This window comes from Microbacterium sp. NPDC006705 (assembly GCF_044903545.1).
Taxonomy (GTDB): Bacteria; Actinomycetota; Actinomycetes; order Actinomycetales; family Microbacteriaceae; genus Microbacterium; species Microbacterium plantarum.
Genome location: NZ_JBJDQQ010000003.1, coordinates 115,344 through 305,259 on the forward strand (window position 1 = coordinate 115,344; position 189,916 = coordinate 305,259).

Genomic DNA, 189,916 nt, shown 5'->3' on the forward strand with positions numbered 1-189,916 from the left:
GCTCATGTCGTAGTTGTTCATCAGCAGAACGGTCTTCATGATTTCTCGCTTCGAACGGTCGACAGGTGCCTTACGACTGTCAAGTACTCCTGAGCTACTCTCGTGGGCGCGTGAGTCTCGACGATGCGCTCGAGGGCGGGGATGTCGACCGATTCGTTGCGGATACGCCTCATGAGAGCTGGCAGTTCCGCGTGGGCGGCTATTACGTAGCCGCCGCGCGTTTTCGCGACGGTTTCGGCTGCCCCCGATCCTGCAAAGACTATTGATGGCACGCCTTGGGCCGCCGCTTCCACTACGGTCCGGCCGAAAGGCTCCGCCGGCGACGTAAGAAAGTGAACGTCGGCCCGCGACATGAGCTGGGTCAACGCGTCGCGCTCCAGGCGGCCAACGGCTTCGACCCTCACACCTTGATACGTAGATGCCACCTTATAGTCATCTAGTCGACCGCCGACCAGTGTTATTCGGTCACCAGGCGCTAGCGCCTCGGCCATAGCACTAACACCCTCGCCGACGCGCTTCCATGGGTCCGGTCGGGCGACGATTATCACCTCGACAGTGCCGACACGCTGCTTTCCCGGCACTCTCCCGCGGCGCCACGAATCGCGGTTTTGCGCGGCTACCGGGCGCGGCAAGATCGTCACGCGCTTGCCGTGCGGTTCGAGATGCGTGGCGCACGACGATGATGCCGCGAAGGTGTGGCCCGCCACAGCTGCGGCTCGGCGCTGCATCGACCGGCCTAACCTCGTACCTGGGATATCGTGCACGTCTAGAACGCTCCGGTTACGAAAGGTATAAGCAACCGCGGCATGTGACCACTGGTGATGACTGTGTACTAGGTCGTGCCCGGCGAAAAGCGAGGCGGAGGCGCGGGCCAGTCTCGGCATCGTCCTGACGAAGCGCGTCACGGTGTCCGGGGCCCGAGCAAGCGACAGCTCACGCGCGTAACCCAGTCCGCTCGCACTCCACCATTCGAGCAACTCGCCGCGCGGCGCGAGGAGGTCGATTTGACCACCTTGGACTCGGGCGACCTCGCCGAACAGCGCCTGCAACGTCTGTTCGGCTCCCCAGCAGTTTGTCGAGAGCGACACCACCCCGATCTTCATTCTTACCCGGCCCGCTCGACGGCAAGAGATCGCAGGCCAGCGATGTAGTCTCGGGTAGCTGCTTCCCACCTGTACTTCGCAACAGCTCCCCGGAGCAACGCTCGGTCGGCGTCGGCGTCCAGACCATTGACGAGCTCTCTAGCGAAGCTCTCAGCATGCTCCTGGATTGACAGTCCGTTCGATATCGATTCGAGCCCTAATGCTCCGAGCGGGGTTGCCACCACAGGAGTTCCCACCGCTAGCGCTTCGAGAATCTTCAGTCGCGTCCCGCCTGCCGCGAGTAACGGCGCAGTTGCGACACGCGCCGATCCGATGATCGGCGTCATATCGTCGACGTCAGGCCGGATCTCAATCGAGTCGCTAACCAGCGCGAGTACTTCTCGCGATGGTGAACGACCCGCAAGAGTCAGCCGAGCGTCTGGGCGTGCGGCAAGCACTCGTGGCCACACCTCGCGGGCCAACCAGATGGCAGCATCGACGTTTGGCCGCCAACCGAGGTGCGCAGTGAAGACGACACGAGCATGATCTCTGGGCCCCTCGAAGTTGAACAGACTCGAGTCGACGCCATTCGTGGCGATAACCACGCGACCACCCCGGGTTTCTGATAGCCGGTCGAGGACGTCTCGGTCATGCTGACTGACCACCGCGACCAAGTCAAAGTCTTGGGTGAACCGGGCTTCCATCGCAGCAACGCGGCGCGCCTCCACGGAGGCGATCAGTCGCCGCCATCCTCGAGTCCGCGAAGACGCAAAATTGCGGAGTAGTTCGCTCTCGATGTTGTGCAAGTCGATCGATGAGGGACCTTTCGCCAGCACCGCGTACGGAGCCAGTTGCGAGTGAGAAATCACAAGGGTGATCGATTGATCCGTCCGGTGAATCTCATCGTAGAGAACGCTTGCGATCGAGGGACTGTACCACTTCGCGGTCGATAGACTCAGATTTCGCAGAACTGCCCCCGCGACCTGGAGTGCTGCGCCCGTCCGCAACTTACGCGTAGCGCTAGTCGTTTCCTCTTTCACAGCGAATGCGGCGACTTCGAAACCGTCCTCTTCGAGCGCTCTTAAGAGTGCGGCTACGCGCTTGGAACCCCCGTCTCGTTCACCCCTCCAGTCCGTCTTTGTCAGGAGGATCACGCGAGGGCTCACCGGATCAGTCATCTCGCCACCTTTTTCCAACCAGGTTCTTTCGCTCTATTACGGCTCCGAAACAGGCGGGATAGGGAGACGATTGGCACCACCTGTAGGCTCACTGCGGTTGACAAAGTCGTCAGCAATTGTCCACCGCGACCGGGAGCTCGTGTGTAATGGGCGACGCTGCCGCCGACTAAAAGCGGCACCACGACCATCGACCAAGGTGATCGCGCTACTAGGAGAGACAGTATCGCCAGCCAAAAGCCAAATACTCCTACCGTGAGGCGATACATCTTGTGCACGAGGTAGGTGCGCCCGGCTGGCGTCGCGACATAGTCCCTCAGTCGCGGCAACACCTCGCGATACTGCCCCTCAGCGATGCGAATACGCCGTTCCCATTGAGCCACCCCGGTCGTGGCGGGTTCGAGTGCGACGAGTGCTCGGTCAATCAGCACCCGTTTGCCTCGACGATCAAACGATGCTGCGAGAGCCAGGTCATCGGATAGATGATCCCTCTCAAACGGCGCAAAATCCTCGGAACGAAACGCAAGAAGCTCGCCGACTACAGACAGGCTCTCAACTCGAGATGCACTGCTGACTTTCGAACTCTTGATGAGCCTTTCGAGCTGCCAGAACGCCTGCTCGGCACCCCCAGTCTCATGCTTAACCCCCGAGATCAGGTGCGCGTGCTTAAGACCCTCCCGGACTCGGGCCGGCCAGCCGTCCCCCAGGGAAGCATTCGCATCCGTGAGTACCACGAGTTTTCCCGTGGCAGCTTCGACGCCTCGGTTCAGCGCGCGCGCCTTCCCCTCTCTCGGCACGCGCAGGGTCGTGGCTCCCGCAGCCTCCGCCGCGTCTGCTGTCTCATGGTCTGAAGCCACAACAATGATTCGGGCATCGACCTCGGCTGCATTCTTCAACTGTTCGCACAATCTTGCCACTGTGTCGCCAATTATGCCGGCTTCACGGTACGCCGTTATGACGACAGAGATCGGTCGATCCAACTGAGCCGCCTCCTCCACCGTGCGATGAGTAGTGCGCATCAGAATAGGTGCGACCACCCCAACGCCGAACAACGAGACCCCCGTGAAGAAAGTGAGCCTGCGCGCGCTGAACGGTCTTAGCTGTCGCTCCAGCGCCAGCCCTTTATGCGATGATCTCATTTCCCATTCCTAGGTTGTTACGAGTTGACGCAAACGACGATTCGCGCGACGTCGTCGTAGATGCGCTCCAGCTCTCGCGTCTGGTTTCGGACATCGAACTGTTGCCGCGCTCGGGTTGCCGCGGCCAGGGACATACGTCGGCGCTCCTCGGGCGAGCTGACGAGGCGGTGCAAGTTCCGGCTCAGCTCTCGCTCGTCCCCCTCCGCGGACAGCAGTCCCGTCTCGCCATGTACCACCGCCTCCGGAATGCCGCTGTGGTAAGTCGCGACCACCGGTAGGCCGGCGGCTGCCGCCTCGACCACCGTGGTGGGCAAACCTTCCGCGTCTCCGTCTTCAGCAGTCCGCGACGGAGCAGCAAGAACCGCTGACTCGCGCAGGAGCCGCCTCACCACGTTGGCAGGTTGCGCCCCAAGGAAATCGAGCTCAAGCCCGTACAGGTCCGCGCGGTTCTTCATCGTCTCGAGTAGGGGGCCATCGCCGACCAGGACGGCGCGAACTCGCGAGTGCGCATTGAGCAGATGGAGGGCCTCAATAAGGGTGTCTATCCCCTTCTTTTCGACGAACCGGCCTACAAAGATGACGTCCCAACGCGGGTTCTCGACGAAACTCTGATCGAGCGGGATTTCCACTCCAATGTGGTGAACAACTATCTTAGACGGGTCCGCTCCCCACCGAACGGCGGCATCCGCTATCGCGGATGACACGGCTATTAGCCTGTCTGCATCTCTCAGCACGCACTTCAATCGCCACCTCGCTAGCATTCGTTTTAGGGGCAACCTGACTGCAGGCCATGCCGTTACGTCCCACCCGTGGAGGGTCACGAGGACCGGAATACCAGCAGCTTTCGCGGAAGCCATAAGTGTGCGAGCCGAGGTAGCAAAGTGTGCGTGAACGAGATCAGGTTGAGTCTGCTTCAGGTATTTCCGAAGTCGCGCGGATCTCCCCGTGCGATCGAACATCCGCAGCCGGAGCCGCTCCCTCTGCTCGTATAGGGCGACATCGGTATCGTCCGTCAACCAGCTTCGCTGGCGAAGGGCCGCGACGAGATGGCCGTCCCAAGTGCGGAGGTATCGCAGCTGGTTGCGCACAAACGTCTCGGACGGCGCTATGGCACGCCAGTTCCATACCACTACCTTCGGCGAGCGCTGCGGGGGCGTCACGACTTCAGAGCTAACGGGCTGGCGTCTGGGGTCAGCATGGTCCGAGCATAACGGGCTCTTCGCGACTGAGGGTGTGCCACGACCAGTTCGAGTCCGGGGGTAGGGGTCGATGTCTCGAAGATGATGGAAGTTCTTCACGCTTCCCCTTCCGGGGGCCTCGACGCCCACCGGCACCGCCGAGGTTTTCGGTGACACTCTTGGTTGAGCCGCGGACGTGGCCGATGTGTTGACGATGGCTTCGACCGCAATGAGCATCGACTCACTCGGCGTGCGTTACCTCCGGCGCAACCGGGTCATCGCGTTTGAGGGGTGTAGTCGCGGGCGTCCGGCTGGTTCGCGGATAGGGGGCGAGGTCTTTCAGGATGGATTCTACGCTGCCCATCCGCCGGAAGACCTCAACTTGCGCCACCCCACGTTGCGACCCTGAGCTGACCGCGTCCTCTCGACTCGGCCAGTTCGGTCTCGGGCGGTCAGTCAACTGCTTGAGCCCGACTCCGCAGTGCTGGAGCGCGGGGTCGTTGATGATGACCGATAGTGGCGAGAGTGTGGCGCCGAGCGGTCCTGCGGACACGGTGACCCGGCCTCTGGCACACAATCCGCGCAGACACCGGCGCACGACGCTGCTGGTGCGAGAAGTCCGATACCAACGCGGATACTGGCGGCGAGACTCGACCCAGGCGGCGAGAGCGAAGATCTCCCGCACCGGGATCGGATGAGCCCGTACGGCGGTCGTGGTCAACCACCTCACCGTCTCCCGCGCCGTGCAGGCCTCAGGGTTTCGTGGCATACCGCGAACATCGGGATCGTCGCGGAGAGCGAGAAGCGACTCATTGACGGTCCGTGCCGGTTCGACAAAGTCATCACGGGCGGTGTCGACGAGCACGTCTGGCGTCTCACGCACGTTCGGTGACAACTACGTGACCGTGATCATCGACCTACGAGGGATCGGAGTGCATCTTTCGCGGACCGCGCAGAGCGCACTTCCGGCGGAGGTCCGCAGCGTCACGCTCCAGCTCCTCACGGTGCGCCGTTCCACGTTCCGGCCGTTTGCTCGAGTGCGAGCAGCTCCTCGTAGATGACGGCAAGGCGTTGCTCCGCGCCCTCCCGCGCCGGTCTCGCTTGAGGCACCCGAGCCTAGCTCGCACCGATTTCGGCGTGCGAACCTCAGTGCAGGTCGCGTACCCGGAGGAGCGAGAGTTTGCGATGCGTGAGCCCTGAGCGGACTCGCACCATGCTGCATCCGCCCCGCACGAGTTCATCGCGGATATCAGCGGTCAGGATGAAGGGCTGCACCTGGCGCCAGCCATCGGCTGCGTCGTAGATGTGAGTCACTCGATACTTGCGCATGGTTCCTCCCCTTCCGCGGACCGCCCCTGATCGATGCACGTCGGCACCCCGCTCCCGACACGACGCGACGATACGCCGCTTACGCCGCGGGCACAGGAGGCCTGAGCAAACCCAGGGCTACCACCCGTATCGACTACCGGTCGGGTTGCGCCGGCGCTGAGGTTCCGCCACAAACGAGCCGCCCGCGGCATCGGTCGTCCGCGTAGCGTGGCACGGACCCGACGACCGTGAGGAGCCACCGTGGACACCACCGTCTTCTCCATCGCCGCATTGCTCGCCGTCGCCGCGATCGCGACGGCCGCCGCGTACGGCCGACGCCGCAGCCGCCGCAAGCGCTGACCGAAGGCGCACGTGGCTTTCACCCGGTGACGGCTCTATCCGCCCGGGCAGTCGCAGTCGCTTCCGCTGTAACAGGCGCACCAGCCGGGCGGGAAGTCCGACTCCGCGTCATCCTCTTCCTTCCCGCTGATCTCGCCCGTCCAGTCGACGGAGTGGTAGCCCCGGCTCGTGCGGAGCACGACGACGAAGGGTGTTCCCGCGCCGGTCACCGCTTCGAGCTCGAACGCGTCGTATTCGATCACGAGCGTGGATGAGAGCGCGGGGGCAGGGGCCCGCACCGCAGCGGGCGTCCGAAAGGCGATGCCCACCGACTGGTTGTCGCACATCGCAGACGCCGAGGGAAGGTCGTCGACGGTGTAGGGCTCACCGTTCTCATACATCCCCGCGACTCCCCAGTCAGCCCAGTAGCGTTCGACCATCCCGTATGACGATTCGTCGACCGTGCATCCGGCGTCGGTCAGATGAGCCCGATATCCGGCGATCACCTCCCCCGGGTCGCCGCTCGCAGCCGCAACGAGCCATCGAGAGGAACGCGAGCAGGTCCACGCGCTGAGATCCTGGACCCACCAGTTCCTCTGCCCCGCCGAGCAGACATCCGTGGTCTCCGTGGTCAGCACGACCCCGCCCGCCGCGCGCGAAAGCGCTGCTTCGGCCGCCGCCGCGGCATCCGCACGCTGCGCCACCGTGTACGGGTCGTACTCCTGCGGGTCGACGCGTCCCTGCGAACATGCACTCACCGCGAGCACGAGGGCGACGCACCCGACGGTCGCGACGAACACGCGGCGCGGCCTTCGCGCCACGCTCCGTCGCATCACGTTCAATCGGTCACCGCCCGGCTCGAGCGGGCAGTGCCGCGTCTGCCGAAGCGACCGGATATCCCCGCGGCGCCACTCTAGCGATCACGGTCACCTGCGTGCCTTTCGCGCGTCCACACGAGTGACATCGGCGCGACCTGACGGGCGAAGTCACATGCCCGGCGCCGTCACGACGGCGAGGCGCCCACCGGCAGAATCGCCTTATGAGAGTCCTCGCGACAATGCTCTTGCGTAGCCGACGGCCGCCTCGTAATGCCTCGCTGAGCGCACCCACCGACACCGATCCGGTTGCCGAAGAGGAATCGGTCGCGGACGATCTCGCCGCCTTGCTGCGAGCCCATGACGAGGACTTCTCGCAGTACGCGCGGACTCTGGGCGCAACGCTGGGGCGCGGAGTCGCCGCCCTCGCGCTCGTCTCACTCTTCGCCCTCACCCAGCTCAACCCAGACGCGCCGCGGCTCGTCCTGCCACGGTTCGACGGCGGCGACGCACTCGCCGCGTTCGGTGTCGTCGGCCTGTTCGTCACCACTCTGCAACTCGCCGTACGAGACCCCGGGGCGCTTCAACAGCCCACAGCATCGGCAGGACGGCAGCAACTACTCACACTGATCGCCGCGCTGCTCGTGCCCACCTCGCTCGGCTTGGGCATCTACATCGCCACCCCCTACATGATCGAATCCGCGCCGACCGGCATCGACCTGGTGCGCGGCTTCGGCCCGATAGCGATCGGAATCCTCCTAGCGCTATTCGCGGCAGACGCCGCTGCGGCAGTCCCCCTCCCACCGACCGACCCAGCTGTGCGTCGCACGCGCCGGAAGATCGCCGCGGAAGAACAACGCGCAGCCCTTTCCGCGCTCAAGCTCCGCGCGGGGCCGTCATCCGTGCGTGGGGTGATCGGCGACATTGCGCGCATCGTCGGTCTTGTGGTTGCTCAACTCCTCGTGCTCAACGCGGTCACACCTGCCGACATTGAGGTGGTCGTGGCGCGCGCCGCCGCATTGACGGCTTTCGCCGTCTTCGTCACGGCTGCCGTGTACGACACGTTCGTCGCGGCCGCTCGCCGCCGGTGGTCACCGCTCACACCCGCGTTCTTGCCGTTCATCCTCGCCATGGTGGGCGTCTCGGGGACGATCGTCATCGCGAGTATCGAATCGGCCGACGGGACGAACCCGGTCCGCGCTGCGGCCGACGCTCTTCTTCGATTCGCCGTCGTCACCTGCAGCAACGCCGGCATGGCGTTCTATCTCACCGGCCGGCGACGACGGCCGCGCTCCGACGATGGTCCCGCCGAGAGCCGGCTTCTTCGCGCGATCGCAATCAAGCTCGCAGAAAGCAAGGCGAACCGGCTCGACGACGGTGTCCTGCGGGACGAGAGCAGGCGCCCTGCGACGCTGCCGTTGAACCGGCTCGCTGTCATCAGTCCGTTCGTCAGCGTCATGTTCCCCCTCGGGCTGATACTCGCCGCCGCAGCGCGCGAACAGATCGCCACGGTCTCACCGCCGGAAGAGCGCGGCGAAGGGTGGGCGCGAGCCGCGGAGGTGATCTCGTGGACCGTTGCAAGCCTCGTGCCGATCGTCCCCGCCGTGGCACTCGCGATTTCCACCGCAACTACCACGTGAGTCGGCACTGCCAACCGGCCCGTCTGCCGGTTTATCCCTCGATTCGTCATGGAGAAACGACAAATCCAGGAGCTCGCTGTAGAGAAACGGGCTCCTCCGGGGCCGCCCATTCCTCCCCAACCGAGCCGCAAAATTGTTCTCCACAAATGTACGGATATTCGAGACGAATGTCCGACCCCCTGGCAATAATGGGAACATGACAACGAACGGCGAAAGCGCGCACGAACCGGATTCCGGCTCGTCGAGCTCGCCGTACGCGGGCATCGTCGACCGGGTCTCTCACGCAGACGATCTGCTCCACGCGGCGACCATCGCCATGACCCGTGCGCTCGCTGAGGCGGGGCGCAGCGCTCTGAGCGTCGCGGCGCGCTCCGGCGAGCGGCCGCGCGGCATGGGATCAGACATGGAGATGCGCTCGATCGCCGCCGAGATCGCCGGGGTGCGACGGTCGCACGACCGCCGCGCGCAGAGCGAGATCGACCACGCGCTGACCATCGTCGACGACTACCCCGCTGTGTTCGAGGCGTGGGAGCAGCAGCGCATCACGCGCGACCACGTCGACGTCGTCGTCCGAATGGGATGCGGCCTCGCCGACGACATCCGCGACGACTACGCGCGGCAGGCGATCTCGATCTGCGAGCGCGATATCGCCTCGCGCGTGCGAGAGCCGCTCCGCAACCTCGCCGCCCGCATGGGGTCCGAGTCCTTCGCCGAGCGACACCGCACCGCCGCGGCAAAGCGAGGCGTTTGGGTAACCCACGGCACCGACGGCATGTCCGAACTCGGCGCCACTCTCCCGACGGTCATCGCCGCGGGCATCCACGACCGCCTCACCGCCATGGCGCAGTCCGTCAAAGACGCTCGTGCCGCCGCCGGGGAGGCGCCTGCGGATGCTGCGGCTGGGGATGCTGCCGCGGGTGAGGGCTCCGCGGCGGGTGAGGATTCTGCGGCGGCGGATGCTGCGGCGCCGGCCGATGGTGGCGCGTCTGATGTCCGCACGATGGATCAGCTGCGCGCCGACATCCTCGGCGACCTGCTGCTGGGCGGCGCCCCGGTCGTCGACCCGACGTACGGCAGCGACGCCGCCGGGCCGCTGGGTGCGATCCGGGCGCAGGTCCAGGTGACGCTGACATCCGAGACGGTGACCGGCGTCGACGACGCCCCCGCCGAGCTCGTGGGCGCCGCGCTCATCGACGCCGACACCGCCCGCAAGCTCGCCGGCCGCGCCAAAATCTGGAACCGGCTCTTCATCGACCCGATCACCCGCACCCCGGTCGAAGTCGACACCTACCGGCCCACCGCGGCGATGAGCCGCCTACTCAAAGCGCGCGATCAGCACTGCCGATTCCCCGGATGCCGCAGAGCCGCGATCCGATGCGAACTCGACCACACCATCGATTACGCCCTCGGCGGGCACACCCACATCTTCAACCTCGCCCACCTGTGCCAACGACACCATTCGATGAAGCAATTCACGAAATGGGAGGTCAGGCAGGTCGGCGGCGGGGTTTTGGAGTGGACCTCACCGCTGGGCCGGGTGTACCGCGAAGACGTTCCGATCCCGTCGGTGTGTTTCGTTCCCGACGCCGGCGGGGCGCCACCACCCGTGGTGGGCAACGACGAGCCACCGCCCTTCTGAGCTGGCCGGCGCTGGCCGACGCTGCCCGGCGCCGTCACACGCCCCGGATGCGCTCCGCTTCGGCGAGCACGACCGGATCCTCGCATCCACGTGCGAACCCCGCGATCCGCCGGTCGATGTCGCGCTGCAGGATGATCGCGCCGATGCGCTCCGCCAGCGGCGCGAGCCACGCCGGACGGCAGGCGAAGTTGTAGCGCCACACCGCGAGCGAGCGCGAGGGGTCACCCTCGACCGGACTGAACCGCCATCCGCCGCCCATCCGAGCGAAGAACCACGAGCCTTTCGTCATCTTCATCCCGACGTTCGACGGCGGGTTGTACGAGACGTACTCGCTCTCCATCGCCAGCCCGAATCGCTGCACCGTGTACGTGCGGACGCCCTTCGCGGGCCGATCCGCGCTGATCAGGTGCTGTCGCCGGATGAAGGGATCCCACCGCTTCCGCACCTCGCCCTGCGTCTGCGACACCGCGAACGCGACCTCGACGGGCACGGGAACGACGCAACGCGACTCGACGACCGGCATCCGCCCATCGTGGCATGCCCCCGCCGCGCGTCCTGCTCCCGCGGCGCATACTAAGAATCATGCGCAGCGTCCCCCTCGGTCAGAGCAACATCCAGGTCCCCAACGTCGTCGCGGGCATGATGCGGATCGAGGAGCTCTCCGACGACGACATCCGCGCCCTCTACGACCGCTGCCGCGAGGTCGGCGTCGACTTCTTCGACCACGCCGACCTCTACGGCTCGTCGCGCCACGCGTGCGAGCGACGCTTCACCGCAGCGCTCAAGCTCACGGCATCCGAGCGCGACGAGATCACGCTGCAGACCAAGACCGGCATCGTCGCCGACGACTGGCACTTCGACCACTCGTACGAGCACATCGTGACCTCGGCCGAGGAGTCGCTCGAAGCGCTCGGCACCGACCGCATCGACGTGCTACTGCTCCACCGTCCCGATGCTCTCGTCGAGCCCGACGAGGTCGCCCGCGCGTTCGACCACCTCGAGTCCTCGGGCAAGGTCCGCGCCTTCGGCGTCTCGAACCACACGCCCCGCCAGATCGACCTGCTGAAGACGGCGGTGACCCAGCCGCTCGTGGCCAACCAGGTGCAGCTGTCGATCACGCACTCGACGATCATCGCCCAGGGGCTCGCGTCGAACATGGCCGGCGAAGACGACTCGATCACCCGTGACGGCGGCGGACTCGTCGACTACTCGCGCATCAACGGCATCACGCTCCAGGCCTGGTCGCCGTTCCAGAAGGGCTTCTTCGACGGCGTCATCTTCGGTGCCGAGGAGTACCCGGAGCTCAACGCCAAGCTCGACGAGCTGGCCGCGAAGTACGGCGTCACCCCGACCGCCATCGCGACGGCGTGGATCACCCGCCACCCCGCCGGAATGCAGGTCGTGCTCGGCACCACGAACCCCCAGCGCGTCGCGGATGCCGCCGAAGGCAGCGACATCCCCCTGACGCGAGGCGAGTGGTACGGGCTGATTCAGGCCGCCGGGCACAAGGTGCCCTGAGCCCGGGAGACCTACTCGCAGCCGATGCCGTCGCCGTCCCGGTCGAGGTGACGCCCGTAACCGGGATCCCCCGTCCGGACGGGGGCGGCGCCGGCGTTCCGGGCCGCCGTGCAGTTGTCGTAGTACGTGGATGCCGGTGCCGCGGGTGCCTGCGCAGCCGGTGCCTGAGCAGCGGGGGCTTGCACCGTCCGGGCGGACAGCTGGCCCTCGAGGTCCGAGATCCGGGCCGCGCGAGCATCGAGCTCGGTCTGCGACGCCGTCGCCGCGGTCTGCATCTCGGTCACCTGAGCGGTGGCGGTCTCGAGCGCCGCAGTCGCCGTTGCGAGGTCATCGAGCGCCTCGTCCAGATCCGCTCGGGCGTCGGTCAGCGCCGTGTCGTTCTCGACAGCCACCGTCTCGGCGTCGGCGACATCCGTCTCGAGCGAGGCCACCTGGTCCTTCAGCGACGTCACCTCGGACTGCGCACCCGCGCCTCCGGCGCCACCGCCGAGCAGCAACCCGGCCACGAGCGCCGACCCGGACGTGATCAGCGCCGCCTTGCGCGACATCGGACGCGCCAGGAACGACGGCTTGCCATCGGCGCGCAGGCTCGATCCGGCCATGTTCTCTTCTCCCCCATCGCCGCGCCCCCGCGCGGCCCCGCCGTCATCATCGCGGGACGCGCGTCGCCGCGCCACGCACGCGCGTACGAGCGTCGCAATACGGACCGCCCGCGCGCGTTCCGATCCGGTCAGGTGCCGCAGAACGTCTGGTAGCCGGCCGCGAAGTCCGGACCAGCCGGCTCGGCATACCGCTCCGCGCCCGAGCGCGCCGTGAACGGCGTCGACAGGACGGTGGTGAGCCAGCCGAGCGGCTCGAGGTTTCCGGCGGTCGCCGCGGCGAGCGCTTCCTCGACGAGGTGGTTGCGCGGCACGTAGATCGGGTTCGCGGCATCCATCACCTCGGCGTCGGGCGCGTGCGCACGCCACCGATCCAGCCAGCCGGTCAGCGCCGGATCCCCGCCGAGCGCCGCCTCGAGACCGGCCGCATCGCCCCGCGCGGCAGCAGACAGCGATCGGAACGTCGAGGTGTAGTCCGCGCGCTTGCGCTCGAGCATCTCGTGGAATTCGCCCGCGAGCGCCTCGACCTGCTCATCGGAGACTCGCGCATCGACGAGCCCGAGCTTGCGCCGCATGCCCGCCGCCCGGGCCTCGGCGAACCGGGGCCGGAACTCCGCCAGCACGCCCTGCGCCAGCTCGACCGCGCGTTCGAGCTCGTCGTCGAACAGCGGCAGCATCGCCTCGGCGAGCCGCGCGAGGTTCCACTCGGCGATGTACGGCTGATTGCCGTAGGCGTAACGCCCGCCGGTGTCGATCGAGCTGTACACGGTCGCCGGGTCGTACGCGTCCAGGAAGGCGCACGGACCGTAGTCGATCGTCTCGCCCGACAGCGTCATGTTGTCGGTGTTCATCACGCCGTGGATGAAGCCGACCAGCATCCAGCGGGCGACGAGGTCGGCCTGCGCCGCCACGACCGCGCGGAACAGTCCGAGCGCGGGCACATCCTCGTCCGCCGCCTCGGGGTGGTGCCGCGCGATGGCGTAGTCGACGACCGCGCGCAGCACGGCGATGTCGGCCGTCCCCCGCGCGAACTCGACGCTGCCCACCCGCAGATGGCTCGACGCCGTCCGCACGAGCAGCGCTCCCGGCAGTGCCGCCTCACGCAGCACCTCGCGCCCCGTCGCGACGACGGCGAGCGACCGGGTCGTCGGGATGCCGAGCGCGTGCATCGCCTCGCTCATCACGTACTCGCGCAGCATCGGCCCGACGGCCGCGAGCCCGTCGCCGGCCCGCGCGAAGGGCGTCGGTCCGGAGCCTTTCAGGTGGATGTCGCGCAGCGATCCGTCGGGCGCGGTCAGCTCGCCCAGCAGCAGCGCCCGCCCATCGCCGAGCCGCGGCGAGAAACCGCCGAACTGGTGACCGGCGTAACCCTGGGCGACCGGCTGCGCGCCCTCCGGCAGCGCGGCACCCACGAGAAGGTCGACCCCCGCGGGGCTGCGCAGGAACCCGGCATCCAGCCCCAGCTCGTCGGCGAGCGCCTCGTTGAGCACGAGCAGCCGCGGCGCCGGCGCCGGATCCGCCGACCACGGCCGCGCGAGCGCGGGCAACGCGTCGGCGAAGTCGTGCGACAGCGAGAGCGCGGCGGGAGTCATGAACCGAGGCTACGCGCGCTGCGTCGCACCGGGGCCGCAGGTTTGACAGAGTGGAGTGATGGCGATCGAAACGACCGACCACTCCGCCCCGATCCACGACCTGTTCCGCACGGTGGCCGAAGACCGCCGCCGCCTGGCCCAACGTTTCCGCAGAGCTTCGCCGGCCGCCTCGCTCGCGCAATCGGTCTGCTTCGCCCTGATCATCGCCGTACCCGCCCTCGGCGTCGGCATCCCGACGATCGTCGCCTTCGTCGTGGTCGTCGGCGCGCTCGTCGGTGTCGAGATGTTCTTCCGCCGCCGCCTCGGCATGGCGATCGACCTGCCGGCGGGATGGCGCAGCTGGGCCGTGGGCTTCGCTCTCGCGGTCGTCGTCCTCGGGCTCGCCGTCACCTCGATGGCCCTCGCGGTGATCGGGCAGGGCGGCTGGATCGCGCTGACGGCCGGTGCCGGTCTCGTCGTCTCGTTCCTGGGTGTGACCGCCTACGACCGCACCTTCGCCGCCGACGTCGTCCGCCCGTTCGCCCGCGCTCCGCGCTCTGCGGCCCCATTCGCCGACGCCCAGCGCTTCCGGCTGAGCGCCGCCCTCCGCCCGGTCACGTCGGCGCGCGTCGACGTCCTGGCAGAGAGCCTCGGGCACGGGAACGGCGAGCAGCCGAGCGTGCAGGGGCACCTGAGCGCGCTGGAACGCGAGGGACTCGTCAGCATCACGCATGCGGATGCCGCACCCTCCGCCTCGCTGACGAAGGCGGGCCGACGCGAGTTCGACGGCCGGCTCGCGGCCGGCTTCCGCGGCGAGGCTGGCGAAACCGGCGCGTAACGCACCGACACCGGCAGGAAACGCTGTCCTGCCAAGCTCGGCACATCCCCCGAGGACCGTGGGCTCGGAGCCCCACGAGAGCCTGTCGTCCTGAGTGCACCCGACCCAGGAAAGGGGCTGCTTCCGCATGCCTGCTCGCCCATCGATCACCCTCGCGCCCGCCCTCGCCGGCGTCGTCGCGCTGACCGCGGCACTCGCCGCGGCGCCGGCCGCGGTGGCCGCACCACCCACCGCGACCTTCGCGATCGGCGTCGCCGCCACCGCCACCGCCACGGAAGGCGACCGCATCGACGTCGTCCTCACGGCGACCGACGTCGTCGACCTCTACGCCTACGACCTCGACGTCTCCGTGCCGGGCGCTCTGCTCGATTACGTCGACGACTCGGCCACCGGTCCCGACGGCGGCTTCACCGCCGCGCGCGAGACCGCGAGCGGCACGATCACCGTCACCCACTCCCGCCTCGGCACCTCGCCCGGCCTCGCGTCCGACCCCGCCGCTCCCCTCACGCTCGCAACGCTCTCGTTCACCGCCGAGGGCGCCGGGACGGCCGAGATCACGCTCCCGAGCGTCCGCCTCGTCGGCGGCACCGGCGAGACGGCGACGGCGACGGATGCCGCGACCACCGACATCACGATCGCCGCCCTTCCCGTCGCCGAGCCCGAACCCGAACCCGAACCCGAACCCGAACCGTCGGCGAGCGCACCCGTCGTGGGCACCCCGGCTGCCGGATCCGGAAGTTCCGCCTCCGGCGGCGGAGCCGCGAGCGGATCGCTCTCGACCACCGGCGGCGACGCGACGCCGATCGTGCTGAGCGCGGCGCTCGGTGCCGCCCTCCTCGCCGCGGGCACCGCGATCGTCCTGCGCCGTCGGGCGGTGAACGCATGAACCGCCGGCTGATCGTCCCCGCCGCCGCCGTCGGCGCGCTGCTGACCTGCGGTGTCGCCGCCCCCGCTGCTGCGGTGCCCGCCGTGGCCGCAGCGGCCGCGCCCACCGTCGGGGCCGCGTTCCTCGCGCCCTACTACACCGAGCTCGACCTCACCGGCGATGACAGGGTCACCACGGATGACCTCGCCGTCGTCGCGGCGTTCATCGGGAGCACCGACACCGACGCCGATTGGGCGGAGGCAGGCGCGTACGACCTCGACGGGGACGGCGCGATCACGGCATCCGACATCGCCCTCGTCTCCGAGCGGGCCATCTACGACGACGGTCCCTTCGAGATCGTCGAGGCCGACGTCGTGTCGATGCAGGCGGCGATGAACGCCGGGGTCGTCACCTCGGTCGAGCTCACCCAGCAGTATCTCGACCGCATCGCCGCCTACGATCGCGCGGTGATCGAGCCCGGCGGACGGCCGCTCAACTCGATCATCACGACCGGCGACGCCGCTGCCCTCGCCGCCGCAGCATCAGCCGACGCCGTTCGCGCCGAGAAGGGCATGACGAGCATGCTGCTCGGTGTGCCGATCGCGGTGAAGGACAACTACAACACCGTCGACATGCCCACCACGGCCGGCTGCGGCTGCTGGAACGACAACCGCACCGCCACGGACGCGCACATGGTCGAGGGCCTGCGCGCCGACGGCGCGGTCATCCTCGCCAAAGCGAGCATGGACGAGTTCGCGATCAACCTGTCGTCGCAGTGGTCGGCCTACCAGCCGGCCGGCACCGCCCTCACCGTCTCGAGCCCGTACGCGACGAACCGCAGCTCCGGCGGATCGTCAGGAGGGACGGGCGCCGCCATTGCGAGCAACCTCGCCGCGATCGGTTTCGGCACCGACACGGGCGGCTCGATCCGCATCCCGTCGACCTACAACCAGCTCGTGGGCGTGCGTCCGACGGTCGGACTCGCGAGCCGCGACGGCATCGTGCCGCTCGCGCTCTCGCAGGACACCGGCGGCCCGATGGCGCGCTCGGTCACCGACGCGGCGGTCGCTCTCGACGCCGTCGTGGGCGCCGATTCGGCGGATCCGGTGACAGCTCGCCAGGAGGGGCTCGTCCCCGCCAGCTACACCGCTTCACTCGACGCCGACGCCCTCCGCGGCGCGCGCATCGCCGTGATCACGGGTCTGCCGACCTCGCAGAACATGGTCGGCAGCAACGCCACGACGCAGCGCCTGTTCAGCGCTGCGCGTGAGACGCTCGAAGCGCAGGGCGCGGAGGTCGTCGAGCTCGCGGCGCCCGAGGGATTCAGCGGCATCCTGAGCGAGGGAAGCGGCAGCGCCGTCGAGTTCGGGTACGACCTGCAGGCCTACATCGACGACTACCTGAACCCGGCGGTCGGCGCCCGGAGCCTCGCGGCCATCGCGCAGTCGCCGAACATCGCGCCGAACCGCGGCGCATCGACGTACGGGCCGCGCTCGACCGTCACCCCGCAGCAGTACGAGGACTGGGCGGGACCGGCAGGATCGCACACGCTGCAACTCGCCCGCGGAAAGCAGATCGTCACGGAGTTCCTCGACGCGAACGGCATCGACGCCATCATCTATCCCAGCGGCACCCCCTACGGCACGGTCGGCAGCAACATGCGGTTGAGCCCGAACACGGGCCTTCCGGCCGTGACGGTGCCGATGGGCCAGGCGAGCGCGACCGAGCAGATCCCCGGCGCCGGCGTGAACCTCGAGTTCCTGGGACGCGATTTCGCCGAGGGCACCCTGCTGGGCCTGGCGTTCTCGTTCGAGCAGGCGACCGGCGCACGGACGACGCCGGCGCTGTACGGCCCGCTTCCGGCAGGCTGATCGTTCCCGTGACGCGGGTGGGTCGTTTACACCCGCGTCACGGGAAGTTGGTATGAAAGAGTGTCGGTGCCGTCGGGGCCGCGGAGAGAGAGCATGATGCGTCTGTCGGTCATCGGTTGCGGTTACCTCGGGGCGGTCCACGCGGCCGCCATGGCATCCATCGGGCACGAGGTCGTCGGAATCGACGTCGACGAGCGCAAGATCGCCTCGCTCTCGAACGGCGAAGCCCCCTTCTTCGAGCCGGGGCTGCAGGAGATCCTGAGCGACGGCCTCGCGTCGGGCCGACTCCGCTTCTCGACCGACATGGCGGATGCCGCGGGCGCCGCCGTCCACTTCATCGGCGTCGGCACCCCGCAGCAGAAGGACGGCTACGCCGCCGACCTGACCTACGTCAACGCCGCCGTCGACGCGCTCATCCCGCACCTGGCCGAGGGCGACATCGTCGCGGGCAAGTCGACGGTCCCCGTCGGCACCGCGGCCACGCTCGCCGAGCGCGTGACCCCCACCGGCGCCACGCTCGTCTGGAACCCCGAGTTCCTGCGCGAGGGCTGGGCGGTGCAAGACACCGTCGACCCCGACCGCCTCGTCGCGGGCGTCCCCGCCGGTGCCGAAGGCGAGCGCGCCGCCGACATCCTGCGGGAGGTCTACCACCCCTCGGTCGCCAAGAACACGCCGTTCATCATCACCGACCTCGCCACAGCCGAGCTCGTCAAGGTCGCCGCGAACGCCTTCCTCGCGACCAAGATCAGCTTCATCAACGCGATGGCCGAGATCGCCGAGGTCACCGGCGCCGACGTCACGACCCTGGCCGACGCGATCGGCCACGACGCCCGCATCGGCCGCCGCTTCCTCGGGGCCGGCATCGGCTTCGGCGGCGGCTGCCTGCCGAAGGACATCCGCGCGTTCTCGGCTCGCGCCGAAGAGCTCGGCCGCGGCGAGTCGGTCGCGTTCCTGCGCGAGGTCGACGCCATCAACATGCGCCGCCGCGACCGCGCCGTCGACCTCGTCGTCAGCGCCTTCGGCGGATCGGTGTTCAAGAAGAACATCACGGTGCTCGGCGCCGCGTTCAAGCCGCACAGCGACGACACCCGCGATTCCCCCGCACTCGACGTCGCCGTACGCCTGCACGGTCTCGGTGCCTGGGTCACCGTGACCGACCCCGAGGCGATCGAGAACGCCCGCCGCATCCACCCTCAGCTGAACTACGTCCAGGACCGCGACGAGGCCCTCCGCGCCGCCGACGCCGTCATCGTCGTCACCGAGTGGGACGAGTACCGCCGCGAGCTCGACCCCGCGCACGCCGCGACGCTCACCGCCGGCCGGCTCATCGTCGACGGCCGCAACTGCCTCGACGCCGACGCCTGGCGCGCAGCCGGCTGGGACTACCGCGGCATGGGCCGCCCCTGACCCACCCACCGCCGACATACACCACCGCGCCGGATCGAGCATCTGCAACCTGCACGCTCGTCCCGCAGGCGATGATGAAGCGATGCCCGCACACCGCGACCCGAGAACCAGTCCCCTCCTGGCGGAGCGGCCTCTGACCCACGGCATCACCCGCGCACTCGACGCCGCTGAGACCATAGACGGCTTCGGCACGGATGTCGCCGCCACCCTCGACTGGGCGGTCGCGGTCGGCGCCGCACGGCCCGCCGAGCGCCCGGTGGTCGACGACTGGTCACTGCTGGCCTCGGTGGCGAGTCTCGATGTCGCCGCTGCCCGCATCCTCGAACCCCACCTCGACGCGCTCGACATCCTCGACCAGGCCCGGCGCCTCGACGTCGACGTCGACCTTGAGTCCATCGGGGTGCATCCGGGCTCGTCGTGGGGCGTGTTCGCCGCCGAGGGGCCGGGCACACGCCTCGAAGCCCACCGCGCCGCCACCGGGTGGCGACTCTCGGGAACCAAGCCGTGGTGCTCGCTCGCGCACGAGCTCACCCACGCGCTCGTCACCGCGTGGGTCGGCGATGAGCGCCGACTGTTCGCCGTGGCGCTGCGCACTCCCCAGATCGACCCGCACGCGGGGCCCTGGCACGCTCGCGGGCTCACTCAGGTGATGAGCGCTCCGGTCGACTTCGCCGACGCGCCCGCGGTGCCCATCGGAGAAGCCGGCTGGTATCTGCGCCGTCCCGGCTTCGCGCACGGCGGGATCGGCGTGGCCGCCTGCTGGTGGGGTGGAGCCCTCCCCCTCCGAGACGCTCTGCTCGAGGCGGCTCGGCGTACCGGCGCCGACCAGCTGTCACGAGTCCACCTCGCCCGCGTCGACACCGCTCTGTGGAACGCGCGGCTGACGCTGAAGGCCGCAGCGGCGACGATCGACGCCGACCCGGACCCGGCACTGCTCGCCGGCCGGGTGCGCGCGATCGTGTCGGATGCCGTCGAGACGGCGCTGACTGAGGCGGCGCACGCGCTCGGCCCCCTGCCTCTCGTCGCCGATGAGAGGCACGCCCGGCGCGTCGCCGACCTGCAGATCTACATCCGTCAGCACCACGGCGAGCGCGATCTCGCTCGCCTCGGCGGCAGCGTGAGCGAAGGGCGCGGCGAGTGGTGAGCTTCAGCCACCGAGATCCCGGCACCCCTGAAGCGACGTGGGCCGCGGCCTTCGCCGAACGGTCGCTGCCGGTGCTGCCCGAGGATTTCGACCACCTCCTCGTCGTCGCCGCCCATCCCGACGACGAGACTCTCGGCGCCGCCGGCCTGATGACGCGCACCGCCCGGCGCGGAGCAACGGTCTCCGTCATCATCGCGACCGGCGGTGAAGGATCGCATCCCGATTCACCGACGCACTCGCCCATCCAGCTGGCTGCGCTCCGACGGGACGAGGCAGAGCGGGCGCTCACGCGTCTCTCGCCGACCATCCGGCGGCGTTTTCTCGGTCTTCCCGACGGCCGGACCGACGACCACCGCGACGAGATCGCCGGCGCGATCGCAGACGCGCTCGGCGACGAACCGGTCCCCGAACGCACGCTCGTGGTCTCGACATGGACAGGTGACGGCCATCGCGATCACCGCGTCGTCGGCGAGGTCGCCGCGGCGGTGTGCGGCGAGCGCGACGTCCCGTGGCGGTCCTACCCGATCTGGCTCTGGCACTGGGGTTCCCCCGACGACGCGCCCTGGGACGACGTCGACCTCGTCGACCTCGACGGGGATGCGCTCGAGCGCAAGCGGGCGGCCATGCGCCTCCACCGCACACAGGTCGAGCCGCTCTCGGCGGCCGCGGGGGACGAGGAGATGCTCCACGGGGGAATGCAGCAGCACTTCGAGCGCGGGTTCGAGGTGTTCGTGCGTCCCCCGCGCCGCACCGGCAGCCTCCCCCGCGACTTCTTCGATGCGTTCTACCACCGGAACGGCGACGACCCTTGGGGCTTCGACTCGCGCTGGTACGAGCAGCGCAAGCGTGCGATCACGATGGCGAGCATGCCCCGCGCGCGCTACCGCTCCGCTCTCGAGCTCGGCTGCTCGACGGGTGCACTCACCGCCGTCCTCGCCGATCGCTGCGACGCCGTGCTCGCCCTCGACATCGCCGACGCTCCGCTCGCCGTCGCCGCGCGTCGTCTCGGCGAGCGCGCAGGGGTTCGTCTCGCTCGCGCCGAGCTGCCCGCCGAGTGGCCCGCCGGTGAATTCGATCTCATCGTCGCGTCCGAGGTGGGCTACTACTGGGACCCCGATGACCTCGCCCGGGCGATCACGCGGATTGCCGCATCCCTCACCGCCGACGGCCACCTCGTCGCCTGCCATTGGCGGCACCCGGTGACGGAGTACCCGCTCTCGGGAGATGAGGTCCACGCGGCTCTCGAGCGCGAGAACGCGCTGACCCGGCTCGTTCGGCACGAAGAGGAGGACTTCATCCTCGAGGTGTTCGGACGACCGCATGCACGATCGGTCGCGGTCGAGACGGGCCTCATTCCGTGAGCCCGATCGCCGTGGCCGTCGTCGTCCCCGTGCACGACGAAGCGGCGCTGCTCGATGCCTGCCTCGCTGCGCTGACCGCCGCGGTCGCTCACGCGCGTCGAACCCATCCCGGCATCCGGGTCGCACCCGTCGTCGTCCTCGACGCTTGCACCGACGCCTCCGAACGCATCGCGAGGTCATGGCCCGTCAGCATCCGGCGCATCGACGCACGCCGCGTCGGGACCGCTCGCCGGAAAGGGGTCGAGGCGGCCCTCGCCGAACTCGGCAGCCCCGCGCCGGACGACACCTGGATCGCGACGACCGACGGCGATTCCACCGTCCCGGTCACGTGGCTGACCCACCAGCTCGATCTCCGCGCCGCGGGCGCCGATGTCGTCCTCGGCACCGTGCGTCCGGATTTCGCCGACCTCACGCCCGCCCACACCGCGCACTGGATCGCGACGCACCCTCGCGGAGCGCCCGCCGGTAACGTGCACGGCGCGAATCTGGGGATGAGTGCCGCCGTGCACCTCGCCGCGGGCGGATTTCCCGATCTCGACGAGCATGAGGATGTCGAAGTCGTGCGGGCCGCGCGCGCGTCCGGCGCGCGGGTCGTGGCCACAGACGACAATGAGGTCACGACCTCGGGCAGGTTCGAAGGCCGGACTCCCGGGGGATACGCGGCCTTCGTCCACGCCACGCATCAGCGCATCGCGGGCGGAGCGGGCCGAGCGGGCCGAGCGGGCCGCTGACCCGACCGCCTCAGACCGCGACGATGTCGGAGGCGGCCGGGTCGACGGGCCGTCGCCGGACGAACGACAGAGCGACGAGCGCGACGGCGGCAGCGATGAACGCCATCGCCGTGAGCGCGGTGACATTGCCGTTGACGGTCGCGTCCGACCACGTCGCGAGGTCGACCGGTGCGAGCACGACCGGCCCGCCCTCCAGCACCACATCGACGAGCGGGGAGGCGAAGACGGCGACCCCGGCCCCGACGAGGCACGCGATCGCGGCGCGGTGCAGCCCGCGAAGCGGAAGGTAGCGGACCACGAGGACGATCACCATCGCGAGACCGAAGCCCCCGGCGACGAGGGGCAGCGCGATCTCGACGAAGGCCCGCCCCTGCCCCACCGCGCCGAGGATCACGGCCAGCATGAGCGTCAGCGCCACCGCATCCACGACCACCGAGATCATCGCGCTGTGTGTACGCAGCCAGCCCGATCCGAACGACCGCAGCGCGAGCGGACCCCAGATCACGACCACCGCGAACAGGATCGCGGCGCCGGCGATACCGAGGAACCCCGCCGAGGTCAGCGCCTCGATGGACGCGAGCAGCAGCCCGAGCGAGGCGAGCGCCGCGGCGAACGTCGTCCAGCCGCGCCGGCCCATCACGAGCAGCGGGAGCGTCGTGAGCGAGAAGGCCAGAGCGACGGCCGCGGCGACGATCCAGAACCACGAGAGCGTGTGCTCGACCGCCAGGTTAGTCACGAACGTGGCGACCAGAGCGACCGCGTACGCACCGACCGTCGTCCACAGCAGCGCGCCGCGCCATCGCCGATGCACGCGGGCCTGCTGCGCGTCGAGCCGACCCCGGTCGTCGGCGCTGGCGCTGACGAGCTCGCCCTCGGTGACACCGAGCGCTCGTGCGAGCGGGCCGAGCGTCGCGAGGTCGGGGTACGAGAGCCCGCGCTCCCACTTCGACACCGCCGACTCGGTCACGAAGACACTCGAGGCGAGCTCCTTCTGCGTGAGTCCGGCTTCCCGCCGTGCGGTGGCGAGGAAGCGACCGACGTCACCCTTATGGGACGCGGTGCTGGTGGGCTCGGTGCTGTGCGTTTCATTCACGTCGCTCAGTGCACCACCCGGGACGCCGGCGCACCAAGCCGACACGGCTCCGGCGCGGCTCGACCATCTGGCCAGCCCGGAATCACGCGGATGTGCGGCGTCAGGGCAGGCGCACCGAGTCGGTCTTGGGGTGCTCGCGCGGCATCCGATCACGGTCGTACGTGATGGCGGAGTAGCCGTGCGGGATCGGCTGCCCGTCCTCGTCGACGCTCACGAACACGAGACGCTCGATCGAGAGGATGCGCTTGCGCGTGATCATGTTGCGCACGACGGCCCGCATCGTCAGCGAGGTGCGACCGAAGTGCGTCGCGGTCAGGCCCATCTCGATGAGGTCGCCCTGCAGCGCCGACGACTCGAAGTTGATCTCCGAGATGAGCTTGGTCACCACGCGGTAGTTGCCGAGCTGGATGATCGCGTAGATCGCGGCTTCCTCGTCGATCCAGCGGAGCAGACTGCCGCCGAAGAGCGTGCCGTTGGCGTTCAGGTCTTCCGGCCGCACCCACTTGCGGGTGTGGAAGTTGATGCCGCCCTCCGACCAGGGCCATTCGGAACTCGTCTGATCGCTCACGTTGATCCAGCCTAATCCCGCACATGATCGCACGCGCGGGGCGTCGCGTCGACGGGTTTCGCCGGCAGCACGGACGTCGGATGATGTGGTCATGGACAAGCCTGCGAAAGAGTTCGACGCCCACGAGGTGACGGAGGAGGTCGCCGACCGGGTGAAGAAGCGGATGCCGGACCTCGACGACGAGCTCATCCACCGCGAGGCGGCGGCCTCGGTTGAGAGCCACGCCGACGCCCGCGTCACGGACTTCATCGGCATCATCGCCGAACGCGAGACCCGCGAGCGCCTCGCCGGTATCGCCGACGAGGCGCCGACCGAGTCCGACTGACCGGTGCGGGGCTACCGGCGGTCGTCGGTGGTCTGTCCGTAAACGTTCTGATACCGGTCGTACAGCGCATCGATCGCGTCCTGCGGAATCGGGAGCAACTCCCCCGCCTGCCGGGCGATGTGGACCGTGCGAGCCACGTCCTCCACCATCACCGCAGCCTTGACCGCATCCTTCGCACTCGACCCGATCGTGAACGGCCCATGGTTCTGCATCAACACCGCCCGGGAACGATGCCCCCGAAGCGTGTCCACGATCCCCCGGCCGATCGAGTCATCACCGATGATCGCGAACGGCCCCACCGGGATCGGCCCCCCGAACTCATCGGCCATCGCCGTGATCACACACGGGATCTCCTCACCCCGCGCCGCCCACGCCACCGCATACGTCGAATGCGTGTGCACCACACCACCCACCTCGGGCATGTTCCGATACACATACGCATGCGCCGCCGTATCACTGGACGGCGACCGGTCACTGCCCGGCGTCCCCGGCACCACATTGCCCTCCAGATCGCACACGATCATGTTCTCCGGAGCCAACTCGTCATACGACACCCCCGACGGCTTGATCACCATGAGGTCGTCAGCGGGAGCCCCGCCCAGGCGCACCCGCCCCGACACGTTGCCACCGGTCCACACGACCAGCCCGTAACGCACCAGCTCCGCGTGCAACGACGCCACCTCGGCCCGAACCCGCGCCACCGCTTCGTGTTCCATCGGACTCCTCCGCCTCTCGGAATCAGCCGGCTCCGCCTCCGGGACCGGCGGTCGTCATGTTACCGGTAACACTCACAGTGTCCAGAAGAACCCGCCTGGTCTGGAAAAGTTGTCGGAATGGGTGACAACGTCTTCCTCGGCGCCGTCGCGGTCGGCATCGGCGCGCTCGTCGGCCTCGTGCTGTTCGTGCCCTTCGTCGCGGCCCAGTATCGGCGCGCCGGGCGCCTCACCGCGGGCCAGTTGGTGCTGTGGGGCGCGGCCCTCGTCTACTTCTTCGCGATCTGGACCTACACGCTCCTGCCGCTCCCCGACCCGTCGAGCATGCGGTGCGCCGGGTCCAACCTGAACCTCTTCGAGCTCGTCGACGACATCCGCGGCGCCGCGCAGCGTGCGGGAGGCAGCCCGCGGGCGTTCCTCTCCGACTCGGCCTTCCTGCAGCTCGCCCTCAACGTCCTGCTCTTCCTCCCGCTCGGCTTCTTCGTACGGGTTCTCGCCCGCCGCGGCATCCTCGTCGCGTTCGCGGCCGGCCTCGGCATCTCGCTCATCGTCGAGTTCACACAGCTGACCGGAGTCTGGGGCGTCTACCCGTGCGCCTACCGCGTCTTCGACGTCGACGACCTGCTCACCAACACCGTCGGAGCGGTCATCGGCTCGATCCTCGCGCTCCTCGTGCCGCGCCGCCCGGTCTCCGAGGAGCCGGACGCACCGCGACCGGTGACGCGCGGCCGCCGCATCCTCGCGATGGTGTGCGACCTGCTCGCCTATTCGCTCGTCGGCATCTTCGTGAGCGTCGGCATCCAGGCGGCCCTCGTCTTCACGGGCAACCGCGACGTCGCCGTCGAGACCGACCTCGCGGGTCAGGCCGGCTCGATCGCCGCGCTCGCGGTCGTCGGCGGATGCGTCCTGGTGTCGGGCCGGACGATCGGCGACCTGACCGTGCGCCTCCGCTACGCCGGTGGCCCGGCCCCCGCCGTGGTGACCCGGCTCACGCGGTTCCTCGGCGGCATCGGCGGCTACGCGCTGCTGGATCAGCTCCCCGGCCCCTGGGGCTTCTTCGCCTTCGTCTTCCTCGTGGCCTGCGCGATCCTCACGTTCACGACGCAGGGCGGCCGCGGCCTGCCCGGTCTGCTCGGTGCCCAGGTACTGCGCGACAGCCGGGAGCATGGTCCCGCAGGACGAGTCGAAATCACCCGTATGGGGGACGCGCCCCGGCGCTGAGATCCGTAGCGTCGAGAGCATGGACGTCGAAGCACTCGCCCACACCGCCACCGGCGCTCTTGTCGGCATCGCCCTCGGATTCCTGGTGGGACTCCTCACCCTCAACCCGATGCTCGGCGTCATCGTCGGCGGCGTCGCGATGGTCGTGCTCGCCATCGCTGCGGCCATGCTGCTCCCGCGCGGCGTCTACCGCTGACCGGCACCCCCGCTTGACCCTCACGCGACGTGAGGGCCGAGAGTGGTCGCATGACCGACCCCGAGACCCCCTATTACGACGCTTTCGAGATCAGCCCCGTTCCCCCGCCCGGACCGGATGCCGTGGCCCCCGAGCCCTATCGCGGCATCTACGGGATGCCGGCGTTCGTCACGATCCCCACGCACGATCTGACGAGCTCGTCGCGGTTCTGGACCGCGGGCCTGGGGTTCTTCGAGCTCTTCTCGATTCCCGGCACGCTCATCCACCTGCGCCGCTGGGCGTTCCAGGATGTCCTGCTCGTCGCCGGCGACCCGGGATCGGCGCCCGCATCCGAACCGCCCGCACTGACCTACAGCTACGCCTGCGTCCTCGCCGAGCTCGACGGCATCGTCGAGGCCTGCCGCGCGCTGGACCCGGGGGCGGCCGGCGAGCCCCGCGACACCCCGTGGAACAGTCGCGAGGTCGAGATCCTCACCCCGGAGAACGCGCGTATCGTCGTCACGGCGGCGAAGCCCTACGAGCCCGACAGCGCCGCAGCACGCTCCCTCGCCGCCATCGGCATCACACCCTCGCAGGAGCACCCATGAGCGACATCAGCACGGACGGGGTGACGGTCGGGCGCGCGGCATCCGATCTCGGGGTCACGGTGCGCACCCTGCACCACTGGGACGAGATCGGCCTCGCCTCGCCGTCGCTGCGCACCGACGCCGGGTACAGGCTGTACACCGCCGCCGACATCGCTCGCCTGCAGCGCATCGTCGTGTACCGCGAGGTCGGGCTGGGGCTCGACCAGATCCGCACCATCCTCGACGAGCCGGGTCGCGACACCTCCGCGGCTCTCCGGGAGCAACGCGACGAGGTGTCGCGATCGCTCGCCCGGCTCGAGGGCCTCCGCGCCGGTCTCGACCGCATGATCGAGGCGCACGAGCGCGGCGTGCTGCTCACCGCCGAGGAGCAGCTGTCGATCTTCGGCCCCGACTGGAACCCCGACTGGCCCGCCCTCGCCCGGCGCCGCTACGGCGACTCCCCGCAGTGGCAGCAGTACGCCGAACGCGCCGCCACCCGTACCCCCGACCAGTGGCGGGAGATCACCGCGACGATGACCGCGCTCGAGGCCGACCTCGCCGCGGCCGCCGACGCGGGCATCGAGCCCGGCGCGCCGGAGGCCGAGGCGCTCGTCGAGCGCCATCGTGCCGCGATCAGCGAGTACTTCCCGGTGAGCCGGTCGATGCAGGTCTGCCTCGGTCGGATGTACGAAGCGGATGCCGCGTTCACCGCGCACTACGATCGTCTCCGTCCCGGCCTCACCTCGTGGCTGCGCCGCAGCATCGACGCGAGCGCCCGCGCGCACGGCATCGACCCCGACACCGCGGTGTGGGAGTGACGACGAGGAAGTGACGTCGCGAGCCCGCCGGCTCAGCGGCGTCCGCCGGTGAACGCGCGCCACATGACGGCGGCGTGCGACTCCTTCGCATGCTCGACGCCGACCTCGTCGCCCTCCCGCGCGCTGAACCACTCCTGCACGCGGTAGCGCGCCGCGCGCCACATGAGGGCGATCCCGCCGTACGCAGGCCGGGGCACGCGCGCCTCCTCCTGCGACATCTGACCGCGGCGCGGCAGGTCGCCCGCGACGAAGGCGTCCATGAGCTTGGCTACGCCGATCGCGTTGCCGTTGATGACCGAGTGCGCGGCGCCATGGATCTCCCACCGCCACGCGTCGCGCGCGACGGCCAGGAGCTCCGAGTGGAAGTACCGCGGCGACGAGAAGTCGCGCGCGCCGCGGATCAGCAGCACCTGCGCAGAGACGTCCGCCAGGCGCTCGCGCAGCGGATACCGCATCATGTGAGGCAGCACCCGCATGAAGTAGGCGAAGCCGCAGAGCAGGTAGGCGCTGACCGCCAGCATCACGAGGCGGAACGGCTCGAACAGCGATGACTGCCCGAACCGGATCGCCTGCAGCACCACCGAGCGCTCGCGGTCGTTCACGACCGGACCGATGAGGACGGCCTGGCGGATGCCGGGGCGCCGCGTGAGCACCTCCGTGACGATCTGCGTGCCGAAGGAGTGCCCGAGCAGCACGGGATCATCGAGCTCGAACCGATCGAGCACCGCCTCCACCTGGTCGGCGAAGAACGCCACCGACGGCTCGTCGCGCGGCGCACGCTGACCGGCGAAGCCCGGAAGGTCGAGAGCGTAGACCCGCGCGTTCTGCGCGAGCGTCGGGGCGAGCAGGTCGAAGTACGTCGCGGCCACCCCGATGCCCGCGATCAGCACGAAGGCCCGCCCCGCATCCGCCGACGACGCGGTCTGCACCCGCGTGACCCGAGTGCGCACCCCGTCGAACGCGACCGTCTCGACGTCGATGTCGGCCGGCTCCATATCATCTTCACCGCCGCGAGCGCGCCCCTCCACCATGCCCCTACCGTCTCACACGCCGCCCCGTGCAGACTGTGCCGATGACCCTCACCTTCGCCATCGTCGGCAGCGGCTGGCGCAGTGACTTCTTCCTGCGCATCGCCGCCGCCCTTCCCGAGCGGTTCCGCATCTCCGGCCTCGTCACCCGCAGCGCGGCGACCGCGGCCGAGATCGAGAACCGGTGGGGTGTCCGCGGCTACAGCGACCTCGACGCTCTGCTCGCGGACGGCACCCCCGACTTCGTGGTCGTCTCGGTGCCGCGCGACGTGGCTCCCGGGATCATCGTCGACCTCGCCGACCGCGGCATCCCGGTCCTGACCGAGACACCGCCCGCCGCCGGGATCGACGACCTCGTCGACCTGTGGGAGCACCTCGCCCGCCCGGGGATGCCGACGGTGCAGGTCGCCGAGCAGTACCACCTGTCGCCGCTGCTGTCGGCACAGCTCGCGGTGGCCCGTTCCGGACGGCTGGGCACCCCGTCACAGGCGCTCGTCGCGCAGTGCCACGACTATCACGGCGTCAGCGTCATGCGGCGAGCGCTCGGCATCGGGGCCGACGAGACCGAGATCACGGCATCCGTCTTCCGGTCTCCGCTCGTGGCGGGACCGGGCCGCGACGGCGACCCCACCGAGGAGCGGATCGTCACCGCGACGCAGACCACGGCACGGTTCGCGTTCGGCGATCGCCTGGGCGTGTACGACTTCGCCGGCGAGCAGTACTTCTCGTGGATCCGCGGCAACCGCCTGCTGATCCGCGGCGAGCGCGGCGAGATCGAGAATGGCGAGGTGCGCCACCTCCGCCGGTTCGACGAGCCCGTCTTCGACTCGCTGCGACGGGTCATGACGGGCGAGGGCGGCAACCTGGAGGGGATGTTCCTGCGCGGCATCCTCCTCGGCGACGAGTGGGTCTTCCGCAACCCCTTCCTCCCGGCCCGCCTCAACGACGACGAGATCGCGATCGCGCGGATGCTCGACGGCATGCCGGGCGCCATCGACGGGCACGCGCCGGTCTATTCGCTGGCCGAGGCCAGCCAGGACCACTACCTCGCGCTGCTGATGCAGCAGGCGGCCGAGTCCGGTAACACCGTGCGTTCGACGCGTCAACCCTGGGCCGATGTCGTCGACGAGGAATTGCACGCCCGGGAGGCCAGCGGGTAATTTTTCGGTATGCCGAAAAATCGACCTCGCCGCCTTTCCGCGCTGGTCGCCCTGGGGGCGACGGCTGCGCTCCTCGCGGGCTGCGCGACGGGCTCGAACGCCGACGTCGCCGGCGAGCCGTCGGGCGACCGGCCCGTCGTGCTGACGACGTTCACGGTGCTCGCCGACATCGCCCGCAACGTCGCGGGAGACCGACTCGATGTGCGATCGATCACGAAGGCCGGGGCCGAGATCCACGGCTACGAGCCCACCCCGCGCGATATCGCGGCGGCGTCCGACGCCGACCTGATCCTCGACAACGGGCTGGGCCTCGAGTCATGGTTCGCGCGGTTCGTCGAGACCGCCGACGCACCGCACGCCGTCGTGTCCGAGGGCGTCGAGACGATCGACATCACCGGAGACGCCTACGCCGGCAAGCCCAACCCCCACGCCTGGATGAGCCCCCTGAACGTGCAGCTGTACGTCGAGAACATCGTCGCGGCGTTCAGCGAGCTCGATCCCGCGGGAGCCGACGCCTACGCCGCGAACGGTGCCGCCTACAACGACGAGCTGCAGCGCATCCACGACGATCTCGTCGCCGACCTCGAGACGGTGCCCGTCGAGCAGCGCGCGCTCGTGACGTGCGAAGGGGCCTTCTCGTACCTCGCTCGAGATGCCGGGCTCACCGAGGCCTACATCTGGCCCGTCAACGCCGAGCAGCAGGCGACACCCCAGCAGATCCGGCAGACGATCGAGTTCGTCGACGACAATGACGTGCCCGCCGTGTTCTGCGAGTCGACGGTCTCGGACCGCCCGATGCAGCAGGTCGTCGAGGCGACGGATGCCGTCTTCGGCGGCACCCTCTACGTCGACTCGCTCTCCGAGCAGGACGGCCCCGTGCCGACCTACCTCGACCTCCTCCGCCACGACGCCGAGACGATCACGGCGGCGCTGACCGGGAGCGCCTCGTGAGCGGCGTGGCCGGCGCGTCCCCGGGAATCGAGGTCACCGGAGTCTCGGTGCGCTACCGCGACATCGTGGCGCTCGACGACGTCGACCTCACCGTCACGCCCGGCCGCGTGACCGCGCTTATCGGCATGAACGGATCGGGCAAGTCGACGCTGTTCAAGTCGATCACGGGTCTCGTCCGTCCCGCGAGCGGCCGGGTGAGCATCGCCGGTCAGACCCCCGCGGTCGCCCGCCGCCGCGGCGTCATCGGCTACGTGCCCCAGAGCGAGGACGTCGACTGGACCTTCCCGGTCTCGGTGCGAGACGTCGTCATGATGGGCCGGTACGGTCGCCTCGGCCTCACCCGCCGCCCGCGCCCCGAGGACCATCGCGCCGTCGACGCTGCCCTCGAGCGGGTCGAACTGGGCGACCTCGCCGACCGCCAGATCGGCCGGCTGTCGGGCGGGCAGCGCAAACGCGCGTTCGTCGCACGCGGCATCGCCCAGGATGCCGGCGTCCTGCTCCTCGACGAGCCCTTCGCAGGAGTCGACAAGAAGTCCGAGGCGACGATCGTGCGCCTGCTCCGCGAGATCGCGGCCGACGGCCGCACCGTGCTGGTCTCCACCCATGACCTGCACGCCCTCCCCTCGCTCGCCGACGAAGCCGTGCTGCTGCTGCGCCGCGTCGTCTTCCAGGGAGCCGTCGACGAGGCGCTCCGCCCCGAGCTGCTCGCGCGCGCCTTCGGCCTGACCATCGAGGAGCGTCCGTGAACCTCATCGACATCCTGCTCGAACCTCTCCGGTACGAGTTCATGCTGCGCGCCCTGTCGGCCACGGCGATCGCCGCGATCGTCTGTGCCGTCCTGTCGTGCTGGCTCGTCCTCATCGGCTGGTCGCTCATGGGCGACGCCGTCAGTCACGCGGTGCTGCCCGGCGTCGTGCTCGCGTACGTCCTCGGTGCCCCCTTCGCGATCGGTGCCCTCGTGTTCGGGTTCCTCGCGGTGGCCCTCATCGGCATCATCCGGGGCACGAGCCGCGTCAAGGAGGATGCCGCCATCGGCATCGTGTTCACGACGCTGTTCGCGCTCGGTCTCGTGCTCATCTCGGTCACGCCGAGCCAGACCGACCTCAACCACATCCTGTTCGGCAACGTCCTCGGGGTCTCCACCGGCGACCTCGTGCAGATCGCGGTCCTGGCCGCAGTGGCCTTCGCGGTGCTGTTCGTCAAGCGCCGCGACCTCACACTGTTCGCCTTCGATCCGATCCACACCTTCGCGATCGGGCTCTCGCCCCGGCTCCTCTCGGGGCTGCTCCTGGGCGTGCTCGCGCTGACCGCGGTCGTCGCGCTCCAGGTCGTGGGCGTCGTGCTCGTCGTCGCGATGCTCATCATCCCGGGAGCCACGGCGCACCTGCTCACCGACCGCTTCGGCCGCATGCTCGTCATCGCGCCGGTGCTCTCGGCGGCATCCTCGATCGTCGGCATCTACCTGAGCTACTGGGTGGACGCCTCGTCGGGCGGACTCGTCGTGCTCGTGCAGGGCGTCGTGTTCGCCGCGGTCTACCTCTTCAGCCCGAGACACGGGATCATCGGGCGTCGGATGGCCTCGCGCAAGTCCGTCGCCGAATCCGTTCCCGCTGGCTAGCGTGCCGCTATGAAGATCAGCGAGATCCACTGGAACGACGAAGCCCGCCAGAAGGTGCTCGACGACGCCGACCGTGTCCTGCAGGATGCCGTCGCCGCCGTCGCCGCGACCGATGACGCGAACGACGCCGACAAGGCCTACGCCGCGCTCGTCAGCCACATGAAGGACAAGTTCATCGACTGGGAGCCCGGCCCCGACGTCCGCACGTACGCCGACGCCCTCGCCGCCGGCGAGATCGAGCTCGAGCAGGCCGGCTGACCGGCCGGATGTCCCGGGATCGGGCCCCGCTGCTGCAGATCAGCCGCATCTACGCCGAGGAGGCCGCGCTCGCGCTGCCCCGCGGGCAGGAGATCGTGGCGCGGTGGCCCGATGCCGAGATCGTGCCGATCGACTCGCACTGGCTCGTTCCCGAGATCCACGGCGACGAGACGAACGTGCGCCGCTGGGTGCGGATCAAGACCGAGGCGCTCGTGCTCGGTGTGAAGAAGTCGGTCGCGACCCGCCTCAACGGCCGCTCGGCCGACTTCATCGCGCCGTCGACGGCGAACGGCTGCGCCATGGCCTGCTCCTACTGCTACGTGCCGCGACGCAAGGGCTACAGCAACCCCGTGACCGTGTTCGCGAACATCGACGAGATCTCGCGCCATCTCGCACGGCACATCTCCCGGCAGGGCCCCAAGACCGAGCCGAACCAGTGCGACCCCGAGGCGTGGGTCTACGACATCGGCGAGAACAGCGACTGCTCGGTCGACGCGATGATCAGCGAGAACGTCCGCGATCTGTGCGAGCTGTTCCGGATGTCGCCGACGGCCAAGGCCTCGTTCGCGACGAAGTACGTCAATCGCGACCTGCTCGACTGGGACCCGCTCGGGCGAACCCGCATCCGCTTCTCGCTCATGCCGCACGACACGGCGAAAGTGACCGACATCCGGACGTCGCCGGTCGCCGAGCGGATCGCCGCGATCAACGACTTCGTCGAGGCCGGCTACGAAGTGCACCTGAACTTCTCGCCCGTCATCCTCACCCCGACCTGGGTGGCCGACTGGACCGCGCTGCTGCGCGAGCTGAACGACGTGCTCTCCGACCGCGCCAAGGCGCAGCTGGCGTGCGAGATCATCATGCTCACCCACAACGAGGGGCTGCACGAGGTCAACCTCGGGTGGCATCCGCGCGGCGAAGACCTGCTGTGGACCCCGCGGATGCAGGAGACCAAACGCTCGCAGAACGGCGCCATCAACGTCCGGTACCGCTCACCGCTCAAGGGCGAGGCCGTCGCGACACTCTGCGCTCTCATCGAGCGCGAGCTGCCGTCGTGCCGCATCCGCTACGCGTTCTGATCCCCCCTCCCTTGCGCGACCGCGCGGATCTGCGCCACCCTGGCGGGGTGTATCTGCTGCTTCCCCTGCTCGTCTTCGTCCTGATGGTCGCCGCCCTCGTCGACGCGATCACCCGCCGCGAAGACCAGGTCAAGCACCTGCCCAAGTTCGCCTGGGTGCTGTTCATCATCTTCTTGCCGTTCGTGGGCTCCGTGCTCTGGTTCACCCTCGGGCGCGAGTGGGACACGGCCCCGCGGGAGTCGATGAGCTTCGGCGACCCGCGCCGGTGGTCGCGGGACGAGCCGGCACCGCCCGCGCCCGCGAGCCGTCCGCAGCCCCGCGACTACCGCACGACCGCGCAGCAGCTCGCCGACCTCGAACGCGAGATCGAGATCGCCGAGCTCGAGGCCGAGGTCCGGCGGCGCCGTGCGCGCGGCGGCTCCTCGTCGTCGGAGGGGTCTCAGTCGCCCGAGGCCGGCTGACGCCGCCCGACGACCCGCCCGCGGGCGATCAGCCAGCCGGCGGTCGCGCCGAGGGTGTTGGCCACGACGTCCCACACGCTCGCGGTCCGCTGTGCGAGCAGAATGCCCTGCGCCGTCTCGATCACGGCGGAGATGATGAGCCCGGCGGGAATGACGTACGCCTGCCAGCGGGGCCAGCCCCGGGCCGCGCACCACCCGAACGGGACGAACAGGGCGATGTTGGCGGCGAACTCGATGCGGGCATAGGTCAGCCACGGCACGGCCGAGGTGATCGCCCGGAGGATCGGGCCGGCGTCGCGGTCGACGGGCGTCGGCCAGAACGCGATGAGCGCGAGGACGACGACGTAGCCGGCGAGCAGGACTCGCGCGGCGCGCGTCACCGCACGATGACGGTCGGAGAGCCGACGTGCGAGGCCACGCGCTCGCTGACTGACCCGAGCAGCAGACGTGACAGCCCGGTACGACCGTGCGAGCCGACGACCGTCAGCGTGGCGCCGCGGGAGGCGTCCTCGATGAGCGTCGAGGCGTCGCCGACGTCGATGCGCGTGCGCACCTCGAGCTGCGGGTGTTCCGCGCGCACCGGCTCGAGCATGCGGTCGAGCATCCCGGCGGTCGCTTCCGTCAGGTCGACCGGCATCGGCCCCGTCCAGAGGTCGAGGCCCGGCTCCGTGCCGACCGAGACCGGCTCCCATGCCGCGAGCGCCACGAGCGGCTGCCCCGTTCGCTGAGCCTCGCGAGCGGCGAAGTCGAGAGCGCGGGCCGAGACGTCCGACGCGTCGACGCCGACGAGCACGCCCTCCCTCGCCACGGCGGGAGCCCCGTCGTCGCTGCTGCGCTGGTCGGGCACGATCGCGATCGGGCAGTGCGCGTGCGCGATGAGCGTGCGATACGGATGACGGTGCTCTTCGGGGAGCACGAGGATCTCGGCATCCGCCGTGGCCGCGGCGACCCGATCGACATCGTCGCGCGTCGGGGCGATCAGCAGCTCACGCAGCGCGAGGCCGAGCGCCTCGGCCCGGCGCACCGCCCATTCGCGCGCCCCCGCGCCGGTCGCGTCGGTCACTCCCAGGATCACGTCGCCCATGGCCCCAGGGTACCGGCCACGGCGGACCGGCACGATGGGCCTCGCGGTCGCCAGCGGTTAGAGTCAGTCCGTGGCACAGCGACCCGGCTCCGATGCATCGCATCCCGATGCCGGTCGCGATGCCGGCCCCTATGTCGTGAGCGGCCACTACGAAGCGCCGCCGCGTCCCGAACGGCCCGCACCGCCTCGGCCCCCTCGCCGGCGACGTCGGCTGCCTCGCTGGGCATGGATCGCGATCATCGTCGCCGCCGTCGCCCTCATCGTCGCCGGGATCGCCCTGGCGGTCTCCCTCGTGATGGGCGGGGTGCAGGCGCTCACGGCGAGACCCCCGGGCGTGGGCACCGCTTTCGTCGCGCCCGCGGAGTCGAAGGCCGCGCGCGCCGTCGCCGAGGGCGGCTCGGCCGACGAGGTCGCCGCCGCCGAGTACCTCGCCGCCCAGCCGACGGCGTACTGGCTCACCCCCGAACAGGACCCCATCGGCGAGGTCGGCGAGCGCGTGCTCAACATCGCACAGGAGGCCCGCGAGACGGATACGGCGATGGCCGTCGTCGTCTACGGCCTCCCCGGACGCGACTGCGGCAATCACTCCGCGGGCGGCCTCGACGAGGCGGACTACGAGACGTGGACGACGCAGATCGGCACGGCCCTGCGGTCGGTTCCGGACGTGAAGAAGGTCGTCATCGTCGAGCCCGACAGCCTCGCGCTCGCGCCCCAGTGCGGCAACGTCGACGAACGCGTCGACCAGCTGCGCGGCGCCCTCGGCCGCCTCACGGGCACGGACACCTGGGTGTACGTCGACGGCGGGCACTCGAACTGGCTCGGGGCCGACGCGATGGCCGAGCTCGTCGAGCGGGTCGCGGTCTCGGGCGTCCGCGGCTTCGTGACGAACGTGTCGAACTTCAACGACACCTACGACGAGTTCGCCTACGCCCACGCCCTGTCCGATCGGCTCGGCGGCATGCACGCCCTCGTCGACACCTCGCGCAACGGCGCAGGCGCTCCCGGTGACGACGAGTGGTGCAATCCGCCGGGACGCGCCGTGGGCGACCCGAGCGGCACCTACGGCGACGACGTCGTCGACACGAACCTGTGGATCAAGCCGCCGGGAGAGAGCGACGGGCCGTGCAACGGCGGCCCGGACGCCGGCGTGTGGTGGCCCGCCGGGGCCGTCGAGCTCACCCGCGGCGTCGCGCCCTGACCCGCCGACCGCGCCCGGGAACTACCTCGTCCTTTGCGTGTGGCAAAATAACCCGAACCTGAGGGAGACGAGTGTCGAGCATGATGTCCGAGCAGCTGAAGACGGCGGTCATCGTCGAGGACGATCCCGACATCCGCCATCTCCTCGTCGAGGTGCTCGAGGCGGCCGGCTTCTCCACCGTCTCGGTGGGCAACGGCATCGACGGCATCCAGGCCGTGCTGTCGTACCGCCCGCTGCTGACGACCCTCGACGTCAACATGCCCGGCATCGACGGCTTCGAGGCCGCCCGACGCATCCGCGCCCAGAGCGACACGTACATCATCATGCTCACCGGCCTGTCCGAAGAGGCGGATGTCGTCCTCGGTCTGGGCTCCGGCGCCGACGAGTACATCGTCAAGCCGTTCCGCCCGCGCGAGTTCCGTGCGCGCGTGGACGCGCTGCTGCGACGCCCGCGCGCCGCCGCGCCCCAGCAGACTCCGCAGCAGGATTCGGTCGGACCCTCCTTCCCGGGCGCCCGCCCCGCGGCCTTCACCCCGGCGCCACCAGCGGCACCGGCACCGGCACCGGCACCCGCCGAGGCTGCGCCGATGTCGTACGAGGAGTACCTCGCCCGTTTCCCCGGCGCGGCCCCGCAACAGCCGATGCCGCAGCAGCCCGCGCCGCCCCAGCAGGTGCCGCCCCAGCAGGTGCCACCGCAGCAGGTCATCGTCCACCACCCGAGCGACGCCCCGATGCCCGCCCCGGTCCCGACGGCCGGCGCCGACCTCGTCGTCCACCAGCCCGCCGGCGACCTCGTGCCGGCCGCGGGAGAGCACTGGCTCGCGCACCGCGACCTGCAGGTCGACACCGACACGCGGCTGGCCTACGTGTCCGGACGCGAGCTGGACCTCACGCGCACCGAGTTCGATCTGCTCTCGACCCTGATGGCCTCGAAGCGCCGCGTGCGGTCGAAGGCCGACCTGACGCTCGTCCTGCGCGGTGAGTCCTACGTCACGAGCTACTTCGTCGGCGAGGCGGACAAGCGGGCGATCGAGGCGCACATGACGAACCTGCGCCGGAAGCTCGGCGACAACCCGACGACCCCGCGCTACATCGAGACGGTTCGGGGCGTCGGGTACCGCATGACGTCGGAGAACGCAGCGGTCTGATCGCTCAGACCGGCATCCGGTTCAGACCTTGTAGCCGTTCTGACGACGGACGAGCTTCGAGAACATCAGCAGCGTCTGCAGCACGGTCACGACGCCGACGATCGGCCATCCGATCCACAGGATCGACGACTGCGCGACGGGTCCGATGAGGTTCCAGACCACGGCCATCGCCAGCAGCACGGCGGCGAGGATGACCATCGGCATCCAGTGACCGATGCTGCCGCCACCGCTCTCGGCCTTGGCCTGCATCGCCCAGTTGTCGACCTTCTTCTTCGACAGGAACCGCGACCACGAGCGCATGAAGTGACCGAGCCTGATCCACATGAACGCCTCCGCGGGGAAGACGAGGATCGCGAAGAGGATGTCGCGCTGGTTGTGGTCCTTGATGCTGCGGGCCATGCGGAGGTTCAGCAGCACGGCGACGAGCGGCGGGATCAGCCACAGCGGCGAGAAGACGAACGCGCTGATCGACAGCGAGCCGGCGAGCAGGATGAGGAACGCGACGCGCACGAACAGGTTCGTCAGCATCCCGAAGTTCTCGAACCAGCGCAGTCGCAGGTTCGGGTGGAAGGGCTGTCCCTTCGTGTCGCCGCGCTGGCCCGGCCACATCAGCTCGATGGCGCCGTAGGTCCACTTCACCTGCTGCGCGTCGTACCCCTTGAGGGTCGTCATGCCGCCGACGTTGGCGCGGGCATACGGGCTGATCTTCGTCAGGTAGCCCGCGCTCTTGATCTGCAGCGACAGCAGCGAGTCCTCGACCTCGGAGTCCTTCACCCAGGGCGTCGACTGGTGGTTCTGCTTCATCGCGTCGCGCAGCGCGTTCGTCGAGAAGATCGAGAACTGCCCGCCGAGGACGGCCATGTTGCGTCCGCGCAGCAGGTTCTGCATGTTGAAGGCCGCGAACTGCGTGCGCTGACCGGCGATGAGGAACTTGGCGATCGTTCCCTTGATGGGCTTGTCGTCGATCGAGTAGATGGCCGAGATGCCGCCGATGCGCGAATCGCCGACCGCCTCCGACTCCAGGTACTCGACCGCGCGCCGGTCGGCGATCGTGTCGCCGTCCACGCCGAGCAGGTAGTCGTACCCCTCCACGAGCGAGTAGCCGTAGTTGAGCGCCCCGACCTTCTTGTCGGGGTTCTTGCCGATGTCGTGGACGAAGACCTCGGTGAACTGCGTGCCGAGCTCGGTCGTGACCTCGTGCGGCCCGGCGTACCCGGCCGCGATCTTCACCGTGTTGTCGGAGGTGTTGTTCGCGATGACGTGGATGACGTCCGGCACGCGCGTCTGGGCGAGCAGGCCCTCGATCACGTCGGCGATCGACTCCTCCTCGTTGTACGCCGGGATGACGCAGCCGATGGTGGAACGGTGGACCGTCGTGTTCTCGAGGACCGACTCGAAGTCGTCGGGGAACGCCGTCTCGAAGTGGTCGGCCAGCTGCACCGGCGCCTGCGGGGCGGGGTGCTGCTGCTGGCCGAACGCCGGGCTGGGCGTGTACGGCGTGTACGGCGTCTGAGTCATGCGGTCACATCCTGTGCGAGGTGATGGGCGGCTGTTGCCCGCCGGGATCCATTCTGGAACGCGCCGTGTTCAGAGAGGACGAAGTCAACCGCAATTTCTGCGCAAGGAATTCGGGGCGTCTGACGGTCAGGGAGTCGCGGTGGGAGCCGGCGCGGGAGCGGCATCCGCCGCCTGCTCCTCGCTGGAGATCGCGACCGGCAGGTACTGGTACACCGTCTGCTGGGTGAAGCTGGCGTCGTCGTTGGCGTTGCCCTCGACCCAGACGGTCATCGCGAACTCGAGCGTCATGCCGTAGGTGTCGGCCGGCAGCCCGTGGATGACCGTCTCGGGCACGTAGAGCCCGCCCTGGAAGCTGTTGAGCAGCAGCCCGCGGTCGGAACGGATCGTGTCACTGGGAACGAGCGTGCGCGGGTCGGCGCTGAACTGGAACGGGCTCTGCACCTGGCCCGAGGTCTGCGCGGTCTGCGAGGTGATCGAGATCGACGAGATGAACACGCGTCGCTTCTGCGAGAGGACCGACTTCTCGTCGACGCGGTTGTCGTGGACGTTGACGGCGAAGCCGAACGTCTTCTCGGCGCCGGGAGTCCACTCCTGCGTCCGCTTGGGGTCCTGAGCCCACACGTCGAGTCGAAGCTCGAGGTCCTGCGCCACGTCGGAGGAGAGCGAGACCGAACCGTCGTAGGTGAACTGCGAGTTGAAGGCCATGGCGGGCGACTGCGACGGCGCGGGGGCCGGAACCGCCGACACCGGCTCGCCCTGGACCGAGTTGATCATCCCGGTCAGCTGCGAGCAGCCCGACAGGGCGACGAGCGAGAGAGCGATGGCGCCCGCCGACACGGCGGTGCGGAGGGCACGAGTGCGGGATGCGGGTGTGCGGCGCGGAGACATGGCAGACCGGGTTTCTCAAGGCGGGACCAGCGTCGGATGCCGCGGGCCTCGCCATACAAGCACCCCGGCCGACGCGATCCCGGCCGCTTTCCGATCTCTTCAGGTTGCCTTGCGGCGACCTTGAGGTTTCACCCGCCGTCGGCCTCGGATGCCGCCGCGATCGCGACGGTGATGCTGTCGGTCGCGGTCTGCTTCGCGAACTCGTCGGAGGTCGGCGTCGTCTGCACGAGGAAGTCGTAGGTGAACCGGATGGTCACGAACGTCGCCTCGGGCGGCACCTCTCCGACGTAGAAGGTCTGCGAGTAGCTGTAGGGCGAGAGCACGAGGTAGCCCGGGTTCGTGGCCGACTGGTCCGACGTCGGCGCGAGCGGGCTGAGGTCGCCCTGGGCGTTGCCGGGGACGGCGATCATCGTCGCCTTCTGCAGGTAGACCTTCTGTCCGTCGTCGGGACTGACGGTGGTCACGAGCGACAGGCTGACCGGTTTGAGGGCCGTCGCCGACCACCGATCCATCGACAGGTCCGACCAGTAGTTGAGCGACCCGGTCACGGCGCCGGCAGTCACCTGGCGCTCGGTCGACCCGCTCGAGAGGTCGTTCGGCACCGGTGGCGGTACGGCGGTGCGCGAGACGCTCGGAGAGGGCGCGGGACTGCTCGCGTCGCCGCCGTCACCGGACGGGAGGTTCCACGGCGCGGGCCCGCATCCCACGAGAGCCACAGCCATCACCGCTGTCGCGGCGGCCGTCCCCCAGCGTCGCTTCATCGAGTCCTCCGCTTCCTCTCGCAAAGTGTACGCACGCCCCCGCCCCTTAGAGTGATCGGGTGCGCACCGCTGACCAGCCCCGCCCTCTGCGCCGGACGCAGCTCGTCTTGGCAGCCTTCGCCGGGGCGCTCCTGATCGCCCTCGTCGCGATCGCCGCGTGGGTCGGGGTGCGCGGCGCCCTCGCCTACGGCGAGCTCCGCGAGGTCGAGGCATCCGCCCGCACCGCCGTGGATCTGATCGCCGACCCCGCGGCGGCCGCACCGCACATCAACGACGTCGCCGACCACGCCGAGCGGGCGCGCGAGCTCACGTCCGACCCGGTCTGGTCGCTCGTCGAGGGCACCCCCTGGGTCGGGCCTCAGCTCCACGCCGTCGGCACGATCGCCGCGGCGGCCGATGACATCGCGCGTGATGGCCTCCTCCCGCTCGCCGATGTCGCGTCGGCCTTCTCGCCCGATTCCTTCCGACCGGTCGACGGCCGCATCGACACCGCCGTGTTCCGCGAGATCGCCGAGCCCGCCCGCGCCGGCGCCGACACCGTGGCCGCCGCCGCGGCATCCGTGCGGGCTCTCGACGACACCCCCCTCATCGGCCCGGTGCGCGCCGCCGTCGCCGACGTCACCGACCTCCTCGACACGGGCGCCACGGCAACGGACGCTCTCGCCCGCGCCGCCACGCTCCTGCCCGCGATGCTCGGCGCCTCCGGCGAACGCAACTACCTCTTGGCGTTCCAGAACAACGCCGAGTGGCGCTCGACGGGCGGCATCGTCGGCGCGATGGCGATCGTCCGCACCGTCGACGGCCGGATCGAGCTGGCCGGCCAGGCCTCGTCCTCGGATTTCTCGAACTTCGGCGAGCCGGTGCTCCCCCTCGACGCCGAGGTCGAGCGCATCTACGAGACGCGTCCGGGCCGCTACATCCAGAACGTCACGCAGATCCCCGACTTCTCCGTCGGCGGGCCGCTCGCGCGAGAGATGCTGCTGCGCCAGACCGGGCAGAGCGTCGACGGCGTGATCGCGACCGACCCCGTCGCCCTGTCGTACATCCTCGACGCCACGGGCCCCATCGAGCTTCCGACGGGCGATGTGATCTCCGCCGACAACGCCGTCTCACTGCTCCTGAACGACGTGTACGCGCGCTACGAGAGCCCGCGCGAGCAGGACGCGTTCTTCGCCTCGGCGTCGGCAGCCGTCTTCGAGCGGCTCGCGGCCGGCGGCGCCGACCCGGCCAAGCTGATCGCCGCGCTCGGTCGTGCCGGCGACGAGCGACGGCTGCTGCTGTGGAGCGCGATCCCGGAGGACCAGGCGGTCCTGGCCGACACGACGCTGGCGGGTCCGCTGCCGACCACCGATGCCGACACCGCCGGGTTCGGAGTGTTCCTCAACGACGGCACCGGCTCGAAGATGGACTACTACGTCACCGCCGACACCCGTCTCGCCTGGGACACGTGCGCGGTGGGTGGCGACGGGCGCACCTCGTCGCCCGTGACGCTCGAGGTCACGATCGCGAACAACGCCCCGGCGGATGCCGCGACCTCGCTCCCGTCGTACGTCACCGGCGGCGGCAGCTTCGGCGTTCCCGCCGGCGTCGCCCGCACCGTCGCCTACCTGTACCTGCCCGAGGGCTACGCCCTGTCGTCTGCGGCCCGATCCGACGGCGCGGGCTTCGGCGGCGGCTCGCACGCCGGGCGCCAGGTGATGGTGTTCTCCTCCGATCTCGCGCCCGGCGAGTCGGTCACGGCCACCGTGAGCGTGGTCGCGCAGGGCGGTCCGACGACGGCGACAGCCGCCGTCACCCCGACGGTCGACGCGGACCGGCCTACCGTTGTTGTCGCTCGTTGCGGCGACGCATAGACTCACCGATCATGCGCCGCACCGTCTCCCTCGTCGCCGTCGCGACCCTCGCCGCCGCGATCATCGCGCTGCCGGCCGCGGCGTCCGCCGCCACCGGCGCGACCATCTACCCGCCGACGAACTCCTGCACGACCACGCCGAGCGCGTTCGTCGCCGGCGGCACGGTCGAGTTCGCCTGCGCCGAGGGCACGTTCGGTCCGGAAGAGGCCGTGACCATCACGGTCCGCGGCGAGAACGGCGCCGGCGTCACGTTCGCACGCGTCGCCTTCGCCGTTTCCACCGGCAGCACGGTGCGCGAATCGTCCGCGGAGGGCGCGCTGGCCCCCGTGGCCCTGACCTTCCCCTCCGACGCGGTCGGCGTCTACAACATCGAGGCGATCTCGGCATCGTCGGCCGGCGGCACCGCGAGCGCCTCGGTCGTCGACGCGGCCGGTCTTCCCGCCACCGGCGGCGACGCTCGCACGTCGCTCGGACTGTGGGTCGGCGGCGGCGCGCTCGTGGCCGCGGGCGCGACGATCGCGCTCGCCTCCGCTGTGCGCCGCGCACGCGACGCGCGCATCTGATCGCACCCGACGTGCCGTCCGCACCCCGAATCCGCGTCTTTCCGCATGCACGGCGCGCCGCCGGGCATCCGGATCGCGAAATGTTAACGCGATCGCAATGTTCCAGCTTGCATCAGAGGCCCCAGACCCTGAATACTTGCTATGACCACTCCTGACGTAATCCTTAGTATTACTTCTCCGTTGGGTGTGAGCCTCCGGATGACCCCAAGGAAAGCAGGACTCATGAAGAACCGTCTCATCAAGGCGGCGGCGGCCTCGGCCATCGCAGCAGCGGCTGTCTTTGCAGCCCCCGCGATCGCCAACGCTTACACCCCGGCACCCGTGGGCGGCTCGTCCGTCACCGTCACCGCCGGCGGCACCGCGACGATCGCCTTCAACAACTTCGACCCGAACGAGACCGTCACCGGCACCCTGACGGGCGAGAACGCTGCTGCGGGCAGCGTCGCGTTCGTCAAGTTCGCGGTCACCTCGACCAGCACCACCAAGGCTGCCAACGCGGCCGGTGAGGTCGCCTTCCAGGTGACGCTCCCCGCGAACGCGAGCGGCGAGTACACGCTCACCGCCGACGGCGCCGTCTCCGGCGCGAGCAGCGTCACCATCGCCGTTCCGGCCGCCGCCGGCGGCACCGGTGGATCGGGCACGCTGCCCGCCACCGGTGGCGACAACGCCGCTCTCCTCGGCCTGTGGATCGGCGGTGGCGCTCTCGCCCTCGCCGGCGGCAGCATCGCCGTGGCCAGCACGGTCCGCCGTCACCGCAACGGCGAGGCCGCTGCCTGATCAGGCGCAACGCATGATCGGATGCCCCGGAGCTTCGGCTCCGGGGCATCCGTCGTTCTCGGCGCGCTTCGGGCGTCTCAGACCGGTTCAGCTCAGACCGGTTCAGCGCTGACCAGGATCGGCAGGTGGTCGCTTGCCCCCTGTGGCAGCGTCTGCACCCGTGAGATGTCGAACCCGACGCTCGTGGCGAAGTCGTAGTGGCCGCGGAAGAACTTGTACCGCGTGTAGGTGCGGGCATCGCTGAGCGTCAGCTCGTACCCCTGCTTGCGCACCACCTGTCCGAGGTTCTCCTTGAAGACGGGGTAGTTGTAGTCGCCGACCATGAGGATCGGCAGGCCCGCGCCGAGTTCGGACAGCGCACCGAGCGCCGCCTGGATCTGGTTGCGTCGCAGCGAGTTGAGCGCCGTCAGCGGCGCCGCGTGGAAGCTCGCGACGATCAGGTCGCGCCCGTCGTCGATATCGCGGAGCCGAACACCGAGCATGCGCTCCTCCGCGGGCTTCAACACGCGGTCGTGCAGCGACTTCTTCAGCGCGAGCGAACGCACCTCGACTGCCCGGTAGGTGTTCTCGCGGTAGTAGACGGCGAGCCCGAGACGGTTGCGGGCCGTCGCATCGGCCAGCCGCAGGCCGCCGATCCGATCCGGGATGCCGCTGGTGTCGGCCTCCTGCAGGCACAGGACGTCGGCACCGTGCTGCTCGACGAGCTCCGAGAGCTCGGATGCGGCGCGGTGCTTGCGCAGGTTGTACGAGATGACCTTCATGGTGCCGCCAGGCTACGCCCGCTTCCTTTCGGTCAGGTGTCTGTTGCGCGGCGGGCGCGGGTCTGCTCCGCCCGCGCCGCGAGGAGGTCGTCGGCGGGGTACCCGACCTCGGTGAGGGTGAGCCCGCGAGCGGCGAGCACCGCGAAGGCGCTGGTGCGGTGACGCTCGTCGCGCAGCGCCGCCACATCCTCGATGTCCAGCCGCCCCTCGCCGACCGCGACGCAGGCTCCGACGAGCGCGCGGACCATGCTGTGGCAGAACGCGTCGGCCTTGACGTTCGCGACCAGCACGCCGCTCTCGTCGCGCCGCCAGTCGAACTCGAGCAGCGTGCGGATCGTCGTCGCCTCGGGGCGCGGCTTGCAGTAGGACGCGAAGTCGTGCAGCCCGGTGAGGCTGCGGGCTGCGGCATCCATCGACGCGTTGTCGAGAGCGACGGGCACGAACGTCGTGCGGAAGCGCTCGAGCGGGTCGTATCCGGTCGTCCGGTCGGCGACCCGATAGGCGTACCGTCGCCAGACCGCCGAGAACCGCGCATCGAAACCGGCGGGTGCTTCCGACGTCGCCCGCACGTGCACGTCTGCGTAGCGTCCGAGCACGCCGTTCAGCCGCCCGGCGAGGGCGGCCGGTTCGGGGTCGCGTCCGCGTTGCAGTCTCGCGGCCTGCGCCTCGCTCAGGTCGAGGTGCGCCACCTGGCCCGACGCGTGGACACCGGCATCGGTGCGCCCGGCCACGACGAGCTGAGCATCGCCGCCGAGGACCCGGCTGACGGCGGCCTCGATCGACCCCTGCACGGTGCGCAGACCGGGCTGGCGCGCCCACCCCGAGAAACCCGATCCGTCGTAGGCGATGTCCAGTCTCAGGCGCACCCGATCAGTCTTCCAGCTCTGCGCGCGAGGGCGGGTTCGCCCCCGGCCGCGACACCGTGATCGCCGCGGCGCGCGCAGCGGTCCGCATCGCCTGCGCGAGCGCTTCGCCGTGGGCCGGCGTGCCGCTTTCGACGAGGGTGACGATGAGGCTCGCCATGAACGAGTCGCCCGCGCCGATCGTGTCGGCCACGGTCACGGCGACCCCGGCGACCTCGACGATCGCACCGTCGGGCGCCCGCCCGATCGCTCCCTCTCCCCCGCGGGTCATGACGACCGCCGAGGCGCCGAGGTCGGCGATGGTCTCGAGCACCGTCCGCGAGTCGGCGCCGGGCCAGAGCCACGCGGCATCCTCGTCGCTGAGCTTCACGAGGTCGGCCGCGGCGGCCGCACGCGCGAAGCGCGCGTGCGCGCTCTCGCGCGAGCCGACGAGCGCCGGACGGATGTTCGGGTCGACCGTGACGACGGCGTGACCACGGGCCGACTCGAGGGCCGCGAGACAGGTCTCTCCGCCCGGGTCGAGGAACAGCGCGATCGATCCGGTGTGCACGAGGACGGCATCGCCACGGGGAGCGGGCTCGACGACGCCGGCGACCTCGAACGTGTACTCCGCCGAGCCATCGGGGCGGATGCGGGCGCGCGCCGTGTCGGTGGCGGCGTCGGTCCACGACGCCTCGGCGATCACGGCGCCGGCCTCGCTCACGTGGCGGGCGACCCGCTCACCGCGCTCGTCGCGTCCGAGCCGCGTCGCCAACCGGGCGGGGACGCCGAGTCGGGCGACGCCCACCGCCACGTTCGCCGGGCTGCCGCCGACGTGCTCGGTCACACCATCGTCGGTCTCGACGATGTCGACCAATGCCTCACCCAGCACCAGCACCTCGGGAGCGCCCATGTTCCACCTGTTCTCACGACACGGTCCGCGCGGGATCCGCGCCTCTCCTCCGGTCTACCACATCACCCTCAGGCACCCGCTCTACACTGGGAGGCTGCCGCCGCCCGTCCCCCCCCGACGACCCCGGACACAGCCGTATGACTCCTCCGCCTCTTCCGCGCGCCCGCATCGCGGGACTCGACGGCCTGCGCGCCGTCGCCGTGGTGCTCGTCGTCGTGTACCACCTCTTCCCCGACGCCTTCCTGCGGAGCGGCTACGTCGGCGTCGACGTGTTCTTCGTCATCTCCGGCTTCCTCATCACGACGCTCCTCCTGCGCGAACGTGCACGCGAGGGGCGGATCCGGCTGCGACGCTTCTGGGCGAGGCGCGCGCGGCGCCTGCTGCCCGCCCTCGCGGCCGTCGTCACCGTGAGCGCCTCGCTGGCCTGGCTGGTCGGCGGCGACGTCCTCGTCGACATGGGCCTCCAGGTGCTGGGGGCGGCCGCGTTCTCGTACAACTGGGTGTCGATGGCCGACGGCGGCACCTACTTCTCCGCGGCCGACCCCGAGATCTTCCGCAACCTGTGGTCGCTCGCGGTCGAGGAGCAGTTCTACCTGCTCTGGCCGCTCCTGCTGCCGCTCTTCCTCCTGCTTCCCGGCCGCCGCTCTCGCGCCGCGGCAGCGCTCGGGCTCGCGGCACTGTCGGCCGCGTGGGCGTTCACGAGCGTCACCGCGGGCGCCGACCTCACTCGCGTCTATTTCGGCACCGACACGCACGCCTTCGGGCTCCTGACCGGCGTCGCCGTCGCGTTCGCCCTCCACGGCCTCGTCGTCAGGAGGTCGTCGGTCGCCGGCGTCGGACCCGTGTGGGGCGTGATCGTCGGAGCGCTCGCGACCGCGGGCATCGTGGCCGCCGCAGCCGTGGGCGGCGGCGAGGCGATCACGTTCCCGGCCTCGAGCCTCGCCGCGTCGCTCCTCACCGCCGTCGTGCTGCTGATCGCGGCGTGGCCGGGCTCGTGGTTCGGTCGCGCGCTCGACATCGCCCCGCTGCGGTGGCTCGGCGAACGGTCGTACGCGGTGTACCTGTGGCACTGGCCCCTCCTCGTGCTGCTGTCGTTCCAGCTCACCGGCGCGGGCCCCGAGACGGGCGTCCCGGTCCTGGCGGGCGCGGGCGTGGCGCTGGCTTCGGTCGTGCTGGCGGCCGGGTCGTACCGCTGGCTCGAGCAGCCCGTCCGCCGCCACGGATTCCGAGGTGCGCTCGCCCTGGCCCGCCACGGGCTGCGCGCGCGCCCGTCGCGGCGCGCCGCGACGCTGGCGGTCGCCCTCGTCGCCGCGCTCGCCCTCGGCGGCACGACGGCGGCGGTGGCCGCGGCGCCGCGCACCACGACGAGCCAGAGCGCGGTGGACGCCGGTCGCGATGCCCTGGAGCAGGCGCGGCGGCTGCCGACACCGGCGCCCGCGCCGGGGGCGCAGACGGTCGACGGCACCCGCGTGAGTGCCGTCGGCGACTCGGTCATGCTCGCCTCCGCCCCCGGGCTCCTCCAGGCGATGCCGGGTATCGAGGTCGACGCCGAGGTGTCGCGATCGCTGTGGGCCGGGGCGCGGATCATCGACGGTCTGGCCGCCTCGGGCGAACTGCGCGAGTATGTCGTGGTCGGCCTCGGCACGAACGGCCCGGTCTCGACCGAGGCGCTGCAGAGCATCGTCGACGCCGCCGGCCCCGATCGCTACGTCATCCTGGTGAGTGCGTACGGGCCGCGGGACTGGATTCCCGGCGTCAACAGCGACCTCACGGCGTTCGCGGCGTCGCACCCTCGCGTCGCCGTCGCCGACTGGTCGCAGGCGATCTCCGGGCACGACGATCTGCTCGCCGGCGATCAGATCCACCCCGAGTCAGCCGGCGGCGACATCTACGCGCGCACGGTGAAGCGCGCGGTTGACGGTGCCGCGACCCAGCTCGCGGCGGCACAGTGGGCCGCCGAGCAGACCCGCACGACCCTGCTCGAACTGTTCGGCCGCGCCGAGGATCAGTAGCGGCGGACGAGCACCCGGTCGCGCTCGTACGGCGTGAACCCGAGACCGCCGTAGAGCGCGTTGGCGCCCGTCGGGCTCTCGGTGTCGACGTCGAGTACCGTCATGCCGAGGCCCGCTTCCCGCATTGCAGCGAGCGACCGCGAGATCACCGCCGGCGCCAGCCCGCGCCTGCGGTGCGACCGGACCACGCCGACGAGGTCGATGTACGCGTTGGGGCCGAGGACGGCGAAGTCGCCCTCGTTCACGGAAGCCAGGCAGAACGCGACGATCTCGCCGCCGTCGAGGGCCAGGGTGCACAGATCGGGCCGCAGGAACGGACCGCCGATGAACTGCTGCCAACGCTCCGGCGGGCTCGGCAGGCTGCCCCAGTGGTCGCGGAACGCGTCGTTGCGCGCCAGCCGCGCGTCCTCGGCACGATCGGACGAGAACGGCACCAGCTCGATGCCGTCCGGCGTCGTCACCTCGGCGATCGGTTCGGACAGGTCGCGGTGCATCGTCGAGAACCAGCGCTCGGTGCGGTAGCCGAGCGATTCGGCGATGCGCTCGAGAGCCGTGTCCTTCTCCGACGCGTACACCTGGATCTCGGCGGGCAGGCTCGCCGCCGCGGCATCCGCTGCCGCCGCCTCGCGCAGCTGCTCCTCGGCGCGTTCGTGCTGCCATCCGAAGAGCGCGGTGCCGATCCCGCGGCCGCGCCGGTCGGGCCGCACCGCGCCGGTGAGGTAGATGTGCAGGTGCTCCTCGCGCGAGGGATGCAGGGTGACGGTACCGACCGCGAGCGCCTCGCCGGTCTCATCGAACGCGATCAACGTGTCGCGTTCATGGTCGACGTGCGACAGCTCGAACGTCTCGGCGACGTCCTCGCGCGGAGTCGTCCATGTCGGGTGGTCCACCCGGTCGGCGGCCACCAGCACGCCGTGGATGACGTCGATGTCGTCGCGGGTCGCCGTGCGCCAGTGCGCGACGGCGGGGCAGGTCGGTGCGTTCGGCGTGCTCACCCTTCCACCCTTGCACATCGGGCCCGCACCCTCCGAAGAGAGTGCGGGCCCGATGTCAGCGCGAAGCGCTGTTACTTCTTGTCGTCCTCGGCGGGAGCCTCAGCGGCGTCCTCGGCGGCAGCCTCAGCGGCTGCGCCCTCCTCCGGCGACTCGGCGCCGGCGTCGGTCGCGGCGTCGTCGGCGGGAGCCTCGGTGGTCTCCTCGACGGGAGCCTCCTCGACCGGAGCCTCCTCGGCGGCGGCCGGAGCGGCAGCAGCCGACTTCTTGGCCGACTTCGGCTTCGGGTTCACCGGCTCGAGCACGAGCTCGATGACAGCCATGGGAGCGTTGTCGCCCTTGCGGTTGCCGATCTTGGTGATACGCGTGTAGCCACCCTCGCGCTCGGCGACGAGCGGAGCGATCTCGGCGAAGAGCTCGTGAACGACGCTCTTGTCGCCGATGACCGACGCGACGCGACGGCGGGCGTGCAGGTCGCCGCGCTTCGCGAAAGTCACCAGACGCTCGGCGTACGGACGCAGGCGCTTGGCCTTGGTCTCGGTCGTGGTGATCGACTTGTGGGTGAACAGGGCCGCGGCGAGGTTCGCGAGAAGCAGGCGCTCGTGTGCGGGGCCGCCTCCGAGGCGGGGACCCTTGGTGGGCTTAGGCATTTTTGATTACTCCAGGAAGAAAGGGGGGCTCAGAGGTTCTCGTCGTCGTATCCGCCGTAGAAGTGCGCACCGTCGAACCCGGGAACCGAGTCCTTCAGCGACAGGCCGAGCGAGACGAGCTTGTCGCGCACCTCATCGACCGACTTCTGACCGAAGTTGCGGATGTTCATGAGCTGGGTCTCCGAGAGGGCGACCAGCTCGGACACCGTGTTGATGCCCTCGCGCTTGAGGCAGTTGTACGAGCGGACCGACAGGTCGAGGTCCTCGATCGGCATCGACAGCTCGTTGGTGAGAACCTCGGCGACCGGCGCGGGGCCGATCTCGATGCCCTCGGCCTCGACGTTCAGCTCGCGGGCGAGACCGAACAGCTCGACGAGCGTACGACCGGCCGAAGCGACGGCGTCGCGCGGCGAGATGGACGCCTTCGACTCGACGTCGAGGACGAGCTTGTCGAAGTCGGTGCGCTCACCGGCACGGGTGGCCTCGACGCGGTAGCTGACCTTGAGCACGGGCGAGTAGATCGAGTCGATCGGGATCTGACCGGCCTCGGCGTACTCGTTGCGGTTCTGGGTCGCGGAGACGTAGCCGCGACCGCGCTCGATGACGAGCTCGAGCTCGAACTTCGCGCTGTCGTTGAGCGTCGCGATGACCAGGTCGGGGTTGTGCACCTCGACACCGGCGGGAGCCGAGATGTCGGCGGCCGTGACCTCACCGGCACCGGTCTTGCGCAGGTACGCCGTGATGGGCTCGTCGCGCTCGGACGAGACGACCAGCTGCTTGATGTTGAGGATGATCTCGGTGACATCCTCCTTCACACCCGGAATTGTGCTGAACTCGTGCAGCACACCGTCGAAGCGGATGCTGGTGACGGCGGCACCCGGGATGGACGACAGCAGGCTGCGGCGCAGCGCGTTGCCGATGGTGTAGCCGAAGCCGGGCTCGAGCGGCTCGACGACGAACCGGCTGCGGAACTCGCCGATCTTCTCCTCGGTCAGAGTGGGACGCTGTGCGATGAGCACTATGTGTTCCTTTCGATCACGTGACCGCTATATGACACGTGCAATTCAGTGAGGTGTTGAGTTTTCAAGGAAACGACGGAAGTCCGGATGCCGCGCGATGCGGCATCCGGATCCGTGTCAGCTCAGACGCGGCGGCGCTTGGGGGGACGGCAGCCGTTGTGGGCCTGCGGCGTGACGTCCTGGATGGACCCCACCTCGAGGCCGGCGGCCGTCAGCGAGCGGATCGCGGTCTCGCGGCCCGAACCGGGGCCCTTGACGAAGACGTCGACCTTCTTGACGCCGTGCTCCTGCGCCTGGCGCGCAGCGGACTCGGCGGCCATGCCGGCGGCGTAGGGGGTCGACTTGCGCGAGCCCTTGAAGCCGACGCCACCCGAGGAGGCCCAGCTGATGACGGCGCCCGACGGGTCGGTGATCGAGACGATCGTGTTGTTGAACGTCGACTTGATGTGGGCGTGGCCCAGCGCGATGTTCTTCTTCTCCTTGCGGCGCGGCTTGCGCGCTGCGGACTTGGCCTGTGCCATGTGCGTGTTCTCCTAAACCTGTGGGGGCCGCGCCTTAGCGCGCCTTCTTCTTGCCGGCGACGGTGCGCTTGGGACCCTTGCGCGTACGCGCGTTGGTCTTGGTGCGCTGACCGCGCACGGGCAGGCCACGGCGGTGGCGCAGACCCTCGTAGGAACCGATCTCGACCTTGCGGCGGATGTCGGCGGCGACCTCGCGGCGCAGGTCACCCTCCACCTTGTAGTTGCCCTCGATGTAGTCGCGGAGCGCGACGAGCTGGTCGTCGGTGAGGTCCTTGACGCGGATGTTCTCGTCGATCTCCGTCGCTGCGAGGATCTCGTTCGAGCGGGTACGGCCCACGCCGTAGATGTACGTGAGGGCGATCACCACGCGCTTGTCGCGCGGGATGTCAACGCCGGCAAGACGTGCCATGCGGTTCTCCTAGGAGTAATCGAAGGTGTGGAGCAGGATCGGTGCTCGGGCCTTCGTCCCGAGGTGTCCCCCGCCGGCTGCGCCGCGCGGGTTCTGATCTGCCTGAGGTGTATTGAGTTGTCGTCGTACCGGGTGCCGCGCGGACGCGGCATCCGATCAGCCCTGGCGCTGCTTGTGACGCGGGTTCGACTTGCAGATGACCATGACGCGACCGTGGCGACGGATGACCTTGCAGTGGTCGCAGATGGGCTTGACGGAGGGGTTGACCTTCATGATGTTCCTGATTCGCTGTCTTCGCCGACGGAGCAGGGGCTCCGGGGCGTTACTTCTCGACCGGCGTGCGCTGGGCTCAGCGGTAGCGGTAGACGATGCGACCGCGGGTCAGGTCGTAGGGGCTGAGCTCCACGACCACGCGGTCTTCGGGGATGATGCGGATGTAGTTCTGCCGCATCTTGCCCGAGATCGTTGCGAGGACCTTGTGTCCGTTGCTGAGCTCGACGCGGAACATCGCGTTGGGCAGAGCCTCGGAGATCACGCCCTCGATCTCGATGACACCGTCTTTCTTCGCCATACGCTCGCTTACAGTTGTGCAGGCCGGTCGGTCTGCGTTGGATGGGATTTTCGGTGACACGCCAAGAGAGGCGCAACGCACCAAAGAGCAAGCATACGCGCTACCGCACGCTCGAGCAACTCGCCGTATCTCGCACGGCGCGTCGCCCCGCTCCGCTCAGTTGAAGAGCGTGGCGAACGAGCCGCGTGCCGGGATCGTGCTGTTCGAGATCGTCTCGCCGTTGACGGCGATCGTCGGCGTTCCGACGCGGTCCGATCCGGGCTGGAGCGGCGTCTCCTTGGTCTTCGCGGCGACGTAGGACTCGTAGGTGCGATCGGTGACGCACGAGTCGATGCCCGTCACCCCCGCATCGGATGCGATCTGCAGGAGCTGCTCGTCGGTGAGACCCGTCGACTGCTCGGCGGGCTGCTGCTCGAAGAGGGCCTGCATGAACGGGACGGCGGCGTCGGGGTCGGCCTCGGCGACGCAGTACATCGCATTGGCCGAACGCGTCGAGTACTCGGTGCCCTGCGACGCACGGTCGAGGATCGAGATCGGGTGGATCTTGAGGGTGATCGTTCCGTCGTTCACGAGATCGAGGATCTCGGGTCCGTAGGTCGTCTCGAACTGACCGCAGATCGGGCACATGAAGTCGACGTACGTGTCGAGCGTCTGCGAGCCGTCTCCGACGACGACGGCGCCGGTCTCCTGCTCGATGCCCGACCCCGTGGGCGGGGTGCCGGGGTCAGTCGCGCTGTTGTTCATCCACACGACCAGCGCGACGATGAGGGCCACCACGACCACCACGGCCGTCGACACCCAGATCGCGAACCAGTTGGTCTTGCCCGTCGCCGCAGTAGCCATCACTTCTCTCCTCAGCCGATTTCCGTCGGCACGATTCCATACGGGGCGAGCCCCGCGGCGCCACCGTCGGGCGCCGTGAGAACCCAGATGCCCCCATCATGCACCGCGACGCTATGTTCCCAATGGGAGCCGTCCGAGCCGTCGATCGTCGAGACCGTCCAGTCGTCGTCCTCGGTGAACGTCTCCTCCGAGCCGGCTACGACCATCGGCTCGATCGCGAGCACGAGACCGGGCTTCACCTCGGGGCCCAGGTCGGCCACGCGGTAGTTGAAGACCGAGGGCGCTTCGTGCATCTTGCGGCCGATGCCGTGCCCGACGTAGTCGCGCAGGATGCCGTACTGCTCGCCGGACGCCTCGATCGAGGTTTGGATCGCGTCACCGATCTCGCCGATGCGCTTGGCGTTGGCCATGGCGGCGATGCCGGCCCACAGCGATTCCTCGGTGACCTGCGACAGCCGCTCGCGCGACGCGACGAGCTCCGGTCGCTCGGGATCGGGGATGACGATCGTGAACGCCGAGTCGCCGTTCCAGCCGCGGAACTGCGCGCCGGCGTCGATCGAGAGGATGTCGCCCGGCTCCAGCGGACGCGAGTTCGGGATGCCGTGCACGACCTGCTCGTTGACCGACGCGCACACGGTGTGGCGGTAGCCCCGGACGAGCTGGAAGTTCGACTCGGCACCGCGTGAGCGGATCACGTCCGCGGCGATGGCATCGAGCTCGAGCGTCGTCACGCCGGGCGCGACGTGGTCGCGCACCGCCTGCAGGGCCGCGGCCGTGATCAGGCCGGGCTCGACCATCGCCTGCAGCTGGGCGGGCGACTTGTAGATGGAGCGGCGACCGATCACGCTGTGATGCCGCGGGCCGTCAGAGCCGCGGTGATCCGCTCGGTGATCTCGTCGAGCGAGCCGACACCGTCGATCTGATCGACGATCCCGCGCTCGCGGAAGACGTCGAGGATCGGGGCGGTCTCGTTCTCGTAGATCGAGAGGCGCTTGGCGATCGACTCCTCGTTGTCGTCGTCGCGACCCTGCTCGGCCGCACGCTTGGAGAGTCGCGCGATGGACTCCTCGCGGGGGACGACGAGCTCGATCACGGCCGTCAGCTCTTCGCCGCGGCCCTGGAGGAAACCGTCGAGATCGCGGACCTGAGCCAGGTTGCGCGGGTACCCGTCGAGCAGGAAGCCGCCGGCAGCGTCGGCCTGCTCCAGCCGGTCGCGCACGATCGCGCTCGTCAGCTCGTCGGGAACCAGGTCGCCGGCGTCGATGATCGCCTTGACCTGCTGGCCGAGCTCGGTGCCCTCCTTGACGTTCGCCCGGAAGACGTCGCCCGTCGAGACGGCGGGGATGCCCAGCGCCTCGGCGATGCGCACTCCCTGAGTGCCCTTGCCCGAGCCCTGGGGCCCGACGATCAGCAGACGTGCAGCCGTCATCGCAGCAGCCCTTCGTAGTGGCGCTGCTGGAGCTGCGCGTCGATCTGCTTCACCGTCTCGAGTCCGACACCGACGATGATGAGGATCGAGGCGCCGCCGAACGGGAAGTTCTGGTTGGCACCGACCGTCGCGAGCGCGATCAGCGGAAGCAGGGCGATGAGACCCAGGTAGATCGAGCCGGGAGCGGTGATGCGGGTGAGGACGTAGTCGAGGTACTCCGCGGTGGGCCGGCCGGCACGGATGCCGGGGATGAACCCGCCGTACTTCTTCATGTTGTCCGCGACGTCGACCGGGTTGAACGTGATGGCCACGTAGAAGTAGGTGAAGCCGATGATCAGCAGGAAGTAGACCGCCATGTACAGCGGGCTGTCGCCGGTCGTGAAGTACTGCTGGATCCACGCCACCCAGCCGGGCACGTTGCCGTCGGCATCCGGGTTCTGGTTGAACTGCGCGATCAGCGCGGGGATGTACAGCAGCGACGACGCGAAGATGACCGGGACGACACCCGCCATGTTGACCTTGATGGGAATGTACGTGTTCGTGCCGCCGTACGTGCGCCGGCCCACCATGCGCTTGGCGTACTGGACCGGGATGCGCCGCTGCGACTGCTCGACGAAGACGACGAGGGCGACGACGGCGATGCCCACCGCGAGCACGAGCAGGAAGATCTCGAAGCCGCGGGCGATCGCGATCGACCAGAGGGCCGCGGGGAACGTGGCGGCGATCGAGGTGAAGATGAGGATCGACATGCCGTTGCCGACGCCGCGCTCGGTGACGAGCTCGGCGAACCACATGATCAGGCCGGTGCCGGCGGTCATCGTGATGATCATCAGGAGCTGGGCGTACCAGGCCTCCGAGGTCACGAGCTGAGCGCACTCGGGAACACCGGTCACCGGGATCAGCTGACCCGAACGGGCCACCGTGACGAGCGTCGTGGACTGCAGCAGCGCCAGCGCGATGGTCAGGTAGCGGGTGTACTGCGTGAGCTTCGCCTGGCCGGACTGACCCTCCTTGTAGAGGGTCTCGAAGTGCGGGATGACCACGCGCAGCAGCTGCACGATGATCGTCGCGGTGATGTACGGCATGACGCCGAGCGCGAAGATCGACAGCTGCAGCAGGGCGCCGCCCGAGAACAGGTTCACGAGCGAGAGCAGGCCCTGCGCGGTGCCGCTCTGGTCGAGACAGCTCTGCACGTTCGGGAAGTTCACGAACGGCGTCGGCACGTGCGCGCCCAGGCGGTAGATGGCGATGATCGCCAGGGTGAAGCCGATCTTCCGCCGGAGATCCGGAGTGCGGAAAACCCGCGCTATGGCGCTGAACAAGTGGATTCCTCCCAAGGGATGGGCGGCGTCTCGGGAAGACACCGTCAACCAGGGTATCCCAGGCCGTTCACAGGCGCGCCTCGGATACGACGAAGCGAGGGCCGGAGCGAACTCCGGCCCTCGCTGGCGAATTACTTGATGGACCCGCCGGCCGCGACGATCTTCTGCTCGGCAGAGCCCGAGACCTTATCGACCGACACGTTCAGCGCCACCGAGATGTCGCCGGTGCCGAGCACCTTGACCTTCTCGTTCTTGCGGACGGCACCCTTCGCGACCAGGTCGGTGATGGTGACGTCACCGCCCTGCGGGTAGAGCTCCGCGAGCTTGTCCAGGTTCACGACCTGGTACTCGACGCGGAACGGGTTCTTGAACCCGCGCAGCTTGGGGGTGCGCATGTGGAGCGGCATCTGGCCACCCTCGAAGCCCGCCTTGACCTGGTACCGGGCCTTCTGACCCTTGGTTCCGCGGCCCGCGGTCTTACCCTTCGAGCCCTCACCGCGGCCGACACGGGTCTTCGCCGTGTTGGATCCGGGCACGGGACGCAGGTGGTGGACCTTCAGCACACCGGGGCGAGCGGCCGTGGTCTCGGCCTTCGCCTTCTTGTCGTCCTTCTTCTCAGCCATCAGTCGATCTCCTCAACCTTCACGAGGTGCGCGACGGTCTTGACGTAGCCGCGCGTCTGCGCGTCGTCGGGACGGACGACCGAGTCGCCGATCCGCTTGAGACCCAGCGAACGCAGCGTGTCGCGCTGGTTCTGCTTCTCGCTCACCTTGGACTTGACCTGGGTGACCTTCAGTCGAGCGGCCATCAGGCACCTACCTTCTGTGCGGCGTTCGCCTCGGCCTCAGCGCGCACGAGGCGAGCCGGTGCGACCTGGTCGAAGTCCAGGCCACGGCGTGCGGCGACCGCACGGGGCTCCTCGAGCTGCTTCAGTGCCTCGACGGTCGCGTGCACGATGTTGATCGTGTTCGACGAGCCGAGCGACTTCGACAGGACGTCGTGGATACCGGCGCACTCGAGCACGGCGCGGACGGGACCACCGGCGATAACACCGGTACCGGCGGCAGCGGGGCGCAGGAGCACCACGCCGGCGGCTGCCTCACCCTGCACGGGGTGCGGGATGGTCGAGCCGGTGCGGGGAACGCGGAAGAAGTTGCGCTTGGCCTCTTCGACACCCTTCGAGATGGCGAGGGGGACCTCACGCGCCTTGCCGTAGCCGACGCCGACCAGCCCGTTGCCGTCGCCGACGACGACGAGAGCGGTGAAGCTGAAGCGACGACCACCCTTGACGACCTTCGACACGCGGTTGATGGTGACGACGCGCTCCAGGAACTGGCTCTTGTCGGCGTCGCGCGAACCGCGGTCGCGGTTGTTGCTGCGCTCGCGGCTGCCGCGGCGGGGCTCGCGGGCCTCGCGCTCGACGGGAGCCGTGCCTGCGGCCTGCTCGGTCGTAGCCTGTTCGGTCACAGGGTTCTCTCCGTTGTTGTTGGTCACTGCATCGCTCACAGGTTCAGACCTCCCTCGCGAGCGCCGTCGGCGATCGCTGCGACACGGCCCGCGTAGCGGTTGCCACCGCGGTCGAACACGACGTCTTCGACGCCGGCGGCCTTGGCGCGCGCGGCGACGAGCTCGCCGACCTTGCGGGCCTTGGCGGTCTTGTCACCGTCGAACGTGCGCAGGTCGGCCTCGAGGGTCGACGCCGAAGCCACGGTGTGACCCTTGGCGTCGTCGACGAGCTGCACGAAGACGTGGCGGGCCGAGCGGGTCACGACCAGGCGCGGCCGGGCCTCGGTGCCCACGATCTTCTTGCGAAGGCGGGCGTGACGACGCGCGCGCGCGTCGGACTTGCTCTTCACAGCCATGCTTACTTACCAGCCTTTCCGGCCTTGCGGCGGACGACCTCGCCCGCGTACCGCACACCCTTGCCCTTGTAGGGCTCGGGCTTGCGGATCTTGCGGATGTTGGCCGCGGTCTCGCCGACCGCCTGCTTGTCGATGCCGCTGACCGTGAGCTTGTTGTTGCCCTCGACGGTCAGGGTGATGCCGGCGGGTGCCTCGACGGTGACGGGGTGCGAGAAGCCGAGAGCGAACTCGACGGACGAGCCCTTCTGAGCGACGCGGTAACCGGTGCCGACGACCTCGAGACCCTTGGTGTAGCCCTGGGTCACGCCGATGATGTTGTTGTTGATCAGGGTGCGGGTCAGGCCGTGCAGGGCACGCGACTCGCGCTCGTCATCCGGACGGGTGACGAGAACCTGGTTCTCCTCGACCTTGGCCTCGATGGGCTTGGCGACGGTCAGTCGCAGCTCGCCCTTGGGGCCCGTGACGAGGACGTCCTGTCCGGTGACCTCGACGGTCACACCGGCAGGGATGTCGATGGGGAGACGTCCAATACGCGACATCAGATCACCACACGTAGGCGAGGACTTCCCCGCCGACGCCCTTCGAGTCGGCCTGGCGGTCCGTGAGGAGGCCAGAGGAGGTGGACAGAATCGCGACACCCAGGCCACCGAGGACCGTGGGCAGCTCGGTCGACTTCGCGTACACGCGGAGACCGGGCTTGGAGACGCGCTTGATGCCGGCGATCGACCGCTCGCGGTTGGGGCCGTACTTCAGCGTCATGGTGAGGGTCTGGCCGACGCGGGCATCGGTGACCTCCCAGCCGGAGATGTAGCCCTCCTGCTTGAGGATCTCGGCGATGTTGGTCTTGAGCTTCGAGCTCGGCAGCGACACGGAGTCGTGGTGCGCCGAGTTCGCGTTGCGCAGACGGGTCAGCATATCTGCGACCGGGTCTGTCATCGTCATAGGTGTGTTCCTTCGATCATGAGGTTTCGACTGCCGTTACACGACAGGCGACCTTCGATGAATGTCCATATTCAGTTGTGCAGTCGTTCGGCCCCGGAGCATGCCCCGAGGCCGAACGATCGATTGTACCGGATTACGCCTGGGCGTCGTCCGACTTGAACGGGAAGCCGAGCTGGCGGAGCAGCGAGCGTCCCTCGTCATCCGACTTCGCCGTGGTGACGATCGTGATGTCGAAACCACGGACGCGGTCGATCCGGTCCTGGTTGATCTCGTGGAAGACCGCCTGCTCCTGCAGACCGAAGGTGTAGTTGCCGTGACCGTCGAACTGCTTGGGCGACAGACCGCGGAAGTCGCGGATGCGGGGCAGCGCGAGGTTCACGAGACGGTCGATGAACTCCCACGCACGGTCACCGCGGAGGGTGACGTGCGCACCGATGGCCTGACCCTCGCGCAGCTTGAACTGCGCGATGGACTTGCGGGCCTTCGTGACGATCGGCTTCTGACCCGTGATCTTCGTCAGGTCGTCCACGGCGCCGTCGATCACCTTGCTGTCGCGAGCTGCCTCGCCGACACCGGTGTTCACGACGACCTTCACGAGACCGGGGATCTGCATGACGTTGGCGTAGCCGAACTCTTCCTGCAGAGCCTTCTTGATCTCGCTCTGGTACTTCTGCTTCAGGCGGGGCTGGATCTTGCCAGCCGCCGCGGCAGTGGTGCTGCTCATATTCAGAGGTCCTTGCCGCTCTTCTTCGCGTAACGCACGCGGACGGTGCGCTTCACGCCGTCCTTCGTCTTCTCCTCGACGCGGTGGCCGACGCGGGTCGGCTTCTTCGTCTCGGGGTCGACGACCTGGACGTTCGAGATGTGGATGGGGGCCTCGAAGGTCTCGATGCCGCCCGTCTTAGTGCCACGCTGCGTCTGGCCGACGCGGGTGTGCTTGGTGACGTAGTTCACGCCCTCGACGATGACGCGGTTCTGCTCGACGAGGACCTCGAGGACCTTGCCCTGCTTGCCACGGTCGCCGCCGCGCTCGGGCTTGGCGCCCGTGATGACCTGAACCAGGTCACCCTTCTTGATGTTCGCCATGATCAGATGACCTCCGGGGCGAGCGAGACGATCTTCATGAACTTCTTGTCGCGAAGCTCACGACCGACCGGTCCGAAGATGCGGGTGCCACGGGGCTCCCCGTCGTTCTTCAGGATGACGGCGGCGTTCTCGTCGAACTTGATGTACGAGCCGTCGGGACGGCGCGTCTGCTTGACGGTGCGGACGATGACGGCCTTGACGACATCACCCTTCTTGACGTTGCCACCGGGGATCGCGTCCTTGACGGTGGCGACGATGATGTCGCCCAGTCCGGCGTACCGGCGGGCGGAGCCGCCGAGCACGCGGATGGTGAGCAGCTCCTTGGCGCCGGTGTTGTCGGCGACCTTGAGGCGGGATTCGGTCTGAATCATGAGATCACTTCGCCTTCTCGAGGACCTCGACCAGACGCCAGCGCTTGGTGGCGCTCAGCGGGCGAGTCTCGTTGATGAGGACGAGGTCGCCGATGCCGGCGGTGTTGGCCTCGTCGTGGGCCTTGACCTTCGACGTGCGGCGGATGACCTTGCCGTAGAGCGGGTGCTTCACGCGGTCCTCGACCTCGACGACGATCGTCTTGTCCATCTTGTCGCTCACGACGTAGCCGCGACGAGCCTTGCGGTAACCGCGGGCCTGCGGGTCGCGGACGTCGTGCTCGCCGTGCTCGTGGCCCTCGGCGACAGCCTCAGCGGCGTTCTTGTCGGTAGCCATTACTCGGTCTCTTCCTTCGCGGCCTCGGTGGCGTCATCCGCCTTCTTGGCCTTGGTCTTCTTCGCCTTCGGCGCCTCCGCGACGGGCGTGGCACGAATGCCGAGCTCGCGCTCGCGGATCACCGTGTAGAGCCGCGCGATGTCGCGCTTGACCGCACGGATGCGGCCGTGGCTCTCGAGCTGGCCGGTGGCCGACTGGAAGCGCAGGTTGAACAGCTCTTCCTTGGCCTTGCGCAGCTCCTCGACGAGGCGCTGGTCTTCGAACGTGTCGAGCTCGCTCGGGGCGAGCGTCTTGGTGCCGACAGCCATTACGCGTCGCCCTCCTCGCGCTTGATGATGCGTGCCTTCAGCGGCAGCTTGTGAATGGCACGGGTCAGGGCCTCGCGAGCGAGCTCCTCGTTGACTCCGGCGACCTCGAAGAGGACGCGACCCGGCTTGACGTTGGCGACCCACCACTCCGGCGAGCCCTTACCCGAACCCATGCGGGTCTCGGCGGGCTTCTTGGTGAGCGGACGGTCGGGGTAGACGTTGATCCACACCTTGCCGCCACGCTTGATGTGACGCGTCATGGCGATACGAGCGGACTCGATCTGACGGTTGGTCACGTAAGCGGGCGTGAGTGCCTGGATACCGAACTCGCCGAAGGAGACCTTCGTGCCGCCGGTGGCCTGGCCATCGCGCTTGGGGTGGTGCTGCTTGCGGTACTTGACCTTGCGGGGGATAAGCATCAGGCCGACGCTCCTTCTGCCACGGGGGCCTCGTTGCGGGGACCGCGACGGCGGTCACCGCGGTCGTCGCGACCGCGCGAGGTCTTCGGCGCGTTGGCCTGCTCGCGAGCGAGCTCCTTGGCCGTCAGGTCGCCCTTGTAGATCCAGACCTTCACGCCGATGCGGCCGAAGGTGGTCTTGGCCTCGTAGAAGCCGTAGTCGATGTTCGCGCGGAGCGTGTGCAGGGGCACGCGGCCCTCGCGGTAGAACTCCGAGCGGCTCATCTCCGCGCCGCCGAGGCGGCCCGAGACCTGGATCCGGATGCCCTTGGCACCGGCGCGCTGAGCGCCCTGCAGACCCTTGCGCATCGCGCGGCGGAAAGCCACACGAGCGGAGAGCTGCTCGGCGATGCCCTGCGCGACGAGCTGGGCGTCGGCCTCGGGGTTCTTGACCTCGAGGATGTTGAGCTGGATCTGCTTGCCGGTGAGCTTCTCGAGGTCGGCGCGGATGCGCTCGGCCTCGGCGCCGCGACGACCGATCACGATGCCCGGGCGGGCGGTGTGGATGTCGACGCGGACGCGGTCACGGGTGCGCTCGATCTCGATGTTGCTGACGCCGGCGCGGTCGAGCGACGTGGTCAGCAGACGACGGATCTTGATGTCCTCGGCGACGTAGTCGGCGTAACGCTGGCCCGGCTTGGTCGAGTCCGAGAACCAACGCGACACGTGGTCCGTGGTGATGCCGAGGCGGAAGCCGTACGGGTTGACTTTCTGTCCCATTACTTGCTCGCCTTCTTGCTCGTACCGGCGGCCGCGGCATCCGCGTTCTCCGGCGTCGACAGCACGACCGTGATGTGGCTCGTGCGCTTCTTGATCTGGAAGGCACGACCCTGGGCGCGGGGCTGGAAACGCTTGAGCGTCGTGCCCTCGTCGACGTACGCGTTCTTCACGTACAGGTCTGCATCGTCCAGGAACTCGTTGTCCTTATCGGCCTTGACGCGAGCGTTCGCGACGGCCGAGGCGACGAGCTTGTAAATCGGCTCGCTGGCGCTCTGCGGGGCGAACTTCAGGATGGCGAGTGCCTCCTGAGCCTGCTTTCCCTTGATGAGCGCGACGACACGACGAGCCTTCTGAGGGGTCACGCGGATGTGCTTCACGCGCGCGGTGGATTCCACCATGTCTCTCCTCCTCTGTCCTCTCTGGAACTGCCCCCGCGTCAGCGGCGGCGGCCCTTCTTGTCGTCCTTCACGTGGCCGCGGAAGGTGCGGGTGGGCGCGAATTCGCCCAGCTTGTGGCCGACCATGGTCTCGGACACGAACACGGGGATGTGCTTGCGTCCGTCATGCACCGCGATCGTGTGGCCGAGCATGGCCGGGATGATCATCGAACGGCGCGACCAGGTCTTGATGACGTTCTTGGAGCCGGCTTCGTTCTGCGCGACCACCTTGCGAAGCAGGTGCTCGTCGACGAAGGGGCCCTTCTTCAGGCTGCGAGGCATCTTCCTCTACTCCTACTTGCGCTTCTTGCCGGCGTTGCGACGGCGGACGATGTACTTGTCGCTCTCCTTGTTGGGGTGGCGGGTGCGACCCTCAGCCTGGCCCCAGGGAGTGACGGGGTGACGTCCACCGGACGTCTTGCCCTCACCACCACCGTGCGGGTGGTCGACCGGGTTCATGGCGACACCACGAACCGTCGGGCGAACGCCCTTCCAGCGCTTACGGCCGGCCTTGCCCCAGTTGATGTTCGACTGCTCGGCGTTGCCGACCTCGCCGATGGTCGCGCGGCAGCGCGCATCGACGTTGCGGATCTCGCCCGAGGGCAGACGCAGCTGGGCGTAGGGGCCGTCCTTCGCGACCAGACGCACGCTGGCGCCGGCCGAGCGAGCCATCTTCGCGCCGCCGCCGGGACGGAGCTCGATGGCGTGGATGACCGTACCGGTCGGGATGTTGCGCAGCGGCAGATTGTTGCCGGGCTTGATGTCGGCGCCGGCACCCGACTCGACGATGTCGCCCTGCTGGAGCTTGTTCGGGGCGATGATGTAGCGCTTCTCGCCGTCGAAGTAGTGCAGCAGCGCAATGCGCGCGGTGCGGTTGGGGTCGTACTCGATGTGAGCGACCTTGGCGTTGACGCCGTCCTTGTCGTTGCGACGGAAGTCGATCACGCGGTACTGGCGCTTGTGGCCACCACCGATGTGACGCGTCGTGATGCGGCCCTGGTTGTTACGGCCACCGGTCTTGGCGATCGGGCGGAGGAGCGACTTCTCGGGCGTCGATCGGGTGATCTCGGCGAAGTCGGCCACCGACGAACCGCGGCGACCCGGGGTCGTGGGCTTGTACTTGCGAATAGCCATGTTCGTTGTCCTCTATCCCGACCGTCAGCCGACTGCCGTGAAGATGTCGATGGTGCCCGACTTCAGGGTGACGATGGCGCGCTTGGTGTCCTTGCGCTTGCCGGTGCCGAAGCGGGTGCGACGGGACTTGCCCGCGCGGTTGAGCGTGTTGACCGCTGCGACCTTGACGCCGAAGATCTTCTCGATCGCGAGCTTGATCTCGGTCTTCGACGCACGGGGGTCCACGAGGAACGTGTACTTGCCCTCGTCGATGAGCCCGTAGCTCTTCTCGGAGACGACCGGCTTCAGGATGATGTCGCGCGGGTCCTTGTTGACGGCGGTCATGCCGAGACCTCCTCGGTGGCGCCGGCCTTGGACGCGACGAACGCGTCGTAGGCGGCCTTGGTGAAGACGAGGTCGTCCGAGACGAGCACGTCGTAGGCGTTGAGCTGGTCGAACGTCAGCACGTGGACGTACGCGAGGTTGCGCACGCTCTTGACGGTGATCTCGTCACCGCGCTCGATGACCACGAGGACGTTCTTCGTGGCGCCGAGGCCGGTCAGAACCGCCGCAGCAGCCTTGGTCGAGGGCGTGCCCTCGACACCGAACGAGTCGACGATGTGCAGACGCTGGCCGCGAGCACGGTCGCTGAGCGCTCCGAGGAGCGCGGCGGCGACCATCTTCTTGGGGGTGCGCTGCGAGTAGTTGCGCGGCTTGGGGCCGTGCACGATGCCACCACCGGTCATGTGCGGCGCGCGGATCGAGCCCTGACGGGCGTTACCCGTGCCCTTCTGCTTGAAGGGCTTGCGGCCGGCGCCCGAGACCTCACCGCGACGCTTGGTCGAGTGGGTGCCCTGGCGAGCCGCCGCGAGCTGCGCGACGACGACCTGGTGGATGAGGGGAACGTTGGTCTTGACGTCGAAGAGCGCGGCGGGCAGCTCCACGGAGCCGGCCTTCTTGCCGGAGGCGCTCCGGACGTCGAGCGCGAGAGTCGAGTCAGCCATGATCAGGCACCCTTCACAGCGTTGCGGACGTAGACGATGCGGCCGCGTGCACCGGGGACGGCGCCCTTGACGAGCAGCAGACCCTTCTCGGCGTCGACGGCGTGCACCGTGAGGTTGAGGACGGTCACGCGCTCGCCACCCATGCGGCCGGCCATGCGCATGCCCTTGAAGACGCGGCTGGGCGTCGACGAGGCACCGATGGAACCGGGCTTGCGGTGGTTGCGGTGCGCACCGTGCGAGGCCGAGACGCCCTTGAAGTTGTGGCGCTTCATGACACCCGCGGTGCCCTTGCCCTTGCTGGTGCCGACGACGTCGACCAGCTGGCCGGCCTCGAACGTGTCACCGGCGGTGAGCTCCTGACCGAGTGAGTAGTCAGCGGCATCCGCCGTGCGCACCTCGGTGAGGTGGCGACGGGGGGTCACGCCGGCGGCCTCGAAGTGGGCCGTGAGGGGCTTGTTGACCTTGCGGGGGTCGATCTGGCCGGCAGCGATCTGGACGGCCGAGTAGCCGTCCTTCTCGGGCGTACGGACCTGGGTGACCACGTTCGGCGCGATCTCGATGACCGTGACGGGGACGAGCTTGCCCTGCTCGTTCCAGACCTGGGTCATGCCGAGCTTGGTGCCGAGGAGGCCCTTGGAAACCTTGGAGTTGATGTCAGCCATGTCGAACCTCAGAGCTTGATCTCGATGTTGACGTCGGCCGGGAGGTCGAGTCGCATGAGCGAGTCGACAGCCTTGGGCGTCGGGTCGACGATGTCGATCAGACGCTTGTGGGTGCGCATCTCGAAGTGCTCGCGGCTGTCCTTGTACTTGTGGGGCGACCGGATGACGCACACGACGTTCTTCTCGGTCGGCAGCGGCACGGGTCCGACGACAGTCGCGCCCGCACGGGTCACGGTGTCGACGATCTTGCGTGCCGAGGTGTCGATGACCTCGTGGTCGTACGACTTCAGGCGAATGCGGATCTTCTGTCCCGCCATTTGTCTGCTCACTCTCTTTATCGCGTCTTACGTCTCGCTGGTCGCGAGCGCATTGGACGCCCGGTGGCGCGGTCTGCGCCGGGCACTTCTCACCGCCGGGGCGGTGATGCTGCACCACTGTTCTGATGTCAAACCCGCGGGTCTCCCTGCGGTTCCGCACCGTGCGCGCACGCGCGCATCCTGTCTCCAGGTCGGTGTGGGGTTCGATGTTCATCTGCCCGCGGCCTAGGACTCTGCGCTTCGCGCCGCCTATGCACTGTCGTGACAGTGATCCGGGATGCTGGGCACCCGTCGGAATGTGGAACCTGAATAGTCTACGTGCCGCCCGGGCGTGTCGCAAACCCGGGCGTGTCGCGATATCCGCGTCGCGTCCCGCACCGTGGCGGCGGGCCGCCGAGCACGCACTCTCCCCGCGAACACGCACCTTCTATGGTGCACCCTCGCGGCGACGGTGCGTCCTCGGAGCGACGGATCGCGCTCAACGCAGGAGACCGTGGGCGCGGAGGAACGCGGCGAACGTCGGGCGGGATGCCAGGCGCTCCCAGCCCCAGCGCACCGGGGTCCAGCCGGTCGCCGCGACGACGCGGCTCTCGCGCTCGCGCTGGGCGCGCAACACGTCGCGGGGCGAGCGTCCGGCCGTCAACGCCGGGTCGAGGTACTTGCCGTCGCCGTCGAACTCGCCGAACCTCCGCAGCCGAGGCCACGCGAAGTCGAGGAACGCCCACTGCCCATCGCCGATCGCGACGGGATGCTGGAGCACCGGTTCCGCAGCGCCCAGCTGCAGCATCCACAGCCGGCTGATGCTCTCGCCCGGCAGCTGTGCCCGCCCGTCGGCGATCGAGGCGACGAACCGCGCACTGCGGATGCCGCGGGCACCGGGCGCCTGCTCGATGCGAGCAGTCACATCGGCGACGAGCGCTGCGGCGGCGGCGGGGTCGTAGGCGCCGTTGCCGCGCCACGCCGCCGCTCGCAGCGCCGCGTCCATCGCTGCCGTCGCGGTCTCGGCCTTCTCGGCGCAGAGCACGTCGAACACCGTGCGGGCGAGGTTCGTCGCCTGCAACGCACCGATGCGCGAGACGTCGGCGTCCGCGACCTCGTGCCGGTGGCGCACGACGTCGCTGCGACTCGGCGCGGGCGCCGGACCGAGCTCGAGCGTATGCACCCGGGAGTCGTCGCCTCGGTGGACCGGCAGTCCGTGCAGCGCGGCGGCCGTCGTGTGCGAGAAGACCGGCTCGCGGGTCGCCACAGCGGCGAGGGCGTGCGCGCGCAGCCGCATCCGCGCCTCCGGTCGCGCGGCCGCCCAGCGCGCCGCCGCGACGTAGACGCCCCGCCGGACGCGCACGAGCTCTCCGTCACCGACGGCCCGTTCGAGCGTGGACGTCTCGCCGCGACGGCGCGCATCGCGCCGGAGGATGAGGTCATCGCATTCGGTCACTCCCCCACGATGCCGCCCGCGCCGCCCCCGCATCCGCGCCCCCTGCTCCCCGTGCACGCTCCCGCCCCCGCCCGTCCTGGGGAGGAACCACCGCCCCGAACGCGAGAACGCACCGACCCCGCGACCACGCACCGTTCACGGTGCGCTCTCGCGGAGGCGGTACGTTCTCGGCGCTCGGCCTACTGGTTGCCGATGTTCTTGTCGACGTTCTCGCGGACCTCGTCGACCTTGCCATGGTGCTGCTCCGGGACGACCTTCTTCACGGCATCCGCCGCACCCTGGAGGAACTTGTCGCTGACCTCCTCGGCCTTCTCGCTCTTGAGTGCTTCCTCGATCTTGTCGCGGTTCTGTTCGAACATCTGCTTGCCCTTGTTGATGATGTCGTCGACGCCCATGATCGTCCTTTCGTCGGGTCGTATCCCGCTATGAGAGCGCGTGGCGGCACACCGCGTCAACAGCTTGCGGAAACGACGAAACCCCCCGGACCCGAAGGTCCGAGGGGTTCCGCGAAGGAAGTCGCGAGACTTACTTGATGATCTTGGTCACCGTGCCGGCGCCGACGGTGCGGCCACCCTCACGGATCGCGAAGCCGAGGCCCTCTTCCATGGCGATCGGCTGGATGAGCTCGACCGACATGTCGGTGGTGTCACCGGGCATGACCATCTCGGTGCCCTCGGGCAGCGAGATGACGCCGGTGACGTCCGTGGTGCGGAAGTAGAACTGCGGACGGTAGTTCGTGTAGAAGGGGTTGTGACGGCCACCCTCCTCCTTCGAGAGGATGTAGGCAGTGCCCTCGAAGTTGGTGTGCGGGGTAACCGAACCCGGCTTCACGACGACCTGGCCACGCTCGACGTCGTCACGCTTGGTGCCGCGGAGGAGCAGACCACAGTTCTCGCCGGCCCAGGCCTCGTCGAGCTGCTTGTGGAACATCTCGATACCGGTGACCGTGGTCTTCTGCGTCGGGCGGATGCCGACGATCTCGACCTCGGAGTTGATGGCGAGGGTGCCGCGCTCGGCGCGGCCCGTGACGACGGTTCCACGACCGGTGATCGTGAAGACGTCCTCGACGGGCATGAGGAACGGCTTGTCCTTGTCACGCACCGGGTCGGGGATCGACTCGTCGACGGCGTCCATGAGCTCGACGATCGCGTTGACCCACTTCTCGTCGCCCTCGAGAGCCTTCAGGCCCGAGACGCGGACGACAGGAGCGTTGTCGCCGTCGAAGTCCTGCGACGACAGGAGCTCGCGAACCTCGAGCTCGACGAGCTCCAGGATCTCCTCGTCGTCGACCATGTCCGACTTGTTGAGCGCGACCAGCAGGTAGGGAACGCCGACCTGCTTGGCGAGCAGGACGTGCTCGCGGGTCTGAGCCATCGGGCCGTCGGTGGCGGCGACCACGAGGATCGCGCCGTCCATCTGAGCGGCACCGGTGATCATGTTCTTGATGTAGTCAGCGTGACCCGGGGCGTCGACGTGAGCGTAGTGACGCTTGGGGGTCTCGTACTCGACGTGCGAGATGTTGATCGTGATACCACGCTGACGCTCTTCGGGCGCCGAGTCGATGGACGCGAAGTCACGCTGCACGTTGGTGGCCGACGGGTACTTGTCGGCGAGCACCTTCGAGATCGCCGCGGTGAGCGTCGTCTTGCCGTGGTCGACGTGACCGATGGTTCCGATGTTGACGTGCGGCTTGGTCCGCTCGAACTTGGCCTTAGCCACTGGGTCCTCCTCAGGACTGTCGTTGTAGATCTCCGGGCGCTGGATTGCGACCGGTTCTCTACGGGGATGTTTTCACTCTAGTAGAGAGGTCGATATTCAGTTTGAGTGGATGCCGGGAGCCTGGGCCCCCGGCATCCCGAGGGCTTACTCGCCCTTGTTCTTCTGGACGATCTCGTCGGCCACCGCGCGCGGGACCTCGGAGTAGCTGTCGAACTCCATCGAGTAGACCGCGCGGCCCGAAGTCTTCGAGCGCAGGTCGCCGATGTAGCCGAACATCTCCGACAGGGGGACGAGAGCGCGGACGATCTTGATGCCCGAGCCGTCCTCCATCGACTGGATCTGGCCACGACGCGAGTTCAGGTCGCCGATGACGTCGCCCATGTACTCCTCGGGCGTACGCACCTCGACAGCCATCAGGGGCTCGAGGATGACCGGGTTGGCCTTGCGCAGCGCCTCCTTGAAGCCCATCGAGCCGGCGATCTTGAACGCCATCTCGGACGAGTCGACGTCGTGCGACGCGCCGTCGATGAGGATCGCCTTGACACCCACGATGGGGTAGCCGGCGAGCACGCCGACGTTCATCGCGTCCTGGAAGCCCTGGTTGGTCGGCTCGATGTACTCGCGCGGGATGCGGCCACCGGTGACCTTGTTCTCGAACTCGTACGTCTTGTCGGCCGTGACCTCGAGCGGCTCGATCGCGAACTGGATCTTCGCGAACTGACCCGAACCACCGGTCTGCTTCTTGTGGGTGTAGTCGTGACGCTCGACGGCCTTCTTGATCGTCTCGCGGTACGCGACCTGCGGCTTGCCGACGTTCGCCTCGACGCGGAACTCGCGCTTCATGCGGTCGACGAGGATGTCGAGGTGCAGCTCGCCCATGCCCTTGATGACGGTCTGACCCGTCTCGGGGTTGAGCTCGGTGCGGAACGTCGGGTCCTCTTCGGCGAGCTTCTGGATGGCGACACCCAGCTTCTCCTGGTCGGCCTTGGTCTTCGGCTCGATCGCGACCTCGATGACGGGCTCGGGGAACGTCATCGACTCGAGGACGACGGGCTCGGCCGGGTCGGCGAGGGTGTCACCGGTGGTGGTGTCCTTCAGGCCGATGACGGCGTAGATGTTGCCCGCGGTGAGCGAGTCGACCGGGTTCTCCTTGTTGGCGTGCATCTGGAAGATCTTCCCGATGCGCTCCTTCTTGCCCTTGGTCGAGTTGATGACCTGCGCACCCGAGTCGAGGTGACCCGAGTAGACGCGGACGTAGGTGAGGCGACCGAAGAACGGGTGCACCGCGACCTTGAACGCCAGCGCGGCGAACGGGTCGTTGGCGTCGGGGTGACGCTCGATGATCTTCTCTTCGTCCTTCGGGTCGTGCGCCTCGATGGCGGGCACGTCGAGGGGCGACGGGAGGAAGTCGACGACCGCGTCGAGCATGGGCTGCACACCGCGGTTCTTGAACGCGGAGCCGCAGAGCACCGGGTACAGCTCGCCGGCGACGGTGAGCTTGCGGATGGCGCCCTTGATCTCGGCGACGCTGAGCTCCTCGCCACCGAAGAACTTCTCGAGCAGCGCGTCGTCGGACTCGGCGACGGTCTCGAGGAGGCGCTGACGGTACTCGGCGGCCTTGTCGGCGAGGTCGGCCGGGATCTCCTGGATCTCGTACTTCGCGCCCATGGTCACGTCACCCTTGGCGTCGCCGGGCCAGACCAGCGCGCGCATCTCGACGAGGTCGATGACGCCCACGAAGTCGTTCTCGGCGCCGATCGGGAGCTGCAGCACGAGCGGCTTGGCGCCCAGGCGGCTGACGATGGTGTCGACGGTGAAGTAGAAGTCGGCGCCCAGCTTGTCCATCTTGTTGACGAAGCAGATGCGCGGGACGTCGTACTTGTCGGCCTGACGCCAGACGGTCTCGGACTGGGGCTCGACGCCCTCCTTGCCGTCGAAGACCGCCACCGCGCCGTCGAGGACGCGCAGCGAACGCTCGACCTCGACCGTGAAGTCGACGTGGCCGGGGGTGTCGATGATGTTGATCTGGTTCTTGTTCCAGAAGCAGGTCACGGCGGCAGACGTGATCGTGATGCCGCGCTCCTTCTCCTGCTCCATCCAGTCGGTGGTCGAGGCGCCGTCGTGCGTCTCGCCGAGCTTGTGGTTGACGCCCGTGTAGAACAGGATGCGCTCGGTCGTCGTCGTCTTGCCGGCATCGATGTGCGCCATGATGCCGATATTGCGGACCTTGTTGAGGTCGGTGAGCACTTCTTGTGCCACGGGCTGTTCCTTACGTTTGGTCGGGAGCGCCGGCCGGGGAGGTTTCCCCGGCCGGCGCCGAGAAGCTGTTTACCAGCGGTAGTGCGCGAAGGCGCGGTTCGACTCGGCCATCTTGTGGGTGTCTTCGCGGCGCTTGACCGCGGCACCGAGGCCGTTCGAGGCGTCGAGGATCTCGTTCTGCAGGCGCTCGGTCATCGTCTTCTCACGACGGCCCTTGGCGTACGAGACGAGCCAGCGCAGCGCGAGCGTGTTCGCGCGGTGCGGCTTAACCTCGACGGGCACCTGGTAGGTCGAGCCACCGACGCGGCGGCTCTTGACCTCGAGGGTCGGACGGACGTTGTCGAGCGCCTTCTTCAGCGTCGCGACGGCGTCCTGGCCGTTCTTGGCCTCGACACCCTTGAGGGCGGTGTAGACGATCGACTCGGCGATCGACTTCTTGCCGTCGACGAGGATCTTGTTGACGAGCTGCGTGACGATCGGAGCACCGTAGACCGGGTCGTTGACGACGACGCGGCGGGGTGCGGGTCCCTTACGAGGCATCTAACTCAACCCTTCTTCGCGCCGTAGCGGCTGCGAGCCTGCTTACGGTTCTTGACGGCCTGGGTGTCGAGCGCACCGCGGACGATCTTGTAGCGGACACCGGGGAGGTCCTTCACACGACCGCCGCGGACGAGCACGAGCGAGTGCTCCTGCAGGTTGTGGCCCTCGCCGGGGATGTAGGCGGTGACCTCGGTGCCGTTGCGGAGCTTGACACGGGCGACCTTGCGCATGGCCGAGTTCGGCTTCTTTGGCGTGGTCGTGTACACGCGGGTGCAGACACCCGCCTGCTGGGGGTTCGCCTTCAGAGCGGGCGCCTTGGTCTTGGTGACCTTCGGCGAGCGACCCTTGCGAACCAACTGCTGAATGGTTGGCACGTTCTCTCCTTGTAGTGCTGCACGGTGACAGCGTCGTGGTTTCACCACAGATCCACCGGCGCGTCACGAATGCTGCGTTTTCGAAGGGTGGATATGCCGTGGGGGCGTCCTGTTCGCAGAACGATCCCGATTCGCGTGCTCCGCTTCGACCTGATCATCGGACCGAGGCACGACGCAGGGCGCGCACGAGCGCACACCCGATCAATGATACGCCTCTCCGGCGAGGCGGGCAAACGCCGATGCGAGCCGGTGGTATCGGCGTCAGGCTCCGGGCCGCTCGATGCGCAGTTCGGCGTCGCCGAGGAGGAAGCGCTCGCCCGCCGGCGCGTCCGACCCGGGCTCGAGCTCGATCTCGGTGCCGAGGAAGTTCGTCAGCACGACGCCGTTCGTCGAGTGCAGGTCGGTGATGTGCCACAGCCCCGAGCGCAGTTCGAGACGGGCGTGCGTCTTGGAGACGGTGCGCGTGCGGTCCTCGATGGCCACGAGCTGGGCGCGCGGGTAGGCGGGGTCGGGCGCGGGCTGACGCCCGACGATGGCGACGTCACCGGTGAGCGGTGCGATCTCCCCGTCGGGCAGCACCAACTGCCAGTACACCCGGCGCCGAGCGACGACGACGGTGTGGTCGATGTCGCCGTCGTCGGAGACCTCGGCGCGGCGCAGCTGGGCGGGGACCGCCGCTTCGGCCGTCCGCGGAGCCCCCGCCGCCGGAGCGCTCGCGACCGCGGAGACCTCGTCGGACAGCTCCGGGAACTCGTCGGGCGTGCGCGCGAAGGCGCGGCGGGCGATCGGCGTCGCCGAGACGGCATCCCAGGTGCGGCGACCCGCCCCGAAGCCGGACGCGGAGTCGGGGTCGGCGAACGACGGGACCACACCGGGACGATCGGATGCCGCCCGCGACGGGAACGGCGACGGCGAGATCGCCGAGACGTCGTCGATCTCGGACGGCCAGCGCGCGTCGTCGGATCCGTCTTCGTCGGCGTCCGCGTCGCGGATGGCGGCATCCTCATCGGGCCGCGTCTCGACCTGCGGGGCGGGTTCGCGCAGGATCGGCTCGCGCGCCTCCCTCGGGGCCGGCTCCGAGAACGCGGGCCGGGCCTCGGGCTGCGCCGGGGCGTCGTCGGGCTGCTGCTCAGGAGAGGATGCCGCGGCGGGCTCGGCCGCGGGTTCCGGCTCGACCGGGTGAACGTCCGGAGCGGCCGGCTCGACGGCGGGCTCGGTCGCCGACCGGCTGCGATCGGGTGCCGGCGCGGAAACGTCGGGGGTGGTCGCGGCGGGGGCGAACGGCGACGGCGGCGCCCACGGCGACGGCTGCAGGTCGGTCGGCGCCTCTTCGCGCTCGGGCACGGCGGCCGCATCGGCCTCACCGCTGGCGGCATGCGGCTCGGGGCTGAAGTGACGTGCCGACAGGGTCGGGCTCGCCAGCGTCGGCGGCGCCGCCGGCTCGGGAGAGCGGGCCGGGCGGAACTGCGCGTCGCGCTCCGGATCCGACTCGGACAGCGGCGGGGTGAAGACCCACGGCGGCGCCGTGACCTCGGCGGCCTGCTCGCCCCGCCAGCGGGCGGGACCGAGACCGAGGATGCTGGCCCACACGACGAAGAGCAGTGCGGCGAGCACCGTCATGCCGGGACCGGCGCCGAAGCCGCGGCCGATGCGGTGCGCCGCCATCACCAGCAGCACGTACACCGCGAGCGGCCCGAGCACCGGGACGAGGCCGATGAGGACGAGCCACGGGCTGAAGCCGCCGATGCGCAGCACCACCGCGATGTTCAGCAGCGGCACCCACCCCTGCCACGGCTCCTCGTCGGTCTTGCGGAAGAGCCCGGCCAGCGCCAGCGCCGTCCAGACATAGAGGACCGCACCCAGCACCGTCGAGAGGACGACGAGCAGGATGAGGAGCGATTCGTTGCCGGAGGTGGTCATCGCATCCCACGATAGGGCCCGTGACGCCCCGTCACCGCCGTCACGGTTCACCGCCGCGCTCCGCGCCGGGCTCGAAGGGCGCATCGAGCGACCGCGTGAGCTCGGCGAGCATCGCCTCGATCTGGGGCTCGACATGCTGCGCGACGGCGGCCTGCACGCGCAGCCGGTGGTGCAGCAGCACCGCGCAGACCTCGCGCCCGATCATGTTGGCGTAGTCGTCGGCGAGACCGACCTCCTGCCGCAGGGCGGCTTTCGCCTCGCTGCTGAGCGGCGGCAGTTCGGGCACGGCGTCGTCGGACTCCTGCGCGAGGCCGGAGATGGTGAAGAGGAACGGCGCCCCGGCCACCGGTTCCGGATCGAGCGGCAGGCCGTCGAACTCGGGCTCGAGCCCTTCGGAGGGCCGGTACGTACGCGCGCGGTTGCGTGCGGCCTGCTGGTCGAGCTCGGCCTGCAGCATCGGCAGGTTGCGCGAGGTGTACTCGGCGACGGCGGCATCCACGATCGCCTTCATGCGTGTGGAGAGTCCGTGCTGCACGCCGTGCGGGACGTCCGACCCGAGACCCACCGCCGACAGCACCGGCGAACCGATGCAGCGACGGCAGGGAGCGATGCGCCCTCGGTGCGTCGCTGGCTGCCAGCGCGGCAGCCAGCGCAGCCAGGCATCCACCGCCTGGCTGACCTGGGTCTCGAGCGACCGCTCCACGGGCCTATTGTGACCGATCCGAGCCGGTCGGTCCGGGATTTCGCGTCATTCGTCCTCGTCGCGTTCCCAGGCCCACCGTGGCGGCGTCGCGCGCGTGCGGACCAGCGCGACGGCCGTCCAGCCCGAGATCGCCGCCGCGGCGACGAGGAGCACGCCGAACCAGGAGACCGCGAAACCGCCGGCCGCGGCCAGGGCTCGCGCCGCGTCGACCCCGACGAGCAGCGCGGCCACGACCAGGCCGGCGAGGTACGACAGCAGCGCGACGATGCCCACCGGAACCGAGATCGCGTACGAGGGGCGCGGCACCCGCAGCACGGTGGCCAGCGTGGCAGCGATCGCGATGACCGCGGCGCCGAAGCCGACGGCGCCCGGGATCGGCCCGAGACCGCGGACGGCGACGACGTCCTGGCCGGTCACCAGGCTCAGGATGCCGAGGCCGCAGATGGCGAGCGCCCCGAAGCCCACGACCGCGAATGCGGTGGCGAGCCCGGGGCGCATCCCGCCGGAGGGGGTGGACATCAGTAGCGGTGCAGCTGAGGCCCCGCCTCGAGGGTGCGCTCGTACTCGCGCTGCGCCTCGGCGTTGAGCTCGGTGACTCGGCGTCCGCGGGCGGCGACCCACGCGCCGAACCAGATCGTCAGCTCGCGACCCGCGACCAGAGCGACGAGTGCGAGCGGCGCGAACGCCTGCTCTCCGACGATGGTCAGGGCCTGGCTCGGGGCGATCGTCCAGAACGGCGCCTGGAAGAGCTGTCCGGCGATGTGCCCCGCGTATGACGCGAGGCCCACGAGGAGTCCGAGGAGGACCCACAGGCCCCAGCGGCCGCGGTTGATGAACGCGCCCAGGATCCAGAAGGCGAGGAAGAACACCACGACGGGAACCCAGAACCACCACGAGGTGGCGGCTGCGAGGGCCTGATCGCCGATGTTGGCCGTCGTCACCTCGCCGCGTACGGCGTCGATGCCCAGGGCCGCGCCGAGGTAGATCAGCGCGAAGGCGATGGCCGCCAGGAGGCCGATGGCGCCGGCCGCTCCACGGTTGCCCCGCGGAGTCGGCGCCTCGGGGGCCTGGACGAAGATCGGCTGCGGGCTCGGGGCCGCAGCCGCCGGCGTCTCGGCGACGGGCTCGCTCGCGCTCACGGTGCGCGTGGCGCCGGCGTCGGTGTCATCGGCACGGTAGGCGCGCGTGGCGGTGTCGCTCGCGGCTGCTCCGCCCGCGGCGGTCGTAGCGGCGGCGGCGCCTGCTGCCCCGCCCGCGGCGGCATCCCGGTCAGTCGTCGCCGCAGCATCCGCCTCGGCGTCGCGCGGGGTGTCCCACTCGCTCGGCGAGTTCCACGCATCGTCCGACGATGAGCCGACGGTGTCGGTGCGCTCGTCGCGCGCTGCGGCGGCATCGATCCGAGCGGCATCCGCGTCGGAGGTCGCTCCGTCGGCGACGGGTCGGTCGGTCGAGGCGTCGGCGCTCGCGGACCGCTCGGGGAGAGTTCCGGAACCGGCGTAGGCGGCATCCCAGTCGTCGGCCGAGACCGCATCGCGCGACGCCTCGGCGTCGGCGAGCCCGGCCCGGGCGCTGCCCACGACGTCGTCCACCGGCTTCGGCTCTTCGACCGGCTCGCCGTACTTGGGGTCGCTCATGCGATGTGCTCCTCACGCGGTGGCCGGTGCCGCCGCAGAGGCGAGGATATCCCGGCGATGCGGGCGTGCCGCGCAGGCGTGCCGACGTGTCTGCGCACCCGTGCGTGCGGGCGGACGTATCGTCGTGCCATGACCTCGCGCGCCCTTCCCCGCCTCGCGCCGGCCGCTCTCCTCATCGCGGCCGCACTGCTCGCGGGATGCGCCCCGGAACCGGGGACCGCCGCCGGGCCGGCACCCGATACGAGCGCGTCCGCAGATGCCCCCAGCCCGACCCCGGCCATGACGGTCTCCGCCGAAGCGGGCGGCCCGCCGCCGACGGCATCCGGCTCTGTCGTCTCGACGACGGTCCTCCCCCGCGACTGCGCCGGCATCCTGGGCGCCCCCGCACGCGCCGCGCTCGCGTCGGTGCCGCTGAACGACGCGGCCTTCGGTGAGAGCGGGTCGCTTCCGGACGGGTCGCTGCGCTGCGTCTGGGCCGACCCGGCCGCCGACACCGCGAAGATCGAGACCACGATCGCCTACGCCGAGCGCAACCCGGTGATCGACTTCTTCAACGAGCTCACCGAGATCGGGTTCACCTGCTACGAGCCGGCGGGCGGCGTGCGCTGCGAGAAGACCTGGCAGAACGCGCGCTACCCCGTCACCGACGGACGGACGCTCTTCTTCCGCGACGGCGTGCTCATCGACACCCAGTTCTCGCACCTCGCCCCCGAGGGGTACACGACCGGCATCATCGCCTCGGTGTGGCCGGCGGGGGCGGCCACACCCGCTCCCTGAGGGGTCGCACGACCCGGGGCGACCGGGCGCGCAACGAGGTCAATCGCCCGACGTGAAGACCGCGTTTCCGACCCGGCTGGCGTACTGCTCGGGATGCCACGCCGACTGCGACGTCGACACCCAGCGCCCTCCCCCTGCCTCGATCGTCTCGACGAGGTCGCCGGCGGTGCGCGAGCAGAGCGTGCGCGCGCCGCGCTCGTCGCACGTGAAGCCCTGAGCGGGCAGCGCGGATGCCGCGATCGAACCGGCATCCGTCCCCACCGCTCCGACCGTGGTCGAGATCGACCCCGCGTCGGAGGTCCAGCTGCAGGTGAAGCGCACCTCGGGCGCGAGCGCCTCGACGAGGGCCACGGCGGTCGACACGGGGGCGTCCTGCGACTGCTCGAGCTTCGCGCCGGGGGCGTACTGGAGGGTCACCCAGAGCGCCTCGGGGTACAGATCCCGACACTCCTGCGGGCCGTCCGCCGCAGCGGCCTCACCGCCGGCGCCCGCTCCGCTGCCGCCGAGCAGTCCCATGCCCGTCGACACGAGCGGCACGGTCAGCACTGCCAGCACCCCAATGACGCCCGCGCAGAGGACCCCGACGATCCACGCGAAGACGACATTCCGACCACCGATCCGTGCCACGTCTCCACGCTAATCCGGCGGGCAGCGCTCTCGCCCACCGACACGACGAAGGGCCCCGGGACATGCCCGGGGCCCTTCGCGAGATCAGCGATCGATCAGTTGTAGCTGGTGAAGTCGCCGTCGGTGGAGAAGCTGTCGAAGTCGACGTAGCTCAGGTCGGCGTCGCTGTACGCACCGTCCGACGCGAAGATGCGGTTGGGGTACCGCTCGCTCTTCGCCTCCTCCGTCGCCTCGACGGCCACATTGCGGTACTTCGCAAGGCCCGTTCCGGCGGGGATGAGCTTTCCGATGATGACGTTCTCCTTGAGGCCGACGAGCGGGTCGCTCTTGCCCTCCATGGCCGCCTGCGTGAGGACGCGGGTGGTCTCCTGGAACGACGCGGCCGACAGCCACGATTCGGTCGCGAGCGACGCCTTCGTGATACCCATCAGCTCGGGGCGGCCCGACGCGGGACGCTTGCCCTCGGCCACGGCCTCGCGGTTGATCTGCTGGTACTTCTTGAAGTCCACCAGCTCACCCGGGAGCAGCGTCGTGTCGGCGTGGTCGACCACGGTGACCTTCCGCAGCATCTGACGGACGATGACCTCGATGTGCTTGTCGTGGATCGGCACACCCTGCGAGCGGTAGACGCCCTGCACGCCGCCGACGAGGTACTTCTGCACCTCGCGGGCACCCTGCACGCGCATGATGTCCTTCGGGTCGAGCGTGCCCACCTGCAGCGGGTCGCCGACCTCGACGTGCTGCCCGTCCTCGACGAGGAGCGTCGCACGCTTCAGCACCGGGTAGACGAAGGGCTCGTCGCCGTTGTCGGGCGTGATGATGACCTTCTTGGCCTTCTCGGTCTCGTCGATCGTGATGCGGCCGCTGGCCTCCGCGATCGGCGACGCACCCTTGGGGGTACGGGCCTCGAAGAGCTCCTGCACGCGGGGCAGACCCTGCGTGATGTCGTCGGCCGAGGCCGAACCACCGGTGTGGAAGGTACGCATCGTCAGCTGGGTACCGGGCTCACCGATCGACTGGGCGGCGATGATGCCGACCGCCTCGCCGATGTCGACGATCTTGCCGGTGGCCAGCGAACGGCCGTAGCACTTCGCGCAGACACCCACGGCCGAGTCGCAGGTCAGGACCGAGCGCACCTTGATGGAGGTCACCCCGCCCTCGACGAGCTTGTTGATCAGCACGTCGCCCACGTCGTCACCGGCCGCGGCCAGCACCTCGCCCGAGGGCGAGACGGCGTCTGCGGCGAGGGTACGGGCGAACACCGAGTTCTCGACGTTGGCGTCCTTGATGAGGGCGCCGTCGGCACCGGGTGCGGCGATCGGGAGCTCGAGGCCCTTCGACGTGCCGCAGTCGTCCTCGCGGATGATGACGTCCTGCGAGACGTCCACCAGACGACGGGTCAGGTAACCCGAGTCGGCGGTACGCAGAGCGGTGTCGGCCAGACCCTTACGGGCACCGTGCGTCGCGGTGAAGTACTCCGCCACCGACAGCCCCTCGCGGTACGAGGAGATGATCGGACGCGGCATGATCTCACCCTTGGTGTTGTTGACCAGGCCTCGGATACCGGCGATGTTACGGATCTGCAGCCAGTTACCACGGGCGCCCGACGAGACCATGCGGTTGATGGTGTTCTCGGCGGGGAAGTTCGCCTTCATGGCGGCCTGGACCTCGTCGGTCGCCTCGGTCCAGATCTTGATCTGCTCCTGACGACGCTCGGCGTCGGTCACGAGACCCTTCTCGAACTGGCCCTGGACCTTCGAGGCGAGCTTCTCGTACTTCGAGATGATCTCGGCCTTGTTCGGCGGCGTCAGGACGTCGCTGAGCGCCACCGTGACGCCCGAGCGGGTCGCCCAGTGGAAGCCGGCGTCCTTGATCCGGTCGAGGGATGCCGCGACCTCGGTCTTGGGGTACTCCTCGGCCAGCTTGTTGACGATCTGCGACAGCTTGCCCTTGTCGGCCTGCTCGCGGACGAACGGGTAGCCCTTGGGCAGGGTGTCGTTGAAGATCGCCTGTCCGAGCGACGCGTCGACCAGACCGTGGCGCTCGTAGCCCTCGGGGGCGTCGCCCTCGAGGAACGCGAGACCCGGGATGCGGATGCGGACCTTGGCCTGCAGGTCGAGGGTGCCCTCGTCCTTCGCCAGGATCGCCTCGCCGACCGAGCCGAACACGCGGCCCTCGCCCTTGGCACCCTCGATGACCGTGGTCAGGTGGTGCAGACCGATGATCATGTCCTGCGAGGGCAGGGTGACCGGACGGCCGTCCGAGGGCTTGAGGATGTTGTTCGACGCGAGCATCAGGATGCGGGCCTCGGCCTGCGCCTCGACCGAGAGCGGCAGGTGGACGGCCATCTGGTCACCGTCGAAGTCCGCGTTGAACGCGGCGCAGACGAGCGGGTGCAGCTGGATCGCCTTGCCCTCGACGAGCTGGGGCTCGAAGGCCTGGATGCCCAGGCGGTGCAGGGTGGGTGCACGGTTGAGCAGCACGGGACGCTCGCGGATGATCTCCTCGAGCACGTCCCAGACCTCGGGACGCGTGCGCTCGACGGCACGCTTGGCCGCCTTGATGTTCTGCGAGTGACCGAGGTCGATCAGGCGCTTGATGACGAACGGCTTGAAGAGCTCGAGGGCCATCTGCTTGGGCAGACCGCACTGGTGCAGCTTCAGCTGGGGTCCGACGATGATGACCGAACGACCCGAGTAGTCGACGCGCTTTCCGAGCAGGTTCTGACGGAAACGTCCCTGCTTGCCCTTGAGCATGTCGGACAGCGACTTCAGCGCACGGTTGCCGGTTCCGGTGACGGGGCGACCACGGCGGCCGTTGTCGAAGAGCGCGTCGACGGCCTCCTGCAGCATCCGCTTCTCGTTGTTGACGATGATCTCGGGAGCCCCGAGGTCGATCAGACGACGCAGACGGTTGTTGCGGTTGATCACGCGGCGGTACAGGTCGTTGAGGTCGGAGGTCGCGAAGCGGCCACCGTCGAGCTGAACCATCGGACGCAGCTCCGGCGGGATCACCGGGACGACGTCGAGCACCATCGAGGCCGGCGACATGCCGGTCTGCAGGAACGAGTTGACGACCTTGAGGCGCTTGATCGCACGGATCTTGCGCTGGCCCTTGCCCTCGGAGATCTGCAGGTGCAGCGAGTCGGCCTCGGCGGCCAGGTCGAACGCCGCGAGGCGACGCTGGATGCCCTCGGCGCCCATGTAGGCCTCGAAGTACTGGCCGAAGCGGTCCTGCAGCTCGTGGAAGACGTCGTCCTCCTGCTTGAGCTGGCCGACCTCGAGGGAGCGGAACTCCTCCCACACCCGCTCGAGGCGCGAGATCTGCTCGTCGAAGTTCTTGCGGACCGTCGCCATGTCCTTCTCGGCGGAGTCCTTGGCCTTCTTCTTCTGGTCGGCCTTGGCGCCGTCGGCCTCGAGGGTCGCGAGCTCCTCCTCCAGCTTGGCCAGACGCGTCGCCACGCGGGCGTCACGGCGGTCACCGAGGTTCTTGATCTCGAGGCGGAGGTTGTTCTCGTGCGTGGGGAGGTCGCGGTGGCGCGCATCCTCATCGACCGAGATGACCATGTACGCGGCGAAGTAGATGACCTTCTCGAGGTCCTTCGGCGCCATGTCGAGCAGGTACCCGAGGCGCGAGGGCACGCCCTTGAAGTACCAGATGTGGGTCACGGGAGCGGCGAGCTCGATGTGGCCCATGCGCTCACGACGGACCGAGGACTTGGTGACCTCGACGCCGCAGCGCTCGCAGACGATGCCCTTGAAGCGGACGCGCTTGTACTTTCCGCAGGCGCACTCCCAGTCGCGGGAGGGGCCGAAGATCTGCTCGCCGAAGAGGCCGTCCTTCTCGGGCTTGAGCGTGCGGTAGTTGATGGTTTCGGGCTTCTTGACCTCGCCGAAGGACCAACGACGGATGTCGTCAGCAGTGGCCAGGCCGATGCGAAGCTGATCGAAGGTGTGTGACTCGAGCACTGATTCTCCTGTGTCGGAATTCTGTTCGTTGCCTGGCCGGTTCAGATCTCGTCGATCGACGAGGACTCGAAGCGGCTGGAGATGTTGATGCCGAGCTCCTCCGCTGCGCGGAAGGCTTCGTCATCGGTGTCGCGGAGGTTGACCTCGGTGCCGTCGGCCGAGAGGACCTCGACGTTCAGGCAGAGCGACTGCATCTCCTTCATGAGCACCTTGAACGACTCGGGGATGCCGGGCTCCTGGATGTTCTCGCCCTTGACGATGGCCTCGTAGACCTTCACGCGACCGACGATGTCGTCGGACTTGATCGTCAGGAGCTCCTGGAGGGCGTACGCGGCGCCGTAGGCCTCGAGGGCCCACACCTCCATCTCACCGAAGCGCTGGCCACCGAACTGCGCCTTACCACCGAGCGGCTGCTGGGTGATCATCGAGTACGGGCCCGTCGAACGCGCGTGGATCTTGTCATCGACGAGGTGGTGGAGCTTCAGGATGTACATGTAGCCGACCGAGATCGGAGCCGGGAACGGCTCGCCGGAGCGACCGTCGAACAGCTTCGTCTTGCCCGAGGAGTCGATGAGACGCTCACCGTCGCGGGTGAGGTTCGTCGAGTCGAGGAGCCCTGCGATCTCGGACTCGAACGCGCCGTCGAACACCGGGGTGGCGACCTTCGTGCCGGGAGCGGCCTCGCGAGCGATCTCGGGCAGGCGCTCGGCCCACTCGGGGTTGCCCTCGACCTTCCAGCCCTGCGCGGCGATCCAGCCGAGGTGCAGCTCGAGGACCTGGCCGAAGTTCATTCGACCCGGGATGCCGAGCGGGTTGAGCACGACGTCGACCGGCGTGCCGTCGGCGAGGAAGGGCATGTCCTCGACGGGGAGGATCTTCGCGATGACACCCTTGTTGCCGTGGCGGCCTGCGAGCTTGTCGCCCTCGGTGATCTTGCGCTTCTGGGCGATGTAGACCACGACGCGGCGGTTGACGCCCGAGCCGAGCTCGTCGTCGCCGTCCTCGGCGTTGAACTCCTTGACGGCGATGATGGTGCCCTGCTCACCGTGGGGGACCTTCAGCGACGTGTCGCGGACCTCGCGGCTCTTCTCGTTGAAGATCGCGCGGAGCAGACGCTCCTCGGCCGACAGCTCGGTCTCACCCTTGGGCGTGACCTTGCCGACGAGGATGTCGCCGGGACGCACCTCGGCGCCGATGCGGATGATGCCGCGCTCGTCGAGGTCCTTCAGCAGGTCGGGCGCGACGTTGGGGAGGTCACGGGTGATCTCCTCCTTGCCGAGCTTGGTGTCGCGGGCGTCGACCTCGTACTCCTCGATGTGGATCGAGGAGAGCGTGTCGTTCTTCACGAGCTCCTGGCTGAGGATGATCGCGTCCTCGAAGTTGTGGCCCTCCCACGTCATGAACGCGACGAGGAGGTTCTTGCCGAGCGCGAGCTCGCCGTTCTCGGTCGCGGGGCCGTCGGCGATGACCTCGCCGACCTCGACGCGCTCACCGGCCGAGACCACGACGCGCTGGTTGTACGACGTGCCCTGGTTCGAGCGGTCGAACTTGCGGAGGAAGTAGTCCTGCGTGCCGCCCTCGTCGAGCTGCACGGTGACGACGTCGGCCGAGACCTCGGAGACGACACCCGCCTTCTGCGCGGTGATGACGTCACCGGCGTCGATCGCGGCGTAGCCCTCCATACCGGTTCCGACCAGCGGCGAGTCGCTGCGCAGCAGCGGCACGGCCTGACGCTGCATGTTCGCACCCATGAGGGCGCGGTTCGCGTCGTCGTGCTCGAGGAAGGGGATGAGCGAGGTCGCCACCGACACCATCTGGCGCGGCGAGACGTCCATGTAGCCGATCTCCTCGTTCGGGAAGAGGTCGACCTCGCCGCCCTTACCGCGGCGGGCGAGGACGCGGTCGGCCACGAACGAGCCGTCCTTGTTGAGCTCGACACCGGCCTGCGCGACGACGTAGTCGTTCTCCTCGCTGGCGGTGAGGTAGTCGATCTCGTCGGTGACCTTGCCGTCGACGACACGACGGTACGGGGTCTCGATGAAGCCGAACGCGTTGATGCGCGCGAACGAGGCGAGCGAGCCGATCAGACCGATGTTCGGGCCTTCCGGCGTCTCGATCGGGCACATGCGGCCGTAGTGCGAGGGGTGGACGTCGCGGACCTCGACGCCGGCGCGCTCACGCGACAGACCACCGGGGCCCAGCGCCGACAGGCGGCGCTTGTGGGTCAGACCCGCGAGCGGGTTGTTCTGGTCCATGAACTGCGACAGCTGTGAGGTTCCGAAGAACTCCTTGATCGCGGCGACGACGGGGCGCACGTTGATCAGGGTCTGCGGCGTGATGGCCTCGATGTCCTGCGTGGTCATGCGCTCGCGGACGACGCGCTCCATGCGCGAGAGACCGGTGCGGACCTGGTTCTGGATGAGCTCGCCGACGGCGCGGATACGACGGTTGCCGAAGTTGTCGATGTCGTCGGTGTCGAGGCGGATCTCGGCGGGCTTGCCGTCGCGGATGCCGTCGAACGTGGCGTCGCCGCGGTGCAGACGGACCAGGTACTTGATGGTCGCGACGATGTCGGCGACGGTGAGCACCGACTCCTCGATCGGGGTGTCGAGACCCAGCTTCTGGTTGATCTTGTACCGGCCGACCTTGGCGAGGTCGTAGCGCTTGGCGTTGAAGTAGAAGTTGTCGAGGAGCGCGCGCGCTGCCTCGGCGGCGACCTGCTCGCCCGGGCGCAGCTTGCGGTAGATGTCGCGGAGCGCGTCCTCCTTGGTGAGGATCGTGTCCTTCGCGAGGGTCTCCTCGATCGAGTCGTACCCGGCGAACTCCGCCATGATGTCTTCGCTGGTCAGGCCCAGGGCCTTGAGGAAGACGGTGACCGACTGCTTGCGCTTGCGGTCGATGCGGACGCCGACCTGGTCGCGCTTGTCGATCTCGAACTCGAGCCATGCGCCGCGCGAGGGGATGACGCGCGCCGAGACGATGTCCTTGTCGGAGGTCTTGTCGGGCGTCTTGTCGAAGTAGACACCGGGCGAACGGACGAGCTGCGACACGACGACGCGCTCGGTGCCGTTGATGATGAAGGTGCCCTTGCCGGTCTGGAGCGGGAAGTCGCCCATGAAGACCGTCTGGGTCTTGATCTCACCGGTGAGGTGGTTCATGAACTCGGCCTCGACGTAGAGCGGGGCCGCGTAGGTCTTGCCGCGCTCCTTGCACTCCTCGATGGAGTACTTCTCGGGCTCGAGGTACGGGTTGGTGAACGAGAGCTGCATCGTCTCGCCGAGGTCCTCGATGGGCGAGATCTCCTCGAAGATCTCCTCGAGGCCGCTCTGGAGGGCGACGTCGGTGCGGCCGGCGGCCTGCGCCTCGGCGAGGCGGGCCTTCCAGGCGTCGTTGCCGACGAGCCAGTCGAAAGACTCCGTCTGCAGCGCCAGCAGGTCGGGGACCGTCAGCTTGTCGGAGATCTTCGCGAACGAGAGGCGGGAAGCGCCGCGGCCGTTCTTGGGGGTGGTGGTGGATGCGTTGCTCGCAGCAGCCAAGGGGATTACCTCCGTGGCCCGGGTGGGGCCGGTTCCTTGTCGTCAGGTGGAGTGCTCCCGGTCCGAGCTCTCGCGTCTCACGCCGTCGGACGGGGCGGAATCGCGCAGAGCACAAGCCGACCACCATATGAGGGCAAGGGGGACGGGAGCGCAACTACCAACTATAGGCGTCGCGACGCGCCATGTCCAGCGCAATCCTTGACGACCCCCGGATGCTGCGGTATAAATGCGCGCCACCCGAGGTCGTGGGTCACTCCCAGGCCCAGCTCGAGAGCACCGTGTCCGCGAGGCGACGTCGATCGTCGTCGGTGGTGTCGGCCGGAGACGCGATGGTGATGACGAAGGTCTGCTCGTCCTGCGTCGCGTAGTACTGGTCGATCAGCGTCTCCGCGCCGTCCTGCGCGAGCGTCGCCACGAGGTGGGCCGACTCGCTGCCCGCGATGTCGACACGATCCTCCAGCGAGACGTCGGTGGCCCCGACCGCCTCGAGGCTCGCGGCCCCGTCGGCCTCGACATCGGCCGGCGTGATGACGCCGGGAGAGACGACCACGCTGATGTACCGACCGTCGGCGTCGGCGGACTCCGAGACGAATACGTCGACCTGCCCGCCCGTCGGGTCCTCGGCGGGCACCGCCCAGCCAGCCGGCACGGCGAAGCTGTATCCGGTCCCTCGTACCGTCTCGCCGGGGGCGGCGTCGCTCGACGAGGTCGCGGTGGGCGTCGGAGTCGCCGATGCCGAGCCGGGGGCGGAGGACCCGGAGGCCCCGCCGATCCCGCCCGGCCGCGCGTCGCACGCCGCGAGCAGCAGCGCCGCCGAGATGAGCGCGGCGGCGATCGGAGCGATCCGGGAGCGCATCATGCATCACACGCTAGGCGAATCCGTCGCGCCGGCACTCCCCTTGACACGGCAACGCGCCGCCCGCTGCGAGAGCGGACGGCGCGTTGCGGACGTGCGGATCAGGCCCACGCCCACGATGCGAGGACCGCGTCGTAGACCGCCGCGCGGTCGGCCTCCGAGACGTCGGGGCTGAACGAGAAGGTCACGACGTAGGTCTGGTCGTCGTGCGACGGGTAGAACTGGTCGACGTTGTAGGTGACGTCCTGCTGCGTGACGGATGCCGAGATGTGGGCCGACTCGCCGCCGGCGATCGAGGTGCGCTCCTGGACGGCGACGTCGGTCGCGCCCGCCTGCCCCTCGAGCTCCTCGACGCCGTACTTCTCGACGTCGTCGGCGGAGATCGCCTGCGGCGCCGGCGAGAGCACGACGTTGACGTTGTCGGCGAACGTCGCCGAGGGGTCGGAGAGATCGGCGACGAAGACGTCGACCTTCTCCATGCCGGGGAGCTGCTGCTCGGGGATCGCCCAGCCCTCGGGCACAGAGAAGCTGTAGCCCGTTCCGGTGATCATCTCGCCCGACGCGGGCGCGACATCGGGCGCGCTGGCGGCCGGAGCGGACGACGACGAGGACGAGGACGAGGGGGCGGACGACGCGCCGGCGTCCCCCGGCGCCGCGGTGTCGCCCGACTGCCCGCCGCATCCGGCGAGGAGAAGAGCCGCGGAGACGAGCAGCGCGGCGGACGTGGTGGTCTTGGTGCGAGTCATGGCTTCGACGCTAGGGGACCCGCCGCATCCGCACGGGGTCTTGACACGGGGAGTTCTCCCCCTTGACGAATCAGCCTCGCTGAGCGGTACCCGCACCTCGAACCGTCGGACGCAACCGCACGCGATCGCCGGGGCGGGCCTGCGCGAGCCGGCTCCGGCCCGTCGGTGTCACGACACCCACGACCGGGTACCCGCCCGTCACGGGCGCGTCGACTCCGAACACGACGGGCTGGCCGGCCGGCGGAACCTGGATCGCCCCCGGCACCGTCCCCTCGCTCGCCAGTTCCTCGCCGCGCGCGCGTTCGAGGCGTGGCCCTTCCAGGCGGATGCCGACCCGGTCGGCCGCAGCCGACACGACCCAGGTCGCCTCGGCGAGCAGGCGGCGGGACGAAGAGGTGAGCCAGTCCGCGCGCGGGCCGGTCGTGAACGGGATGTCGAGGGGAACGGCATCCGTGCCCGTCGGCGGCAGACCCCACGGATGCAGCGGCAGCGCGGGGACCGGTCCGGCGGTCTCGCGTCCGGCGGCGACGACGTCACCCGGCCGAAGCGGCGGCGGGCCGAGCCCCGAGAGCGTGTCGGTCGACCGCGAGCCCAGAACGGGGACGATGTCCCATCCGCCGCGCACCGCCAGGTAGGCGCGGGTGCCCGCGAGGAATCCGTCGAGGCGCAGCTCGGCCCCGGCGGGCCACGCATGCACGACGTACGGGTCACCAGTCCGGCCGTCGATCTCGACCCGCGCCCACGCGCCCGTCACGACCACCGTCAGATCGCGTTCCGCCACGGCCCGGAAACCGCCCACGGCGATCTCGATCGCGGCCGCCCCGTCACGATTGCCGACGAGACGGTTGGCGAGCGCCCAGGCGGCGGGGTCGGCCGCGCCCGCCGCGCCGACGCCCTCGGCGGCACGACCCGAGCGGCCGGCATCCTGAATCGTCGCCTGCGGGCCCGGCGAGATGACGCGGATGCCGCCGGGAGCGGTGACAGGCTCCGAGCGGGCGCCCGGCTCCCCCGCAGTCGGCGACGCGGTGCGACCGGGCAGGGCGCCATCCGACCCGACGGCGCGGGCGCGCGCGGGATCGAATCGCACCGCGCCACCGGGAACGAGGAGCGCGGGCTGGGCGGCATCCGGATCGAACAGCGGCGCGTCCGTCGTGCCGATGAGCTGCCACCCTCCCGGGGTCTCGCGGGGGTACGCGCCCGAGAAGGCCCCGGCCAGACCGACAGACCCCGCCGGCACCCTCGTCCGCGGCGAGGTCCGGCGCGGGATGTCGAGATCCCAGCCCGCACCGACGAGATAACCGAACCCGGGGGCGAAGCCCGTGAAGGCGACCGTCCAGTCCGTCGCGGCATGGCGGGCCGCGAGCGCCTCGGGACTGACGCCGAGCGCCGCAGCGAGGTCGCCGAAGTCGTCGCCGTCGTACCGGATCGGCAGCGTCACGGGCGCGGGGGCGGATGCCGGCGGCGCCGCTGAAGACGCAGCGGTCGAGACCCAGGTGCGGGCCGCGGCGAGGGACAGCGCGACGGGATCGACGCGGACGAGGACCGTCGCGGCCGCGGGCACGACGTCGATGACGCCCGCCGGCGGCGCAGCGGTGAGTCGCGCGTGCAGCGCCATCACCTCCGCCAGGTCCGAGACCTCGACGAGCACCGCGTCGGGCCCCATCGGCAGCATCCTCATGCCGGCGTCCCGGGTTCGGCACGCCCACGGCGACCCCGTCTGCGCGATCCTGCCGGCGAAGCGGGCCTGACGGTCACCACGGCGAGCGCACCTCGATCCCCGCGGCATCGAGCGCCGACCGCACCGCGCGAGCCATCGCGACGGCACCGGGGGAATCGCCGTGCACGCAGAGCGATGTCGCGTCGGTGTGCACCGTCTCGCCCGAGACCGCGACCACGACCCCCTCGGACGCGAGGCGCAGGGCACGCTCGGCGACGAGGCCCGGGTCGTCGAGCAGGGCGCCGGGAGCCCCGCGCGGGACCAGCGAGCCGTCGGCGCGATAGCCGCGGTCGAGGAAGGCCTCGCGGTGGAACGGCAGGCCGGCATCAGACGCTGCCGACGCGATCGCACCACCGAGACCCAGCACCGGGACCGGCCGGCCGAGCTCGGCCGACAGGTCTGCCACCGCAGCGGCGACGGCTCGCGCGGTCGCGGCATCCTCGGTCGCGGCGTGATACAGCGCCCCGTGCGGCTTGACGTAGCGGATGTCGCCGCCCGCCGCGGCGAGCGCACGCAGTTGCGCGACGACCTGCGGCCGCAGCACGTCAGGCTCGACGGCGACCCGCACCCGCCCGAACCCGGCCCGGTCGAGATAGGAGGGGTGGGCCCCGACCGCGACGCGGGCGGCAGCCGCTCCGGCCACGGCTGTCCGCATCGACGCCGCGTCGCCGGCATGCCCGCCGCAGGCGATCGACGCGCTCGACACGAGGGCGAACATCGCGGCGTCGTCCGCCGTTGCGACACCCTCGACCGTCTCGCCCAGGTCTGCGTTGAGGTCCATGGACCAACGCTAGCCCGCGCCGCCGTACCCGGCTGTGCCGTCGACAGGCTGAACACCTTCACCAGCCCCGCGAACGGCACCCCGGGGCGGCTCAGCCTGTCCACGGCGCGAGGACACCCGGTCCGAGACACGACGCGACACGACGGGCCGGCGTTACGTCGATGTAACGTGTGGGCCCGACACGGTGCGCTCGGCGCCGCGGGCAGGCAGGATGGGCCAATGGCAGACTCCTCCACTCCCCTGCTGCGGGTGAGCGACATGGCCGTCGACTTCCGCACGCTCGAGGGCCCGGTGCACGCGGTCGAAGGCGTCGACCTCGAGATCTCAGCGGGCGAGACGGTCGCGATCGTCGGCGAATCGGGCTCGGGCAAGTCGACGACGGCGATGGCCGTGATCGGGCTCCTCCCCGGCAACGGGCGCGTCGTGCGCGGCAGCATCCGCCTCGACGGCGAAGAACTCGTAGGCGCACCGGAGAGCACGCTGCGCCGCATCCGCGGCGGGTCGATCGGACTCGTGCCGCAGGACCCCATGTCGAACCTCAACCCCGTGTCGAAGATCGGCACCCAGGTCGCCGAGACCCTGCTCGCGCACGGCCTCGCCACCTCGAAGGACGTCGACGCCAAGGTCGTCGAGACCCTCGCCGCCGCGGGCCTCCCGGATGCCGCCGAGCGCGCCAAGCAGTACCCGCACGAGTTCTCGGGCGGGATGCGGCAGCGCGCGCTCATCGCGATCGGGCTGGCGTGCAACCCGCGGCTGCTCATCGCCGACGAGCCCACGAGCGCCCTCGATGTGACGGTGCAGAAGACGATCCTCGATCAGCTCGGCCGGATGACGGGTGAGCTGGGCACGTCGGTGCTGCTCATCACCCACGACCTCGGCCTCGCCGCCGAGCGGGCCGCCCGCGTCGTCGTCATGCACCGCGGCCGGATCGTCGAGCAAGGTCCGGCCCGCCAGATCCTCGAGGACCCGCAGCAGCCCTACACGCAGGCCCTGGTCAAGGCGGCCCCCTCGGTCGCGGCGGTGCGCCTGCGCCCGGAGGCCTACCGGGCGACGCCGCCCCCGGCTGCGGTGGCCGACCGCGCGGCATCCGCCTCCGCCGCGCCTGCGGAGACGGCGGCACGGCGCGACAACATCGTCGAGATCGAGAACCTCACGAAGCTGTACAAGATCCGCGGGCGCAAAGACGACTTCGCCGCCGTGAGCGACGTCTCCCTCGCCATCCCGCGCGGCGAGACGGTCGCGATCGTCGGCGAATCCGGATCGGGCAAGACGACGACGGCCCGGATGCTGCTGAAGGTGATCGAGCCGACGTCGGGGACGATCCGCTTCGAGGGGCAGGATGTCGCCGGGCTGAAGGGTGCGCAGCTGCGCGAGTTCCGTCAGAGGGTGCAGCCCATCTTCCAGGACCCGTACTCGTCGCTGAACCCCATGTTCACGATCGAGCGGATCATCGCCGAGCCGCTGGAGTTCTACAAGCGCGGCACCGCGAAGGACCGCGCCGGTCGCGTGCGGAAGCTGCTCGACGACGTCGCCCTGCCGCAGACGATGCTGCGCCGTTACCCGTCCGAGCTGTCGGGCGGCCAGCGTCAGCGCGTCGCGATCGCGCGTGCCCTCGCGCTGAACCCCGAGCTGATCGTCTGCGACGAGCCGGTGTCTGCGCTCGACGTGCTCGTGCAGGATCAGATCCTCACGCTGCTGCGCGACCTGCAGGGCGAGTACGGACTGAGCTACCTCTTCATCTCCCACGACCTGGCCGTGGTGCGCCTGATCTCGGACTACGTCTGCGTCATGAAGGACGGAGCGCTCGTCGAGGCGGCGTCGAGCGAGGAGATCTTCACCAACCCGCGCGACCCGTACACGCGGCGGCTGCTCTCCTCTATCCCGGGCAACGAGCTCGACATCGCCTCCTGACCCGGCGCCTCCTGCCACCCCGAGGGCTCCCCGTCGCGCCCGGCGGCGATACAGCCGTAGGACCGCTGGGGCTGGTGCAGCCAGCGAAGACCGGTGAGGCGACAGCAGCCCCACCGGTCCTGCAGGTGTATCGCAGAGCCGCGACCCCGGGCCGGGTCAGCGGGCGCGGGTGCGCGGGTCCATGGCCTCGCGCAGCGATTCGCCGAGCAGCGTGAAGCCGAGCGCGGTGATCATGATGCACAGGCCCGGGAGGAACGCGAGCCACGGGGCGATCGCGAGCTCGTTCTGCGCGTAGGTGAGCATGCGGCCCCACTCGGCGGTCGCCGCTCCGCCGCCGCCGAGGCCGAGGAACGACAGCGCCGCGGCGTCGATGACGGCGGTCGCGAGAGTGAGCGTCCCCTGGACGATGACGGGCCCGAGACTGTTGGGCAGCACGTGGCTCATCGTGATCTTGCCGCGGCCGAGCCCGAGGGTCTGCGCCGACAGGATGTAGTCGGCACTGCGCTGCTGCAGCATCGACGCTCGCAGGAGGCGCGCGAAGATGGGCACCTGCGAGGCTCCGATGGCGATCATGATCGCGAGCTGCGACTGACCGAGGATCGCCGCGATCGAGACGGCGAGCAGCAGGTTGGGGACCGACAGGAGGATGTCGACGAACCGCATGACGACGGTGTCGACCCAGCCCCCGAACATGCCGGCGATCAGGCCCAGGAGCATGCCGCCGGCGAGACCGAACGCGGTCGAGATGACGCCGATGAGCAGCGAGGCCCGCGCACCCCAGATGAGCTTCGACAGCACGTCGCCGCCGAAGCGGTCGAGGCCGAGCGGGAAGCCTGCGATCTCGCCGGGACCGGGGATGTGGGTCGGGGTGACCTCGCGCGCGCCGGGGAGGGCCGTCTCGGGGTAGGGCGCGAGCCAGGGTGCGAGGATCGCCACGAGGAGGAAGACCAGCACGATGCCGGCGCCGATCCAGGCCACCGGGTTGCGGCGCAGGCGCGCGAAGACGTCGTGCCAGAACCCGCCGCCGGTGCGGGCCTCGAGCACCTCGTGCTCGGCGACGGCGGTGGCGGGTCCGTCGCCGGGGGCGGGCGGGAGCGCGTTGGTGCTCATGAGACCCTCACTCTCGGATCGATCAGGCTGTACGAGACATCGACGATGAGGTTGATGAGCGCGTAGATGACGGCGATGAAGAGGATGAAGCCCTGCAGCACCGGGAAGTCGCGGGCGCTGATGGCCCGGGCCAGGAACGAGCCGATTCCGGGGAACGCGAACACCGTCTCGGTCAGGATCGCCCCGGCCAGCAGCAGCCCGACCTGCAGGCCGACGGTCGTGGCGACCGGCAGCATGGCGTTGCGCAGGATGAAGCGGCCGCGGAGCGTACGGCGGGCGATGCCCTTGGCCCGGCCGGTGCGCACGTAGTCGGAATTCTGCACCTCGAGCACCGAGGCGCGGGTGATGCGCACGATGATCGCGAGCGGGATCGTGCCGAGGGCGAGCGCCGGCAGGATGAGGTGCAGGACGGCATCCCAGGCGGCGTCGAACTCTCCGGTGAGCAGACCGTCGAGCACGTAGAAGTTCGTGTAGTGGGTCGCGTCGATGCGCGGGTCCTGGCGGCCGTCCGAGGGCAGCCAGCCGAGCTGGACGGCGAAGACGTACTTGAGGATGAACGCCAGGAAGAACACCGGGATCGTGACGCCGACGAGGCTCAGCACGACAGCGACGTGATCGCTGACCTTCCCGTGGTGGCGGGCGGCGAGGTACCCGAGCGGGATGCCGATGCCGACGGCGAAGATCAGGGCGGCGATCGAGAGCTCGACGGTCGCCGGGAAGCGCCGGAGGAACTCCTCGACGACGGGGCGCCCGGTCTCGATCGACGACCCGAAGTCGCCGGTGAGCAACCGCCCCATGTAGGTGGCGTACTGCTCGAGGATCGGCCGGTTGAAGCCGTACAGCTCGTTGATCCGGGCGATCGCCTCGGGGGTCGCCTTCTCGCCGAGGAGGGCGACGGCGGGGCCGCCGGGCAGGGCGCGGACCCAGAGGAAGAGGAGGATGCTGAGCCCGAGGAGCGTGGGGATCAGCAGAAGCAGCCGTTGGCCGATGGTTCGCAGCAACGCGGAATCTTTCGGTCGAGGAGTGCGGGGCGGGCTCGCGCCCGAGGCGGTGGCCCGCCCCGCGAGGATCAGCGGGTCGTCGTCACTCGGTCAGGACGATGTCCGTGAACACCTCGTCGTTGACCGGACTGGCCGGGTAGCTCTCGACGCGCGGATCGAACGCGAGCGTCGGGGCGGGGTGGGCCAGCGGGACGCCCGGGATGAACTGGGCGACCTGCTCGTTGATCTGCTCGTAGAGCGCGGTCTGCTCCTCGAGGTTCGGCACGCCGCGTGCGGAGTTGAGCGCTGCGAACAGCTCGGGGTTGTCGAAGCCCCACTCGGCCGAGGGCGCACCGAAGAACACGCCGACGAAGTTGTCGGTGTCGTTGTAGTCGCCCGTCCAGCCCAGCAGGTGGATGCCGTGGTCGGGGGTGCCGGTGATCTTGTCGAGGTAGTCGGGGCTCCAGGCATCCGTCTGCGGCGTCAGCTGCACGCCGACGTCGGTCAGCTGCGTCGAGATGACCGTCGCGATCTGCTCGGGGTCCGGCATGTAGGGGCGCGAGACGTTGACCGGGTAGTTGAAGGTCAGCGTCAGCGGGTTGGCCTCGGTGTAGCCGGCCTCGGCGAGGAGCGACTTGGCCTTCTCGGGGTCGTAGTCGTAGGTGGTGACGTCGGGGTTGTAGCCGTTGACGGTGTCGGGCATGAACTGCGTCGCGACCTCGGTGCCCTCGGGGAGCACCTGCGAGATCAGGGCCTCCTTGTCGATCGCGTGCGACAGGGCCTCACGGACGCGCACGTCCTGCAGCTCGGGCTGCGCCTGGTTGAAGGCGAGGTAGAGGATCGTGAACGGCGGGCGCGAGACCATCGTGAAGCCGGCTTCTTCGAGCGCGGCGGTGTCGGCGGGGCCAACGAGGTCGTAGCCGTCGATCGATCCGGCCTCGAGGGCCTGGCGGCGGGCGGTGGGGTCGTCGATGACGCGGAAGATGATCTTGTTCACCTGGCCCGACTCACCCCAGTAGTCGTCATAGGCCGAGAGCGTGAGCTCCTCGCCCGGCGACCACTCGTCGAACTTGTACGGACCGGTGCCCGTCGGGTGCCCGGCGCCGTACTCCGAGAGCGAGGGGGCCTCTTCGGTGCCGCCGATCTCGTCGGCGCCGTACTCCTCGAGCGCCGTGGGGCTCTGCATGGCGAAGGCGGGCAGCGACAGCGCCGGGATGAAACCGGCGAAGGGCTGCTTCAGCTGGATGGTGGCCTCGAGGTCGGAATCGGCGCTGCACGACTCGAAGACGGCGGTGTCGGGGGTCTCGACGTAGCCGCGGAAGAGCTTGCCGTAGTAGTACGAGAGCGCCTCGCTCGCCGCCAGGCCCGTCCAGTTGTACCAGCGGTCGAAGTTGGCGCACACCGCTTCGGCGTTGAAGGGCGTGCCGTCGTGGAAGGTCACGCCCTCCTTCAGCTGGAAGGTGTGCGTCAGCCCGTCGTCGGACGACTCCCAGCTCTCGGCCAGCAGCGGCGCGGGGTCGGCCGTGCCGGGCTCGGTGCCGACGAGGCCTTCGAAGATCTGGCGGGAGACGCGGAAGGTCTCGCCGTCCTGCGCGAACGCCGGGTCGAGGCTGGCGGGGTCGGCGGAGGCGGCGAAGACGAAGGTGCCGTCGACGTCGGTCGCGGCATCCGTCTCGCCGCCACCTCCGCGCTGGCTGGTGCACGCCGAGAGGGCGAGGGCGCCGATGGCGACCGCCGCCAGTCCCGCGAGCGCGCGCTTGCGAGGAGTGGAGAGCATGGGGGTGTCCCTTTCTGAGGTCCGGAGCGGGCCCACCGCGGCGCACTCCGAGGTAATTGGGTCCGAACCTATACGGGCAGGAGGGTCGAAGTCATTACATCGATGTCTCGATCGTGTTTCGACTGCGCAGACCGGCTCGCGCGCATGCCGACCCGTGCCGATAGCGTTGAGGAATGGCACGAGCGCGCGTCGAGGAGTCCGGTCCGCAGGCACGCTTGTCCGACGGCACGATCGCGCGCATCGTGACGTCATCATTCACGTCCGGCTTCGAGCTCGACGTCGACGGGACCCCCCAGTCGCACGTCGACCTCGACGATCCGACGCACCTGCACTTCGAGTACATCGCCCGGATGGCGGCCGTCATCGACCGCCTGCGGATGCCGGGACAGCCGCTCACCGCCGTCCATCTGGGCGCCGGCGCGCTGACCCTCCCCCGGTACATCGCCCACACGCGGCCGGGATCGCGTCAGCAGGTGATCGAACTCGAGCAGCCCCTCGTCGACCTCGTGCGCGAGGCGCTTCCCCTCCCCCGGGGCGCGCAGGTGCGCGTACGCATCGGCGATGCCCGCGCCGTCGCCGAGAAGCTCCCCCCGGGCCTCACCGGCGCCGCCGACCTCGTCGTCTCCGACGTGTTCGCGGGCGCGCAGACGCCCGCTCACCTGACGACGGTGGAGTACTACCGCTCGCTCGCGCGGCTGCTCGCCCCGACAGGCGTGCTCCTGGTCAACGTCGCCGACGGCGCCGGCCTCGCGTTCGCCCGCCGACAGGTCGCCACCGTCCGCGAGGTGCTCCCCGAGGTGCTGCTGCTCGCCGAGGTGCAGCTGCTGAAGGGACGGCGATTCGGGAACATCGTGATCGCGGCATCGGCCTCGCCCCTGCCGTCGGAGTGGCTGCCGCGCCTGATGGCCGCCGGACCGTTCCCGGCCAAGGTCGCGCAGGGCGCCGAGATCGACGAGTTCGCCCGCGGGGCGCGGGTCGCGACCGACGCCGACGCGACCCCGTCGCCGAAGCCGTCGGCATCCGTGTTCGAACGCTGACCGGCGCGGCGGGCGGGTGCTTGCACCGCTTTGGACGAGACTGGGATCCACCGTTCTCGAATCGCGGAGGTGGATGACGGTGGGCTACATCCTCGGGTACGACCCGGACACGCTGCGGGAGATCGTCGACCCGGATCAGTGCGCAGAGCGCCTCGCCGAGATCGGCGAGCAGCGCAGCCTGCCCGCGCTTCTCGAGCGCGTCTGGCTGCTGAAGGTGCTCGACCGGCTCGATGAGGCACTCGTCGTCGCGGAGCAGGCAGTGCGGGTGGCCCGCATGGCCGGAACCCGCAAGGATCTGCTGCGCGCCCGGGTGCTGCACGCGACGATCCTGCAGAACCGCGGTGCCTTCGCCGCGGCGATTCAGGAGCTGACGACGTGCGCGGAGGAGGCGGAGGGCCAGAACTGGCCGCTGCTCGCCGCGTTCGCCTACCAGCACCGCGGCAAGGTGTCGTACGACGCCGAGGAGTACTCCGACGCCCGCACCGACTTCAAGCGCGCGCTCTTCCTCCGCCAGGAGGGCGGCGCTCCAGAGGATCAGCTCGAGTCGACCCTGCTCGCCGTCGATGCCGCCGAGCGGCGCCGTTCGCGTTCGATCGTCGCCAGCTGAGCGCTGCGTCCCGCTGTCTCACCCCGCGCGTAGCGTCGACCGTATGAGTGATCTCGATCGGGTCCGGGTCTGGGCCGAGGCGCTGATCGCAGCGCATCTTGACGACTCGTGGACGTTCCGGTTCGACAACGCCAAGCGCCGCGCGGGCCAGTGCGACTACACGCGCCGGTGCATCAGCGTCTCGCGATACCTCGCGGCGCGGTTCGACGACGACGAGAACCACCAGACCCTGTTGCACGAAGTCGCCCATGCGATCGCCGGACCGGCCGCCGGCCACGGTCGCGACTGGCTGCGCACGGCCCGCGAGCTCGGGTACGTCGGCGGCACGACCCATCGCGGCGAGACGGCCGTCGAGCTGGCACCGTGGGTGGGCCACTGCCCTGCCGGCCACGTGGCCTACCGTCACCGGCGCCCGACCCGCGCCGCGTCGTGCCGGATGTGCGCGTCGTCGTACGACGAGCGCTTCCTCTTCCGGTGGGTGCGCCGCGAGATCTCCTCGGCCGACCGTCGCGCCGCCGCGACCCCGCGCTGACCCGCTGCACCAACTCCTCAATCTCGGTCGCCGAGCCGTCGGACCCGGCCGCTGCGGGCTCGAGACCCGCGGATTCTGAGGAGTTGGCGTCAGGCGGCGGTGAAGACGCCGCCGCGGAGGAGCGGGGCGACCTCGTCGACGCCGATCTGCGCGGCGGCGAGCGCGTCGTCGCGCAGCCCGCGCTCGAGCAGCTCTTGCCCCGAGCCGCTCGCCGTCAGCAGGTGACGCACCGCGCCGCCCAACCCGCGGAACGACTCGCACGCCGCAGCCGCCTCGGGTGAGGTGTGGTCGATCCCGAGCCGCGAGAGCGCGTCGACGACGGCACCCGCGCCGAGCAGATCCTCCACCGCGAACCGGAGCTCCGTCTCGCCCTCCGGGCCGGCGAGCTCACCGGCCGCGATCACCGCGATGCTCGTACGGGCTCCGCGCCGCTGCTGCTCCGCGAGCACGGCGGCGGCCACGGCGTCGGCGTTGCGCAGGCAGCCGAGCAGAACCACCGAGTCGGATGCCGCGCCGGCGATGGCCGCACCGTTGCGCGAGACCGCAAGCGCGGCCTCATCCAGCGCGACGGTATCCCCCGCGGCCACCCGGGCGGAGACGGTCGACGAGAAGCGCAGCACATCGACCACGACGACGACATCGGCGGGCGCCACCCGGCGAAGGCCGGCGACCCCCCAGTCGAAACGAACCTGATACCGGGACTGGTCGAACGGCGAGGATGCGGCGGGCGACGGCATCCGATCAGCCTACGACGGGGCAGACTGGGCTCATGCGCATCCTCCAGAAGCTCGTGCTCGACTGCGACGCCGACGCCGCCTGGCGTGCCCTGCACTCCCCCCGCGCACTCGCGGAGCTCTACGCACCACTCATGGGGCTCGCGCCTCTCGCCGCCGAGGGCATGCCGACCTCGCTCGAGCCGGGCGCCGACGTACCGGTGCAGCTGTCGGCTCTCGGCGTGCCGGTCGGCCGGCAGCTGATCCATGTGTCGGACCGCGCGGTCGAAGAGCGGCGGCCCGGCGCGACGGACGCGTCGACGGTGCGGATCCTGCGCGACAGCGGCATCCCGCTGACCGGGCCCCTCTCAGTGCTCGACGTCTGGGACCACCAGATGGCGGTGTCGCCCGCACCCGGTGACCCCACCCGCACGCTCTGGCGCGAGCGCCTGGTCATCGGAGGCCTCGCCGCACCGGCGCTGTGGCCGATGCTCTGGGCGACGTGGCAGTGGCGGTCGACGCGCCTGCGGCAGGTCGCGCCGACCTGGGCCTACGACCCTGAAGACGATTTCGCGCCCGCATCGTGACCGCGTCGTGACCGCGGTCGCCGTGCGGCGGGCGGTGCCCGCAGACGCCGCGGCGATCGCGCGCGTGCACGTCCGCGGCTGGCATGAGGCCTACACCGGACGGATGCCGCAGAGCATCCTCGACCGGCTCGATCTCGACCGTCTCACGCGCGTGCGGCGCGAGCTGCTCGGGCACGAGCAGCGTCTCGACGAGCGGGAGTCGTCGGGTGCCGCGAGGCCGAACCACACCGAGCGCACGCACGACCTCGGCCGGACGTGGGTCGCGGTGACGGCCGGGTCGATCGTGGGCTTCGCGGTCAGCGGGTCGTCCCGCGACGACCCTCCCGTCGCGCCTGTCGAGCTGTACGCGATCTACGTGCTCGCCGCCCATCACGGCACCGGCGCGGGGCAGGCGCTGCTGGACGCCGCGCTCGGCGACGAGTCCGCGTCGCTGTGGGTCCTCGCCGACAACCCGCGCGCCCGCGCGTTCTACGCCCGGAACGGGTTCCGCCCCGACGGCGCCGAGAAGGACGACACCAGCTGGGGCGAGAGCATCAGCGAGGTCCGGCTCGTCCGCGAATGAGGGACGAGCCGGACCGGCCGACGACGCAGCCGCGTCACTCGGCGAGCGCCTCCACCGGCGAGACCCGGGTCGCGAGGCGGGTCGGGACGACGGCGGCGACGAGCGTCAGCACGGCGGTGGCGACGACGACCCCGGCGACGGTGAGCCACGGGATGCCCGGCAGCACGAAGGTCGGGGCGAGCCACAGCGGCGGAACCCGCACCGAGCCCAGCAGTGACTGCGCGGCCGCCCAGCCGTAGGCGATGCCGAGGAGCAGGCCGAACACGACCGAGGTGATCGTGATGTGCGCCGCCTCGAACAGGACCATCGAGCGGATCTGACGTCCGGTCAGGCCGAGCGCGCGCAGCAACCCGAGCTCGCGGGTGCGCTGCACGACGCCGATCGTGAGCAGGTTGACGAGGCCGACGGCCGCGATCACGGCAGAGACCCCGACGAGCGCCATCATGACCGCGCTGAACGTGTCGAGCAGACGGGCCATGTCGCCCGACACCTCGCCGCCGCCCGACGCCGCCATGACGCCCTTGACCGACTCGCTGGCGACGGCGAACATCGTGACGAGCGTGACGCCCATGACGACGCCGATCGCCATGCGGCTCGACCGCTCGGGATAGCGCAGCGCGTTCTCGGCCGCGAGCCGGGCCGAGGCCGAGCGGCCGAAGAGCCGGCCCGTCAGGCGGAGCAGCGGCGGCATGACGAGCGTGGCGCCGAGGCTCAGCCCGGTGAACGAGGCGAGCCCGCCGAAGAACGCGACGACCACGCCGAGGGGGGTGACGAAGCCGGCGAGGATGCCGAGCGCGAGCAGCACCGCCCCGACGCCGAACAGCGACACCGCGGTGACGCGACGACGCGTGCGCCCGGCAGCCTCCTCGGCCGTGCGCGGCGCGGATCCTGCCAGCGCGGCGAGCGGCGTGACCTCGAGCACGCGACGCGACCCCGACCACGCGGCGATCCACGTCGTCAGCGCCACGATGAGAGCCGGCGCCAGCAGCACGGGCTGCACGACGTTGTAGTCGACGTTCAGGCCCCACGCTCGCGCGGCGATCTCCTGGAGGCCCAGAGCGCCCGCGGTTCCGCCGACGAGCCCGATCACGGCGCCGATCGCGCCGACGACGAGGCCCTGCCGCGCGATGTGCGACCGCTGCGATCGCGCCGACGCGCCGATGAGGCGCATCAAGGCGATCTGGCGGGTGCGCCCCGCCACGATCGTGGCGAAGGTGTTGGCCGTCACGATCGCGGCGACGTACATCGCGACGGCGACCAGCAGCACGCTGAGGATCGCGACGACGATCACGACGGTCTCACCGCCCGAGAGGAAGGGATCGGCCATGAGCCACGCGCCGATCAGTCCCGTCACCGCGACCAGCAGCACGCCGAACCCGCCCGAGATCGCCGCGACGAGCACTGAGGCGCCCATCCCCCGCTCGCGCAACCACGCCCAGCGCCCGGACGCCGCGGCGGACGGGCCCGACCCGGGTCGTGTGCGCGCCGATGAGGATGCCGCGGACGGCGCCGTCACGGCGGTCATGCCGACACCTCTGCGGCGAGCATGTGGGCCGAGATCTGCTCGGCGCTCTGGCGGGGCTTGTCGGCGACGATGCGGCCGTCGCCGAGGAAGATCACCCGGTCGGCGTGCGAGGCGGCCACGGGGTCGTGGGTGACCATCGCAATGGACTGACCGTGCTCGCGGCTCGCGGTGGCGAGGAGGGCGAGCACCTCGCGCCCCGATCGCGAATCGAGGTTCCCCGTCGGCTCGTCGGCGAAGACGAGGTCGGGCGCCGTCGCGAGAGCGCGGGCGATCGCGACGCGCTGCTGCTGGCCGCCCGACAGCTCGTGCGGACGGTGCCGCAGCCGCGCCCCGAGGCCGAGCGAGTCGACCAGTCCGTCGATGCGCGAACGTTCGAGCGCCGAGGGCGACCGCCCGTCGAGCTCGAACGGGAGGGTGATGTTGCCGATGACATCGAGGGTGGGAACGAGGTTGAACGACTGGAAGACGAAGCCGACGCGGCGGCGCCGCAGGATCGTGAGGTCGAGGTCCGACAGACCCGAGATCTCGGTGTCGCCGATCCACGCGCGACCCGAGGTCGGCGCGTCGAGCCCGGCCATGATGTGCATGAGGGTCGACTTCCCCGAGCCCGAGGGGCCCATGATGGCGGTGAACTCGCCACGACGGATGCCGACCGAGACGCCGTCGAGGGCGCGTACGCCCGATTCGCCGGCTCCGTAGGTCTTGGAGAGGTTCTGGACCCGGGCGGCGAGGCCGAGGTCGGTGGTCGAGATCTGCATGTCTCCGACGCTACGAACCGGGCCGGGCACCCGGCATCGGTCCCTCGTCGCGGGCCTGTACATCTCGCGGATGATCCCTCATCCGCAGCGCGACGTCAGGCGAGCCCGTGCTCGAAGGCGAAGACGACAAGCTGCACGCGATCCCGCAGGGCGAGCTTGGCGAGGATGCGGCTGATGTGGGTCTTCACCGTGGCTTCCGAGAGGAACTCCCGCTGGGCGATCTCGGCGTTCGAGAGGCCGCGCGCGGCCAGACCGAAGATCTCGCGCTCGCGATCGGTCAGCTCCGCGAACGCAGGCGGCACGGGCTTCTGCTCGGGGGCCGCGAACGTCGCGAACAGCTCGCGCGTCGCGGAAGCCGCGATGACCGACGAGCCGGAGTGCACCGTGCGGATCGCGGCGAGGAGGAACTCGGGGTCGGCATCCTTCAGCAGGAAGCCGCTCGCTCCCTGCCGGATCGCCCGCGCCGCTGCCTCGTCGAGGTCGAAGGTCGTCAGCATCACGATGCGCGGCGGAGCGCCGTCGAAGACCGGGTCGTCGAGCAGCTGCGCCGTGGCGGTGAGCCCGTCCATGACCGGCATCCGGATGTCCATCAGGACGACGTCGGGGCGCGTCGCCCGCACGACGCCGATGGCCTCGGCGCCGTCGGACGCCTCGCCGACGACCTCGAGGTCGGGCTGCGAGGCGACGACCATGCGGATGCCGGCGCGGAAGAGCGCCTGGTCGTCGACGAGGACGACCCGGATGGCGCTCACGCGGGGCCGCCGATGGGCAGACTCGCCGCGACGACGAACGCGCCGCCCGTCGGGCCCACCTCGATGCTGCCGCCGATCAGCTGGGCGCGCTCGCGCATGCCGATGAGACCGTGTCCGCCCGTGCGCACCGGGCCGGTGGACTCGTTCACCGGCGAGAGCGGATTGCTCACACGCACCTCCACGCGATCGGGCAGCCAGGACAGGGACACGTCCACGGTACCGCCCGCGCCGTGGCGCATCGCGTTCGTCAGGGCCTCCTGCAGGATGCGGTACACCGCGATCTGCACGGCCGCGGGCGGCTCGCCCGGAGGGGCGGGGTCGACGTCGACGCGCAGGTCGAGACCGGCGGCGCGCACCTGCGCGTACAGCACCTCGAGGTCCGCGACGGTCGGCTGCGGCCCCTCGCCCTCGCTGTGGCGGAGCTGGGTGAGCAGCATCCGCACGTCGGCGAGGGCGGAGCGCGCCGTCGACGAGATCGTCTTCAGCGATTCCGCCGCGGCCGTGGGGTCGGCCGCGGCGGCGTAGCGTGCGCCGTCCGCCTGAGCGATGACGACCGCGAGCGAATGGGCGACGACGTCGTGCATGTCTCGCGCGATGCGATTGCGTTCGAACTCGGCCGTCGCCCGCTCCTCGGCCTTCCGCTGCGCCTCGGCGTTGTCGCGCGCGCGCAGACCGACGCGGACCAGAGCGCCCACGGTCCACGCCAGGAGCAAGCCGAACACCGCCGCGACGAACAGCATCGTGCCCATGACGAGGAAGTACATCAACTCGCCCCCCGACACGGCGATGGAGTATCTCGCCGAGGGGATGAGCAGGTACACGGTGATGGCCAGGGCGCCCCCGATCGAGGAGGCGAACCCGAGCCAGAAGACCCGGTTCGTGCCGTACGCCGCACACGTGTAGAGCACCGCGAAGATGGCGATGTCGACCGGCAGCGGTGGCAGCTGCGCCAGCATCTGGAGGACCGCGCCCACCCAGGCCAGCGCGAGCGCGATCGGCGGCGAGAGCCGGCGCAGCGCGACCGCGGCACCGAACGGGACGACCAGGAGCATCGCGACGAGCGAGGAGAGCGGATCGTCGGGGATGCCCGTGCCGACGACGGCGACCCAGGTCACGAGCAGCATGATCGCCGCGAAGGCGACCGCTACGGCGACGTCGACGTACAGCTGGTAGCGGCGGAGCGGACGGAGCACGCTATGACGGTACGCGAGCGCCACAGGCGCGGCATCCCTCTCGCGATGTATCCGGCGGCGAGCGCGACGAGCTCAGCGCGCGTAGACGCGCAGGCCGTCCGGGATCGCGCGGAGCCGCAGCCGGTAGTCGCCGGTGGGAGTCTCGGCCAGCTCGCCGTCGTGCGCGAGCACCGGCGTCGCCTCGCCGGGCCGGACGGTCAGCTCGATCTCGGAGACGACGGCTCGCTCGAGGTCGGATGCCGGCGGCATGAGCCGCAGCGCGCGCATCACCGCGAGCGTGCGCCGGCCGAAGGCCAAGGAGGTCACCGCCCGCAGCCGCGTGCCGCGGGCATGGTGGAGACGGACGTCGAGCTCAGGCTCGTCGAGGCTCGCTCGACGCATCATCGCGATGCGGCGGGGGTCTCCCCGTCCGATACCCGCGAATACCGACCAGACGACGGCCCGGCGGCCGTCGCGCACGATCGTGATGCGGTGGGCTCCGTGCATCTCGCGCCACGCCGCGATCGCGCCACCCCACCATTTGCCGAGGCTCGTGCGCTTCTCGCGCTCGGCGAGCATCTCGGGATAGGCGCCGAGCGACACGGCATTGAGCACGGTCACGGGATCGCCGTCGTCGATGACCGCCTCGGCGACGACGACGCTGCGCACCGAGCCCGCGTCGTACGCATCGAGCGCCGCCTCGACGGTGTCCACGCCGGCGGCCCGCGCGAAGTGGTTGAAGGTGCCGCCCGGCAGCACGAGCAGCGTCAGGTCGTGACGACGCGCGAGGTGCGCGGCACGCGAGACCGAGCCGTCACCACCGAGCACCGCGAGCACCGTCGGCGCATCGGCGGCCGACATGGCCGACGCGACGATGTCGTCCATCGACGACTCGCCCAGGCTCTCGATCCGCGCCTCGGACAGCCGCCGCCGGATCTCGGGCAGCGGATCGGGCCGGACCACCGACGTGCCCGCTCGGGAGTTCGTGATCACCAGCACGCCGCGCCCGTCGGAGGTGGAGGCGTCTGCTGCGGGCGCGCCGGCTGCGGATTCGGATTCGGCGTGGCGATCAGTGGGCATGGAGTGACGCTAACGCCGCGGAGGCAGCGACGGCGACGGCTTGACAGTCCCGCCCGACCCCGACGGTCAGGGCTGACCGCGATACAACCGTCGGACCCGCGGTGCTGATGAGGCGTGCGAGACGGCCCGAGGCCACAGCAGCCCCACCGACCCGACGGATGTATCGGTGCGTCGTAGAGTCGCAGGCGTGATGCGGTCCAACGATCTCCTGACCATCGGCGAGGTGAGCGCGCGCACCGGTGTGTCCGTCTCCGCGCTGCACTTCTACGAGCGGCACGGACTCATCACGTCGACCCGTTCTGCGGGTGATCAGCGGCGGTTCAGTCGCCACATGCTGCGCCGCATCTCGCTCATTCTCGTGGCCAAGCGACTCGGCATCCCGCTCGCCGAGGTCGCCGCGGCTTTCGCGTCGCTGCCCGCAGAGGCCGAGCCCAGCAGCGAGGACTGGAAGCGGGTCTCGCGGGCGTGGAAGGTGGGTCTCGCGGGCGTGGAAGGTGCGTCTCGAGGAACGGCGCGCGGCGATCGAATCGCTCGAGCGCGAACTCGTGGGATGCATCGGCTGCGGCTGCCTCTCGATGCGGTCGTGCGACCTGCTCAACCCCGGCGACGCGCTCGGCGCCGAGGGCAGCGGACCGCGCCGCGTCGCGCCCGCGCTCCGGCACGCGCTCGACGACGACGCAGCCGCTCCGTCATGAGAGCAGGTCGAGGCGTCGCCTGATCCCCGGCGCGTCGAGGCCGTGCAGCCGCGCATGGTCGGCCGGGGTGCCGTATCGGCGCTGTTCACCGACGCCGACCCCGATGTGCTCGACGAGGATGCCGCTGCCGCCGAGCGCCGCACCGACCGCGGCGGCGGTCGTCCCCTCGAGGAAGGGTTCGAGCACGGCCACCCGGTCGAAGGTGGAGCTCAGCGCGCGCAAACCGTCGCGATCGAGCGGCACGGGCGTCGCGGTGTATGCGACCGCGAACCCGTCGCCCGCCGTCGCCTCGAGCGCCGTGTCGAGGAGCGGGCCGATGGCCAGGACCAGCGTGCCCGCGCCCTCGCGCACGAGGTGGATGCGTCCGTCCGTCGGGAATGCCGCCCGGTTCGCCTGCGTCGAGAGCCGGATGTACTGGCGGTCGTCGGTCGTCGCCGCATCCCGGACGAGCGCCTCGACCTCATCCGGGTGCCCCGGCGCGTGCAGCCGCCATCCGGGCAGGGTGCTCAACAGGGCGATGTCGCCGGGGCACTGGTGCGTGCGCCCCGCGGCGGCCGCGTCATAGCTCGCGCCGATCGATACGAGCACCGCCCCGAGATCCTGGTGCGACAGGTCGAGCTTGATCTGCTCGAAGGGCCGCTCGACGAGGAACGGCGCGTAAGTGTGGACGAAAGGACGCAGTCCGGCGAGCGCGAGACCGGCGGCGACCCCGATCATCGCCTGCTCGCGGATCCCGACGTTGGCGACACGGTCGGCGGCCGGGGTTCCCGCGGCCAGATCGAGCGGGCCGATGTCGGCGAGCACGAGTGTCGCGCGGTCGTCGGTGGCCAACAGATCTGACATGACGGTGGAGAAGCGGGCGCGCATCAGGATCCCTTCGCAGCGGTACGGACGACGGTGACACGGGGCGCCGCGCCGCGCGTCTCGAGAGCTGCGGCGAGCGCAGCGTGATCGTGCGAGTCGGCCTCGGCGGCATCCCATCCCTCCAGCGCGAACCGGCGTGCGATCCCGCCGGGCCATCCGAGCGACGCGGAGGAGTTGTCGATGACGATGGCGTGCAGCCGGGCGAGGGCGAGGCGGCCTGCGACGGCGATCGCCTCGTGGTTGCTGCCCTCGTCGAGCTCGGCGTCGCCGATCAGGACGAACACGCGGCCGGGAGTGCCGGTGATGTCGAGGCCGCGGGCGAGGCCCACGGCGATCGGCAGTCCGTGCCCGAGCGACCCGGACGAGATCTCGACGGCGGGGATGAGCAGACGGTCGGGGTGGTGACCGAGGGGCGAATCGACGCCCGCGAGATCGTCGAGCCAGCCGTCGGGCATCAGGCCGCGCGTGGCCAGCACGGCGTAGTACGAGGCTGGGCCGTGCCCCTTCGACAGCAGAAAGCGGTCACCGCCCTCGGGGCGGAGTACGCGGTCGTGCAGCACCCACAGCGCATCGAGGGTCGAATGCGCGGCGGCACTGTGCTTCTCGTCGCCGGTCACCCGCGCGAGGCGGTCGAGCAGAGCGGCCGGCAGCCGTTCGGTGAAGGAGTCGGGTTCAGTCATGGTCATGGTTCGAACGGTAAAACCTCAAGCTCAGTTGAGGTCAAGCTCGCGGTGACCGATGCATTCGTCGGACGGCTGGGGCTGCTGTCGCGTCGCGGCGCCGCCGAGACGACACCAGCCCCACCCGCCCGACGGGTGTATCGGCACGGTGCACCGCCACTACCGTCGCCGAAAACCCGGCGCCCGGTTAGGCTGACGCCAACCTGACCACCGCTCCCGCGCGGGAGCCGTACCTCGTAGATCGGAGGTTCCCCATGTCCATCGCTCAGACGCACCCCACCCCCGGTGCCACGAAGACGATCATCGGCGAGCCCGAGGTCGTCGAGGACGGCGGCGCGGTCGACGCCCTGAGCATCGCGCTCGCCGACGGCGTCGAGCACGACCCCGCCTGGATCTCGCTGCGCGACGCTGCGACGGCACTGCAGCAGCTGCAGGCCGCCGACGGCTCGGTGCCCGACCCCGGGGACCATGAGACGGCGCGGCGCCACGTCGCGGCGATCACCGCCGCGATCGGCCGCCTCGCGCCGCGGTTCCCGCACGACGCGGACTATCTCACCGCGTCGATCCGGGACTTCAACAGATGGGCCGCCTCCGATCAACCGGACGGCGCCGCTTCGACGGAGGGGGCATTCGGCGTGCCCGATTTCCTCGACTCGCTTGTGGCGTTCCAGCCGCAGCTCCACCGCGTCGACGGCATCCGCCACCTCGTCGTGTTCCCGATGTACACGCAGAACGGCTCGCGCGACCGGCACGTCGAGGCGCTGCTCGTCGAGGCGATCTGGCCGGAGGAGATCGCGCGCCTCGAGACGATGTATCCGAACCGGCTCTTCGTCTCGCTGCGACTGCTCGACTTCACGGCCGGCTACGACACCGACTCGGCGGTGCTGTTCCCCGAGACCGTCGCGATGCGCGAGATTCCGCCGTTCACGTGGGGGGCGATCTTCCAGGACCGCGAGGCAGCCCGCTACCGCCGGGTCGTGCGCGCCGCATCGGAGATCACGAAGCTCGACCTGCCCGCCGAGGCGGCCGAGATGCTCGACGACCAGGCGCTCACCGAGCGGGCGTTCGTGATGTGGGACCTCATCCACGACCGCACGCACATGCGCGGCGATCTGCCGTTCGATCCGTTCATGATCAAGCAGCGGATGCCGTTCTTCCTGTACTCCCTCGAAGAGCTGCGGTGCGATCTGACGGCGTTCCGCGAGTGCGTCGCGCTCGACCGGCGGCTGAGCACCGAGGCGGATCTCGACCCGGTCGATGCCGAGCTGCTGCGTCTTTCGCGGCTCGTGCAGTACGCCGTGATCTTCGACCGGATCTTCCGGTTCGCGATCACCGGCACGCGCGTGCGCAACTACGACGGACTCGGCGGCCAGCTGCTGTTCGCGTGGCTGCACCGCCGGGGCGTGCTGCACTGGACCGACACCGCGCTCGCCTTCGAATGGGGCGAGGTGCCGGATGCCGTGGTCGCCCTCGGCGACGCGATCGACCGCCTGTACTGGGAATCGATCGACCGCCCGAAGACCGCGCACTGGCTGGCGGCATACGACCTCGTGCGCTCGGTGCTCGAACCGCACCCGGCGTCGGTGTGGGCGCGCGGCCTCCCCGACGACGTCCTCGCGGGTCCGCCGAAGGGCTACACCGATGCGGTGCTGGACGACGAGTTCCCGCTGTCGATGTTCTACGAGGCGCTCGAGAAGAAGATGCGCGACGTGATCGCGTCCACGCGCGGCATCCGCGGCTGACCCGCACACGGGCCCGAGGCCGCGCCCGAGGCTGAAAGGATGAGGTCATGACCTCCCTGCACGACACCTCGGTGCGCGGCTTCGCGTCCGACAACTACTCCGGCATCCACCCGGAGGTCCTCGCGGCGATCACCGCCGCCAACGACGGCCACCAGACCGCCTACGGCTCGGATGTGTACACCGCCCGGCTGCAGGACCTCGTCGGCGAGCACTTCGGCGCGGGCGCCGAGGCCTTTCCGGTCTTCAACGGCACGGGCGCCAACGTCACGGCGCTGCAGTCGATGCTGCCGCGCTGGGGCGCGGTGATCGCCGCGTCGACCGCGCACATCAACGTCGACGAGGGCGGTGCCCCCGAGCGAGTCGGCGGCATCAAGATCCTCAACGTCCCCACCGATGACGGCAAGCTCACCCCCGAGCTCATCGACCGCGAGGCCTGGGGCTGGGGCGACGAGCACCGCGCGCAGCCGCTCGTCGTGTCGATCACCCAGTCGACCGAGCTCGGCACGCTCTACACGCCCGACGAGCTGCGCACGATCGCCGACCACGTGCACGAGCGCGGGATGCGGCTGCACATGGACGGCGCGCGCATCGCCAACGCCGCCGCTGCCCTCGGCCTGCCGCTGCGCGCCATCACGCGCGATGTCGGTGTCGACGTGCTGAGCTTCGGCGGCACGAAGAACGGCGCGATGCTCGGCGAGGCGATCGTCGTGCTCGACCCCGCGGCATCCGAGGGGCTCACCTACCTGCGCAAGCTCAACATGCAGCTGTCGTCGAAGATGCGCTTCGTCTCGGCCCAGCTCGTCGCGCTGCTCGAGAACGACCTGTGGCGCCGCAACGCCGAGCACGCGAACGGGATGGCGCAGCGCCTGCGCTCGGCGGTCGAGGCGGGCATCGCCGACGGCTCGGTGCGGGGCGTGGAGTTCACGCAGCCGACGCAGGCCAACGGTGTCTTCGCGGTGCTGCCCGAGGGCGTCGCCGACCGGCTGCGCGAGTCGTTCCGTTTCTACGATTGGGGCCCCGCCGACGGAGGCTCGGAGGATCGCGCCAGCGATGCTTCGAGTGTCGGTGGGAAGGATGAGGCACGCCGCGAGGTGCGGTGGATGTGCTCGTTCGACACCTCGGCATCCGACGTCGACGCGTTCGTCGCCGAGCTCGCGCGCCTGACGACCGACTGACCACCTCCCGCGTCGGCGGGCATCCACGCGACGCACGACAAGAGCCGCGGCGGGGTCGAACCGGCCGCGGCTCTCGTGCGCTCAGGCGGCGGTGACGCTGAAGCTCCACGTGACGCCGAACCGGTCGGTGAGCATGCCGAAGCCCGCGCTCCACGCCGACGCGGCGAGGGGCTCGACGATGACGGCATCGGCGGCGAGCGCGTCCCACGGGCCGCGGAGCTCGTCGAGGCTTTCGGAACCGACCGAGACGAAGAACGCCTGATCGGTGATGGTGGCGTTGTCCTGACGGCGCGTCGCACCGCCGCCGGCGATCGATCCCTCTGTGCTTCCCGGGATGTCGTACGCCATCACACGGAAGCCGGTGCTCCCGGCGACGAGTCCGAAGACGACGGCATCCGCGCCGGGGAGGTCTGCGGGCATGCCGACCTCGGCGTACGTCGTGATCGAGACGTGTCCGTCGAAGGCGGCGCCGTAGAACTCGAGTGCCCGACGGGCGTCGCCGCGGAAGTTGAGGTGAGGGGTGGTGTGCATGGTCATCGCTGCTCCTGAGGAAAGGGCCGGCCCGATCGGCTCGACGCCCTCACCCTGACAGCCCTTCCGGTCAGTTTCTGTCCGCAAGGGCGGATACGGTGGGGCGATGACGACGACCTCCCGGTTGCTGACCCTGCTGTCGCTCCTGCAGGCCCGCCGCGACTGGCCGGGCGGAGTGCTCGCCTCGCGGCTGGGGGTGAGCGATCGCACGGTGCGACGTGACGTCGAGCGACTGCGCGAGATGGGATACCGCATCCAGGCGACGACCGGCCTCGACGGCGGGTACCGGCTCGAGGCCGGCAGCGAGCTGCCGCCCCTCCTGTTCGACGAGGACCAGACCGTCGCGGTGACCCTCGCCCTGCGAACCGCTCCCGCCCTGGGCGCGGGCATCGGAGAGGCCGCGGCACGCGCGCTCGCCACGATCCGGCAGGTCATGCCCTCGCGACTCCGGCATCGCCTCGACGCCCTGGCTCCGACCGTCGTGGGCCGCCCGGGGGATGCCGCCGCCGCGGACGTCTCGCTCGAGGTTCTGTCGACGCTGGCGAACGCGATCCGCGACGGTGTCACGGTGCGGTTCGACTACGGCGAGGCGGGCGATGCGGATGCCGTGGGGTCCGCGCCGACCCGACGCGCGGAGCCGCATCATCTCGTGGCGTCGGGCGGCCGCTGGTATCTCGTCGCGTGGGACCTCGACCGCGACGACTGGCGCCTGTACCGGGCGGACCGGGTCCGTCCGCGGCTTCCGGCCGGCGCCCCGTTCACGCGCCGCGGCGTGCCCGGCGGCGACGTCGACGCGTTCGTGTCGGCACGCTTCCGCGGGTCGGACTCGGCCGCATGGCCCTGCCGCGGCTCCGTCGTGCTGCACCTGCCGGCATCCGCGGTCGCGCCGTTCGCGGGCGATGGCACGGTCACCGCGCTCGACGACGGGCACTGTCGGCTCGAAGCCGGGTCGTGGTCATGGACCGCGCTCGCGGCCTCGTTCGGGCGGTTCGACGCCGAGCTCGAGGTCGTCGGTCCGCCCGAGCTCGCCGACGCGTTCGCGTTCCTCGCCGCGCGCTACGCCCGCGCTGTCACCACCTGACGGATCACCGGGGAGGCCGCCGCTCAGGCGCCAGCGAGCCAGGCCCGGTAGGCGTCGAACGAATACGGGCGGCCGAGGAAGTCGGCGACGAGGTCGGCCGCGTCGCGGCTGCCACCCGGCTCGAGGATGCGCTCGCGGTAGCGGGTCGCAACGGCCGGGTCCATGAGCTCGTCGCCGAACGCCGAGAGCAGGTCGCGGGCGATGACGAGGCTCCACTGATACGTGTAGTAGCAGGCGCCGTATCCGGTGAGGTGGCCGAAGCCCGCGTACGTGTGCCCGTTCGGCAGCGGGTGCACCGGCGACGACGCGCGGTACCAGCCCTCGACGGCCGCCTGCAGGTCGCTCGGCCGCTCGACGTGCAGGCCGTACGAGACGTTGGCGTGCCCGAGCTGGCGGGTCACCTCGAGGGCGCGACCGAAAGCGTCGGCCACCCGCATCCGCTCGACGAGGTCGGCCGGGATCGGCTCGCCGTCGGCGTTGCGCGCGAACGTCGCCAGCACGCCGGCATCCCACGCCCACTCCTCGAGCAGCTGGCTCGGCGCCTCGACGAAGTCCCACTCCGTCTCGATGCCGCTGAAGTCGGCCCAGACGGCGTCGGCGCCGCCGAGGATGCCGTGGACGAGGTGCCCGAACTCGTGGAAGAACGTCACGACCTGGTCGTGCTCGAGGAGTCCCCGCGAGAAGTTGCAGAGCAGTACGCCCTCGGGAAGCGAGCGGCCCGCGATGCCGGGCGCGAGGTTGAAGCACGCGGCGTGGTTGTACTTTCCCTCGCGCGGGTGAAGATCGAGGTGGATCCGACCGAGCCGGCGCTCGCCGCGGACGACGTCGTAGCTGCGGACGTCGTCGTGCCAGGCACCCGCGTCGACGGGGACGTAGGCGACGTCGAGCAGTCGCGCCGTGACATCGAGCACGCCCGCCAGGACGTTGTCGAACGCGAAGTAGGCGCGCACTGCCTGCGCGTCGACGGCGTAGTCCTCGCGCTTCAGCGCGCTGAGGAGGTACCAGAGGTCGGCCGCGGTGACCGCCTCGGCATCCGGCTCGTCGACGCGCAGCCGCGCGAGCAGCCGGTCGTACTCAGCGGCGGCGGCCTCGCGCGTCGCCGCGTCGATGTCGTCGAGGAACGACCGGATCGCCGCGCTCGAGCCGATCATGCGCGTTTCGGTCTCGTAGTCGGCCCAGTCGCCGTAGCCCAGCAGCTCCGCGCGCTCGGCGCGCACGGCGAGCAGTTCGGCGAGCACGGGGTCGTTGTCGGGCCAGGCGAGGTCGTTGTAGACCGACAGCAGTGCCGTGCGCGTCGACCGGCGCACCGCGAACTCGCGCACCGGCATGAGGTCGGTGTACTCGGTCGTGAGGGTGATGAGGCCCTCGTCGTCGACCGGGTGAGCGTCGATGAAGTCCTGCGGCAGCCCCTCCAGCGCGTCGGCGGGGAGCTTCAGCTCGCGCCGGCCGTCGCGGATGTTGCGCGAGAAGGTCAGCGAGAGCTCGGTGTCACGCTCGGCCAGCGCCCGCAGCCGTTCGCGTGTCGCCTCGTCGCGGTCGACGCCGCCGCGGCGGAAGTCGCGCTGGATGTGAGCGAGCAGGCGGCGGGCGGCGGCACCCAGCCCGTCGGTCGCGAGGCCGTCGAAGACGGCGAAGAGAGCGGGGTCGAGCGCCCGCTCGGAAAGCAGGGCGTCGATGGCCTGCACCCGGGCCTCGGCGGCAACGCGGACGTCGGCATCGGGGTGCGACTCGCTCAGCAGGGATGCCTCGGACGCCGCCTCGGCGATCGCGATCGACGCCTCGTTCCACAGCTGCAGACGGGCCAGGGGCGACAGCTCACGCCCCGCGATCAGCTGCGAGTCGACCTCGCGGACGCGGGCGATGCGGGCGTCCGGGCGCTTGGCGGCGAACGCGAGCCATCCGGCGGTGTCGGCGGGGAAGGCGAGGGGCTTCGGATCGGTCATGACCCGAGCCTACGCAGGAGCGGGCCTCAGCGAAGAGCACCCACCGAGGCGAGCGCGAGGCGGATGAGCGTGCCGCGGCCACCCTCCATCTCGGCGGCGAGGGCGTCGGATGCCGCTTCCACGGGGTCGAGCCATGTGACCTCGAGAGCATCCTGACGGGGCTCGCACGTGCCCGTGACCGGCACGACGAAGGCGAGCGACACGGCGTGCTGGCGGTCGTCGTGGAAGGGGCTGACCCCGGGGATCGGGAAGTACTCGGCGACCGTGAAGGGCGTGGGCGACGCGGGCAGGAGCGGGAAGGCCATGGGCCCGAGGTCGTTCTCGACGTGCCGGAACAGTGCGTCGCGGATCGTCTCGCCGTAGCGCACGCGGCCCGAGACGATCGTGCGCGTCATCTCCCCGACCGGCGTGGCACGGAGCAGGATGCCGACCTGGGTGACGGCCCCGAGCCCGTCGGTGCGCACCGGCACCGCCTCGACGTAGAGCATCGGCAGCCGGCGGCGCGCTTCGGTGAGCTCGACGTCGCTGAGCCAGGCCGGGTTCGTGGCTCCGCCGCCCGGGGCTCCGCGCAGCGGGTCGGCCGGGAGCGACGACTCGCCGCGCTCGTCGGGATCGGGATCGGGGGTGCGCACGGCCATGCCTCATGTATACCAATGACCCCCGGCGGTGTCGGAGGAGGCTGGCAGGATGGTCGCATGTCGCCCGATCCGGTCCTCGATCCTGCGGCCGTGCGCTGGTCGGCCGCTCCCGCCGACCGCGGTCGCCGCCCGTTACTGGTGATGGTGCACGGCTACGGCTCGGATGAGAACGATCTGTTCGCCCTCGCGCCGCACCTGCCGGCCGAGTACGTCGTGGCTGCGGTCCGCGCCCCGCTCACCCCGCGCTTCCCCACGCCGGGGTGGTCGTGGTACCCGATCGAGGGCCTGAACGGTCGCGATCCGCACGCGGCGACGGCATCCGCCCGCGCGCTGACGGCGTGGATCGACGCGGAGCGGGGCGATGCGGCATCCGTCGGGCTGCTCGGCTTCTCGCAGGGCGGGGTCATGGCGATCGAGGCGCTTCGCCTGCGCCCGGACGACTACGCGTTCGCCGTCACCCTGTCGGGCTACGCCAATCCTGGCGATCTCGACACCGACGCCGAGCTCGCCGAACGCCGCCCGCCCGTGTTCTGGGGTCGCGGGGCGCTCGACGACGTCATCCCGCCCGCACTCGTCGCACACACGGCGCAGTGGCTGCCCGGCCGGGTCGACCTGAGCGGCCGCGTCTACCCCGATCTCGGACACGCCGTCTCGGCGGAGGAACTGCGCGACGTCGCGACGTTCCTGCACAAGCAGCTCCCGTCGGCGTAGACTTCCCGGGCCCCTGTCCCGAGTGTGAGGAACGACCGTTGATCGGTTTCGACGCGACCGCGCTGTGATCCCGCGCTGATCCGTCGACCCCTCGGGCGTCCGACCTGGCCAGCGCATTCTCCGATTTCCGCGCTGGCCGCCGGACCGTTCCACCCCCGGTCGGGGTGTCTTCGGTGTCGGTCGTGCCCGCGCCCGACGACATCCGAGGAGGCAGTCATGCCCCATCCCGCTCCCGCGGTCGTCCTCGACCGCATCACCCTCATCCACCCCGACGGCACTCCCGCCGTGCGGAACACCTCCGGAACCTTCGGCACCGGGCGAACCGGCCTCGTCGGCCGCAACGGCTCGGGCAAGACCACGCTGCTGCGGCTGATCGCGGGCGAGCTCGCGCCGACCTCCGGCTCGGTCATCACGTCCGGACGGGTCGAGCTGCTGCCGCAGCGCTTGACCCTCGACATCGGGCGGCGCGTCGCCGACCTGCTCGGGGTCGCTCCCGTCGTCGACGCCGTGCGCGCCGTCGAGTCGGGAGACGTCCACCCGCGCCACTTCGACACGATCGGCGACGACTGGGATGCCGAGGCACGAGCGGTCGCCGCGCTGACCGCGGCCGGTCTGCCGCCGGGAGCGCTCGACCGCCGCGTCGGAGAGCTCTCCGGCGGTGAGGCGGTTCTCGCGGCACTCGTCGGCGTGAGACTGCGCGGAGCCGAGATCGCGCTGCTCGACGAGCCGACCAACAACCTCGACCGCGACGCGCGCGAGCGGGTCGGCGAGCTCGTGCGAGCGTGGCGGGGTGCGCTCATCGTCGTCAGCCACGACACCGCGCTGCTCGAGCTGATGGACGACACCGCCGAGCTCTACGGCGGGGCGCTCGATACGTTCGGCGGGCCGTACTCCGAGTGGCGAGCCTGGCGCGACGACGAGCAGGCGGCGGCGCGCGCCGCGGAGACCGCCGCGGCGGCGGCCCTCCGGCGCGAGCGGCGCGACCGGGCCGAGACCGAGACGAAGCTCGCGCGGCGTGCCGCGATGGGAGCGAAGGCGCAGCGCGAGAAACGCGTGCCCGGGATCGTCGCCGGCAACCGCGCGTCGGCCGCGCAGGTGTCGGCGGGTCGCGCGCGCGGCGAGGCATCCGATCGGGAAGCCTCGGCTCGGGCGGCCCTCGATGCGGCAGGGCGGCGGGTCCGCGACGACGACGCCGTGCGGATCGACCTGCCCGATCCCGGCGTCGCGGCGAGCCGGCGCCTCGCGACGATCGGCGACGGCGAACGCTCGTGGGTCGTGCAAGGGCCCGAGCGTGTCGCGCTCGTCGGGCCGAACGGCGCGGGGAAGACGACGCTGCTCGAGGTGCTGGTGCGGTCGGCGGACGCTAACTCCTCAGAATCAGGTGCTGCGGCATCCGATCGTCGCTCGGGCGGCCCCGGCGCGCCCGATCTGAGGAGTTATGGCACGGCGGTCGCGCATACCGACCGCGTCGGCTACCTGTCGCAGCGGGTCGACGGGCTGCGGGACGAGGCGACGGTGCTCGACAGCGTGCGCGCGGCCGCGCCCGCCGCCACCGACGTCGAGCTGCGGAACCGGCTCGCGCGATTCGTGCTGCGCGGCGACACCGTGCTGCGCCCGGTCGCGGCACTGTCGGGCGGGGAGCGGTTCCGGCTGGCCCTGGCCTGCGAGCTGCTGGCCGATCCCCCGCCGCAGCTGCTCGTGCTCGACGAGCCGACGAACAACCTCGACCTCGACACGGTCGAGCAGCTCGTGCAGGCTCTCGCCGCCTACCGCGGTGCCGTGCTGGTGGTCAGCCACGACGACGGCTTCCTCGCCCGCCTCGCGCCCACTCTGATGCTCGAGCTGCGCGACGGCCGGCTGAGCGAGGTCCCGCCGGCTGGCCCGTGAACCGAGGTCCCCGTTGGGCCGGTCTCAGCGTCGAGGTCCCACTTGGGCCGGGAATGTGCGCCCGATTCCCGGCTCAAGTGGGACCTCGCGGGGTAGCGCGCGGGCAGCGGGGCACGGCAGGACCTGGCACGGCGGATGCCGCGGGCGCAAGGCCGCGCCGATGTCGGAGGTCCGCGCGAAGATGAAGGCATGGCCGATGTGCTCGCCCGATTCTCCGCGCCCACCGCGGACTGGTTCCGCGGCGCGTTCTCGAAGCCCACGTCGGCGCAGGCCGGTGCGTGGGACGCGATCTCCGCCGGCAAGCACGCCCTCGTGGTCGCGCCGACCGGGTCGGGCAAGACTCTGTCCGCGTTCCTCTGGGCGATCGACCGCATCTTCCGCGACAAGGTGGCGGCCGGCCCCGTCGACGACAAACCGGCGAAGCGCAGAAAGGCGGATGCCGCGCCGGCCGACACCCGCGTCCTGTACGTCTCACCGCTGAAGGCGCTGGGCGTCGACGTCGAGCGAAACCTGCGGTCGCCCCTCGTCGGCATCGGACAGTCGGCGCGCCGCCTCGGTCAGCCCGTCCCCGACGTGACGGTCGGAGTGCGATCGGGCGACACCTCCTCAGCCGACCGGCGCGCCCTGGTCGCCCGACCGCCCGACATCCTCATCACGACGCCCGAGTCGCTCTACCTCATGCTCACCTCGCAGGCTTCCGAGACACTGCGCGGCGTCCACACCGTCATCGTCGACGAGGTGCACGCCGTGGCGGCCACGAAGCGCGGTGCGCACCTGGCCGTGAGCCTCGAACGCCTCGACGCGATCCTCGAGAAGCCGGCTCAGCGCATCGGCCTCTCGGCCACGGTGCGTCCCATCGACGAGGTGGCGCGCTTCCTCGGCGGCGCGGCCCCCGTCGAGATCGTCGCACCGAAGGCGTCGAAGGCGTTCGACCTGAACGTCGTCGTGCCGATCCCCGACATGCTGCACCCTCCGGCCCCGCCCGGCGCCGAGGATGCGGGTGCCCCCGGCGCTCCGGGCGGTCGCGATGAGGGAGACGACGAGGGGGACGACGACGATGGCGACGGCGCCTGGTACCGCGCCCCGCAGGCGACGGAGGTCACGGGGTCGGTCTGGCCCCACGTCGAGGAGGCGATCGTCGACCGCATCCTGAAGCACCGCTCGACGATCGTGTTCTCGAACTCGCGCAGGCTCGCCGAACGCCTGACCGGACGACTCAATGAGATCTACACCGAGCGTCTCGGGGGCGACCGTCCCGAGCCCGCGGTCCCCGCGGGCATGATGGCGCAGGCCGGGGCCTCCGCCGGCGCCGAGCCGGTACTCGCGAAGGCGCATCACGGCTCGGTGTCGAAGGAGCAGCGCGCCCAGGTCGAAGACGAGCTGAAGTCGGGTGTGCTCCGCTGCGTCGTGGCGACCTCGAGCCTCGAGCTCGGCATCGACATGGGGGCCGTCGACCTCGTCATCCAGGTCGAAGCACCGCCGTCGGCGGCATCCGGACTCCAGCGCGTCGGGCGCGCCGGCCACCAGGTCGGCGAGGTCAGCCGGGCAGCACTGTTCCCCAAGCACCGCGGCGACGTGCTGCACACCGCGGTCGTGACCGAGCGGATGCTGGCGGGCAAGATCGAGGCGATCGCGGTTCCGCAGAATCCCCTCGACATCCTCGCCCAGCAGACGATCGCCGCGTGCGCGACCGGCACGATCGAGGTCGAGGCCTGGTTCGAGACGGTGCGGCGCAGCGCGCCCTTCCGCACGCTCCCCCGCTCGGCGTACGAAGCGACGCTCGATCTGCTCGCGGGCCGCTTCCCCTCCGACGAGTTCGCCGAGCTGCGTCCACGCCTGGTCTGGGACCGCGATCAGGGCACGCTCACGGGGCGCCCGGGAGCGCAGCGCATCGCGGTCACGAGCGGTGGCACGATCCCCGACCGCGGTCTGTTCGGCGTCTTCGTCGCCGGCGAGAGCCGTAACGCGCGCGTCGGCGAGCTCGACGAGGAGATGGTCTACGAGTCGCGCGTCAACGACGTCTTCACGCTCGGCACGACCAGCTGGCGCATCGTCGAGATCACTCATGACCGGGTCAACGTCGTGCCCGCGTTCGGCCAGCCGGGCAAGCTTCCGTTCTGGCACGGCGACGGCCTGGGGCGTCCCGCCGAGCTCGGCGAGGCGCTCGGGAAGTTCAGCCGCGAGGTGTCGGCGGCCGGTCCCGAGAAGGCGTCCGAGCGGTTGCGCGAATCGGGGCTCGACGACTACGCGATCGAGAACCTCCTGGCGCATCTCGCCGAGCAGCGCGAGGCGACCGGCAGTCTACCCACCGACCGGACGCTGACCGTCGAGCGCTCCCGCGACGAGGTCGGCGACTGGCGCGTCATCCTGCATTCCCCGTACGGCATGCACGTGCACGCTCCGTGGGCGCTGGCCGTCAACGCACGCATCCGCGAGCGTCTCGGGGTCGAAGGCGCAGCCGTCGCGAGCGACGACGGCATCATCGCGCGGGTCCCCGACGCGGCTGCCGAACCGCCCGGCGCCGACCTCTTCGTCTTCGACGCCGACGAGCTCGAACAGATCGTCACGGACGAGGTCGGCGGATCGGCGCTGTTCGCCTCGCGCTTCCGCGAGTGCGCGGCGCGGGCCCTGCTGCTGCCGAGGCTCAACCCCAACAAACGCGCGCCGCTCTGGCAGCAGCGGCAGCGCTCGGCGCAGCTGCTCGAGGTCGCGCGGCGGCATCCGTCGTTCCCGATCATCCTCGAGACGCTTCGCGAGGTGCTGCAGGACGTCTACGACCTTCCGGCACTCCTGCGCATCACCCGCAGCATCGCCGACCGCCGCATCCGCCTCGTCGAGACGACGACATCGCAGCCGTCGCCGTACGCCCGCGATCTGCTCTTCGGCTACGTCGGCGCCTTCATGTACGAGGGCGATTCGCCGCTCGCCGAACGCCGCGCCGCGGCCCTGTCCGTCGATCCCGCGCTGCTGTCGGAGCTGCTCGGCAAGGTCGAGATGCGCGAGCTGCTCGACCCCGAGGTCATCGCGCAGTTCGAGCGCGAGTCCCAGCGTCTCGCTCCCGACCGACGCGCGCGCGGGGTCGAGGGCGTCGCCGATCTGCTCCGCATCCTCGGCCCGCTCGACCCCGGGGAGGTCGCAGCCCGCCTCGAAGAGTCCGCGGGCACCGGGACCGGCACCGGCACAGCGGAGGAAATCGGCACAGCGGCGGATGCGAGCGCCGCGCCCGTTCCGCCGGACGGCGAATCTCCTCCCGAGCACCGGGTCGCCGAGGCCGCCGACCTGCTGCAACAGCTCGTGACCGCCCGCCGCGCGATCCCGGTCACGATCGCAGGCACGCAGCGGACGGCGGCGATCGAGGATGCCGGCCGCCTGCGCGACGCGCTGGGCGCGGCGCTTCCCGTGGGCATCCCCACCGCGTTCCTCGAACCCGTCGTCGATCCCCTCGCCGACCTCGTCGCACGGCACGCCCGCACCCATGGGCCGTTCCGCACCGCGGACGTCGCGACGCGTCTCGGCATCGGCACCGCCGTCGCGCGTCAGACACTGCAGCGGCTCGAGTCGCAGGGGCGCATCGCGAGCGGTTACTTCCTGCCTGAGACCTCCGGCAGCGAGGCCGACGACCTCGAGTGGTGCGATTCCGAGGTGCTGCGCCGGCTGCGGATGCGGTCGCTCGCGGCTATCCGGGGCAGCGTCGAGCCGGTATCGCCCGAGGCGTTCGCGCGGTTCCTGCCCGTGTGGCAGCACGTCACCCGGCCGCTCGAGGGCGTCGACGGCGTCGCCGCCGTGATCGAGCAGCTCGCCGGTGTGCCGATTCCTGCGAGCGCCTGGGAGTCGCTCGTCCTGCCCTCGCGCGTGCGCGACTACGCACCCGGGATGCTCGACGAGCTGACCGCGACGGGCGAGGTGGTCTGGTCGGGGCACGGCACCCTGCCGGGGCGCGACGGCTGGATCGCGCTCCATCCCGCCGACATGGCGCCGCTCACCCTGGCGCTGGCCGACGCCGACTCCGAGGCCGACGAGTCGTCGACGTCGGGCGACTTCGACGTCCGGATTCTCGAGGCTCTCGCCGTCGGCGGCGGCTGGTTCGCGGGGCAGCTCGTCGCCGCGATCGGCGCCCCCAACGAGCAGAGCGTGCTCGACGCACTCTGGCGTCTCGCGTGGGCGGGCCGCCTGACGAACGACACGTTCACGCCGGTCCGATCCCTCCTCTCGGGCGGTTCGCAGGCGCACCGCAGCGCCCGCCGCACACCGCGGTCCCGCCTGTATCGCGGCACACCGCTCGCGCGCCCCACGACGCCGGCGGCGCCGCGCCCGTCGACGCTCGGCGGCCGGTGGTCGCTCCTGCCCACGGTCGAGCCCGATCCGTCGCTCCGCGTCACGGCATCGGCGGGGCTCCTGCTCGACCGCTACGGCGTCGTCACCCGGGGCAGCGTGCAGTCCGAGGGTGTTCCCGGCGGTTTCGCGCAGGTCTATCGCGTTCTCGCGGGCTTCGAAGAGGCGGGCCACTGCCGCCGCGGCTATGTCATCGAGACCCTCGGCGCCGCGCAGTTCGCGGCATCCGTCACCGTCGACCGCCTGCGTGAGTTCGCGGCGCTCCCCGACCCGCCGCCGCGGCGTGCGGTCACGCTGGCCGCGACCGACCCGGCGAATCCCTACGGTGCAGCCCTCGGCTGGCCGGCGCTCGAGGGCGTCTCGCATCGACCGGGCCGGAAGGCCGGCGGCGTCGTGGTGCTCGTCGACGGTGCGCTCGTGCTCTATCTCGAGCGGGGTGGGCGTTCGGCGCTCGCCTTCACCGACGACGAAGAGGTGCTGACCGCGGCCGCAGCCGATCTCGTGAGAACGGCTCAGGCGCGCCGCCTCGACACACTCACCGTCGAGCAGGTCAACGGCGAGTTCGTCTACAACACCCCGACCGGGCGGGCGCTGCGCGCAGGCGGTTTCGTCGAGTCGTCGCGCGGCCTCACGCTGCGCCGGCTGACCGCGGGCTCACGGGCGGCGATGTCCGGAAGCAGCGAGCGTGCCTGAGGGCGACACCGTCTTCCGAGCCGCGCGGAAGCTGGGTGAGGCGCTCGTCGGACAGGAGGTCACGCGCTTCGACATCCGTGTTCCCGGCAGTGCGACAGCCGACCTGCGCGGCGAGAGCGTCTCGTCGTCGATCGCCCGCGGCAAGCACCTGCTGCTGCGCATGGGCGCATTCAGCCTGCACTCGCACCTGAAGATGGAGGGTCGCTGGCACGTCTACCGCCACGGCGAGCGCTGGCGGGCACCCGCGTTCCAGGCCCGCGCGATCGTCGGAACGCGCGATCGGGATGCCGTCGGCTTCGAGCTCGCGATGGTCGAGGTCCTCCCCACCGCCGACGAGGACCGCCTCGTCGGCCACCTCGGGCCCGACCTGCTCGGCCCCGATTGGGATCTGGCCGAAGCGGTGCGTCGCGTGAGCGCGGACCCCCGAGCCGCGCACGTCGCCCTGCTCGACCAGCGGAACGTCGCCGGCTTCGGAAACGTCTACGCGAACGAGCTGCTCTTCGTTCGCGGCATCCTGCCCATGACCCCCGCCACCGAGATCGACGCGGCCGCCGTGCTCGAGACCGGGTACCGGATGATCCACGCCAATCGCGATCGCGCGGCGCGCACCTTCACCGGCAACGACCGGCCCGGGCAGCGGATGTGGGTTTACGGCCGCGAGAACAAGCCCTGCCGCCGGTGCGGGACGCTGATCCGCGCCGGCGAGATCGGAGCGCTGCCGACGAGCGAGCGGAACATCTTCTGGTGCCCGCGCTGCCAGAGCTGAACCCCGCCGGGTCTGGAGCGATCCGACGCTTGCACTCAGCGGCCGATGTACCGACCGGGGCGGTGGTTCAGGACGAGCACGACGCTCAGCACGACCGCTCCGGCAGCGCTGAGCAGCACCGCCGGCCACGGCAGCACCAGCAGCGCGGACGCGATGATCACGACGTCGAAGATCATCTGGGTCCATCCCGCACTGAAGCCCATGCGCTCCTGCAGCACGAGGGCGATGATGTTCACCCCGCCGAGGCTCGAACGGTGGCGGAACAGGATCAGCAGCCCGACGCCGGCGAGCAGGTTGCCGCCCAGCGTGCCGTAGATGGGTTCGATGCTCGCGAACTGCAGCAGGTGCTGGTGCACGAAGGTGAACGCCGAGACCAGGCCGATCGAGACGAAGGTGCGGATCGTGAACGACACCCCCTTCTTCCACAGGGCCAGCGCGGCGAACGGCGCGTTCACGACTGCGAACAGCACCGGGAACGACCATCCGGTCGCATAACCGAGAAGCAGCGCGAGGCCCGCGGTGCCGCCGGTGACCGAGCCCGACGACTGCAACAGGTAGAGGCCGAGGGATGCCACGAATGTGCCGGTCACGATGCCGAGCAGATCCTCCGCGCGGGTGTGGCGCGTGAGCGCCGCCTCGAACACGAGGGAAGGTCCGGTCGACGGTGCGCGAGAAGGCTCCACCCGCCCATCCTCGCAAACCGGGGCGCGAGTGGAAGCAAGCCCCGCGGCGGCGGCATGTTATCGCGCGAAGGTCAGCTCGCACACCCCTTCGACCTCGGCGGCTGCGCATCGCACGCTTGTTCCAGCAAACCGGTCGACCTGCCGCTCCGAATGATTCGTGGGAATGAAAACGCGGGTCGCGGGGTTGTTTCCAGTACTCAGTACCGGACCCGGAACTGTCGGAGGGGATCGTGGGCAAGAACTACATCGACATCGAGAACGACCGCGGAGAGACGCTGCGTTACCGCAAGCACGCGAACGGTCGGGGCTTGATCGCGAACGGGGCCAAGGTGCACCCGACCGCACTGGTCGAAGCAGGCGCCTACGTCGAACCCGGAGTCCAGGTCGCGGCGGGCGTTCACATCGGCCGGGGCGTGTGGATCGAGCGCGAAGCCGTCATCGGCCCGAACGTCGAGATCGCACCGCACGCGCACGTCGGCTCCGGCGCCGCCATCGGTCCGCGGGCGAAGATCGGCATCCGTGCCTTCATCGGAGCGCACGCGCACGTCGCCGGTGGCTCGCTCATCGGCGACGACGAGAACATCGCCGACGGCGAGCACGTGGCGACCGACCAGCGCGGACTGCGTCTGGCCGCCTGACCCGCCGGGATACGCTTCAGGCATGACACCCGGACGTTCCTCGGGCCGCCCCGCTCGTAGCGGCGGCCGAGGCGGCGGTGCCCCCGGGCGCCGCGGCGCCCCGGCATCCGGGCAGCGGTCCGTGGCCCGCAAGGCAGACCGCACCTCGGGAACCCGCCGCGAGTCGGATGCCGCCGCACCGGACCTGAGCGGCCTCGGCGCTTTCCGCCTCGGAGCGGCCCCGGGTGCCACACCCGGCAAGTGGATCGACGTGTGGAAGCAGCGGATGCCGGCGAACCCGGTCGATCTCGTCACCCTCGAGTTCGTCGACCAAGCCGCCGCCCTCGCGAGCGGTGAGGTCGACGCCGCCCTCGTGCGGCTTCCGATCGAACGCGCTGGGTTGAGCATCATCCCGCTCTACGACGAGATCACGGTCGCCGTGTGCAGCGCCGACTCGTCCCTCACCGTCGCCGATGAGCTGACCCTCGCCGACCTCGCCGGGGAGGTCGTCATGGTGACCGGTGATGACGCTCTGGGTATCGAGGTCCCCGGCGCCATCGCCCCCGCCTTTTCCGCCATTGCCACGACGGGTGACGCGGTCGCGACGGCGGCCACCGGCGTCGGCATCGTGCTCGTGCCGATGTCGCTCGCGCGACTGCATCACCGCAAAGACACCACGTACCGGCCCGTGGTCGACGCTCCGACGTCGACGGTCGCGCTCGCCTGGCCGACGGAGGCGACCACGCCGCTGGTAGAGACGTTCATCGGGATCGTGCGCGGCCGTACCGCGAACTCCTCGCGCTAACACCCACCCCCGACGCCGGTCGCCCGAATCACGCCCCGTGCAGCCGCCGCGCCCCGTCGGGGATCGCACCCGCAACCGGAGCGCGGCTCAGCAGGGCGGCGGCGTCGATCGGGTCGTCCGGCGCGGCGGCATCCGGATCCGCCTCGAGCTCGACCACGACGGGAGCGGGCAACCGGATCGTCGTGCGAGCGTCCCGCGCCCGCGACTCGATGCCGGCCGCGTCGACGGGGCGGCGCACCCGCCAGCCCCGGCGCGCGGCGGCGACGTCGAGCCGGTCGAGCACCGCGATGAGCTCGCTGGGGTCTGAGATGATCACGCGGGCGGTCATCCGGCCATTGTCCTCCGCTCGTCACGGAAGGTCATCCCCACCGGGTCGGCTCGGCGGGAACCATAGACTTTCGGCATGGCCCCGCTCGTGTACGTCTGCGTGCGCCCGCAGCAGGCGGCCGCGGACGCGGAGTACGCATCTTTCCGCACCGCCATGGGCCTCGACGAGTCCCAGCTCGAGCGCATCGATCTGACGCGCGACGCCCTGCCCGCGGACGCGTTCACGCGCTGGCGCGGCTTCGTCGTCGGCGGCAGCCCCTTCAACGCCACCGACGATCCCGGCGCGAAGCCGGAGGGTCAGCTGCGCCTGGAGGCCGACCTCGCGCGCATCGTCGAGGCGGCGGCATCCGCTCGGACGGCGGCGCTGTTCACCTGCTTCGGCATCGGCGTGGCCACGACCTACCTCGGCGGCACGATCTCGCGCGACTACCCCGAGGACACCGGCCCGACCGACGTGACCCTGACGGAGGCCGGCCGGGTCGACCCGCTGCTGGGCTCGCTCTCCCCGACCTTCGCCGCGCTCACCGCGCATAAGGAGGGGACGCAGACGCTTCCCGCCGGGGCGGTGCTCCTCGCCACGAACAGCGCCTGTCCCGTGCAGGCCTACCGCGTGGGAGATCGCCTGTACGCGACGCAGTTCCACCCCGAGCCGACGCCGCAGGACTTCACCGAGCGCATGACGATCTACCGCAACGACGGCTACTTCGACGCGGCGGACTACGACCGCGTCGCGGCCCGCGTGCTCGCGGCCCCCGTGACCGAGCCGACCCGCTTCCTCGCCGCGTTCGCCGCGACGTTCTGACGCCGGGCGCGATACAACCGTCGGATCGGTGGTGCGGATGTCGCCTCCGACGACGTTCGAGGCGACACCAGCACCATGGGTCCGACGAATGTATCGGCGCGGCCGGTCAGGCGACCGGTCAGGCTGTGCGGGTGCGGCGCAGGATGCCGCGGTGCTCGCGGCCGTTCGAGCGCCAGGCCGTCACGGCTGCGCCGGCGACGACCACGACGATGACGGCGATGGCGGCGATGGCCACCGGCGTCGAGTGGGGCTGATCGGTCGTGCGGGCGATGGCCACCCACGCCAGGCCCCAAGACAGCGCGATGATCGGCGAGGGGCGCCCGCGCGAGAAGGCTGCGATGCCCACGCCGACGGCGGCCACGAGCACGAGCACGGCCACACCCCACACGTCGGCCTGCATGCCCCACGACTCGGGGACGGTGCGGCTGAGCCACGCCGTGACGTTCGCGACCGTCGCCAGCGAGACCCATCCGAGGTGCAGGCCCACCGTGGCGTCCATGAGCAGCCGGTCGCCGACCGACTGCGGCCGCGAGCGCACCAGCAGGTGGAACGTCCAGCCGAGGGCGGCGAGGAGCGCCACGATCGCGACGACGGTCAGCGGCAAGGTCGTGAACTGCGCCGCGAGCAGCCATCCCCCGTTGAGCACGGCGGTCAGCGCGATCCACCATCCCACGAGCCGCTGCCGGTCGCGGGAGCGCTGCGCGGGCAGCGCCTGCCAGATCGTGTAGCCGATCATGAAGAGGTAGATGACCGACCAGATGCTGAACGCCTGAGTTCCTGGCGCGAGCACCGTCGAGTCGGCGTCGAGCGCGCCGCCCTGCAGATCGCGCACGTTCGTCCCGCCGAAGAGCCCGGTCCCGACCATCGCGGCGATGATCATGAAGACGACGGCCGAGATGACCGCGATCTGCCGGACGAGGTCCGACGACTTCTGCGGAGGGCGGGCGGCGTGGTGCGCTGTGGTGCTCATCCCTTCACGGTAGATCCGACCCCGAGGCCGGTCATCCGCTTGACAGATCCGGCCCCACGATGACGGCCGAGTTCGGCTCGACGACGAGCAGTTCGTCGACGATCCGGCTCGGCAGCGTCTCGAGCCACACCACGTCGCCGTTCGGCTCGACCCGCCACGGCGCCTCGGAGAGGTTCACGAGCACGCGTGCACGAGCTCGCTGGAGGTCGTAGAGCCGGCCGCCCTCACCTTCCGCCGCACCGGCACCGCGCGCGGTGAGTCGCGGGTCGGTCAGGTCGGGCACCGAACGGCGCAGCCGTCCGAGCTCGCGGTACAGCGCGAGCAGGCGAGCGTGGTCGCCTTCGCCGACCTCCGTCCAGTCGAGCTTCGACCGCAGGAAGGTCGCCGGATCGTTGGGGTCCGGAACGAGGTCCTCATCCCAGCCCATCTCGGCGAACTCCTGCTTCCGTCCGGCAGCGGTCGCCTCGGCGAGCTCGGGCTCGGGGTGCGACGTGAAGAACTGCCACGGCGTGGACGCGCCCCACTCCTCGCCCATGAACAGCATCGGGGTTCCCGGCGCGGTCAGCGTCAGGACGGCCGCGACGGCGAGCCGGTCGGCGTCGAGCGTCGCCGACAGCCGATCGCCCGCCGCGCGGTTGCCGATCTGGTCGTGGTCCTGCGCGAAGGTCACCAGCCGCCACGACGGCGACTCGGCCGGAATCGGACGGCCGTGCTCGCGGCCCCGGAACGAAGAGTAGGTGCCGTCGTGGAAGAAGCCCGAGTTCCAGGTCTTCGGCACGGCGTCGAGCGCGTCGAAGTCGGCGTAGTAGCCGACCGTCTCGCCCGTGAGCGCGACGTGCACGGAGTGGTGCCAGTCGTCCGACCACTGCGCCGTCATCCCGTGCCCGCCCGCCTCGCGCGGCAGGATCATGACGGGGTCGTTCATGTCGCTCTCGGCGATGAGCGTCAGCGGGCGCCCGAGGTGCGTGCCGAGCGCGTCGACGCGGTCGGCGATCTCGCCGAGGATGTGAACGGGGCTGTCGTCGTCGTGCAGCGCGTGCACGGCGTCCAGCCGCAGCCCGTCGACGTGGAAGTCGCGCAACCACATCTCGGCGTTGCCGATGATGTACTCGCGAACGGCATCCTCGTCGAGATTCACGCTGTCGCCCCACGTGTTGCGGCGACCGTCGCGAAGATACGGACCGTACTCGGGCAGGTAGTTTCCCGAGGGCCCGAGGTGGTTGTAGACGACGTCCTGGATGACGGCGAGACCGGCCCCGTGCGCGGCATCGACGAATCGGCGATACGCGTCCGGTCCGCCGTAGCTCTCCTGCACGGCGTACCAGAGCACCCCGTCGTAGCCCCAGTTGTGGGTGCCGTTGAAGGCATTGACCGGAAGGAGCTCGATGTGGGTCACGCCGAGCTCGACGAGGTGGTCGAGGCGCCCGATGGCGGCGTCCAGCGTGCCGGCGCTCGTGAAGGTGCCGATGTGCAGCTCGTAGATGATGCCGCCGGCGAGCGGTCTTCCCGTCCAGGCCTGATCGGTCCACGCGAACGACGACGGGTCGTCGATCGCCGACAGACCGTGGACGCCGTCAGGCTGCCGCCGCGAGCGCGGGTCGGGGCGCGCGTCGTCGCCGTCGCCGAGGACGAAGCCGTACCGATCGCCCGGGCCGAGGTCGACGTCGGCCGACCACCAGCCGTCCGCCGAGCGCGAGAGCTCGACGTCCGCGGCATCCGGCCGTCGCAGCCGCACCCGCTCGGGGCGCGGCGCCCATACCTCGATCATGCGTTCTTCCCTTCGGCGGTCGGACGTTCGGCAGTCGGACGTTCGGCGGCGAGCAGCGCCACCGGGTACGTGTCGAGCAGGTCGGCCAAGCGCACCGCGCCGCCGTTCCAGGCACGGCCGGTCAGCTGGTCGACGTGGCGCCCCGGCGGAACCATCACGACCGTGCCGCCCCATCCGCCGCGCGCGGCGAGGCCGACGGGCAGGCGCGTCGCGACGGTGACGGCGCCGCCGCGGTCGAAGGCGATCGCGTGGTCGGCGGCGGAGCCGACGACCGGCAGCGGGGCGTAGCGCGTGAACAGTTCGGGACGATCGCGACGCAGGCGGAGCGCCCGCGAGACGACGAGGAGCTTCGCCGCACCGGAGTCGTCGATCTCGGGATGCCATCCGCCGTCGAGCTTCGTGAGCAGCTCGCGGCGCTCGGCGAAGTCGACGTCGCGACGATTGTCGGGGTCGACCAGCGAGAGGTCCCACAGCTCGGAGCCCTGATAGACATCGGGCACCCCGGGCGCGGTCAGCTGCAGCAGCTTGGCGGCGAGGGAGTTCGAACGCCCGGGAGCCGTCAGCTCACCGACGACCTCCTCGACCACCGCACGGGCGTCACCCGAGGTCGCGGCATCCACCAGTGCGGCGATGCGAGCCTCGGCATCCTCGTCGGGATCCGTCCACGAGGTGACGATCCCGCCCTCGCGCGAGGCCTTCTCGGCGTAGTCGCGCAGCCGCTCGGGCGACGCGGGCCACGCTCCGACGATCGCCTGCCAGAGCAGGTCGTCGAGGCGTTCGTCGCCGGTCGAGGCGATCGCCCGCAGGCGCCCGAGGGCGTCGGACCAGCGGTCGGGCAGCTCGGCGATGACGGACAGCCGGGCGCGGACGTCTTCGCTGCGCTTGGTGTCGTGGGTGCTCAGCGCCGTGAGGGCCTGCGGCCACATCGCCTGACGGTTCGCCTGCGCGAGGTGGAAGCCCGCGACGTCGAGGGCGAAGACGCCCGGGTCGCCGCCCACCTCGGTGAGCGTGCCGAGACGCGGATAACGGTAGAACGCACTGTCTTCGACGCCCTTGGCCATGACCGGCCCGGTCGTCTGACCGAAGCGGCGGCTCAGCTCGGTGTCGCCCGCCGTGACCAGCGGGGCGAGGATCGCGATCGCGTCGGCGAGATCGGGGCGGGATGCGGATGCCGCGGCCACCGCCTCGGCGACGAGCTCGTCACCCACCGGCGGATAGACGCGGTACACCGAGAAGCTCGTCAGGAGTTCGGCGAACGCGTCGCGCGCGACATCCGCTCCCAGCGCTTCGCGCACCTCATCGGGCAGGCAGCGCACGAGACGCCCCACCTCTGCGGCCTGCAGCGTATCGGCGACCGCACGCTTGGCCTCGCGCACGATCTCGTCGTACGACGCGGGGGCATCGGCCGAGCGGAGCGCGGCGTCGAGCTCGTCGAGTCGACCCTTGCCGGCGGGATCGATGAGCACGCGGTCGATCTCGGCCATCGCGTCGTACCCGGTCGTACCGGCGGTCGGCCACCAGGACGGCAGCTGCTCGGCGTGATCCGTGGCGGCGTGCTCGAGGATCTTCTCGACCACGACATACGCGCCGCCGGTCGCCTCGGCGAGCTGCTCGAGATATCCGCCGGGGTCGGCGAGCCCGTCGGGGTGGTCGATGCGGAGGCCGTCGGCCAAGCCCTCGCGCAGCCAGCGGAGGATCTCGACATGGCTCGCCTCGAAGACCGCCGGCACGTCGACGCGTACACCCGCGAGCGTGTTCACGGCGAAGAAGCGCCGGTAGTTCAGCTCGGTCGCGTCGTCGCGCCAGAATGCGGCACGCCAGTGCTGCGCGGCGAGCACGGCATCCACGGTGGCGGGGTCGGTGGTCGCCGCCGAGGGTGCGGTTCCGTCGGCGAGCGGCAGCACGTGGTCGTAGTAGCGAGCGACACCCTCAGCGCCGTTCGCCTCGTCGGCTGTCACCGGCGCGACCTCGATCTCACCGGCGGCGACGGCTTCGCGGAGCGTGGAGCCGAGGATCGGCAGGCCGACCTTGCCCCCGCCGTACTCCCAGTCGATGTCGAACGCCTCGGCGTGGACTGATGCGCGACCGTGTCGGAGGACGTCCCACCACCAGGGGTTCTCGGCCGGAACCGCGACGCCCTGATGGTTGGGCACGATGTCGACGAGCACACCGAGTCCGGCACCGCGGGCGGCGGCCGAGAAGCGCGCGAGCCCCTCGGCGCCGCCGCGGCGCGGGTCGACGATCGTCGGGTCGACGACGTCGTAGCCGTGGTCCGACCCCTCCGCCGCCGCGAGCAGCGGAGAGAGGTAGGCCCAGTCCACGCCGAGGTCACGGAGGTAGTCCGTGACCTCGGCGGCCGCCGTGAGGTCGAACGCCGGTCGGATCTGCAGCCGGTAGGTCGAGATCGGAGCCGTCATCGGCCCGTGACCTCGGGGGTCGGCGCCTCGGCGGGAACGATGTCGATGGGCGTCGTGTACCCCGCAAGCGAGGCCGCCACCGAGTGGTCGGTCTCGGGCTCGGGCTCGGTGTACTCCCCCAGGACGACGAGCGACTTGGCACGGACCTGCAGCGCGTTGCCGCCCTCGAGCGGGTCGGTGCCGACGAGCTCGCCGCTCGTGTCGATCAGCACCTCCCATCGGTCCGCGTACTGGTCGGAGGGCACGGTGAACTCGACCTCGTCGTCACCGGCGTTGAACAGCACGAAGAAGTGGTCGTCGGAGATGTCCTCACCGCGCCGGTCGCGCTCGCGGATGCCGTCGCCGTTGAGGAAGACTCCGACCGCCCGCCCGAACCCGGAGTCCCAGTCCTCGGGCTGCATCGCGGTGCCGTCCGGGCGCAGCCACATGATGTCGGGCACCGGGGCGCCCTCTTCGCGGCGCACGGGGCGCCCGTCGAAGAACCGGCTGCGCCGGAACGTCGGGTGCAGGCGGCGCAGGCGCGCGAGGGCCGCAGTGAACTCGATGAGCGGCTGGTCGACCTGGTCCCAGTGGATCCAGGTCAGCTCGTTGTCCTGCGCATAGCCGTTGTTGTTGCCCTGCTGCGTGCGGCCGAGCTCGTCGCCGTGGCAGATCATCGGAACGCCCTGGCTGAGGAGCAGCGTCGCGAGGAAGTTCCGCTGCTGGCGGGCGCGCATCGTCAGCACGTGCGGGTCGTCGGTGGGTCCCTCGACGCCCATGTTGTACGAGCGGTTGTGCGACTCGCCGTCGTTGCCGTCCTCGCCGTTGGCGTCGTTGTGCTTCTCGTTGTACGACACGAGGTCGCGCAGCGTGAAGCCGTCGTGCGCCGTGACGAAGTTGATGGATGCCACCGGCCACCGGCCGTCGTGCTCGTAGAGGTCGGCCGAGCCGGTGAGCCGAGAGGCGAACTCGCCGAGCGTCGAAGCCTCGCCGCGCCAGAAGTCACGGACGGTGTCGCGGTACTTGCCGTTCCACTCGGTCCACTGCGGCGGGAAGTTGCCGACCTGATAGCCGCCGGGGCCGATGTCCCACGGCTCGGCGATGAGCTTGACCTGCGAGACGATCGGGTCCTGCTGCACGAGCTCGAAGAACGCCGACAGCCGGTCGACGTCGTAGAACTCGCGCGCCAGCGTCGCCGCGAGGTCGAAGCGGAAGCCGTCGACGTGCATCTCGGTCACCCAGTAGCGCAGCGAGTCCATGATCAGCTGCAGTGCGTGCGGGTTGCCGACGTTGAGGCTGTTCCCGGTGCCGGTGTAGTCGGTGTAGTAGCGCTTGTCGTCGTCCTCGAGCCGGTAATAGGCCTCGTTGTCGATGCCGCGCATCGAGAGGGTCGGGCCCATGTGGTTGCCCTCGGCGGTGTGGTTATAGACGACGTCGAGGATGACCTCGATGCCGGCGGCGTGCAGCGCCTTGACCATCGCCTTGAACTCCTGCACCTGCTGGCCGTGGTCGCCCGTGGCCGAGTAGGTGTTCTGGGGCGCGAAGAACGCGATCGTGTTGTAGCCCCAGTAGTTCGACAGGCCCTTCTCCTGCAGCGTGGAGTCGTTGACGAACTGGTGCACCGGCATCAGCTCGATCGCCGTGATGCCGATCTTCTTGAGGTGGTCGATCACGGCGGGATGCGCGAGCCCGGCGTAGGTCCCGCGGATGTCCTCGGGGATGTCGGGGTGCAGCTGCGTCAGGCCCTTCACGTGAGCCTCGTAGATGACGCTCTCGGCGTACGGGATCTTCGGCTGACGGTCGCCCGCCCAGTCGAAGAACGGGTTGACGACGACACCCTTCATCATGTGAGCGGCCGAGTCCTCGTCGTTGAACGAGTCCGGCTCGCCGAAGTTGTAGCCGAACACCGGCTGTCCCCAGTCGATCTGACCCTCGACGGCCTTGGCGTACGGGTCGAGCAGCAGCTTGCTCGGGTTGAACCGCTTGCCGTCGGCCGGGTCGTTCGGACCGTGCACGCGGTAGCCGTAACGCTGCCCCGGCTGCACGTTCGGCAGGTAGGCGTGCCAGACGAAGGCGTCGACGTCGCGCAACTCGACGCACGTCTCGGTGCCGTCCTCATCGAAGAGGCAGAGCTCGACTTTCTCGGCGCCTTCGCTGAAGAGGGCGAAGTTCGTCCCGTTGCCGTCGTAGGTCGCTCCGAGCGGATACGCGGAACCCGGCCATGCCTGCATGTGATCTCCCCTGTTCGTGAGGCTCACACTACTCAGGCCGAATCACGCGACCCGGTGCCCTTGACAAGCGCGCGGCGGGAGTCCGTTCTCAATGAGGCTCGTCGCTCGGGCGGGCGTCAGCGCCCGGTCAAGCGCGGCGGGGCGCGAAGCGCGCGCCGAGCATACCGGGCGGCGTCTGCCGCGCGTCCGTCGCGATGGACTCCGTGATGCGGCCCGCGGTCTCGAGCTCATCGATGGCGTCGCCGACATCCGCCAGGATGCGGGCGCGTGTGTCGTCATCGAGGGCGGCGATGGCCGCGGCGAGCCGATCCACCGTCCCCTTCCAGCGTGCGGAGCCGTCCGTCGGCTTGCGCCGGAAGACCACGAAGTACAACGCGCCCACGATGAGATCTGCCGCGATCGGCGCGATGCCCCACATGCCCTCGGCCTGATCCTGGGTCGCTGCGAGTATTGATACGACCAGCGCAACGGCCGCTGCCGGAGCGTGTATCCAGCCGACGGCGTGAGCGGATCCCGCGTCGACGCGGCCCCCATCACTCCCGCTCGTGAGCAGCCCGGTACCGGCGACCACGGCACCCGCGGCGAAGACGACACCAGCAGCGCCGACCGCGGCGATATCCGCTCGGCCGAACACCCACCCGAGAAGCAGCGCAGCGCCAACCACCGGCGCCGCCATCCCGACGAGGTTCCAGATCAGAAGCAGGATCGTCATCACGGGGCGCCTCCCCGAGTGGGCGGCCGACTCCCGGAACACCGAGGTGGGCGCCAAGAAGGCCATGACCCGACGCACCTCGGGCGCTTCCTGCCAGGCACGCGCTTCGAGACGCCACCAGTCGATGGGCTCCCACGTGCGGCGCGTTGCCGCGAAACGCGCGGCGGGCCCCGACGTCATGTCGCCTGCTCCGAACGACCCCCGCCGATGGCGGCCATGCTCGACATGATCTCCCCTGTTCGTGAGCCTCACATTACTCAGACTGAGAGTCAGCGCTCGCCGCGGTCGGTGCCGAAGAACACGGGGTCGGAGGGAGATTCCCGGTCGGGGAGATACCCCTCAGGCAGGGGGCCCTTGCCGAACAGCATCCGGCTGAGCTCGAACTTGTCGCCGGGCTTGCACGGCGACGTGGCGGTGACGACGACGTTCCCGTTGTCGACCAGCGTCACCGTGAGCAGGGAGTAGACGCCCTGCTCACGGACGATCACGTCGCTAGACGCGACCTCGCCCGACGCGAGATCCATGCCGTCGACATCGAAGCCTTCAGACACCAGGTGCTGCGCGACAGCGTCGCGCCTGCCAGCCACCTCTGCCGGATCGATCGTGGTCGTGCGTGTCAGGTCGAACTTCCAGCCGTCGTCGCACCCGACACCGGATGGGGTCATCCCGTACGTCCGCACCTCCCACGGCCCCTCGTTGATGACGGCCAGCACGCCATTCGTCGTCTCGCGGAAGTCGAGGTACAGGCTCTCCGCCTCCTGGTACAGCTCGTCTCCCGTCGGTTGCGCCACCGTCGCTCCACATCCCGTCAGGACGATGCCCGCCACGGCGGTCATCGTGGCCCCGAGCAGACCCAACGGTGCGCGGCGCGCGCGCGCAGCATCGGTAGCAGTGATCAGCTCACGCGAGGCGAGGATGTCGATGGCCTCCCCGATCGTCGTGAGGGTCGCCGCCGCCGCCGCGGGTGGCAGCGCGTCGATCCGACGGTTCAAGCCTGCGCCGGCACGCTCGACGTTGTCGCGGTTCTCATCCGTCGGCATCCGGCGGTGGCGGATCGTCAGAAAGGCGCCGAGCGCGAGGTCGACCAGCACGCCGGCGATGCCCCAGGCGCCGAGGAGTCGATCATCGAGGAGTGCCTGCACCGCGACGACCGCCACCGCCAACGCGGAGATCAGATGGACGATGCCGATCGTGCGCATGGTGCGCGGGTGCACGCTCTCAGGGCGGCCTCGCTGCGACAGCACCCCGAACAACGCGATGAGGGCGGCGACGCCCATCGCCGTGCCCGCCACCGCGAGATCCAGTTGATCGCCCTCGATGAGCACCGCTCGCAACGAGGCGAAAGCGGCGACGGCGGGGATCACGAGGGAGGCGATCTGGGCGAAAGCGAGCAGCGGCTGCACGAAAGCGGGACGATCGGGCACGAGCGAGCTCCAAGCCTCACGCGGCGCCAACCGGGCCAGCGCCAGCTGCACCTCGGGGTGCGCGCGGAACGCGGTGGCCTCGAGCTTCCACCACGACACTCGATCCCAGCCGGTCGCGTGCTGCGCCAGTTCCTGCGGCGTCTCCGCCGTCACTCGCGCCACCCGGGTTGCTCCTTCGCGTTCGCCGTGAACAGGTCTGCGGGGATGAAGCCTGGTGCCCGTCGCCGCTCGATCACATCGTCGACGATCATCGAACGCAACACCGCCTCAGTTCGGTGCGGACCAGGATGCAGCCCGGTCCGCACCGAATCGATGTCGCGCGAACGGGTCAGCTGCCGGCGAGCTGCTGGTCGAGGTCCTGGATCGCGCGCATCATACCCAGCAGCGACTCGGACATGTCGTTGATGCCATCGACCGCGTTCTTCAGACCCGTGGTCAGCTCCGAGTAGCCCTCACCGAACTTGCCCGACGCGTGCTGCGTCTTGAAGTCATCGCCCAGAAGCGTATCGACCTGCGACTTCAGGGTGTCCAGCTGACCCTGAATGTCATCACGAGCCTGCGCCAGCGAGCTCGCAACCTGCTCCATCTCGCCATAAGATGCACCGAAATCAGCCATGACGGCCCTCCTGAAAGTAGATGTCCCGACCCCCCTCCGGAGCCGACACAGAAAACCTATCGGGACCGATCACATCAGGTCGATGGGGAGAACTCCCCACCCTGCTCCGCTTGGACATCAGCGTCTTGTGGCGGAGGCGCCGCTTGCGGCGTTGCGGCGCCTGTGGAAAGCGCGGGCCGATGTCGGGGATCCGTGGCAGTATTCGAACATGCATTCGAATAGCGAGCTTGGCAGCGGAATGGGCAGCGACAGCGATGTCGACGCCCTCGCTCAGCTCGTCGCGGATGCCGAGAGCGTTTCGGATGCTGCGCGGTTGGCGCAGATTCGTGAGGTTCGGGTGCTCGCCGCGGCCGGGGTGCTGGCTGAGAGGCAGGCCGCGGGTGCGTCGGAGCAGGTCAAGGCGCGCGAGATGGCGCTTCGCGGCATCGCGGCTGAGCTCGCCGGAGTGTTCGTGGCGACCGATCGGACCCTGCAGCGGCGTATCGACGAGGCGCGAGACCTCGTCGAGAACTACCCGGTGACGATGACGGCGTGGGAGGCCGGGCGCATCGTCCGGGGGCACGTGCGGTTGATCCAGGAGATGGGATGCCTCGTGCCCGTGGCGGATCGGGCGGAGTTCGAGCGGGTTGCGGTCGAGCGGTGCGAGGGCGAGAGGCCCAACCGGGTGCGGGACGCGTTGCGGATGATCGCGGAGCGGATTCACCCGCGGACGTTCACGGAGCGGCACGAGGAAGCAGCGGCGGGGCGGGGCGTGCGGGTGCAGGCCGGGCCCGATGGGATGTCGGACCTGATCGCGACCTTGCCGACGGTGATCGCGGATGGGATTGTTGACCGGCTGACGCGGCAGGCGCGAGAGATCATCAACGCGCGGGCCCAGGCTGATGCGCCTGGCGCGCCTGACACTCGAGCCGACGCGAACGGCGCTTTACCCGATGCCGACACGACGATTCGCGACGGGTCGTCGTTCATTGAGGATGCTCGCACCATCGACCAGGTCCGCGCCGACGTGTTCAGTGACCTCCTCCTCGCCGGGACGCCGGCCCTCGACCCGACTGGCACCGGTGACGGGAACGGAACGCTCGGGGCGATCCGCGCACACGTCCAGGTCGCGGTGTCGGCACTGACATTGATGGGACAGGACGACGGGCCAGCCGACCTCGCGGGACGCTCGCCCATCGACACCACCACCGCACGCGAACTCGCCGGCAACGCAACCTCCTGGGACCGGCTTCTCACCCACCCGGTCACGGGAACCGTCCTCGAATGCGACAGCTACCGGCCCACCGCCGCCATGGTGCGACTGCTACGGGCGAGGGATCGGCACTGCCGGTTCCCCGGATGCCGACAACCCGCCATCCGCTGCGAGATCGACCACACCATCGCCGCATCCGACGGCGGTGCCACCCACGTGTGCAACCTCGCGAACCTCTGCAAGAGACACCACGACGTCAAACACCACACCCGATGGCGAGTCCAACAACTCGCGGGCGGAAGGCTGATCTGGACCTCACCCACCGGACGGATCTACCGCGAAGACGCACCACCACCACTCGTCGCCTTCACCGTCGCCACCACGATCCCAGACCCACCCGATCCGGGGCGCCCACCGTTCTGATCCAGCGCGTGCCGAAACGCACGCCCGCGTGCCAGAAGGTGCGCCTGAGCCTGCCCCGGGGCCCGGATTCGGATCCGTTTCGCGCAGCGCCGGTACAGAAGGCGCGACCATCCCACAGCGCTTCGCCGTCGTCAAGCCCCGGGGCAAGACGAGGGGAAGAGGCGTTACATCGGCACCCCACGAACGCAAGCGGTACCGAGAGGAGAACCGATGTCGCAGAACTATGGTGAGCCGACGTCCGGCTCGCAGGCAGGATCAGGGTCGGGAACGGCGGAGACGGCGAAGCACGAAGCCGGAGAGGTCGCGGGCGCCGCAAAGGCCGAGGCCGGGCACGTCGTCGAGACGGCCAAGCAGGAAGCAGCGGGTGTCGCGTCGGAGGCGAAGTCTCAGGCGAAGCAGGTCTATGCGCAGACGAAGCAGCAGCTCACCGAGCAGGCGGCGTCTCAGCAGCAGCGTGTCGCCGACGGGCTGCGGTCCATCGGCGACGAGCTGGATTCTCTGGCGCAGAACTCCGAGAACCCCGGCATCGCCACCGACCTGGTGCGCCAGGTGTCGACCCGCGTGAGCGGCGCGTCGGACTGGCTGTCGCAGCGCGACCCGGGCTCGCTGGTGAGCGAAGTGAAGAGCTTCGCCCGACGCAAGCCCGGCGTGTTCATCGCGGGAGCGTTGATCGCGGGCGTCGTCGCTGGCCGCCTCACCCGCGCCCTCACCGAGAGCGCGAAGGAGGAGCATGACTCCGCCCCCGCCTCCGGGGCGACCGGAACGACTGTCGGCGGAGTGCCCTCGGCACCGTCGGCACCGTCCCCCGCGCCGGTGAACGCTCCGCTCGACGCGCCGATCGGCACGCCGGGATCCGCAGCCACCGGCATTCCCGCAGCGCCGTCGGCCCCGTCGAACGCTCCCGTCGGGGCTCCGCTCGACGAGCCGATCGACGTCGCTCCGGACGCTGTCGAGCCCACCCCGCTGTACGACAGCTCCGTCGGCCGGACCGCCGACGAGCCGTACACCGAGGGCATCGGGGAGCGCCGAGATGACCGATAACCCCACGCCCTCCGAGCAGCAGGCGGCGAACACGTCGCTCGGCGACCTGCTGGGCGAGGTCACGCGCGACCTGTCGGAGCTGATGCGCCAGGAGATCAACCTGGCCAAAGCCGAGCTGAAGCAGTCGGGAACGCGCGCGGGCAAGGGCGCCGGAATGCTGGGCGGCGCGGGATACGCGGCGCTCATGGCGATCTTCTTCCTGTCGATCGCGCTCTGGTGGGCACTCGGCCACCTGGTCGGGCTCGGCTGGTCGGCCGTCATCGTCGCCGTCATCTGGGGCGTCATCGCGGCCGTGCTCTACGCCCTCGGGCGCAAGCAGCTCGCGCAGGTCCAGGGCGCCCCGCAGACAGCCGAGACCCTGGGCAAGATCCCCGACGCATTGAAGAGAAATGAGGAGAACCGATGACCGATTCACCGGAAGCGATCCGCGCCGACATCGAGCGCAAGCGTCGCGAGCTGAGCCAAGACACCGACGCCCTCGTCGACAAGGTGACGCCCTCGAAGATCGCCCATCGTCAGACCGACAAAATCAAAGGCGCACTCGGATCCGTCCGTGACCGGGTGATGGGCGCGGCCGATGACGCCGGCTCGTCGCTGCACGACGCCGGGTCCTCCGTCGCCGGTGGCGTGTCCGGAGCTGCCCACAAGGTAGGCGCGAAGGCGGAGGGCAACCCTCTCGCCGTCGGGCTGATGGCCTTCGCCGGCGGTCTGCTCGTCGCGTCGCTCATTCCCGCATCCAGCAAGGAGAAGGGCATCGCGGCCGACGTCAAGGAGCAGGCGCAGCCCCTCGTCGAGGAAGCCAAGAGCGTCGCCCAGCAGGTTGGCTCCGACCTGAAGGAGCCGGTGCAGGATGCCGCGGCAGCGGTGAAGGAGACGGCTTCCGAGGCGGTCTCCCACGTCAAGAGCGACGCCCAGGACGGGGTCGGCACCGTCACCGATCGCGCCCAGGAGGCCCGCGACAACGTCAGCGGCAGCTGACATCCCCGCAGCGCGAGCGTTGCACGAACCGTGCACCGGGGCGGCCGTTGTCGCCGGCCCGGTGCACGGTCGCGTTCCCCCCGCGGCGCCGAACACCCGCCGCGTGCATGATCCCCCAGGAGAGACATGAGCAATCAGAGAACCGACGGACCCGACCCCGAGCACCCCGCGAAGCCGGACTCCATCACCGATGTCGAGAAGCCCTCGTGGAAACACGTGCTCAAGCGGACTATCCGCGAGTTCAGCCGTGACCAGTGCCCCGACCTCGCGGCCGGCCTGACCTACTACGCCGTGCTTTCGGCGTTCCCCGCACTCCTCGCCGTGTTCTCGCTCCTCGGCGTCATCGGACAGGGACAGCAGGCCGCCGATGCGGTGCTCGACATCGTCGGACAGATCGCGCCCGGAGGCGCCGCCGAGACTCTGCGCGGGCCGATCGAGGAGATCGCGGGCTCCCCTGCAGCGGGCTTCGCCCTCGTCTCCGGCATCGTTCTGGCGCTGTGGTCGGCCTCGGGTTACGTCGGGGCGTTCAGCCGCGCCATGAACCGCATCTGGGAGATCGACGAGGGCCGACCGTTCCTCAAGCTCAAGCCGCAGCAGCTCGGCGTGACGCTTCTCGCGGTCGCGCTCGTCGTCGTCGCGCTCGTCCTTCTCGTCGTCTCCGGCCCCGTGGCCGAGGCCATCGGCGACGCGATCGGCCTGGGCAGCACCGCCGTGCTCATCTGGCAGATCGCCAAATGGCCCGTGCTCGCCTTCATCGTCATCCTGCTCGTCGCCGTGCTCTACTACTTCGGGCCCAACGCCAAGCAGCCGCGTTTCCGCTGGATCAGCGCGGGCGCCGTCATCGCCATCGTCGTGCTCGCCATCGCGACCGCGGGCTTCGGCATCTACGTCGCGAACTTCTCCAACTACGAGCGCACCTACGGGTCGTTCGCGGGCGTGATCATCTTCCTGCTGTGGCTGTGGATCACGAACCTCGCACTGCTGTTCGGCGCCGAGTTCGACGCCGAGCTCGAGCGCGGACGCGAACTGCAGGCCGGGATGCCGGCGGAGGAGACGATTCAGCTGCCGCCGCGCGACACCACCCGGATCGAGAAGACCGCGAAGCAAGAGGCCGAGGAGCGCGCGGAAGCGCGGCGCCTGCGCGCGACGGGAGGCAAGTCGGACGACTGAGGCTGTGCCGCGCTGCTGCCCGGGGGCCCCGAGAACGCCTCAGGGCAGCAGCGCGATCCGGTCGTCGAGGTAGGCGGCCAACGGCATCCGGGCGCCCGCCGCGAACGCGACGGTCACGACACCGTCGTCGCTGCGCGCGAGCGGACCCGAAGCCCCGCCCGCATCGACGACGTCGAGATCGATCGGCGACCAGTCCAGATGCACCGGCTCGCCTTCGGCGAAGCCACCGCGGAACGCCGCCGCTGCGCGCTCGGAGCGGGCACGCTGCGCCTCGGCGGTGTACCCGCGGATCGCCTCGGCCCGGGCTCGCAGCAGCTCCCCGGTCGCGAACACCTCGTCGTCGGCGATGAGCAGAACACCGAGGTGCCACGCATCCCCGACCGGCAGGATGCGGGCGGCGCGGCCGAAACCGAGCAGGCGGCGCCCCTCACTCCGGACGCCGAGACGCTCGCGGGAAACACCGACCAGCCGACGGCGGGCGTCGGAGATCAGTTCGGTCGCAGCATCCGGCATCCTTCGATGCTATTGACCGTCGTCGTCGGCCGCGCGCACCTTGCGCTCCGCCGCCGCCAGCGCCTCCCGCGCCGACGCGACCACGTCGTCGAGCTCGTCGACGGCGGCGTCGGCCCGCTCGGCATCCTCGGACACCCGCGCGAGGTCTCGCCGGAGCTCGTCGGCCCGCTCGTGCAGCCTGTCAGCCCGTTCCCGGGCGCTCGAGCGACGCTCCTCCGCTCGTGCCAGCACGCGACCGGCCTCGCTCGCCTCGCGCTGCGCCAGACGCCTCCGCTTCTCGGCCTCGCGTCGAGCGCGGCGCTCGGCGAGGTCGTCACGCGGCCTGTCGGGCGCGTCGAGAACGCCGGGTATCGAACCGGCGACGCGGTCCGTCAGCGCGTCCGAGTCGAGCGCGCCCGGTTCGAGCGTACGCACCAGCCGGCCGGCCGCCACCACGGCCCCCGCCGCAGCATCGACGATCGCCGAGTTGACGGTCCGCTCCACCTCGTCACGGGCCGCCGCTGACAGCGAGACACCGGCGTCGTCAGCCAGGTCGGCGGACCGCCGCGCGAGCGCCGCGACGAGGGCACGCCGTTGTTTGCCGAGCCGGGCGAGTTCCGCCGCGTCGAGGTCGTCCTGAGCTTCGCGCAACGCGGTGGACAGTTCGAGCGCCTCACGGAACGAGGGGTCGTGGGCCAGCAGATTGACCGCCCACGCTGCCACCGTCGGCTTGCGCAGACCCCGGATGCGGGAGCCGAGCGCCCCGGAAGCCTCGGCCGCACGAGCGTTACGGGCCGCGACGAAGTCTCCCGGCGGCACGACGAGCAGCTCCGCGGCCACCGCGTCGAACCCGTCATCCCCGCTGCCGCCGGTCCGCGCGCCGTTCGCCGTCATCCCGCCATTGTCACTGACGGCGCTTCGGAGCGCGCGGCATCAGCTCGCCGTCGACGACATCGAAGGCCGGGAGATCCGCGAACACATCGTCGTCGAGCGGGCCGGCACCTCTCGGCTCGAGCTCGTCATCGGGGCGGGGATCGATCGTCATCGACTTCAACTTTTCTCCGCTATCCACGGAGCGTCGAGGCCTTGACAACAAGATTGGGGTTCGTCTCGCGGCGGTTTAATGTGGTGTCGTGGGCACCATCTACTACGGAGACGGCGCATCGCCGATCCACATCGAAGACCGCACGCTGGCGCACCTCAAGGTGGTCATCGCCACGAAGCTGCGGCGCGGAGAGAGCTTCACGCTCTCGTGGCGACACCCCGACGGCGAGCCCACCGGGCGAAGCACGATCTGGCTGCACCCCTCGATCCCGCTCCGATTCGCTTTCGACGACCCCGAGCCGACGACGCTCAGCCGCGAGTGGGTCGAGGAGATGGCAAACTCGGCCAACTCGTCCGGCGGCATCATGATCGTCGCCGAGCATCTGGACGACCCCGACACGGTCGCACCGTCCGGAAGCGACACGACTGCCTGACGGGCTGTGTGCCGCCCGGCGGTCTGCCTGAGCGGTCTGCCTCAGGCGACGTCAGCCGACTTCGGGTGCGCCGTCGTCCACGGGCTCGGGAACGATGGAGAGTCCCGCCGGGCCGCTCGCCACCTGCATGAGCTCCTCGACCCAATGCCGGTTGATCCGCGGCTGCCTGCTGCCCGAGAAATGGAACTGCAGCGGCACGGACGGGTGGATCCAGTAGCTGCGACGCTCACCCCCGCGGGGCAGATCGATGTCGAACATGAACGGCTCGGAACGGCGCAGCTTGTTCATGATGACGATGCGCAGGTGTGCCAGAGTACGGTCGTCGATCTCGACGGAGTTCCCCAGCGTGTCGTAGATGAATCGGCCCACGCAGTGAGCCTAACGCGCAACGGACGGTCCGATAAACGACGGACCGCGGGCGCGTGATCCGCTAACCGTCGATCTGAGCCGAGGTCTCGACCGCGAGCATCTCGGCCGCACCCTCTTCGACGCCGATGGGGACGACCACGGGGCGGCTGGCGCTGAAGGCCTCCCACTCCCGCAGGACCACGCGCTCGACGTCGACGACGGCGAGCGACGGGTGCGCGGCGGCCAGGCGCGAGACGACGCCCGAGAACGACGTCACCACCTGCCCTTCGATGGTGAAACGCTCCTCGATCGGGGTCACCGGGAGGGAACACATGTTCCCATCGTGTCATGCGGTTCCCCGCCTGACGAATGTCAATTCGCGGGCTTTCTCCGCTGACTAGCTACCTGTCAGGAGCGGTCGCTGCGCGCCTGCTCTTCCCGTGGGTCATGGGCGTGAGCGTCGACCTCGTCGACGGCCTGCTGGAGGCGTCCGAGGCACGCGATCACGGCTCGCGCCTCGTCGACGGTCATTCCGTCGACAGCGGCGATCATGCGCTCGTGCATCCTCCCGAGCGTCGCCCGCACCTCGTCGTCCGACTTCTCGGTGGCCACGACGTGGACACTGCGCCGATCGCTCGGATGCGCCTGGCGGACGACGTGGCCCGACTTCTGCAGCCGATCGATCAGGGCCGTCGTCGAAGCGGTCGAGATACCGAGGTAGCGGGCGAGTTCGGTCGGCCCGACGAGACGGCCCTCGCCCTGCGCCTTGATGAGGTAGCGGAGGACGAGCAGCTCGTTCTCACCCATCGACATCGAGTCGCGGGTCCGCCGCCGCATGGCGGCTTCGGCGGCGCGGTAGAGGCGGAAAGCCTGCAGAACGGCGATGCCGCGCTCGCGGGGAGTGCCGGGATCATCAGAGTCCGACGGATACCAGTAATGCGTGGGCGTCGGGACTTCGGGCACTTCGGCATCCTAAAACGTGCTCAGGGGTGTGTGCACGTGGCGCGCGCAGGGATTGACTCGATGGCCCATCCGTGAGACGGGATGATCCGAAACACGCACGACGCGGCCGGTCACTGGCCGCCACCGCTCACTCGTCCCGGTCGTAGCCGAGCGCGGGGCCTTCGCCGTCGATCGTGTGCGCGGCGGGCGCGCCGGCCTCTGCCCGGGCCCGACGAGCGCTCCTGCTGAGCAGCACGGCGGCCCCCGCGGCCGACAGCAGCGTTCCGAGGAGCACGCCGAGGCGAGCGCCGTCGGTGTGGACGCCGTCGGCGAACGACAGGCCGGTGATGAGCAGCGACACCGTGAACCCGATGCCGCACAGCAGACCGATGGGCAGGAGGTCACGCATCCCGACGCCGCCGGGCAGGCGCAGCGGCGTGACGCGCGTGACGAGCGCGGTCGTCCCGAGCACCCCCGCAGCCTTGCCGACGACCAGACCGACGACGATGGCGAGGACGACGGGCTGCGCGACGACCGCCAGGGGGTCGCTGGTTCCGACCACGCTGACCCCGGCGGCGAAGAATGCGAAGACCGGGAGCGCGATACCCGAGGAGAAGGGGCGCACCAGGTCGTCGTACGTGTCGGTGCGCGCCACGCTCTCGCCGTGCACCGGGCGGGCGGGGACGGCGAACCCGAGCAGCACCCCGGCGATCGTTGCGTGGACCCCGGACGCGTGGAGGAAGCCCCACACGACGAGTCCGAGCGGCAGCAGTACCCACCACCGGGCCCACCGCTGCCGGACGACGACGGCGAACACCGCCGCGGTCGCGAGCGCCACCACGAGTGCCACGATGTGGATCGTCGCGGTGTAGAAGATCGCGATGATCAGGATCGCGAGCAGATCATCGACGACGGCGAGCGTCAGCAGGAACGTGCGCAGCCCCGGCGGGAGCCCCCGGCCGAAGATCGCCAGCACCGCCAGCGCGAAGGCGATGTCGGTCGCGGTCGGGATCGCCCACCCGCGCAGCGCGTCGGTGTCGCCCGAGACGAGGATCACGACGGTGAAGAGGATCGCGGGGAGCAGCATCCCCCCGACGGCCGCGAGCACCGGCACCGCGGCCTCGCGCGGGCGGCGCAGACTGCCCGCGACGAACTCGTGCTTCAGCTCGACACCGACGACGAAGAAGAACAGCGCGAGCAGGCCGTCCGCGGCCCAGGTCGACAGCGAGAGGTTCAGGTGCAGAGCCTCGGGCCCGATCGTGAACTCCGACAGCGCCGCATACGAGGCAGCGAGCGGCGAATTGGCCCAGATCAGGGCGAGCGCTGCAGCACCGAGCAGAAGTGCTCCGCCCGTCGTCTCGCGGGACAGCCAGCGGCGCAGCCGGGCTCGGCGGGGAAGAGCGTCGTACATGCGAGGAGCCTTTCGATCCTCCGTCGGCAGTCGCCGACGGACATGTCGACCAGACTTCCCGACGCACCGACCCCCAGTTTACCCTTCGACGGGTTCGACCGCGGGACCCTCCGTCGACGCGCGCGCAACATGGAGCTCGGCGATGCGACGACGATCCAGCCGCGTCACCTCGATCGTCGCGCCGTCGACCTCGATGCGGTCGCCGACCCTCGCGAGGCGCCCGAGCTGCTCGATCACGAACCCGGCGACGGTGTCGGACGTCCCGCGCGGGATCGAGATGCCGGTGGCCTCCTCGAAGTCCTGCAGGTTCAGCCGCCCGTCGACGGGTCCGCCGTCGCCCGAAAGCGGATGCGGCATGACCTCGGTGTCGTACTCGTCGACGATCTCGCCGACGACCTCCTCGACGAGATCCTCGAGCGTCACGATGCCGTCGGTGCCGCCGTACTCGTCGACGACGACCGCGATCTGGCTGCCCTCCGCCCGCATCGAGGTGAGTGTCGGCAGGAGGCGTGCGGTCGAGGGGAAGTACCGGATCGGCCGCACGATGGACTGGAGCGGCTGCGCGTCGTCAGTGCCCGCGGCATCCAGCACGTCGCGCACGTGCACGAACCCGGCAACATCGTCGATCGTCTGATCGATGATCGGGTAGCGCGAGTAGGGCAGATCGCGCACGAGCGCGGCCGCGGCACCCACGGTCTCGCCGCCCGGCAATGACACGACCTCAGGGCGCGGACGCATCACCTCGCTCAGCTGACGGTCGCGCAGCGACAGCACGTCGTCGAGGATGCGCCGCTCGTCCTTGGGGAGCCCCTCGTGGCTCGACACGATGTCGCGGAGCTCCTCGTCACTCAGCTCCTCGCCGGTCTTGTTCGGGTCACCGCCCAACAGCCGCACGAGAAGGTTGGTCGAGAGCGAGAGCAGCCAGATCACGGGGCGCATGAGCTTCGCGAATCCGTTGAGCACCGGCGCGACGCCGTAGGCGAAGGCGGCGTTGCGCTGGATGGCGAGGCGCTTGGGCACCAGCTCGCCCAGCACGAGCGAGAGGTAGGCGATGATCAGCGTCAGGACGATGGTCGCCACCGTCATCGCAGCCGCCTCGGACAGCCCCCACGAGACCAGCAGCGGAGCGAGCGAGGGCGCGATCGACGAGGCGCCGTACGCCGCCGAAGCGAAGCCCGCGACCGTCACACCGATCTGCACGGCCGACAGGAAGGTGTTGGGGTTCCGCGCCAGCGCGGCGACCTTCTCACCCCGCTTGCCGCGCAGGGCGAGCGCGTTGACCTGGCTCTCGCGCAGCGTGACGAGCGCCATCTCGGTGGCGGCGAACACGCCACCGATGAGCACGAAGACGACGACGAGGACGATGTTGAGGAGCAGGTCGCCGTTCATCGGCGGGCCTCGCTCGCGGGACGTGGCGCGCCCGGGGTCACCCGGGCGCCGGGACTGTCGGAATCGGAGGCCTTCGAGGCTCGATGCGTCATCGCATAAAAATAGCGGCATCCGCTCGGGATGCGCTGAACGCTTGACACAGGCCGAGGCCCCCACGACGTCGGGTGCGTCGCGGGGGCCGCGGCGGCTGTCAGGCCCGCGTCCGGCGTCGCAGCATCACGGCTGCCGCGCCGAGAGCGATCGTCAGACCGCCGAAGAGGGCGAGCCGCATCAGCTGCTCGCTCCCGGCACCGGTCGCGGCGAGCGCGCCCACCGCGGTGCGCGCGGTGTCGTCATCGGTCACCGGGTCGCCGGCCGGCGGGGTCGCCGTGACGGTGGCGATGTTGATCACTTCACCGGCCACGCGATCGCTCGCGGTCACCGTGTACACGGCGGTCGCCGTCACCGACTCTCCGGGCGCGAGCACGTACTGCGCTCCGGGCCAGGCGCCGAACGCGATCTCCGACAGGCCGCGGAGCCCGTCCTGGATCGCGACGTCGCGCAGCGTCACGTCGCCGGCGTTCGTCACCGTGAAGGTGTAGCGGATGCGGTCGCCGTCGAGCTCCCCGCTCTTCGTCAGCTCGATGGCGGGCCCCTGCGGGAGCGGCTGGTCGAACTCGTCCTCGTCGGTCACCGGATCGCCGGCCGGCGGCGTGCCGGTGACGGATGCGGTGTTCTCGACGAGGCCGGCATCGCGGTCGGCCTGCGTCGGCGTGTAGGTCGCTGTCGCCGTCACCGACTCGCCCGGGGCGAGCACACCGGCCGAAGCAGGCCAGTCACCGTACGAGAGCTCGGAGAGACCCGGCAGCTCGTCGACGATCGCGACGTCCGTCAGCGTCACGTCGCCGGTGTTGGTCGCGGTGAACGAGTAGGTCAGCTCGCCTCCCTCCCGGACACCCGTCTTGACGAGGGCGATGCCGGGAGCCTGCGGAACCGGCAACTCGAACTCGTCCTCGTGGGTGACCGGGTCACCGGTCGGCGGGGTGCCCGTCGCGGTGGCGGTGTTGTCGACGAGCCCCGCGTCACGGTCGGCCTGCGTCAGCGTGTACGTCGCCGTCGCGGTGACCGACTGGCCCGGGGCCAGCACGCCCGCGGTGTCCGGCCAGGAACCGTAGGCGACGGCTGACAGACCCGGGAGGGCATCGGTGACGGACACGTCGCGGAGGGTGACATCGCCGGCGTTTCGGACGACGAAGGTGTAGGTCGCGATGTCGCCCTCGAGCGCGCCGGTCTTCTCGAGCAGGATGCCGGGTGCCTGCGGCACGGGCGCATCGAACTCGTCCTCGTCGGTGACGGGGCCGCCCGTCGGCGGCGTGCCGACCACGGTGGCCGTGTTCTTGACGATGCCCGCGTCACGGTCGGCCTGCGTCAGCGCGTACGTCGCGGTCGCGATGACCGACTGGCCCGGGGCCAGCACGCCCGAGGCACCCGGCCACGCACCGTACGAGATGCCGGACAGGCCCGGCAGGGCGTCGGTGATCGACACACCGGAGAGCGTCACGTCGCCGGTGTTCGTGGCACGGAACTCGTACGAGATCGCGTCGCCGTCGAGGACTCCCGTCTTCACCAGCGAGATGCCGGCGTTCGGCGGGAGAGGCAGGTCGAACTCGTCCTCGTCGGTCACGGCATCGCCCGTCGGCGGCGTGCCGACCACGGTAGCCGTGTTCTCGACGAGACCCGCGTCACGGTCGGCCTGCGTCAGCGCGTACGTCGCGGTCGCGATGACCGACTGACCCGGAGCAAGCACGCCCGAGGCCCCCGGCCACGCACCGTACGAGATGCCGGACAGGCCCGGCAGGGCGTCGGTGATCGACACGTCCGTCAGCGTCACGTCGCCGGTGTTGGTCGCGGTGAAGGTGTATGCGATCGCGTCGCCGACCAGGGCACCGGTCTTCTCGAGCGAGATCGCGGGAACCGGGTCGGGCAGTGCGACCAGCGCGGGCGCCTCATCCGACACGGGGGCACCGGCGGGTGGCGTCCCGGTCGCGGTCGCGACGTTCTCGATGCTGCCCGCGGCGACATCGGCATCCGTCACCGTGTACGTCGCGGTCGCCGGCACCGATTGGCCGGGGTCGAGCACGCCGGGGGCGCCCGGCCATGCGCCGAAGCGGATCGACGACAAGCCCGGCTTGGGGTCGGTGAGCGTCACATCGGTCAGCGTCACGCCGCCGTTGTTCGTGATCGTGAAGGCGTAGTCGACCGTGTCTCCGGCGACTCCGTGATCGCCGTCTGCGAGCACACCGGTCTTCTCCAGCGCGATCGAGACGCAGTTCTCGTTGACGATGTCGATCAGAGTGCGCTGCAGCGCGGAGAATCCGGCGATGTAGTAATCGGAGCCCTCCGCCGGCCCGGAGACCTGGCGGATGTGCTCGCGGAAGTCGGCGAGCGCCTGGCCGGAGAGGTTGTCGCTCACACCGATCGGCACGATCCGGGTTCCCGTCGCCTTCAGGTCGTTCGCGCTGCGGACCGAGGCGTCCATGACGGCGCGGTCGGTGCTGTTACCGGGTCCGCGCGCCGGGCTGCCGTGCTGAGTCGGGTTGCCGTCCGTGAGGAAGATGAGCGCGTCATAGTCTTCCGGCGACGCGGTGACGGCGGCGAATCCGCGGTCCCAGTTCGTGCCGCCCTGAGCGCTGGCCGGACGCTGGATGCCGTTGACGTACGTGCTGACGGCGGCGACTCCGGCCTCATCGGCGAGCGAGGTCAGGGGCAGCGGCGCGTTCGCGGCGCCCGTGGTCGCCGGCGCGTTCGAGGCGAAGTTGTGAACGGCGAGCGCGAGCGGGTACCCCTCCAGGGCCTGCGCCAGCCCGGCGAGCTCGGAGCGGGTCTGCGCGAGCTGCGCGTCCGTCACGGAGTTGGACAGGTCGACGCTGATCGCGATGCTCATGTCGCAGCGTTCGCTCAGCGGCGGATTCGTCGACGGCGGCACGTCCGACTCGACGGCCTGAGCGGCGACGGATCCGCCGAGAGCGAGGGCCGACGACAGGGCCGCGGCGAGCAGGCCTCTCGCAGCGTGACGGGCGCGACGTCGTCGCGGCGGCGGTGAATCTGGACGCAGGTCTTTCACGGTCATCCTTCGGGTCGGGGGCACAGCTGCTCGGGCAGCGACTGTGCGAGCGCAGCGAACGCGCATCGCGCTCGACCCTGGCGGCCCCGGCGCGCTGGCGACGCGCGATGACGGCGAACTTCACCTCGGATTTCATCCCCGCTTCGCCGTGACCCGCCGTCGCGCACCAGAATGCTCTGGTGCACACCCGGCTCCTCTGGTCGCTGCTCCTGGCCGCGCTCGCGCTGAACGCCGTCTACGGAGCTGTGGCGGGCGTGCTCGTCCCGGCCCAGATCGCGAGAGCGGATGCCGCGAACAAGGACGCCATCCTCGCCGTCGCGCTCACCGCGTCGTCGCTGCTCACGCTCGTCGTCCATCCGCTGGCGGGAGCGGCCTCCGACCGCACACGCTCATGGCGGGGCCGACGAGCGCCGTGGATCGTCGCGGGGGCAGCGGGCAGCGCCGCCGTCATGGTGGCGCTGGGATACGCCGAGTCGGCAGGGGCCGTGGTGCTCGGGTGGCTCGTGCTGCAACCGCTGCTCAACGTCGTGGAGGCTCCGCTCGATGCTGTGCTCGCGGATCGGGTGGAGCCTTCGCGGCGGCCCCGAGCGGCGGCGTTCTTCGGGATGGGGGCCGCCGGCGGACTCGCTGCCGGCGCGGCGGGTGCCGGGCTGGGAGTCGCGGCGCCGCACGCGGTGTACCTGGCCCTGGCGGCCGGACTGCTCGTCGCGTCGGTCGGGTTCGTGGTGGCCAACCCCGACCGGTCCAGCGCAGGGACCACGACACGCGTCCCGGCCCGTGAGGCCTGGGCGTCGCGCGACCTCCGGCTCGTCTTCTCAGCCCGATTCGCCCTGGTGCTGGGTCACCAGCTGGTGATGGGGTATCTGCTCTATATCGTGATGGACTTCACGGGCGCGTCGGTCGAGGAAGCCGGCCGGACCGCGAGCCTCGTCATCGGTCTCCACATCGTCAGCCTGATCTGCGGCTCGCTCGCCGGGGCACTCTGGATCCGGCGCCGGGTCCCCTGGGTCGTGGCGGCGAGCGCCGTCCTTGCGGCATCCCTGCTGATCCCCGTCGCCGCCCCGAACGTCGCAGGGCTCGTGGCGTTCGCCGTGGTGGGCGGTGCGGCACGCGGCGTGTATCTGGCCGCTGACCTGGCCCTGATGATCGACGTCCTGCCGTCACGGGACGATTCGGGACGAGACCTCGGTCTGCTGGGTCTGGCGACCATCGTGCCGCAGACGCTCGCCCCCGCCCTGGCCGGGCTCGTGCTGATCCTCGGCTCGGGCTCCTACGGTGTCCTCTTCGTCCTCGCGGCGCTGGCCGCGCTGTCATCGACCGCGATCATCGCCCGGGTCGGATCGGCCCCCGCCAGAAGGCCGTAAGCGAGGGCGGCGGCGATGGCCTCCTCACGCGACGAGGCGCCGAGCTTGCGATAGAGGGAGCGTCGCTGCGACTTCACGGTGTTGATGGAGACGTGAAGGCGCGCGGCGATCTCTTCCATGTTCGCCGTGTCGACGAGGTGACGAGCGACGATGCTCTCTCGCGTCGTGAGCTGCGGGGCGACGCCCGCGATCGTGACCGGAGCGGGCAGGTCGTCGACGTCACCCTGGAACAGGTCGTGCTCGGCGGCGGGAAGGATGAGGAACGGGGTGCGCAACCCGTAGGTGCGGGCGAGGGCTCCCGCGCGGCCGGCGAGCGCTCGAGCCTCGTCGACGCGACCGAGACGGTGGAGCAGGATCGCCTCCAGCGCGGCTGCCTCGGTCCGCTGCCGAGGTGTGCGCGTCATGACAGCGTTGAGAAGCTTGAGAGCGCGCTCGTGCTGCCGATCGAAGACCGCGACCCGCGCCGCGGCGAGCACGACCTCGGCGCGGTCCGACGGGCGTGACGCGAGGCGTCGCGCTGACGCGAGATCCGCCGCGGCGAGAGCGAGCATGCTCTCGGTGGCGTCGAGCATGCGTGCGGCCGGCGAGCTCGCCGACATCCTCCTGCCACGTCGCGACCGCAGCGACCGCAGCCGCTCGAGGCCTTCGACGGGGCGCCCCGCCGAGATGTCGGCCCATGCGCGCGCGGCGCCGAGCGCCGGCCAGTGCTCGATGGTGTCGATGATCGGCCAGATGGTCGCGACGGCGGCCTCTGCTGCGGCGGCATCGCCGCGTTCGAGCGCCAGCCGGCTCTCGGCGATCCGCAGCAGACTGCCCTGATACTCGTCGAGGATGTCGTCAGGCCAGGGGCGCGCGAGCGTTTGCTCGACCCAGCTCTGCGCGGCCGGGAGCTCACCGGCGCTCGCCTGGATGAGGGCCAACCCGCCGTAAGCGAGGAGTTCGACGCTGGGCCGGGTCGCCGTGGCGAGCGCCTGCTCGAACTGATCGCCCGCGGCTCGGTCGTCTCCCCCGTACAGCAGGCTGATCGCCGCGTGCGCGTGGAGGTCGCCCCGCAGTCCGCGCAGCTGCTCGAGGTCGTCGGGAGGCAGTTCGTCGAGGGTCTGCGCGGCCAGACGTGCGGCTCGAACACCACGGTCTCCGACCCCGGTGAGGCGGCGGGCGACCGACTCGATGATCCGCAGCAGCGCACGGTCGGCCGGTTCGCTCTGCCCCGTCTGCACACCGAGCAGCGCGACGCCGAGCAGCTCGGCCGCGCGTACCCGGTGCTCCCGGCGGGCGTTGAGGATGAGTGCCTGGGCGAGGGCGATGACGGGCCAGCGACGCAGCTGCAGCAACGGGATCGGACGGAGGGCTGCTGCGATGCGCGCGCCGTTCCCCCAGAGCAGCTTGAGCCCGTCGCGGCGCAGCGCAGCATCGACGATGTCGAGCGCGTCGGCCGCCGCGCCTTCGACGACCGCCCCCAGCCCCGCCCCCTCCTGAAGGAGCGCACGGGCGGCCCGATGACGGATGGCGCGCTGGTCCTCCGCTGCGATGGGCGCGGCGGCGAGCGTGGCGGCTCGTATCGGCGCCGTGAGGGCGAAGATCAGCGTCCCGTCGTCGGTGCGCCATTCGCCGTGCCCCGTCCGTTCGGCCCGTTCGATGACGTCGTCGCCTCCGCCGAGCTGTGCAGCCAGCCGGGGGGTGAGGAACTCGGGCACGGCCAGCGCCGCCGACGTGGCAGGAAGCGGATGCGGCGCCAGCCGCGCCAGCACGAGCTGGACCGCCGCGGGGTCGGTGACGTTCGCCTCGACGACCGCGACGACGGCCGCCGGCAGCCCACCCGTCGCCGCCTGCACCGCGCGAGGATCCAGGTGGGAGCCGCGCGCGGCGACGTAGGTGATCGTCTCGTCGAGGGTGAACGCGAGATCGCGCACCCACTCCACGTCCCAGGCCACGGGCACAGCGCGGGCGCTCCTCACGGCGAGACGCACGATCAGGTCGGGCCTGGTGGCTCGCAGCTGTCGCAGTCGTTCCCATGCGCCGGGAGAGAGGGAGTCGCCGTCATCGATGATGAGCGTGCGTGAGACCTCGTCCGGTATCCGCCCGTCTCCGGCCCACGTGACGTCGCGACGCCCCTCTGCGAACTGCCGGAGCAGAGTGCTCGCCCCCGCCCCGTCCGGCCCGAGCAGGGCGACCAGGGGCGCCGGCGATGCGAGCGCCGAGAGGAGACGTGGGCGATCCAGGCGCACCGGGGCGCGCAGGGGTGCCATGGCTGGAATGCTAACGGAGCGCGGCGCGTCAGTCGACGAAACCGGTGAGGTTGGCCGCCCCCACGACTCGCGGAATATGTCACGATGCAGGGATGGACGAGGGAGTTGCCGCGGAGCTCCGGGCCCTCCGCGTCCGCGCCTACGCGCCGGGCGGCGACATCGCCGACGATCCCGCCGCCCTGGCTCGGCTGGCGGAGCTGGAGGCGCGCGAACGCGAAGACCGGATGCCGCACGCGCACGCGCCTGAACCCGATCCGGAGCCCGTGCGTCCGCCGATCATCGATGGGATCCCCGACCTGGCTACGCCCCGATCCGACGATCCGCGGGCTGACGAGTCGCAGACCGACGAGTCCCGGGATGACGACGCGGGGCCGACGGCTCCCCGCGCGCGACGGCTGCGCCCGCTGCTCATCTGGGCCGGTTCGCTCGTCGCGGTGGCGGTCGTCTCGGTCGGGATCACCGCGTTCGCGACGGCCCGCAGCGCCTCGACCGCGACCGCGCTGCCGCCGGACGCGGGAGTCTCGCACGTCACGACGCTGCTGCCGACGGGCGAGGAGATCCCCGACTTCATGCGCCCGTATGGCGACGGGGTCGAGGCGGGGTCGTTCGAGAAGTTTCTCGGCCTGTCGGTATTCCGCACCACGGACATCTGGCGGGGAGGGGACAACATCTGCCTGTCGGTCGCGCGCATCGACGACGACCAGGGCGACGGCTCCGTCAGCGGATCGTCGTATCAGGGCTGCTCGGCCGGCGCGTTCTCCGCGGCCGTCTCCTTCATCGTCTGGGACGATCAGCCCGAAGAGCTCCTCGAGCGCTATCCCGTCGGTACGGCGCTGCAGTTCGTCCTCACCGATGCCGGAGTCGACGTCTTCGTGTCCGAGGCCCCGACCTCCTCCGCTGCGCCGGAGGCTCCCGGTGAGGCAGGCATTCAGCCCGCGGGCTGAGTGATGACGTCGGACTCGGCGGTGACACCGTTGAGTTCGACGTAGAGGTGGCGCTCGGTGACCGAGACCGTCACGGTGTTGCGGCGGTCGAGCGCCGAGACGAGCGTGTCGATGAAGCCCGGCTCGAAGCTGTGAAGGGCGATCTCCGAGACGCGGTGGATCTTCTTCCCCGCCCACGCGGCCACGATGGGGCCGGGGTTGCGCTGGGTGTAGACCGCGACGCGGTCGGCCTGCTTGCTCCCGAGGTGCAGCCGCGAGGCATCCGGCGCCCCCACCTCGATCCAAGCGACGATCGATCCGGTCAGGTCGCGCACGAGCACGGCGGGTTCGTCCTTCGCGGCGATCCCCTCGGTGAAGTCGATGCCCTCCTCGTACTCGAGGCAGTACGCCAGCAACCGGGTCAGCATGAAGGCGTCGGTCTCGGAAGGATGCCGCGCGACGCGCAGCGCGAACGACTCGTACACGCCTCGGTCGACGTCGGCGAGCGTCGCATCGAACGTGTGGATCGTCGCCCCGGCAGCCATGAGGATCGAGCCTAGCCGCCCCGGGGTGGGCATCCGTGTGCGACGCTGTTCCCATGCGGATCGCACTGACGGGATCATCGGGAAAACTCGGCACGGTCGTCGCTCGTGAACTCACGGCGGCGGGGCACGAGGTCATCGGCTTCGACGTGGTCGGCACACGCGGGCCCGCGTTCGTGCAGATCGATCTGACCGACTACGGCCAGGTGGTCGACGCTTTCGGCTCGGTCGGCGATCGCCACGACGGCGTCGACGCGATCGTGCATCTCGGCGCGGTGCCCGCTCCCGGGATCCGTCCCGACATCGCGACGTTCCACAACAACATGGCGGCGACCTTCAACGTCTTCCACGCCGCGACGCGACTCGGCATCGACCGCGTCGTCTACGCCTCGAGCGAGACGGTGCAGGGGCTGCCGTTCGACGTGCCGCCGCCGTACATCCCCGTCGACGAGGAGTATCCCGCGCGCCCCGAGTCGGTGTACTCGCTCGTGAAGCACCTCGAGGAGCAGCTCGCGATCGAGCTCGTGCGCTGGCACCCGGGCCTCTCGATCACCGCACTGCGCTTCTCGAACGTCATGGTGCCCGAGGACTACGCCGAGTTCCCGTCGTTCGACGCCGACCCGATGCGTCGCAAGTGGAACGTGTGGAGCTACATCGACGCGCGCGACGGCGCCCAGGCCGTGCTGCGCGCGCTCGAGAACGCACCGGCCGGCTTCGATCGGTTCCTCATCGCCGCCGCCGACACCGTCATGTCACGCCCGAACGCGGAGCTCGTGGCCGAGGTGTTCCCCGGCGTCGAGATCCGCGGCGACCTCGGAACGAACGAGTCGCTCTTCTCGACCGAGAAAGCCCGGCGGCTTCTGGGCTACGAGCCGAAGCACTCCTGGCGCGACCATGTCTGAGGCGATCTAACCGGCACCCGCCGCGGCGACGCGGCGGGCCTGCTCGGCCGCGCCGAGCGCGACGTACTCGCCTGGCGCGGGCACCTCGACGTCGAGTCCGAAGACCGCGGGGGCGATCTGCTGCACGGCTGCCGACCGCGCTCCCCCGCCGACCAGCAGCACGCGCCGCAGCGGCACGCCCTGGTCGCGCAGCGCGTCCAGTCCGGCGCCGAGGCCTGCCAGCATCCCCTCGACCGCTGCACGGGCGAGGTTCTCCCGCGTGGTCGAGGCGAGCGTCATCCCGGTCAGCGAGGCCGTCGCATCCGGCAGATTCGGCGTGCGCTCGCCCTCGAAGTACGGCACGAGCGTCAGCCCTCCCGCCCCGGGCTCGGCCGACAGCGCGAGGCGCGACAGGCCGTCGTGGTCGACCCCCAGCAGGGCGGCGACGACGTCGAGCACGCGAGCGGCGTTGAGCGTGCATACGAGCGGCAGGTGGTGCCCGTCCGCCGAGGCGAAGCCCGCGACGGTCCCGGTGGCATCGACCGCGGGCGTCTCGCTCACGGCGAAGACCGTGCCGGACGTGCCTATCGAGACGACGACGTCGCCGACGCCCGCGCCGACACCGAGAGCGGATGCCGCGTTGTCGCCGGCGCCCGCGGCGACCCGGCGGCCGCCCTGATCCTCGACCCACTCGTCCGCGGCGAGGACCCGCGGAACCACGGCGTCGTGCCCGAGAGCGGCTACGAGCAGCTCCCGGTCGTACTCGCCCGTGACCGCACTCCAGTAGCCGGTTCCCGAGGCGTCGGAACGATCCGTGACGAGCTCGGCCAGCGCGGCGGCCCCGCCCGTGCCGTCGGAAACCGGGCCGAAGCCGCGCAGGCGCCAGGTCAGCCAGTCGTGCGGAAGGGCCACCGCCGCGGTCCGCGCGGCGTTCTCCGGCTCGTGCTCGCGCAACCACCGCAGCTTGCTGATGGTGAACGAGGCGACCGGAACGAGTCCGGTGCGCTCGGCGAGCCGGTCGGCGCCGTATTCGGCCACGAGATCGGATGCCGCCTGCGCCGAACGGGTGTCGTTCCACAGCAGCGCGTCGCGCACGACGGCGCCCCGCTGGTCGAGCGCGACGAGGCCGTGCTGCTGGCCGCCGATCGACCAGGCCTGAACGTCCGCCATCCCGCCCGCGAGCTCGATCGCCGCCTGCAGGGCGGTCCACCACGACTCGGGGTCGACGCTCGTGCCGTCCGGGTGGGGCGCACGCCCCTCCCGGACGACCCGACCGGTCTCGGCGTCGACGATCACGACCTTGCACGATTGGGTCGACGAGTCGACACCCATGACCAGCGTCATGCCGGCATCCTCTTCTCTCGGGTTAGGGGACTCTCGCGGCGCCGGCGTCAGCGTGCGCCGAGCAGGTGCTCGGTCGCGAGCTGCTGCAGGCGGACGAAGCCGAAGCCCTTGCCGCCGAGGTACGCGTCGGCGTCGAAGTCCTCGTAGGCCGAGCGGTCACCGACGAAGTCGTCGTAGGTCTCACCCTCGCCGAAGGTCGGCTGGGCGAGCTCCGGAACGCGCGCCGCTTCGAGCGCCTCCTGCACCTCCGGGTCGGCGCGGAACGCCGCAGCCCGCTCCTTGAGCAGCAGGTAGGTGCGCATGTTCGCGGCGGCGGAGTCCCAGACGCCGGTCTCGTCCTCGGTGCGGCTCGGCTTGTAGTCGAAGTGACGGGGTCCGTCGTACGCGGGGCCGCCGTTCGGGCCGCCGTTCTCGAGCAGGTCGACGAGCGCGAACGCATTGTGCAGGTCGCCGTGACCGAAGACGAGGTCTTGGTCGTACTTGATGCCGCGCTGACCGTTGAGGTCGATGTGGAAGAGCTTGCCGTGGTACAGCGCCTGCGCGATGCCGGCCGCGAAGTTCAGGCCCGCCATCTGCTCGTGTCCAACCTCGGGGTTCAGACCGACGAGCTCGGGACGCTCGAGCGACTCGATGAAGGCGAGGGCGTGACCGACGGTCGGAAGCAGGATGTCGCCGCGCGGCTCGTTCGGCTTGGGCTCGATCGCGAAACGCAGGTTGTAACCCTTCTCGACGACGTAGTCGCCGAGAAAGTTGACGGCCTCGCGGTAGCGCTCCAGCGCCTGTCGGACATCCTTCGCCGAGTCGTACTCGGCACCCTCGCGGCCGCCCCACATGACGAAGGTCTCGGCGCCGAGCTCGGCGCCGAGGTCGATCTGACGCAGCACCTTGCGGATCGCGAAGCGCCGCACCGCGCGGTCGTTCGAGGTGAAGCCGCCGTCCTTGAAGACCGGGGCGCTGAAGAGGTTGGTGGTCACCATGGGCACGGTCAGGCCGGTGTCGGCGAGCGCGCCCTTGAGGCGATCGATCTGCGTCTGCCGCTCGCTCTCGCTCGACCCGAAGGCGAACAGGTCGTCGTCGTGGAACGTCAGCCCCGCGGCCCCGAGCTCGGCGAGCTTCTCGACGGCGTGAACGACGTCGAGGGGCGGCCGGGTCGGTACGCCGAACGGGTCGGTTCCGTTGTAGCCGATGGTCCAGAGGCCGAAGGTGAACTTGTCGGCCGGGGTCGGGGTGCGCATGCGTGCTCCTTCGCTTCGATTGCTGCGACCTCAGCGTAGGTCGGTTTGTCTATTACGTCAACAAACTGTGTTCTCGTAGGCTGATGCCGTGAGTGTCGCGCCCGGAACCGCCGAACTCGTCCGGCGAGTGAACCTCGCCCGGATGCTCGTCACCGTGCACCGCGACGGTCCGATCTCGCGGGCCGCGCTCACCGCGGACCTCGGCCTCAACCGCTCGACCATCGGAGCGCTGACCGCCGAGCTCGCGCGCCTGGGCCTCGTCACCGAGACCGCCGGCGCTGCCGAGGGTCGCATCGGGCGCCCGTCCCCCGTCATCACGGCCCGCCCCGATGTGGTCGCCGTCGCCGTGAACCCCGAGGTCGATGCGGTGACACTCGCCGCCGTCGGCCTCGACCGCCGGATCCACGCGCGCCGCCGCGCACTCACGACGACCCTCATCACGCCGCACGCGCTGGCGTCACTGATCGCCGCGACGATCGAGGAATGGCGCAGCGGGCCGCTCGCCACGACCAGGGTCATCGGGGTCGGTATCGCCGTCCCCGGGCTCGTCGACCCGGCTGCCGGCCTGGTCGTGCACGCGCCGCACCTGCGGTGGACGGACGCCCCGCTCGCCGATCTCGTCACCACCGCGACGGGCACCCCGACGACCGTGGGCAACGATGCCTCGTACGGCGCGCACGCCGAGTACCTCTTCGGCGCCGCGCGCGGCGTCGCCGACGTGATCTACCTCAACGGCGGAGCGAGCGGCATCGGTGGCGGGCTCGTCGTCGGCGGCGGACTCGTCGGCGGCGCGCGAGGCCTCGCGGGGGAGTTCGGGCACAATCCGGCGATCTTCGAGGATGCCGCGGACCGGCGATCCGGTGAACGCGCCGCCCTCGAAGACGAAGTGAGCCGGCACCGCCTGATCGCCTCGCTCGGGTTGCCCGGCGCCGACGACGCCGAGCTGCGGGCAGCGGTCCACGGCGCCGCGAATCCGGCGGCGCGCGCCGAGGTGCATCGGCAGCGCCGCATCCTCGCGTCCGCCGTGGCAAGCGCGGTCAACGTCCTCGATCCCGCTGTCGTCGTCCTCGGCGGCTTCCTCGCGCCGCTCGTCGAGACGGACGTCGACGGCTTCGCCGACGCGGTCGCCCGTCAGACGATCTCCGGCTCGGCGCCGCTCGTGCGCACCGCCGAGCTGGGAGACGACCGCCTGCTCGTCGGCGCCGCCGAGACCGCGTTCGCCGCGCTGCTGTCGGATCCGGTCCCCGTCATGACCGGCGCCGACGCCCCCATGACGGATTCCGGCGTGGCGTCAAGCGCCGGTCGGCCCGCGCGCTGAACTCGTACGATCGAGAAGACGCGCGACCTCGCGTCATCCGTCCCGAGAGAAACGTCCGCATGGCTTCGAGATCCGCCCGCCCCGCCGACCCGCCGCTGCGCCAGCGCAACGCGCTCGCCCCCGGCATCCTCGGGGCCGCTGCGCTCGTGGCCGGAATCCCGCTCATCGGCGGCGAGTTCGCGATGGTCATCACGTTCGTCGTCGCGATCCTCGCGCTCATCATCGCGTGGTTCGCGATCCAGGCGCGGCAGTGGTGGTGGGCGCTGCCGATGGCGGCTATCGCGGTGCTGTGGAACCCGGTGTACCCCTTCTCGCTCGACCAGCCGGTCTGGCTGGCCGCGCACGTCGCCGGCGCGGCGACCTTCATCGCAGCGGGAGCCCTCGTGTGGGTACCCCGCCCCGAGGCCGCGCGGTGACCGGAACCGGAATCGTCTGGGCTCGCGTCGAGGACGGGTTCCACGTCGGAAGCCGCACCGGCGAGTTCGTGGGTTACATCGACCGGCAGCCCGACGGCCGGTACCTCGCCTACGACTCACGGTCGGCCTGCGCCGGATCGTTCTCCGACCTGACCACGGCGATGCGCACGCTCGCGGTGCGAGCGACGCCCGGCATCGCGGCCGAAGAACCGCCCATCGAACTCCGGGAGATCCGATGACCTCGACATCCGAGGGCCTGCTCTCGATCCTCTACACGAGCAACGCCCGCGCGCCCTTCGGCGACGACGACCTGGCGGCGCTGCTCGCGCAGAGCCGGGCGTCCAACGCGGCGCGAGACCTGACCGGGATGCTGCTGTACCGCGGCGGCCGGTTCGTGCAGGTGCTCGAGGGACCCGAGCCCGCCGTCCGCGATCTGCTCGCGACCATCCGGCAGGACTCCCGCCACTCCGACATGCGGGTCCTCATCGAGCAGCCCATCGCCCACCGCGAGTTCCGCGAGTGGACGATGGGCTATCAGCCGATCGCCGAGACGACGGGCGACGCCCCGACGGGGTTCCGCGACACCTTCGACGACCTCGAGGGCTCGGACGACCCGAGCGCGACGCTGCGCGCCGCCCGGGAGCTGAGCCTGTGGTTCCGTGTGCGGTCGGCTCGTCCGCAGGGGAACGCGGACGCCGGGTCGTAGTTACGCGCCGCGCCCCGTGGCGTCCTGCAGGCGGTCGATCTGCTCGGACGCCTCGGCCTTGGTGAGGTTGCCCGGCAACTCTTCGCCCGCCTCGCGCGCCAGCGTGTCGAGGTAACTCCGCTGCGGGCCCGTCATGGGCTCATCGCCGGTGACCCACGTGTCGGGATCCTTGACCGGCGAGCCCTCGCCGCCGCCCTCGGTGCCGCCCAGCGTGTCGGTCGCACCCGGCGTCTCGGCCGCGGGCTCCGGCGACGCCGGCGGAGTCGGGGCCGACGGCTCGCCGGGCGCCGGCGCCGTCGGCTCGGCGGGAACGGGAACGGTCGGCTCGGCGGGGGCCGGGAAGGTCGGCTCGTCGGGTGTGGGGATGCTCTGATCGCTCATTCCTCGACGCTAGGCCGACGGGCCCCAGAAGCCGAGGCACTTGCGCGTTCCGCGAAAAGCACTCAACGAGAGAACCCGGCCCGGGGACGTCGTTCGGGCAACGTCCCCGTGACCGGGTGTTCTTCGATGTTCGGCGATCGACCGCAAGGAATACGCAACGCGCACACCGAGCAACCTCAAGAAATCCGCAAGATCGGCCTCAGCCGCGGTGCGCAGGGGCGGAGAGCCGGATCACGGCGGAATCGTCCGCCTCACCGAGGCCCTGAGCCTGTGCGAGGAGGTAGCTCTGCTCGGCCGCAGCGGCGAGCGGCGCCGGGAGTCCCGCCCGCCGCGCGGCGGCGCCGACGATGCCCATGTCCTTGACGAAGATGTCGAGGCGACTGAGCACCTCGGCGCCCTCGTCGTCCCAGGCCTGCAGCATGCGCGGGCCGCGGTTTCCGAGCATGAACGACGCGGCGGCCCCGGCCTGCAGCGCCTCGAGTGTGCGTTCGAGGTCGAGCCCCAGGCGGTCGGCGAGCGCGAGCGCCTCGGCGGCTGCAGCGATGTGCACACCGCACAGCAGCTGGTTGACGGTCTTCAGCGCCTGACCGTCGCCGGCGCGCTCGCCCACGATGGTGAGCGTCGACGCGAGCGCCTCCAGGACGGGCCTCGCGACCGCGAGGGCTCGGGGGTCGGCCCCGACGACGATCAGCAGATCGCCCTCTCGCGCCCGGACCGGGCCACCGCTCAGCGGGGCGTCGACGAGGCCGATGCCCCGCTGCGCGAGCGAGGCCGCGACGTCGGCGACCCCGTCGGTTCCGACGGTGCTCGTGAGAACGACGACCGCTCCCTCGGCGAGGGCGTCGACGATGCCGGCATCCCCGAACAGGACATCCGCGAGCTGAGCGGAGTCGCGCACCGCCACCAGGACGACCTGCGCACCCGCCGCAGCCTCCGCGGCGGAAGCAGCCGGGGTCACGTTCGCTTCAGCGGCCAGTGCGAGCCGGGTGGGGGCGATGTCGAAGCCGCGGACACGGAAAGTCTCCGCCAGGCGGGCGGCCATCGGCAGGCCCATAGCGCCGAGCCCCAGTACCGCAACCGTGGTGTTGTCGTTCATTTCGACCGTGCTCCTTCGTCTCAGGCGGAATGTGCGGGCGTCAGCGAGAGCCGCTCGACAGCGGCGGTGAGCGACCCGTCGTCGCCGACGTTGCCGGCGAACACGATGTAGGGGATTCCGGATGCCGGCCCGTCGGCTGCTTCCCAGACGGACACGATGCCGGGGAAGAGCGAACCGCGGACCCGCGCGCGCCGGATCTCGAGCCCGCGCGTGGCGACGTCGCTCGAGGTGATGCCGCCCTTCGCGATCACGAAACGGGGCGTGACCTGTGCGACGACCGTTCGGACGACCTCGACGACGGCTCCCGAGACCTGACGGGAGATGTCGAGGCTCTCGTCGGGGTCGTCGGTGCGGACGAGCGTGCGGCTGGTGTGCAGCACGACATCGCCGCGCAGCAGCGCGGTGGCGATGGTCGCGCAGGCGCGGTCGAGTTCGGCTCGCCGTTCGGAGGGATCGAGCAGTCGCGGGACGTCGAGCTCCACGACCGCCTCGAGCGGGCGGCGACGCACGAGGTCGGCGAGCTGGCGGCTGGTGAGACCGACGTGCGAGCCGACGACGACCAGTCCCCCGCGGGTCGCATGGTCGACGCTCAGCTCGGCGGCGTCGACGGGCGGCCGGCGGCGCTGGCCGATGCGGGCTCGGACGAAGGGCGGTCCCACCCGGTAGACGAACGATCGGCCTTCGGCCTCCACCGCCTCGAGACCGAGCGCCAGCTCGACGAGGTCCTCCTCCACGACCGCATCGGCCACGATGGGAGCCCCCGCCGGGGCGGCGCGCAGCACCGCCGCCACGGCTGCCGTCCCCGCGCGGAGGTCATCGACCGTGACCTCGACGACGTCCGCAGCCGGGATGGCGCCGCCCGTCTTCTCCGCCACCCAGTCCGCCAGCCGCGATGCACGGAAGCCGAAGGTCGAGTCGCGGGCGAACTCCGTCTCGCCGATGGGAGTGAAGCCGTCGTCCGACAGGATGCCGTGGACGCCGCGGACCGTCACGCGTCCAGCATCCGGGAAGGCGGGCACGACGACGACGTTCGTCGGAGCGAGCGCCCCGGAGCGACCGATCTCGTCGGCGATGGTGTCGGGCTCGAGCGGGAAATGCCCGCGGAGCGTCGAATCGCTGCGGCTGACGAAGTCGACGCGCACGCGCGCTGTCTCCGCGGCCGCGAGTGCCGCCCGCACGACCTCACGGTTGATGCGCTCGGCCTCCGCCGGCGCGAGGCTGCGCGAGTTGGTCAGGACATACACCGCGGGAGCGCCGGACGAGAACGCCCACGCGAGATCGGCCACGTCCCAAGCGCCGAGCACCGGCAGGTCGGCGACCGACTGCGTCCCGGTCGGATCGTCGTCGAGGACGACGAACACACGACGACCGTCGGCCATGCGCTCCGCCAGGAGATCGAGGTCGGGGCGCGAGACGGCCGGCAGATCGGGCAGGGGCACCGTAGGGGCCACGTGTTCTCCTCGTCGTCGAGTGAGGCCAGCCGATGTCGGTTGCTGTCAGCTGTATGACAGCATGCAGCAGCGAGGCATCCCCGTCAACTTCGCGGAGGAGATCACCCCGGGGCTTGCGCCAACCCCCTCGCGGATCGCACGCTGGCATCACTGGTCACCGGTACCACGAACGTGAGGAGTCAGACATGCCCGACATCGAGCGAGAGCACGGCACCGAGGTTTCTGTCGCCGACGCCGAGGAACAGCAGCTGCCGGCCACGGCCGACGACAGCGCGGCCCCCGAGATCCCCGCCCCGAGCACGGAGGCCGACGAAGCCGACGTGTGGGAGCAGCGTCGCGAGGTGCCGCTGGACGACGACGAACCGGAATCGGAGTGAGGCGCGCTCACCCTGCGACGTAGCGGCGGAAGTCGTCGAGCGTCTGCTGCAGGTGATGGTCCATCGCCGCCCTCGCGGCATCCGGGTCGCCCGTCCGCAACGCCTCGAGGACTCCGCGATGCTCGGCGATCGCGTGCTGCTGGATCTCCGGCACCCGCGATGTCTGCGTCCGGCGCTCGGCGAGCACTTCGGTCAGGGGCGCGAGCAGCACGGCGAGGAACAGGTTGCCCGAGGCGCGGAGGATCACGGCGTGGAAGCGCAGATCGGCGTCCACGAAGCGATCGACATCGGCCGCGGTCGCTCCCGCGACCATCTCGTCGATGCACGCCGCGCACTCCGCCAGGGCGGCGTCGTCGATGAGCGGCGCAGCGAGAGCCGCTGCCTCGCATTCGATGATCCGGCGCGTCGAGATGAGCTGTTCCGCCACCAGGGCGTCATCACCGTGTGCGGCCCGGAACCGGAGAGCGTCGGACACCGAGCTCCACTCTTCGACCGGAGCCACGCGGGACCCCACCCCCGACACCACCCGCACGATGCCCCGCGCCGACAGGGTGCGGAGCGCTTCGCGCACGGTCACGCGGCTGACGTCGAACTCGTCGCCGATCTCCGCCTCGGTCGGCAGGGCATCGCCCGGGGCGAAGCGTCCCCCGATGATCCGGTCGAGCAGATCGTCGGCGACGGTGTTCACGAGCGACTTGCGACGGCTCACCGCCCCTCACCTCGCCGTTCGAAACCCGCCCAGCCGTTCTCGAGCACAGCGAACCCGGCATCGAGCGTCGCCTCGGGATCGTCGCTCTCGTTCACCATCGTCTGGATCTGGAGCACGAACCGCGCGAACGCACGGATGTAGGGGTCGGGCTGCGCCTTGCCGAGCTCTGCGGCGACCGCCTCGGCGAGCGCCTCCTCGTGGCGCAGCCACATGCGCGCGGCGTAATCGCGCAGCGCGGGCGTGGCGTTGAGGAAGTCCATGAACACGCGCGCCACGTCATCGCCGTGCTCGGCGGCTCCGGCGCGGATCTCGCGGGCGTAGTAGTCACGGATCGATCGGGAGATCGACGTTCCCGGGGGGCGGTCCCGGACGGCCGCGACGAGGCGCTCGCGCTGTTCGTCGTCTTCGTCGAAGACCAGCGCCTCCTTCTGACTGAAGTGCGCGAAGACGGTCGTCGGAGAGACATCGGCCGCGTCGGCGATCTCACGGATGCTGACGTCGTCGAAACCCCGCTCGAGGAACATCATCGTCGCGACATCCGAGATCCGTTTGCGCGTGGCCGCCTTCTTGCGCTCGCGGCGTCCCGGCGGCGCAGTGTCGTTCATGAGGTCGATCCTAGGCGGCGAGCGCGAAAAACTGTATTGACACCAAACCTGGTATCGATACAGTTTCGGTATGACTTCAGTTTCTTCCCGTCCGCAGACCGCCGGCGTCGACCGCCGATGGGTGATGCTCATCCTGCTCACGACGCTCACGACGGCAGGCATGACCGTCGTCCTCCCCGTGCTCCCCTTCGTCGTGCTGCGCTACGTCTCCGGCGAGGGAGACCTCGCGCTCTGGGTGGGCGCGCTCGAAGCCGTCAACGGGCTGTGCGCCTTCATCGCGGCCCCCTTCCTCGGTCGCCTGTCCGATCGGTTCGGTCGCCGCCCGGTGATCATCGTCGCGTCGTTCGGGGCCGCGGTGAGCATGCTTCTCTTCGGCATCGGCGGCGCGATCTGGGTTCTGCTGCTCGCGCGCGTCATCCAGGGCGCGACGGCCGGAGACCTGCCCGCGCTGTTCGCCTACCTCGCCGACATCACCCCACCCGAGAAGCGCGCGCAGCGATTCGGCCTCCTGGGCGCCCTCTCCGGGATCGGCACCATGGTCGGCCCCGCCCTGGGCGGTCTTCTCGCTGCGGTCGACCTCGCCCTGCCCGTCTTCGTGACCGCCGGGATCTCGTTCCTCATCGCAACCCTCAGCGTCTTCCTCCTGCCCGAGAGCCTCGAACGCAGGAATCGCATCCCCGCGATCGCGGTATCGGACCTCAACCCGTTCGCGGTGTTCCGCCGCGCCTTCGTCCGCCCGGAGCTCCGCGGACTGCTCATCGCGTTCGCACTCCTCGCCCTCCCCTTCGGCTTCTTCGTCAACAACTTCAGCGTGCTCGCGCTCGACTCGATCGGATGGGGTCCGACGGCCATCGGGCTCTTGATCGCCGTCGTCGGTGTGATCGACATCGTCGTCCAGGGCGTCCTTCTCGGCTTCCTGCTGCCCCGGATGGGTGAACGCGGCGTCATCGTCGCCGGCATCGCCGCCCAGGCAGCCGGGCTCGTCGCCCTCGCCGTCGTCGCCTCGCTCATCGCGCAGCCCTGGCTCTTCGTCCTCGGCGCCCTCGCGCTGGCCGCCGGGCAAGGGGCATCGCAGGCCGCGCTCGACGGTGTCATGTCGAACGCGGTCGGTCCGCACGAGCAGGGCTGGCTCGGCGGAGTCACCCAGTCGCTCACCGCGGCGATGGGCACGATCGCCCCGATCCTCGCAGGCGTGCTCTACGCCGTCGTCGCACACGCGGCGCCCTACGCTCTCGGCGCCGTGCTCATGGCCATTGCCGCGGCCACCGTGATGCGCGCGCCCATCGTCGATGCGGCGACGAACCGCCCCGCGCCCCTCATCGATGATCCGGCCGGCCTCGGGACCGGGGCGCGCCCCTAGACGTCGAGACGCGGGTGCGGCATCCCGTCGGCGTCGTCCGCGCGTGCGGACGTGCGGCGTCCGTTCGCGAACGTCACGGCGACGAACGCCGCGAGCAGGACGACCACCACGATCCCGGCGAAGGCGAGAACCCGCAATTGCCGCAGATGCCACCCCGTGGCCACCTGAACGAAGACGAGGGTCGCGATCACGGCGATCAACCCGAGACCGACCATGACGCGGATGCGGCGGGCGCGCCGCATCCGCGTGCTCACCGTGCCATGCAGGGACATACTCTCTCCGCGGGCGGGGTTCTCGGGTGCCCCGCTCCACCGGTCACTATCGGTCGCGTCGCTGCGAATGTGCGGGCCGGCGTTGGAACAGAGCATTACGCCTCTCCCCCGCGCGCGTCCAGCCCTTTTGCTCGGAGATTCCGAACCGACAGTGTGGGACCGTGCGATTGACAGACGAGCTCGGCGCCTGGGCGGCGCGACAGCGGTGGTATGCCGGCAAGAGTCACGAACCGCGGTTCCGCATCCTCGACGCGCAACCCGCCCCCGGCGGGGCGACGCGCTACCTCCTCATGGACGACGCCGGCGCACTGCCGACGCTCTACAACGTGCCGCTCGCCCGCGTGTCGGCTGCGGCGGACGGCGACGACGTGGTCGCCCGTGACGGCGAGGACTACCTCGTCGACGCCGCGAAGCACACCGGGTTCACCATCGGGACGCTGGCCGAGATGGGCGTGGACGTCTCGCGCGTGACCGACTCCCGCGTGCTGACGGGCGAGCAGTCGAACACCTCGATCGTCTACGACGTCGACGGCGAGCCGACGATCATCCTCAAGCTCTTCCGGACCCTCCACCACGGCGAGAACCCCGACGTGACCGTGCAGCGCGTGCTGAGCGACGCCGGCTCGCCCTTCGTCCCGCGTTTCTTCGGGAGCCTCGACGCCGAATGGCCCGACATCGGGCGCGACTCGGGCGCAGCTCGCGGCACGCTCGGGTTCGCCCAGGAGTTCCTCCGCGGCGTCCGCGACGGCTGGGCCGTAGCTCTCGAGGCCGCCCGCGAGAATCGCGACTTCACCGACGCGGCCCGTGATCTCGGCATCGCGGTCGCCGGCGTGCACGGCGCGCTCGGCGCAGCACTCGATTCGACGGAGGCCGCGGCGGAGCAGGTCACGGCGACCGGAGCCGCATGGCGCCGACGGCTGTCGATCGCCGCCAACGAGGTTCCGGCCGTGGCCGATCGCGTGGACGCGATCGGAGCCGTGTACGACGCGGCTCTCGCACGCCCGTGGCCGCGGCTCCAGCGCATCCACGGCGACCTCCACCTCGGGCAGGTGCTGGCAGTTCCGGCCGGGGGCTGGCGCATCGTCGACTTCGAGGGCGAGCCGCTGCGGCCCATGGCCGAGCGCGCCATCCCCGATCTGCCGCCGCGAGATGTCGCCGGGATGCTGCGGTCGTTCGACTACGCCGGCGCGGTCGGCGACGGCCCCGACCCGATCGGATGGGCGTCGGCCTGCCGCGCAGCCTTCATCGAGGCCTACGGCGCCGCACCCGGCGCGATCGACCTCGACCCGGTGCTGCTGCGCGCTCTCGTGCTCGACAAGGCCGTGTACGAGTCCATCTACGAGGCGCGGAACCGACCGGACTGGCTACCCGTGCCGCTGGCCGGGATCGACGCCGCCCTGGCCTGAGCCGGGCTGCGGCGCCGCCCCCCGGCGGATGCGCCGATACGTTCGTCGGTCCGACGGTGCCCGTGTCTACCGAACGGCCCGCCGAGGCGACACCAGCACCACCGATCCGACGGATGTATCGCGGACTCAGTCCTCGACGGGCTCGGGAGCGCGGAGCACCAGGAACTTCGCGCCGTAGCCGGGCAGCGAGACGCTGAAGCTCTGCAGGTCGTCGACGCGCCCGATGGTCTCGCCCGACGCGGCGTCGTAGACCTCGCTGCGGGGTACGAGCTGCTCGGAGCGCACGGTGCCCTCCGTCGGCTCGGGCGAGAAGTTCAGCACCGTCACCTGCATCGCGGCGTCCGCGTGAGGATCGCCCTCGTCGAGCCGGTGCACGAGCACGAGCATCCCGGCATGGGCGACCTCGGGGATGTCGACCTGTGACGCGGTCGCGATGCCGTGCTCGCGGCGCAGGTCGAGGATGCCCGACAGCCGCGACGCGAACGAGTCCGGATCGTCGAGCTGCGCGGGCAGAGCTCCGTAGAGGGCGCGGCCGCGCGGCATCCCCGATGCCGAGCGCATGGCGGTCGGGTCGGCGTCGAGCAGGTCGTGCGCGCCCCGTTCGATCCAGCGGGTGTCCCCCGCGCCCAGCAGGTCGGCGACCTCGTCGGCGGGCACCGTCAGCATGCCGACGAGATCCCAGCCCGACAGGGCGAAGACCCCGGGCTGCCAGGCGTTGTACGCGCACAGCAGCAGGTGGGCGTCGCGGATGCCGGGAACGTCGGCGTCGGTGATGTCGTCGAGGCGCGCGATGCCGCGGGATGCCGCGATGAGCGACGTCGTCGTGCACGCGATGCCGTTCTGCGTGAACACGCGGTTGTAGTCGGCCGTGCCCGTGAGGTGCTCGGTGAGGTCGGCGCGGATCTCCTCCGCGAGCTCGCCGCCCGTGATGTCGCGTCCGCGGAAGCGGTACTCGTCGTCGCCGTGCCGCGTCGCCCAGTGCACGAGCTCGTAGGTGAGCTCGTCGTGGTTCTGCATGCCGTGCACGAGCTGCACCGGCGCGACGCCGAGCTCGAGCGACGAGGTCAGCGCGAGACGGAGGAACTCCGTCTGACCGGTCGCCAGGGCGTGGTGGTAGCCCGGGCGTCCGATGAAGTCGTACGAGAGATCGGCGCCCACCGCTCCGGTGTCGCGGATGTCCTCGATCGTCAGGTTCAGCTCCTGGAACGTGAAGCCGCCGACCTTGCGGACCATGCCCGCGATGATGTGGTTCGCCGCGTGCGAGAGGGGGTGCCCCTCCGACCATGCGGGAAGGCCCTCCGCGCTCTTCTCGACACCGAGGAAGCCGTTGGCGTCGAGGCGCAGCGCGCTGGTCCCGAGCTCGCCGAGCGAGTGGAGCGCGTCGCCGATCACCAGCCGCATGCCGGCGAAGGTCGGGTCGAGCCAGTTGATCGACGGCTGACCCTGCTTGAAGTAGTGCAGGTAGACCCAGCGCCGGGTCGCGCCGTCGGGGCCGATGACGGGCGCCGTGGCGCTCCAGTTCGTCTCCTTCACCCCCGGGGTGTAGAAAATGACCCGCTGCATCGCTCCGATGATGTAACCGCGTTCGGCGAGCTCGTGCTCGTTCGCGGGGTCGAGGTTGACGCTGTCGTATCCCTCGGGGACGTCGGGCAGCAGGTGCCAGTCCTCCGGCGGGATCTCGACCATGTGGTAGATCCCCGGGTAGTCCTTGAAGCCCATCTCGGCGAGGCGGAAGTCCGCCCCCTTGCCGGTGTGACCCGGCACGATGTCGTCGATCACGCTGCCGCCGTGCGCGTCGGCGACGTCGCAGAGGGTCCGGAACTCCTCCTCGGTGCCGAATGCGGGATCGATCGACGTGCTGATGCGGTCGAAGTGACCGTCGACGCTGGGCGTCTCGCGCCAGTCGGTGATGCCGCCGGCCCGCTTCACCGGGCCCGTGTGGATCGCGGTGATGCCGATGCGCTCGAACACCGACCACAGCGCGTCGTCGCCGAGGGCGGCGAGGAACGACTGCCCCGGGCGGGTGATGAGCGAGATCGGATAGGCGGTGAACCACACGTCCGTCGTCGAGATCGCCCGGCGCGCGTCAGGACGGGCGTATGGATTCCGCCACATGGCGGGCTGTCCCGACAGCTGACGCGCCAGCACGTCGGCATCCTTGAGCATCGACTGCCGCACGAGCCACTCGACGTACGAGGGGTTGCTGCCGTTCGCCGTCCGCGGGTCGGTCATGTTGCGGCGGACGCTGCCGCCGCGGAACTGGTCGCGCGGACGCAGTCGCCGCGGGCGTGCCGGGTAGCGCTGTTCGTCGTAGCTGATCTCGGGAACTTCGAGATCGGTGTCTTCGCCGTCGGCGCCTGCCGCACCCGGGAGGGTGATCGGGGCGGTGTAGAGGTCCTCCGGCTGTTCGTCGTCGCGCGCCATGCCTCAACGCTAGGGGCGGCGCGGATCCGGCGGAAAGGGCTGGTGCCCGAGCGGGCGAAGCATTATGGGGTCCGCGCCCGACCGCGCCGCATCCGGAACACGGCCGCAGCCGCCGTGAGCACGCCGGCAGCACCCGTGGCGATCCACAACGCGCTCGACGCGAGAAGCGACGAGGCGAGGCCTCCCGCCACCGCCCCCGCGGCGACGGCCGCCCACATGAGCAGGTGACGGGACCAGCCCCAGCGGTCCCCGCCGCGCAGCGCCCGCACGACGCCCTGGCCGACCTTGACCAGCGCTCCAGTCATGTAGGTGACCCCGAACGCGACATCCTGTCGTTGCGCCAGCACGGTGTTGGCCGCCCCCATCCCGAACGCCAGCAGCGACCCGGCGGCGGCGGGCGCGGTCGTGGGAGCCAGCGCGGCCGCGAGCGCCGCGGAGGCGGTGATGACGCCGAGGATGTGCACGGTGCGGTCGGATGCCGGCGAGGTGAGCGCGGTGCCCGCCATGACGCCCATGACGAACGCTGTGATGAGCGCAGCCGCGAGGCCCGCGGCCGACCAATCGACGTGCGCGAGGTCGACCGCCAGGCGGGTGGTGTTGCCGGTCATGAACGAGACGAAGTAGCCGCCCAGCAGGATGAAGCCGCAGCCGTCGAGGTACCCCGCGAGCGAGGCGAGAGCGACCGCGACGGCGAGACGACGCGCGCTGAGCTGACGGACCATGCCATCAGTCTCCTCCCCGCGCGGCATCGCCGGAGTCATGGGGAGAACTCCCCATGGCACCGAAGCCACGACCACGCATACGCTAGGCGGCGCGCAGGACGATGTTCACGGACAACAGGGGGACGACATGGCAGGCGACGGGGTAGAGATTCCGCTTGCATCGATGGAAGAGCTCAGCACGGCACTCGCGCTGATCATCGCCGAGTACGCGGACGCCGGGTCCGAGACGAACCTTCTCGAACAGGCGATCGACCGGCCGCGGGGGGACGGCACGCTCGCCGCGGCGGCCAGCGCCTTCGAGTCCGAATGGAACGACAAGCGGGAGACGCAGCGTCGTCACCTGGAAGAGATGAAGAAGCGAATCGACGACAGCCGCGAGGCATGGGCTGAGGTCGACCTCGAGCTCGCGGCGTCCCTGGAATCGAGCGAATGATGAGCCACGACGACTACCGCTACCAGTCCGAATCGATGCCGGCGACTCCCGGAGGCCGCCGACTCGAGAAAATCGCAGGCGCCCCGGGAAGCATCAAGACACGCGGCGAAGCGATCCAGGAGCTCGGCGACAAGATGGCGTCGGCCGCTCGCACGCTCGAGCTGTTCGCAGACGGAACCGTCGGCCGCGGCGACTCGTTCACCTCGATCCGCGATCAGGCGAAAGAGGTGCACGCAGATCTCTCCACGGCGGCGTCCCGCTACCGTCCCAGCGGGCAAGCGCTGGTCTGGTACGCCGGCGCCCTCGAGGAGGTGCAGTCCAGCACCGACACGCTGGTCGACAACGCCGCCGCGGCATGGGCCGAGGTCAACGCCTCCTCGCGGGCGCTGGAGAGCGCCGAAGGCGAGGTGCGCGATTACGAACGCGACGAGCGCAACGACGTCGAGCAGCTCGGTCCGCGCCCGTCCGCAGCAGGCGAACGGGCCGCTTTCGACAACGCGCTCGAGACGTTCGAGAGCTACTGGTCGCGTTACGACGCGCCGGTCGAATCGTGGGAGGCGGCGTACGACCGAGCCGTCGACCGCCTGGAGCGTGTCAACGAGGATGGCGTCTCCGACGGATTCTGGGACAACGCCATGCCGTTCATCGAGGGCCTGCTGTTCGTCCTGGCGATCGTGGGCGTCATCCTCTTCATCGTCGCGCTGGTCGTGACCGGACCGCTGGCAGCGATCGCGGCCGCGGCGGCGGCGATCATCGGCGTGATCTCGCTCCTCGGCGAGCTTGCGCGGCTGCACACCGGGCGCGGCTCGTGGGGTGAAGTGGGGCTCGCGATCTTCGGGGTCCTCCCGTTCGGGAAGCTCGCGAAAGTGACGACCCTGTTCGATGCGGCCGGAGACGTCTCTCGGTTCACCCGGACGATGCGCCTCACGTTCTCGGAGTTCATCGATGCCCGCGCCGGCTTCGCACAGATCGACGACCTCCTGTTCCGCACCCGTTTGCCGGATGCATTCGCAAACCACGGCATGAACACCCGCAACATGTTCCGGCTGTTTCTCGGTCCGAAGGCGGCGTGGCAGACCATCGAGTGGACCGGCAACTGGGGTAACAGCCTCCGCAATCTCGGGGGTTTCGCGCCGGGGACGATGCCGTCGACCCTTGCCGAGGGCTTCTGGGGCTCGATGCAGGCGATCCAGCAATTCGCCGGCCTCGGACAGAACGCCAAGTCGGTGCTGGCGGGCCCGGCCCCGCAGGCTCGATAGGCTCGACCGCGTACCTCGCCAGAAAGGTCATAGATGTCGCTCCGAGCCGAGCTTGTCGGCGCGTCGCCACAGGTTCCGGGCTTCGCATTGGTGCTCCCGGGCGGGTGGGGCTCATTCGCGCCCAGTGGGGAAGAGCTGCGCGAGCGGGCCACGCGCTCACTGCGGGCCCTCCCGGGGGCGCAGCGAGCCGTGCTGGCACCGCAGCTCGAGGAGCTGTTCGAGACCATGACGTCGTCTGCGGCCAAGGGGAACGTCATCCGCGTGTTCGCGCAGGTCGACGTCACTCCCGATGACTATCTGCCGCTATCGATCACCGCGTCACGGATGGACGCGCCGCTCGGCCGGTCCATCATGGAGGTCGGCGCACAGCTGATCGCAGCTCGCGGGGCCGCCCCGCTCGGAGACATCGCCGGAATCCTGCATTGGCGTAGTAACGAGAACGTGACGGTGACGAACGGTCAGATATCCACGACCGCCCTGAATTACCTGCTACCCGTCCCCGACCAGCCGGCGCACGGTCTGCTCCTGCGTGCGGAGATGCTGGCGGCGGCAGATTCAGCTGCAGTCGACGAGGAGGGGATCTCCGCTATGACGGCCTTGAGTCATGCGATCGTCTCGACCGTGCGTTGGGAACGACGTGCCTGAGCTGTCGCTGTCGGCCGACAGCAGGATCTGGTCGGCTGTGCCTGATCGCGAGCATGCTCTGCCATGGCTCAACGATCTGTGTGAGGGGCGCGACGAGTCGGTCATCCGCGACATCCTCACGGCGGCCGAGCTGGCCGTCCTCACTCGCGAGGCTGCCCAGTCCGGCTCCGTCCTGCTGCTGTGCGAACCCGATGCCGGCCTCTACGCCGCGCTCACCCTGCTGGTCCCGGGACTGCCCGCCGTCACGCACGAGTCCGACGCGGTTCGAATCGCTCTGGCCGCCACCCCCTCGGCGTGGGAGCCCGTGGCGGTTCCCTTCGAGCTCCATGGGATGCCTGCCTGGCGGTTGACGATTGTCATCGACGATGGACCCAACGAGGGCGCACCACGCGTCATCCAGACCGTCCGGGCGATGTACATCTTCGCGCTCGGCGGGAGGCTCGCCGTCGCGCAGATGTCGCCCCTCCCGCCTGCTGCATCGGCTCTCGCGATGCCATTGGCCGAAGAGCTGCTCGCGAGCATCGAGGTGGCAGATGCCTGAATCTCGTCCCGATTCGTCTCCCAACGGCCTGGCCGGCCTGGACTTCGGCGCACGGCCCCACCAGCGCCTCACTCGGGCGGACGTCGACGCCGCGGTTCTGCGCTCGGCGGGCCTGGGCGACCTGGTCGACCGGCTCTGGCACGAGGGTGCCGCGGCCAGCAACGCCGCACGGCGCAGCGTCACAGCACATCTTCGTGAGCGCTTCGGCGCACGTGACCCGCACAGCGGAGTGATCCTGCGCGTCGTGTTCGTCTTGCTGCTGCTCTCGGTGCTGCCGATCGGCATGCTCAACGGCATCCGCCTCGGAATCGAGAACACGGTGGTTCCCGGCGGGATCGTCAGCGTCGTCGTGGGGATCGGGGCTCTGGCGGCCGTGGCGGCTGCCGGTGGCCGACCGCTCGGGCGACCGGTCGCTCTGCAGAGCACGTTGCTCGCAGTCCTCGTGATCGCCGCCGCGGCCGTGGCCTGGGTGGTAACCGACGGGGGCATCCGGATGCTCTATCTTCTGGGCGCTGTGCTCGCAGCGATCGCAGCGATCGTCGTCCGGCTCATGAGGGCACGCGGTGGCTCGATGACCACAGACATCGACAACGGGGTCGAGTTGGCGCACTTGGACGTGGCAGCCGAGATCGCCGTCGAGCGCGATCGGATGACGGCCGAGCTGATGCGCGATCTCGACGGGCGCACGGATGTGGCCGAGTTGGTCAGGCGGCGCAGCGCCGCGATCGACGAACTCCGCTCACGCGGCGGAGCGATGGAGGCTGACGAGCCGGACACTCCTCCCGGCGGGTTCATCATCCACGAGCAGACGATGCTGTGGCTTCCGGTGAGCCAGCGCCAGCGCCAGTAAGCGTCAGCGAAAGGCGCGGATCATCCACCGCATCCTTGCTCGCGAAGCCACGCGCGCGCCTCGTCCTCTGACGCGGATGCCGTCGCCGGCTGGTCCGGGTCGATGCTTCGCTCGTCGTGGTTGCGACCGGTCCGGTCGACGTAAGCACTCTCCGTGAGCACGAGCGTGGCCCCGTCGTAGAGCGTCGTGCTCGCATTCGCCGACGTGTAGCCTGCGCTGGGCGTGCCGAACGTGCGGACACCGTCGACTCCGCGGAAGGATGCGAGCACGGACTCGCCGCTCGATGCCGTTCTGTCGTCCTGCAGCACCGCGACGGGCACTCCGGTCGCCTTCGCTCGGTCGCCGACGTCCACGAAGACGTTCTCGCCCAGTGCCACCCCGTTCGGCCGCACCGTCACGACGGCGTCACTGCCGTGCCGGTCGCGGAACGACAGCGCCGGCCCGTCAGGAAGCAGCGCCGTCACCCCCGAGAGCATCGGATACATGTTGCCGCCGACGTTGCCGCGAAGGTCCACGATCCAACCGCACGTGCCCGCCGCAGCCCGGTCGATCCCGTCTGCGACGGTGATCGCGTACGCGTCCTGGTCGTCCGCATCCGTGGAGAGCATCTCCGGCAGCACGACCGTGGTGATGCCGCCCTCGGAACTCACCGTCGGCGCCGGCACGGACGCGGTCGCCTCGGCGGATCGCTCCTCGCCCGAGGGGATGAAGCGCGAGTGCGGCCCGCCGGCGACCGCGACCGCCTCCCCGAGAGCGGGATACAGCTCGGCGTACGTTGAAGCATGCGCCGCGGCCTCGAGGAGCGCGGCGCGAACCGGCGGCCACTCGGCGCTGTCGGTGTGATACCCACGGTCGAGGCGCTCGACGGCGATCTCCGCGTACTTCTGCACCGACGGAGGAACCAGGTAGACGCCGAACCGGGGGCCGTAGACGTCGAGTGCGAAGACGCCGACGACTGTCACCGCCGCGAGCGCACCCACCGCGACGGTCGCGCCGACCAGACGCCGCCGACGACGGCGGCTCTTCCGCTCCGGACCTGCTGCTGTCATGTTTCTCGACCGTGGCACTCACCGATCGTCTCGATCTCGCAGCCTCGGCACATCGCCACTGCGATGTAGCCGCGCCAGCGGATGTCATTCCCGAGGAGGAGATCCGCGATCAGTCGGTGACGGCGAGCACCACCTGAGCGAAGGCGTACGCAGCACCGCCGACGGGCGGCGAGGGGTGGAGCAGCAGGTCCTGGCTGCGAGGCCCCCCGACCGGTAGAACAGAGGCCGCACCGCGTGACCGGGAAGGCGAACGACACATGATCGATCGAGACACGCTCGCCGCATTCCTGAGGATGCGGCGAGAGGCGCTGCAGCCCTCGGATGTCGGGCTGCAGCGGGGCGAGCGCCGCCGGACTCCGGGGCTGCGCCGCGAGGAGGTCGCCGCCCTCTGCAACATGTCGACGGACTACTACGCCCGTCTCGAGCGCGGCAACGGGCCCCGCCCGTCGGAGCAGATGCTCGCCGCGATCGCACAGGGGCTGCATCTGACGCTCGGCGAGCGCGACCACCTCTTCCGACTTGCCGGACACGCGCCGCCCCCTCGCGGGCCCGCGAGCGATCACGTCAGCCCGGGTCTGCTGCGCATCCTCGATCGGCTGCACGACACTCCGGCGGAGATCGTGACAGAGCTCGGCGAGACCCTGCGCCAGACGCCGCTGAGCATCGCTCTCGTCGGCGATGCGACCCGGCACACGGGAGATGCCCGCAGCCTCGGCTACCGCTGGTTCACCGACCCGTCGGCGCGAGAGTCGTACGACGCGGCGGAGCATCAGGTCCTCTCCCGGGTGTACGCGGGAGGTCTGCGCGAGATCGTGGCACTGCGCGGCCCGTCGTCGCGCGCGGCCGCGCTGGCGGCGTCGCTCAGAGAACGCAGCGCGGAGTTCCGCTCTCTCTGGGATGCCCAGCAGGTCGGCATCGCTCCGCCCGAGGTCAAGCGGTTCCGGCATCCGGAGGTCGGCGCGCTCGAGCTGCAGTGTCAGACCCTCCTCGACCCCGATCAGTCGCACCGCCTGCTCGTCTACACCGCGGCGCCCGGGAGCGAGAGTCACGACAAGCTGCAGCTGCTGGCCGTCATCGGCGCCGGCGCAGGGGCGACCTGACGATCAGTGGATGAGCCGGCTCTGGATGCCGCCGCGCGCCGCGATCAGCATGGGACGAGCGGACCGCCCGGTCCGCGCGAACGACGGAGGAACCATGACCCGCGGCACCGCTCCCCTCTCCGACCTGCATGGACGGTTCGCCGTCGTCACCGGCGCGACCGACGGCATCGGCCGGGTGATCGCGACACGGCTGGCGGCCGCCGGAGCGACCGTCGTCCTGCCGGCACGGTCCCCCGCCAAAGCCGAGGCAGCCCTCGACGGCATCCGCCGTGCCGTGCCGGGCGCCGAGGTCACGACGCGTCCGCTCGATCTCGCCTCGCTCGACTCGGTCGCCGCGTTCACGCGCGACCTCGTGGCGGCGGGCCGACCCGTCGATCTGCTCGTCAACAACGCCGGTGTGATGCACCCCGGCTCACGGCGACCCACCGCGGAAGGCTTCGAGCTGCAATGGGGCGTGAACCACCTCGGCCACGTGGCGCTCACCCTCGGACTGCTGCCATTGCTGCGCGCCGGCGGAGCGCGCGTGACGCACCAGACGAGCGTCGCGGCCCGCTCGGGCGGGCTGAACTGGGACGACCTCGACTGGCGGCGCGGCTACGACGACATGGCCGCGTACCGGCAGTCGAAGATCGCCGTCGCCCTCTTCGCCCGCGAGCTCGACGCGCGCAGCCGCGCCGGCGGATGGGGCGTGTCGAGCAACAGCGCACACCCCGGCGTCAGCCCGACGAATCTGCTCGCGGCGCAGCCCGGGATCGGCCGGGCGAAGGCGTCTCCGGGCCGGGCGCTGATCGTCGCGCTCTCGCGCGTGGGGCTCGCCGGCACCGTGCCGGGCGCGGCGGAGCCCGCGCTGGTCGCGGCAGCCGGCCCCGATTCCCGCGGCGACGAGTTCTACGGCCCACGTCGCGTCATCGCGGGTGCACCGCGTCGCCAGGAGTTCTGGGCGCCGTTCCGCGACCTCACCGACGGACCGCGTCTTTGGGATGCCTCGCTCGAGATGATCGGCGAGCGGTTCGCGATCTGAGCGGGACGGGCGCGGGGTGGCCATGGGCGACGGGCGGTCTCGGCTACTCCGCCGGCGGTTCCCCTTCACCGCACGCAGAGACGCCCAGCAGGGAGACGACCGTGCGGCCGTCCAGATCGATCACCTGGACATCGAGGATCATGCCGCTGGAGTGCTTCAATGCGATGGCAGGCACCGATACCTCGACCGTCTCGAACTCGCGGAACCCGTCACCCAGACGATCCGGGAGCGCTTCGATGAAGGCCGATCCGTTGAACCCCGCTTCGGGGGCAACGGTCCAGCGCGTCGAGTAGTAGAAGGAGTTTTCGGCGCACTCCAGGTAGGGCGAGTTGGACGGCAGGACCTCCGGGACCCCGCCGGGAACCTCATCCGCGACGCGCTGCATCATCGCGTCCGTATCAGCACGCACCTCATCGATCGTCGGCCGACCTGTCATGACACAACCAGTGATCGTCGTCGCTGCCAACGCGAGTATCGCTGAAAGCGCGACGCCTTTCGCGCGCCTCGAGGGCGGCATCTCGGAAGCGGCGTTTGCGCCGTACGGTGGTCTTTCCAGGGTGGGGATCATCTCGCCGGAGGCTGTCCTACCCCGCAGGGAGTCAGACCGAGCAGGTCGACAACGAGGCCTCCATCGACGTCGAGAACTATCACGTCGAGCAGGGCACCGCTGACGTGATCCAGAGCGACGGCGGGCGACGTGATGTCCACCGTCTCAGCGACCACGAAGTCCTCGCCTAAGCGACTAAGAAGAGCCTCCACGAACGCCTCCCCGTCAAACCCGGGGCCCGGCGTGACCCCCCAATGAAGAGTGGCCCAGTACGTGTCGTCGCCGCACGCAACGTAAGACGGGTCAGGGGTGGCGACCTCCACAACCCCACCCGGAACCTCGTCCGCGATCTGCTGCATGACAGCCTCGGTCTCAGCCCGCACGTCTTCGAGCGTCGGTCGCTCCGCCACTGCACACCCCGACAGGGCCACGGCTGCCAGCGCGCCGATGAGGGCGGCCGACGAGGTGCGCGTGGCTGTCATAAGAAAATCCGTTCGCAGGTGACACCCCATCACACTCCCTCAGGATCGCCATCACCGCATGGCGCGAGACCGAGAAGATCCACGACAATGTCTCCTTCAACTCCCAGTACCTTGACGTCGAGGACAGCCCCGCTGGCGTGATCAAAGGCCACGGCTGGGGACCTGATGTCCACCGTCTCGGCGACCACGAAATCAGAGCCAAGGCGGCCGGGCAGCGCATCAACGAATGCTTCGCCGTCGAAACCAGGCTGTGGAGTGACCGCCCAACGGTTGATGGAGTAATACCCGCCGCCATCGCAAGCCAGGTAAGCCGAGTCGGGAGTTCGCACCTCGACGACACCTCCGGGGATCTCGTCCGCGATTCGTTGCATCGCTGCCTCAGTATCCGCTCGCGCCTGTTCGAGCGTCGGTCTTCCTGCCATCGCGCACCCCACCATCGTCATGCCCGCCAGCGTCAGAACTGCAGTGACCGACACTGCACGGGACCGCCTCATCGATTCGCTGCTCATTCGGTCGGCGGCTCGCCATCGCCGCATGGCGTGAGTCCAAGAAGGTCGACAACAACACCGCCGTCCGACTCGAGAACCACGACGTCGAGGACCGCGCCGCTGACGTGGTTGAGGGCCACGGCCGGGGACTTGATGTCCACCACCTCGGCAACAACGAAGCCATCACCCAATCGCGCGGGCAACGCGTCGACGAACGCTTCACCGTCGAACTCGGGCCCTGGCGTGACAACCCAATGGTTGATCGAGTAATACCCGCCACCGTCGCAGGCCAGGTAAGCCGAATCAGGGGTACGAACCTCGACAACACCATCGGGAACCTCGTCCGCAATCTGCTGCAACACGGCCTGAGTCTTAGCCTTCGCCCGCTCGAGCGTCGGTCGTCCTGCCATCGCACACCCCGCCATCGTCGTCGCCGCCAACGTGAGGAGTGCCGAAAGCGCGACGCCTCTCGCCCGCCTCCAGTGAGGCATCGCGGAAGCGGCGTCTGCGCCGCCCGGTCGTGTCGCAAAGGTCGAGATCATCTCGCCGGAGGCTCCCCCACCCCACAGGGAGTCAGACCGAGCAGATCGACGACAATGCCTCCGTCGACCTCGAGAACTTTCACGTCGAGCAGGGCGCCGCTGGCGTGATCGAGAGCGACAGCAGGTGATGTGATGTCCACGGTCTCAGCGACCACGAAGTCTTTGCCGACGCGACCGGGGAGGGCATCGACAAACGCCTCCCCGTCAAACTCAGGCCCCGGCGTCACGCCCCAACGAAGAGTGGCGTAGTACGTCTCGTCGCCGCATGCGAGGTGGGTCGGGTCAGGGGTGGCGACCTCCACAACGCCGCCCGGGACCTCGTCCGCGATCTGCTGCATGACAACCTCGGTTTCAGCCTTCGCCTGCTCGAGCGTCAGTTGATCCGCCATCGCGCACCCCACCATCGTCATAGCGGCCAGCACCAGAACAACAATGGCCGAGAAGACGCGTCTAGGTGAGGTCGCGCGAAGGCTCATCGGCGGCATCCCCTCACACCCCCCATCGTTATGCCGGTCAATACCCACTGGGTCATCTGTCGGTCGGAGCCATGCGAGGCATTGCGTCCCACCTGGACAACCGCCGCGACAGGCGGTTTCGGCTACTCCGCCGGCGGTTTCCCTTCACCACACGCAGAGACGCCCAGCAGGGAGACGACCGTGCGGCCATCCAGATCGATCACTTGGACGTCGAGGAGCATACCGCTGGAGTGCTTCAATGCGATGGCGGGCACCGATACCTCGACCGTCTCGAACTTGCGGAACCCGTCGCCCAGACGAGCCGGGAGCGCTTCGATAAAGGCCGGACCGTTGAACCCTTCTTCGGGGGCAACTGTCCAGCGCGTTGAGTAGTAGAAAGAGCTCTCGGCGCACTTCCAATAGGGCGAGTCGGACGGCCGAACCTCCGGAACCCCGCCGGGAACCTCATCCGCGACGCGCTGCATCATCGCGTCCGTATCAGCACGCACCTCATCGATCGTCGGCCCACTTGCCATCACGCACCCCGTCATCGTCGTTGCAGCCAAAATGAGGATCGCCGTGGCCGCGACATTCTTGAGCCCTCTCAACGCCCCGCCGCTTCCGCGAGGACCGGGAAGCCCGCGGTTCACCCCGGCAGCTCACCTCTTGCACATGGAGCGATCGCGTAGACGTCAACGACCTCGGCCCCATCGACGCCGGCGACGATGACATCCAGGATGATCCCGCTCGCATGGTTCAGAGCGACCGCCGGGAACGAAATGTCGACGACCTTCTCGTCGACGACGAAATCTTCGCCCAGACGGTCGGGGAGGTCGCGAACGAAATCCGCACCATCGAAGGGCCGGTCTGGCGTCACCCCCCACCGGGCGCTGTAGATGTATGCGCCTTCTCCGCAGGCCAGGTAGGGCGATTCTGCGGAGAAATCCTCGATAGTGCCGCCTGGAACTTCATCAGCGATCGTTTGCATCACCGTCTCGGTCATTGCGCGTGCCTCGTCGAGTGTCATCTGCTCTCCTGATGTACAGCCCGTTATGAGCAGCGCTGTCAGGATCCCGAGGGCAACTCCGACGGCCCGACGGCGGCTCATCGTGTTAGCTCGTACAAGATTCGGTTGACCTCACGGCGCGTGCGCGGATTGAGCTGCGCGTCTGTTGACAATAGCCAGTTATGTTGTTCGATGGGATCCCCCGCGGTTATCCCGGAATCGAGCTCAGTGATGCCATTCTCATGCGATGGGGCGATGGCATACCCCAGCGGGCCGACTTGCACGCCGTCGAGATAACGGTTGACGTCATGGGGGCCTTGAATGGCGTAGTACTCAGTGCCGTCGCGGGCTTCCCAACCCTCCAGCATCCCGATCCCACCTAGCAGCACGCGTGCCTGAAAATCGGCGCCCGCAGATTCCGCCGCACCGCCGATGGCGGTCCCGAAGGAGTGCTCTAGCGACATCAACGGCGTGTCGCCCACGACGACGTCGAGCTCGTTCTCGAAAGCTGCGTACCGACTGCCGAGAGGAAGCGCCCAGAAGTTCACCTGTGGTCCCTGCGTGACAATTGTCTCGGGCGCGAGGTGGGGGAAGAATCCCTGCTTCAGAACGAATCCGGCGACATCAACCCCGATGGGCCCCTCGTCAACAACCAGCTCGGTGAGCGCGGTGATCCCTTCCTCACCAGTGGAGGAGTAGAAGCTCTCCATCGTCGTGTTGGTCCCGGGCATGAAACTCATGATGACATCCGCTTTCCCGACGTCACCGAACATCTCGATGATCTGCTGCCGGTCCCGGTCGTAGTGGTAGAGCGACACGTCTCCTGCCACCACGCGCTCGAGGTAGGCGATCTCGGAGTCAAGAGCGGCAAGGCGATCAACGTACTGCTGCTCGTTGAACTGGTGGATGATCTGCCTCAACAACCACGGGTCGGCCAGCCTGGAGAGAGGGCTAAGGATCGGCGGCCCCTCACCGGTGAGCAGGGTTCGCTCCCGCAGGAGGCCCTCCAGATTCGCCGCGGCCACGAGACGATTCGCCGCTTCGCGAACGACAGCCGGGATGCCACCGAGGGTTCCGATCAACTCGGGGATACCGTTCACCAGCAGGGTCCGGGTTCCGTCGACGAGCGCGCCCCACCAGGTCGCGACCTCCGCCGGAGGGACACTGCGGATCAGGTCGAGGACTTCCGGGTGCACGGCGACGAGCGCCCGAAGGTCCGCCTCCGACAGCGACGCGACCAGCGTCAGCAGCCCGCCGCGTGGGATAGCCGCAGCACCCCCGCGAGCGAACACTCCCAGCGCGCCTCGAACGTCTCGGGATGACAGCGCGGACATCAGCGCGTCGTCGGCCGCGGCACGCCTCTCGCACAGCGCATCCCATTCCGCCTCCACGGCGTCGAGAGCATCCCGGGCGTCGCCGAGCTCGATCTCCAACGCACGAGCGCGAGCAACAGGCTCGGGAAACGAGACGTAATTGTTCGACGACTCCGCCCGCGCAACCCGCAGCTGGCCACGGAGCTCCTCGCGCTCATCCGCGACAACAGCGCGGCGCCGGGCGAGCGAGTCCTGCTCGTCCTTGATCGCGCGAACCACCTCCGCATATCCCCTCAGCGCACCGGCCGCGGCGCTCATGCCCGTCGCCAGCACCAGCAGATCGGGCTCCACCGCCGCCACCTGGCGCTGGAAAGCATCGTGAGCTTCGCCCGACCACGAACCGGATGCCGCCTCCGCTGCGGAACGAACGCTCGTCTGCGACGAACGGATGCTCTCTGCCCGCTCTCCCCAGTCGTCGGCCATGGCAGCCATCGCGGAAGGGTCGCCGGCGCCAGGGTCATTCCGGTCGACCATCAGTACGCCATGACTCCGTCGAGCTGAGTGAACTCGTTCGCCGATGCCTCCGGGCGCCGACCAACGGTCACCAACGTCTCGCTCGCGACCGCCGCGCGAATGCTGTGCTCGGTAGCGACATCCTGCAGAACAGACGCGACCTCGTTCGACCCGATCACGCTCTCGCTGACGTATCCGAGCTCGCCGGAGTTCCTCACAGCGCGGCCCGCCGCACCGATCGTGGTTGCCGACGAGCGAAGCGTGTCGAAATGCACGGAAACGTCGGTCATGCCACCCTCCTCAAGGCATGGCCAGCCTATGAGCGCAGTCGAAGAAGCGAATCGCCCAAACGGATGAGAATTCCTCGGCCAAGGCTCGCCAGCGCGAACGCAGAAGCCCCGGTCGCAGCTGGTGCTGCGGGTGTACCTGACCCTAGCCGGATCGGTTCAGCCTCCCGCAGGCGGCTCGTCGCGAGTTTGGCGTCGGTGCAGGGAGGAAAGGATGACGAAGAGAACCGCCCCTCCACCGACGCCGCCGATCAGCCCTGACCAGAACTCCTGCCCCAGAGCAATCGCCCAGATCATACGAACAAGTCCGAGGACCACGACCAGCAGGAATGCCGCAATCAGGAGTTGGAATCGCCTGCCCAGTTTCGACGCGCGTGCCCGCACGGATCGACTCCGCCAGACGAGTTCAGGCGTCGCAGTCGTCGCGCCTCATCCTCTAGCTCCAGGGTTCCCAGCGTGTTGAGCGCCTCCACAGTGGGATGCTGCAACAGCAGGCCCTCTCGAGCGCGCTGCCGGAGCTCGTCGTCGATCTCGTCAGCGACCCGAAGGCAGCGAACGCCCACGAGACGAGCATTCCGACAGTCAGTGCCGCGCTGGCCGCCGAGCCTATGCACGGTCGCGGCCCTACCCCGATGATGGGTTCGGAGGCGCATCGAACTATGGAAACACCTCAGCCACCGACGGATCCTGCAGCTCGTCGGCGAAACCACCAGCTCATGATCGCGGGCGTTCTCTGCTACCCCGTGGCGGGACTGTTGCTGCTACATGCGCTCGGCGAGCCCGGCGCCCCGTTGCCCTGGGTACTCCTGGGGCTGTGGGTAGCTCTCGCAGGTGCTGCGAACGTGTTCGCCTGGAAGCGTTACTACAAGCGATACCCGCCGCAGCCATGGCCGGGCTCGCCGCAGAACCGCGGCTGACAGCACGACCCAGATCCGCACCAAGACCGCACCACACACGCCCCACACATGCAGAAAACCCCCGGGTAACCGGGGGTTTTCGTGGCGGTGACGGTGGGATTTGAACCCATTTCGCGGGCATTGCAAGGAGGCTACCTTCGCGATTTCTGCTCGTTCTCGTGCACATCTGCGCGGGCAAGCTCACACTTGCGCACGGGCACCCACACCTAAAAGTGCACCAAAATGCACCACGAGCCGCGCTCCTCCGAACCCGTTAGTCAGCTCGCGATAGCTGCTCTGTACGCCTGTGCGTCAACGCGGCGGTGACGTTGTCGAGGTCATCCGGAAAGAGGGATGCGTACGTGTCCAGCGTCACCTTCGCGGACTTGTGCCCGAGCATGCGCTGCACGACCTTGACGTTGGCCCCCGCGCTGATGGCGAGAGACGCAGCGGTGTGACGCAGATCGTGCGGGGTTACACGACGGAAGGTGGGATCGGCGTCCATGCAACGACGCACCGCGCCGGCGAACCACCCGCTGTAGGTGTTTCCAGGCCGGAGGTACGATCCGTTGGGCCCCTCCCAGAGCCGGCTGTCCGGGCTCTTGCCTCGGCAGGCACGTTCGATGGCACCGTCCAGGAACTCTGGATAGGCGACCAAGCGCTTCTCGTGCGACTTCACTGACCCCAGGTGGTGCGTGCCGTTGACGTCCGCCACAGCTTCCCGGATGTGAGCTCGGCGGCGCTGACGATCAACGTTCCGCACCCGGAGCGCTGTCGCCTCGCCCCATCTGAGCCCCGTGTAGGCGAGGAAACGGATCAGGTCTGGGTATCGGGATGCGAGCGCGAGCTCTTCGACCTGCGCGTGGTCGAGAAACACCTCGTCCGGGATGGGCTTTCTCTTGATCGTGAGCCCGCGAGCAGGGTTTTTGAGCACCCTGTTGTCTTCGATGGCGTCGTCGAAGATGCCGGCGAGCAGGTCGCGTGCTCGCGCGACGGTGGTGTGAGAGCGCGTGCGGCCGAGATCCGTTAGCCACGCTTCGACCTCGCGTCGGGTAACGGCGCCAACGGCATAGTGGCCCCATCGTGGGAGCACGTGCACGCGCCATGCACTGTCAACGGAGTGATGCGAACTCACCGTCACCTTGGCCCTATGCCGCACAAGCCACTCGGCGCCGATCTCAGCGACAGTCACCTTGGCGTCCGCACGGTCGATGTACCCACCCCTGAGCTTGGCGACTTCGACGGACGCGAGGTGCGCTTCAGCATCGCGCTTGAGCTTGAAACCGCGATCATGACCTCGAGTGCCATCGGGCTTGCGGTACCAGACCTCGTAGAGCCGACCCTTGTTCTTCGTGGCGTACGCCTTGATCGTCCCCACGTCAGCAGGCTTCTTCCGCCGTGCTCGCGTGCTCTTGGGCGAGAAGCCACGCATCCACTGCCTCGGGCCGGTAGCGCACCGAACGCCCGACCCGAATGTACCTGGGACCACGGCCCGTAATACGCCACTCGCTGAGGTTGCGCTCGGTGGTGCCAAGTCGATCGGCAAGCGTGTCCGGCCGGATCAGAGCGTCGAGCAGTTCAGAGCTGGCGACAGCCTCGGCCAAACTGCGCACGGGCGTAGTGGTGGATATAGACAAAGGGACATCTCCTCATGGTGTGAGGAGTGCTTCCGACGGGTCCCTTGCCCATCGTTGTGCCCGTTACGACTGTTTGGTCGTGGCGCGGGAGTGTCTCCGCGCCGAGCTAGCCGTCATCGCGACAACACTCAGTTTTCGATTAGACCCACATGCTCCCAGGTACCACCGACATCTCACACTCGGGCGTCTCAGCGCTGAGGTCGATGCCACGACGGCACGCGCTTGCCGAACCGCTGACCGCACCAGATTGGATCGGAGGAGGGGCCCGATCGTTCCGAGACGACCGCATCGGGTGTCCCCAACGTAAAGCGGGCGCAGGCCATGCGGCAGGCAACGCAGAAACCCACGCCGAAGCGTGGGTTTCTCGAGTTGGCGCTCGGGGCACTGTTCCAGCCCTAGCTACCGGGCAACACCTTACGCGATGCTCGACTATTGGGGCGTGCTGACATGTGTCTCCAACTCGCCTCCGGCCTTCCGCCAGAGGAGTGGAGAAGGAGGCGACCTACGCGTGAGTCCTCACCGGGAGCGCGACGATGGCGCCCTTAGCGCTGACTCTTCGAGGGCGTATAGGTTTCAGGCGACTGTGGGACCGAGGACTCCATGCGAGCTTTGTCGGCTGCGCCCCGACCGACGAGGGCCATACCTGCCCACGAATACCGCCACCGCCTTGTTAGACGGATGCGCGGAGCGCGGTAGGCTTGCCGACGCAGACCCCCCCCCCACACACACACGTGGATCAGGGGGTCTCGCTGTTTCTTGTAGGCGGCGCTTACGGATGTCGTGACCGTCTGCGACGCGCACGCCGTACTCTGTCGCACTCGCACGCTGCTCAACGCGGGTTGTCAGGGGCCTCAGAGCCACGGCGGGCCAAATTGGCGGCCTGCCCTTTCCCGGTGAACCCTCGACACCCTGATGATTGGCGCGTCGACGTTGCCCACCTAGCTCGCTAGCTCGCGCCCGGACGAATGCGCGGACCTACTGTTTCTCGAGCTCGACGGTCCTCGTCACGCCCATCGCGGTCACGTAGTAGCTGAGAATGCCGTCGACGTACTTGAAGGTCTTTGTTTCGTCCGAAGACGCCAGCAGCGCGCTGTCGGTCTTGGAGTGGTCATTGACCGAGTCCCAGCTGAACGAGGTCGCAGCGTCCGCCGGCGCCTCGTAGGTGCCGACCCAGTAGACAGCGCGCGACTGATCCTCGTCGTTGACCCAGTCAATCGAGATCACGCCATCGGCGACGGTCGCCGCCTGGTAGGACTGCGCGTCGCCGGAGTTCGTCTGCATCCACTCCCCCGTCAGGTCGACCGCTTCGGGCGTTTCCTCCTGGGCCGGCTCGGCCGCCGCGGGCTCGCTCTGCGCGGAGCTGTTTGCGTCGGCGGAGGCGGGGTCAGCGGGAGCTGAGCAGCCGGCGAGTAGGAAGAGGGACAGGACTGCAGCCGCGCTTGTGGCGGAGAGGTTCACGAATGAGCATAGGGACACGGCGTGACAGTGCGAGCGACCGTTTGCGCGCGCAGCACTCGAGCTCAATGTTGCTCCGGGAGGCCGCAAGAGTCGCGGAAATGATTTCGGTAATGATTCGTGCAATGGATCCATGATCGATGACCCGCTCAGCTACGAGACGAATGCCCAGGACGACGACGCCGAAGCGTCGATCACCTACGCAGCCCGCGCCGACGAGCTGTGGACGGCTCAGTTTCCTCGGTCGCCGTCACCCTGAATGGTGTCGTGACCCGCCGCGGTGACCTATGACAGGTCGCTGTGCAGCGCGCCGGGCTCGATCCACACGAGCGCCCCCACCAGCAGCACGCGCTCGCCCAGGGCCGGCTCCTGCAGCTCGCTGACCTCGCGCTCGAGGTACTTTTTCCGCTGTACTCGACCTCGGTGCCCGAAGGCTCGGCGGTCTCGGTGTCCTCGGCCGTCTCGTCGGTGTCCTCGGCGCCGGCGTCAGCGGCCGCGTCGGTCTCGACCGGCTGCAGCTACCGAAGGGCCCGAGACGCGTCAGCGGTGAGGGTGAGGAAGGCCAGGAGACCGAGCGCAGCGACAGGCTCAGGGCTTCCGAAGAGCTGTCGGCTGTGCCGACCGCAGGGCAAGTTTCGACCGAGCGAAGCGACGGGTGAAACGCAGCCCGGCGTCAGCTCCCCTTATGCTCTTTTCTTCTCTCCCTCGCATCCGAAGCTACAGCGCCGGATCGAGGTCATTTTTGCTGCTGCATCAGCGGTTTCGTTTGAGTCAACATCCTTGGAAACGGGCTGAGTCAGAGCGCAGCGGCGACTCGGGCTGTTAACAAGGGGGTCAGAAACCGTTGGAAAGACGGGGTTTGGCTGTTAACAAGACTTCAGGCCCATCGGCGTCTTGTTAACAGCCTCGAGCGAAGCGACGCAGAGGGCGGTATCGCCCTCTGACTCAGACCCCGTCGCGGCCGCGGGGACGCGGTCGCTTTCGCCTCGCATCAGCGCAGGCCGGAGCATCGCTCAGGCCTCTTCGGTCAGCGCCCTGGCACCCTCTGATGGACGCGGCAGCTCGAAGAGATGACGTGGCCAGCAGGTCTCGCGACAGCCGCTGCAGGCGGCGCTGGGGGGCTCTTCTTTCGCCTCATCGGACGCGACTGTGGAGCGGCCAGGACATCACCGTGGTGGTCACAGAACCGGTCACCGAGCACCGCAGCGACAACGGGCGCGCGCAGCGCCTGGGTGCCCGATGCGCCGAGTATCGACTGCCAGGACCCACGTCCGTCCCGGAGGCGTTGTCACTTCGCAGCCCCTTACAGCCCGCCCAGTCACCGTCACGACCCTTCGCCCGATCGACTTCTCAACTGCCCCCATCTTTGGCCCCCTTGACGCCCAGTTGAGAAGTCAGGCTGGCGCTCTGTCGCCATCGGAGATCGGGATTCATCACCGAGCCCCGCTCGGTGATGAGACTGCGCGACCATGCCTCCGGGGCGGAGCACCGGGGACGGTTTTGACCCCATCTGGCTCCGCCGGCGTGCACTCGCACACCTCGGCAGCATGGCTGCCGGAAGCCCCCACCTCGCACTCTCCACCGGACGCAGGGACGAGCTCCCCACCGTCCCCGAGGAGGTCCTCTCAGAGGGGGAGGGAAGCGGCCCGTCAGCCCTGGCGAGACTGTCGTCATTGAGGCCCCGAATTGCCCTTAGCCCTTGGCCTCGAGTGGAGAGGTGGCGACGCGACCGCGGACACTCCGAAGGCGGAGCGAGCGCAGCGAACGAGCCGGAGGGTGGCAGCGGGTGCGGCGACGCGGCTCCAGTCGCTAGGCCGTGTTGATCAAGTCTGATTTGATCCAGATGAGCGTCGCGGCGAGGCTGACGGCGGCTCGGTAGCTGCGGAGGAGCTTGTCGGAGCGCA

Annotated in this window: 197 protein-coding genes and 2 pseudogenes (1 of these 199 running past the window's edge); 72 read left to right on the plus strand and 127 right to left on the minus strand. The window is 69.9% G+C overall.

Annotated elements, in window-relative coordinates; all coding sequences use genetic code 11:
• The 5 genes in view from ACI2K6_RS14370 to ACI2K6_RS14390 are tightly spaced (at most 17 nt apart) and all read right to left on the minus strand, a layout consistent with a single transcriptional unit that may run on beyond the window.
• A protein-coding gene (locus ACI2K6_RS14370; protein ID WP_404568904.1) for a hypothetical protein crosses the window boundary here: on the minus strand, positions 1–39 show its start. The gene continues 993 nt to the left of window position 1, outside the view; the window shows 39 of its 1,032 coding nt (coding positions 1–39); the start codon lies at positions 37–39; its stop codon lies off the left edge, out of view.
• Positions 36–1,091: a glycosyltransferase family 4 protein gene (locus ACI2K6_RS14375; RefSeq protein WP_404568905.1), complete on the minus strand. Its 1,056-nt coding sequence runs from the start codon at positions 1,089–1,091 to the stop codon at positions 36–38. The genes ACI2K6_RS14370 and ACI2K6_RS14375 overlap by 4 nt, the downstream gene beginning before the upstream one ends.
• Before the next feature lie 14 nt (positions 1,092–1,105).
• Positions 1,106–2,260: a glycosyltransferase family 4 protein gene (locus tag ACI2K6_RS14380; protein WP_404568906.1), complete on the minus strand. Its 1,155-nt coding sequence runs from the start codon at positions 2,258–2,260 to the stop codon at positions 1,106–1,108.
• Entirely contained in the window at positions 2,257–3,396 is a 1,140-nt protein-coding gene (locus ACI2K6_RS14385; RefSeq protein WP_404568907.1) for a glycosyltransferase, read from the minus strand. The genes ACI2K6_RS14380 and ACI2K6_RS14385 overlap by 4 nt, the downstream gene beginning before the upstream one ends.
• 17 nt (positions 3,397–3,413) lie before the next feature.
• Positions 3,414–4,811, minus strand: a complete 1,398-nt coding sequence (locus ACI2K6_RS14390; protein WP_404568908.1) for a glycosyltransferase — start codon at positions 4,809–4,811, stop codon at positions 3,414–3,416.
• 145 nt (positions 4,812–4,956) lie between these two features.
• On the opposite strand from ACI2K6_RS14390, the pseudogene ACI2K6_RS14395 reads away from it, so the two are divergent.
• Positions 4,957–5,494, plus strand: a pseudogene (locus ACI2K6_RS14395) (ISL3 family transposase); the annotation flags it as partial.
• A 226-nt stretch (positions 5,495–5,720) separates the two neighbouring features.
• Here ACI2K6_RS14395 and ACI2K6_RS14400 read toward each other — a convergent pair.
• Together ACI2K6_RS14400 and ACI2K6_RS14405 are read right to left on the minus strand one after the other, a co-directional pair.
• The gene (locus ACI2K6_RS14400) at positions 5,721–5,903 is read right to left on the minus strand and encodes a hypothetical protein (RefSeq protein WP_269268088.1); all 183 of its coding nucleotides are present in this window, start codon (positions 5,901–5,903) and stop codon (positions 5,721–5,723) included.
• Positions 5,904–6,277: 374 nt separating this feature from the next.
• Positions 6,278–7,021, minus strand: a complete 744-nt coding sequence (locus tag ACI2K6_RS14405) for a hypothetical protein (protein ID WP_404568909.1) — start codon at positions 7,019–7,021, stop codon at positions 6,278–6,280.
• Positions 7,022–7,278: 257 nt separating this feature from the next.
• On the opposite strand from ACI2K6_RS14405, the gene ACI2K6_RS14410 reads away from it, so the two are divergent.
• Together ACI2K6_RS14410 and ACI2K6_RS14415 are read left to right on the plus strand one after the other, a co-directional pair.
• Entirely contained in the window at positions 7,279–8,676 is a 1,398-nt protein-coding gene (locus ACI2K6_RS14410; RefSeq protein WP_404568910.1) for a hypothetical protein, read from the plus strand.
• A gap of 196 nt (positions 8,677–8,872) precedes the next feature.
• Positions 8,873–10,315: an HNH endonuclease gene (locus ACI2K6_RS14415; RefSeq protein WP_404568911.1), complete on the plus strand. Its 1,443-nt coding sequence runs from the start codon at positions 8,873–8,875 to the stop codon at positions 10,313–10,315.
• 34 nt (positions 10,316–10,349) lie between these two features.
• Here the strand turns inward: ACI2K6_RS14415 and ACI2K6_RS14420 are convergent, their stop codons facing one another.
• A complete protein-coding gene (locus tag ACI2K6_RS14420; RefSeq protein WP_354452059.1) occupies positions 10,350–10,838 on the minus strand; it encodes an SRPBCC family protein in 489 nt (162 codons plus the stop codon).
• A 59-nt stretch (positions 10,839–10,897) separates the two neighbouring features.
• On the opposite strand from ACI2K6_RS14420, the gene ACI2K6_RS14425 reads away from it, so the two are divergent.
• On the plus strand, positions 10,898–11,833 hold the full coding sequence (locus tag ACI2K6_RS14425) for an aldo/keto reductase family oxidoreductase (RefSeq protein ID WP_404568912.1): 936 nt from the start codon (positions 10,898–10,900) through the stop codon (positions 11,831–11,833).
• An 11-nt stretch (positions 11,834–11,844) separates the two neighbouring features.
• Here ACI2K6_RS14425 and ACI2K6_RS14430 read toward each other — a convergent pair whose 3' ends face one another.
• Both ACI2K6_RS14430 and ACI2K6_RS14435 read right to left on the minus strand, forming a co-directional pair.
• A complete protein-coding gene (locus ACI2K6_RS14430; protein WP_205289239.1) occupies positions 11,845–12,435 on the minus strand; it encodes an excalibur calcium-binding domain-containing protein in 591 nt (196 codons plus the stop codon).
• A 128-nt stretch (positions 12,436–12,563) separates the two neighbouring features.
• Entirely contained in the window at positions 12,564–14,024 is a 1,461-nt protein-coding gene (locus ACI2K6_RS14435) for a YdiU family protein (protein ID WP_404568913.1), read from the minus strand.
• 58 nt (positions 14,025–14,082) lie between these two features.
• On the opposite strand from ACI2K6_RS14435, the gene ACI2K6_RS14440 reads away from it, so the two are divergent.
• The 7 genes from ACI2K6_RS14440 to ACI2K6_RS14470 all read left to right on the plus strand — a co-directional run bounded on the left by ACI2K6_RS14440 (position 14,083) and on the right by ACI2K6_RS14470 (position 22,220).
• Positions 14,083–14,841, plus strand: coding sequence for a hypothetical protein (locus ACI2K6_RS14440; protein WP_274179422.1), 759 nt, complete (start codon positions 14,083–14,085; stop codon positions 14,839–14,841).
• 127 nt (positions 14,842–14,968) lie between these two features.
• Entirely contained in the window at positions 14,969–15,727 is a 759-nt protein-coding gene (locus ACI2K6_RS14445) for a cohesin domain-containing protein (RefSeq protein ID WP_404568914.1), read from the plus strand.
• Positions 15,724–17,577, plus strand: coding sequence for an amidase family protein (locus ACI2K6_RS14450; protein ID WP_354452049.1), 1,854 nt, complete (start codon positions 15,724–15,726; stop codon positions 17,575–17,577). Before ACI2K6_RS14445 ends, ACI2K6_RS14450 begins: the two co-directional genes overlap by 4 nt.
• Positions 17,578–17,673: 96 nt before the next feature.
• Complete coding sequence (locus ACI2K6_RS14455) at positions 17,674–18,984, plus strand: UDP-glucose/GDP-mannose dehydrogenase family protein (RefSeq protein WP_323987773.1); 1,311 nt, start codon at positions 17,674–17,676, stop codon at positions 18,982–18,984.
• Between the two features lie 82 nt (positions 18,985–19,066).
• Positions 19,067–20,128 carry an acyl-CoA dehydrogenase family protein gene (locus ACI2K6_RS14460; RefSeq protein WP_404568915.1) on the plus strand — a complete coding sequence of 354 codons (1,062 nt, stop codon included), beginning with the start codon at positions 19,067–19,069 and terminating at the stop codon, positions 20,126–20,128.
• Positions 20,122–21,489: a PIG-L family deacetylase gene (locus tag ACI2K6_RS14465; RefSeq protein WP_404568916.1), complete on the plus strand. Its 1,368-nt coding sequence runs from the start codon at positions 20,122–20,124 to the stop codon at positions 21,487–21,489. Before ACI2K6_RS14460 ends, ACI2K6_RS14465 begins: the two co-directional genes overlap by 7 nt.
• Positions 21,486–22,220, plus strand: a complete 735-nt coding sequence (locus tag ACI2K6_RS14470) for a glycosyltransferase (RefSeq protein ID WP_404568917.1) — start codon at positions 21,486–21,488, stop codon at positions 22,218–22,220. Before ACI2K6_RS14465 ends, ACI2K6_RS14470 begins: the two co-directional genes overlap by 4 nt.
• A gap of 10 nt (positions 22,221–22,230) precedes the next feature.
• Here the strand turns inward: ACI2K6_RS14470 and ACI2K6_RS14475 are convergent, their stop codons facing one another.
• Both ACI2K6_RS14475 and ACI2K6_RS14480 read right to left on the minus strand, forming a co-directional pair.
• Complete coding sequence (locus ACI2K6_RS14475) at positions 22,231–23,313, minus strand: helix-turn-helix domain-containing protein (protein WP_404568918.1); 1,083 nt, start codon at positions 23,311–23,313, stop codon at positions 22,231–22,233.
• A 100-nt stretch (positions 23,314–23,413) separates the two neighbouring features.
• Entirely contained in the window at positions 23,414–23,881 is a 468-nt protein-coding gene (locus tag ACI2K6_RS14480) for an acyl-CoA thioesterase (protein WP_240309703.1), read from the minus strand.
• Positions 23,882–23,972: 91 nt separating this feature from the next.
• On the opposite strand from ACI2K6_RS14480, the gene ACI2K6_RS14485 reads away from it, so the two are divergent.
• The gene (locus ACI2K6_RS14485) at positions 23,973–24,206 is read left to right on the plus strand and encodes a three-helix bundle dimerization domain-containing protein (RefSeq protein ID WP_112617818.1); all 234 of its coding nucleotides are present in this window, start codon (positions 23,973–23,975) and stop codon (positions 24,204–24,206) included.
• 11 nt (positions 24,207–24,217) lie between these two features.
• On the opposite strand, the gene ACI2K6_RS14490 is transcribed toward ACI2K6_RS14485, so the two are convergent.
• Complete coding sequence (locus ACI2K6_RS14490; protein WP_404568919.1) at positions 24,218–24,922, minus strand: L-ribulose-5-phosphate 4-epimerase; 705 nt, start codon at positions 24,920–24,922, stop codon at positions 24,218–24,220.
• Between the two features lie 117 nt (positions 24,923–25,039).
• Here ACI2K6_RS14490 and ACI2K6_RS14495 point away from each other — a divergent pair, with 117 nt between their 5' ends.
• From ACI2K6_RS14495 to ACI2K6_RS14510, 4 genes are read left to right on the plus strand one after another with little or no spacing between them, the layout of a single operon-like run.
• A complete protein-coding gene (locus tag ACI2K6_RS14495; protein ID WP_404568920.1) occupies positions 25,040–26,140 on the plus strand; it encodes a VanZ family protein in 1,101 nt (366 codons plus the stop codon).
• A gap of 19 nt (positions 26,141–26,159) precedes the next feature.
• Positions 26,160–26,336 carry a hypothetical protein gene (locus ACI2K6_RS14500; protein ID WP_162815494.1) on the plus strand — a complete coding sequence of 59 codons (177 nt, stop codon included), beginning with the start codon at positions 26,160–26,162 and terminating at the stop codon, positions 26,334–26,336.
• A 50-nt stretch (positions 26,337–26,386) separates the two neighbouring features.
• Positions 26,387–26,923, plus strand: coding sequence for a VOC family protein (locus ACI2K6_RS14505; RefSeq protein ID WP_404568921.1), 537 nt, complete (start codon positions 26,387–26,389; stop codon positions 26,921–26,923).
• Positions 26,920–27,720 (plus strand): MerR family transcriptional regulator, encoded by an 801-nt coding sequence (locus ACI2K6_RS14510; protein ID WP_323986632.1) that lies wholly within the window; start codon positions 26,920–26,922, stop codon positions 27,718–27,720. Before ACI2K6_RS14505 ends, ACI2K6_RS14510 begins: the two co-directional genes overlap by 4 nt.
• A 32-nt stretch (positions 27,721–27,752) precedes the next feature.
• On the opposite strand, the gene ACI2K6_RS14515 is transcribed toward ACI2K6_RS14510, so the two are convergent.
• Positions 27,753–28,715, minus strand: coding sequence for an alpha/beta fold hydrolase (locus tag ACI2K6_RS14515; RefSeq protein ID WP_404568922.1), 963 nt, complete (start codon positions 28,713–28,715; stop codon positions 27,753–27,755).
• Between the two features lie 77 nt (positions 28,716–28,792).
• Between ACI2K6_RS14515 and ACI2K6_RS14520 the strand changes: the two genes are divergently transcribed.
• Genes ACI2K6_RS14520 through ACI2K6_RS14550 form a run of 7 tightly spaced genes read left to right on the plus strand, consistent with a single transcriptional unit; the run spans position 28,793 to position 34,275 of the window.
• On the plus strand, positions 28,793–29,908 hold the full coding sequence (locus ACI2K6_RS14520) for a Gfo/Idh/MocA family oxidoreductase (RefSeq protein ID WP_323986635.1): 1,116 nt from the start codon (positions 28,793–28,795) through the stop codon (positions 29,906–29,908).
• Positions 29,909–29,917: 9 nt separating this feature from the next.
• A complete protein-coding gene (locus ACI2K6_RS14525) occupies positions 29,918–30,859 on the plus strand; it encodes a metal ABC transporter substrate-binding protein (protein WP_274179206.1) in 942 nt (313 codons plus the stop codon).
• Positions 30,856–31,605 carry a metal ABC transporter ATP-binding protein gene (locus ACI2K6_RS14530; protein WP_240309772.1) on the plus strand — a complete coding sequence of 250 codons (750 nt, stop codon included), beginning with the start codon at positions 30,856–30,858 and terminating at the stop codon, positions 31,603–31,605. Before ACI2K6_RS14525 ends, ACI2K6_RS14530 begins: the two co-directional genes overlap by 4 nt.
• A 41-nt stretch (positions 31,606–31,646) precedes the next feature.
• Positions 31,647–32,477: a metal ABC transporter permease gene (locus ACI2K6_RS14535; protein WP_396652031.1), complete on the plus strand. Its 831-nt coding sequence runs from the start codon at positions 31,647–31,649 to the stop codon at positions 32,475–32,477.
• A gap of 9 nt (positions 32,478–32,486) precedes the next feature.
• Positions 32,487–32,735: a hypothetical protein gene (locus tag ACI2K6_RS14540; protein ID WP_023954097.1), complete on the plus strand. Its 249-nt coding sequence runs from the start codon at positions 32,487–32,489 to the stop codon at positions 32,733–32,735.
• Positions 32,736–32,743: 8 nt separating this feature from the next.
• Complete coding sequence (locus ACI2K6_RS14545; protein ID WP_282501539.1) at positions 32,744–33,814, plus strand: spore photoproduct lyase family protein; 1,071 nt, start codon at positions 32,744–32,746, stop codon at positions 33,812–33,814.
• A 47-nt stretch (positions 33,815–33,861) separates the two neighbouring features.
• A complete protein-coding gene (locus tag ACI2K6_RS14550) occupies positions 33,862–34,275 on the plus strand; it encodes a PLD nuclease N-terminal domain-containing protein (protein ID WP_404568923.1) in 414 nt (137 codons plus the stop codon).
• Here the strand turns inward: ACI2K6_RS14550 and ACI2K6_RS14555 are convergent.
• Both ACI2K6_RS14555 and ACI2K6_RS14560 read right to left on the minus strand, forming a co-directional pair.
• Positions 34,254–34,655: a VanZ family protein gene (locus tag ACI2K6_RS14555; protein ID WP_269268128.1), complete on the minus strand. Its 402-nt coding sequence runs from the start codon at positions 34,653–34,655 to the stop codon at positions 34,254–34,256. The genes ACI2K6_RS14550 and ACI2K6_RS14555 overlap by 22 nt on opposite strands.
• Complete coding sequence (locus ACI2K6_RS14560; RefSeq protein ID WP_274179209.1) at positions 34,652–35,359, minus strand: universal stress protein; 708 nt, start codon at positions 35,357–35,359, stop codon at positions 34,652–34,654. Before ACI2K6_RS14560 ends, ACI2K6_RS14555 begins: the two co-directional genes overlap by 4 nt.
• Before the next feature lie 70 nt (positions 35,360–35,429).
• Between ACI2K6_RS14560 and ACI2K6_RS14565 the strand changes: the two genes are divergently transcribed.
• Positions 35,430–36,557, plus strand: coding sequence for a glycoside hydrolase family 6 protein (locus ACI2K6_RS14565; RefSeq protein ID WP_404568924.1), 1,128 nt, complete (start codon positions 35,430–35,432; stop codon positions 36,555–36,557).
• A gap of 80 nt (positions 36,558–36,637) precedes the next feature.
• On the plus strand, positions 36,638–37,705 hold the full coding sequence (locus tag ACI2K6_RS14570) for a response regulator transcription factor (RefSeq protein ID WP_354452029.1): 1,068 nt from the start codon (positions 36,638–36,640) through the stop codon (positions 37,703–37,705).
• 21 nt (positions 37,706–37,726) lie between these two features.
• Here ACI2K6_RS14570 and ACI2K6_RS14575 read toward each other — a convergent pair whose 3' ends face one another.
• The 3 genes from ACI2K6_RS14575 to ACI2K6_RS14585 form a co-directional block, all read right to left on the minus strand.
• A complete protein-coding gene (locus ACI2K6_RS14575; RefSeq protein WP_282501544.1) occupies positions 37,727–39,223 on the minus strand; it encodes a glycosyltransferase in 1,497 nt (498 codons plus the stop codon).
• 126 nt (positions 39,224–39,349) lie between these two features.
• Positions 39,350–40,111, minus strand: a complete 762-nt coding sequence (locus ACI2K6_RS14580) for a fructose 1,6-bisphosphatase (protein WP_282501545.1) — start codon at positions 40,109–40,111, stop codon at positions 39,350–39,352.
• Between the two features lie 128 nt (positions 40,112–40,239).
• Positions 40,240–40,872 carry a hypothetical protein gene (locus tag ACI2K6_RS14585; protein WP_274179213.1) on the minus strand — a complete coding sequence of 211 codons (633 nt, stop codon included), beginning with the start codon at positions 40,870–40,872 and terminating at the stop codon, positions 40,240–40,242.
• Between the two features lie 59 nt (positions 40,873–40,931).
• Here ACI2K6_RS14585 and ACI2K6_RS14590 point away from each other — a divergent pair, with 59 nt between their 5' ends.
• The 3 genes from ACI2K6_RS14590 to ACI2K6_RS14600 all read left to right on the plus strand — a co-directional run bounded on the left by ACI2K6_RS14590 (position 40,932) and on the right by ACI2K6_RS14600 (position 44,065).
• Positions 40,932–42,725 (plus strand): DUF4012 domain-containing protein, encoded by a 1,794-nt coding sequence (locus ACI2K6_RS14590; RefSeq protein ID WP_404568925.1) that lies wholly within the window; start codon positions 40,932–40,934, stop codon positions 42,723–42,725.
• 11 nt (positions 42,726–42,736) lie between these two features.
• Positions 42,737–43,288 (plus strand): cell wall protein, encoded by a 552-nt coding sequence (locus ACI2K6_RS14595; protein WP_282501547.1) that lies wholly within the window; start codon positions 42,737–42,739, stop codon positions 43,286–43,288.
• A gap of 222 nt (positions 43,289–43,510) precedes the next feature.
• On the plus strand, positions 43,511–44,065 hold the full coding sequence (locus tag ACI2K6_RS14600) for an LPXTG cell wall anchor domain-containing protein (RefSeq protein ID WP_354452026.1): 555 nt from the start codon (positions 43,511–43,513) through the stop codon (positions 44,063–44,065).
• A gap of 92 nt (positions 44,066–44,157) precedes the next feature.
• Here ACI2K6_RS14600 and ACI2K6_RS14605 read toward each other — a convergent pair whose 3' ends face one another.
• Genes ACI2K6_RS14605 through ACI2K6_RS14615 form a run of 3 tightly spaced genes read right to left on the minus strand, consistent with a single transcriptional unit; the run spans position 44,158 to position 46,581 of the window.
• On the minus strand, positions 44,158–44,826 hold the full coding sequence (locus tag ACI2K6_RS14605) for an endonuclease/exonuclease/phosphatase family protein (protein ID WP_112617802.1): 669 nt from the start codon (positions 44,824–44,826) through the stop codon (positions 44,158–44,160).
• A 32-nt stretch (positions 44,827–44,858) separates the two neighbouring features.
• On the minus strand, positions 44,859–45,692 hold the full coding sequence (gene truA / locus ACI2K6_RS14610) for a tRNA pseudouridine(38-40) synthase TruA (protein WP_282501549.1): 834 nt from the start codon (positions 45,690–45,692) through the stop codon (positions 44,859–44,861).
• A gap of 4 nt (positions 45,693–45,696) precedes the next feature.
• Complete coding sequence (locus tag ACI2K6_RS14615; RefSeq protein WP_282501550.1) at positions 45,697–46,581, minus strand: PfkB family carbohydrate kinase; 885 nt, start codon at positions 46,579–46,581, stop codon at positions 45,697–45,699.
• A 137-nt stretch (positions 46,582–46,718) separates the two neighbouring features.
• Between ACI2K6_RS14615 and ACI2K6_RS14620 the strand changes: the two genes are divergently transcribed.
• Positions 46,719–48,593, plus strand: a complete 1,875-nt coding sequence (locus ACI2K6_RS14620; protein WP_404568926.1) for an acyltransferase family protein — start codon at positions 46,719–46,721, stop codon at positions 48,591–48,593.
• Here the strand turns inward: ACI2K6_RS14620 and ACI2K6_RS14625 are convergent.
• From ACI2K6_RS14625 to ACI2K6_RS14825, 41 genes are all read right to left on the minus strand, one after another.
• Positions 48,587–49,588 carry a GNAT family N-acetyltransferase gene (locus tag ACI2K6_RS14625; RefSeq protein WP_282501552.1) on the minus strand — a complete coding sequence of 334 codons (1,002 nt, stop codon included), beginning with the start codon at positions 49,586–49,588 and terminating at the stop codon, positions 48,587–48,589. The two genes, ACI2K6_RS14620 and ACI2K6_RS14625, sit on opposite strands and share 7 nt — an antisense overlap.
• A gap of 71 nt (positions 49,589–49,659) precedes the next feature.
• On the minus strand, positions 49,660–50,235 hold the full coding sequence (gene rplQ / locus ACI2K6_RS14630) for a 50S ribosomal protein L17 (RefSeq protein ID WP_282501553.1): 576 nt from the start codon (positions 50,233–50,235) through the stop codon (positions 49,660–49,662).
• Between the two features lie 29 nt (positions 50,236–50,264).
• On the minus strand, positions 50,265–51,254 hold the full coding sequence (locus ACI2K6_RS14635; RefSeq protein ID WP_023954080.1) for a DNA-directed RNA polymerase subunit alpha: 990 nt from the start codon (positions 51,252–51,254) through the stop codon (positions 50,265–50,267).
• A 122-nt stretch (positions 51,255–51,376) separates the two neighbouring features.
• On the minus strand, positions 51,377–51,775 hold the full coding sequence (gene rpsK, locus ACI2K6_RS14640; RefSeq protein ID WP_023954078.1) for a 30S ribosomal protein S11: 399 nt from the start codon (positions 51,773–51,775) through the stop codon (positions 51,377–51,379).
• A 34-nt stretch (positions 51,776–51,809) separates the two neighbouring features.
• A complete protein-coding gene (rpsM, locus tag ACI2K6_RS14645; protein WP_023954076.1) occupies positions 51,810–52,184 on the minus strand; it encodes a 30S ribosomal protein S13 in 375 nt (124 codons plus the stop codon).
• A gap of 156 nt (positions 52,185–52,340) precedes the next feature.
• Positions 52,341–52,457 carry a 50S ribosomal protein L36 gene (rpmJ, locus tag ACI2K6_RS14650; RefSeq protein WP_005050492.1) on the minus strand — a complete coding sequence of 39 codons (117 nt, stop codon included), beginning with the start codon at positions 52,455–52,457 and terminating at the stop codon, positions 52,341–52,343.
• 76 nt (positions 52,458–52,533) lie between these two features.
• Positions 52,534–52,755 (minus strand): translation initiation factor IF-1, encoded by a 222-nt coding sequence (gene infA, locus ACI2K6_RS14655; RefSeq protein ID WP_017201569.1) that lies wholly within the window; start codon positions 52,753–52,755, stop codon positions 52,534–52,536.
• A 156-nt stretch (positions 52,756–52,911) separates the two neighbouring features.
• Positions 52,912–53,598, minus strand: coding sequence for a thioredoxin domain-containing protein (locus ACI2K6_RS14660; RefSeq protein ID WP_112617796.1), 687 nt, complete (start codon positions 53,596–53,598; stop codon positions 52,912–52,914).
• 11 nt (positions 53,599–53,609) lie between these two features.
• Positions 53,610–54,443 carry a type I methionyl aminopeptidase gene (gene map, locus ACI2K6_RS14665; RefSeq protein ID WP_274179220.1) on the minus strand — a complete coding sequence of 278 codons (834 nt, stop codon included), beginning with the start codon at positions 54,441–54,443 and terminating at the stop codon, positions 53,610–53,612.
• On the minus strand, positions 54,440–55,027 hold the full coding sequence (locus ACI2K6_RS14670) for an adenylate kinase (protein ID WP_114588836.1): 588 nt from the start codon (positions 55,025–55,027) through the stop codon (positions 54,440–54,442). Before ACI2K6_RS14670 ends, map begins: the two co-directional genes overlap by 4 nt.
• On the minus strand, positions 55,024–56,349 hold the full coding sequence (secY, locus tag ACI2K6_RS14675) for a preprotein translocase subunit SecY (RefSeq protein ID WP_112617794.1): 1,326 nt from the start codon (positions 56,347–56,349) through the stop codon (positions 55,024–55,026). The genes ACI2K6_RS14670 and secY overlap by 4 nt, the downstream gene beginning before the upstream one ends.
• 131 nt (positions 56,350–56,480) lie before the next feature.
• Positions 56,481–56,972 (minus strand): 50S ribosomal protein L15, encoded by a 492-nt coding sequence (gene rplO, locus ACI2K6_RS14680; RefSeq protein ID WP_181574259.1) that lies wholly within the window; start codon positions 56,970–56,972, stop codon positions 56,481–56,483.
• The gene (gene rpmD / locus ACI2K6_RS14685; RefSeq protein WP_023954062.1) at positions 56,972–57,157 is read right to left on the minus strand and encodes a 50S ribosomal protein L30; all 186 of its coding nucleotides are present in this window, start codon (positions 57,155–57,157) and stop codon (positions 56,972–56,974) included. The genes rplO and rpmD overlap by 1 nt, the downstream gene beginning before the upstream one ends.
• The gene (gene rpsE / locus ACI2K6_RS14690; protein ID WP_023954060.1) at positions 57,157–57,855 is read right to left on the minus strand and encodes a 30S ribosomal protein S5; all 699 of its coding nucleotides are present in this window, start codon (positions 57,853–57,855) and stop codon (positions 57,157–57,159) included. Before rpsE ends, rpmD begins: the two co-directional genes overlap by 1 nt.
• Positions 57,852–58,211: a 50S ribosomal protein L18 gene (gene rplR / locus ACI2K6_RS14695; protein WP_404568927.1), complete on the minus strand. Its 360-nt coding sequence runs from the start codon at positions 58,209–58,211 to the stop codon at positions 57,852–57,854. The genes rpsE and rplR overlap by 4 nt, the downstream gene beginning before the upstream one ends.
• Positions 58,212–58,213: 2 nt before the next feature.
• Entirely contained in the window at positions 58,214–58,750 is a 537-nt protein-coding gene (gene rplF, locus ACI2K6_RS14700; RefSeq protein WP_112617792.1) for a 50S ribosomal protein L6, read from the minus strand.
• Between the two features lie 4 nt (positions 58,751–58,754).
• On the minus strand, positions 58,755–59,153 hold the full coding sequence (rpsH, locus tag ACI2K6_RS14705) for a 30S ribosomal protein S8 (protein WP_112617791.1): 399 nt from the start codon (positions 59,151–59,153) through the stop codon (positions 58,755–58,757).
• Positions 59,154–59,286: 133 nt separating this feature from the next.
• Positions 59,287–59,877 (minus strand): 50S ribosomal protein L5, encoded by a 591-nt coding sequence (gene rplE / locus ACI2K6_RS14710; RefSeq protein ID WP_112617790.1) that lies wholly within the window; start codon positions 59,875–59,877, stop codon positions 59,287–59,289.
• Positions 59,878–59,879: 2 nt separating this feature from the next.
• Positions 59,880–60,239 carry a 50S ribosomal protein L24 gene (gene rplX / locus ACI2K6_RS14715; protein WP_112617789.1) on the minus strand — a complete coding sequence of 120 codons (360 nt, stop codon included), beginning with the start codon at positions 60,237–60,239 and terminating at the stop codon, positions 59,880–59,882.
• 2 nt (positions 60,240–60,241) lie between these two features.
• Positions 60,242–60,610: a 50S ribosomal protein L14 gene (gene rplN / locus ACI2K6_RS14720; protein WP_023954050.1), complete on the minus strand. Its 369-nt coding sequence runs from the start codon at positions 60,608–60,610 to the stop codon at positions 60,242–60,244.
• A gap of 4 nt (positions 60,611–60,614) precedes the next feature.
• The gene (gene rpsQ, locus ACI2K6_RS14725; protein WP_023954049.1) at positions 60,615–60,944 is read right to left on the minus strand and encodes a 30S ribosomal protein S17; all 330 of its coding nucleotides are present in this window, start codon (positions 60,942–60,944) and stop codon (positions 60,615–60,617) included.
• Positions 60,944–61,252, minus strand: coding sequence for a 50S ribosomal protein L29 (gene rpmC, locus ACI2K6_RS14730; protein WP_023954048.1), 309 nt, complete (start codon positions 61,250–61,252; stop codon positions 60,944–60,946). Before rpmC ends, rpsQ begins: the two co-directional genes overlap by 1 nt.
• The gene (gene rplP, locus ACI2K6_RS14735) at positions 61,252–61,671 is read right to left on the minus strand and encodes a 50S ribosomal protein L16 (RefSeq protein ID WP_023954047.1); all 420 of its coding nucleotides are present in this window, start codon (positions 61,669–61,671) and stop codon (positions 61,252–61,254) included. The genes rpmC and rplP overlap by 1 nt, the downstream gene beginning before the upstream one ends.
• Positions 61,671–62,429, minus strand: a complete 759-nt coding sequence (rpsC, locus tag ACI2K6_RS14740) for a 30S ribosomal protein S3 (RefSeq protein WP_023954045.1) — start codon at positions 62,427–62,429, stop codon at positions 61,671–61,673. The genes rplP and rpsC overlap by 1 nt, the downstream gene beginning before the upstream one ends.
• Positions 62,429–62,827 (minus strand): 50S ribosomal protein L22, encoded by a 399-nt coding sequence (gene rplV, locus ACI2K6_RS14745; protein WP_036304774.1) that lies wholly within the window; start codon positions 62,825–62,827, stop codon positions 62,429–62,431. The genes rpsC and rplV overlap by 1 nt, the downstream gene beginning before the upstream one ends.
• Before the next feature lie 38 nt (positions 62,828–62,865).
• Complete coding sequence (gene rpsS / locus ACI2K6_RS14750; RefSeq protein ID WP_023954043.1) at positions 62,866–63,147, minus strand: 30S ribosomal protein S19; 282 nt, start codon at positions 63,145–63,147, stop codon at positions 62,866–62,868.
• 12 nt (positions 63,148–63,159) lie between these two features.
• A complete protein-coding gene (gene rplB / locus ACI2K6_RS14755; RefSeq protein WP_023954042.1) occupies positions 63,160–63,999 on the minus strand; it encodes a 50S ribosomal protein L2 in 840 nt (279 codons plus the stop codon).
• A 24-nt stretch (positions 64,000–64,023) separates the two neighbouring features.
• The gene (gene rplW, locus ACI2K6_RS14760) at positions 64,024–64,323 is read right to left on the minus strand and encodes a 50S ribosomal protein L23 (protein WP_023954040.1); all 300 of its coding nucleotides are present in this window, start codon (positions 64,321–64,323) and stop codon (positions 64,024–64,026) included.
• Positions 64,320–64,982, minus strand: a complete 663-nt coding sequence (gene rplD, locus ACI2K6_RS14765; RefSeq protein ID WP_023954038.1) for a 50S ribosomal protein L4 — start codon at positions 64,980–64,982, stop codon at positions 64,320–64,322. The genes rplW and rplD overlap by 4 nt, the downstream gene beginning before the upstream one ends.
• 2 nt (positions 64,983–64,984) lie before the next feature.
• Positions 64,985–65,644, minus strand: a complete 660-nt coding sequence (rplC, locus tag ACI2K6_RS14770) for a 50S ribosomal protein L3 (protein WP_023954036.1) — start codon at positions 65,642–65,644, stop codon at positions 64,985–64,987.
• An 8-nt stretch (positions 65,645–65,652) separates the two neighbouring features.
• Positions 65,653–65,961, minus strand: coding sequence for a 30S ribosomal protein S10 (gene rpsJ / locus ACI2K6_RS14775; RefSeq protein ID WP_017201594.1), 309 nt, complete (start codon positions 65,959–65,961; stop codon positions 65,653–65,655).
• Between the two features lie 478 nt (positions 65,962–66,439).
• Positions 66,440–67,396: a hypothetical protein gene (locus tag ACI2K6_RS14780; protein WP_404568928.1), complete on the minus strand. Its 957-nt coding sequence runs from the start codon at positions 67,394–67,396 to the stop codon at positions 66,440–66,442.
• A gap of 179 nt (positions 67,397–67,575) precedes the next feature.
• Positions 67,576–67,791 (minus strand): Rv0909 family putative TA system antitoxin, encoded by a 216-nt coding sequence (locus tag ACI2K6_RS14785; RefSeq protein ID WP_023954031.1) that lies wholly within the window; start codon positions 67,789–67,791, stop codon positions 67,576–67,578.
• A gap of 130 nt (positions 67,792–67,921) precedes the next feature.
• On the minus strand, positions 67,922–69,115 hold the full coding sequence (tuf, locus tag ACI2K6_RS14790; RefSeq protein WP_023954029.1) for an elongation factor Tu: 1,194 nt from the start codon (positions 69,113–69,115) through the stop codon (positions 67,922–67,924).
• Between the two features lie 144 nt (positions 69,116–69,259).
• Positions 69,260–71,374, minus strand: a complete 2,115-nt coding sequence (gene fusA / locus ACI2K6_RS14795; protein ID WP_112617787.1) for an elongation factor G — start codon at positions 71,372–71,374, stop codon at positions 69,260–69,262.
• A gap of 69 nt (positions 71,375–71,443) precedes the next feature.
• Positions 71,444–71,914 (minus strand): 30S ribosomal protein S7, encoded by a 471-nt coding sequence (gene rpsG / locus ACI2K6_RS14800; protein ID WP_023954027.1) that lies wholly within the window; start codon positions 71,912–71,914, stop codon positions 71,444–71,446.
• A 5-nt stretch (positions 71,915–71,919) separates the two neighbouring features.
• Positions 71,920–72,288 carry a 30S ribosomal protein S12 gene (rpsL, locus tag ACI2K6_RS14805; RefSeq protein WP_018187369.1) on the minus strand — a complete coding sequence of 123 codons (369 nt, stop codon included), beginning with the start codon at positions 72,286–72,288 and terminating at the stop codon, positions 71,920–71,922.
• 261 nt (positions 72,289–72,549) lie between these two features.
• On the minus strand, positions 72,550–74,208 hold the full coding sequence (locus ACI2K6_RS14810; protein WP_323986664.1) for a DUF5684 domain-containing protein: 1,659 nt from the start codon (positions 74,206–74,208) through the stop codon (positions 72,550–72,552).
• A 40-nt stretch (positions 74,209–74,248) separates the two neighbouring features.
• Positions 74,249–74,911 (minus strand): spermidine/putrescine ABC transporter substrate-binding protein, encoded by a 663-nt coding sequence (locus ACI2K6_RS14815; protein ID WP_112617786.1) that lies wholly within the window; start codon positions 74,909–74,911, stop codon positions 74,249–74,251.
• 45 nt (positions 74,912–74,956) lie between these two features.
• Positions 74,957–75,430: a hypothetical protein gene (locus ACI2K6_RS14820; RefSeq protein ID WP_112617785.1), complete on the minus strand. Its 474-nt coding sequence runs from the start codon at positions 75,428–75,430 to the stop codon at positions 74,957–74,959.
• A complete protein-coding gene (locus ACI2K6_RS14825; protein ID WP_282501558.1) occupies positions 75,430–76,545 on the minus strand; it encodes an ABC transporter in 1,116 nt (371 codons plus the stop codon). Before ACI2K6_RS14825 ends, ACI2K6_RS14820 begins: the two co-directional genes overlap by 1 nt.
• A gap of 129 nt (positions 76,546–76,674) precedes the next feature.
• Here ACI2K6_RS14825 and ACI2K6_RS14830 point away from each other — a divergent pair, with 129 nt between their 5' ends.
• Positions 76,675–77,322 carry a hypothetical protein gene (locus ACI2K6_RS14830; RefSeq protein ID WP_112617783.1) on the plus strand — a complete coding sequence of 216 codons (648 nt, stop codon included), beginning with the start codon at positions 76,675–76,677 and terminating at the stop codon, positions 77,320–77,322.
• A 39-nt stretch (positions 77,323–77,361) separates the two neighbouring features.
• Here the strand turns inward: ACI2K6_RS14830 and ACI2K6_RS14835 are convergent, their stop codons facing one another.
• From ACI2K6_RS14835 to pxpA, 7 genes are all read right to left on the minus strand, one after another.
• Positions 77,362–77,949: a hypothetical protein gene (locus ACI2K6_RS14835; protein WP_112617782.1), complete on the minus strand. Its 588-nt coding sequence runs from the start codon at positions 77,947–77,949 to the stop codon at positions 77,362–77,364.
• A gap of 95 nt (positions 77,950–78,044) precedes the next feature.
• The gene (locus ACI2K6_RS14840; protein ID WP_112617781.1) at positions 78,045–81,917 is read right to left on the minus strand and encodes a DNA-directed RNA polymerase subunit beta'; all 3,873 of its coding nucleotides are present in this window, start codon (positions 81,915–81,917) and stop codon (positions 78,045–78,047) included.
• Positions 81,918–81,958: 41 nt separating this feature from the next.
• A complete protein-coding gene (locus tag ACI2K6_RS14845; RefSeq protein WP_112617780.1) occupies positions 81,959–85,453 on the minus strand; it encodes a DNA-directed RNA polymerase subunit beta in 3,495 nt (1,164 codons plus the stop codon).
• A gap of 250 nt (positions 85,454–85,703) precedes the next feature.
• Positions 85,704–86,312 (minus strand): hypothetical protein, encoded by a 609-nt coding sequence (locus ACI2K6_RS14850; RefSeq protein ID WP_404568929.1) that lies wholly within the window; start codon positions 86,310–86,312, stop codon positions 85,704–85,706.
• 98 nt (positions 86,313–86,410) lie between these two features.
• Positions 86,411–87,055, minus strand: a complete 645-nt coding sequence (locus ACI2K6_RS14855; RefSeq protein WP_404568930.1) for a hypothetical protein — start codon at positions 87,053–87,055, stop codon at positions 86,411–86,413.
• A 70-nt stretch (positions 87,056–87,125) separates the two neighbouring features.
• On the minus strand, positions 87,126–88,733 hold the full coding sequence (locus tag ACI2K6_RS14860; RefSeq protein WP_404568931.1) for a carboxyltransferase domain-containing protein: 1,608 nt from the start codon (positions 88,731–88,733) through the stop codon (positions 87,126–87,128).
• Positions 88,734–88,806: 73 nt separating this feature from the next.
• A complete protein-coding gene (pxpA, locus tag ACI2K6_RS14865) occupies positions 88,807–89,553 on the minus strand; it encodes a 5-oxoprolinase subunit PxpA (protein ID WP_282501563.1) in 747 nt (248 codons plus the stop codon).
• Between the two features lie 219 nt (positions 89,554–89,772).
• Between pxpA and ACI2K6_RS14870 the strand changes: the two genes are divergently transcribed.
• Positions 89,773–91,464, plus strand: coding sequence for an ABC transporter ATP-binding protein (locus ACI2K6_RS14870; protein WP_282501564.1), 1,692 nt, complete (start codon positions 89,773–89,775; stop codon positions 91,462–91,464).
• A gap of 156 nt (positions 91,465–91,620) precedes the next feature.
• Here ACI2K6_RS14870 and ACI2K6_RS14875 read toward each other — a convergent pair whose 3' ends face one another.
• The 3 genes from ACI2K6_RS14875 to ACI2K6_RS14885 form a co-directional block, all read right to left on the minus strand.
• The gene (locus tag ACI2K6_RS14875; RefSeq protein WP_112617774.1) at positions 91,621–92,574 is read right to left on the minus strand and encodes an ABC transporter permease; all 954 of its coding nucleotides are present in this window, start codon (positions 92,572–92,574) and stop codon (positions 91,621–91,623) included.
• On the minus strand, positions 92,571–93,575 hold the full coding sequence (locus ACI2K6_RS14880; protein WP_112617773.1) for an ABC transporter permease: 1,005 nt from the start codon (positions 93,573–93,575) through the stop codon (positions 92,571–92,573). Before ACI2K6_RS14880 ends, ACI2K6_RS14875 begins: the two co-directional genes overlap by 4 nt.
• A gap of 82 nt (positions 93,576–93,657) precedes the next feature.
• Positions 93,658–95,331, minus strand: coding sequence for an ABC transporter substrate-binding protein (locus tag ACI2K6_RS14885; RefSeq protein ID WP_112617772.1), 1,674 nt, complete (start codon positions 95,329–95,331; stop codon positions 93,658–93,660).
• Between the two features lie 173 nt (positions 95,332–95,504).
• Here ACI2K6_RS14885 and ACI2K6_RS14890 point away from each other — a divergent pair, with 173 nt between their 5' ends.
• The 3 genes from ACI2K6_RS14890 (at position 95,505) to ACI2K6_RS14900 (ending at position 97,507) form a co-directional block, all read left to right on the plus strand.
• Positions 95,505–96,368: a spermidine synthase gene (locus ACI2K6_RS14890; RefSeq protein WP_114588825.1), complete on the plus strand. Its 864-nt coding sequence runs from the start codon at positions 95,505–95,507 to the stop codon at positions 96,366–96,368.
• 79 nt (positions 96,369–96,447) lie between these two features.
• Positions 96,448–96,975 carry a hypothetical protein gene (locus ACI2K6_RS14895; RefSeq protein ID WP_112617925.1) on the plus strand — a complete coding sequence of 176 codons (528 nt, stop codon included), beginning with the start codon at positions 96,448–96,450 and terminating at the stop codon, positions 96,973–96,975.
• A gap of 43 nt (positions 96,976–97,018) precedes the next feature.
• On the plus strand, positions 97,019–97,507 hold the full coding sequence (locus ACI2K6_RS14900; RefSeq protein WP_269268174.1) for a SprT-like domain-containing protein: 489 nt from the start codon (positions 97,019–97,021) through the stop codon (positions 97,505–97,507).
• A gap of 89 nt (positions 97,508–97,596) precedes the next feature.
• Here the strand turns inward: ACI2K6_RS14900 and ACI2K6_RS14905 are convergent, their stop codons facing one another.
• Positions 97,597–98,244 carry a 2-phosphosulfolactate phosphatase gene (locus ACI2K6_RS14905; protein ID WP_282501566.1) on the minus strand — a complete coding sequence of 216 codons (648 nt, stop codon included), beginning with the start codon at positions 98,242–98,244 and terminating at the stop codon, positions 97,597–97,599.
• A gap of 32 nt (positions 98,245–98,276) precedes the next feature.
• On the opposite strand from ACI2K6_RS14905, the gene ACI2K6_RS14910 reads away from it, so the two are divergent.
• The gene (locus ACI2K6_RS14910; RefSeq protein ID WP_404568932.1) at positions 98,277–98,807 is read left to right on the plus strand and encodes a hypothetical protein; all 531 of its coding nucleotides are present in this window, start codon (positions 98,277–98,279) and stop codon (positions 98,805–98,807) included.
• A gap of 7 nt (positions 98,808–98,814) precedes the next feature.
• Positions 98,815–99,369 carry a GNAT family N-acetyltransferase gene (locus ACI2K6_RS14915; protein WP_404568933.1) on the plus strand — a complete coding sequence of 185 codons (555 nt, stop codon included), beginning with the start codon at positions 98,815–98,817 and terminating at the stop codon, positions 99,367–99,369.
• Positions 99,370–99,403: 34 nt separating this feature from the next.
• On the opposite strand, the gene ACI2K6_RS14920 is transcribed toward ACI2K6_RS14915, so the two are convergent.
• The 5 genes from ACI2K6_RS14920 to ACI2K6_RS14940 all read right to left on the minus strand — a co-directional run bounded on the left by ACI2K6_RS14920 (position 99,404) and on the right by ACI2K6_RS14940 (position 104,656).
• Entirely contained in the window at positions 99,404–100,894 is a 1,491-nt protein-coding gene (locus ACI2K6_RS14920; RefSeq protein ID WP_112617767.1) for an FtsX-like permease family protein, read from the minus strand.
• Positions 100,891–101,652 (minus strand): ABC transporter ATP-binding protein, encoded by a 762-nt coding sequence (locus tag ACI2K6_RS14925; protein WP_114588824.1) that lies wholly within the window; start codon positions 101,650–101,652, stop codon positions 100,891–100,893. Before ACI2K6_RS14925 ends, ACI2K6_RS14920 begins: the two co-directional genes overlap by 4 nt.
• Positions 101,653–101,747: 95 nt before the next feature.
• Positions 101,748–102,404 carry a response regulator transcription factor gene (locus tag ACI2K6_RS14930; protein WP_112617765.1) on the minus strand — a complete coding sequence of 219 codons (657 nt, stop codon included), beginning with the start codon at positions 102,402–102,404 and terminating at the stop codon, positions 101,748–101,750.
• Positions 102,401–103,597 carry a histidine kinase gene (locus tag ACI2K6_RS14935; protein WP_274179238.1) on the minus strand — a complete coding sequence of 399 codons (1,197 nt, stop codon included), beginning with the start codon at positions 103,595–103,597 and terminating at the stop codon, positions 102,401–102,403. The genes ACI2K6_RS14930 and ACI2K6_RS14935 overlap by 4 nt, the downstream gene beginning before the upstream one ends.
• 72 nt (positions 103,598–103,669) lie before the next feature.
• Complete coding sequence (locus ACI2K6_RS14940) at positions 103,670–104,656, minus strand: diacylglycerol kinase family protein (RefSeq protein WP_274179239.1); 987 nt, start codon at positions 104,654–104,656, stop codon at positions 103,670–103,672.
• A gap of 190 nt (positions 104,657–104,846) precedes the next feature.
• On the opposite strand from ACI2K6_RS14940, the pseudogene soxR reads away from it, so the two are divergent.
• Positions 104,847–105,351 (plus strand): annotated as a pseudogene (gene soxR, locus ACI2K6_RS14945) (redox-sensitive transcriptional activator SoxR).
• Here the strand turns inward: soxR and ACI2K6_RS14950 are convergent.
• Both ACI2K6_RS14950 and ACI2K6_RS14955 read right to left on the minus strand, forming a co-directional pair.
• Positions 105,346–106,218 (minus strand): transketolase family protein, encoded by an 873-nt coding sequence (locus ACI2K6_RS14950; protein ID WP_404568934.1) that lies wholly within the window; start codon positions 106,216–106,218, stop codon positions 105,346–105,348. The pseudogene soxR and the gene ACI2K6_RS14950 sit on opposite strands and share 6 nt — an antisense overlap.
• Entirely contained in the window at positions 106,218–106,901 is a 684-nt protein-coding gene (locus ACI2K6_RS14955; protein ID WP_404568935.1) for a transketolase, read from the minus strand. The genes ACI2K6_RS14950 and ACI2K6_RS14955 overlap by 1 nt, the downstream gene beginning before the upstream one ends.
• A 248-nt stretch (positions 106,902–107,149) precedes the next feature.
• Here ACI2K6_RS14955 and ACI2K6_RS14960 point away from each other — a divergent pair, with 248 nt between their 5' ends.
• Both ACI2K6_RS14960 and ACI2K6_RS14965 read left to right on the plus strand, forming a co-directional pair.
• On the plus strand, positions 107,150–108,637 hold the full coding sequence (locus ACI2K6_RS14960; protein WP_282501569.1) for a DUF6421 family protein: 1,488 nt from the start codon (positions 107,150–107,152) through the stop codon (positions 108,635–108,637).
• Between the two features lie 47 nt (positions 108,638–108,684).
• Complete coding sequence (locus ACI2K6_RS14965) at positions 108,685–109,812, plus strand: threonine aldolase family protein (RefSeq protein ID WP_404568936.1); 1,128 nt, start codon at positions 108,685–108,687, stop codon at positions 109,810–109,812.
• Between the two features lie 81 nt (positions 109,813–109,893).
• Here the strand turns inward: ACI2K6_RS14965 and ACI2K6_RS14970 are convergent, their stop codons facing one another.
• Positions 109,894–110,349, minus strand: a complete 456-nt coding sequence (locus ACI2K6_RS14970) for a VOC family protein (protein WP_404568937.1) — start codon at positions 110,347–110,349, stop codon at positions 109,894–109,896.
• 100 nt (positions 110,350–110,449) lie between these two features.
• Here ACI2K6_RS14970 and ACI2K6_RS14975 point away from each other — a divergent pair, with 100 nt between their 5' ends.
• A complete protein-coding gene (locus ACI2K6_RS14975; protein WP_282501572.1) occupies positions 110,450–111,424 on the plus strand; it encodes a YafY family protein in 975 nt (324 codons plus the stop codon).
• A gap of 23 nt (positions 111,425–111,447) precedes the next feature.
• On the opposite strand, the gene ACI2K6_RS14980 is transcribed toward ACI2K6_RS14975, so the two are convergent.
• Positions 111,448–113,367 (minus strand): M3 family metallopeptidase, encoded by a 1,920-nt coding sequence (locus ACI2K6_RS14980; RefSeq protein ID WP_404568938.1) that lies wholly within the window; start codon positions 113,365–113,367, stop codon positions 111,448–111,450.
• Between the two features lie 26 nt (positions 113,368–113,393).
• The gene (locus ACI2K6_RS14985; RefSeq protein ID WP_269268189.1) at positions 113,394–114,005 is read right to left on the minus strand and encodes an NUDIX hydrolase family protein; all 612 of its coding nucleotides are present in this window, start codon (positions 114,003–114,005) and stop codon (positions 113,394–113,396) included.
• A 57-nt stretch (positions 114,006–114,062) separates the two neighbouring features.
• Here ACI2K6_RS14985 and ACI2K6_RS14990 point away from each other — a divergent pair, with 57 nt between their 5' ends.
• From ACI2K6_RS14990 to ACI2K6_RS15005, 4 genes are all read left to right on the plus strand, one after another.
• A complete protein-coding gene (locus ACI2K6_RS14990) occupies positions 114,063–114,716 on the plus strand; it encodes an alpha/beta hydrolase (RefSeq protein WP_404568939.1) in 654 nt (217 codons plus the stop codon).
• A gap of 216 nt (positions 114,717–114,932) precedes the next feature.
• Positions 114,933–116,603, plus strand: coding sequence for an ABC-F family ATP-binding cassette domain-containing protein (locus ACI2K6_RS14995; RefSeq protein ID WP_404568940.1), 1,671 nt, complete (start codon positions 114,933–114,935; stop codon positions 116,601–116,603).
• A 189-nt stretch (positions 116,604–116,792) separates the two neighbouring features.
• The gene (locus ACI2K6_RS15000) at positions 116,793–121,628 is read left to right on the plus strand and encodes a DEAD/DEAH box helicase (protein WP_404568941.1); all 4,836 of its coding nucleotides are present in this window, start codon (positions 116,793–116,795) and stop codon (positions 121,626–121,628) included.
• On the plus strand, positions 121,621–122,394 hold the full coding sequence (locus ACI2K6_RS15005; protein ID WP_404568942.1) for a DNA-formamidopyrimidine glycosylase family protein: 774 nt from the start codon (positions 121,621–121,623) through the stop codon (positions 122,392–122,394). Before ACI2K6_RS15000 ends, ACI2K6_RS15005 begins: the two co-directional genes overlap by 8 nt.
• Before the next feature lie 35 nt (positions 122,395–122,429).
• Here the strand turns inward: ACI2K6_RS15005 and ACI2K6_RS15010 are convergent, their stop codons facing one another.
• Entirely contained in the window at positions 122,430–123,077 is a 648-nt protein-coding gene (locus ACI2K6_RS15010; protein ID WP_112617752.1) for a YitT family protein, read from the minus strand.
• Positions 123,078–123,307: 230 nt separating this feature from the next.
• Between ACI2K6_RS15010 and ACI2K6_RS15015 the strand changes: the two genes are divergently transcribed.
• Together ACI2K6_RS15015 and ACI2K6_RS15020 are read left to right on the plus strand one after the other, a co-directional pair.
• Positions 123,308–123,715, plus strand: a complete 408-nt coding sequence (locus ACI2K6_RS15015) for a UDP-3-O-(3-hydroxymyristoyl)glucosamine N-acyltransferase (protein ID WP_023953942.1) — start codon at positions 123,308–123,310, stop codon at positions 123,713–123,715.
• Between the two features lie 22 nt (positions 123,716–123,737).
• On the plus strand, positions 123,738–124,499 hold the full coding sequence (locus tag ACI2K6_RS15020) for a LysR substrate-binding domain-containing protein (RefSeq protein WP_404568943.1): 762 nt from the start codon (positions 123,738–123,740) through the stop codon (positions 124,497–124,499).
• Between the two features lie 28 nt (positions 124,500–124,527).
• Here ACI2K6_RS15020 and ACI2K6_RS15025 read toward each other — a convergent pair whose 3' ends face one another.
• Positions 124,528–124,827 (minus strand): hypothetical protein, encoded by a 300-nt coding sequence (locus ACI2K6_RS15025; RefSeq protein ID WP_404568944.1) that lies wholly within the window; start codon positions 124,825–124,827, stop codon positions 124,528–124,530.
• Positions 124,828–124,902: 75 nt separating this feature from the next.
• Between ACI2K6_RS15025 and ACI2K6_RS15030 the strand changes: the two genes are divergently transcribed.
• Positions 124,903–125,628, plus strand: coding sequence for a GMP synthase (locus ACI2K6_RS15030; RefSeq protein ID WP_404568945.1), 726 nt, complete (start codon positions 124,903–124,905; stop codon positions 125,626–125,628).
• Between the two features lie 118 nt (positions 125,629–125,746).
• Here ACI2K6_RS15030 and ACI2K6_RS15035 read toward each other — a convergent pair whose 3' ends face one another.
• From ACI2K6_RS15035 to ACI2K6_RS15065, 7 genes are all read right to left on the minus strand, one after another.
• On the minus strand, positions 125,747–126,598 hold the full coding sequence (locus ACI2K6_RS15035) for a tryptophan-rich sensory protein (protein ID WP_404568946.1): 852 nt from the start codon (positions 126,596–126,598) through the stop codon (positions 125,747–125,749).
• 31 nt (positions 126,599–126,629) lie between these two features.
• Positions 126,630–128,366: a malto-oligosyltrehalose trehalohydrolase gene (gene treZ / locus ACI2K6_RS15040; RefSeq protein ID WP_404568947.1), complete on the minus strand. Its 1,737-nt coding sequence runs from the start codon at positions 128,364–128,366 to the stop codon at positions 126,630–126,632.
• Positions 128,363–130,783, minus strand: coding sequence for a malto-oligosyltrehalose synthase (gene treY / locus ACI2K6_RS15045; protein WP_404568948.1), 2,421 nt, complete (start codon positions 130,781–130,783; stop codon positions 128,363–128,365). The genes treZ and treY overlap by 4 nt, the downstream gene beginning before the upstream one ends.
• Positions 130,780–132,993 (minus strand): glycogen debranching protein GlgX, encoded by a 2,214-nt coding sequence (gene glgX, locus ACI2K6_RS15050; protein ID WP_114588808.1) that lies wholly within the window; start codon positions 132,991–132,993, stop codon positions 130,780–130,782. The genes treY and glgX overlap by 4 nt, the downstream gene beginning before the upstream one ends.
• Before the next feature lie 127 nt (positions 132,994–133,120).
• Positions 133,121–133,885, minus strand: a complete 765-nt coding sequence (locus ACI2K6_RS15055; protein WP_404568949.1) for a hypothetical protein — start codon at positions 133,883–133,885, stop codon at positions 133,121–133,123.
• An 89-nt stretch (positions 133,886–133,974) separates the two neighbouring features.
• The gene (locus ACI2K6_RS15060) at positions 133,975–135,291 is read right to left on the minus strand and encodes a hypothetical protein (RefSeq protein WP_404568950.1); all 1,317 of its coding nucleotides are present in this window, start codon (positions 135,289–135,291) and stop codon (positions 133,975–133,977) included.
• Between the two features lie 166 nt (positions 135,292–135,457).
• Positions 135,458–135,745 (minus strand): WXG100 family type VII secretion target, encoded by a 288-nt coding sequence (locus tag ACI2K6_RS15065; RefSeq protein WP_112617469.1) that lies wholly within the window; start codon positions 135,743–135,745, stop codon positions 135,458–135,460.
• 208 nt (positions 135,746–135,953) lie between these two features.
• Here ACI2K6_RS15065 and ACI2K6_RS15070 point away from each other — a divergent pair, with 208 nt between their 5' ends.
• From ACI2K6_RS15070 to ACI2K6_RS15090, 5 genes are all read left to right on the plus strand, one after another.
• Positions 135,954–137,360, plus strand: a complete 1,407-nt coding sequence (locus ACI2K6_RS15070; protein ID WP_404568951.1) for a DUF222 domain-containing protein — start codon at positions 135,954–135,956, stop codon at positions 137,358–137,360.
• Positions 137,361–137,570: 210 nt separating this feature from the next.
• Complete coding sequence (locus ACI2K6_RS15075) at positions 137,571–138,401, plus strand: hypothetical protein (RefSeq protein WP_114588804.1); 831 nt, start codon at positions 137,571–137,573, stop codon at positions 138,399–138,401.
• Positions 138,391–138,807, plus strand: a complete 417-nt coding sequence (locus tag ACI2K6_RS15080) for a phage holin family protein (protein WP_112617740.1) — start codon at positions 138,391–138,393, stop codon at positions 138,805–138,807. Before ACI2K6_RS15075 ends, ACI2K6_RS15080 begins: the two co-directional genes overlap by 11 nt.
• The gene (locus tag ACI2K6_RS15085; RefSeq protein ID WP_114588803.1) at positions 138,804–139,379 is read left to right on the plus strand and encodes a DUF3618 domain-containing protein; all 576 of its coding nucleotides are present in this window, start codon (positions 138,804–138,806) and stop codon (positions 139,377–139,379) included. Before ACI2K6_RS15080 ends, ACI2K6_RS15085 begins: the two co-directional genes overlap by 4 nt.
• A 126-nt stretch (positions 139,380–139,505) precedes the next feature.
• On the plus strand, positions 139,506–140,549 hold the full coding sequence (locus tag ACI2K6_RS15090) for a YihY/virulence factor BrkB family protein (protein WP_282501590.1): 1,044 nt from the start codon (positions 139,506–139,508) through the stop codon (positions 140,547–140,549).
• 39 nt (positions 140,550–140,588) lie between these two features.
• Here ACI2K6_RS15090 and ACI2K6_RS15095 read toward each other — a convergent pair whose 3' ends face one another.
• The 3 genes from ACI2K6_RS15095 to ACI2K6_RS15105 are packed head-to-tail and all read right to left on the minus strand — an operon-like array spanning position 140,589 to position 142,086.
• Positions 140,589–141,062: a glutaminase gene (locus tag ACI2K6_RS15095; protein WP_404568952.1), complete on the minus strand. Its 474-nt coding sequence runs from the start codon at positions 141,060–141,062 to the stop codon at positions 140,589–140,591.
• A gap of 9 nt (positions 141,063–141,071) precedes the next feature.
• Complete coding sequence (locus ACI2K6_RS15100; protein ID WP_404568953.1) at positions 141,072–141,935, minus strand: transposase; 864 nt, start codon at positions 141,933–141,935, stop codon at positions 141,072–141,074.
• A gap of 10 nt (positions 141,936–141,945) precedes the next feature.
• Positions 141,946–142,086 carry a hypothetical protein gene (locus tag ACI2K6_RS15105; RefSeq protein WP_162815491.1) on the minus strand — a complete coding sequence of 47 codons (141 nt, stop codon included), beginning with the start codon at positions 142,084–142,086 and terminating at the stop codon, positions 141,946–141,948.
• An 88-nt stretch (positions 142,087–142,174) separates the two neighbouring features.
• Between ACI2K6_RS15105 and ACI2K6_RS15110 the strand changes: the two genes are divergently transcribed.
• Positions 142,175–142,519 carry a hypothetical protein gene (locus tag ACI2K6_RS15110; RefSeq protein WP_112617735.1) on the plus strand — a complete coding sequence of 115 codons (345 nt, stop codon included), beginning with the start codon at positions 142,175–142,177 and terminating at the stop codon, positions 142,517–142,519.
• A gap of 51 nt (positions 142,520–142,570) precedes the next feature.
• Here ACI2K6_RS15110 and ACI2K6_RS15115 read toward each other — a convergent pair whose 3' ends face one another.
• From ACI2K6_RS15115 to ACI2K6_RS15140, 6 genes are all read right to left on the minus strand, one after another.
• Positions 142,571–142,888, minus strand: a complete 318-nt coding sequence (locus ACI2K6_RS15115; RefSeq protein WP_112617734.1) for an ATP-dependent DNA ligase — start codon at positions 142,886–142,888, stop codon at positions 142,571–142,573.
• 61 nt (positions 142,889–142,949) lie between these two features.
• Positions 142,950–143,201, minus strand: a complete 252-nt coding sequence (locus tag ACI2K6_RS15120) for a hypothetical protein (RefSeq protein ID WP_269268212.1) — start codon at positions 143,199–143,201, stop codon at positions 142,950–142,952.
• A 74-nt stretch (positions 143,202–143,275) separates the two neighbouring features.
• Positions 143,276–143,830, minus strand: coding sequence for a MarR family winged helix-turn-helix transcriptional regulator (locus ACI2K6_RS15125; RefSeq protein WP_404568954.1), 555 nt, complete (start codon positions 143,828–143,830; stop codon positions 143,276–143,278).
• A gap of 127 nt (positions 143,831–143,957) precedes the next feature.
• Positions 143,958–145,220, minus strand: coding sequence for a Na+/H+ antiporter NhaA (gene nhaA / locus ACI2K6_RS15130; RefSeq protein ID WP_114588797.1), 1,263 nt, complete (start codon positions 145,218–145,220; stop codon positions 143,958–143,960).
• A 78-nt stretch (positions 145,221–145,298) separates the two neighbouring features.
• On the minus strand, positions 145,299–146,609 hold the full coding sequence (locus ACI2K6_RS15135) for a hemolysin family protein (protein WP_404568955.1): 1,311 nt from the start codon (positions 146,607–146,609) through the stop codon (positions 145,299–145,301).
• A 190-nt stretch (positions 146,610–146,799) separates the two neighbouring features.
• The gene (locus ACI2K6_RS15140) at positions 146,800–149,712 is read right to left on the minus strand and encodes a hypothetical protein (RefSeq protein WP_404568956.1); all 2,913 of its coding nucleotides are present in this window, start codon (positions 149,710–149,712) and stop codon (positions 146,800–146,802) included.
• Between the two features lie 179 nt (positions 149,713–149,891).
• Between ACI2K6_RS15140 and ACI2K6_RS15145 the strand changes: the two genes are divergently transcribed.
• On the plus strand, positions 149,892–151,076 hold the full coding sequence (locus ACI2K6_RS15145; protein WP_274179273.1) for an MFS transporter: 1,185 nt from the start codon (positions 149,892–149,894) through the stop codon (positions 151,074–151,076).
• On the opposite strand, the gene ACI2K6_RS15150 is transcribed toward ACI2K6_RS15145, so the two are convergent.
• Positions 150,983–153,325: a helix-turn-helix transcriptional regulator gene (locus ACI2K6_RS15150; protein WP_323986711.1), complete on the minus strand. Its 2,343-nt coding sequence runs from the start codon at positions 153,323–153,325 to the stop codon at positions 150,983–150,985. The two genes, ACI2K6_RS15145 and ACI2K6_RS15150, sit on opposite strands and share 94 nt — an antisense overlap.
• 92 nt (positions 153,326–153,417) lie before the next feature.
• Between ACI2K6_RS15150 and ACI2K6_RS15155 the strand changes: the two genes are divergently transcribed.
• On the plus strand, positions 153,418–154,269 hold the full coding sequence (locus ACI2K6_RS15155) for a hypothetical protein (RefSeq protein ID WP_323986712.1): 852 nt from the start codon (positions 153,418–153,420) through the stop codon (positions 154,267–154,269).
• On the opposite strand, the gene ACI2K6_RS15160 is transcribed toward ACI2K6_RS15155, so the two are convergent.
• Positions 154,254–154,793 (minus strand): YaeQ family protein, encoded by a 540-nt coding sequence (locus ACI2K6_RS15160; RefSeq protein ID WP_269268216.1) that lies wholly within the window; start codon positions 154,791–154,793, stop codon positions 154,254–154,256. The two genes, ACI2K6_RS15155 and ACI2K6_RS15160, sit on opposite strands and share 16 nt — an antisense overlap.
• Before the next feature lie 53 nt (positions 154,794–154,846).
• On the opposite strand from ACI2K6_RS15160, the gene ACI2K6_RS15165 reads away from it, so the two are divergent.
• Positions 154,847–155,692, plus strand: a complete 846-nt coding sequence (locus ACI2K6_RS15165; protein ID WP_404568957.1) for an NAD-dependent epimerase/dehydratase family protein — start codon at positions 154,847–154,849, stop codon at positions 155,690–155,692.
• A gap of 6 nt (positions 155,693–155,698) precedes the next feature.
• On the opposite strand, the gene xylB is transcribed toward ACI2K6_RS15165, so the two are convergent.
• Positions 155,699–157,015 carry a xylulokinase gene (gene xylB, locus ACI2K6_RS15170; RefSeq protein WP_404568958.1) on the minus strand — a complete coding sequence of 439 codons (1,317 nt, stop codon included), beginning with the start codon at positions 157,013–157,015 and terminating at the stop codon, positions 155,699–155,701.
• 47 nt (positions 157,016–157,062) lie between these two features.
• The gene (gene xylA, locus ACI2K6_RS15175; protein WP_404568959.1) at positions 157,063–158,250 is read right to left on the minus strand and encodes a xylose isomerase; all 1,188 of its coding nucleotides are present in this window, start codon (positions 158,248–158,250) and stop codon (positions 157,063–157,065) included.
• A gap of 88 nt (positions 158,251–158,338) precedes the next feature.
• On the opposite strand from xylA, the gene ACI2K6_RS15180 reads away from it, so the two are divergent.
• Genes ACI2K6_RS15180 through ACI2K6_RS15195 form a run of 4 tightly spaced genes read left to right on the plus strand, consistent with a single transcriptional unit; the run spans position 158,339 to position 160,690 of the window.
• A complete protein-coding gene (locus ACI2K6_RS15180) occupies positions 158,339–159,568 on the plus strand; it encodes an ROK family protein (RefSeq protein ID WP_404568960.1) in 1,230 nt (409 codons plus the stop codon).
• Positions 159,569–159,627: 59 nt separating this feature from the next.
• Complete coding sequence (locus tag ACI2K6_RS15185) at positions 159,628–159,984, plus strand: DUF6804 family protein (RefSeq protein ID WP_274179279.1); 357 nt, start codon at positions 159,628–159,630, stop codon at positions 159,982–159,984.
• Positions 159,981–160,223, plus strand: a complete 243-nt coding sequence (locus ACI2K6_RS15190) for a hypothetical protein (RefSeq protein WP_404568961.1) — start codon at positions 159,981–159,983, stop codon at positions 160,221–160,223. Before ACI2K6_RS15185 ends, ACI2K6_RS15190 begins: the two co-directional genes overlap by 4 nt.
• The gene (locus ACI2K6_RS15195; RefSeq protein ID WP_282501603.1) at positions 160,220–160,690 is read left to right on the plus strand and encodes a BLUF domain-containing protein; all 471 of its coding nucleotides are present in this window, start codon (positions 160,220–160,222) and stop codon (positions 160,688–160,690) included. The genes ACI2K6_RS15190 and ACI2K6_RS15195 overlap by 4 nt, the downstream gene beginning before the upstream one ends.
• Here the strand turns inward: ACI2K6_RS15195 and ACI2K6_RS15200 are convergent, their stop codons facing one another.
• The 3 genes from ACI2K6_RS15200 to ACI2K6_RS15210 form a co-directional block, all read right to left on the minus strand.
• Positions 160,691–160,900 (minus strand): DUF3072 domain-containing protein, encoded by a 210-nt coding sequence (locus ACI2K6_RS15200; RefSeq protein WP_112617918.1) that lies wholly within the window; start codon positions 160,898–160,900, stop codon positions 160,691–160,693. It abuts the gene before it with no gap.
• 370 nt (positions 160,901–161,270) lie between these two features.
• Positions 161,271–162,167, minus strand: a complete 897-nt coding sequence (locus tag ACI2K6_RS15205; protein WP_404568962.1) for an NAD(P)-dependent oxidoreductase — start codon at positions 162,165–162,167, stop codon at positions 161,271–161,273.
• A gap of 20 nt (positions 162,168–162,187) precedes the next feature.
• Positions 162,188–163,618, minus strand: coding sequence for a four-carbon acid sugar kinase family protein (locus ACI2K6_RS15210; protein ID WP_404568963.1), 1,431 nt, complete (start codon positions 163,616–163,618; stop codon positions 162,188–162,190).
• Between the two features lie 185 nt (positions 163,619–163,803).
• Between ACI2K6_RS15210 and ACI2K6_RS15215 the strand changes: the two genes are divergently transcribed.
• Positions 163,804–163,995 carry a hypothetical protein gene (locus ACI2K6_RS15215; RefSeq protein WP_404568964.1) on the plus strand — a complete coding sequence of 64 codons (192 nt, stop codon included), beginning with the start codon at positions 163,804–163,806 and terminating at the stop codon, positions 163,993–163,995.
• A gap of 7 nt (positions 163,996–164,002) precedes the next feature.
• Here ACI2K6_RS15215 and ACI2K6_RS15220 read toward each other — a convergent pair whose 3' ends face one another.
• Positions 164,003–164,704: a FadR/GntR family transcriptional regulator gene (locus ACI2K6_RS15220; protein ID WP_404568965.1), complete on the minus strand. Its 702-nt coding sequence runs from the start codon at positions 164,702–164,704 to the stop codon at positions 164,003–164,005.
• Positions 164,701–165,309, minus strand: coding sequence for a TetR/AcrR family transcriptional regulator (locus tag ACI2K6_RS15225; RefSeq protein ID WP_404568966.1), 609 nt, complete (start codon positions 165,307–165,309; stop codon positions 164,701–164,703). Before ACI2K6_RS15225 ends, ACI2K6_RS15220 begins: the two co-directional genes overlap by 4 nt.
• A gap of 70 nt (positions 165,310–165,379) precedes the next feature.
• On the opposite strand from ACI2K6_RS15225, the gene ACI2K6_RS15230 reads away from it, so the two are divergent.
• Positions 165,380–166,669 carry an MFS transporter gene (locus ACI2K6_RS15230; protein WP_404568967.1) on the plus strand — a complete coding sequence of 430 codons (1,290 nt, stop codon included), beginning with the start codon at positions 165,380–165,382 and terminating at the stop codon, positions 166,667–166,669.
• Here ACI2K6_RS15230 and ACI2K6_RS15235 read toward each other — a convergent pair.
• On the minus strand, positions 166,666–166,941 hold the full coding sequence (locus ACI2K6_RS15235; RefSeq protein ID WP_282501612.1) for a hypothetical protein: 276 nt from the start codon (positions 166,939–166,941) through the stop codon (positions 166,666–166,668). The two genes, ACI2K6_RS15230 and ACI2K6_RS15235, sit on opposite strands and share 4 nt — an antisense overlap.
• Before the next feature lie 161 nt (positions 166,942–167,102).
• Between ACI2K6_RS15235 and ACI2K6_RS15240 the strand changes: the two genes are divergently transcribed.
• Complete coding sequence (locus ACI2K6_RS15240) at positions 167,103–168,347, plus strand: phosphotransferase (protein ID WP_404568968.1); 1,245 nt, start codon at positions 167,103–167,105, stop codon at positions 168,345–168,347.
• Positions 168,348–168,473: 126 nt separating this feature from the next.
• On the opposite strand, the gene treS is transcribed toward ACI2K6_RS15240, so the two are convergent.
• Both treS and ACI2K6_RS15250 read right to left on the minus strand, forming a co-directional pair.
• Positions 168,474–170,771 (minus strand): maltose alpha-D-glucosyltransferase, encoded by a 2,298-nt coding sequence (gene treS / locus ACI2K6_RS15245; RefSeq protein WP_354451924.1) that lies wholly within the window; start codon positions 170,769–170,771, stop codon positions 168,474–168,476.
• Positions 170,772–170,833: 62 nt separating this feature from the next.
• Positions 170,834–171,493 (minus strand): YoaK family protein, encoded by a 660-nt coding sequence (locus ACI2K6_RS15250; RefSeq protein ID WP_274179290.1) that lies wholly within the window; start codon positions 171,491–171,493, stop codon positions 170,834–170,836.
• 127 nt (positions 171,494–171,620) lie between these two features.
• Between ACI2K6_RS15250 and ACI2K6_RS15255 the strand changes: the two genes are divergently transcribed.
• From ACI2K6_RS15255 to ACI2K6_RS15275, 5 genes are read left to right on the plus strand one after another with little or no spacing between them, the layout of a single operon-like run.
• Positions 171,621–171,926: a hypothetical protein gene (locus tag ACI2K6_RS15255; RefSeq protein WP_274179291.1), complete on the plus strand. Its 306-nt coding sequence runs from the start codon at positions 171,621–171,623 to the stop codon at positions 171,924–171,926.
• The gene (locus ACI2K6_RS15260; protein ID WP_404568969.1) at positions 171,923–173,185 is read left to right on the plus strand and encodes a hypothetical protein; all 1,263 of its coding nucleotides are present in this window, start codon (positions 171,923–171,925) and stop codon (positions 173,183–173,185) included. The genes ACI2K6_RS15255 and ACI2K6_RS15260 overlap by 4 nt, the downstream gene beginning before the upstream one ends.
• 33 nt (positions 173,186–173,218) lie before the next feature.
• Positions 173,219–173,830 carry a hypothetical protein gene (locus ACI2K6_RS15265; protein ID WP_274179293.1) on the plus strand — a complete coding sequence of 204 codons (612 nt, stop codon included), beginning with the start codon at positions 173,219–173,221 and terminating at the stop codon, positions 173,828–173,830.
• Positions 173,823–174,371, plus strand: a complete 549-nt coding sequence (locus ACI2K6_RS15270) for a hypothetical protein (protein ID WP_274179294.1) — start codon at positions 173,823–173,825, stop codon at positions 174,369–174,371. Before ACI2K6_RS15265 ends, ACI2K6_RS15270 begins: the two co-directional genes overlap by 8 nt.
• Positions 174,364–175,221 carry a hypothetical protein gene (locus tag ACI2K6_RS15275; RefSeq protein ID WP_404568970.1) on the plus strand — a complete coding sequence of 286 codons (858 nt, stop codon included), beginning with the start codon at positions 174,364–174,366 and terminating at the stop codon, positions 175,219–175,221. Before ACI2K6_RS15270 ends, ACI2K6_RS15275 begins: the two co-directional genes overlap by 8 nt.
• A gap of 20 nt (positions 175,222–175,241) precedes the next feature.
• On the opposite strand, the gene ACI2K6_RS15280 is transcribed toward ACI2K6_RS15275, so the two are convergent.
• Positions 175,242–176,270, minus strand: coding sequence for a S41 family peptidase (locus ACI2K6_RS15280; protein WP_404568971.1), 1,029 nt, complete (start codon positions 176,268–176,270; stop codon positions 175,242–175,244).
• Between the two features lie 257 nt (positions 176,271–176,527).
• Between ACI2K6_RS15280 and ACI2K6_RS15285 the strand changes: the two genes are divergently transcribed.
• Together ACI2K6_RS15285 and ACI2K6_RS15290 are read left to right on the plus strand one after the other, a co-directional pair.
• Entirely contained in the window at positions 176,528–177,370 is an 843-nt protein-coding gene (locus ACI2K6_RS15285; RefSeq protein ID WP_323986724.1) for a helix-turn-helix transcriptional regulator, read from the plus strand.
• 10 nt (positions 177,371–177,380) lie between these two features.
• A complete protein-coding gene (locus tag ACI2K6_RS15290) occupies positions 177,381–178,391 on the plus strand; it encodes an SDR family oxidoreductase (RefSeq protein WP_404568972.1) in 1,011 nt (336 codons plus the stop codon).
• 43 nt (positions 178,392–178,434) lie between these two features.
• Here ACI2K6_RS15290 and ACI2K6_RS15295 read toward each other — a convergent pair whose 3' ends face one another.
• The 9 genes from ACI2K6_RS15295 to ACI2K6_RS15335 all read right to left on the minus strand — a co-directional run bounded on the left by ACI2K6_RS15295 (position 178,435) and on the right by ACI2K6_RS15335 (position 184,027).
• Positions 178,435–178,959: a hypothetical protein gene (locus ACI2K6_RS15295; RefSeq protein ID WP_274179299.1), complete on the minus strand. Its 525-nt coding sequence runs from the start codon at positions 178,957–178,959 to the stop codon at positions 178,435–178,437.
• Entirely contained in the window at positions 178,956–179,420 is a 465-nt protein-coding gene (locus tag ACI2K6_RS15300; protein WP_282501622.1) for a hypothetical protein, read from the minus strand. The genes ACI2K6_RS15295 and ACI2K6_RS15300 overlap by 4 nt, the downstream gene beginning before the upstream one ends.
• Positions 179,421–179,449: 29 nt before the next feature.
• Complete coding sequence (locus ACI2K6_RS15305) at positions 179,450–179,863, minus strand: hypothetical protein (protein ID WP_282501624.1); 414 nt, start codon at positions 179,861–179,863, stop codon at positions 179,450–179,452.
• Positions 179,864–179,925: 62 nt separating this feature from the next.
• Positions 179,926–180,270, minus strand: a complete 345-nt coding sequence (locus ACI2K6_RS15310) for a hypothetical protein (protein WP_282501625.1) — start codon at positions 180,268–180,270, stop codon at positions 179,926–179,928.
• Between the two features lie 176 nt (positions 180,271–180,446).
• Positions 180,447–180,926 (minus strand): hypothetical protein, encoded by a 480-nt coding sequence (locus ACI2K6_RS15315; protein WP_274179303.1) that lies wholly within the window; start codon positions 180,924–180,926, stop codon positions 180,447–180,449.
• A gap of 122 nt (positions 180,927–181,048) precedes the next feature.
• Positions 181,049–181,513 (minus strand): hypothetical protein, encoded by a 465-nt coding sequence (locus tag ACI2K6_RS15320; RefSeq protein ID WP_282501627.1) that lies wholly within the window; start codon positions 181,511–181,513, stop codon positions 181,049–181,051.
• A 38-nt stretch (positions 181,514–181,551) separates the two neighbouring features.
• Positions 181,552–181,932 carry a hypothetical protein gene (locus ACI2K6_RS15325; RefSeq protein ID WP_274179305.1) on the minus strand — a complete coding sequence of 127 codons (381 nt, stop codon included), beginning with the start codon at positions 181,930–181,932 and terminating at the stop codon, positions 181,552–181,554.
• A 77-nt stretch (positions 181,933–182,009) separates the two neighbouring features.
• Positions 182,010–183,716 (minus strand): hypothetical protein, encoded by a 1,707-nt coding sequence (locus tag ACI2K6_RS15330; protein ID WP_323986726.1) that lies wholly within the window; start codon positions 183,714–183,716, stop codon positions 182,010–182,012.
• A 41-nt stretch (positions 183,717–183,757) separates the two neighbouring features.
• Positions 183,758–184,027, minus strand: coding sequence for a hypothetical protein (locus ACI2K6_RS15335; RefSeq protein WP_282501629.1), 270 nt, complete (start codon positions 184,025–184,027; stop codon positions 183,758–183,760).
• A gap of 713 nt (positions 184,028–184,740) precedes the next feature.
• Here ACI2K6_RS15335 and ACI2K6_RS15340 point away from each other — a divergent pair.
• The gene (locus tag ACI2K6_RS15340) at positions 184,741–184,941 is read left to right on the plus strand and encodes a hypothetical protein (RefSeq protein WP_282501630.1); all 201 of its coding nucleotides are present in this window, start codon (positions 184,741–184,743) and stop codon (positions 184,939–184,941) included.
• A gap of 253 nt (positions 184,942–185,194) precedes the next feature.
• On the opposite strand, the gene ACI2K6_RS15345 is transcribed toward ACI2K6_RS15340, so the two are convergent.
• The 3 genes from ACI2K6_RS15345 to ACI2K6_RS15355 form a co-directional block, all read right to left on the minus strand.
• Positions 185,195–186,298, minus strand: coding sequence for a site-specific integrase (locus ACI2K6_RS15345; RefSeq protein ID WP_274179309.1), 1,104 nt, complete (start codon positions 186,296–186,298; stop codon positions 185,195–185,197).
• Position 186,299: 1 nt separating this feature from the next.
• Entirely contained in the window at positions 186,300–186,533 is a 234-nt protein-coding gene (locus tag ACI2K6_RS15350; protein ID WP_337994964.1) for a helix-turn-helix domain-containing protein, read from the minus strand.
• A 999-nt stretch (positions 186,534–187,532) separates the two neighbouring features.
• Positions 187,533–188,015, minus strand: a complete 483-nt coding sequence (locus tag ACI2K6_RS15355; protein WP_274179310.1) for a hypothetical protein — start codon at positions 188,013–188,015, stop codon at positions 187,533–187,535.
• A 130-nt stretch (positions 188,016–188,145) separates the two neighbouring features.
• On the opposite strand from ACI2K6_RS15355, the gene ACI2K6_RS15360 reads away from it, so the two are divergent.
• Entirely contained in the window at positions 188,146–188,271 is a 126-nt protein-coding gene (locus tag ACI2K6_RS15360; RefSeq protein WP_274179311.1) for a hypothetical protein, read from the plus strand.
• Positions 188,272–189,916: the final 1,645 nt, after the last annotated feature.

Coding starts and splice junctions, on each gene's coding strand:
- ACI2K6_RS15135 (WP_404568955.1), bottom strand. CDS start 146,609: ATGAACGGCGACCTGCTCCTCAACATCGTCCTCGTCGTCGTCTTCGTG.
- ACI2K6_RS15095 (WP_404568952.1), bottom strand. CDS start 141,062: ATGCCGGATGCTGCGACCGAACTGATCTCCGACGCCCGCCGTCGGCTG.
- rpsG (WP_023954027.1), bottom strand. CDS start 71,914: ATGCCTCGTAAGGGACCCGCACCCCGCCGCGTCGTCGTCAACGACCCG.
- ACI2K6_RS14660 (WP_112617796.1), bottom strand. CDS start 53,598: ATGGCTACTGCGGCGACGGGCAAGACCAACTGGTTCGCGATCTGGGTG.
- ACI2K6_RS14415 (WP_404568911.1), top strand. CDS start 8,873: ATGACAACGAACGGCGAAAGCGCGCACGAACCGGATTCCGGCTCGTCG.
- ACI2K6_RS14505 (WP_404568921.1), top strand. CDS start 26,387: ATGACCGACCCCGAGACCCCCTATTACGACGCTTTCGAGATCAGCCCC.
- ACI2K6_RS15255 (WP_274179291.1), top strand. CDS start 171,621: ATGGCAGGCGACGGGGTAGAGATTCCGCTTGCATCGATGGAAGAGCTC.
- ACI2K6_RS15225 (WP_404568966.1), bottom strand. CDS start 165,309: ATGAACGACACTGCGCCGCCGGGACGCCGCGAGCGCAAGAAGGCGGCC.
- ACI2K6_RS14420 (WP_354452059.1), bottom strand. CDS start 10,838: ATGCCGGTCGTCGAGTCGCGTTGCGTCGTTCCCGTGCCCGTCGAGGTC.
- ACI2K6_RS14510 (WP_323986632.1), top strand. CDS start 26,920: ATGAGCGACATCAGCACGGACGGGGTGACGGTCGGGCGCGCGGCATCC.
- rpmD (WP_023954062.1), bottom strand. CDS start 57,157: ATGGCCGCTCGACTGAAGGTCACCCAGGTCAAGTCCAAGGTGAGCGAG.
- ACI2K6_RS14450 (WP_354452049.1), top strand. CDS start 15,724: ATGAACCGCCGGCTGATCGTCCCCGCCGCCGCCGTCGGCGCGCTGCTG.
- ACI2K6_RS14940 (WP_274179239.1), bottom strand. CDS start 104,656: ATGCCCACTGATCGCCACGCCGAATCCGAATCCGCAGCCGGCGCGCCC.
- ACI2K6_RS15100 (WP_404568953.1), bottom strand. CDS start 141,935: ATGACGGCGAACGGCGCGCGGACCGGCGGCAGCGGGGATGACGGGTTC.
- ACI2K6_RS14385 (WP_404568907.1), bottom strand. CDS start 3,396: ATGAGATCATCGCATAAAGGGCTGGCGCTGGAGCGACAGCTAAGACCG.
- ACI2K6_RS14595 (WP_282501547.1), top strand. CDS start 42,737: ATGCGCCGCACCGTCTCCCTCGTCGCCGTCGCGACCCTCGCCGCCGCG.
- ACI2K6_RS15360 (WP_274179311.1), top strand. CDS start 188,146: ATGATCGATGACCCGCTCAGCTACGAGACGAATGCCCAGGACGACGAC.
- treZ (WP_404568947.1), bottom strand. CDS start 128,366: ATGATCGAGGTATGGGCGCCGCGCCCCGAGCGGGTGCGGCTGCGACGG.
- ACI2K6_RS15165 (WP_404568957.1), top strand. CDS start 154,847: ATGCGGATCGCACTGACGGGATCATCGGGAAAACTCGGCACGGTCGTC.
- ACI2K6_RS14425 (WP_404568912.1), top strand. CDS start 10,898: ATGCGCAGCGTCCCCCTCGGTCAGAGCAACATCCAGGTCCCCAACGTC.
- ACI2K6_RS14985 (WP_269268189.1), bottom strand. CDS start 114,005: ATGGCCGTGCGCACCCCCGATCCCGATCCCGACGAGCGCGGCGAGTCG.
- ACI2K6_RS14390 (WP_404568908.1), bottom strand. CDS start 4,811: ATGCTCATTGCGGTCGAAGCCATCGTCAACACATCGGCCACGTCCGCG.
- ACI2K6_RS14975 (WP_282501572.1), top strand. CDS start 110,450: ATGACGACGACCTCCCGGTTGCTGACCCTGCTGTCGCTCCTGCAGGCC.
- rpsS (WP_023954043.1), bottom strand. CDS start 63,147: ATGCCTCGCAGCCTGAAGAAGGGCCCCTTCGTCGACGAGCACCTGCTT.
- rpsH (WP_112617791.1), bottom strand. CDS start 59,153: ATGACGATGACAGACCCGGTCGCAGATATGCTGACCCGTCTGCGCAAC.
- ACI2K6_RS14600 (WP_354452026.1), top strand. CDS start 43,511: ATGAAGAACCGTCTCATCAAGGCGGCGGCGGCCTCGGCCATCGCAGCA.
- ACI2K6_RS14540 (WP_023954097.1), top strand. CDS start 32,487: ATGAAGATCAGCGAGATCCACTGGAACGACGAAGCCCGCCAGAAGGTG.
- ACI2K6_RS14885 (WP_112617772.1), bottom strand. CDS start 95,331: ATGCTCTCCACTCCTCGCAAGCGCGCGCTCGCGGGACTGGCGGCGGTC.
- ACI2K6_RS15000 (WP_404568941.1), top strand. CDS start 116,793: ATGGCCGATGTGCTCGCCCGATTCTCCGCGCCCACCGCGGACTGGTTC.
- ACI2K6_RS15340 (WP_282501630.1), top strand. CDS start 184,741: ATGATCGCGGGCGTTCTCTGCTACCCCGTGGCGGGACTGTTGCTGCTA.
- rplC (WP_023954036.1), bottom strand. CDS start 65,644: ATGGCTGACATCAACTCCAAGGTTTCCAAGGGCCTCCTCGGCACCAAG.
- rplV (WP_036304774.1), bottom strand. CDS start 62,827: ATGGTGGAATCCACCGCGCGCGTGAAGCACATCCGCGTGACCCCTCAG.
- rpsJ (WP_017201594.1), bottom strand. CDS start 65,961: ATGGCGGGACAGAAGATCCGCATTCGCCTGAAGTCGTACGACCACGAG.
- ACI2K6_RS15085 (WP_114588803.1), top strand. CDS start 138,804: ATGACCGATTCACCGGAAGCGATCCGCGCCGACATCGAGCGCAAGCGT.
- ACI2K6_RS15120 (WP_269268212.1), bottom strand. CDS start 143,201: ATGTGTTCCCTCCCGGTGACCCCGATCGAGGAGCGTTTCACCATCGAA.
- ACI2K6_RS14830 (WP_112617783.1), top strand. CDS start 76,675: ATGACCTCGCGCGCCCTTCCCCGCCTCGCGCCGGCCGCTCTCCTCATC.
- ACI2K6_RS14995 (WP_404568940.1), top strand. CDS start 114,933: ATGCCCCATCCCGCTCCCGCGGTCGTCCTCGACCGCATCACCCTCATC.
- ACI2K6_RS15330 (WP_323986726.1), bottom strand. CDS start 183,716: ATGGCTGCCATGGCCGACGACTGGGGAGAGCGGGCAGAGAGCATCCGT.
- ACI2K6_RS15305 (WP_282501624.1), bottom strand. CDS start 179,863: ATGACGATGGTGGGGTGCGCGATGGCAGGAAGACCGACGCTCGAACAG.
- ACI2K6_RS15275 (WP_404568970.1), top strand. CDS start 174,364: ATGCCTGAATCTCGTCCCGATTCGTCTCCCAACGGCCTGGCCGGCCTG.
- ACI2K6_RS14855 (WP_404568930.1), bottom strand. CDS start 87,055: ATGACTCGCACCAAGACCACCACGTCCGCCGCGCTGCTCGTCTCCGCG.
- ACI2K6_RS15090 (WP_282501590.1), top strand. CDS start 139,506: ATGAGCAATCAGAGAACCGACGGACCCGACCCCGAGCACCCCGCGAAG.
- ACI2K6_RS15325 (WP_274179305.1), bottom strand. CDS start 181,932: ATGACACTCGACGAGGCACGCGCAATGACCGAGACGGTGATGCAAACG.
- rpsC (WP_023954045.1), bottom strand. CDS start 62,429: ATGGGACAGAAAGTCAACCCGTACGGCTTCCGCCTCGGCATCACCACG.
- ACI2K6_RS14980 (WP_404568938.1), bottom strand. CDS start 113,367: ATGACCGATCCGAAGCCCCTCGCCTTCCCCGCCGACACCGCCGGATGG.
- ACI2K6_RS14560 (WP_274179209.1), bottom strand. CDS start 35,359: ATGGGCGACGTGATCCTGGGAGTGACCGACGCGACCGGCGCGGGGGCG.
- ACI2K6_RS14460 (WP_404568915.1), top strand. CDS start 19,067: ATGCCCGCACACCGCGACCCGAGAACCAGTCCCCTCCTGGCGGAGCGG.
- ACI2K6_RS14615 (WP_282501550.1), bottom strand. CDS start 46,581: ATGGGCGCTCCCGAGGTGCTGGTGCTGGGTGAGGCATTGGTCGACATC.
- ACI2K6_RS14670 (WP_114588836.1), bottom strand. CDS start 55,027: ATGACGGCTGCACGTCTGCTGATCGTCGGGCCCCAGGGCTCGGGCAAG.
- ACI2K6_RS14445 (WP_404568914.1), top strand. CDS start 14,969: ATGCCTGCTCGCCCATCGATCACCCTCGCGCCCGCCCTCGCCGGCGTC.
- xylB (WP_404568958.1), bottom strand. CDS start 157,015: ATGACGCTGGTCATGGGTGTCGACTCGTCGACCCAATCGTGCAAGGTC.
- ACI2K6_RS14495 (WP_404568920.1), top strand. CDS start 25,040: ATGGGTGACAACGTCTTCCTCGGCGCCGTCGCGGTCGGCATCGGCGCG.
- ACI2K6_RS15195 (WP_282501603.1), top strand. CDS start 160,220: ATGACCTCGACATCCGAGGGCCTGCTCTCGATCCTCTACACGAGCAAC.
- ACI2K6_RS15295 (WP_274179299.1), bottom strand. CDS start 178,959: ATGATCCCCACCCTGGAAAGACCACCGTACGGCGCAAACGCCGCTTCC.
- ACI2K6_RS14950 (WP_404568934.1), bottom strand. CDS start 106,218: ATGCGCGCCCGCTTCTCCACCGTCATGTCAGATCTGTTGGCCACCGAC.
- rplN (WP_023954050.1), bottom strand. CDS start 60,610: ATGATTCAGACCGAATCCCGCCTCAAGGTCGCCGACAACACCGGCGCC.
- ACI2K6_RS15070 (WP_404568951.1), top strand. CDS start 135,954: ATGCATTCGAATAGCGAGCTTGGCAGCGGAATGGGCAGCGACAGCGAT.
- rplW (WP_023954040.1), bottom strand. CDS start 64,323: ATGACCGCCGTCAACAAGGACCCGCGCGACATCATCCTGAAGCCGGTC.
- ACI2K6_RS14605 (WP_112617802.1), bottom strand. CDS start 44,826: ATGAAGGTCATCTCGTACAACCTGCGCAAGCACCGCGCCGCATCCGAG.
- ACI2K6_RS15105 (WP_162815491.1), bottom strand. CDS start 142,086: ATGACGATCGATCCCCGCCCCGATGACGAGCTCGAGCCGAGAGGTGCC.
- treY (WP_404568948.1), bottom strand. CDS start 130,783: ATGACGGCTCCGATCTCGACCTACCGGCTGCAGATCCGACCGGCGTTC.
- ACI2K6_RS14825 (WP_282501558.1), bottom strand. CDS start 76,545: ATGAGCGACCCCAAGTACGGCGAGCCGGTCGAAGAGCCGAAGCCGGTG.
- ACI2K6_RS14875 (WP_112617774.1), bottom strand. CDS start 92,574: ATGAGCACCAACGCGCTCCCGCCCGCCCCCGGCGACGGACCCGCCACC.
- ACI2K6_RS14785 (WP_023954031.1), bottom strand. CDS start 67,791: ATGGGCGTCGACGACATCATCAACAAGGGCAAGCAGATGTTCGAACAG.
- ACI2K6_RS15035 (WP_404568946.1), bottom strand. CDS start 126,598: ATGAGCACCACAGCGCACCACGCCGCCCGCCCTCCGCAGAAGTCGTCG.
- ACI2K6_RS15160 (WP_269268216.1), bottom strand. CDS start 154,793: ATGGCTGCCGGGGCGACGATCCACACGTTCGATGCGACGCTCGCCGAC.
- ACI2K6_RS14455 (WP_323987773.1), top strand. CDS start 17,674: ATGCGTCTGTCGGTCATCGGTTGCGGTTACCTCGGGGCGGTCCACGCG.
- rplB (WP_023954042.1), bottom strand. CDS start 63,999: ATGGCTATTCGCAAGTACAAGCCCACGACCCCGGGTCGCCGCGGTTCG.
- nhaA (WP_114588797.1), bottom strand. CDS start 145,220: ATGTACGACGCTCTTCCCCGCCGAGCCCGGCTGCGCCGCTGGCTGTCC.
- ACI2K6_RS15020 (WP_404568943.1), top strand. CDS start 123,738: ATGACACCCGGACGTTCCTCGGGCCGCCCCGCTCGTAGCGGCGGCCGA.
- ACI2K6_RS14820 (WP_112617785.1), bottom strand. CDS start 75,430: ATGTCCACCCCCTCCGGCGGGATGCGCCCCGGGCTCGCCACCGCATTC.
- ACI2K6_RS14440 (WP_274179422.1), top strand. CDS start 14,083: ATGGCGATCGAAACGACCGACCACTCCGCCCCGATCCACGACCTGTTC.
- ACI2K6_RS14900 (WP_269268174.1), top strand. CDS start 97,019: ATGAGTGATCTCGATCGGGTCCGGGTCTGGGCCGAGGCGCTGATCGCA.
- ACI2K6_RS14850 (WP_404568929.1), bottom strand. CDS start 86,312: ATGATGCGCTCCCGGATCGCTCCGATCGCCGCCGCGCTCATCTCGGCG.
- ACI2K6_RS14955 (WP_404568935.1), bottom strand. CDS start 106,901: ATGACCATGACTGAACCCGACTCCTTCACCGAACGGCTGCCGGCCGCT.
- glgX (WP_114588808.1), bottom strand. CDS start 132,993: ATGCAGGCATGGCCGGGTTCCGCGTATCCGCTCGGAGCGACCTACGAC.
- ACI2K6_RS15205 (WP_404568962.1), bottom strand. CDS start 162,167: ATGAACGACAACACCACGGTTGCGGTACTGGGGCTCGGCGCTATGGGC.
- rplX (WP_112617789.1), bottom strand. CDS start 60,239: ATGGCGAACATCAAGAAGGGTGACCTGGTTCAGGTCATCACGGGCGCC.
- ACI2K6_RS14870 (WP_282501564.1), top strand. CDS start 89,773: ATGGCAGACTCCTCCACTCCCCTGCTGCGGGTGAGCGACATGGCCGTC.
- ACI2K6_RS14570 (WP_354452029.1), top strand. CDS start 36,638: ATGATGTCCGAGCAGCTGAAGACGGCGGTCATCGTCGAGGACGATCCC.
- ACI2K6_RS15250 (WP_274179290.1), bottom strand. CDS start 171,493: ATGGTCCGTCAGCTCAGCGCGCGTCGTCTCGCCGTCGCGGTCGCTCTC.
- ACI2K6_RS14585 (WP_274179213.1), bottom strand. CDS start 40,872: ATGAAGCGACGCTGGGGGACGGCCGCCGCGACAGCGGTGATGGCTGTG.
- ACI2K6_RS15335 (WP_282501629.1), bottom strand. CDS start 184,027: ATGACCGACGTTTCCGTGCATTTCGACACGCTTCGCTCGTCGGCAACC.
- rplR (WP_404568927.1), bottom strand. CDS start 58,211: ATGGCTGTGAAGAGCAAGTCCGACGCGCGCGCGCGTCGTCACGCCCGC.
- ACI2K6_RS15150 (WP_323986711.1), bottom strand. CDS start 153,325: ATGGCACCCCTGCGCGCCCCGGTGCGCCTGGATCGCCCACGTCTCCTC.
- rplP (WP_023954047.1), bottom strand. CDS start 61,671: ATGCTTATCCCCCGCAAGGTCAAGTACCGCAAGCAGCACCACCCCAAG.
- ACI2K6_RS14860 (WP_404568931.1), bottom strand. CDS start 88,733: ATGAGGATGCTGCCGATGGGGCCCGACGCGGTGCTCGTCGAGGTCTCG.
- ACI2K6_RS14545 (WP_282501539.1), top strand. CDS start 32,744: ATGTCCCGGGATCGGGCCCCGCTGCTGCAGATCAGCCGCATCTACGCC.
- ACI2K6_RS14400 (WP_269268088.1), bottom strand. CDS start 5,903: ATGCGCAAGTATCGAGTGACTCACATCTACGACGCAGCCGATGGCTGG.
- ACI2K6_RS14810 (WP_323986664.1), bottom strand. CDS start 74,208: ATGACCACCTCCGGCAACGAATCGCTCCTCATCCTGCTCGTCGTCCTC.
- ACI2K6_RS14380 (WP_404568906.1), bottom strand. CDS start 2,260: ATGACTGATCCGGTGAGCCCTCGCGTGATCCTCCTGACAAAGACGGAC.
- ACI2K6_RS14525 (WP_274179206.1), top strand. CDS start 29,918: ATGCCGAAAAATCGACCTCGCCGCCTTTCCGCGCTGGTCGCCCTGGGG.
- ACI2K6_RS14965 (WP_404568936.1), top strand. CDS start 108,685: ATGACCTCCCTGCACGACACCTCGGTGCGCGGCTTCGCGTCCGACAAC.
- ACI2K6_RS14920 (WP_112617767.1), bottom strand. CDS start 100,894: ATGACCGCCGTGACGGCGCCGTCCGCGGCATCCTCATCGGCGCGCACA.
- rplO (WP_181574259.1), bottom strand. CDS start 56,972: ATGGCTGAGAAGAAGGACGACAAGAAGGCGAAGGCCGAGACCACGGCC.
- ACI2K6_RS15290 (WP_404568972.1), top strand. CDS start 177,381: ATGAGCCGGCTCTGGATGCCGCCGCGCGCCGCGATCAGCATGGGACGA.
- ACI2K6_RS15055 (WP_404568949.1), bottom strand. CDS start 133,885: ATGACGTCGGGGCCCGCCGCGCGTTTCGCGGCAACGCGCCGCACGTGG.
- rpmJ (WP_005050492.1), bottom strand. CDS start 52,457: ATGAAGGTCAACCCCTCCGTCAAGCCCATCTGCGACCACTGCAAGGTC.
- ACI2K6_RS14410 (WP_404568910.1), top strand. CDS start 7,279: ATGCTCTTGCGTAGCCGACGGCCGCCTCGTAATGCCTCGCTGAGCGCA.
- ACI2K6_RS14435 (WP_404568913.1), bottom strand. CDS start 14,024: ATGACTCCCGCCGCGCTCTCGCTGTCGCACGACTTCGCCGACGCGTTG.
- treS (WP_354451924.1), bottom strand. CDS start 170,771: ATGGCGCGCGACGACGAACAGCCGGAGGACCTCTACACCGCCCCGATC.
- ACI2K6_RS14925 (WP_114588824.1), bottom strand. CDS start 101,652: ATGCAGATCTCGACCACCGACCTCGGCCTCGCCGCCCGGGTCCAGAAC.
- ACI2K6_RS15260 (WP_404568969.1), top strand. CDS start 171,923: ATGATGAGCCACGACGACTACCGCTACCAGTCCGAATCGATGCCGGCG.
- ACI2K6_RS15030 (WP_404568945.1), top strand. CDS start 124,903: ATGGCCCCGCTCGTGTACGTCTGCGTGCGCCCGCAGCAGGCGGCCGCG.
- ACI2K6_RS14905 (WP_282501566.1), bottom strand. CDS start 98,244: ATGCCGTCGCCCGCCGCATCCTCGCCGTTCGACCAGTCCCGGTATCAG.
- ACI2K6_RS15280 (WP_404568971.1), bottom strand. CDS start 176,270: ATGACAGCAGCAGGTCCGGAGCGGAAGAGCCGCCGTCGTCGGCGGCGT.
- ACI2K6_RS14580 (WP_282501545.1), bottom strand. CDS start 40,111: ATGTCTCCGCGCCGCACACCCGCATCCCGCACTCGTGCCCTCCGCACC.
- ACI2K6_RS14620 (WP_404568926.1), top strand. CDS start 46,719: ATGACTCCTCCGCCTCTTCCGCGCGCCCGCATCGCGGGACTCGACGGC.
- rplE (WP_112617790.1), bottom strand. CDS start 59,877: ATGAGCAGCACCACTGCCGCGGCGGCTGGCAAGATCCAGCCCCGCCTG.
- ACI2K6_RS14490 (WP_404568919.1), bottom strand. CDS start 24,922: ATGGAACACGAAGCGGTGGCGCGGGTTCGGGCCGAGGTGGCGTCGTTG.
- pxpA (WP_282501563.1), bottom strand. CDS start 89,553: ATGGACCTCAACGCAGACCTGGGCGAGACGGTCGAGGGTGTCGCAACG.
- ACI2K6_RS15230 (WP_404568967.1), top strand. CDS start 165,380: ATGACTTCAGTTTCTTCCCGTCCGCAGACCGCCGGCGTCGACCGCCGA.
- ACI2K6_RS14430 (WP_205289239.1), bottom strand. CDS start 12,435: ATGGCCGGATCGAGCCTGCGCGCCGATGGCAAGCCGTCGTTCCTGGCG.
- xylA (WP_404568959.1), bottom strand. CDS start 158,250: ATGCGCACCCCGACCCCGGCCGACAAGTTCACCTTCGGCCTCTGGACC.
- rpsQ (WP_023954049.1), bottom strand. CDS start 60,944: ATGGCTACCGACAAGAACGCCGCTGAGGCTGTCGCCGAGGGCCACGAG.
- ACI2K6_RS14970 (WP_404568937.1), bottom strand. CDS start 110,349: ATGACCATGCACACCACCCCTCACCTCAACTTCCGCGGCGACGCCCGT.
- ACI2K6_RS15075 (WP_114588804.1), top strand. CDS start 137,571: ATGTCGCAGAACTATGGTGAGCCGACGTCCGGCTCGCAGGCAGGATCA.
- ACI2K6_RS14910 (WP_404568932.1), top strand. CDS start 98,277: ATGCGCATCCTCCAGAAGCTCGTGCTCGACTGCGACGCCGACGCCGCC.
- ACI2K6_RS14535 (WP_396652031.1), top strand. CDS start 31,647: ATGCTGCGCGCCCTGTCGGCCACGGCGATCGCCGCGATCGTCTGTGCC.
- rplF (WP_112617792.1), bottom strand. CDS start 58,750: ATGTCGCGTATTGGACGTCTCCCCATCGACATCCCTGCCGGTGTGACC.
- rplD (WP_023954038.1), bottom strand. CDS start 64,982: ATGGCTGACTCGACTCTCGCGCTCGACGTCCGGAGCGCCTCCGGCAAG.
- ACI2K6_RS14890 (WP_114588825.1), top strand. CDS start 95,505: ATGGCACGAGCGCGCGTCGAGGAGTCCGGTCCGCAGGCACGCTTGTCC.
- ACI2K6_RS15155 (WP_323986712.1), top strand. CDS start 153,418: ATGGACGAGGGAGTTGCCGCGGAGCTCCGGGCCCTCCGCGTCCGCGCC.
- ACI2K6_RS14575 (WP_282501544.1), bottom strand. CDS start 39,223: ATGACTCAGACGCCGTACACGCCGTACACGCCCAGCCCGGCGTTCGGC.
- ACI2K6_RS15315 (WP_274179303.1), bottom strand. CDS start 180,926: ATGAGCCTTCGCGCGACCTCACCTAGACGCGTCTTCTCGGCCATTGTT.
- ACI2K6_RS15065 (WP_112617469.1), bottom strand. CDS start 135,745: ATGGCTGATTTCGGTGCATCTTATGGCGAGATGGAGCAGGTTGCGAGC.
- ACI2K6_RS14990 (WP_404568939.1), top strand. CDS start 114,063: ATGTCGCCCGATCCGGTCCTCGATCCTGCGGCCGTGCGCTGGTCGGCC.
- rplQ (WP_282501553.1), bottom strand. CDS start 50,235: ATGCCTAAGCCCACCAAGGGTCCCCGCCTCGGAGGCGGCCCCGCACAC.
- ACI2K6_RS15235 (WP_282501612.1), bottom strand. CDS start 166,941: ATGTCCCTGCATGGCACGGTGAGCACGCGGATGCGGCGCGCCCGCCGC.
- ACI2K6_RS14960 (WP_282501569.1), top strand. CDS start 107,150: ATGTCCATCGCTCAGACGCACCCCACCCCCGGTGCCACGAAGACGATC.
- ACI2K6_RS15185 (WP_274179279.1), top strand. CDS start 159,628: ATGGCTTCGAGATCCGCCCGCCCCGCCGACCCGCCGCTGCGCCAGCGC.
- ACI2K6_RS14520 (WP_323986635.1), top strand. CDS start 28,793: ATGACCCTCACCTTCGCCATCGTCGGCAGCGGCTGGCGCAGTGACTTC.
- ACI2K6_RS14485 (WP_112617818.1), top strand. CDS start 23,973: ATGGACAAGCCTGCGAAAGAGTTCGACGCCCACGAGGTGACGGAGGAG.
- rpsK (WP_023954078.1), bottom strand. CDS start 51,775: ATGGCACAGGCCAAGTCCGCAGCGCGCAAGCCGCGCCGCAAGGAGAAG.
- ACI2K6_RS14500 (WP_162815494.1), top strand. CDS start 26,160: ATGGACGTCGAAGCACTCGCCCACACCGCCACCGGCGCTCTTGTCGGC.
- ACI2K6_RS15285 (WP_323986724.1), top strand. CDS start 176,528: ATGATCGATCGAGACACGCTCGCCGCATTCCTGAGGATGCGGCGAGAG.
- rpmC (WP_023954048.1), bottom strand. CDS start 61,252: ATGGCTGTCGGCACCAAGACGCTCGCCCCGAGCGAGCTCGACACGTTC.
- rpsM (WP_023954076.1), bottom strand. CDS start 52,184: ATGGCACGTCTTGCCGGCGTTGACATCCCGCGCGACAAGCGCGTGGTG.
- ACI2K6_RS15300 (WP_282501622.1), bottom strand. CDS start 179,420: ATGACAGCCACGCGCACCTCGTCGGCCGCCCTCATCGGCGCGCTGGCA.
- ACI2K6_RS15080 (WP_112617740.1), top strand. CDS start 138,391: ATGACCGATAACCCCACGCCCTCCGAGCAGCAGGCGGCGAACACGTCG.
- ACI2K6_RS15265 (WP_274179293.1), top strand. CDS start 173,219: ATGTCGCTCCGAGCCGAGCTTGTCGGCGCGTCGCCACAGGTTCCGGGC.
- ACI2K6_RS14515 (WP_404568922.1), bottom strand. CDS start 28,715: ATGGAGCCGGCCGACATCGACGTCGAGACGGTCGCGTTCGACGGGGTG.
- infA (WP_017201569.1), bottom strand. CDS start 52,755: ATGGCGAAGAAAGACGGTGTCATCGAGATCGAGGGCGTGATCTCCGAG.
- ACI2K6_RS15025 (WP_404568944.1), bottom strand. CDS start 124,827: ATGACCGCCCGCGTGATCATCTCAGACCCCAGCGAGCTCATCGCGGTG.
- ACI2K6_RS15215 (WP_404568964.1), top strand. CDS start 163,804: ATGCCCGACATCGAGCGAGAGCACGGCACCGAGGTTTCTGTCGCCGAC.